Source organism: Rahnella sp. GSA61A, from assembly GCF_019969905.1.
Classification (GTDB): Bacteria; Pseudomonadota; Gammaproteobacteria; order Enterobacterales; family Enterobacteriaceae; genus Rahnella; species Rahnella aceris.
On the sequence record NZ_JAHXYO010000011.1, the window covers coordinates 1 to 187,208 of the forward strand.

At 53.3% G+C, this 187,208-nt stretch carries 165 protein-coding genes, 1 tRNA gene, 2 other RNA genes and 3 pseudogenes; 87 read left to right on the forward strand and 84 right to left on the reverse strand.

What is annotated here, in order from left to right; all coding sequences use genetic code 11:
* Positions 1 to 528: 528 nt before the first annotated feature.
* A complete protein-coding gene (locus LC431_RS14830; protein ID WP_013577664.1) occupies positions 529 to 1,218 on the forward strand; it encodes a FadR/GntR family transcriptional regulator in 690 nt (229 codons plus the stop codon).
* On the opposite strand, the gene rbsR is transcribed toward LC431_RS14830, so the two are convergent.
* The 7 genes from rbsR to kup form a co-directional block, all read right to left on the reverse strand.
* Positions 1,201 to 2,211 carry a ribose operon transcriptional repressor RbsR gene (rbsR, locus tag LC431_RS14835; RefSeq protein WP_013577665.1) on the reverse strand — a complete coding sequence of 337 codons (1,011 nt, stop codon included), beginning with the start codon at positions 2,209 to 2,211 and terminating at the stop codon, positions 1,201 to 1,203. The genes LC431_RS14830 and rbsR overlap by 18 nt on opposite strands.
* Positions 2,212 to 3,141 (reverse strand): ribokinase, encoded by a 930-nt coding sequence (gene rbsK / locus LC431_RS14840; RefSeq protein ID WP_112152013.1) that lies wholly within the window; start codon positions 3,139 to 3,141, stop codon positions 2,212 to 2,214.
* A 67-nt stretch (positions 3,142 to 3,208) separates the two neighbouring features.
* Positions 3,209 to 4,099, reverse strand: a complete 891-nt coding sequence (gene rbsB / locus LC431_RS14845; protein ID WP_013577667.1) for a ribose ABC transporter substrate-binding protein RbsB — start codon at positions 4,097 to 4,099, stop codon at positions 3,209 to 3,211.
* A 23-nt stretch (positions 4,100 to 4,122) separates the two neighbouring features.
* Complete coding sequence (gene rbsC / locus LC431_RS14850; protein ID WP_013577668.1) at positions 4,123 to 5,094, reverse strand: ribose ABC transporter permease; 972 nt, start codon at positions 5,092 to 5,094, stop codon at positions 4,123 to 4,125.
* 6 nt (positions 5,095 to 5,100) lie between these two features.
* Positions 5,101 to 6,606 carry a ribose ABC transporter ATP-binding protein RbsA gene (gene rbsA, locus LC431_RS14855; protein WP_013577669.1) on the reverse strand — a complete coding sequence of 502 codons (1,506 nt, stop codon included), beginning with the start codon at positions 6,604 to 6,606 and terminating at the stop codon, positions 5,101 to 5,103.
* Between the two features lie 7 nt (positions 6,607 to 6,613).
* Positions 6,614 to 7,033 (reverse strand): D-ribose pyranase, encoded by a 420-nt coding sequence (gene rbsD, locus LC431_RS14860; protein WP_013577670.1) that lies wholly within the window; start codon positions 7,031 to 7,033, stop codon positions 6,614 to 6,616.
* Between the two features lie 215 nt (positions 7,034 to 7,248).
* Positions 7,249 to 9,117: a low affinity potassium transporter Kup gene (gene kup / locus LC431_RS14865; RefSeq protein ID WP_095924060.1), complete on the reverse strand. Its 1,869-nt coding sequence runs from the start codon at positions 9,115 to 9,117 to the stop codon at positions 7,249 to 7,251.
* 267 nt (positions 9,118 to 9,384) lie between these two features.
* Between kup and ravA the strand changes: the two genes are divergently transcribed.
* The 23 genes from ravA to phoU all read left to right on the forward strand — a co-directional run bounded on the left by ravA (position 9,385) and on the right by phoU (position 33,431).
* A complete protein-coding gene (gene ravA, locus LC431_RS14870; RefSeq protein WP_223510037.1) occupies positions 9,385 to 10,893 on the forward strand; it encodes an ATPase RavA in 1,509 nt (502 codons plus the stop codon).
* A gap of 2 nt (positions 10,894 to 10,895) precedes the next feature.
* Positions 10,896 to 12,365, forward strand: a complete 1,470-nt coding sequence (gene viaA / locus LC431_RS14875; protein ID WP_112197581.1) for an ATPase RavA stimulator ViaA — start codon at positions 10,896 to 10,898, stop codon at positions 12,363 to 12,365.
* A gap of 20 nt (positions 12,366 to 12,385) precedes the next feature.
* Entirely contained in the window at positions 12,386 to 12,847 is a 462-nt protein-coding gene (asnC, locus tag LC431_RS14880) for a transcriptional regulator AsnC (protein ID WP_013577674.1), read from the forward strand.
* An 88-nt stretch (positions 12,848 to 12,935) separates the two neighbouring features.
* Positions 12,936 to 13,379, forward strand: a complete 444-nt coding sequence (gene mioC / locus LC431_RS14885; RefSeq protein ID WP_013577675.1) for an FMN-binding protein MioC — start codon at positions 12,936 to 12,938, stop codon at positions 13,377 to 13,379.
* Positions 13,380 to 13,758: 379 nt separating this feature from the next.
* Positions 13,759 to 15,648, forward strand: a complete 1,890-nt coding sequence (mnmG, locus tag LC431_RS14890; RefSeq protein WP_112152011.1) for a tRNA uridine-5-carboxymethylaminomethyl(34) synthesis enzyme MnmG — start codon at positions 13,759 to 13,761, stop codon at positions 15,646 to 15,648.
* Between the two features lie 129 nt (positions 15,649 to 15,777).
* The gene (rsmG, locus tag LC431_RS14895; RefSeq protein ID WP_013577677.1) at positions 15,778 to 16,398 is read left to right on the forward strand and encodes a 16S rRNA (guanine(527)-N(7))-methyltransferase RsmG; all 621 of its coding nucleotides are present in this window, start codon (positions 15,778 to 15,780) and stop codon (positions 16,396 to 16,398) included.
* Between the two features lie 649 nt (positions 16,399 to 17,047).
* Complete coding sequence (gene atpI / locus LC431_RS14900) at positions 17,048 to 17,446, forward strand: F0F1 ATP synthase subunit I (protein WP_013577678.1); 399 nt, start codon at positions 17,048 to 17,050, stop codon at positions 17,444 to 17,446.
* Positions 17,447 to 17,468: 22 nt separating this feature from the next.
* Entirely contained in the window at positions 17,469 to 18,251 is a 783-nt protein-coding gene (gene atpB / locus LC431_RS14905; protein WP_013577679.1) for a F0F1 ATP synthase subunit A, read from the forward strand.
* 49 nt (positions 18,252 to 18,300) lie between these two features.
* Positions 18,301 to 18,540: a F0F1 ATP synthase subunit C gene (atpE, locus tag LC431_RS14910; RefSeq protein ID WP_004093904.1), complete on the forward strand. Its 240-nt coding sequence runs from the start codon at positions 18,301 to 18,303 to the stop codon at positions 18,538 to 18,540.
* Between the two features lie 65 nt (positions 18,541 to 18,605).
* Positions 18,606 to 19,076, forward strand: a complete 471-nt coding sequence (gene atpF / locus LC431_RS14915) for a F0F1 ATP synthase subunit B (protein WP_013577680.1) — start codon at positions 18,606 to 18,608, stop codon at positions 19,074 to 19,076.
* Between the two features lie 14 nt (positions 19,077 to 19,090).
* A complete protein-coding gene (gene atpH, locus LC431_RS14920) occupies positions 19,091 to 19,624 on the forward strand; it encodes a F0F1 ATP synthase subunit delta (protein ID WP_013577681.1) in 534 nt (177 codons plus the stop codon).
* 12 nt (positions 19,625 to 19,636) lie between these two features.
* Positions 19,637 to 21,178, forward strand: a complete 1,542-nt coding sequence (atpA, locus tag LC431_RS14925) for a F0F1 ATP synthase subunit alpha (protein ID WP_013577682.1) — start codon at positions 19,637 to 19,639, stop codon at positions 21,176 to 21,178.
* 71 nt (positions 21,179 to 21,249) lie between these two features.
* Positions 21,250 to 22,113 (forward strand): F0F1 ATP synthase subunit gamma, encoded by an 864-nt coding sequence (gene atpG / locus LC431_RS14930; RefSeq protein ID WP_013577683.1) that lies wholly within the window; start codon positions 21,250 to 21,252, stop codon positions 22,111 to 22,113.
* Positions 22,114 to 22,145: 32 nt separating this feature from the next.
* Positions 22,146 to 23,528 carry a F0F1 ATP synthase subunit beta gene (gene atpD, locus LC431_RS14935; RefSeq protein ID WP_013577684.1) on the forward strand — a complete coding sequence of 461 codons (1,383 nt, stop codon included), beginning with the start codon at positions 22,146 to 22,148 and terminating at the stop codon, positions 23,526 to 23,528.
* A gap of 27 nt (positions 23,529 to 23,555) precedes the next feature.
* Complete coding sequence (locus LC431_RS14940; protein ID WP_013577685.1) at positions 23,556 to 23,978, forward strand: F0F1 ATP synthase subunit epsilon; 423 nt, start codon at positions 23,556 to 23,558, stop codon at positions 23,976 to 23,978.
* A gap of 271 nt (positions 23,979 to 24,249) precedes the next feature.
* On the forward strand, positions 24,250 to 25,620 hold the full coding sequence (glmU, locus tag LC431_RS14945) for a bifunctional UDP-N-acetylglucosamine diphosphorylase/glucosamine-1-phosphate N-acetyltransferase GlmU (protein ID WP_013577686.1): 1,371 nt from the start codon (positions 24,250 to 24,252) through the stop codon (positions 25,618 to 25,620).
* A gap of 132 nt (positions 25,621 to 25,752) precedes the next feature.
* Entirely contained in the window at positions 25,753 to 27,582 is a 1,830-nt protein-coding gene (gene glmS / locus LC431_RS14950; RefSeq protein WP_112197580.1) for a glutamine--fructose-6-phosphate transaminase (isomerizing), read from the forward strand.
* A 177-nt stretch (positions 27,583 to 27,759) separates the two neighbouring features.
* Positions 27,760 to 28,632, forward strand: a complete 873-nt coding sequence (gene rluF, locus LC431_RS14955) for a 23S rRNA pseudouridine(2604) synthase RluF (RefSeq protein ID WP_112197579.1) — start codon at positions 27,760 to 27,762, stop codon at positions 28,630 to 28,632.
* A 216-nt stretch (positions 28,633 to 28,848) separates the two neighbouring features.
* Positions 28,849 to 29,889, forward strand: a complete 1,041-nt coding sequence (gene pstS, locus LC431_RS14960) for a phosphate ABC transporter substrate-binding protein PstS (protein WP_013577689.1) — start codon at positions 28,849 to 28,851, stop codon at positions 29,887 to 29,889.
* 94 nt (positions 29,890 to 29,983) lie between these two features.
* A complete protein-coding gene (pstC, locus tag LC431_RS14965) occupies positions 29,984 to 30,940 on the forward strand; it encodes a phosphate ABC transporter permease PstC (protein ID WP_013577690.1) in 957 nt (318 codons plus the stop codon).
* Position 30,941: 1 nt separating this feature from the next.
* On the forward strand, positions 30,942 to 31,829 hold the full coding sequence (gene pstA / locus LC431_RS14970) for a phosphate ABC transporter permease PstA (protein ID WP_013577691.1): 888 nt from the start codon (positions 30,942 to 30,944) through the stop codon (positions 31,827 to 31,829).
* 92 nt (positions 31,830 to 31,921) lie between these two features.
* Complete coding sequence (gene pstB, locus LC431_RS14975; protein WP_013577692.1) at positions 31,922 to 32,689, forward strand: phosphate ABC transporter ATP-binding protein PstB; 768 nt, start codon at positions 31,922 to 31,924, stop codon at positions 32,687 to 32,689.
* 10 nt (positions 32,690 to 32,699) lie between these two features.
* Complete coding sequence (phoU, locus tag LC431_RS14980) at positions 32,700 to 33,431, forward strand: phosphate signaling complex protein PhoU (RefSeq protein WP_013577693.1); 732 nt, start codon at positions 32,700 to 32,702, stop codon at positions 33,429 to 33,431.
* Positions 33,432 to 33,515: 84 nt separating this feature from the next.
* Here phoU and LC431_RS14985 read toward each other — a convergent pair whose 3' ends face one another.
* The gene (locus tag LC431_RS14985) at positions 33,516 to 34,208 is read right to left on the reverse strand and encodes a TetR family transcriptional regulator (protein WP_013577694.1); all 693 of its coding nucleotides are present in this window, start codon (positions 34,206 to 34,208) and stop codon (positions 33,516 to 33,518) included.
* A gap of 110 nt (positions 34,209 to 34,318) precedes the next feature.
* Here LC431_RS14985 and LC431_RS14990 point away from each other — a divergent pair.
* Positions 34,319 to 35,122 (forward strand): annotated as a pseudogene (locus tag LC431_RS14990) (sugar phosphate isomerase/epimerase family protein); the annotation flags it as partial.
* 16 nt (positions 35,123 to 35,138) lie between these two features.
* Here LC431_RS14990 and yieH read toward each other — a convergent pair.
* Positions 35,139 to 35,804 carry a 6-phosphogluconate phosphatase gene (gene yieH / locus LC431_RS14995; RefSeq protein ID WP_223510038.1) on the reverse strand — a complete coding sequence of 222 codons (666 nt, stop codon included), beginning with the start codon at positions 35,802 to 35,804 and terminating at the stop codon, positions 35,139 to 35,141.
* A gap of 152 nt (positions 35,805 to 35,956) precedes the next feature.
* Here yieH and LC431_RS15000 point away from each other — a divergent pair, with 152 nt between their 5' ends.
* Positions 35,957 to 37,294, forward strand: coding sequence for an NCS2 family permease (locus LC431_RS15000; protein WP_013577697.1), 1,338 nt, complete (start codon positions 35,957 to 35,959; stop codon positions 37,292 to 37,294).
* Positions 37,295 to 37,368: 74 nt separating this feature from the next.
* On the opposite strand, the gene LC431_RS15005 is transcribed toward LC431_RS15000, so the two are convergent.
* Both LC431_RS15005 and LC431_RS15010 read right to left on the reverse strand, forming a co-directional pair.
* Positions 37,369 to 37,938 carry an NADPH-dependent FMN reductase gene (locus LC431_RS15005; RefSeq protein WP_013577698.1) on the reverse strand — a complete coding sequence of 190 codons (570 nt, stop codon included), beginning with the start codon at positions 37,936 to 37,938 and terminating at the stop codon, positions 37,369 to 37,371.
* A gap of 91 nt (positions 37,939 to 38,029) precedes the next feature.
* Complete coding sequence (locus LC431_RS15010; protein ID WP_013577699.1) at positions 38,030 to 38,755, reverse strand: 4'-phosphopantetheinyl transferase superfamily protein; 726 nt, start codon at positions 38,753 to 38,755, stop codon at positions 38,030 to 38,032.
* A 323-nt stretch (positions 38,756 to 39,078) separates the two neighbouring features.
* On the opposite strand from LC431_RS15010, the gene LC431_RS15015 reads away from it, so the two are divergent.
* The gene (locus LC431_RS15015; protein WP_013577700.1) at positions 39,079 to 40,974 is read left to right on the forward strand and encodes a methyl-accepting chemotaxis protein; all 1,896 of its coding nucleotides are present in this window, start codon (positions 39,079 to 39,081) and stop codon (positions 40,972 to 40,974) included.
* Positions 40,975 to 41,049: 75 nt separating this feature from the next.
* Here the strand turns inward: LC431_RS15015 and LC431_RS15020 are convergent, their stop codons facing one another.
* Positions 41,050 to 41,937 carry a LysR substrate-binding domain-containing protein gene (locus tag LC431_RS15020; protein ID WP_121020037.1) on the reverse strand — a complete coding sequence of 296 codons (888 nt, stop codon included), beginning with the start codon at positions 41,935 to 41,937 and terminating at the stop codon, positions 41,050 to 41,052.
* A 100-nt stretch (positions 41,938 to 42,037) separates the two neighbouring features.
* Here LC431_RS15020 and LC431_RS15025 point away from each other — a divergent pair, with 100 nt between their 5' ends.
* A complete protein-coding gene (locus LC431_RS15025) occupies positions 42,038 to 42,637 on the forward strand; it encodes a short chain dehydrogenase (protein WP_126125283.1) in 600 nt (199 codons plus the stop codon).
* Between the two features lie 71 nt (positions 42,638 to 42,708).
* Here the strand turns inward: LC431_RS15025 and mnmE are convergent, their stop codons facing one another.
* From mnmE to rpmH, 5 genes are all read right to left on the reverse strand, one after another.
* The gene (gene mnmE / locus LC431_RS15030; protein WP_013577703.1) at positions 42,709 to 44,073 is read right to left on the reverse strand and encodes a tRNA uridine-5-carboxymethylaminomethyl(34) synthesis GTPase MnmE; all 1,365 of its coding nucleotides are present in this window, start codon (positions 44,071 to 44,073) and stop codon (positions 42,709 to 42,711) included.
* A gap of 112 nt (positions 44,074 to 44,185) precedes the next feature.
* The gene (gene yidC / locus LC431_RS15035) at positions 44,186 to 45,820 is read right to left on the reverse strand and encodes a membrane protein insertase YidC (protein ID WP_013577704.1); all 1,635 of its coding nucleotides are present in this window, start codon (positions 45,818 to 45,820) and stop codon (positions 44,186 to 44,188) included.
* A 2-nt stretch (positions 45,821 to 45,822) separates the two neighbouring features.
* Positions 45,823 to 46,080, reverse strand: coding sequence for a membrane protein insertion efficiency factor YidD (gene yidD / locus LC431_RS15040; RefSeq protein WP_013577705.1), 258 nt, complete (start codon positions 46,078 to 46,080; stop codon positions 45,823 to 45,825).
* The gene (rnpA, locus tag LC431_RS15045; RefSeq protein ID WP_071823635.1) at positions 46,044 to 46,403 is read right to left on the reverse strand and encodes a ribonuclease P protein component; all 360 of its coding nucleotides are present in this window, start codon (positions 46,401 to 46,403) and stop codon (positions 46,044 to 46,046) included. The genes yidD and rnpA overlap by 37 nt, the downstream gene beginning before the upstream one ends.
* An 18-nt stretch (positions 46,404 to 46,421) precedes the next feature.
* Positions 46,422 to 46,562 carry a 50S ribosomal protein L34 gene (gene rpmH, locus LC431_RS15050; protein WP_009637487.1) on the reverse strand — a complete coding sequence of 47 codons (141 nt, stop codon included), beginning with the start codon at positions 46,560 to 46,562 and terminating at the stop codon, positions 46,422 to 46,424.
* 686 nt (positions 46,563 to 47,248) lie between these two features.
* Between rpmH and dnaA the strand changes: the two genes are divergently transcribed.
* The 6 genes from dnaA to LC431_RS15080 all read left to right on the forward strand — a co-directional run bounded on the left by dnaA (position 47,249) and on the right by LC431_RS15080 (position 55,643).
* Complete coding sequence (gene dnaA, locus LC431_RS15055) at positions 47,249 to 48,640, forward strand: chromosomal replication initiator protein DnaA (protein ID WP_014333276.1); 1,392 nt, start codon at positions 47,249 to 47,251, stop codon at positions 48,638 to 48,640.
* A gap of 4 nt (positions 48,641 to 48,644) precedes the next feature.
* Complete coding sequence (gene dnaN, locus LC431_RS15060; RefSeq protein WP_013573353.1) at positions 48,645 to 49,745, forward strand: DNA polymerase III subunit beta; 1,101 nt, start codon at positions 48,645 to 48,647, stop codon at positions 49,743 to 49,745.
* Between the two features lie 127 nt (positions 49,746 to 49,872).
* Entirely contained in the window at positions 49,873 to 50,961 is a 1,089-nt protein-coding gene (gene recF, locus LC431_RS15065; protein WP_037033875.1) for a DNA replication/repair protein RecF, read from the forward strand.
* A 19-nt stretch (positions 50,962 to 50,980) separates the two neighbouring features.
* The gene (gene gyrB / locus LC431_RS15070) at positions 50,981 to 53,395 is read left to right on the forward strand and encodes a DNA topoisomerase (ATP-hydrolyzing) subunit B (protein ID WP_223510039.1); all 2,415 of its coding nucleotides are present in this window, start codon (positions 50,981 to 50,983) and stop codon (positions 53,393 to 53,395) included.
* Between the two features lie 143 nt (positions 53,396 to 53,538).
* A complete protein-coding gene (gene yidA, locus LC431_RS15075; protein ID WP_223510040.1) occupies positions 53,539 to 54,354 on the forward strand; it encodes a sugar-phosphatase in 816 nt (271 codons plus the stop codon).
* 26 nt (positions 54,355 to 54,380) lie between these two features.
* A complete protein-coding gene (locus tag LC431_RS15080) occupies positions 54,381 to 55,643 on the forward strand; it encodes a DUF3748 domain-containing protein (protein WP_223510041.1) in 1,263 nt (420 codons plus the stop codon).
* A gap of 42 nt (positions 55,644 to 55,685) precedes the next feature.
* Here the strand turns inward: LC431_RS15080 and LC431_RS15085 are convergent, their stop codons facing one another.
* A complete protein-coding gene (locus LC431_RS15085) occupies positions 55,686 to 56,063 on the reverse strand; it encodes a YceK/YidQ family lipoprotein (protein ID WP_013573358.1) in 378 nt (125 codons plus the stop codon).
* Positions 56,064 to 56,442: 379 nt separating this feature from the next.
* Between LC431_RS15085 and ibpA the strand changes: the two genes are divergently transcribed.
* Positions 56,443 to 56,853 (forward strand): small heat shock chaperone IbpA, encoded by a 411-nt coding sequence (gene ibpA, locus LC431_RS15090; RefSeq protein WP_013573359.1) that lies wholly within the window; start codon positions 56,443 to 56,445, stop codon positions 56,851 to 56,853.
* Positions 56,854 to 56,982: 129 nt separating this feature from the next.
* Positions 56,983 to 57,417 carry a small heat shock chaperone IbpB gene (gene ibpB, locus LC431_RS15095; protein WP_013573361.1) on the forward strand — a complete coding sequence of 145 codons (435 nt, stop codon included), beginning with the start codon at positions 56,983 to 56,985 and terminating at the stop codon, positions 57,415 to 57,417.
* 178 nt (positions 57,418 to 57,595) lie between these two features.
* On the opposite strand, the gene LC431_RS15100 is transcribed toward ibpB, so the two are convergent.
* Together LC431_RS15100 and LC431_RS15105 are read right to left on the reverse strand one after the other, a co-directional pair.
* Positions 57,596 to 58,351: a YopT-type cysteine protease domain-containing protein gene (locus LC431_RS15100; protein ID WP_223510042.1), complete on the reverse strand. Its 756-nt coding sequence runs from the start codon at positions 58,349 to 58,351 to the stop codon at positions 57,596 to 57,598.
* A gap of 357 nt (positions 58,352 to 58,708) precedes the next feature.
* On the reverse strand, positions 58,709 to 59,959 hold the full coding sequence (locus tag LC431_RS15105; protein ID WP_223510043.1) for a valine--pyruvate transaminase: 1,251 nt from the start codon (positions 59,957 to 59,959) through the stop codon (positions 58,709 to 58,711).
* Between the two features lie 251 nt (positions 59,960 to 60,210).
* Between LC431_RS15105 and LC431_RS15110 the strand changes: the two genes are divergently transcribed.
* Positions 60,211 to 61,422, forward strand: coding sequence for a hypothetical protein (locus tag LC431_RS15110; RefSeq protein WP_126124554.1), 1,212 nt, complete (start codon positions 60,211 to 60,213; stop codon positions 61,420 to 61,422).
* 67 nt (positions 61,423 to 61,489) lie between these two features.
* Here the strand turns inward: LC431_RS15110 and ghrB are convergent, their stop codons facing one another.
* From ghrB to LC431_RS15160, 10 genes are all read right to left on the reverse strand, one after another.
* The gene (ghrB, locus tag LC431_RS15115) at positions 61,490 to 62,467 is read right to left on the reverse strand and encodes a glyoxylate/hydroxypyruvate reductase GhrB (RefSeq protein ID WP_037033871.1); all 978 of its coding nucleotides are present in this window, start codon (positions 62,465 to 62,467) and stop codon (positions 61,490 to 61,492) included.
* The gene (locus tag LC431_RS15120) at positions 62,464 to 63,756 is read right to left on the reverse strand and encodes an MFS transporter (protein WP_013573366.1); all 1,293 of its coding nucleotides are present in this window, start codon (positions 63,754 to 63,756) and stop codon (positions 62,464 to 62,466) included. The genes ghrB and LC431_RS15120 overlap by 4 nt, the downstream gene beginning before the upstream one ends.
* Positions 63,757 to 63,799: 43 nt before the next feature.
* Complete coding sequence (locus LC431_RS15125; protein ID WP_037033869.1) at positions 63,800 to 64,549, reverse strand: sugar phosphate isomerase/epimerase; 750 nt, start codon at positions 64,547 to 64,549, stop codon at positions 63,800 to 63,802.
* Between the two features lie 213 nt (positions 64,550 to 64,762).
* On the reverse strand, positions 64,763 to 65,797 hold the full coding sequence (locus LC431_RS15130; protein ID WP_112197567.1) for a LacI family DNA-binding transcriptional regulator: 1,035 nt from the start codon (positions 65,795 to 65,797) through the stop codon (positions 64,763 to 64,765).
* Positions 65,798 to 65,864: 67 nt separating this feature from the next.
* Positions 65,865 to 67,151, reverse strand: a complete 1,287-nt coding sequence (locus tag LC431_RS15135) for an MFS transporter (RefSeq protein ID WP_013573369.1) — start codon at positions 67,149 to 67,151, stop codon at positions 65,865 to 65,867.
* 58 nt (positions 67,152 to 67,209) lie between these two features.
* Positions 67,210 to 69,336 (reverse strand): alpha-galactosidase, encoded by a 2,127-nt coding sequence (locus LC431_RS15140; protein WP_223510044.1) that lies wholly within the window; start codon positions 69,334 to 69,336, stop codon positions 67,210 to 67,212.
* 140 nt (positions 69,337 to 69,476) lie between these two features.
* Positions 69,477 to 70,484, reverse strand: coding sequence for a LacI family DNA-binding transcriptional regulator (locus LC431_RS15145; RefSeq protein WP_014411432.1), 1,008 nt, complete (start codon positions 70,482 to 70,484; stop codon positions 69,477 to 69,479).
* A gap of 103 nt (positions 70,485 to 70,587) precedes the next feature.
* Positions 70,588 to 71,250 carry an OmpA family lipoprotein gene (locus LC431_RS15150; protein ID WP_037033864.1) on the reverse strand — a complete coding sequence of 221 codons (663 nt, stop codon included), beginning with the start codon at positions 71,248 to 71,250 and terminating at the stop codon, positions 70,588 to 70,590.
* A 221-nt stretch (positions 71,251 to 71,471) separates the two neighbouring features.
* Complete coding sequence (locus LC431_RS15155; protein WP_013573373.1) at positions 71,472 to 71,915, reverse strand: N-acetyltransferase; 444 nt, start codon at positions 71,913 to 71,915, stop codon at positions 71,472 to 71,474.
* Complete coding sequence (locus tag LC431_RS15160) at positions 71,912 to 72,484, reverse strand: DNA-3-methyladenine glycosylase I (RefSeq protein WP_037033862.1); 573 nt, start codon at positions 72,482 to 72,484, stop codon at positions 71,912 to 71,914. The genes LC431_RS15155 and LC431_RS15160 overlap by 4 nt, the downstream gene beginning before the upstream one ends.
* A gap of 190 nt (positions 72,485 to 72,674) precedes the next feature.
* Here LC431_RS15160 and LC431_RS15165 point away from each other — a divergent pair, with 190 nt between their 5' ends.
* From LC431_RS15165 to LC431_RS15210, 10 genes are all read left to right on the forward strand, one after another.
* Entirely contained in the window at positions 72,675 to 74,681 is a 2,007-nt protein-coding gene (locus tag LC431_RS15165; RefSeq protein ID WP_119261062.1) for an autotransporter outer membrane beta-barrel domain-containing protein, read from the forward strand.
* Between the two features lie 168 nt (positions 74,682 to 74,849).
* Complete coding sequence (glyQ, locus tag LC431_RS15170) at positions 74,850 to 75,785, forward strand: glycine--tRNA ligase subunit alpha (RefSeq protein ID WP_037033860.1); 936 nt, start codon at positions 74,850 to 74,852, stop codon at positions 75,783 to 75,785.
* A 7-nt stretch (positions 75,786 to 75,792) separates the two neighbouring features.
* Complete coding sequence (gene glyS / locus LC431_RS15175) at positions 75,793 to 77,862, forward strand: glycine--tRNA ligase subunit beta (RefSeq protein WP_223510045.1); 2,070 nt, start codon at positions 75,793 to 75,795, stop codon at positions 77,860 to 77,862.
* A gap of 210 nt (positions 77,863 to 78,072) precedes the next feature.
* Positions 78,073 to 78,795 carry a DUF3053 domain-containing protein gene (locus LC431_RS15180; protein WP_013573380.1) on the forward strand — a complete coding sequence of 241 codons (723 nt, stop codon included), beginning with the start codon at positions 78,073 to 78,075 and terminating at the stop codon, positions 78,793 to 78,795.
* A 177-nt stretch (positions 78,796 to 78,972) separates the two neighbouring features.
* The gene (locus tag LC431_RS15185) at positions 78,973 to 79,767 is read left to right on the forward strand and encodes a DsbA family protein (protein ID WP_014411434.1); all 795 of its coding nucleotides are present in this window, start codon (positions 78,973 to 78,975) and stop codon (positions 79,765 to 79,767) included.
* A gap of 234 nt (positions 79,768 to 80,001) precedes the next feature.
* Positions 80,002 to 80,181, forward strand: a complete 180-nt coding sequence (locus LC431_RS15190; protein ID WP_013573382.1) for a hypothetical protein — start codon at positions 80,002 to 80,004, stop codon at positions 80,179 to 80,181.
* A 30-nt stretch (positions 80,182 to 80,211) separates the two neighbouring features.
* Entirely contained in the window at positions 80,212 to 81,756 is a 1,545-nt protein-coding gene (locus tag LC431_RS15195) for an anti-phage dCTP deaminase (protein ID WP_013573383.1), read from the forward strand.
* 487 nt (positions 81,757 to 82,243) lie between these two features.
* Positions 82,244 to 84,157: a PTS mannitol transporter subunit IICBA gene (locus tag LC431_RS15200; protein ID WP_013573384.1), complete on the forward strand. Its 1,914-nt coding sequence runs from the start codon at positions 82,244 to 82,246 to the stop codon at positions 84,155 to 84,157.
* Between the two features lie 134 nt (positions 84,158 to 84,291).
* Complete coding sequence (locus LC431_RS15205) at positions 84,292 to 85,440, forward strand: mannitol-1-phosphate 5-dehydrogenase (protein WP_013573385.1); 1,149 nt, start codon at positions 84,292 to 84,294, stop codon at positions 85,438 to 85,440.
* A 136-nt stretch (positions 85,441 to 85,576) separates the two neighbouring features.
* On the forward strand, positions 85,577 to 86,125 hold the full coding sequence (locus LC431_RS15210) for an MltR family transcriptional regulator (RefSeq protein WP_014411435.1): 549 nt from the start codon (positions 85,577 to 85,579) through the stop codon (positions 86,123 to 86,125).
* A gap of 130 nt (positions 86,126 to 86,255) precedes the next feature.
* Here the strand turns inward: LC431_RS15210 and LC431_RS15215 are convergent, their stop codons facing one another.
* Positions 86,256 to 86,864, reverse strand: a complete 609-nt coding sequence (locus LC431_RS15215; protein ID WP_223510046.1) for a LysE family translocator — start codon at positions 86,862 to 86,864, stop codon at positions 86,256 to 86,258.
* A gap of 144 nt (positions 86,865 to 87,008) precedes the next feature.
* Here LC431_RS15215 and LC431_RS15220 point away from each other — a divergent pair, with 144 nt between their 5' ends.
* The gene (locus LC431_RS15220) at positions 87,009 to 88,508 is read left to right on the forward strand and encodes a PLP-dependent aminotransferase family protein (RefSeq protein WP_013573389.1); all 1,500 of its coding nucleotides are present in this window, start codon (positions 87,009 to 87,011) and stop codon (positions 88,506 to 88,508) included.
* Between the two features lie 65 nt (positions 88,509 to 88,573).
* The gene (locus LC431_RS15225) at positions 88,574 to 88,933 is read left to right on the forward strand and encodes a YibL family ribosome-associated protein (protein WP_013573390.1); all 360 of its coding nucleotides are present in this window, start codon (positions 88,574 to 88,576) and stop codon (positions 88,931 to 88,933) included.
* A gap of 171 nt (positions 88,934 to 89,104) precedes the next feature.
* Here the strand turns inward: LC431_RS15225 and yiiM are convergent, their stop codons facing one another.
* The 4 genes from yiiM to fdhD form a co-directional block, all read right to left on the reverse strand.
* Positions 89,105 to 89,776 (reverse strand): 6-hydroxyaminopurine reductase, encoded by a 672-nt coding sequence (yiiM, locus tag LC431_RS15230; RefSeq protein ID WP_013573391.1) that lies wholly within the window; start codon positions 89,774 to 89,776, stop codon positions 89,105 to 89,107.
* Positions 89,777 to 89,879: 103 nt separating this feature from the next.
* The gene (locus LC431_RS15235) at positions 89,880 to 91,826 is read right to left on the reverse strand and encodes a methyl-accepting chemotaxis protein (protein WP_112151993.1); all 1,947 of its coding nucleotides are present in this window, start codon (positions 91,824 to 91,826) and stop codon (positions 89,880 to 89,882) included.
* A gap of 271 nt (positions 91,827 to 92,097) precedes the next feature.
* Positions 92,098 to 92,718: a superoxide dismutase [Mn] gene (sodA, locus tag LC431_RS15240; RefSeq protein WP_013573393.1), complete on the reverse strand. Its 621-nt coding sequence runs from the start codon at positions 92,716 to 92,718 to the stop codon at positions 92,098 to 92,100.
* Between the two features lie 210 nt (positions 92,719 to 92,928).
* Positions 92,929 to 93,771 carry a formate dehydrogenase accessory sulfurtransferase FdhD gene (gene fdhD, locus LC431_RS15245; protein WP_223510047.1) on the reverse strand — a complete coding sequence of 281 codons (843 nt, stop codon included), beginning with the start codon at positions 93,769 to 93,771 and terminating at the stop codon, positions 92,929 to 92,931.
* 145 nt (positions 93,772 to 93,916) lie between these two features.
* On the opposite strand from fdhD, the gene fdnG reads away from it, so the two are divergent.
* The 6 genes from fdnG to LC431_RS15275 all read left to right on the forward strand — a co-directional run bounded on the left by fdnG (position 93,917) and on the right by LC431_RS15275 (position 101,816).
* The gene (fdnG, locus tag LC431_RS15250; protein ID WP_223510048.1) at positions 93,917 to 96,964 is read left to right on the forward strand and encodes a formate dehydrogenase-N subunit alpha; all 3,048 of its coding nucleotides are present in this window, start codon (positions 93,917 to 93,919) and stop codon (positions 96,962 to 96,964) included.
* A 12-nt stretch (positions 96,965 to 96,976) separates the two neighbouring features.
* Entirely contained in the window at positions 96,977 to 97,888 is a 912-nt protein-coding gene (gene fdxH, locus LC431_RS15255) for a formate dehydrogenase subunit beta (RefSeq protein WP_013573396.1), read from the forward strand.
* A complete protein-coding gene (gene fdoI / locus LC431_RS15260) occupies positions 97,885 to 98,538 on the forward strand; it encodes a formate dehydrogenase cytochrome b556 subunit (protein WP_112197178.1) in 654 nt (217 codons plus the stop codon). Before fdxH ends, fdoI begins: the two co-directional genes overlap by 4 nt.
* The gene (gene fdhE / locus LC431_RS15265; protein ID WP_223510049.1) at positions 98,535 to 99,449 is read left to right on the forward strand and encodes a formate dehydrogenase accessory protein FdhE; all 915 of its coding nucleotides are present in this window, start codon (positions 98,535 to 98,537) and stop codon (positions 99,447 to 99,449) included. Before fdoI ends, fdhE begins: the two co-directional genes overlap by 4 nt.
* A gap of 85 nt (positions 99,450 to 99,534) precedes the next feature.
* Entirely contained in the window at positions 99,535 to 100,176 is a 642-nt protein-coding gene (locus LC431_RS15270) for a glutathione S-transferase (RefSeq protein ID WP_013573399.1), read from the forward strand.
* 101 nt (positions 100,177 to 100,277) lie between these two features.
* A complete protein-coding gene (locus LC431_RS15275) occupies positions 100,278 to 101,816 on the forward strand; it encodes an aldehyde dehydrogenase family protein (RefSeq protein ID WP_013573400.1) in 1,539 nt (512 codons plus the stop codon).
* Between the two features lie 129 nt (positions 101,817 to 101,945).
* Here LC431_RS15275 and LC431_RS15280 read toward each other — a convergent pair whose 3' ends face one another.
* A complete protein-coding gene (locus LC431_RS15280; RefSeq protein WP_223510050.1) occupies positions 101,946 to 103,184 on the reverse strand; it encodes an MFS transporter in 1,239 nt (412 codons plus the stop codon).
* Positions 103,185 to 103,419: 235 nt separating this feature from the next.
* Here LC431_RS15280 and LC431_RS15285 point away from each other — a divergent pair, with 235 nt between their 5' ends.
* Both LC431_RS15285 and LC431_RS15290 read left to right on the forward strand, forming a co-directional pair.
* Entirely contained in the window at positions 103,420 to 104,415 is a 996-nt protein-coding gene (locus tag LC431_RS15285; protein WP_013573402.1) for an acyltransferase, read from the forward strand.
* 163 nt (positions 104,416 to 104,578) lie between these two features.
* Positions 104,579 to 105,121, forward strand: a complete 543-nt coding sequence (locus tag LC431_RS15290) for a hypothetical protein (RefSeq protein ID WP_071823615.1) — start codon at positions 104,579 to 104,581, stop codon at positions 105,119 to 105,121.
* 198 nt (positions 105,122 to 105,319) lie between these two features.
* Here the strand turns inward: LC431_RS15290 and LC431_RS15295 are convergent, their stop codons facing one another.
* From LC431_RS15295 to LC431_RS15315, 5 genes and pseudogenes are all read right to left on the reverse strand, one after another.
* Positions 105,320 to 106,234 (reverse strand): GlxA family transcriptional regulator, encoded by a 915-nt coding sequence (locus LC431_RS15295; RefSeq protein ID WP_223510051.1) that lies wholly within the window; start codon positions 106,232 to 106,234, stop codon positions 105,320 to 105,322.
* A gap of 47 nt (positions 106,235 to 106,281) precedes the next feature.
* A pseudogene (locus LC431_RS15300) lies at positions 106,282 to 106,824 on the reverse strand (isochorismatase family protein); the annotation flags it as partial.
* Positions 106,825 to 106,955: 131 nt separating this feature from the next.
* On the reverse strand, positions 106,956 to 107,552 hold the full coding sequence (locus tag LC431_RS15305) for a DJ-1/PfpI family protein (RefSeq protein WP_112197276.1): 597 nt from the start codon (positions 107,550 to 107,552) through the stop codon (positions 106,956 to 106,958).
* Between the two features lie 87 nt (positions 107,553 to 107,639).
* Entirely contained in the window at positions 107,640 to 108,671 is a 1,032-nt protein-coding gene (gene idnD / locus LC431_RS15310; protein WP_014411439.1) for an L-idonate 5-dehydrogenase, read from the reverse strand.
* 122 nt (positions 108,672 to 108,793) lie between these two features.
* A complete protein-coding gene (locus tag LC431_RS15315; RefSeq protein ID WP_013573408.1) occupies positions 108,794 to 109,996 on the reverse strand; it encodes a benzoate/H(+) symporter BenE family transporter in 1,203 nt (400 codons plus the stop codon).
* Between the two features lie 138 nt (positions 109,997 to 110,134).
* On the opposite strand from LC431_RS15315, the gene LC431_RS15320 reads away from it, so the two are divergent.
* Both LC431_RS15320 and LC431_RS15325 read left to right on the forward strand, forming a co-directional pair.
* Entirely contained in the window at positions 110,135 to 110,701 is a 567-nt protein-coding gene (locus LC431_RS15320; protein WP_013573409.1) for a helix-turn-helix domain-containing protein, read from the forward strand.
* Between the two features lie 28 nt (positions 110,702 to 110,729).
* Positions 110,730 to 111,182 carry a GNAT family N-acetyltransferase gene (locus tag LC431_RS15325; protein WP_112151985.1) on the forward strand — a complete coding sequence of 151 codons (453 nt, stop codon included), beginning with the start codon at positions 110,730 to 110,732 and terminating at the stop codon, positions 111,180 to 111,182.
* On the opposite strand, the gene LC431_RS15330 is transcribed toward LC431_RS15325, so the two are convergent.
* Both LC431_RS15330 and LC431_RS15335 read right to left on the reverse strand, forming a co-directional pair.
* Positions 111,166 to 111,648, reverse strand: a complete 483-nt coding sequence (locus tag LC431_RS15330; protein ID WP_013573411.1) for an N-acetyltransferase — start codon at positions 111,646 to 111,648, stop codon at positions 111,166 to 111,168. The two genes, LC431_RS15325 and LC431_RS15330, sit on opposite strands and share 17 nt — an antisense overlap.
* A 14-nt stretch (positions 111,649 to 111,662) precedes the next feature.
* The gene (locus LC431_RS15335) at positions 111,663 to 112,202 is read right to left on the reverse strand and encodes a hypothetical protein (RefSeq protein WP_013573412.1); all 540 of its coding nucleotides are present in this window, start codon (positions 112,200 to 112,202) and stop codon (positions 111,663 to 111,665) included.
* Positions 112,203 to 112,374: 172 nt separating this feature from the next.
* Here LC431_RS15335 and yfcF point away from each other — a divergent pair, with 172 nt between their 5' ends.
* Positions 112,375 to 113,004, forward strand: a complete 630-nt coding sequence (gene yfcF, locus LC431_RS15340; RefSeq protein WP_013573413.1) for a glutathione transferase — start codon at positions 112,375 to 112,377, stop codon at positions 113,002 to 113,004.
* Here the strand turns inward: yfcF and LC431_RS15345 are convergent.
* From LC431_RS15345 to LC431_RS15355, 3 genes are all read right to left on the reverse strand, one after another.
* The gene (locus LC431_RS15345) at positions 112,996 to 113,442 is read right to left on the reverse strand and encodes a GNAT family N-acetyltransferase (RefSeq protein WP_014411441.1); all 447 of its coding nucleotides are present in this window, start codon (positions 113,440 to 113,442) and stop codon (positions 112,996 to 112,998) included. The genes yfcF and LC431_RS15345 overlap by 9 nt on opposite strands.
* Positions 113,443 to 113,461: 19 nt before the next feature.
* On the reverse strand, positions 113,462 to 114,097 hold the full coding sequence (locus LC431_RS15350) for a LysE family translocator (RefSeq protein WP_223510052.1): 636 nt from the start codon (positions 114,095 to 114,097) through the stop codon (positions 113,462 to 113,464).
* Between the two features lie 158 nt (positions 114,098 to 114,255).
* On the reverse strand, positions 114,256 to 114,513 hold the full coding sequence (locus LC431_RS15355) for a YdgH/BhsA/McbA-like domain containing protein (protein WP_013573416.1): 258 nt from the start codon (positions 114,511 to 114,513) through the stop codon (positions 114,256 to 114,258).
* A gap of 403 nt (positions 114,514 to 114,916) precedes the next feature.
* Here LC431_RS15355 and LC431_RS15360 point away from each other — a divergent pair, with 403 nt between their 5' ends.
* Positions 114,917 to 115,165: a GlsB/YeaQ/YmgE family stress response membrane protein gene (locus tag LC431_RS15360; RefSeq protein WP_013573417.1), complete on the forward strand. Its 249-nt coding sequence runs from the start codon at positions 114,917 to 114,919 to the stop codon at positions 115,163 to 115,165.
* A 10-nt stretch (positions 115,166 to 115,175) separates the two neighbouring features.
* Here the strand turns inward: LC431_RS15360 and LC431_RS15365 are convergent, their stop codons facing one another.
* The 11 genes from LC431_RS15365 to atzF all read right to left on the reverse strand — a co-directional run bounded on the left by LC431_RS15365 (position 115,176) and on the right by atzF (position 128,213).
* Entirely contained in the window at positions 115,176 to 115,583 is a 408-nt protein-coding gene (locus LC431_RS15365; RefSeq protein ID WP_223510053.1) for a hypothetical protein, read from the reverse strand.
* 29 nt (positions 115,584 to 115,612) lie between these two features.
* Positions 115,613 to 116,029 (reverse strand): DUF2442 domain-containing protein, encoded by a 417-nt coding sequence (locus tag LC431_RS15370; protein WP_013573419.1) that lies wholly within the window; start codon positions 116,027 to 116,029, stop codon positions 115,613 to 115,615.
* A complete protein-coding gene (locus tag LC431_RS15375) occupies positions 116,007 to 116,231 on the reverse strand; it encodes a hypothetical protein (protein WP_223510054.1) in 225 nt (74 codons plus the stop codon). The genes LC431_RS15370 and LC431_RS15375 overlap by 23 nt, the downstream gene beginning before the upstream one ends.
* A 114-nt stretch (positions 116,232 to 116,345) precedes the next feature.
* Positions 116,346 to 117,044 (reverse strand): urea ABC transporter ATP-binding subunit UrtE, encoded by a 699-nt coding sequence (gene urtE / locus LC431_RS15380; protein ID WP_013573420.1) that lies wholly within the window; start codon positions 117,042 to 117,044, stop codon positions 116,346 to 116,348.
* A gap of 11 nt (positions 117,045 to 117,055) precedes the next feature.
* Positions 117,056 to 117,853, reverse strand: a complete 798-nt coding sequence (gene urtD, locus LC431_RS15385) for an urea ABC transporter ATP-binding protein UrtD (RefSeq protein WP_013573421.1) — start codon at positions 117,851 to 117,853, stop codon at positions 117,056 to 117,058.
* On the reverse strand, positions 117,853 to 118,926 hold the full coding sequence (gene urtC, locus LC431_RS15390; protein ID WP_112197282.1) for an urea ABC transporter permease subunit UrtC: 1,074 nt from the start codon (positions 118,924 to 118,926) through the stop codon (positions 117,853 to 117,855). Before urtC ends, urtD begins: the two co-directional genes overlap by 1 nt.
* Positions 118,926 to 120,494 (reverse strand): urea ABC transporter permease subunit UrtB, encoded by a 1,569-nt coding sequence (gene urtB / locus LC431_RS15395; protein WP_119261067.1) that lies wholly within the window; start codon positions 120,492 to 120,494, stop codon positions 118,926 to 118,928. Before urtB ends, urtC begins: the two co-directional genes overlap by 1 nt.
* A 140-nt stretch (positions 120,495 to 120,634) precedes the next feature.
* Entirely contained in the window at positions 120,635 to 121,903 is a 1,269-nt protein-coding gene (gene urtA / locus LC431_RS15400; RefSeq protein WP_223510055.1) for an urea ABC transporter substrate-binding protein, read from the reverse strand.
* Between the two features lie 69 nt (positions 121,904 to 121,972).
* The gene (locus LC431_RS15405) at positions 121,973 to 122,695 is read right to left on the reverse strand and encodes a GntR family transcriptional regulator (RefSeq protein ID WP_013573425.1); all 723 of its coding nucleotides are present in this window, start codon (positions 122,693 to 122,695) and stop codon (positions 121,973 to 121,975) included.
* 28 nt (positions 122,696 to 122,723) lie between these two features.
* Positions 122,724 to 126,353: an urea carboxylase gene (gene uca / locus LC431_RS15410; protein ID WP_223510056.1), complete on the reverse strand. Its 3,630-nt coding sequence runs from the start codon at positions 126,351 to 126,353 to the stop codon at positions 122,724 to 122,726.
* Between the two features lie 9 nt (positions 126,354 to 126,362).
* Complete coding sequence (atzF, locus tag LC431_RS15415; protein WP_013573427.1) at positions 126,363 to 128,213, reverse strand: allophanate hydrolase; 1,851 nt, start codon at positions 128,211 to 128,213, stop codon at positions 126,363 to 126,365.
* Between the two features lie 270 nt (positions 128,214 to 128,483).
* Here atzF and LC431_RS15420 point away from each other — a divergent pair, with 270 nt between their 5' ends.
* The 9 genes from LC431_RS15420 to LC431_RS15460 all read left to right on the forward strand — a co-directional run bounded on the left by LC431_RS15420 (position 128,484) and on the right by LC431_RS15460 (position 134,227).
* Positions 128,484 to 128,945 carry a hypothetical protein gene (locus tag LC431_RS15420; RefSeq protein ID WP_013573428.1) on the forward strand — a complete coding sequence of 154 codons (462 nt, stop codon included), beginning with the start codon at positions 128,484 to 128,486 and terminating at the stop codon, positions 128,943 to 128,945.
* 3 nt (positions 128,946 to 128,948) lie between these two features.
* Positions 128,949 to 129,242 carry a type II toxin-antitoxin system mRNA interferase toxin, RelE/StbE family gene (locus tag LC431_RS15425; RefSeq protein WP_013573429.1) on the forward strand — a complete coding sequence of 98 codons (294 nt, stop codon included), beginning with the start codon at positions 128,949 to 128,951 and terminating at the stop codon, positions 129,240 to 129,242.
* The gene (locus tag LC431_RS15430) at positions 129,242 to 130,687 is read left to right on the forward strand and encodes a carboxylesterase (RefSeq protein ID WP_013573430.1); all 1,446 of its coding nucleotides are present in this window, start codon (positions 129,242 to 129,244) and stop codon (positions 130,685 to 130,687) included. Before LC431_RS15425 ends, LC431_RS15430 begins: the two co-directional genes overlap by 1 nt.
* Positions 130,688 to 130,757: 70 nt before the next feature.
* Complete coding sequence (locus tag LC431_RS15435; RefSeq protein WP_013573431.1) at positions 130,758 to 131,216, forward strand: MarR family winged helix-turn-helix transcriptional regulator; 459 nt, start codon at positions 130,758 to 130,760, stop codon at positions 131,214 to 131,216.
* 134 nt (positions 131,217 to 131,350) lie between these two features.
* Entirely contained in the window at positions 131,351 to 131,773 is a 423-nt protein-coding gene (locus LC431_RS15440) for an organic hydroperoxide resistance protein (RefSeq protein WP_013573432.1), read from the forward strand.
* Positions 131,774 to 132,044: 271 nt separating this feature from the next.
* Positions 132,045 to 133,724: a kdo(2)-lipid A phosphoethanolamine 7''-transferase gene (gene eptB / locus LC431_RS15445; protein WP_013573433.1), complete on the forward strand. Its 1,680-nt coding sequence runs from the start codon at positions 132,045 to 132,047 to the stop codon at positions 133,722 to 133,724.
* Between the two features lie 100 nt (positions 133,725 to 133,824).
* A tRNA-Pro gene (locus LC431_RS15450) sits at positions 133,825 to 133,901 on the forward strand.
* A 33-nt stretch (positions 133,902 to 133,934) separates the two neighbouring features.
* Positions 133,935 to 134,064, forward strand: a non-coding RNA gene (locus tag LC431_RS15455) — RtT sRNA.
* Between the two features lie 33 nt (positions 134,065 to 134,097).
* A non-coding RNA gene (locus tag LC431_RS15460) (RtT sRNA) lies at positions 134,098 to 134,227 on the forward strand.
* A gap of 102 nt (positions 134,228 to 134,329) precedes the next feature.
* Here the strand turns inward: LC431_RS15460 and LC431_RS15465 are convergent.
* The 11 genes from LC431_RS15465 to LC431_RS15515 form a co-directional block, all read right to left on the reverse strand.
* The gene (locus LC431_RS15465; RefSeq protein ID WP_014411451.1) at positions 134,330 to 134,806 is read right to left on the reverse strand and encodes a type II toxin-antitoxin system YhaV family toxin; all 477 of its coding nucleotides are present in this window, start codon (positions 134,804 to 134,806) and stop codon (positions 134,330 to 134,332) included.
* Positions 134,807 to 134,812: 6 nt separating this feature from the next.
* Entirely contained in the window at positions 134,813 to 135,157 is a 345-nt protein-coding gene (locus tag LC431_RS15470) for a type II toxin-antitoxin system PrlF family antitoxin (protein ID WP_013573435.1), read from the reverse strand.
* An 81-nt stretch (positions 135,158 to 135,238) separates the two neighbouring features.
* Positions 135,239 to 135,457, reverse strand: coding sequence for a type II toxin-antitoxin system RelE/ParE family toxin (locus tag LC431_RS15475; RefSeq protein WP_112197517.1), 219 nt, complete (start codon positions 135,455 to 135,457; stop codon positions 135,239 to 135,241).
* A gap of 83 nt (positions 135,458 to 135,540) precedes the next feature.
* Positions 135,541 to 136,920, reverse strand: a complete 1,380-nt coding sequence (locus tag LC431_RS15480; protein ID WP_112197518.1) for an MmgE/PrpD family protein — start codon at positions 136,918 to 136,920, stop codon at positions 135,541 to 135,543.
* 19 nt (positions 136,921 to 136,939) lie between these two features.
* Entirely contained in the window at positions 136,940 to 137,677 is a 738-nt protein-coding gene (locus tag LC431_RS15485) for an ABC transporter ATP-binding protein (protein WP_223510064.1), read from the reverse strand.
* A 44-nt stretch (positions 137,678 to 137,721) separates the two neighbouring features.
* Positions 137,722 to 138,588 carry an ABC transporter ATP-binding protein gene (locus LC431_RS15490; protein WP_014411456.1) on the reverse strand — a complete coding sequence of 289 codons (867 nt, stop codon included), beginning with the start codon at positions 138,586 to 138,588 and terminating at the stop codon, positions 137,722 to 137,724.
* On the reverse strand, positions 138,581 to 139,516 hold the full coding sequence (locus LC431_RS15495) for an ABC transporter permease (protein WP_112197519.1): 936 nt from the start codon (positions 139,514 to 139,516) through the stop codon (positions 138,581 to 138,583). Before LC431_RS15495 ends, LC431_RS15490 begins: the two co-directional genes overlap by 8 nt.
* Positions 139,513 to 140,598 (reverse strand): ABC transporter permease, encoded by a 1,086-nt coding sequence (locus tag LC431_RS15500; RefSeq protein WP_013573440.1) that lies wholly within the window; start codon positions 140,596 to 140,598, stop codon positions 139,513 to 139,515. Before LC431_RS15500 ends, LC431_RS15495 begins: the two co-directional genes overlap by 4 nt.
* A 29-nt stretch (positions 140,599 to 140,627) precedes the next feature.
* On the reverse strand, positions 140,628 to 142,226 hold the full coding sequence (locus LC431_RS15505) for an ABC transporter substrate-binding protein (RefSeq protein ID WP_013573441.1): 1,599 nt from the start codon (positions 142,224 to 142,226) through the stop codon (positions 140,628 to 140,630).
* Between the two features lie 349 nt (positions 142,227 to 142,575).
* On the reverse strand, positions 142,576 to 144,015 hold the full coding sequence (locus LC431_RS15510; RefSeq protein WP_121020024.1) for a M20 family metallopeptidase: 1,440 nt from the start codon (positions 144,013 to 144,015) through the stop codon (positions 142,576 to 142,578).
* 257 nt (positions 144,016 to 144,272) lie between these two features.
* Positions 144,273 to 145,199, reverse strand: coding sequence for a LysR family transcriptional regulator (locus LC431_RS15515; protein ID WP_013573443.1), 927 nt, complete (start codon positions 145,197 to 145,199; stop codon positions 144,273 to 144,275).
* A 728-nt stretch (positions 145,200 to 145,927) separates the two neighbouring features.
* Between LC431_RS15515 and dppA the strand changes: the two genes are divergently transcribed.
* The 5 genes from dppA to dppF all read left to right on the forward strand — a co-directional run bounded on the left by dppA (position 145,928) and on the right by dppF (position 151,733).
* Complete coding sequence (gene dppA / locus LC431_RS15520; protein WP_037033811.1) at positions 145,928 to 147,535, forward strand: dipeptide ABC transporter periplasmic-binding protein DppA; 1,608 nt, start codon at positions 145,928 to 145,930, stop codon at positions 147,533 to 147,535.
* Between the two features lie 205 nt (positions 147,536 to 147,740).
* Positions 147,741 to 148,760, forward strand: a complete 1,020-nt coding sequence (dppB, locus tag LC431_RS15525; RefSeq protein WP_013573445.1) for a dipeptide ABC transporter permease DppB — start codon at positions 147,741 to 147,743, stop codon at positions 148,758 to 148,760.
* Between the two features lie 10 nt (positions 148,761 to 148,770).
* Positions 148,771 to 149,685 carry a dipeptide ABC transporter permease DppC gene (dppC, locus tag LC431_RS15530; RefSeq protein WP_013573446.1) on the forward strand — a complete coding sequence of 305 codons (915 nt, stop codon included), beginning with the start codon at positions 148,771 to 148,773 and terminating at the stop codon, positions 149,683 to 149,685.
* A 10-nt stretch (positions 149,686 to 149,695) separates the two neighbouring features.
* Entirely contained in the window at positions 149,696 to 150,721 is a 1,026-nt protein-coding gene (gene dppD / locus LC431_RS15535; protein WP_013573447.1) for a dipeptide ABC transporter ATP-binding protein, read from the forward strand.
* Entirely contained in the window at positions 150,711 to 151,733 is a 1,023-nt protein-coding gene (gene dppF, locus LC431_RS15540) for a dipeptide ABC transporter ATP-binding subunit DppF (RefSeq protein ID WP_013573448.1), read from the forward strand. The genes dppD and dppF overlap by 11 nt, the downstream gene beginning before the upstream one ends.
* Before the next feature lie 53 nt (positions 151,734 to 151,786).
* On the opposite strand, the gene LC431_RS15545 is transcribed toward dppF, so the two are convergent.
* The 9 genes from LC431_RS15545 to LC431_RS15585 all read right to left on the reverse strand — a co-directional run bounded on the left by LC431_RS15545 (position 151,787) and on the right by LC431_RS15585 (position 164,796).
* On the reverse strand, positions 151,787 to 152,395 hold the full coding sequence (locus tag LC431_RS15545) for a mobile mystery protein B (protein WP_013573450.1): 609 nt from the start codon (positions 152,393 to 152,395) through the stop codon (positions 151,787 to 151,789).
* Positions 152,392 to 152,859 (reverse strand): mobile mystery protein A, encoded by a 468-nt coding sequence (locus tag LC431_RS15550; RefSeq protein ID WP_013573451.1) that lies wholly within the window; start codon positions 152,857 to 152,859, stop codon positions 152,392 to 152,394. The genes LC431_RS15545 and LC431_RS15550 overlap by 4 nt, the downstream gene beginning before the upstream one ends.
* A 190-nt stretch (positions 152,860 to 153,049) precedes the next feature.
* Positions 153,050 to 154,063 carry a glycosyl hydrolase family 8 gene (locus tag LC431_RS15555; RefSeq protein WP_013573452.1) on the reverse strand — a complete coding sequence of 338 codons (1,014 nt, stop codon included), beginning with the start codon at positions 154,061 to 154,063 and terminating at the stop codon, positions 153,050 to 153,052.
* 9 nt (positions 154,064 to 154,072) lie between these two features.
* Positions 154,073 to 154,552 carry a cellulose biosynthesis protein BcsD gene (bcsD, locus tag LC431_RS15560; RefSeq protein WP_013573453.1) on the reverse strand — a complete coding sequence of 160 codons (480 nt, stop codon included), beginning with the start codon at positions 154,550 to 154,552 and terminating at the stop codon, positions 154,073 to 154,075.
* An 18-nt stretch (positions 154,553 to 154,570) separates the two neighbouring features.
* Positions 154,571 to 158,533, reverse strand: coding sequence for a cellulose biosynthesis protein BcsC (locus tag LC431_RS15565; RefSeq protein ID WP_223510057.1), 3,963 nt, complete (start codon positions 158,531 to 158,533; stop codon positions 154,571 to 154,573).
* A gap of 82 nt (positions 158,534 to 158,615) precedes the next feature.
* On the reverse strand, positions 158,616 to 161,105 hold the full coding sequence (gene bcsB / locus LC431_RS15570; RefSeq protein ID WP_112151975.1) for a cellulose biosynthesis cyclic di-GMP-binding regulatory protein BcsB: 2,490 nt from the start codon (positions 161,103 to 161,105) through the stop codon (positions 158,616 to 158,618).
* A complete protein-coding gene (gene bcsA / locus LC431_RS15575; RefSeq protein ID WP_013573456.1) occupies positions 161,102 to 163,201 on the reverse strand; it encodes a UDP-forming cellulose synthase catalytic subunit in 2,100 nt (699 codons plus the stop codon). The genes bcsB and bcsA overlap by 4 nt, the downstream gene beginning before the upstream one ends.
* A gap of 30 nt (positions 163,202 to 163,231) precedes the next feature.
* A complete protein-coding gene (gene bcsQ / locus LC431_RS15580; RefSeq protein ID WP_013573457.1) occupies positions 163,232 to 164,035 on the reverse strand; it encodes a cellulose biosynthesis protein BcsQ in 804 nt (267 codons plus the stop codon).
* Positions 164,026 to 164,796: a hypothetical protein gene (locus tag LC431_RS15585; RefSeq protein ID WP_223510058.1), complete on the reverse strand. Its 771-nt coding sequence runs from the start codon at positions 164,794 to 164,796 to the stop codon at positions 164,026 to 164,028. Before LC431_RS15585 ends, bcsQ begins: the two co-directional genes overlap by 10 nt.
* A 559-nt stretch (positions 164,797 to 165,355) precedes the next feature.
* Here LC431_RS15585 and hmsP point away from each other — a divergent pair.
* The 3 genes from hmsP (at position 165,356) to LC431_RS15600 (ending at position 170,699) form a co-directional block, all read left to right on the forward strand.
* Positions 165,356 to 167,338 (forward strand): biofilm formation regulator HmsP, encoded by a 1,983-nt coding sequence (gene hmsP, locus LC431_RS15590; RefSeq protein ID WP_126124568.1) that lies wholly within the window; start codon positions 165,356 to 165,358, stop codon positions 167,336 to 167,338.
* A gap of 236 nt (positions 167,339 to 167,574) precedes the next feature.
* Complete coding sequence (locus tag LC431_RS15595; RefSeq protein ID WP_013573460.1) at positions 167,575 to 168,858, forward strand: dicarboxylate/amino acid:cation symporter; 1,284 nt, start codon at positions 167,575 to 167,577, stop codon at positions 168,856 to 168,858.
* Positions 168,859 to 169,184: 326 nt separating this feature from the next.
* Entirely contained in the window at positions 169,185 to 170,699 is a 1,515-nt protein-coding gene (locus tag LC431_RS15600; RefSeq protein ID WP_223510059.1) for a pitrilysin family protein, read from the forward strand.
* Positions 170,700 to 170,871: 172 nt separating this feature from the next.
* Here the strand turns inward: LC431_RS15600 and LC431_RS15605 are convergent, their stop codons facing one another.
* Positions 170,872 to 171,810: a sugar kinase gene (locus tag LC431_RS15605; RefSeq protein WP_013573462.1), complete on the reverse strand. Its 939-nt coding sequence runs from the start codon at positions 171,808 to 171,810 to the stop codon at positions 170,872 to 170,874.
* Between the two features lie 193 nt (positions 171,811 to 172,003).
* Positions 172,004 to 172,207, reverse strand: coding sequence for a 2-hydroxymuconate tautomerase family protein (locus LC431_RS15610; RefSeq protein WP_013573463.1), 204 nt, complete (start codon positions 172,205 to 172,207; stop codon positions 172,004 to 172,006).
* Between the two features lie 323 nt (positions 172,208 to 172,530).
* On the opposite strand from LC431_RS15610, the gene pdeH reads away from it, so the two are divergent.
* Together pdeH and LC431_RS15620 are read left to right on the forward strand one after the other, a co-directional pair.
* Complete coding sequence (pdeH, locus tag LC431_RS15615) at positions 172,531 to 173,307, forward strand: cyclic-guanylate-specific phosphodiesterase (protein ID WP_013573464.1); 777 nt, start codon at positions 172,531 to 172,533, stop codon at positions 173,305 to 173,307.
* Between the two features lie 211 nt (positions 173,308 to 173,518).
* Entirely contained in the window at positions 173,519 to 175,573 is a 2,055-nt protein-coding gene (locus tag LC431_RS15620) for an AsmA family protein (protein ID WP_223510060.1), read from the forward strand.
* A 51-nt stretch (positions 175,574 to 175,624) separates the two neighbouring features.
* Here the strand turns inward: LC431_RS15620 and LC431_RS15625 are convergent, their stop codons facing one another.
* From LC431_RS15625 to LC431_RS15640, 4 genes are all read right to left on the reverse strand, one after another.
* Positions 175,625 to 176,395, reverse strand: a complete 771-nt coding sequence (locus tag LC431_RS15625) for a CDP-diacylglycerol diphosphatase (RefSeq protein ID WP_013573466.1) — start codon at positions 176,393 to 176,395, stop codon at positions 175,625 to 175,627.
* 59 nt (positions 176,396 to 176,454) lie between these two features.
* Entirely contained in the window at positions 176,455 to 177,777 is a 1,323-nt protein-coding gene (locus tag LC431_RS15630; RefSeq protein WP_013573467.1) for an MFS transporter, read from the reverse strand.
* Positions 177,778 to 178,064: 287 nt separating this feature from the next.
* The gene (yhjD, locus tag LC431_RS15635; RefSeq protein WP_223510061.1) at positions 178,065 to 179,189 is read right to left on the reverse strand and encodes an inner membrane protein YhjD; all 1,125 of its coding nucleotides are present in this window, start codon (positions 179,187 to 179,189) and stop codon (positions 178,065 to 178,067) included.
* An 84-nt stretch (positions 179,190 to 179,273) separates the two neighbouring features.
* Positions 179,274 to 180,173 carry a LysR family transcriptional regulator gene (locus LC431_RS15640; protein ID WP_223510062.1) on the reverse strand — a complete coding sequence of 300 codons (900 nt, stop codon included), beginning with the start codon at positions 180,171 to 180,173 and terminating at the stop codon, positions 179,274 to 179,276.
* Between the two features lie 126 nt (positions 180,174 to 180,299).
* On the opposite strand from LC431_RS15640, the gene LC431_RS15645 reads away from it, so the two are divergent.
* The gene (locus LC431_RS15645; RefSeq protein WP_112151969.1) at positions 180,300 to 181,058 is read left to right on the forward strand and encodes an SDR family NAD(P)-dependent oxidoreductase; all 759 of its coding nucleotides are present in this window, start codon (positions 180,300 to 180,302) and stop codon (positions 181,056 to 181,058) included.
* A 3-nt stretch (positions 181,059 to 181,061) separates the two neighbouring features.
* Here the strand turns inward: LC431_RS15645 and LC431_RS15650 are convergent, their stop codons facing one another.
* Positions 181,062 to 181,808, reverse strand: a complete 747-nt coding sequence (locus LC431_RS15650; RefSeq protein ID WP_013573471.1) for a flagellar brake protein — start codon at positions 181,806 to 181,808, stop codon at positions 181,062 to 181,064.
* Between the two features lie 330 nt (positions 181,809 to 182,138).
* On the opposite strand from LC431_RS15650, the gene LC431_RS15655 reads away from it, so the two are divergent.
* From LC431_RS15655 to LC431_RS15680, 6 genes and pseudogenes are all read left to right on the forward strand, one after another.
* Positions 182,139 to 182,717, forward strand: coding sequence for a cytochrome b (locus LC431_RS15655; protein WP_217244458.1), 579 nt, complete (start codon positions 182,139 to 182,141; stop codon positions 182,715 to 182,717).
* A gap of 31 nt (positions 182,718 to 182,748) precedes the next feature.
* The gene (locus LC431_RS15660; RefSeq protein WP_121020016.1) at positions 182,749 to 183,291 is read left to right on the forward strand and encodes a tetratricopeptide repeat protein; all 543 of its coding nucleotides are present in this window, start codon (positions 182,749 to 182,751) and stop codon (positions 183,289 to 183,291) included.
* A gap of 80 nt (positions 183,292 to 183,371) precedes the next feature.
* Positions 183,372 to 183,827 carry a sigma-70 family RNA polymerase sigma factor gene (locus tag LC431_RS15665; RefSeq protein ID WP_232829691.1) on the forward strand — a complete coding sequence of 152 codons (456 nt, stop codon included), beginning with the start codon at positions 183,372 to 183,374 and terminating at the stop codon, positions 183,825 to 183,827.
* Positions 183,824 to 184,600 (forward strand): anti-sigma factor, encoded by a 777-nt coding sequence (locus LC431_RS15670; RefSeq protein WP_037033789.1) that lies wholly within the window; start codon positions 183,824 to 183,826, stop codon positions 184,598 to 184,600. The genes LC431_RS15665 and LC431_RS15670 overlap by 4 nt, the downstream gene beginning before the upstream one ends.
* Before the next feature lie 306 nt (positions 184,601 to 184,906).
* Positions 184,907 to 186,556 carry a malate:quinone oxidoreductase gene (locus LC431_RS15675; RefSeq protein ID WP_013573476.1) on the forward strand — a complete coding sequence of 550 codons (1,650 nt, stop codon included), beginning with the start codon at positions 184,907 to 184,909 and terminating at the stop codon, positions 186,554 to 186,556.
* A gap of 185 nt (positions 186,557 to 186,741) precedes the next feature.
* Positions 186,742 to 187,041 (forward strand): annotated as a pseudogene (locus tag LC431_RS15680) (contractile injection system protein, VgrG/Pvc8 family); the annotation flags it as partial.
* Between the last annotated feature and the right edge of the window lie 167 nt (positions 187,042 to 187,208).

Consider the following 187,208-nt stretch of genomic DNA (forward strand, 5'->3'; position numbering starts at 1 on the left):
CAAACTCTTCAATTAAAAGTTCGATTTGCTTCAACAAGTGAAGCGGTGCTCAGAGATTACTTCGTAATAATTCAACTAAATGAATTACTGCTTGGTCACTCTAAGACTTGATATTTTTTGCCACCGAAGTGGCTGATATCGTCTTGTGAGTGCCCACACAGATTGTCTGATAAATTGTTAAAGAGCATGCCGCGGTTCGCAAGGAATCTTATGCGGCGCGGGAGGCGTATATTACGTTTTCCCGCTGAAGAGTCAAGAGATTATTCATTCGAACATTCTTCTTTTTCTCTTCCCGTCCGGGCGACTTGTCAGTCGTTGTTCCCGGTCAGTGGAGGCGCATTATAGGGAGTTCTCAGAAGGCCGCAACCCCTAATTTCACTTTTTTCACCAACCGTTCATTAATCCGTCAATTTCGTCCAAAATGGACAAATACCGGTCGTTTTTCGCTAAAAACACACCAGTTTCAAGCCAGAGGCTGGAGTAAACTCTCCTTCATAATTAAGAGAAAGACATTCAGGAATACCTTACATGCTACTTAATGCACATCAACAGGCAGCTCAACGTAACCTTTCTTACCTGCTGGCGGAGAAAATTGCACAACGCGTTTTGTCTGGGGAGTATCCGGAAGGGGCTATTCTTCCTGGCGAGAATGAGTTAGGAGAGATTTTTGGTGTCAGCCGGACGGCCGTACGTGAAGCAGTAAAAACGCTGGCGGCTAAGGGAATGCTTTTACCCCGTCCGCGTATTGGTACCCGGGTAATGCCACAATCGAGCTGGAACTTTCTCGATCAGGAATTGCTGACCTGGTGGATGACCCGTGAAAACTTCGATCAGGTGATGGCGCATTTTATTGTTTTACGCAAAGCACTCGAACCTCAGGCTTGTGCGTTAGCCGCACTCGCTGCCAGTAAAGAGCAAAAGCATCAGCTCTCTCTATATATGTATGAAATGCGCCAGTTGCATAACAGCTTTGATCGGGAACACTGGATAACGGTAGATACGCAGTTTCACCAGCTAATCTATGAAGCGGGGAAAAATCCTTTTCTGACCTCTTTTGCGAATTTATTCAGTTCAGTGTATCAGAGCTATTTTCGGGCAATTACAGGCAATGAAGTGATTAAACTGGAACATCACCAGCGGCTGACGGATGCCATTCTGGCCGGTGATGCCAATGCCGCACTTCTGGAATGCCAGAGCCTGTTACTTGCTGATGAATGATCCCACAGACTGACGGACTACCAGCTCTGGGGTGAGCACTAAAATCTGAGGCTCTGAAGCCGGGTCTTGCAACCGATGCAGTAATGCATCAACCGCCAGTTCTCCCAGTGAGTCTTTAGGCTGATGGATTGTTGTCAGCGGCGGCATCATATATTGCGCCAGCTGGATATCATCGTACCCCATCACGGCTACATCATCGGGAACACGCAATCCACGCTGATAAAGTGCCTGATATACGCCAACAGCCATCGCATCGTTACTGGCGAAAACCGCATGCGGCGGTTCGGGCAGCGCCAGCAACTGCTGCATTGCGGCTAATCCGCCTTCAAATTCAAAATCACTACACACCTCATAACCAGGTAAAATCTTCAAACCGGCTTTTTCCATGGCCTGACGATATCCACTCAGCCGTTCCTGTGCGGTGGTTTTATCCAACGGGCCGGTAATGCAGGCGATGCGATGATATCCCTGACGGATTAAAAACTCCGTCGCCATTTCGCCGCCCAGCAACGCGTTATCCTGAATAATATCTATCGCGCCATCAAACGGTGACCAGTCCATCATCACAATCGGCAGTGACGGATAACGGCTGATAACGTCTTTCGAGGGTCGGTGGTTTTCGGTGCACATGATCAGCAGTCCGTCGACCCGCTTTTGCAACAGCGTTTCCAGGCTGCGGTTCATGCGTTCGGCGTCATTATCGGTATTACATAAAATGAGGCTGTAGCCGCGTTCATAACAACTACGCTCCACCCCACGCACCACTTCCGAATAGAACGGGTTACTGCTGGCGGTCAGTAACATGCCGAGGGTGCGTGTCTGGTTCAGCTTAAGGCTGCGGGCCAAGGCGGAAGGCGCGTAATTGAGTTGTTCAACGGCAGCATTCACTTTCTCAGCGATGGATTCACTGACAAAACGATTCTTGTTGATCACATGGGAAACGGTAGAGGTTGAAACGCCCGCGAGGCGGGCGACATCTTTCATGGTGGCCAATCAGGCCTCCTGTTGTGCGAGGAAATCGTCTATTTCTTTGCGCCACGGGACGGAAGGTTGTGCGCCAGGACGCGTCACGGCAATCGCTGCTGCGGCGTGTGCGAATCGTACTGCGCTGTCCATCGGTTTGCCTTCCAGCAGGGCTGTGACTAACGCGCCGTTAAAGGTATCACCTGCTGCTATCGTATCGACAGCTTTTACACGGAACCCCGCCACTAACTTTCCTTCTCCGTTCTGGCTGAGCCAGACGCCTTTACTGCCCAGCGTAATGATGACAGTCGTGATGCCTTTGTCATGTAAAGCGTTTGCGGCGCGAGCGGCATCTTCATTACTGTCGACTTTAATTCCCGTCAGCTTTTCAGCTTCAGTTTCGTTCGGGGTGATTATATCCACCCGTGCCAGCAATTCATCGGGCAATTCACAGGCCGGAGCCGGATTAAGGATCACCTGCGTACCGTTGTCTTTAGCGATCTTCGATGCTGCGATCACCGTTTCAAGCGGAGATTCAAGTTGCATTAATAAAGCAGAAGCACCAATGACCTGCTGTTTATAGCGATCAAGATATTCAGGCGTGACGGCTTTATTTGCCCCCGCATCTATGCCAATAACATTCTCACCTTCCGCATTCACGAAAATCAGCGCTACGCCAGTGGTGGTGTCTTTAATGGCTTCGATGGGGTGCGTATCAATATGGTCACTGGCCAGCTGTTTGCGAACTCGCTCGCCAATATCGTCATCTCCCACACAGGCAATAAAAGAAATATCAGCGCCACTGCGACCGGCTGCAACAGCCTGATTCGCCCCTTTACCGCCAAAGGCTACGGTGTATTGCTTACCGATAACCGTTTCGCCCGGTTTCGGGAAGTGGTTGATATTCAGAATGTGGTCAGCGTTGATACTGCCGAGTACCACCAGTTTGCCGGTTTTCATGTGGAGATCCCTGAGTCAAATAGCGCCTCCATCAGGAGGCGCAGTTACAGCATCGATAAAAAGAGTATTACGGCTGAGCAACCAGTTTCAAATCAACAGGGATAACAGCCGGCACTTTCTCGCCTTTGAGTACTTTATCTGCAGTCTGAACGCCGATCACACCGATTTGTTCAGGACGCTGTGCCACAGTCGCGCCCATTTTGCCGCTGTTAACGGCTTTGATACCGTCGTCGGTGCCATCAAAGCCAACGACCAGCACATCCGTTTTACCGGCAGTCTGCAGGGCGCGCAATGCACCGAGCGCCATTTCGTCATTCTGAGCGAACACGGCCTGCACGTCCTGATGCGCAGTCAGCAGATTCTGCATGACATTCAGGCCCTTGGTGCGGTCGAAGTCAGCAGGCTGGCTGGCGAGGATCTGGAAATGGTGTTTTTCAGCGGCCTGAGCGAAACCTTTACCGCGTTCACGGGCAACAGACGTCCCGGCGATACCTTCGAGTTCAATGACTTTAGCGTTTTCGCCCAGTTTTTTGGCGATGTAATCACCGGCCATTTTCCCCCCGAAGGCGTTATCAGACGCAACGTGGCTGGCGACAACACCCTTAGTAGCCTGACGGTCAAGAGTGATCACCGGGATTTTCGCCTGGTTTGCCATCGCAACGGCATTGCCTACCGCATCAGAATCCGTCGGGTTGATCAGCATCAGCTTGGTGCCACGAACCGTCAGGTCCTGTACGTTTGCCAGCTCTTTCGCCGGGTTGTTCTGAGAATCAAGAACCACCAGGTTATAACCCAGTTTGTCCGCTTCTTTTTGCGCGCCGTCTTTCATGGAGACGAAGAACGGATTGTTCAGCGTGGAAACGACCAGCGCAATGGTGTCTTTCGCCAGAACGTTAGCACTGAAAGAAGCGGTGATCGCTGCGGCGGAAACCCAGACAGCCAGTTTTTTCATATTCATGGTCATAAGTCCTGTAGGAGAGTTTATTTGTTGCTTTTGTTATCCACCAGAACCGCCAGCAGGATGACAACTGCTTTTACGATCATCTGGTAGTAGGAAGAAACACCTAATAAGTTCAAACCGTTATTCAGGAAGCCAAGGATCAATGCACCGATCAGCGTTCCAACAATGCGTCCTTTACCCCCGGACAGGCTGGTTCCCCCTAATACCACTGCGGCAATCGCATCCAGCTCATAACCCGTACCTGCGTTGGGCTGCGCAGAAGATAAGCGCGCCACTTCGATGATACTGGCCAGAGCGGCTAACAAACCACACAGGGAGTAGACGATAATTTTGACTTTATCGACGCTGATACCTGACAGACGCGTAGCGGATTCGTTACCGCCCAGCGCGTAGATATAACGCCCCAGCCGGGTGTGATGCAGCATGTACCATGCCGCAATAAACACCACAGCCATCAGCCAGACAGGTGTCGGGATACCCAGCGGGCGACCGATACCAAACCAGCCAAAAACATCAGCGACATCATTAAAGCCGGTACTGATCGGGCTGCCGTTGGTGTACACCATCGTAATACCACGCAGCAGCAACATCATGACCAGCGTAGCGATAAACGCCTGGACTTTCCCTTTGGCCACAATCATTCCGGTGACGCCACCCACAGCCGCACCTAACGCCAGCGCGGCGCCAACGGCAACAAACGCATTCACTTCCAGCCCGACAATCGAGGCGGCAACGGCGCCGGTCAGCGCCAGCAAAGAGCCGACGGATAAATCGATCCCGGACGTCAGGATCACCAGTGTCATGCCGACGGCCATAATGGCGTTAACGGACGTTTGCTGAAGGATGTTAAACAGGTTATTGACCGTAAAGAAATTCGGGCTCATGGAAGAGACCACGGCAATCAACACCAGCAGCGCAATCAGAGACTTTTGCTCCAACAACCACTCTTTACTGATCCAGCGCTTTTTGGCTGGCAATGTCTGAGAACTCATATCTGATTACTCCTGCGTCACGCCGTATTGCTTGCCGACAGCGGCAGCCATCAACACTTCCTGCGTAGCCTGTTCTATCGGGAATTCACCGCTTAAATGGCCTTCATGCATCACCAAAACCCGGTCACTCATACCGATCACTTCCGGCATTTCTGAGGAAACCAAAATGATACTCAGCCCTTCGCGCTTGAACTGGTTTATAAGCTGGTAAATCTCTTTCTTGGCACCAACGTCAACGCCGCGCGTCGGTTCATCGAGGATCAGGACTTTCGGCCGCGTCATTAATCCACGGGCAATTGCCACTTTTTGCTGATTACCGCCGGAAAGCAGGCCGATGGTCTGCATCATCGACGGCGTTTTGATATTGAAGAGGCGGATGAAATCGCCGACAGCCTGCTGTTCTTCCGCATGTTTAAGACGTCCGCCAGCGTGGCTGAAATAACGCAGCGCCGTCAGCGACATGTTTTCTTTCACTGACATGCCCAGAACTAAGCCATCGCGCTTGCGGTCTTCAGAGATATAAACAATGCCGTTTGCCAGCCCGTCCTGCGGTGAGTGTGTCACCACTTCGCGGCCATCGAGCGCCACATAACCACTTTTACGCGGTAAGGCTCCGTAGAGAATTTTCATCAGTTCGGTACGGCCTGCGCCCATCAGACCGGAAATCCCCAGAATTTCGCCGCTGTACAGATCAAAGCTGACGTTATCCACGCCCGGCCCGCTGACATCGCGTACCTGCAAACGCAGCGCACCGCGTTCATGATTAATGCGCGGGTATTGCTCTTCGAGGCGACGGCCCACCATCATTTCAATCAGCGTGTCTTCTTCAAGCGAACTGACCGGCCGCTCTGCAATAAACTGCCCGTCACGGAACACCGTCACGTCGTCGCAGATTTCGAAAATTTCTTTCATGCGGTGGGAGATATACACCACACCGCAACCGGCGGCTTTCAGTTCCCGGATCACGTTAAATAAAGAAGCGGTTTCGGTATCGGTCAGGGCATCCGTCGGTTCATCCATAATGATGACTTTGGATTCAAAGCTCAGCACTTTGGCAATTTCGACCATCTGCTGGTCGCCGATGGATAAATCGCCTACCAGCCGGTCGCTTTTGTAACGCAGATTCAGGCGCGCCAGCAGTTTATCGGCCTCGGCATACATCTTTTTCCAGTTGATGCGGCCAAAACCGTTCACAAACTCACGGCCCAGGAAGATATTTTCAGCAATCGTCAGTTGGGGGATCAGGTTTAATTCCTGATGAATGATACCAATCCCGGCTTCCTGAGAGGCTTTAGGGCCACTGAAAACCGCTTCCTTGCCAAGAAAATGCACTGAGCCGGCATCTTTCTGATAGATGCCGGTCAGCACTTTCATCATGGTGGACTTGCCCGCGCCGTTTTCTCCCACCAGCGCCATTACACGTCCCGGATAGACGCTGAGCGCCGCGCCGGAAAGTGCTTTTACGCCGGGAAAGGCTTTATCAATGCCTGTCAGTTGCAGCAAAGGTTGCATAAAGGCCTCAGAAGGTTACGCCAGCACACAGAATAACGTTCGCATAAGGCGAACATTCCCCGCTGCGGATCACAGCCCGACTTTTTTCGCTTTGTGCTTTGAATGACTCATGACTGACGTAATCCAAAGCAATGGTGTTTCCCTGGTGTTGTTCGAGTTGTGTCAATTGGGCGAGCAACGCTTCATGGAGTTGAGGATTTTTAGTGAGGATTTCCTCGGCGAGGATAGCCCGCTCAACCTGCATCTCATGTGTCACTACCTCTAAGACTTGTAAAAAGGTGGGAACTCCCTGGGTCAGGGCCAGATCGATGCGTTGGCAAGCTGCTGGCACCGGAAGTCCGGCATCGCCAATAACCAGCTGATCGGTGTGACCTAACCGGGCAATAACATGTGAGATTTCGGCATTTAACAGCGGTGACTTCTTCATTGTGAACTCCTACAGCGAAACGTTTCGCTCACCGATGAGTTTATAAAGATCCCCGGCCATCGCAACGGAGTTATGATGGAATTGTGATCAGCGTCGAAACGTTTCGCTGAATAATTAAGAAACCGCAGGGAAATTTGAGTTAGTCGTTTCAGAAAGGAGAAAGAGAAAATAAAACAGGGCACCCGAAGGTGCCCTGCGAGCAGTAGAAATGAGGATCAGATTTCTACCTGCGTACCGAGTTCGATTACGCGGTTCGGCGGAATTTCAAACTGATCTGGCGCGCGTAAGGCGTTGCGGCTGAGCGCCATAAAGAGTTTGCCACGGAAGTAGAGATACCAGGGGCGCTTGGTCAGGATCAGTGATTCGTGCGACATAAAGAATGACGTTTCCATCATCCGGCACGGCAATCCTTCCAGACCGCAACGGTGGAACACTTCCTCCACGTTCGGCGTTTCTTTAAATCCGTAGCTGGCGACCACACGCCAGAACGTCGGCGAAAGCTGTTCGATGGTGACGCGCCGGACGTTATGTACATAAGGCGCATCTTCGGTGCGTAACGTCAGCAGTACCACACGCTCATGCAACACTTTGTTGTGTTTGAGATTGTGCAGCAACGCAAACGGAATGACGTTGATGGCGCGCGACATATACACAGCCGTACCCGGAACACGCACCGGCGGGGATTTCTCCAGAGAGGCGATCATCGCTTCCAGGGAATTCCCATGCTCGTTCATGCGGCGCATAAGGCGGAAGCGCTCGCTTTTCCAGGTCGTCATAACGATAAACATGCACAAACCCAGCGTCAGCGGCAACCAACCGCCGGAGAACAGTTTAGTAGCGTTCGCCGCGAACAGCGGGATATCCATAAACAGCAGACCGATCAGCAAAAGCCCGACCAGGAAAGGTTTCCAGTGCCAGTTTTTGAGTGCCACCGTACAGGAAAGAATACTGGTCAGCACCATCGTACCGGTCACTGCGATACCGTATGCCGCTGCCAGATTGCTCGAATGCTCGAAGCTGGCGATAACGATAACCACCGCAAAGTACAGCAACCAGTTAATGGCCGGGATGTAAATCTGGCCTGCTTCCATTTCTGAAGTGTGGATGATGCGCATTGGCGGTAGATAGCCTAAACGCACAGCCTGACGCGTCAGGGAGAACACACCGGAGATAACAGCCTGAGACGCGATAATGGTGGCCAGCGTTGCCAGCACCAGTAACGGGATCAAAGCCCAGTCAGGCGCCAGCAGGAAGAACGGGTTTTTAATCGACTCCGGATCTTTGAGCAGCAATGCGCCCTGACCGAAGTAGTTCAGCACCAGAGAAGGCAGCACCACTGTGAACCAGGCCAGACGGATCGGGAATTTCCCGAAGTGGCCCATATCCGCATACAGCGCTTCCACGCCGGTAATCGACAGAACGACCGCGCCAAGTGCCAGGAAGGAAAACGACTTATGCTCGATAAAGAAGTTAACCGCCCACATCGGGTTCATGGCGCGAAGTACTTCAGGGTTCTGCATGATGCTGTTCACGCCGAGAACAGCCAGCGTCAGGAACCACAACAACATCACCGGCGCAAACAGTTTGCCCACGATGCCAGTGCCGTGTTTCTGAATAATAAAAAGCAGCGTCAGGACAGTAATAGATAAGGGGACGATATAAGGATCAAGTGAAGGTGCTGCGATTTCCAGACCTTCCATCGCGGAAAGAACAGAAATAGCCGGAGTGATCACCACTTCACCATAGAAGAAACTTCCGCCGATCAGGCCGAGAATGACCAAAACGGCAGTGGTGCGTGCCGAGGTGTTTCTGCCCGCCAGAGACATCAGCGTCAGAATACCGCCTTCGCCTGCGTTGTCCGCCCGCATCACGTAAGTGAGGTACTTGAGCGAAACAATGAGGATTAACATCCAGAAAATCAGAGAGAGAAAACCAAAAACGACGCTGGGTTCAACGTTGAAACCATAGTGACCAGAAAAACACTCTCTTAAGGTGTAGAGAGGACTGGTACCAATGTCGCCATAGACCACACCAATGGCGGCCAGGGTTACTGCTGGGAGTGACCGTTTATGTTCAGTGCTCATATTTCGTTTCTTTTTTGCTCGAACATCCGTAAGCGATGAGTGCGCTCGATCTTATGATGCCCACTAAAAGGCGCACAGTATGCACGAATAAATTGGATTGCCTACCCTTAAATGTGCAGCTAAACCGGCGTTCATATGAACGGGGTCACATTTCTGATAATAGAAAATTTTTAGTAATCAACAAGCTATAACGACAAAAATAAACGTGGCATATCGCTATTAGCCAGTACACTATTCAACAACTCAATGGAAACCGGAAGAGACAGTATGGCGCAATCTCCCCTTCTGGCAGAACGGATCGCCCGTCTTGCTAACGCATTAGAACATGGCCTGTACGAGCGGCAGGATGCCATAAGACTTTGCCTGCTGGCAGCCCTGTGCGGCGAAAGCGTTTTTCTGCTCGGCCCGCCAGGTATTGCAAAAAGCCTGATTGCCCGGCGCCTGAAATTTGCGTTCCGACATGCGCGCGCTTTTGAATATCTTATGACGCGCTTTTCCACGCCGGAAGAAGTCTTTGGCCCGCTCTCGATTCAGGCCCTGAAAGATGAAGGCCGCTATCTGCGTCTGACCGAAGGTTACTTGCCGGAAGCTGAAATTGTCTTCCTTGATGAAATCTGGAAAGCAGGCCCGGCCATCCTCAATACATTGCTCACCGCCATCAATGAACGCCGCTTCCGTAATGGCGAACGAGAAGAACCTATTCCGATGCGTCTGCTGGTCAGTGCGTCCAACGAATTACCCGAAGCCGATGGTGGCCTCGAAGCGCTGTACGACCGCATGCTGATCCGTCTGTGGTTGGATAAAGTGCAGGATAAGCAAAATTTTCGCTCACTGCTGACCAGCCGGAACAATGAAAACGCCAATCCGGTGGCAGAGTCCCTGAGTATCAGCGATGAAGAATACCAACAATGGCAGCCGGAGATCGACAAAGTCAATCTTTCAGACAGCTGCTTTGAACTGATCTTCCAGCTGCGCCAGCGCCTTGAAGCCCTGGATACGGCACCTTATGTCTCTGACCGTCGCTGGAAAAAAGCTCTGCGCCTGTTGCAGGCCTGCGCATTTTTCAGTGGCAGAAAAGCGATCACGCAGGTGGATCTGATCCTGCTGAAAGACTGTTTATGGCATGACCTTAATACTTATAACCTGCTGCAAACCCAGATTGAGCAACTGATCACCGAACAGGCTTATCAGCAGCAGACACTGCTGATGAAAATTCAGCAGCTGAATCAGCAATGGATGCAACATCAGCAGCAACAGAGTTCGCGTCAGTCAATCAAACTGAGCAAGAAAGCCGGCATTTTCAGCCGCAAGCCACAGTACAGCCTGCCTGAATCACTTAACACCACCAACCTGACCCTGTTATTGCAAACGCCTTTACACCTGCATGAAATAAAAGTCACACACCTGTTATTCGAACGCATCATCCTGGAAGAGTGGCTAAATAAAGGAGGCGTACTGAAAGCCAAACTCAACGGGATTGGTTTTGTACAAACCGTGGATCTGGAAATCGATGACAAACAACAACTTCTGGTGCTGGATGTTAGCCGTCAGAGCACGCCGCTGACGCTGCCGGGCCATGAGCATATTGCCGTTCCCGACGAAATGAAAAATACGCTGAGTGACCTGACCGCAAAACTGGCGCAGCAGAGACATGAATTCAGCCAGCAGCAAAACTGTCTGTTTGTTCCGGCAGAATGGATGGCAAAAATAGAAGCCAGCCTGCTTCAGGTGGCTGAACAGTTGCGTCATCAGCAACAGACATTCAGTGGTCACTGATCATGTTCAGTCTCGAGTCACTGGATCTTCTGCTGGCCATCAGCGAAGCCGAACTGATTGAAGAACTGCTCGTCGGCTTGCTGGCTGCGCCAGCGCTGACGGTGTTCTTCGAGAAATTTCCCCGTCTCAAGCGTGCCCTGACCAAAGATCTCCCAGAATGGAAATTGCGCCTTCGCCAGAGGATCCACGAAACGCCGGTTCCCCAAGAGCTGGCGAAAGAATTCTATCTTTATCAGCATTGCCAGCAGATCGACGCCACGGCTTTTCAGTCCGGACTGCCTTCCCTCATCGATGAACTGGAGCAACTCAGCTCTCCCTTTGCCACTGAAGCCCGCACCTTACAGGAGAATAATGAAACCTCACGGACGGCGAAAACCGGCAACAGCTTTCATACCTTGTTCCTCCAGCGCTGGCGCCTGAACCTGACCTTCCAAACGGTGAACGTTCATCATCAGTTACTCGAACAAGAACAGGAGCAGTTGCAGGAAGAATTGCTGCAACGACTGCAGCTCAGCAGCGAGCTCTCTCCTTTATTAGCGGAGAACGATACGGCAGCAGGCCGGTTGTGGGATATGAGTAAAGGGAAGCGTCTGCGGGGTGATATTCAGTCGCTGGCGCGTTTCGGCGCTTTTCTTCAGCAGCAGCCTGAGCTGATGCATCTGGCAGAACAACTGGGGCGCAGCCAGACGGTCAAAACCAGTCCGCATGAAGATGCAAAAATGGAAACTCACCGGCTGATGGTGCGCGAACCCGCAACGGTGCCGGAAGAAGTGAACGGCATTCATCAGAGCGATGATATTTTGCGCCTGATGCCGACGGAGCTGGTAACACTGGGGCTCCCTGAGCTGGAATACGAATTTTACCGCCGTTTGCTGGAAAAGCGTCTGATGACATATCGCCTGCAAGGGGACGTCTGGCGCGAGAAAGTGGTCAAACGGCCTGTGGTCTATCAGCAACAGGAACCGCAACCGCGTGGACCTTTTGTCGTCTGCGTCGATACATCCGGTTCGATGGGGGGATTTAACGAACAGTGCGCCAAAGCGTTCTGTCTGGCGTTACTGAAAATCGCACTGGCTGATAACCGCCGATGTTACATCATGTTGTTTGCCAGTGAAGTGATCCATTATGAACTGACCTCCAACGGCGGCCTGGATCAGGCGCTGCGCTTTCTGGGGCAGCATTTTCGTGGTGGTACCGATCTGGCCGCCTGTCTGAATGCCACACTGGATAAACTCGCTTCTCCGCAGTGGGAGGATGCTGATGCCGTGGTGATCTCGGACTTTATCGCCCAGCGGTTGCCAGATGAAGTACAAAAGAAGGTCAGGGCGTTGCAACGGGAAAAACACCACCGCTTTCATGCCCTGGCAATGTCGCACTATGGCAAGCCCGGCATCCTGCGCATTTTCGATCATATCTGGCGCTTCGATACCGGCATGAAAAGCCGCGTACAGCGACGCTGGCAGAGAAATTAAGCCTAAAGAGAAAGATAATCATGACTGAAATTTATCAGCTCGACGAGCTGGATCGCGGGATCCTGAACGCCCTGATGGATAATGCCCGCACACCATATGCTGAACTGGCAAAAGTGTTCACCGTCAGCCCGGGGACGATCCACGTCCGCGTAGAAAAGATGAAACAAGCGGGCATCATTACCGGCGCGCATATTACCGTCAATCCTAAACAGCTGGGTTACGACGTATGCTGTTTTATTGGCATCATTTTGAAAAGTGCCAAGGATTATCCGTCGGCACTGAAAAAGCTCGAAAGTATAGAAGAAGTGGTCGAAGCCTATTACACCACTGGGCATTACAGCATTTTCATTAAGATCATGTGCCGCTCGATTGATTCCCTTCAGCACGTACTTATCAACAAGATCCAGACAATTGACGAGATCCAGTCGACCGAGACGCTGATCTCCCTGCAGAACCCCATCACACGTACCATCCAGCCCTGAACACTGATTTCTATACCCCTATTATCCACAGGTAGATCCCAGCTCATTCACAGCGTACAATAGCCTCCTTTTCCCGGGTGAGAGCATCATGTCTGACATTACCCTGATCAGTGGCAGTACGCTTGGCAGTGCCGAATATGTAGCAGAACACGTGGCTGAGAAACTGGAAGAAGCCGGTTTTTCCACTCAGATGTTCCATGGTCCGGAACTGTACGAAGTTCCGCAGGAAGGTATCTGGCTGATCGTGTGCTCGACACACGGTGCTGGTGAGCTGCCTGATAACCTGCAACCTTTTATGGAGCAGCTGGAAGATCAGCAACCCGATCTGTCAAAAGTACGCTTTGGTGCATTAGGTTTAGGCAGCAGTGAATATGACACCTTCTGTGGCGCGATCAGTTCTCTGGATCAAAAACTGACGTCATTAGGGGCAAAACGGATCGGTGATCGTCTTGAGATCGACGTGACTCAACACGAAATTCCTGAGGATCCGGCCGAGGTTTGGGTGATCAACTGGATTAATTTGATCAAATAAGTGTAAATTTCAGGCGATCAGATGTGGATAACTATGCTTAAAAGCAGGGTAAAACCCGTAGTTATCCCTCTAACAACTCCTGTACGCTTTTCATGCTGTGCATAACTCTCACTTCTGATCCCAGCTTATACTGTCCAGGATCACCGATCATTCACAGCATTCGATCCTTCTTAGCATACTGATCTTCATAAACAAAAAAGACTTATGCACAGAGGATCGCGATCCTAATAGAAGTATTAATAAGAGATCTTTAAATAAAAAAGATCTTCTTTTAATTAGTGAAGATCCCCGGGGACTTGTGGAAGCTCAAAACTTGAGTAGAATCCCTCCTCCCAACGCCATACAAAGAAAGTTCGCTTGAACGCCGAGGTGCAGTCGCATGTTTTATCCGGATCAATTTGACGTCATCATCATAGGTGGTGGTCATGCAGGTACTGAAGCCGCAATGGCTTCTGCACGCATGGGACGTCAGACCTTATTATTAACCCACAATATCGACACGCTGGGACAGATGTCGTGTAACCCGGCAATTGGCGGGATCGGGAAAGGACATCTGGTAAAAGAAGTCGACGCATTGGGCGGACTGATGGCTACGGCTATCGATCATGCGGGTATTCAGTTTAGGATACTAAACGCAAGCAAAGGCCCGGCAGTCAGGGCAACACGTGCTCAAGCTGACCGCGTTCTGTACCGTCAGGCCGTCCGTACCGCCCTGGAAAACCAGCCAAACCTGATGATCTTCCAGCAACCTGTTGAAGACCTGATCGTCGAAAACGATCGTGTGGTCGGTGCTGTGACCAAAATGGGGCTGAAATTCCGCGCTAAAGCGGTTGTACTGACTGTCGGCACCTTCCTGGACGGAAAGATCCACATAGGTCTGGAAAACTACAGCGGTGGCCGTGCAGGGGATCCTCCGGCGATCTCTTTGTCTCAACGTTTGCGTGAATTGCCTTTACGCGTTAACCGTCTTAAAACCGGTACACCTCCGCGTATTGATGCCCGGACCATTGATTTCAGTGTTCTGGCACAACAGCATGGTGATAATCCGGCACCGGTATTCTCGTTCATGGGCAATGTGTCGCAACATCCGCGCCAGATCCCGTGTTACATGACCTATACCAACGAAAAAACCCATGACGTGATCCGCAATAATCTGGATCGCAGCCCGATGTATGCCGGGATCATCGAAGGGATCGGCCCGCGTTACTGCCCGTCGATCGAAGATAAAGTCATGCGTTTTGCCGATCGCAATTCTCATCAGATCTTCCTTGAACCGGAAGGCCTGACCAGCAATGAAGTTTATCCAAACGGAATTTCCACCAGCCTGCCATTCGATGTGCAGATGCAGATCGTCCGGTCTATGCAGGGGATGGAAAATGCCGTTATTGTTCGTCCGGGTTATGCGATTGAATACGATTTCTTCGATCCGCGTGATTTGAAACCGACGCTGGAAAGTAAATTTATCGCCGGTCTGTTCTTTGCCGGACAAATCAACGGTACGACGGGTTACGAAGAAGCCGCTGCACAGGGCTTACTCGCTGGCATGAATGCTGCCCGTAGTGCCAGCGAAGAAGAGGGCTGGGCGCCACGTCGCGATCAAGCTTATCTCGGTGTGCTGGTTGATGACCTGTGTACGCTGGGCACCAAAGAACCGTACCGGATGTTTACATCACGCGCTGAATATCGACTGATGCTGCGCGAAGACAATGCCGATTTACGCCTGACAGAAAAAGGCCGTGAATTAGGTCTGGTTGACGATGCCCGCTGGGCGCGGTTCAACGAAAAACTGGAAATGATCGAACAGGAACGTCAGCGTCTGCGTGGTATCTGGGTGAACCCTCATCACGCGCAGGTTGAAGAGATTAATGCACATCTTTCTGCACCGCTTTCTAAAGAAGCCAGTGCAGAAGAACTGCTGCGTCGTCCTGAAATGACCTATGAGCTGATTACCCGTCTTTCTCCGTTCGCACCTTCTGTCCCGGATGTGCAGGCAGCAGAACAGGTTGAAATTCAGATCAAATATGAAGGCTATATCGCCCGTCAGCAGGAAGAGATCGAAAAACAGCAGCGTAACGAAAACACTGTGTTGCCTGTTGATCTTGATTACCGCCAGGTTAATGGTCTTTCCAATGAAGTGATCGCCAAGCTTAACGATCACAAGCCGACCTCCATTGGTCAGGCATCGCGGATCTCGGGTATTACGCCGGCAGCTATCTCGATCTTGCTGATCTGGCTTAAAAAACAAGGCTTACTGCGCCGTAGCGCATAACTCACCTCTCTTATGACCGCCCTTTGAAAACAAAGCGGCGGTCAGTTCTTACTTTTCCCATCTTTCTGAGTGTTTTATCATTTCTCAACCGGGCTGTTCCCGAATATCGACTCTTTCTGAGGATTCACTGTGCAAAAGAAACTGGACTCGCTGCTTGCTGCGGCAGGAATAGCGTTACCCGATCAGCAAAAACAGCAACTGATTGGCTATGTGGAACTGCTGCATAAGTGGAACAAAGCCTATAACCTGACGTCTGTCCGTGACCCGATGCAGATGCTGGTACGCCATATCATGGACAGCATCGTAGTAAATGAGCATCTGCAGGGCAGCCGTTTCATCGACGTAGGCACAGGCCCTGGTTTACCGGGAATTCCTCTTGCCATCGTTCGCCCTGATTCACACTTTACGCTGCTGGACAGCCTGGGTAAGCGCGTACGCTTCCTGCGTCAGGTTCAGCATGAACTGGGGCTGAAAAATATCGAACCGGTACAAAGTCGTGTGGAAGAGTTTGAGCCAGACCCGTTGTTTGATGGGGTGATCAGCCGTGCTTTTGCGTCCCTGCAGGATATGCTTTCCTGGTGCCATCACCTGCCACAAAAAGGGCAGGGGCGTTTTTACGCCTTAAAAGGGGTGAGCCCTGATGATGAAATGGCGCTATTGCCGGAAGGTATCACTTTGGAATCGGTCATAAAACTGCAGGTACCAGAACTTGACGGGGAACGGCATCTCGTCATTCTTAGCTCAAACTAAAGTTGCGTTTTATCAAAAAATATTTAAAAAGCGCATGTGTTATTGCAGTTAAAATGAGCAGGCTAATTATATAGCGGTGACAAACACTCAATCACCGCTTTTTTACAGACTGATAGCATTTCAGAGATGTTTTTATTTTAATCCGGACTGTAATAGTCACTTTTGAAATTGAACGGTCATCAACCGGCTGATATTGAACTTGTAATGAAAATGTTGTTATTTGTTGGGTTGTTGTGTCAATAAATCGTGGTTATTTTTAAAGAAGATTGTTTAACGAACAGTGTTTTATTAACAAATTGATTTATAAAGATTTTAAAAGGCCTGATTAGCTAAAGACATTCAAACAGTGCAGGGTATATAAAGTGTCATGAGTTAATTATGTGATCCAGTGCACGCTTCTTTGTCGGGTGATGAAATAACCGTATCAAACCAAAAAGGGCAAATTCAGCTATAGTTTGGTTGTCAAAATAGTCGTGAAGGGGAAAATTTAAATAATTGTTCACCTTTTCGCTACTTATCCATTGAATTCGTCCCTGTGCCCCGTATAATTTGCTCGGTTTTTGCTGCTTGACTCAAAACAGTAAAGGCAGTGATATACGGCATTCAGTCTACCTCCAGCTAGGTACTTGATACGGAGAGAACAAACGTCATGTCTGTATCCGGTATTTTACACAGTACAAATAGTGTGAAGGTTGCCAGAAAGCTGTTGATACTGCAGTTATTGACCTTTGTTCTGCTCAGTGCAGTATTTGGTTTTAAAAGCCTGGAATGGACCACATCGGCTCTTATGGGTGGGTTGGCCGCCTGGGTGCCAAATGTACTGTTCATGCTGTTTGCATGGCGCCATCAGGCGCAAACAACGGTCTCTGGACGGGTTGCCTGGTCCTTTGCAATCGGAGAAGCGCTGAAGGTGCTGGTTACGGTGATCTTAATGGTTATCGCACTTGGCCTGTTTAAGGCGGCTTTTGCTCCGTTGGGGTTGGCCTATTTATCGGTGTTGATGACTCAGATTTTGGCACCGGCCGTCATTAACAGTTACCGTACTTAACTACTAAAGGGTAAGAGGCATCATGTCTGCATCAGGAGAAATCTCTACTCCACAAGAGTATATCGGTCACCATCTGACTCAGCTTCAGATTGGGACGGGATTCTGGTCGATTAACATCGATTCGATGTTTTTCTCCGTGTTCCTCGGAGTACTCTTTCTGGTTATTTTCCATCGCGTAGCCAAAAACGCCACCAGCGGTGTCCCGGGTAAACTGCAAACCGCAGTTGAACTGGTCGTTGGTTTCGTCGACAGCAGCGTACGTGACATGTATCACGGCAAAAGCAAAGTGATTGCACCTCTCGCGCTGACCGTCTTCGTCTGGGTGTTTATGATGAACCTGATGGATTTGCTGCCAATCGATTTGTTGCCGACTATCGGTGAAAAATTGCTTGGTCTGCCAGCGTTGCGTGTGGTTCCTACGGCTGACGTGAACATCACGTTGTCCATGGCACTCGGCGTATTCATTCTGATTCTTTTCTATAGCATTAAGATGAAAGGCTTTGGCGGTTTCATTAAAGAACTGACAATGCAGCCATTCAATCATCCGGTTTTCATTCCGATTAACCTGATTCTTGAAGGTGTCAGCCTGCTGTCTAAACCAGTTTCACTGGGTCTGCGACTGTTTGGCAATATGTATGCGGGTGAGTTGATCTTCATCCTTATTGCTGGCCTGTTGCCGTGGTGGTCACAGTGGATTCTAAATGTGCCTTGGGCCATTTTCCACATCCTGATCATTACGCTGCAAGCCTTTATTTTCATGGTTCTGACGATTGTCTATCTCTCGATGGCATCTGAAAAACACTGATTTTCTTTCAACACTACTGCGTTTTAACTGAAACAAACTGGAGACTGTCATGGAAAACCTGAGTATGGATCTGCTGTACATGGCTGCCGCTGTGATGATGGGCCTGGCGGCAATCGGTGCTGCAATCGGTATCGGCATCTTGGGTGGTAAATTCTTGGAAGGTGCTGCACGTCAGCCTGACCTGATCCCTCTGTTGCGTACACAGTTCTTTATCGTTATGGGTCTGGTCGATGCAATCCCAATGATTGCGGTTGGTCTGGGTCTGTACGTGATGTTTGCTGTCGCCTAACACTGAGCTTGCTCACTGTTAATCGAACTACATCAAATAATTCACTTTGAAAGAGGCATTGTGCTGTGAATCTTAACGCAACAATCCTCGGCCAGGCTATCGCGTTCGTCCTGTTTGTCTGGTTCTGCATGAAGTACGTATGGCCGCCAATTATGGCTGCCATCGAAAAACGTCAGAAAGAAATTTCTGAAGGTTTATCTTCCGCAGAACGTGCCAAAAAAGAGCTGGACTTAGCGCAAGCCGATGCGACCGACCAACTGAAGAAAGCCAAAGCTGAAGCTCAGGTAATCATCGATCAGGCGAACAAGCGTAAAGCTCAAATCGTCGACGAAGCAAAAGCTGAAGCCGAGCAGGAACGTAACAAGATCGTGTCGCAAGCCAAGGCAGAGATCGACGCCGAACGCCAACGCGCCCGTGAAGAGTTGCGTAAGCAAGTCGGAATTTTGGCCATTGCTGGCGCCGAGAAGATTATCGAACGTTCCGTGGATGAAGCTGCTAACAGCGACATCGTTGATAAACTGGTCGCTGAACTGTAAGGAGGGAGGGGCTGATGTCTGAATTTGTAACTGTAGCTCGCCCCTACGCCAAAGCAGCTTTTGACTTTGCCGTTGAGCACCAAAGCTTAGACCGCTGGCAGTCCATGTTAGCGTTCACGGCTGAAGTCACGCGCAATGAACAAATTGAAGAACTGCTTTCCGGTGCTAGCGCGCCTGAAACTTTGTCTAAAACGTTTATTGCCGTATGTGGTGACGAACTCGACGACGCAGGCCAAAACCTGATTAAGGTAATGGCTGAAAATGGACGTTTACGCGTTCTTCCGCAAGTGCTGGAGCAGTTTATTGAACTGCGCGCCTCTCTCGAGGCTGTTGCTGAAGTTGAAGTGACCTCAGCAAATCCGCTTTCGGAAGAACAGCAGGCAAAAATTGCTGCTGCGATGGAAAAACGTCTGTCTCGCAAAGTTAAGCTGAATTGCAAAATTGACAAGTCTGTTCTTGCCGGTGTCGTAATCCGTGCAGGTGATATGGTGATTGATGGCAGCGTTCGCAGTCGTCTAGAACGCCTGGCAGACGTCTTGCAGTCTTAAGGGGACTGGAGCATGCAACTGAATTCCACCGAAATCAGCGAACTGATCAAGCAGCGCATTGCTCAGTTCAATGTGGTGAGCGAAGCTCACAATGAAGGTACTATCGTTTCCGTCAGTGACGGGATCATCCGTGTGCACGGCTTAGCCGATGTCATGCAAGGCGAAATGATTGCGCTGCCGGGTAACCGCTACGCTATCGCCCTGAACCTGGAGCGTGACTCTGTAGGTGCCGTTGTAATGGGCCCTTACGCTGACCTCGCCGAAGGTATGAAAGTAAAATGTACTGGCCGTATCCTGGAAGTTCCAGTTGGCCGTGGCCTGCTGGGCCGCGTGGTTAACACCCTGGGTGCGCCAATTGATGGTAAAGGTCCGGTAGAGCACGACGGCTTCTCAGCTGTTGAAGCAATCGCACCTGGCGTTATCGAACGTCAGTCGGTAGATGAACCTGTGCAGACAGGTTATAAGTCCGTTGATGCCATGATCCCAATTGGTCGTGGTCAACGTGAACTGGTCATCGGCGACCGTCAAACCGGTAAAACAGCTCTGGCGATCGATGCGATCATCAACCAGCGCGATTCCGGCATCAAATGTATCTATGTGGCTATCGGCCAGAAAGCGTCCACCATTTCTAACGTGGTTCGTAAACTGGAAGAGCACGGCGCACTGGCAAACACCATCGTTGTTGTTGCAACTGCATCAGAATCTGCTGCACTGCAATACCTGGCACCGTATTCCGGTTGCGCAATGGGTGAATACTTCCGTGACCGCGGTGAAGACGCACTGATCGTTTATGATGACCTGTCTAAACAGGCTGTTGCTTACCGTCAGATTTCCCTGCTGCTTCGTCGTCCACCTGGCCGTGAAGCTTACCCAGGCGACGTTTTCTATCTTCACTCCCGTCTGCTGGAACGTGCTGCGCGTGTTAACGCCGAGTATGTTGAAGCATTCACCAAAGGTGAAGTGAAAGGCAAAACCGGTTCCCTGACTGCGCTTCCAATTATCGAAACGCAAGCGGGTGACGTTTCCGCGTTCGTTCCGACCAACGTAATCTCGATTACCGATGGTCAGATCTTCCTGGAATCTAACCTGTTCAACGCCGGTATTCGTCCTGCGGTTAACCCGGGTATTTCGGTATCCCGTGTTGGTGGTGCTGCTCAGACTAAGATCATGAAGAAACTGTCCGGTGGTATTCGTACCGCTCTGGCACAGTATCGTGAGCTGGCTGCGTTCTCGCAGTTCGCTTCTGATCTGGATGAGGCAACCCGTAAACAGCTGAATCACGGTCAGAAAGTGACTGAGCTGCTGAAACAGAAACAATACGCTCCGATGTCAATCGTTGCGCAGTCTCTGATCATCTTCGCAGCAGAACGTGGTTATCTGGAAGACGTTGAGTTGTCTAAAGTCGGTAGCTTCGAAGCTGCACTGTTGGCTTACGCTGACCGTGAGCACGGCGAGCTTCTGCAGCAAATCAACCAAACTGGTGCGTATAACGATGAGATCGAGGGTAAATTCAAAAATATCCTCGATACCTTCAAAGCAACCCAGTCCTGGTAACACCTCGCGGCCTTGCTGCCCTGCCTCTGGCAGATAAGCAGCAGGCCGTTTGGTAATGAGGAGAAGCAGAGATGGCCGGCGGAAAAGAGATACGTAGTAAGATCAGCAGCGTGCAAAACACGCAAAAGATCACTAAAGCGATGGAAATGGTCGCCGCCTCCAAAATGCGTAAAACGCAGGATCGCATGGCGGCCAGCCGTCCTTATGCAGAAACCATTCGTGAAGTGATTGGTCACCTTGCGCTTGGTAATCTGGAATACAAGCACCCGTACCTGGATGAGCGTGAAATTAAGCGTGTCGGGTATCTGGTGGTGTCTACCGACCGTGGTCTTTGTGGTGGTCTGAACATTAACCTGTTCAAAAAACTGCTGTCAGAGATGAAAGGCTGGTCCGAAAAAGGTGTTGAAGTTGATCTCGCACTGATCGGTTCCAAAGCAGCCTCTTTTTTCGGCTCCGTTGGGGGCAACGTTGTTGCTCAGGTGACTGGCATGGGGGATAACCCTTCCCTGTCAGAACTGATCGGGCCGGTGAAAGTGATGTTGCAGGCTTTCGACGAAGGTCGCTTAGACAAGTTATGCGTTGTTAGCAATAAATTCGTCAATACCATGTCTCAGGAACCACGTATCGTTCAGTTGTTGCCTCTGCCACCAGCAGAAGACGGCGAACTGGCGAAAAAATCCTGGGATTACCTGTATGAGCCGGACCCTAAAGCACTGTTGGATACTCTCCTGCGTCGCTATGTGGAGTCCCAGGTTTATCAGGGCGTCGTAGAAAACCTGGCCAGCGAACAGGCCGCGCGAATGGTAGCGATGAAAGCCGCAACCGATAACGGCGGCAGCCTGATCAAAGAGCTGCAGTTGGTATACAACAAAGCTCGTCAGGCCAGCATCACTCAGGAACTCACCGAGATCGTCGGGGGAGCCTCCGCGGTTTAAGCTAGGTTTACGAATTACGTAGAGGATTCAAGATGGCTACTGGAAAGATTATCCAGGTAATCGGCGCCGTGGTGGACGTCGAGTTCCCTCAGGATGCAGTACCGAACGTGTACAATGCTCTTGAGGTAGAAAACGGTACCTCCAAACTGGTGCTGGAAGTACAGCAACAGTTAGGCGGCGGCGTTGTTCGTTGTATCGCAATGGGTACCTCAGACGGCCTGCGTCGCGGTCTGAAAGTGAACAACCTGGAACACCCAATTGAAGTACCGGTGGGTAAAGCGACTCTGGGTCGTATCATGAACGTATTGGGTGAACCAATCGACATGAAAGGTGCGATCGGCGAAGAAGAACGTCGTGCGATCCACCGCGCTGCGCCTTCTTATGAAGAGCTGGCAAACTCCCAGGAACTGCTGGAAACCGGTATCAAAGTTATGGACCTGATGTGTCCGTTCGCTAAGGGCGGTAAAGTCGGTCTGTTCGGTGGTGCGGGTGTTGGTAAGACTGTAAACATGATGGAGCTGATCCGTAACATCGCGATCGAGCACTCCGGTTATTCTGTGTTTGCAGGTGTGGGTGAACGTACTCGTGAGGGTAACGACTTCTATCACGAAATGACCGACTCCAACGTTATCGACAAAGTTTCCCTGGTGTATGGTCAGATGAATGAGCCACCAGGTAACCGTCTGCGCGTTGCACTGACCGGTCTGACCATGGCGGAGAAATTCCGTGACGAAGGTCGTGACGTACTGCTGTTCGTTGACAACATTTACCGTTACACCCTGGCCGGTACCGAAGTGTCCGCACTTCTGGGCCGTATGCCATCAGCGGTAGGTTATCAGCCAACGCTGGCGGAAGAGATGGGCGCTCTGCAAGAACGTATCACCTCGACCAAAAGTGGTTCAATCACCTCCGTACAGGCCGTTTACGTTCCTGCGGATGACTTGACTGACCCATCTCCAGCTACCACCTTCGCTCACTTAGATGCGACCGTGGTTCTGAGTCGTCAGATCGCGTCACTGGGTATTTACCCGGCGGTTGACCCACTGGATTCCACCAGCCGTCAGCTGGATCCACTGGTTGTGGGTCAGGAACACTACGATGTGGCTCGTGGCGTGCAGTCTATTCTGCAACGTTACCAGGAACTGAAAGACATCATCGCGATCCTGGGTATGGACGAGTTGTCAGAAGATGACAAACTGGTTGTATCCCGTGCGCGTAAAATTCAGCGCTTCCTGTCCCAGCCATTCTTCGTGGCCGAAGTCTTCACCGGTTCTCCGGGCAAGTTCGTATCGCTGAAAGATACCATTCGTGGTTTCAAAGGCATTATGGACGGCGACTACGATCACCTGCCGGAACAAGCGTTCTACATGGTTGGCACCATTGATGAAGCAGTGGAAAAAGCCAAGAAACTGTAACGCTAGCTTGTTGTGAGAGAGGATGACATGGCTGAAAAAGCTTACCATCTGGATGTTGTTAGTGCGGAAAAACGTATGTTTACCGGCATGGTACAAAAGATCCAGGTGACGGGTAGCGAAGGCGAACTGGGTATTTTCCCGGGGCATGCTCCGCTGCTCACCGCCATCAAGCCTGGCATGGTGCGCATTGTTAAAGAACACGGTGAAGAAGAGTATATCTATCTTTCCGGCGGCATCCTTGAGGTGCAACCGAATGCAACGACCGTGTTGGCTGATACTGCAATCCGTGGGCAAGACCTCGACGAAGCGCGCGCGCTTGAAGCTAAGCGCAAAGCGGAAGAACACATTAGTGGTTCTCACGGCGACGTTGATTACGCTCAGGCGTCAGCGGAACTGGCTAAGGCGATCGCGAAACTTCGCGTTATCGAACTGACCAGAAAAGCGATGTAACAACATCAGTTAGAAAAGCGACCTTCGGGTCGCTTTTTTTTTGCTTTTAATAAAGTGCATTTTCAGTGTTTTTCCCAAGGCTAATTTTCGCTTTTAATGGAATACTTGGGTGATTAACCGACACTTTACCCTCAGTTTTTTTGGTGTAGTCTATACAGCATACAACCCTTGCAGGCTGCGGCCTGCGGGCGGTTTTTGAAGCGAAATATGTAGTAATCCGCGCACTGAACGGGTTACTTTTGTCACTCAAATTGGATTTGTCAGGTTACCTATGTCGAACAGCGCACTGAGTGTGGTGATCCTTGCCGCGGGCAAGGGGACACGCATGTACTCCAACCTTCCGAAAGTTCTTCACCCATTGGCTGGCAAGCCAATGGTTCAGCACGTCATTGATGCGGCCACGCAAGTGGGTGCCCGGAACGTGCATCTGGTCTATGGCCATGGTGGCGATTTACTGAAGAAAAATCTGGCAGGCAGTGATCTGAACTGGGTATTGCAGGCAGAGCAACTGGGGACCGGTCATGCGATGCAGCAGGCGGCGCCGTTCTTTGCCGATGATGAAGATGTGCTGATGCTGTACGGCGATGTTCCGCTGATTTCCGTCGACACCCTGAACGAATTACTCAAAGCCAAGCCCGATGGCGGCATTGGTTTACTGACCGTCGTGCTGGATGACCCGACCGGTTATGGCCGTATCGTTCGTGAGAATGGCATTGTTACCGGCATTATTGAGCAGAAAGATGCCAGCGAAGAACAGCTGAAAATTCAGGAAATTAACACCGGTATCCTGGTCGCTAACGGCGCGTCATTCAAACGCTGGCTCGGTCAGCTGAATAACAACAACGCGCAGGGTGAATACTACATCACCGATATTATTGCGATGGCGCATGCGGAAGGACATCTGATCGCCACCGTTCATCCGGCGCGAAACAGCGAAGTGGATGGTGTGAATAACCGCCTGCAACTTTCCCGTCTTGAGCGCGTATATCAGAGTGAACAGGCAGAGCGTCTGTTGCTCGAAGGCGTGATGCTGATGGATCCAGCGCGGTTTGATCTGCGCGGTGAACTGTCTCACGGCATCGATGTACTGATCGACACCAATGTCATTATCGAAGGTCACGTGAAACTGGGTGACCGCGTCAAAATCGGTGCGGGCTGCGTGCTGAAAAATTGCGTGATTGGCGATGACTGTGAAGTCAGTCCTTACAGCGTGTTCGAAGATGCGGTGCTGGAAAGCGGTTGTACGGTCGGGCCTTTCGCCCGTCTGCGCCCCGGCGCTGAACTGGCTGAAGGCGCGCATGTCGGCAATTTCGTCGAAATCAAAAAAGCGCGTCTCGGCAAAGGCTCTAAAGCTGGCCATCTCTCCTACCTTGGTGATGCTGATATTGGGGATAACGTTAACATCGGCGCGGGTACCATCACCTGCAACTACGACGGCGTAAACAAGCATAAGACCATCATCGGTAACGATGTCTTTGTGGGGTCAGATTCTCAGCTGGTAGCGCCAGTCACTGTGGGTAATAACGTGACGATCGCCGCCGGTACAACGGTCACGCGCGACGTGCCGGACAATGGTTTACTGTTAAGCCGGGTGCCGCAGGTGCATAAACCTGACTGGCAGAAACCGGTGAAGAAAAAATAAGCTGTTCATAATAATCCCCAACTCTCTACAAGGCTCGGGGAACCGCAAGTACACCGGAAAACGGGGCTTGCGGATAAATCAGGTCAGGCATCAAAAAAGGTCCCGAAAAGACCTTCAATAGGAATAAAACTGATGTGTGGAATTGTAGGCGCAGTAGCGCAACGCGATATTGCTGAAATTCTGTTGGAAGGTTTACGCCGTCTCGAATACCGCGGTTATGACTCAGCCGGTCTGGCTGTCATTGATGCTGACGGGAAAATGGGGCGCTTGCGTCGTCTGGGTAAAGTCCAGATGCTGGCTGATGCACTCGATGAACATCCTTTGCATGGTGGCACCGGTATTGCTCACACGCGATGGGCAACCCATGGCGAACCTTCTGAAGCCAATGCTCACCCGCATGTGTCTGATTACATTGCTGTGGTGCATAACGGCATTATCGAAAACCACGAACCTCTGCGTGAATTGTTGATTGAACGCGGCTACCGTTTTGATTCTGAAACAGATACCGAAGTGATCGCGCATCTGGTGCATTGGGAACAACTCCAGGGCGGTACGTTGCTCGAAGTGGTCCAGCGCGTTATCCCGCAACTGCGTGGTGCCTACGGCACGGTGGTGATGGATCGCCGCGATCCGTCTGTTCTGGTCGCTGCCCGTTCCGGCAGCCCGCTGGTGATTGGTCGTGGTGTGGGTGAAAACTTCATTGCCTCCGATCAGCTGGCGCTGTTACCTGTGACCCGCCGCTTCCTGTTCCTGGAAGAAGGCGATGTTGCTGAAGTTAAGCGCCGTTCCGTCAGCGTATATGACAAAAATGGTCATGCCGTTGAGCGTGAAGAAATCGAATCCAAAGTGCAGTACGACGCCGGTGATAAAGGCGTTTACCGCCACTACATGCAAAAAGAAATCTACGAACAGCCGCTGGCCATTAAAAACACCCTGGAAGGCCGTTTCAGCCACGGCGAAGTGAATCTGAGCGAGCTGGGCGAAAAAGCGGACGAAATTCTGTCCCGTGTTCAGCACGTGCAGATTATCGCCTGCGGTACGTCATATAACTCCGGGATGGTGGCGCGTTACTGGTTTGAGTCACTGGCTGGCATGCCTTGTGATGTCGAGATCGCTTCGGAATTCCGCTATCGCAAATCTGCTGTTCGTCCGGGCAGCCTGATCATCACGCTGTCTCAGTCGGGTGAAACGGCTGATACGCTGGCAGCGCTGCGTCTGTCGAAAGAGCTGGGTTATCTTGGTTCGCTGGCAGTATGCAACGTGGCTGGTTCTTCTCTGGTGCGTGAATCCGATCTGGCGCTGATGACCAAAGCGGGCACCGAAATCGGTGTGGCCTCAACCAAAGCTTTCACCACGCAGCTGACCGTTCTGCTGATGCTGGTGGCGCGTATGGGCCGCCTGAAAGGGATGAGTCCGCAAGTTGAGCACGACATTGTTCACGCGCTTCAGGCGTTGCCTGCGCGCATCGAACAAATGCTGTCGCTGGATAAGACTATCGAAACGCTGGCTGAAGGTTTCTCTGATAAACATCACGCCCTGTTCCTTGGCCGTGGCGATCAATATCCGATCGCGATGGAAGGTGCGCTGAAGCTGAAAGAGATTTCGTATATCCACGCTGAAGCCTATGCGGCAGGCGAGCTGAAACATGGCCCGCTGGCGCTGATTGATGCGGATATGCCGGTGATCGTGGTTGCGCCCAATAACGAATTGCTGGAAAAACTGAAGTCGAATATCGAAGAAGTGCGTGCACGTGGCGGTTTACTGTATGTCTTCGCCGATCAGGACGCGGGTTTTGTCGACAGTGACGGTATGAAGATTATTCAGCTGCCTCACGTTGAAGAAATCGTCGCTCCGATTTTCTACACCGTACCGCTCCAGTTGCTGTCCTACTACGTTGCGCTGATTAAAGGCACCGATGTTGACCAGCCACGTAATCTGGCGAAGTCTGTGACTGTCGAATAAGACTGTCCGGTTTCAGCCATGTTATCTCTAAGCGCCTCCCGGGGCGCTTTTCTCTTTCCAGAATGTTGTTCTCCGGCTCTCTCTTTGTCAGCAGCCGGTCACGATTCTCTTCTCTCAGGCTTCGTAACCCGCCCCGGATAAGGTATAGTTCGCGTTTTTCTGAAGGTACCCCGCTGAATGCTGACCAACTCCTCCATTCGTCTCAACAAATACATTAGCGAGAGCGGCATCTGCTCGCGCCGCGATGCTGATCGTTACATCGAACAGGGAAATGTTTTTATCAACGGCAGGCGTGCTGCGGTGGGTGCTCAGGTGTTTGCCGGCGATGTGGTGAAAGTGAATGGTCAGATTATTGAGCCGCGTGATGAAGAAGATCTGGTGCTTATTGCGCTGAACAAGCCCGTAGGCATTATCACCACGATGGAAGAGGGGGAGCGGGACAACATCCGCGATTTCGTTAACCACAGCAAACGCGTCTTCCCGATTGGCCGTCTGGACAAAGATTCGCAGGGCCTGATTTTACTGACCAATCACGGTGATCTGGTCAATAAAATCCTGCGTGCCGGTAACGACCACGAAAAAGAATATATCGTGACTGTCAATAAACCGATCACGGACGAGTTTATTGCCGGTATGGGCGCGGGTGTGCCGATGCTCGGCACCGTGACCAAGAAATGCAAAGTGAAGAAAGAAGCACCGATGGTGTTTCGCATTACGCTGGTGCAGGGACTTAACCGACAGATCCGCCGCATGACTAAGCATTTTGGTTTCGACGTCACTAAGCTTGAACGTGTGCGTATTATGAATATCAATCTGAAAGGATTACCGCTGGGCGAATGGCGTGATCTGACCGATGATGAACTGATCGAATTGTTTAAGCTGATTGAAAACTCTTCGTCTGAAGACAAACCGGCGAAAAAAGTGCCATCAAAACCTGCTCAGGCTAAAAAACCGGCTGTCACTAAAACGAAAAACAGTGAAAAACCTGAAGTGAATTCCGCATCCCGCAAGCGTTTTGCCCAGCCTGGCCGTAAGAAGAAGGGGCGTTAATTTACCTGCTTTTCATTATCCGCCGGTGTAATAACCGGCTTTTTCTGCTTAAAACTCCCGCATTTTGCCCGTATGGTTCGAATTGTGACCAGTGTCATAAAACTGTCATATAACGTACATTTTACTGTCACTAAACTGTCCTATTTTCCTCCTGTGCCAAACACTTTAATTAACGTCGACATCAGTCGGGAAGTTTAAAACCACCAGGAGTGGAACATGAAATTGATGCGTAACACCGTCGCCGGTCTTGTAGCAGCGACTTTCTCCCTCACAGCAATGTCTGCTTTCGCTGCCGCTAACCTGACTGGCGCTGGCGGTACCTTCCCAGCCCCTGTCTATGCTAAGTGGGCTGATGCATACCAGAAAGCAACCGGTACTCAGGTTAACTATCAGGGCATCGGTTCTTCCGGCGGCGTGAAACAAATCATCGCTAAAACCGTTGATTTCGGGGCATCTGATGCACCGATGAAAGAAGAAGATCTGAATAAAAACGGTCTGTTCCAGTTTCCTACTGTAATCGGCGGCGTGGTACTGGCTGTTAACATCCCGGGCATCAAATCCGGTCAGTTGACACTGGATGGCGCAACGCTGGGTGATATTTACCTCGGTAAAATCAAAAAGTGGAACGATACGGCGATCACCAAGCTGAACCCGGGCGTGAAACTGCCAGACACTAACATCGCGGTGGTTCGCCGTGCTGACGGTTCCGGTACTTCCTTCGTATTCACCAGCTACCTGGCAAAAGTGAACAGCGAGTGGAAAGACAAAATCGGTGCAGGTTCTACTGTTAACTGGCCAACGGGTCTCGGCGGCAAGGGCAACGACGGCGTGGCCGCATTCGTACAGCGTCTGCCAGGTTCAATCGGTTACGTAGAATATGCTTACGCCAAGCAAAACAACCTGGCTTACACCAAGCTGGTAGATGCAGACGGCAAAGCCATCAGCCCGACAGAAGAATCCTTCAGTGCAGCCGCTAAAGGCGCAGACTGGAGCAAAACCTTCGCTCAGGACCTGACCAATCAGAAAGGTGATAATGCGTGGCCAATCAGCTCCACCACCTTCATCCTGATTTACAAAGACCAGCAAGATGCAGCGAAGGGTACCGAAGTGCTGAAGTTCTTCGACTGGGCTTACAAAAACGGTAACAAACTGACGACTGATTTGGATTACGCCGCACTGCCAGCTTCTGTTGTAGAACAGATCCGCGCAGCCTGGAAAACCAACATCAAAGACAGCAGCGGTAAAGCACTTTACTAGGATCTGACCTCGGGTCTGATATAGAGTACAAGTCTTCTGCTTCATTCCCTCTCCGGCCGGGGAGGGAATTAAATCTGAATTAAAAGAGAGTGGTATGGCTGAATACAAGCCGGCTATCAAGGCACCCAGCAAAAACGGTGACATCATCTTCGGCGCGCTGGTTAAACTGGCAGCGCTGATTGTGCTATTTATGTTGGGCGGCATTATCGTCTCGCTGTTTATTGCTTCCCTGCCGAGCATTGAAAAGTTCGGATTGTCCTTCCTATGGACGAAAACCTGGGATGCACCGAACCAGCAATTTGGCGCACTGGTGCCGATTTACGGCACGGTCGTGACCTCCATTATTGCCCTGCTGATTGCTGTTCCCGTCAGCTTTGGTATCGCATTATTCCTTACCGAGCTGGCGCCGAACTGGATGAAACGCCCGCTGGGGATTGCTATTGAACTGCTGGCGGCGATCCCCAGTATTGTTTATGGCATGTGGGGTTTGTTCGTTTTCGCCCCGCTGTTTGCGCAGTATTTTCAGACGCCGTTGGGCGATGTACTTTCCGGTATCCCGATTGTTGGTGCCCTGTTCGCCGGTCCGGGTTTTGGTATCGGTATTCTGGCTGCAGGCGTCATCCTCGCCATTATGATCATCCCGTACATAGCTTCCGTCATGCGTGACGTGTTCGAGCAAACGCCGGTGATGATGAAAGAATCTGCTTACGGCATTGGTTGCACTACGTGGGAAGTGATCTGGCGCATCGTGCTGCCGTTCACCAAAAATGGTGTGATCGGCGGCGTGATGTTAGGTCTGGGGCGCGCACTTGGCGAAACCATGGCGGTGACCTTCATTATCGGTAACACCTACCAGCTCGATAGCGCATCGCTGTACGCGCCGGGCAACAGCATTACCTCTGCACTGGCGAACGAATTCGCCGAAGCGGAAGCCGGGCTGCATACGTCTGCACTGATGGAACTGGGTCTGATCCTGTTTGTCATCACCTTTATTGTTTTGGCGCTGTCGAAAATGATGATCCTGCGTCTGGCTAAGAAAGAGGGCCGTTAAGATGACGACACTCGAAATGCAAAGTAATACTGCATTACTGGAATCGCGTCGCAAACGTCAGGCGTGGCGCCGTCAGAAGAACCGTCTGGCGCTGATGGTCTCTATGCTGACCATGGCGTTTGGTCTGTTCTGGCTGGTGTGGATCTTGTTCACCACGATCGTTAAAGGTGTTGACGGGATGTCGCTGGCGCTGTTCACAGAAAATACCCCGCCTCCGAATACGGCAGGCGGCGGTCTGGCTAACGCCATTGCAGGCAGCGGATTATTGATTCTGTGGGCAACGGTCATCGGTACGCCACTGGGCGTGATGGCGGGGATTTATCTGGCCGAATATGGACGTAAATCCTGGCTGGCTGAATTCATTCGTTTCATTAACGACATTCTGCTTTCCGCACCATCCATCGTTGTGGGCTTGTTTGTGTACACCATTATGGTGGCAAAAATGGGACACTTCTCCGGCTGGGCGGGCGTGCTTGCACTGGCATTGTTACAGATCCCGATTGTTATCCGTACAACGGAAAACATGCTGAAACTGGTGCCGGACAGCCTGCGTGAAGCGGCTTACGCACTGGGTACGCCGAAGTGGAAAATGATTTCGGCCATCACACTGAAAGCCTCAGTTTCCGGCATTATCACCGGGATCCTGCTGGCGATTGCCCGTATTGCCGGTGAAACCGCGCCGCTGTTGTTTACGTCGCTCTCCAACCAGTTCTGGAGCACCGACATGATGCAGCCGATTGCTAACCTGCCGGTCACCATCTTTAAGTTTGCGATGAGCCCGTTTGGCGAGTGGCAACAACTGGCGTGGGCGGGTGTACTGCTGATTACCGTGTGTGTGCTGCTGCTGAACATTCTGGCGCGTGTGATTTTCGCCCCGAAAAAGCAATAAGCGAATTTATTATCGATGGCAGGTGATAGCGGCTGCCATCACTGTTTACCCGGCGTCGCCATGCGGCGCGCGAATAAGAGAGATGTCTGAGAATGACTGACGCATCCAACAGCAAAATTCAGGTTCGCGATCTGAACTTTTATTACGGCAAATTCCACGCGCTGAAAAATATTTCCCTGGATATTGCTAAGAACGAAGTCACGGCATTCATCGGCCCGTCAGGCTGTGGTAAATCCACGCTGCTGCGTACGTTTAACAAAATGTACCAGCTGTATCCGGAACAGCACGCTGAGGGTGAAATCCTGCTTGATGGCGAAAACATTCTGGTTGATAAGCAGGACATCGCGCTGCTGCGCGCCAAAGTCGGCATGGTCTTCCAGAAACCGACGCCATTCCCGATGTCGATTTACGACAACATCGCGTTTGGTGTCCGTCTGTTTGAAAAGCTGTCCCGCACGGATATGGACGAGCGTGTGCAATGGGCGCTGACCAAAGCTGCATTGTGGAATGAATCTAAAGACAAGTTGCACCAGAGTGGTTACAGCCTGTCCGGCGGCCAGCAACAGCGTTTGTGTATTGCACGTGGTATTGCGATCCGTCCTGACGTTCTGCTGCTCGATGAACCTTGCTCGGCGCTCGATCCGATTTCTACCGGCCGTATCGAAGAGCTGATCACCGAGTTAAAATCTGATTACACCGTGGTGATCGTGACCCACAACATGCAGCAGGCTGCGCGTTGTTCAGATCGCACTGCGTTTATGTATCTGGGCGAACTGATCGAATACAGCGACACTGACTCGCTGTTCACTTCACCAGCGCGCAAACAGACTGAAGATTACATTACTGGCCGCTACGGTTGAGGTACAAAGAATGGACAACCTGAACTTAAACAAACACATTTCTGGCCAGTTCAATGCTGAGCTTGAACATATCCGTACGCAGGTTCTGGCGATGGGCGGCCTGGTTGAGCAACAACTGACTGACGCCATCACGGCGATGCACAATCAGGATGCCGAACTGGCGCAACGCGTCATCAAAGGTGATGACAAAGTTAACCTGATGGAAGTGGCGATCGACGAAGCTTGTGTGCGCATCATTGCCAAGCGCCAGCCAACCGCCAGCGATTTACGTTTGGTGATGGCGATTATCAAAACCATTTCTGAACTCGAGCGTATCGGTGACGTGGCAGATAAAATCTGCCGCACGGCGCTGGAAAAATTCTCACATTTGCATCAGCCGTTGCTGGTCAGCCTGGAATCGCTGGGCCGCCATACCGTAGAGATGCTGCATGATGTGCTGGATGCGTTTGCGCGTATGGATCTTGACGAAGCGGTGCGTATTTACCGTGAAGATAAAAAAGTGGATCAGGAATATGAAGGCATTGTGCGCCAGCTGATGACCTACATGATGGAAGATCCACGCACGATTCCAAGCGTGCTGACCGCACTGTTCTGCGCCCGTTCTATCGAACGTATCGGTGACCGTTGCCAGAACATTTGCGAATTCATTTTCTACTTTGTGAAAGGTCAGGATTTCCGTCATGTGGGCGGCGATGCGCTGGATAAATTGCTGACAGACGGTAAAGATGTGCCGAAAGAATAAGGGGTTACTGACATCGCTCCACAAAAAAGGCCTCTGACGAGGCCTTTTTGCTTTCCGATCTATACCCGCGTCCGGTCAGCGCAATTATTTCATCACATAGCGCAGCGCGACCTGTACGGCCAACTGCCGGTAATGGGCGGTCTGTAAATCCACCTCATCCGGATTTTCAAACAAAGCGCCGAACGTATATTGGTTGGCGACCTGGTGCACACACAGGCTGCTGATGAGGCGGTGAACGTCGCGCGCCTGCGCATCTTCCTTAAACAGATGGCTTTGTTTGCCGCGTTCAAGGATATCTTCCAGCAGCGTTAATGCCGTTTTGTTGATCTCACGGATGCTGGTGGACTGGCGGATAAAGCGGCCGCGCAGCATGTTTTCTGTCGATACAATACGGATAAATTCCGGGTGTGAGACATGGAAATCGAAGCTGGCTTCTACCAGTTTGACGATCGCTTCCGCAGGTGGCAACGAAGATAAGTCCAGCTCCAGCTCGTGCTGGCGAATACCGCGATAAACGTGTTCCAGAACCAACATGTACAGGGCTTCTTTGGTCTTATAGTGGTAGACCACCATACGTTTCGTGGTGCTGGCATTGGAGGCGATATTTTCCATGCGCGCGCCCATCAGACCGGATTCAGCGAATTCAGCCAGAGCGCTGTCGAAAATGCGCTGCCTGAGTCCTATCGGATCATTTTTACGTCCCGGCGCCGGGGAACTTTGGCTGCTCAGCGTCTTATCCTCTTCATTAACCACATTCTCGCCACAGAGATTAACCATTGCTTAGCCCAGTTACAATCTGTGCGTTCATACAACTTCGCCGCACTTGACGAATGTGGCGTGAGGGTCCACTACTGTAAGTATCGAAGCCTGACTAAAAGGACACTATTTTGCCTGCAACCACCCGGTTACATTCTATTGCGACAGTTTCAGTACCAGGAACCTTGCCTGAAAAACTTACCGCCATTGCGGCTGCAGGATTTGATGGTGTGGAAATATTCGAAGACGATTTGCTTAAAAGTCCTGTCAAACCGGCGGCTATCCGTAACCTCGCCGATTCTCTCGGCCTGCGCATTTTCCTGCTGCAACCTTTCCGTGATTTCGAAGGGGTTCCGGCAGAGAAGCGGGTTGAAAAACTCGCCAGCGCACGCCGCCAGTTCGACCTGATGAGCGAGCTGGGCTGCGATCATTTACTGGTGTGCAGCAACACCGATCCGGAAAGTTCACCGGAGCGGGAGGTGCAGATTGCCGATCTCGCTGCGCTGGCGGAAATGGCGGAGCTGTATGACATCCGTATCGGCTATGAAGCGCTGGCATGGGGTAAACACGTCAACCGTTACCGCCAGGCGTGGGATCGCGTACGCGAGGTGAACAGTCCGGCGCTGGGCATTGTGCTCGACAGCTTTCATATTCTCGCCGTGGGCGACAATCTTGACCGTCTGGATGAAGTGCCGCTGGAAAAAATCAGTTTCCTGCAACTGGCCGATGTACCGTTCAAAGACATGAACGTGCAGCAGTGGAGCCGTAGTTACCGCTGTTATCCGGGGCAGGGCGATTTACCGCTGGTGGATTTTGTCAGCACGCTGAACCGTAAAGGTTTCACCGGCCCCTGGTCACTGGAAATCTTCAATGATAAAACCCTGCCGCTGGCTGATGGCCTGCGATCTCTGACGGAGCTGGAAAAGCGGATGCAGGCTTACGAAAAATCACTCAGCGAGTGACCTGATACCCCATCTCCCGCCAGATCCCCGGCAGTTCGCGCATGTCGTGGAAAGTGGTCACCAGCGGGTGATCCAGCGGCGGGTTATGCGGATCGGCGCAGTAGTAAAACACCGGGATGCCTGCGGTGATCCCGGCCTGTGCGCTTGCCACGGAATCTTCTACCAGAATGCAGTTTTCCACCGGCACGTTCATGATGTCGGCTGCTTTGTACAAGACGGCAGGATCGGGTTTCCAGCGCTGTAAATCATAGCCGCTGAATAACTTATCACCCATAAAAGGCAGCAATCCGGTCAGGCCGAGAGAGTGCTGCATTTTGGTGACCGGTCCGTTTGAGACGACACACATCGGCACGGTGATTTGTTCCAGTAACTCGCGTGCGCCGTCAATAGGTTCAAGTTTGCTGTCGAAAAGACGGGCAACATGCTGGCGAAACACGACTTCCATTTCTTCTTTCGGCACGTCGATACCGTGCTCTTTATTGACGATCGCGACGATTTCGTAAAGTTTGACGCCTTTGTATTTCTTATACATTTCGTCGAATGAAACCGTCACACCAAAATGCGCGAACATTTCGACATAGGCTTCGCAGCACAACAATTCACTGTCCACCAGCGTACCGTCGCAATCAAAAAAGACACATTCAACCTGTGACATACTTTCTCCCTGTGAGCATTTCATCTATTGGCGTGCATTATGGCACTCTACCCGAACGATAGATTTAATCCCATACATCCAGTGCTGGCGCTTTAGGGCTAAAATCCTTAGGATACCCCCCGATTGTTTTTCCCCCATTTTGGAACTCACCAATGAGCACACCACAGAGCAATGCGACTGCGGGTAAAGGTCTGGCTGAACGTCTGTTTAAACTGACGCAGCACGGCACCACCGTACGCACCGAAACTATCGCCGGTTTAACTACCTTCCTGACCATGGTCTATATCGTTTTCGTGAACCCGCAGATCCTGGGTGTTGCGGGGATGGATAAACAGGCCGTGTTCGTGACCACCTGCCTGATTGCCGCGTTCGGCAGCATCCTGATGGGCGTGATCGCCAACCTGCCGGTCGCACTGGCACCGGCGATGGGCCTGAATGCGTTCTTCGCGTTTGTGGTCGTCGGCGCAATGGGCGTTTCCTGGCAGGTCGGTATGGGCGCGATATTCTGGGGTGCTGTGGGTTTGCTGCTGCTGACTATTTTCCGCATCCGTTACTGGATGATTGCCAATATTCCGGTCAGCCTGCGTGTGGGCATTACCGCCGGTATCGGGCTGTTTATCGGCATGATGGGGCTGAAAAACGCCGGCATTATTGTCCCGAACCCTGACACCATCGTGACCATCGGTAATCTGACCTCGCACAACGTGCTGCTCGGTGTGCTGGGGTTCTTCATTATTGCCGTTCTGGCGTCGCGTAACTTCCACGCCTCGGTGCTGGTGTCGATTATTGTCACGACAGTCATTGGCCTGATGATTGGTGATGTGCATTACACCGGTTTCTGGTCGATGCCGCCGAGCATCACCACGGTTGTCGGTCAGGTGGATTTGAAAGGCGCGCTGAATATCGGTCTGGCGGGCGTCATTTTCTCCTTCATGCTGGTGAACCTGTTTGACTCCTCCGGCACGCTGATTGGTGTGACCGACAAAGCCGGTCTGGCTGATGCGCAGGGCAAGTTCCCGCAGATGAAACAGGCGCTGTACGTTGACAGCGTGTCTTCCGTGGCGGGGGCATTTATCGGTACGTCTTCTGTGGGCGCTTATATTGAAAGCACCTCCGGCGTATCTGTCGGCGGCCGTACCGGTCTGACGGCGGTGGTGACCGGTTTGCTGTTCCTGCTGGTGATCTTCATTTCCCCACTGGCGGGGATGGTGCCGGAATACGCGGCGGCCGGTGCGCTGATTTATGTCGGCGTGCTGATGACCTCCAGTCTGGCGCGTGTTTCCTGGGATGACCTGACCGAAGCGGTTCCGGCGTTCGTGACCGCGGTAATGATGCCGTTCAGCTTCTCGATCACCGAAGGTATCGCGCTGGGCTTCATCTCTTACGTGGTGATGAAACTGGGCACCGGCCGCTGGAAAGAAATCAGCCCGTGTGTGGTGGTCGTAGCCCTGCTGTTTGTGCTGAAAATCGCGTTTGTCGACGGGCATTAATCCGCTGACATCTGCTTAACGCCTGTAAAAAAACAGCCCGCATTGCGGGCTGTTTGTATTTCTGATGACCGGAATTATTGGCTGACGCGGCGCGTATAGTCGGCAAATGCCGTCAGCTGGCCGCGCAGGAAATCGAGCGTCCCCTGGTCGATGACTTCGCCGATTTGCTCATCCACTTTATTCTGGATCACACCACCCATAAATTCGGGTTTATTCATCACCATCGCATCCAGGAACACCAGAATCTGACGCAGATGATACTGACAACGTGCCCCGCCGACCGGACCCATTGAACTGGTCTGGATCAGCACTGGCTTACCGGCCAGTGGCTGATTCGGCAGGCGGGAAATCCAGTCGATCGCATTTTTCAGGCCGCCCGGAACGGAGTAGTTATACTCCGGCGTGACGATAATGACGCCATCCGCCTGACGGATTTGTTCCGCAATCGCTTCAACATCCGCCGGAAAGCCTTCTTCCTGCTGAATATCTGCATCATAGAGCGGCAGTGTACCGATGGAAGGCAACGCCTCAATGCTGATGCCCTCTGGTGCCACTTTTGGCAATGTGCGGGCGACCATTCCGTTGTAAGACGCTTTACGAAGACTGCCTAACAGTGTGACAAACTTCAGTGGTTGAGCTGACATGGGTAACTCCTGTTATGGATGACTTTGCGAAAGGAACTGCCTGTAACCATAAACGAAAAACGGCACGACGGGCGTAAACAAAAGTGAAGTTTTATTTAGCGGGTGGCAGGCTGATGAATTTCATGAAGTGTGGTGATTCAGATTGCTGGTCTGTGGCCAGGGTTTGTGTGCGGGTGAAGCCGTTTTCAGGTTCGTAACGCCAGCACTGCAAACGGATAATCGAGGGTGACTGCGCACATGACCAGATAATGGAACCTTCAATGTCGCTCATCACCTGCGCCTCGGGCGTTACGGTAGACCGTAAACGACCAGAAGCGGGATTCAGGCTGAGCGTAAGCGGACTCTGATCGTTCAGGCCGGACATTTTCAGCATGCTCTGGCGGATACACCACAGTTGCAGAGAGGATTCCACCGGATCGGATTGCATAGCAATCCAGGTTTTCTCCACCGCAGAAAGCTGTAATTGCTGTTGCTGATTCACCAGCGCACTGCGGGCATGAATGATTTCGAGATCGAGGCCGACTTTCCCTTCGCTGCTGATTAAAACACCGACGGTACTTCCTGCATACGCCAGACTGAAATCAGGCAAATCAGGGGATTCAAAACTCGGACGACCGCTGGGTAACGTGATGACGCTGGGAAGTTCAGCGATTCCATAGAGATAGAAAATCATTTCTGCCAGCAGAACGCGGCCGTTTAAGAAACGCTTGCGCTGTTTTTCGGAAAGGTGTTTTGCAAATAATACGATCTCTTGCGGCAACCGGTGTGTATCCGGTTCTGCATCCGTCATTGCCCATCTTGCAAAATGGCACGCCATTGTTCACTCCATGATTAATGGTTCGACCGCAGTTTCTCAATTGTTCTAAAGAATAACATTAAGAGAAATCATTAAAAACCGCTTAAACCCCGCAGTGCCACACACATTCTTCCCTTTTCATACAGTTTTTCATAAACATAAAGTGAAAGTAATCACAGTCTTAATCTCTTATTGGGAAAGAATCTCACTGGAATGATGTTCTGGATTTTTACTCATAAGATTCTTACACCAGATATATCTACTACAGCAACATAAAGAAACGCCAGAAAATGCCGTTACTAATTAAGCAGCGATCTCGCTGCTTTGCCTGCGAGTACCCAAAAATGTTAAAAACGACGCAATCCCGCTTTATCGCATTGATCAGCTTGTTTTTTATTGTGCTGATCATCGTTACGCTTATCGTGATCCAGGTGTATATCGCTCCCCAGCTGAAACAGACAGAAAGTAATCTGGTTGCTAATCAGGTGGATGATGTCGCGGTGGCAATTAATGACCGCCTGAATAAAGTTGAGTCACAGGTTCGCACCATTACCCAGACTGTTGCACAAATGGACAGCGACAGTATCGATCGTTTACTTCCGGCACTGGTTGATCAGTACGGTGACTCTGCCGTGTTTGGTGGCGGGATCTGGCCTCTGCCGAACCAACGCGATCCGGCCAAAATCAAATTCAGCACCTTCTTTGCCCGTAATAATAATAATCAACTGACGGTCAATACTTTCTGGAACAGCGCCGAATCCCCAAACTATTTCGATCAGTCGTGGTATCTGGCGGCATCAAAAGGTGAAAAGGGTCAGTGTGTCTGGGCGCCTGCTTATTTCGATGACGCCAGCACCCAGCCGCGGACTAACTGTGCGATGCCGATTTACAAAGATGATAAGCAATGGGGCGTCGCCACCATTGACGTCACACTGGGGTTCTTTAACCAGCTGGTGACAGAGATGGAGAAAAAGGTTCACGCCAGGATTTATATCGTGGAAAAAGACGGCACCATCGTCGGTACCAGTCATTCCACGGATGAAAAACTGCCGAAACTGGCCTCACTGGGCGAAACTTCTCCGCTGGCGATGCAGATCCGCAAAAGTCTGGATCAGATCAACGGGCAGGCGAGTCTGGTGGCTGACTACGATAATGACGGCACGTCGCACACCATGTTTATGAGCAACATTCAGGGGCCGTGGTTTATCGCCACCGACATGCCGACCAGTCAGTTACTGGCGCGCAGCCACAGCATTCTGACGAGTCTCGGACTGGTTCAAATCCCGATGGTCTTGCTGTTGCTGATCGTTCTGATCGCCGCGATTAAAATTTTCATGCGCCAGCTGGCGGCACTGAATAAAAATATCGCCCAGCTTTCTGCGGGCGGTGCCGACTTAACCCGGCGCTTACCGGAAAGCCGCAGCCCTGAGTTCAATCAGATCAACCAGAACTTCAACGGTTTCCTGTCTTTCCTGCAATCCATTCTGCGTCAGGTTGGCGACAGCAGTCTGGCTATCACTTCGGCTTCGCGCCAGATTGCCAGCGGTAACCTGGACCTGTCAGCACGAACCGAAGAACAGGCCAGCTCGATTGTCGAAACGGCAGCCTCAATGGAACAGCTGACCAGCACCGTGAAACAGAACGCTGCCAATGCGGAAGGGGCTAACCAGTTGGCCCGTGATGCCTCGGCTGTTGCCGGGAGGGGCTCGGACGTGGTGAAACAGGTGGTTGAGACCATGGGCTCGATCACCCGCTCTTCACATAAAATCGTCGATATCATCAGCGTGATCGACGGCATCGCTTTCCAGACCAACATTCTGGCGCTGAATGCGGCGGTTGAAGCGGCGCGTGCCGGTGAACAGGGACGCGGTTTCGCCGTTGTGGCATCCGAAGTGCGCAGTCTGGCACAGCGCTCAGCCACTTCCGCACGTGAAATCAAAAAGCTGATCGAGGATTCTGTGGCGGATATCGCCACCGGCAGCGAACTGGTGGCGACCGCCGGAACGACGATGGATGAAGTCATGGGTGGCGTGAACAACGTGGCGACGCTGATGAACGAAATCATGTCTTCCAGTCAGGAGCAAAGTCTGGGCATCGAGCAGGTAAATGTGGCTATCACGCAGCTGGATAACGCCACGCAGCAGAACGCCGCGCTGGTCGAACAGGTTTCTGCCGCTGCGCAGGCGATGCAGGATCAGACCGTTCAGCTGGAGACCGTGGTAGCAGGCTTTAAGCTCTGATTTCGTCTGATTAAAAGTGTTCAAAACTGAGCGGTAAGTGAGCGATCACTTACCGTTTTTTATTTTGCGTAAGGCTCAGTAAAAGGCGTGTTCAGTCATGAAGTTAATCAGGCTGGTCAGTTTGGCGCGTGGCCTGAAGTCGGGCAGATAAACCAGATGCACTGCCCGGGGTTTCGGGATAAAAGACTCAAGTACCGGGATCAGTTTTCCGCTGGCGATATCTTCGGCCAGTAACACTTTGGGTTGCAGCAACAAACCGGCGCCTTCCAGTGCGGCAGCGCGCAGCGCATGACCGTCGTTGGACACATAGCGGCTGTTAACCGGCCACGCTGACGTGGTGCGCTCTGCATTCGCCAGATGCCAGCCTTCACTCTGATTCCAGACGGTATGCACCAGGCACGGGTGCGTTTTCAGATCTTCCGGCGTCGCGGGCGTGCCGAACTGCTGCAAATAGCCCGGAGACGCGCAGATCACCATTTCATAAGGCTTCAGTGGTTTCGCCACCAGCCGGTCATCGCCAATTTCGCCAATACGGATCGCCGCGTCAAATCCTTCGCCGATCAAATCTACCCTGGCGTTGCTCAGTATCAGTTCCACGTTTACTTTCGGGTGTTTTTGCAGATAACGGGCCAGCATCGGCGCCACCACGCTGGAGCCGAGTGATACGGGTGCGCTGATCCGCAGCAGTCCGGTCGGCACGCTTTGCAGGCTTTCCATCGCGCTTTCGGTGAATTTCATCTGCTCCAGCACCCGTTTTCCGTTCTCGTAAAACACTTCACCGGCATCCGTCAGGCTTTGCTTGCGTGTGGTGCGTTGCAACAGGCGGGCATTCAAATACTTTTCCAGCTGCTGAATATGCTTGCCGACCATCACTGCTGAAATCCCCAGCTTTTCCGCTGCTGTACTGAAATTCCCGGTTTCTACCACGCTGATAAAGACCTCGATATTCCGCAACTTATCCACATTACAAACCCTGAGTTAGAACAGAATGAATAATACGATTCTATATCTAACCCGTAGTTTGGTGAAAGATGGTCCTGCAAACAACGTTGAGGAATATCTGATGAAAATTTTAGTGATTGGCGGGACAGGTACATTGGGTAAAGCCGTGATTCAGGAGCTTAGCGCAGACCATGAAATTGTCACCGCAGGCAAAACCCGCGGCGATTTTCAGGTCGATATTACCGATGAAAACAGCGTAAAAGCGCTTTTCCAGAGTACGGGAAAAGTTGATGCGATTATTGCTACTACCGGCAGCCTGCACTTTGGCCCGCTGGTGGAGATGACCGCAGCACAGTTCAATATTGGTTTGCAGAATAAACTGCTTGGCCAGGTGCGCCTTGCGCTGATCGGTCAGTCATTCCTTAACGATGGCGGTTCCATCACGCTGACCAGCGGGATCATTGCTGATGAACCTATTCGTCAGGGGGCAAACGCCACCACGGTAAATGCCGCCGTCGAAGGCTTTGTCCGGGGCGCGGCGATTGAACTGTCACGGGGTATTCGCATCAATGTGGTCAGCCCGACCGTAGTAGAAGAGTCGCTGAAAGCTTACGGCCCGTTCTTCCCGGGCTTTGAGGCTGCACCGGCAGCGCGCGTGGCGAAAGCGTATCGTCGCAGCGTGGAAGGGGCGCAGACCGGACGCGTTTATAAAGTCTGGTAAGGCGTAATTCTTTGAATAAAATAAAAAACCCACATTTTCCAATGTGGGTTTTGTTTGCTGCGAAGAGCGGCTTATTTACCGATACAGAAACTCGAGAAGATACGCCCCAGTAAATCATCCGAGGTAAATTCACCGGTGATTTCGCTCAGCGATTGCTGGGCCAGACGCAATTCTTCCGCCAGCAGTTCACCCGCCCATGCGCCAAGCAGTTGATCTTTACCCTGAACCAGATGCTGTGCGGCCTGTTCCAGCGCCTGCAGGTGACGGCGACGCGCAAGGAATCCGCCTTCCATATTGTGATTGAAGCCCATCACCTGTTTCAGATGATCGCGCAGCAGATCAACGCCATCGCCGGTGCGGGCAGAAAGGCGAATAAGTGAGTGACCATTCACTTCCGTTTGTCCCAGCGCTTCGCCGGTGATATCCGCTTTGTTGCGTACAACGACAATAGGTAAACTCGCGGGCAGGCGGGCCATAAATTCGGGCCAGATGTCCGCAGGCTCGGTTGCTTCCGTTGTTGTACCGTCGACCATAAACAGCACTAAGTCAGCCTGTTCGATCTCATTCCATGCACGTTCGATACCAATGCGCTCAACTTCATCGCTGGCTTCACGTAACCCGGCGGTGTCAATGATGTGCAACGGCATGCCATCAAGGTGGATATGTTCGCGTAAAACGTCACGCGTAGTGCCCGCGATATCGGTAACGATCGCCGCTTCACGACCAGCCAGCGCGTTCAGCAGGCTGGATTTACCGGCGTTCGGACGCCCGGCAATCACCACTTTCATCCCTTCACGCAGCAGGCTGCCCTGACGTGCTTCGGCCCGCACGGCATCGAGATCACCCATCACCGTATTGAGTTTGGCTTCGATTTTACCGTCGGACAGGAAGTCGATTTCCTCATCGGGGAAGTCGATAGCCGCTTCGACAAAGATCCGCAGGTGAGTGAGTGCTTCCACCAGATGATGAATACGGTTCGAGAAAGCGCCCTGTAAGGAGTTAACCGCTGAACGTGCGGCCTGCTCGGAGCTGGCGTCGATAAGATCAGCAATCGCTTCAGCCTGCGCCAGGTCGAGTTTATCGTTGAGGAAAGCCCGTTCAGAGAATTCGCCCGGACGCGCAATTCGCACGTTTTCCAGCGCGATAATGCGTTTAAGCAGCAAATCCAGGATCACCGGCCCGCCGTGGCCTTGCAGCTCAAGCACGTCTTCGCCGGTAAAGGAATTCGGGCCGGGGAACCACAACGCGATGCCCTGATCCAGCGTGCTGCCATCAGCATCCTGAAACGGCAGATAATCGGCATAACGCGGCTTGGGCAGTTTACCTAAGACAGCCTGTGCCACATCACGCGCCGCACGGCCGGAAATGCGCAAAATGCCCACACCACCGCGGCCGGGTGGGGTTGCCTGGGCAATAATGGTATCTGAGGTGCTCATAGCAATGATCTCTGTTGGTCTTTTTACGGATATGCAAAAGGCGATCAAATGATCGCCTTTCTTTTTTATCATCAAGTTTAGCGGTCAGGACGAAAGCCGTCCTGACATTCACTTATGACTTTTTCTTGTCGCGGCTGTGCAGGCCACGTTTTTCCAGCCCGCGATAAATCAGCTGCTGCTGGAGAATGGTGACCAGGTTACTGACGATGTAGTACACCACCAGGCCAGACGGGAACCACAGGAAGAACACGGTGAAGATGACCGGCATGAAGGTCATGATCTTCTGCTGCATCGGGTCAGTGACTGTGGTCGGCGACATCTTCTGGATGAAGAACATCGTGATACCCATCAGAACCGGCAGAATGTAGTACGGGTCTTGTGCTGACAAGTCATGGATCCACAGGATGAATGGCGCGTGGCGCAGTTCAATGGAACCAGACAGCATGTAATACAGTGCCAGGAAGATTGGCATCTGAATAACCAGCGGCAGACAGCCACCCAGCGGGTTCACTTTCTCAGACTTATACAGCGCCATCATTTCCTGACTCATGCGCTGTTTGTCATCACCGATACGTTCACGCATGGCGGCCAGTTTCGGCTGCAACATACGCATTTTCGCCATCGACGTGTACTGTGCGCGGGTCAGTGGATACATGATACCGCGAACAATAAAGGTGATAACGATGATCGAGAAGCCCCAGTTACCGACAAACCCTTGAATGAATTTCAACAGTTTGAACAGTGGCTGAGAGATGAACCATAACCAACCGTAGTCAACCGTCAGGTCAAGGTGTGGCGCGATAGCGGCCATCTTGTCCTGAATTTCCGGACCAACCCACAGGATAGAAGCAACTTGTTGCTGTGCACCTGGTGCAACGGTAAACGGTGTGCCTTTAAAGCCAATCGTTGAAATACCGTTATTGGTGGTGGTGAAGAAGGTATTGGTGTCTTTCGCTGATGGGATCCACGCCGTTGCAAAGTACTGCTGCAACATCGCAACCCAACCACCCTGAGTCGTGACATTCAGTGCTTCGCTCTTATCGAACGCATACTTCTGATATTTGTCATCACTTGAGGAATATGCCGCGCCGCGGAACGTGTGCAGAGCAAAGTTATTGCTGCCGGTATCACGGTGCTTAGGTAATTCGGTGGTTTGTTTCAGCTGACCGAACATGGTCAGTTCAAGCGGGGCAGCCGTGGTGTTGTTGATGTTGTATTCAACGTTTACCGCGTAAGAACCACGTTTGATCACGAAGGTTTTGGTGTAAATCGCACCGTTCGCCGCCGTGTAAGTCATCGGAATGCGCAGTTCAGACTGGCCTTCAGCCATTGTGAAGGTATCGGAGCTCGCCTTGAACAGAGGGCGTTCACCGTTAGCCGGATTGTCTGGACCGTTTTTACCTGTCAGACCACTTTGTGCCTGATAGAGGAAATTAGGAGTAGTTTCCAGTAACTGGAAAGGCTGGTCAGAGCCCAAAGTCGTTGGGTAAGCCTTCAGCAGAGCCTGCTCAATGTCGCCACCACGGGTGTTGATCGTTAATGACAGCACATCACTGTTAACTGTAATTAATTTGCCCTGTCCGCTATCAGGAACAGCCTGATTAGTAGCATCACCGTTTGCAGTGTTCGCAGTCTGTTGCGTGGTCTGGTTGGCCGGTTGCGGAGCGTGGTCCGTTTGCCATGCCTGCCAGATCATGAAAGACACGAACAGCAGAGCGATGAGGAAAAGATTGCGTTGCGAATCCATCGTTAGTGTTCTCTGTTATTGTCGGTTTTCGGCGGTACGGGGTCATCACCACCTGGGTTCAAAGGATGGCATTTTAATACGCGTTTCAAAGTCAACCAACTGCCTTTTAACATGCCAAAACGACCAATTGCTTCAATACTGTATTGAGAGCAGGTTGGTCGAAAGCGGCAATGCGGCCCGAGCAACGGACTGATGAATAGCTGATAACCACGTATCAGCTTTATCAGGATGCGGGAGCCTGTCGGCAATGTCGACGCCATAATTTCTCCAACGCTTCCGTCAGCGCGCGATTATCTAAATCGGCGACACCCTTTTTGGCTACTACCACAAAATCCATCGACGGCAGCGTATGCTGATTCAACCGGAAACTTTCGCGGGTAAGGCGTTTGATCCGATTGCGTTCATGTGCGCGTTTGACGTGTTTTTTTGCGACGGTGAGACCGATGCGGGGATGCCCCAGCTCGTTCAGGCGGCCGAGTATAGTGATTTGCGGCGTGCCAGCCCGTTGTGGCTGCTGGAAGACGAAAGTGAAATGACGGGGAGTTAACAAACGTAACTCCCTGGGAAAAGCGAGCTTAACCACTAAATAGGTTAGCTTTTATTACTTAGAAGCTGACAGACGGGTACGGCCTTTCGCACGACGGCGAGCCAGAACCTGACGACCATTTTTGGTGGCCATACGAGCACGGAAGCCGTGGCTACGGTTGCGCTTCAATACGGACGGTTGGAAAGTGCGTTTCATGGCGATTTCTACCTAAACTTAAATTATTACTGATCAGTAAACGCGAAGACATTTCGGCGAAAAAACGACCGGTGCCTTTGTCGCAACATATAAAGAAGCGGGATTGTAATAACTGTACAGTCCTGAGTCAATTTACATTGCCAGAAATGGTTCAAGTGTTTACCAGAATTGCCCGTGGTCACACCGCAATATCCATCTGGTTATGACCATCAGGAACACAGGCTTCACACGTAGGGCTGAAGATTATACGGACTCTGCCGCAAATCGCAAGGATCCTCGCCTGATCCTTATCCACAGGCGTGCGATCTTTCTCGCAGTATGATGAAATTTAACTCAGCGGACTCCTATTTTTTCACCAGAGTGATGATTACATCGCCTAATTTTAAAAGGATCGGCTAAGCTTACCCACTTGCCGATTGCTGCCTGTGGATAAAAAGGATCTAATCTGTCAGGAAGGGGAGGATCTCTGGGCCGGATTGCGTTATGATCCGCCATTCCGATCGCGATCCCGGCTGGGATGCTATCGACAAAAACCGCAAAAAGCGGTTCGCACGTGACTTTACGCCACTGACAGGGTGGTGAGAGAAATTTTCCCCCATTAGCGGGCGGAACGTGTGCCAAAAATCATGATTTAAAAAATATCCTGATCCTTTTCTTTTTTGATACTTGTTCGAGTGGAGTCCGCCGTGTCACTTTCGCTTTGGCAGCAATGTCTTGCCCGTTTGCAGGATGAACTACCTGCCACAGAATTCAGTATGTGGATACGCCCCCTGCAGGCGGAACTCAACGACAATACGCTGGCGCTGTATGCCCCGAATCGTTTTGTTCTGGATTGGGTTCGTGACAAATACCTAAATAATATTAACGGCTTGCTTAACGATTTCTGTGGCACGGATGCACCGTTGCTGCGTTTTGAAGTCGGCAGCAAGCCGGTGATCCAACGCGTCAGCCAGCCTGTTGCGGCCAGCGTCAGTTCACAGGCTGCGCCTGCCATTCCGCGTCTGGCGCCTTCCCGTCCAAGCTGGGACAGCTCACCGGCTCAGCCTGAGCTGTCTTATCGCTCTAACGTCAACCCGAAACATACCTTTGATAACTTCGTAGAAGGTAAATCTAACCAACTGGCTCGCGCGGCGGCGCGTCAGGTGGCGGATAATCCGGGTGGCGCGTACAACCCGCTTTTCCTTTATGGTGGCACCGGTCTGGGTAAAACCCACTTATTGCACGCCGTCGGTAACGGCATCATGGCGCGTAAAGCCAATGCCAAAGTGGTGTACATGCACTCCGAGCGTTTTGTACAGGACATGGTCAAAGCCCTGCAAAACAACGCCATCGAAGAATTCAAACGTTACTACCGTTCTGTTGATGCGTTGCTCATCGATGACATTCAATTCTTTGCTAATAAAGAACGTTCGCAGGAAGAGTTCTTCCACACCTTTAATGCCCTGCTGGAAGGTAATCAGCAGATCATCCTGACCTCGGATCGTTATCCAAAAGAGATCAACGGTGTTGAAGATCGTCTGAAATCGCGTTTCGGCTGGGGTCTGACGGTGGCTATCGAGCCGCCTGAATTAGAAACCCGCGTGGCGATCCTGATGAAAAAGGCGGACGAAAACGATATTCGTCTGCCGGGCGAAGTTGCCTTCTTTATTGCTAAACGTCTGCGATCGAATGTGCGTGAGCTTGAAGGCGCACTGAACCGTGTGATTGCCAACGCCAACTTTACCGGCCGTGCGATCACTATCGACTTCGTTCGTGAAGCGTTGCGCGATTTGTTAGCGCTTCAGGAGAAGCTGGTCACTATCGATAATATTCAGAAAACAGTGGCCGAATATTATAAAATCAAGGTCGCTGACCTGCTTTCCAAACGGCGCTCCCGTTCGGTAGCCCGCCCACGCCAGATGGCGATGGCGCTGGCGAAAGAGCTGACCAACCACAGCCTGCCAGAAATCGGCGATGCGTTCGGTGGTCGGGACCATACCACGGTGTTGCACGCCTGCCGTAAAATCGAGCAGTTGCGTGAAGAAAGTCACGACATCAAAGAAGATTTCTCCAACTTAATCAGAACATTATCTTCCTAGCGCTATGAAATTTATTGTTGAACGTGAGCATTTGCTGAAACCACTGCAACAGGTCAGTAGTCCGCTGGGTGGACGACCAACGTTGCCTATTCTGGGTAACCTGTTATTACAGGTGACGGATGGCGCGCTGTCGCTGACCGGGACGGATTTGGAAATGGAGATGGTGGCGAAAGTCGCGCTGTCTCAGCCACATGAAGCGGGTGCCACCACGGTGCCGGCGCGTAAATTCTTTGATATCTGCCGTGGATTGCCGGAAGGCGCGGAAATTTCCGTCGCGCTCGACGGCGACCGCATGCTGGTAAAATCAGGCCGCAGCCGTTTCTCGCTGTCGACCTTACCGGCGACAGATTTCCCTAATCTCGACGACTGGCAAAGCGAAGTAGAATTCACCCTGCCGCAGGCCACGTTGAAACGTCTGATCGAAGCCACGCAGTTTTCTATGGCCCATCAGGACGTTCGTTATTATTTAAACGGTATGCTGTTCGAAACCGAAGGTGAAGAACTGCGTACTGTCGCGACCGACGGTCACCGTCTGGCCGTATGTTCTATGCCAATCGGCCAGTCTCTGCCGTCGCATTCGGTGATCGTGCCGCGTAAAGGCGTGATGGAACTGGTGCGTCTGCTTGATGGCGGTGACACCACATTGCAGCTGCAAATCGGCAGCAACAATATCCGTGCTCACGTCGGCGACTTCATCTTTACCTCTAAACTGGTTGACGGTCGTTTCCCTGACTATCGCCGCGTATTGCCGAAAAATCCGGACAAAACGCTGCAGGCAGGCTGCGATTTGCTCAAGCAGGCGTTTGCCCGTGCCGCGATCCTGTCCAATGAAAAATTCCGTGGCGTACGTTTGTATGTCAGCCATAACCAGCTGAAAATCACCGCGAATAACCCGGAACAGGAAGAGGCAGAAGAAATTCTGGATGTCGGTTACGAAGGCACTGAAATGGAAATCGGTTTCAACGTCAGTTACGTACTGGATGTGCTCAATGCACTCAAGTGCGAAGACGTTAATCTGTTGCTGACGGACTCTGTTTCCAGCGTGCAGATTGAAGACGCAGCCAGTCAGTCGGCAGCGTATGTCGTTATGCCAATGCGGCTGTAATCGGGCTATCTGACTTGTCATTTTGCGATCGGGCAGTGTTCGCAATGCCCACGCACCTGAGTATGCTCCGCTTACTGTAGCTGCACGCAAACTGACTGCGACGATGATGCCCTGGAATGGATAGTAGATGGCCTTAACGCGCTTACTGATAAAAGATTTCCGCAACATCGAGGCGGCAGATTTAGATCCGTCGCCCGGTTTTAACTTTCTGGTCGGTCCCAATGGTAGCGGTAAAACCAGTGTGCTCGAAGCGGTCTATACGCTGGGGCATGGCCGCGCTTTTCGCAGTTTGCAGGCCGGACGCGTGATTCGTCACGATCAGCCGGAGTTTGTTCTCCATGCGCGTGTGGATGACGGCGGTGATCGTGAATTGTCGATTGGTCTGAGCAAAAGCCGTCAGGGCGACAGTAAAGTACGCATTGATGGCAGTGATGGCCACAAAGTGTCTGAACTGGCACAGATGCTGCCGATGCAACTGATCACACCCGAAGGCTTCACCCTGCTCAACGGCGGGCCGAAGTACCGGCGGGCATTTATTGACTGGGGTTGTTTTCATCACGACCCCGGTTTTTTTATCGCCTGGAGCAACCTGCGACGGTTACTCAAGCAGCGCAACGCCGCGCTGCGACAGGTGAGTCGTTATGCGCAAATTCGTGCCTGGGATCAGGAACTGATCCCGTTAGCCGGGCGTATTAGCGAATGGCGGGCAGCTTACAGCGACGCGATCGCGGCTGATATCAGCGCGACCTGCGCGCAATTCCTGCCCGAATTCGCCCTCAGTTTTTCTTTCCAGCGTGGATGGGATAAGGAGACGGAGTACGGCGAGTTGCTGGAGCGTAATTTTGAACGCGACAGAGCCTTAACCTATACCGCATCAGGCCCGCATAAAGCGGATTTCCGCATTCGTGCCGACGGCACGCCGGTGGAAGATTTACTGTCCCGTGGGCAGTTGAAGTTACTGATGTGTGCGCTGAGACTGGCGCAGGGTGAGTTTCTCACCCGACAGAGCGGGCGGCGTTGCCTGTATCTTCTTGACGATTTTGCCTCTGAGCTGGACACCGACCGACGTCGGTTGCTGGCTGATCGCCTGAAAGCCACCCAGGCACAGGTTTTTGTCAGTGCGATAAGCGCTGAGCAAGTGACCGACATGATGGGTGAAAAGGGCAAGATGTTCCGCGTGGAACAAGGTAAAATAGCCGTTCTATCACAGGACTAAAAATGAGCGAGAAACGTTGATGTCGAATTCTTATGACTCCTCAAGTATCAAGGTATTAAAAGGGCTGGACGCGGTGCGTAAGCGCCCCGGCATGTATATCGGCGATACCGATGACGGCACTGGTCTGCACCACATGGTATTCGAGGTTGTGGACAACGCTATCGACGAAGCCCTCGCGGGCCACTGTAAAGAGATTCAGGTCACGATCCATGCGGATAACTCTGTTTCCGTACAGGATGATGGCCGTGGTATTCCGACCGGCATTCATGAAGAAGAGGGCGTTTCTGCTGCTCAGGTCATTATGACCGTTCTTCATGCTGGTGGTAAATTCGACGATAACTCGTATAAAGTCTCCGGCGGTCTGCATGGCGTAGGTGTTTCCGTCGTTAATGCCTTGTCGGAAAAACTGGAACTGGTTATCCGCCGTGAAGGCAAAGTGCACACTCAGACTTACGTGCACGGCGAGCCGCAGGATCCGCTGAAAGTGATTGGCGATACTGACGTAACCGGTACCACGGTACGTTTCTGGCCGAGCTTCAACACCTTCACCAATCACACAGAATTCGAGTATGAGATTCTGGCGAAACGCCTGCGTGAATTGTCATTCCTGAACTCCGGCGTGGCAATCCGTCTGCTGGATAAACGTGATGGTAAGAATGATCACTTCCATTATGAAGGCGGTATCAAAGCCTTCGTGGAATACCTGAACAAAAACAAAACCCCAATCCATCCGACCGTATTCTATTTCTCCACGGTCAAAGATGACATTGGCGTTGAAGTGGCGTTGCAGTGGAACGACGGTTTCCAGGAAAACATTTACTGCTTCACCAACAACATTCCACAGCGCGATGGCGGGACTCACTTAGCCGGTTTCCGTTCGGCAATGACCCGTACCCTGAACGCGTACATGGATAAAGAAGGCTACAGCAAGAAATCCAAAATCAGCGCCACCGGTGACGATGCCCGTGAAGGCCTGATTGCTGTGGTGTCTGTGAAGGTGCCGGATCCTAAGTTCTCTTCTCAGACCAAAGACAAACTGGTGTCTTCTGAAGTGAAAACAGCGGTTGAAACGCTGATGAACGAGAAGCTGGTGGATTACCTGATGGAAAACCCGTCAGACGCCAAAATCGTTGTCGGTAAAATCATCGACGCAGCGCGTGCCCGTGAAGCAGCACGTAAAGCGCGTGAAATGACCCGCCGTAAAGGCGCGCTGGATCTGGCTGGCTTGCCAGGCAAACTGGCGGACTGTCAGGAACGCGACCCGGCACATTCCGAACTGTACTTAGTGGAAGGGGACTCAGCGGGCGGCTCTGCAAAACAAGGCCGTAACCGTAAGAACCAGGCGATTCTGCCGTTGAAAGGTAAAATCCTCAACGTTGAGAAAGCGCGCTTCGACAAAATGCTCTCTTCTCAGGAAGTGGCAACGCTGATTACAGCACTCGGTTGCGGCATTGGCCGTGACGAATACAACCCGGACAAACTGCGCTATCACAGCATCATCATCATGACCGATGCCGACGTCGATGGTTCACACATCCGTACCCTGTTGCTGACTTTCTTCTACCGTCAGATGCCTGAAATTGTAGAACGTGGTCACGTGTTCATCGCCCAGCCGCCGTTGTACAAAGTGAAAAAAGGCAAGCAGGAACAGTACATTAAAGATGACGAAGCAATGGATCAGTATCAGATTTCCATTGCGATGGACGGGGCAACGTTACACGCCAACGCCCATGCGCCAGCCCTGGCGGGTGAACCGCTGGAGAAACTGGTGGCTGAACATCACAGCGTGCAGAAAATGATTGGCCGCATGGAACGTCGTTATCCGCGTGCGCTGCTGAATAACCTGATCTATCAGCCGACCCTGCCGGGTGCAGATCTGGCTGATCAGGCGAAAGTGCAGGCCTGGATGGAATCGCTGGTGGCGCGTCTCAACGAGAAAGAGCAGCACGGCAGTTCTTACAGCGCGATCGTGCGTGAAAACCGCGAACATCAGCTGTTCGAGCCGGTTCTGCGTATCCGCACCCACGGTGTTGATACCGATTACGATCTGGATGCCGACTTCATCAAAGGCGGCGAATACCGCAAAATCTGTGCGCTGGGCGAACAGCTGCGCGGCCTGATCGAAGAAGATGCCTTCATCGAACGTGGCGAACGCCGTCAGCCTGTCACCAGCTTCGAACAGGCGCTGGAATGGCTGGTGAAAGAATCCCGTCGTGGTCTGTCGATTCAGCGATACAAAGGTCTGGGTGAAATGAACCCTGAGCAGTTGTGGGAAACCACCATGGATCCTGAGCAACGTCGCATGTTACGTGTGACCGTGAAGGATGCCATCGCCGCTGACCAGTTGTTCACGACGCTGATGGGCGATGCGGTTGAACCGCGCCGCGCCTTTATCGAAGAGAACGCCCTGAAAGCCGCCAATATCGATATCTGATAAGGGTCTGAGCTGATAAAGAGTCCGAACCGGGAAACCGTTTCGGACTTTTTTTTTCGTCTGACGCGACCCGCATTCCGGCTGGCTTTACAGCGGCTAATCGCGTTAGCATTGAAGCAGGTTATTTAAACTCTGAGGATGCTATGGCTATTGAATTAATTGCAATTGATATGGACGGGACGTTGCTCAATCCGCAACATGAAGTCACTCCTGCCGTTAAAAAAGCGTTGTCAGAAGCACGGGCAAAGGGTGTGCAAATCGTTCTGGCGACTGGCCGTCCTTTTATTGGCGTACAGCGTTATCTGATGGAACTGGATTTACAGCAGGAAGGGTGTTACTGCATCACCAACAACGGTGCGCTGGTGCATAATGCCAAAGATGGCAGCGTGATCGCCGAAATAGCCCTCAGAATTGAAGATTATCACTACTTTGAACAACTGGCCCGTCAGCTCGGTGTTCACTTCCACGCACTGACCAAAACAGACCTGTTTACCGCCAACCGTCATATCAGCAAATACAGCGTGCATGAATCTTTCACCACCGGTATTCCGCTGCAATTCTGCCCTGCTGAAGAAATGGATCCGGCACTGACCTTCCCGAAAGTCATGATGATTGACGATCCGGACTTGCTGGATCGCGCCATCAGTCAGCTTCCTGCTGAAGCAAAAGAACGCTACACCATCATGAAAAGTTCGCCGTATTTCCTCGAAATCCTGGATAAACGCGTGAATAAAGGCGAAGGCGTGAAAGTACTGGCGGAAAAACTGGGTATCGCGCGGGAGAGCGTGATGACGCTCGGTGATCAGGAGAACGACATTGCGATGCTGGAATACGCCGGAATTGGTGTCGCGATGGGGAATGCGCTGGACAGCGTAAAAGCCGTCAGCCAGTTCGTTACCAAAACAAACACGGAAGACGGCGTGGCGTTTGCGGTCGAGAAATTTGTTCTGAACGTCTGAGCTTGTACCGAAGGAACCTCTCAGCCATGGAAAAACAATTAACTTCTGATGCCCGCGGGCATCAGCTCACCAACATTAATGTCTGGACGCCGGACAGCCAGTGGCTGGTGTATGACGTCCGTCCGCATGGCGGTTCTTTTAGCGGTTCAACCATTGAGCGCGTGAATGTCGAAACCGGTGAGACGGAAGTCCTTTATCAGGCAAAAGACGGCGCGCATGTGGGAGTGGTGACCGTCAGCCCGGATCTTCCTGTCCGTTATGCGTTTATTCATGGCCCTGAAAATCCTGATGTCAGCTGGCAGTATGATTTTCATCACCGTCGCGGAGTTATTGTCACTGAGCCCGCGCGCGAAAAGGCCGTCACGCTGGATGCGATGGACATTACCGCCCCCTTTACCGCCGGAGCCCTGCGCGGTGGCACACATGTTCACGTCTTCAGCCCGGACGGTTCGCGTCTGAGCTTTACCTATAACGACCATGTGTTTCATGAACGCGATCCGGCGCTCGATCTGCGCAACGTCGGCGTGGCGATTTCAGGATATCCCGTTATTCCGCCAAAGCATCATCCCCGTGAATACGATGGAAGCCATTTCAGCATGCTGGTCAGCGAAACCACGCCCTGTCCTCACCCCGGCAGCGATGAAATCAACCGGGCTTACGAAGAAGGCTGGATTGGCCGTGAAGGCTATCTGAAACCGGATGGCAGCCGTCAGCGGTGGGCGTTGGCTTTTATCGGCGACACGCTTTCCGCTCGTGGTGAAAAGCACCCGGAAATCTTTGTGGTGGATTTGCCGCGCAATGATGAGGATTACCGTCAGGCGGGTGATAAACCTTTGCAGGGCACGCCGGAAATGCTGCCTGCGTCACCCGCGGGCGTGAAACAGAGACGGATTACTTTTACTGAAAATGGTATTGCCCTGCAACCGCGTCACTGGTTGCGCGTATCGCCGGATGGCGCAAAGATTGCGTTTCTGATGCAAGATGAAACCGGAGTGGTTCAGGTCTGGACGGTGTCACCTAACGGCGGCGCGCCGGCGCAAATCAGCCATTCTGAAAGCGGAATTCAATCAGCCTTCAGCTGGAGCCAGGACGGAAAATCACTGGCGCTGGTATGCGATAACAGCGTGATGCGGCTGGACATGGAAAGCGGAAAGATGCAGCGGTTAACGCAACGATCAGAAAACGCACCCTGTGCCGATGCCGTAGTGTATTCTCCCGATGGCAGCAAAGTGGCGTTTATGCGCCAGTGTAACGGCTATGCGCAGATTTGCGTGGCCGATAGCGATTAGCGAACGATGTAAACCGGTCGGAACAGGCCGGTTTTATTGTGACTACTTCTTATGTGTCGACGATTTTTGCTGACGCGGCGTGGTCGTCATGGGCGGGATGTGATCGATATCCACACCGTTACTCAGCGCAATATTGTGTTCTTCACTGGCTTTGACGCGATCGCGCGTCGTCACTTTTCCGCTGCGAAAATAATCATAAGGCAGCAATACCGTATCCAGCACGGCGCTGAACGGCAAATCAATCAACAGCAGCGGCGTCATCGCCCAACTGGTGTCATCGCTTTTTATCATATTCACATCAGCACGTGCGCCTGAATAATATCCGGTGTCACCACCTGTATGGCTCATTACGCTGGAGCAACCGCTCGTCGCTAAAAAAACACATCCTGTCATCAGCGGCGTTAATGCAAATTTCGTCATGTTAGAACTCATCTTATGCTGTCAGGCTGAGCTTATACGTCAATGTGACTTATACCACTCAGCCCAAAAAATTAACAAAGCAAGCTGTAGCTCTGTGGCTGCGATCCCATTAAGTGTAATTACTATTTGAAATCTTGCAGGAATTCGCCTGCTCTCCCTGGATTGTAGCCCTGTCCCGTCATGAATTTTGGCTGTCATCATATAAACAACAGCCAAATTTTTTGTTTTTTCAGGCTTGAAATATGCCCTTTTGTCTCCATTTTAACTGTACGACGCAGGAGGAGAAACGCCGGAAGGGTTCTTCTGTCATCACTGTGACGCTAGTCTGTCCGCCTGGAAGGCTATTTAAAAAACTCGCTGAATATCAGGAGAAGTAGCAATGCGTAATTTTGATTTATCCCCGCTCTACCGTTCTGCCATTGGTTTTGACCGCTTATTTAATCTTATCGAATCGGGTCAGAATCAGGGCGGCGGCTACCCCCCTTATAATGTCGAGTTGGTTGACGAAAATCATTACCGGATTGCTATCGCGGTCGCAGGTTTTGCCGAATCTGAGCTGGACATCACTGCGCATGACAACATGCTGCTGGTCAAAGGCGCGCATGCACCTGGCGATACTGAGCGAACCTATTTATATCAGGGCATCGCGGAACGTAATTTCGAGCGCAAATTCCAGTTGGCTGAACATATTCAGATAAAAGCGGCCAATTTGTCGAACGGTTTGCTGTATATCGATCTGGAACGTGTCGTTCCTGAGTCGTCCAAACCACGGCGTATCGAGATCCGTTAATTCAGCGACCATCATCGTTGTTGACCGCCACGAAATGAAAAAGTTTAGGCTCGCCGTCAGGGAGCTGTACTGTCACATCCAAAAAGGATGACGACATTAATCATCTCGCTTCAAAGAAGGAGTTACATTATGCGTAATTATGATATTTCCCCATTACTGCGTCAGTGGATTGGTTTCGATAAATTAGCCAGTTCAATGCAAGGCGCCGATCAGGCTTTTCCTCCTTACAATATTGAAAAGTCTGATGACAACCATTACCGCATTTCACTGGCGCTGGCCGGTTTCCAGCAAAGCGAACTGAATATTGAAGTCGAAGGGCCGCGATTAACGGTCAGCGGTACACCGGCTCAGCTGGAAACTAAAGTGGAATATTTGCATCAGGGGCTGGTGATTAAGCCTTTCACCCTGAGCTTCACGCTGGCAGAGCATATGCACGTCTCGGCGGCTGAATTTACGAATGGCCTGCTGCATATCAATCTGGTTCGTGATGTACCGGAAGCATTGCAACCGCAAAAAATTGCGATTGGTACTGAAAAACCGGCGCTGGAAAATCAGTCTGAATAAACGTGATCTGTTTATGTTCCCCCGATGAGGGGGAACATAAAACGGGATGTGATGAGGAATATATTATCTTAATCAGTAAGTAAAACGAGGTGTATTTATTTTGTTCAAGTCTTTCAAAGTGTTTTCCGTAATTGAAGCTCTTAGTGATGAGGTAAGCATGTATTTAGAGTGATGTAACTTAACGATAATATTCGTCTACTGTGATTCGGTTGTAGTTCTTGTAACACCCATCAAATACTATACAAAGTGCTTCCACAAAATGCATGATCTGTTTTGTGTTGTAGTTGTAAGATATTTCACCTATATTTGCATCAAAGAGTTTAATCATGTTCCCATCTGTTCTGATAGCGATGGAATGGCCTCCCTTGCAACCCTTATAAATACCTATTTCATATAAGCTGTCTTGCCTTAACGATTTTACCAGCCCTTCGATTCTTGCAGCGGTAGTACTGGCCTGCGGCAGAGTTGACGTTTTTAAGCAGATCAACCTCCCCTCATTCTTCATTATCAGATGGTATGCGTCTTGAGTACGCATGTAGTTTACGTTGGGGGAATGCCCTTTGCGGTGAAAATTATCAAATAAACTTTTTTGTGCTTTTAATTTAGCTTGTTTATATGCCAACGCAGAGTTCTGTTCCTGAATATTCATTATTCCTAATATCAATCGATGCGATGCAGAGGTATTGATGAAACATTTGAAACTACTCCAATCTCTACCAGTAATTAAATATGCCGCAGAGAGGCCATAACAGGCTCCACGTAATCCGTACTGAATTTGTTTACTTTCTGAATCTATATGACTTCCTAACCATGCTCCACCAAGATTTCGGGGGTTGTTAGCTACCCATTTGTTTTGCTGTATGTACGTCACCTGATTAAAAAAACTGTATGTACCGTTTGTTTTATTAATATATTGACGTAATCTGTTAATCATTTTCTCACCTATTTTTTAAATCAAAAAATACATATTGCATAAAAATACGCCAGTGATAATAAAATTCCCATTTAATTGATTATGTAAAATACTAAAGCTCTTGACTGGGTTTTTATTTCTTTGATAAATAATGTTATTTTTTTGTTTAACTGTAAAAAATATAAAGTGATGTATATCTATATATAAAATGAATTGATTTTTTTGAATGAATGTGTATCTGGATGCGTTGAGGGAGATATAAATAACTTTATGATGTCATTGAGAATAAGATTGTTTTCTACTCATGAGTAAGGGGCCTTAGATTGATAAAGTGACCCGAAAGAATATCATTCCTTCTGGTCACTTTATGGTGAAAAATCAGCCTTCAGCGTGGGCTTTTTCTACTTCTTCTGCCAGAATTTTCACGCCGCGCTCGATCTGTTCCGCATCAGGCACGTAATTCATCCGCATGCACTGATGCGTATGTGGCCACGGATGCTCGAGACCCGGGAAGAAGTAATCGCCCGGCACCATAAGTACCCCACGTTGTTTCAGGCGCTGATACAGCACTTCGGTGGTGATCGGTAAATCCCTGAACCACAGCCACAGGAAAATCGCCCCTTCCGGTTTGTGGATCAGGCAACGTTCTTCCGGCAGATAACGGCGCAGCGTGGCGATAGTTTCCTGCACGCGCTGGAAATAGAACGGTTTGATCACTTCTTCGGAAAGGCGCAGCAAATCGCCACGGACAATCATTTCATGGGCAATCGCTGGGCCGACACTACCCGGCGACAGGCTGATAATCCCGTTCATATTACTGATCGCTTTGATGATTTTCTCATCAGCAATCACGATGCCACAGCGTGAACCCGGCAGGCCGAGTTTCGACAAGCTCATGCACAGGATAATATTCGGATTCCACAGCGGCGTGGCGTCAGTGAATACGATGCCCGGGAACGGCACGCCATACGCGTTGTCGATTAATAACGGAATATCTTTCTGCTGTGCCAGCGCATCGAGGCGGATCAGTTCTTCGTCAGTAATGACGTTGCCGGTCGGGTTGGTCGGGCGTGACACGCAGATCAGGCCGATATCATCGGTGATATTCAGATGATCGAAATCGACGTGATATTTGAACTGGCCTTCCGGCAGTAATTCGATGTTCGGCTTGGCTGAAACAAACAGATTTTCGTCCAGACCGGCATCGGCATAACCGAGATATTCCGGTGCCAGCGGGAATAATACTTTTGACATACTACCGTCGGCACGGCGTCCGGCGAACAGGTTGAACAAATAGAAGAAGGCGCTCTGGCTGCCGTTGGTCAGTGCGATGTTTTGCGCGTCAAGTTGCCAGCCGAGTTCTTTCTGTAACATGTCTGCCAGCGCATGACGCAACACATCTTTGCCCTGCGGCCCGTCGTAATTGCACAGCGCTTCGGTCAGCTTGCCTGCGGCGAGCATTTCCGTCAGCAGCGTCTGGAAATAATCCTGCATCTCAGGAATTTGCGCCGGATTACCGCCGCCGAGCATCACCGCGCCAGGCGTGCGTAAACCGTCATTCATGTCGCCCATCAGGCGTGTGATGCCTGAAAAACGGGTAAATTTGTCACCGAAAGCAGAAAACGTCATAGAAAGCTTTGTATGTTATCGAAATGTGATACCCACCATAACGCCTGCAGCAAGGCAGTGCAATCGGACCAGCGGGTTTTGGCGTGGAGAAGTATTAAAAAAGATGAATACGGAAAATCATTCAATGTATTTTTCGAATATCCCTGAACGGAACCCTTTATGCTTAATGACAGAGTAATAAAAAACGGCTTATGATATTTTTTCTTTCTTGGCATAATTATGTTTAAGAATATATATATCAGGTTGATAAAATGAAAAGAAGCATACTTATACTGAATATTTTCACGGCAGGCGGAGGAGACCATGCGCTGGGAAAGAAAATAAAAGACATCGCGCGGAGCACCCAGGCTGAGGGGGCATTAATTACGGTGAATGCCAAAACAAGACATATTAATATGCAGGGAAAGGAAGTGTTCAGTCCGGGTAAAAAATTGGATTATGATGACCCGGTAATTATTGTGACGCCCTACAGTCTCCTGTCTCCCGATGTATTATCGACAGTGCTGGCTGATTTTTTCTATCAGCTGGACATAATCACATGCAACACCGTTATTCTCATTGATGAAATGGATGTCACCCGAGGTGCGGCTTCATCTGATCGTGATTATAAAGCTGCCCTGTTGAGTCTGTGCTTCGAAAACATCATTGTCCAGAGCCTTGGATTCGCTAAGAAATCGATGGGTTATTTACCCATGCCTGAGCAGGAAGTTATCAATATACAAAAATCAGCAAAACAGGAAATCATTAAATTACTGGACGGTTATAACTTATCGATGCCGGCAAATTGTAGCTTATATCTTGCCTATTTAAGTTCTGATACCGTGACAACCTGTGCTCAGATTTTTATTATTAATTCATTGATAGAAGACAGTGGCTTGCTGAATAATTCAGCTTATGTCCTGGTGTGCAGGGAAAAAGGGAGTATTGAACGATTACTGAAAAACCTCAAAGGTTCCTTATCAGGGTCAATTTATAATGATTTGTTTTCTGAATGTCACTATTCAACCATGCAAGACGAAAATATATTCCAGTGCCACGGCTTCTCCCGCGGTACGGGAAAGAAAAAAGTACATATCGTTATTACCCAAACCATTCCCGGCACGACGTTTAAAAATCTGACCAGTATCAGCAAGACTGGCATGATGTCGGGCGATCAAAGCCTTTCCGATTATTTGTCACTGAAAAAGCGGTTACCTTATTACGACAAGCAAACCTGGAAAGACCCTCTTATTAAAGGATTGAAGACCCGTGCCCGTGAACTGGGGGGCGAAGAATTGCTCAACAAATTTAAGTCGATGGTCGCCGGAAGAAAAGCCTTTACTGGCAGCCTTTCCTTTAAGCTTCTGGCACCCGACGATGCCCCGACGCTGGCGCTGAAAAGCAGTCTTCATGCGTTTAACAAGGAAATATATGCAAGAAAAGCTGACGGGAAAATCAGAGAGATATTAATGAAATACCTCTGACCCTTCGAAAATAATCGGGAGACCGGCCGCAGGATTGCGCCCGGACCGGTCTCGCCCATTCTTTATCTTACTTCTTCAGAACTTCCGGGTTCACGCAGAACTGTTTCACGTCACCCTTGAGTGCGGCGATCAGGTTATCCACTGCGCAGGCCGCCATATCGTAGCGGGTTTCATGAGTCGCAGAGCCGATATGTGGCAGCGCCACCACGTTTGGCAGGCTCAGCAGCGGAGAATCTTTTGGCAGCGGCTCAGTCTCGAACACGTCCATACCAGCACCATAAATCGTACCGGCTTTCAGCGCTTCGATCAGGGCTGGTTCATCGATAACCGGGCCACGACCTGCGCTGACCAGAATCGCGCTGGATTTCATTTTCGCCAGCTCTTCCTTACCGATCAGATGGAAGGTTTGTTCGGTCATTGGCAGCAAGATACAGACGAAATCAGACTCTTTCAGCAGCTCATCCAGCTCGCATTTACGCGCGCCAAACTTCTCTTCCGCTTCTTTATGCTGGCTGCGCGCATTGTACAAAATCGGCATGTCGAAACCGAAATGCGCACGTTGCGCCAGCGCCAGACCGATACGGCCCATGCCGACGATGCCCATGGTTTTGTGGTGAACATCGATGCCGAACCAGTCTTCGCCAATGTTTTCATTCCATTCACCGGCTTTTACGCGCTCGGCCACATTTACCACGCGGCGGGCGGTAGAGAGCACCAGTGCCATCACCGTGTCAGCGACGGTATCGGTCAGCGCCGTCGGAGTATGCATCATCGGGATTTCGCGGCGGGTCAGTTCTGCCACATCGAAATTATCATAACCGACGGAAATGGTAGAAACCGCACGCAGGCGCGGTGCATGGTCGAAAAGTTCTTTATCAATTTTCCCGCCGGAACCCAGTAACCCTTCGGCGTTTTGCAGCGCATCAAACACCTGAGCACGGTTCTTATCCGTAATGCCATCAAATTCAGTGATGGTGAAATGCTCTTCAAGACGCTGATGCAGGTCGGCGGGTAATTTTTTATATAAAACGATAGACGGCTTCATGACTTACTCCCTTGGGTTAAGGAAACTTCTTTCGGCTGAATGTTGGCCTTTCGCGGTCTCACCAGCAGGGTTAAACCTGCGGAAACCAGTAACGACACGGCCATGAAAATAAATGAGGCTGCCGGACTGCCCGTATTGCCGTTGAGATAGCCGACAAACCAGGAGCCAAAGAATGAGCCCAGTGCGCCGAGGCTGTTAATCAAAGCCATCGCGCCACCGGACACATTTTTGGGCAGCATTTCAGGAATAATGGCGAAGAACGGCCCGTACGGGGCATACATTGCCGCAGCCGCAACCACCAGTAAACTGTACGAAAGCCAGAAATTGTTTGTGCCAGCGGCCCATGAACCAAAGAACGCCAGCGCGGCCACCAGCAATAACGGCCAGACAAACAACTTACGGTTTTGCATTTTGTCCGATGCCCAGGACACCAGGATCATGGCGATAGTGGCGGCCAGATAAGGGGCGGAAGATAACCAGCCCGCTTCGACCATGCCCATTGATTTGCCGTCGCGCAAAATCGACGGCAGCCAGAGCACAAAGCCATACACGCCAATGCTCCAGAAGAAATATTGCAGGCAAAGCAGCACCACATTGCGCGAGCGGAAGGCTTCCCGGTAACCGCCCACCGCCTGAATGTCTTTCTGCTCTTTTTCCAGTTGTGCGGCCAGCGCCTGTTTCTCCTGGTCGCTCAGCCAGCTGACTTGTTCAGGTTTATCTTTGACGGTAAACCACCAGATAACCGCCCAGATCACCGCCGGAATGCCTTCGAAGATAAACATCTCGCGCCAGCCAAAGGATTTGATCAGATAGCCGGAAAGCACCGACATCCACAACACTGTCACCGGATTGCCGAGGATCAGAAAGGTGTTAGCACGGGAACGCTCGGATTTGGTGAACCAGTTGCTGATATACACCAGCATGGCGGGCATCACGGCAGCTTCCACCACGCCGAGGGCGAAGCGGATCACTGCCAGCATCGGAATGTTGGTTACCACGCCGGTTAAAGAGGCGAATCCCCCCCAAAGCAATAAACACCAGAAAATCAGTTTTTTAACACTGCGGCGTTCGGCGTAAATCGTGCCGGGGATCTGGAAGAAGAAATAGCCCAAAAAAAACAGTGCACCCAACAGGGACGACATCCCTTTGGTAATGCCCAAATCGTCGTTGATACCGGCCGCTGAGGCAAAACTGAAGTTCGAGCGGTCGACATACGCCAGACTGTAAGTGATGAACACGATCGGCATGATATACCACCAGCGGCGGGCGGCGATCCTGGACTGGTTCATAACTGTTTCTCCTGATAGTGCATCAGCACGGTCCCGACGGCGCTTACTGACGTAACAGTTCTACGTAATGGCGCGTCACCGCGGTCAGATCATCACCCTCAAGCGGGAATTCGATACCGCGTGGCACATCCTGAGGCAGGCTTTTCAATAAAGGTTCCCAACTGCCATCGCTGTCATCGAGCGCGACGGCATGCCATTTTCCGCTACGTTTTTGTGCAGCTTTGACATGCACATAACCCACATGACGCGCCAGACGCTCAGCGGCCACGGCCGGATCCTGTCCGACCCACAGCCAGTTGGCCATGTCGAACGTCATGCTTAACGGCAGATGCAGCGACTCAGCAGCAAACATAAAAGCGTTAATGCGTGAAAGAATGCCGCAATCCGGCGACTGGTCATTCTCAACCACCAGCTTCACCGGGCTTGACGCCAGCACAACCTTCAGCGGGGTCAGATCCTGGCCCGGCATAAATTCGCCGAGAGAAAACTTAATGGTGCGGGCATTGAGAATGCGCGCCTCTTCAAAATATTGTGATGCATCAGAATTAAGCTTGCCACCGGCTGAAAACAGCGGAAACGGCACGGAATACACCGCAAACAATCCATGACTTTTAATTTTTTCTGCCAGCGCTGGCAACGAATCCAGTTCTCCGGCAGTGAACAATTCGCGACGAATTTCCACACCGTCGGCCTTAGCATCAGCAATCACTGAAAGCAGCTCCGCCTGGCCGCCGCGGGCTTTTACCACGCTGTTGCCGTAGGCTGCGGTAACAATGACGATTTCTCTTTTCATGAATACTTATCCTGTGAAAGCGCCCTGTAATCTGGCGCAGGCAATCATTTCCGAAACCTTATTTTAGTGGAACAAATGACAGGTCGAGCCTTTGTTAACGTTTTGTTTCGTTTTATACAACCTAATTGGAACCGGTTCCAATCGACAGGACAAAAGCGCAAAAATATGATCCCGCTCACGAAGAACGGGCAGGTTCAGGGGGAAGAAGAGGGATCAGCGCGCTGCTGTAGAACCGCGCGCAATGAGTTCGCCGGAAAACTCCAGGTCTTTAACTGGCTCAGTATTGCCCTGAATGCGGGTCACCAGTTGTCTGAGCGCCGCCACGCCCATGTCGTAAGTCGGCTGCTTCAGCGTCGTAATGCCGACGCCCGCCAGTTCTGCCCACACCAGTTCGTCAAAGCCGGATAAACCGATGTCCGGCCCCCAGCGCAGATTCAGCCGCTGCATAGCGCGTGCAACCTGTAGCGTCAGTGCGCCGTTCACACACATCACCGCTTTGTGTTTATCCGCGTGCCGTGCCACAAAGTCCTTCAGCAGATTATCCAGCCCTCCGGTATTACTCAGCTCAATTTCACCCTGTTCGGCAATATACTGCGGAGATTGCTGCATGCATTTCAGAAAGGCGTGTAAGCGGTCGAAGCGGGTGTTTATATTGGCGGGTTCGCTGATGAAAAGCAGGGCTTCGAACCCCTGCTCCAGAAGATGACCGGTCATCATCTGAGTGGCTTCCACGTTGTTAAGTCCGATCACGTCGCAGGCGAAATTCGCCACTTTACGGTCAATCAGCACCATGGGTAAATTGGCCTGTTGCAGCGTAGAAATCGCCGCCTCGCGCATCCCGACGGCATTCACCACAATGCCATCGACGCGATAACTGCTGAGTAATTGCAGGTAATGCTTTTCCTGATCCAGCTCGTTATTGGTGTTACACACCAGCAGCGTCAACCCTTCCTGACGGCAGGCGGCTTCAACGCCACGCATCACATCGACAGAATACGGGTTGGTGATATCAGCGAGGATCAGCCCGATTAGCCGCGTTTGCCCGCTTTTCAGGCTACGTGCCATCTGGCTGGGCTGATAATCGAGCAGGGAGATAGCCCGTCCGATGCGCTCTTTCAGCGAATCGGACAGCAGGTGTTGTTCACCGTTGAGATAACGTGAAACGCTGGTTTTACCGGTTTTGGCGGCACTGGCGACGTCACGTATCGTGGCGCGAACCGCAGCGCCCGGTTCCTGTTTTTTGCTCACAGCCTTTCTCCCTTCTTGCTCATCCCACGGAGACTAGCACAGAGTGCTGAAAGACTGCATCCGCAAGTCAGCGCAAACCTTCTGCCGTTTGCACCCCGGAAACCGCTTCAGGCTTCGGCCTGCTGCTCAGGGTAAACGCGGAAATGATCGTCACGCCAAAGGCAATACCGCCGAGGATCAGATAAGTATCACTGAATCCGATACGGTCATACAAACTGCCCGCGAAGGCCGAAAGGAAAATCGCCGCCAGTTGTTTGGCAAAGTTAAACCCGATCAGATAAATGGTCGCCGAGAACCGGACATCAAAAATCTGCGTGATGTATTTGAACACGCCAACCAGCAGGAACGGTACTTCCAGCGCGTGCAGCATCTTCAGCAAAATCACTTCAACCGCCGTGGTGGCAAATGACGAACCGACAATGCGGATCGACATAATCGTGCCTGCCAGCAGCAAGGTGTTTTTCGCGCCGATGCGGTTAATGATCCACGGAGAACAGAACATAATCAGTGCGTTACACAACTCACCGGCGGTGGTGACGTAGCCGAACATTTCCGTGCCCTGCTGTGGCGACGCGAAGAAAGTTTTGAAGAACGTCGCGAACTGCTGATCGAACACGTCATACACACAGGCCACGCCGATGACATACAAAATCAGCATCCACAGTTTGCGCTCTTTCAGTAATAAAGCCGCCGTTTTCAGCGAGAATTGCGGCTGATTGGCACCGAGTTTATCCAAAACCTGTGCGTTTTTGTTTTCCTGTGGACGGGCAATCAGCAGCAAAATCATCAAAATGATTGCGGCCCCGGAACCCATCCAGAACACGATATCCGGGTTGATATTAAACAGCACACCCGCCGTCGAGGCGCAAATCCCCCAGCCGAAACAGCCGAACATCCGCGCCTTACCGTATTCAAACGAACTGTTGCGGCTCACTCTTTCGATATACGCCTCAGTCGCGCCCGAACCGCCCGCGAAGACGAAACCGATATAGGCGCCGCCGAGAATGGCACCGAGCACAATATTCAGTTTTAACAACGGCGCGAAGACGTAAATGAAGAACGGCGCAAACAGGAACAGCAGCACGGCGATGACCCACAGAAGATGCTTCTTCAGGCCGAGCTTGTCTGAAATGATGCCGAAAATCGGCTGAAACAGAATGGCAAACAACGACATGCTGGAGAACACGATACCGGTTTCCGTCTTACTCAGGCCGATCACGTCAGAAAGCCAGATCGGTAAAAACGGATAACAGGTCGCCATGATGAAGAAATACAGGAAGAAATAGCTGCCAAATATCCAGAAATTAGTATTGTTTTTGTAGAAGCAACGATCTGAGGTTTGTGTAGAGTTCATAGTGATTTCCTTGCCGAAACCATGAAAACCGGCACTGTCGTACCGGCGTTTTTTGTTGTTATCTGATTTCTTCGAAGCCCAGCAGCAGGGCACTTTCCGGATCCAACACCGGCAGTGCCAGCCCGGCATTTGCCAGCCATTCGCCGCTCAATACCGGAGATTCATGCAGCCACGCCGGTTGTACGCGCATGGTGTGACCGCTGCCGCCGCCCGCCAGCAATGGCGGTTCATCCAGCACCGTCACGCGATAACGCGCATCAGGTCTTAGCCCCGGCACCCGCAACACACCGGGTAACGACCAGGTGGGCATCGCCAGTTGGCTGACCAGGAATACCGCGCGATCGGCGCTTTCACTGACCACGCCATTGATCAGCACCGTCTCGTCGTGTGTATCCACGCGGTAAACGTCGCCGCTGTGTAATAACGGGCGAAGTTGTTGATGAAGGCGGGTGTATTTCGCAAAACCGGCGCGTTCGGTATCGCCTTCTTTCACCGGATCCAGCTCAATCCCCATGTGACCGAACAGCGCCGTCAGGCCGCGAAATTCAATGCTGTGCTGGCGTGAGGTGGCATGGCACAGCTTGTTGCCGATGTGCGACCCCATCACTTCCGGCGGGAAGAAATAGCTCATGCCGCGCTGAATTTTCTGCCGCTCCAGCGCGTCGTTATTGTCGGATGTCCAGAAACGGTGGCTGCGTTTGAGCACCTCGAAGTCAATGCGACCCCCGCCGGACGCGCAGGATTCAAACTCAATCTGCGGGAACCGTTCGCCCAGCGCGTCGAGCAGGCGGTAAAACTGCTGCGTTTGTGACGTCAGTGCCGCGCGACCTTCATGGCCGGGCTGGACAATTTCACGGTTCATGTCCCATTTCACATAATCGACGTCGTGCTCGCCAAGCAGCCAGCTCATGCGTTCCAGCAGATAATCAAAGACCTGCGGATTGTTCAGATTGAGCACGAACTGGTGACGTCCGCTCGGTTGCTGATAGCCCGGCAACGCCAGCAGCCAGTCAGGGTGGGCGCGGTATAAATCGGAATCCGGGTTAATCATTTCCGGCTCGACCCAGATGCCAAATTCCATACCGAGTTTTTTTACATGGTCGATCACCGGTTTCAGGCCGTTCGGGTATTTCTTCTCGTCGAGATACCAGTCACCGAGCGCGGCGCGGTCATGGTCGCGGCCACGGAACCAGCCGTCGTCGATAATGAAGCGTTCCACGCCTAACGCGGCGGATTCGGTCGCCATCTGCATGATGTAGTCAGGATCGTGATCGAAATAAATCCCTTCCCAGGTATTGAGATGTACCGGACGCGGTTTCTCAGCCGGGAAGCGCAAAATCTGTTCACGCACAAACTGGTGGAATTGCTGACTCATGCGGTTCAGGCCGCTGGCTGAATAACTGGCATACAGCCAGGGCGTTTCCAGAGTTTCGCCTTGCCCGAGTCGTTGCTCACCGGGGAGATACAACGCTTCGGCTTGCACCAGACGGCGGCCGTCGTTTTTGATGTCGGCGCGCAGCCTGTGGTTGCCGCTCCACCCCAGATGCATTCCCCAGACTTCGCCCTGTTCTTCGCTGAAACCCGGATGACCGATCATCATCGCCGGAAAATATTCGGAAGAGGTTTTGCCGCGACGGTTTTCCTGAATGATGCCGCCGTGATCCAGCCGTGTGCGGTGCGGCTGGAATTCTTTGATCCAGCGGCCATGAAAGGCCATCACTTCGGCGGCGCGTTCCGGCAGCGGCAGCGTCACGGCCAGTCGCGTCACCTGATACGTGCCGGGTTTGAGGTTGGTCAGGCTGTTACGTGCCTGCAAAACGCCGCTGTTATCGAGGCGTAACTCGCTGCGAAATTGCAGTCCGGCGATCGGGTCTTCGGTGGTAATGGTGAGCTGGTTTTCATCGTGCTTTACCTGCGTGGTATTGAATACCGGCGACCAGTCCAGCCCGTCGCGATGGCCTTCCATGCCCGGTGTGCCGAATGAACCGCGCCCTGAGTCGGCACTGACATTCACCGGCGCTTCGACATCAATCCGGCCATTGGGCACCGCGCGGCTCAGCGAAATAATGTCATTCGCTGAAAACTGGCTGAGGCGGTTTCCCCAGTAAAGAATTTCGGCGTAAGGCATGCAACGCACGATCAGGCTGGTATTCCCGCCGGTTAAATGAACAATCTGGTTTTCCATATAGTCGCTGCTCCAAACAAAGATTTGCGCTGATAAGACGCGATCAGGTGGAGTAACTATTGATCCGAAACGTTTCGGATGGGAAATGTAAATCGTCAGATTTGTGATATAGGGTGGAAAAATAACCGAAAGGGGAAGTATCAGCGTGGTGGATGTGCGGTAACGCCCGCCTGCAGTTCAGGCTGCCAGAGAACCTGTAAATCTTTCAGTGGCTCGTTGCGGATCAGCGACATTGTCATGGTGGCGATTTGCAAACCGACCGCTTCGCGGGTGCCCTGGCGGACGGCGGTCACCGCCACATCCGGCACGCTGTCACGGGGTAATCCGTCAAAAATGATGAGTGATATACCGCCACTGAGCAGTAAACCGGCTTCATGTAACGCCAGTGCTGCGCCTTCGCCGTGCATATTGCAGTCGCAGACAATCGCCGTTGGCGGTACCGGTAGCGCCAGCAATGCCTGCGTGGTCTGATAACCGGCGCGACGGCTTGGGCTGATTTTATGCATGTAGTCCGGGTTTTCCGGCAGGGCGTTGACCTGCAACCCGTCGAGATACCCCTGATAACGCTGTCCGATAAACGATTGCTGATTATTTTCGCCAAGAAACGCGATGCGCTGATGGCCGAGTGCGGCGAGATGATCGACCGCCATTTGCATACCGGCGCGGTTATCGAAATCAAACCAGGCATAATCCTGCGTCAGGCAACCGCTGCGGCCCAGTGCCAGAAACGGGAAATTGCGTTGCTGCAAATCCAGCAGGCGAGGGTCGTTATCCAGCGTATGCGCCACCAGCATGGCATCGACGCGCTTGCTTTCAATCAGACGCCGCCACGAAAAGGTGCCCAGTTCGTCCGGCACCAGTAACAGGTCGATTTCATGTTTGGCCAGTTCACGGGTGATACAACCGACCATTTCGATAAAAGCAGAATTACTTAAAGGGTGGGAAGTGAAGGGAAAAATGAGGCCAACGGCGTCGATCTTGCCCATTTTCAACCGGCGGGCGAGGGTGTTGGGGCGGTAACCGCGCACATTTGCCGCCGCCTGAACACGGGCTTTGGTCTCTGCTGAAACGTCATCGTAACCGTTCAGCGCGCGGCTGACGGTGGTCACGGAAATACCGAGATCTTTCGCGATAGCTTTCAGAGACATACTGACACCCGTAACGCCGTTGAGAAGACACATTGCGGGAGAATATCACATGCCAGACAAAACGGGGCCATAAGGCCCCGTGATGAATAAGGATATTCAGAGTTTACTGCAACGGACTTAGCGTGATTTCTACACGACGGTTTTGCGCTTTCCCGGCTTCGGTGCTGTTGCTGGCAATCGGATTATCCGGGCCGGCGCCAGTGGTGTGTACGCGGCTGCCTTCAACACCTTGTGTAATCAGCGCACTGCCCACGCCGTCAGCACGTTGCTGCGACAGTTTCATGTTGAGCGCGCGGGTGCCGGTGCTGTCGGTGTAACCGATCACGTTAACGGCAGTTTTCGGATACTCTTTCAGTACCATCGCCACGCCGGTCAGCGTGTTAGCGCCTGCCGGTTTCAGCGTGCTGCTGTTGGTGTCGAAGGTGACGTTGTTCGGCATATTCAGCACGATGTTATCGCCCTGACGGGTCACGCTGACGCCGGTACCTTTCATTTTATCGCGCAGTTTAGCTTCCTGCACATCCATGTAATAACCTGCACCGCCGCCCAGTGCAGCACCGGCTGCGGCACCGATCAGCGCGCCTTTGCCGCGGTCGTGTTTAGAAGAAGACAGCATACCGACGCCTGCGCCGAGCGCGGCCCCAAGACCTGCGCCAATGCCGGATTTCCCTGCTTCTGATTCGCCGGTGTAAGGGTTAGTGGTACAGGCCGACAGGCCCAGGGTGGCGCAAAGTACGCCCGCAACCACAACTAATCTTTTGCTCATCTTATTTCCTTCAGGATGTTTATTATTCAGAACTTAACCGCTGCATTATGACTTCGCGCTTTCTGAGAAGTTGCACAGAAAAAGGTGTCAAAACATAAACAAATGCAACGGGAGGACATCAGTCCTGCGGCGTTCTGGCGCTCTTTATGCGCAATTTCGGCACGTTAAGCAGTAGGAGAATTCCGGATATCCGTTTTTGTATTTTTACGGATTTTTGGAACTTATTCAGAAAGGGGATGATGCCAGCGCAGAATGTACGTTGGCATATCCGTGCCGGGATGGCGGGTGTTCGCGGTTATCTCAAAATTTTCCTTGCGATAGAACGAGACGGCGCGATCATTTTGTTGGTAAACCTCCAGCAGCAGCACCGGATATTCCTCCTTTGCCGCCGCCATCAGACGCTGCGCGGTGCCATCGCCGTAGTGTGAGGCTTCTACAAACAGCGCACCGATAAACTGCTGATTCATCACGCTGATAAATCCGCAAACCTGATCATCTTCGTCGCAATCGACCCAGGTTCTGGCTTTGGGCAGAAAATCTTCTCTGACCATTTGCAGGCTTTCAATCCAGTAGGATTCGGCGATGAACGCATGTGAAAGCAAAGAACTGCGCAGCCAGAGCATCAGAATGGCTTCGGTGTCGGCGGGCCGCGCTGCACGGATCATGACGGCTGATTCGCCGGATGGCAGAAGCAATATGACTGATGATCGTTCACCAGCCCGGCCGCCTGCATAAAGGCATAACAAATTGTCGAGCCGGTAAACTTAAAGCCTTTCTTTTTCAGCGCCTTGGACATGGCATCGGATACGGCGGTGGTCGCCGGAACCCCTTCCGGGCCAAGCGGATTATTGATGACCGGTTGGCCGCCAACAAAATTCCAGATGAATTCAGAGAAGTCTTCGCCACCGGCCTGCATCGCCAGATACGCCTGTGCGTTGCCGATAATGGCTTTGATTTTGCCACGATGGCGGATGATCCCGGCGTCGAGCACCAGCCGCTCCACGTCGTCATCGGTCATTTTCGCAATGCGCACCGGGTCGAAGTGATGAAAATTCTGGCGATAGTTTTCGCGTTTTCTCAGCACGGTGATCCACGACAGACCGGCCTGCTGGCCTTCCAGACACAACATTTCAAACAATTCGCGGCCATCTTTAACCGGCACGCCCCATTCTTTATCGTGATACTCGAGGTAAATCGGTTCTTTCGAAACCCAGTTGCATCGGGTAGTCGCCATTCTGTCGTCCTTATAAGAGGCTTAAATGCGTGGTGTCAGTGTGTGGCTTCTCGGATAACTCTGCAACGTCGCAATTTCTAAATCCCTGCCTTGACGCTGGTCGGATCTGAACAATATTTAAAGCCAATCATTACGTAATCCTTACGTTTAATCCTTGCGTTGAGCGTCATTATTGAGGGAAATCACCGTTATGGCAGGCAAGAATTCGTCGATTTTACGACTCTCTCAGGGAGCATTTGCCGTGGCACTGTGCCTCGGTTTACAGGCTCCCGCGAAGGCTTTTGACCAGCTTTATGTGTTCGGCGACAGCCTGAGCGACACCGGTAACATTGGTCGCTGGACCTTCGACAGCAGCACGCATCCGCTTTATGACGAGATCCTGGCGAACAACATCGGCACAACCTTAGCTCCTTCTTCAAAAGGCGGCCTGAACTATGCCGAAGGTGGCGGTGTGGCGGTGCCGGGGCTGGATTCTGATTACACCACGCAGGATCAGGTTAAAAGCTATCTGACGTCGACCGGCGGCAAAGCCGATCCGAACGGGCTGTATGTTCACTGGATTGGCGGCAACGATCTGGCCGCTGCGGCGCTGAGCCTGAACCCGGTCACGGCGGTGGAAATTGCCACCAACAGCGCGACGCAGGCGGCCTCACAGGTGAACGATTTACTGAAAGCCGGTGCTGGCACGGTTGTGGTGCCGACGGTGCCGAATATCGGTCTGACACCGGTGCTGATGGAAGGCGTGATCCAGGTCGGATTGCTGCCGGTGCAGCAACAGGCGCTGGCAGCGGCGTATCAGTATTTGAATGCACAAAATACGCCGGATGCCGATGCCCGCACCGAGGCCATTCACAATGCGCTGGCGGCCGCTGCGGCGAAAGGCTCGGGCATTCCGCTGGTACAGGACGTGATCGCCAAAGGGCTGGCGGCCGCGTATGACGCGCTGAAAGACGTGGCGGGCGGCCTGACCGACACCTACAACACCACCGAAGATATCGCGCTGGCGAAAACCGGCGGCAATATTGCACGCGTGGATATCAACGGGCTGTTCAACGAAGTGGTTGCCGATCCGGCGCGGTACGGTTTTGCCAATACTGCCGGTACGGCCTGTCCGGTCGGGACATCCGCCTCGGAATGTACTTCGAATCTGCCGGGTTTCGACAGCAGCAAAGCTTTCCTGTTTTCTGACCATTTCCACCCGACGCCTCAGGCGCACGCGCTGATTGCGCAATATATGCAGTCGGTGCTCGACGGCCCGCTGGAAGCTTCTGCGCTGAGTCAGGGTTCACTGGCGCTGGCGCGAAATACACAAGGCTTGCTCGACAGCCGTTATCAGCAGTTGCGTACGCAGGATAACGATGCGGGAACCTTCGGCATGTTTGGCGGTTATGCCGGGCAAAGTGCGGACAGCAAATTCAGCCCGTCGATGGGGCTGGGTGATGGCGACCTGACGGCTAACTCGCTGAATATCGGCATGGATTATCAGATGACCGATCGCTGGATGATGGGGCTTATGCTTTCCGGCTCCGATGATAAAGACGATCCGACAGATCATTACAGCTACCGTACGCGCGGCTGGATGGCGACCGCCTTCACCGGCATTAAAATCGCCGAAAATGGCTGGATCAACGGCGATGTGCACTACGGCTCGCTCAATTATGACGATATCAAACGCCGCATTACGCTCGGGCCTACCACCCGGACGGAGCGCGGTGAAACGGACGGCAAACAGATCGGCGGACGCGTCACCGCAGGCTGGGACTTCCCGGTTCTGCCGGTGCTGAAAACCGGGCCGGTGGCGCAATACAGCTGGGATTACAGCAGTGTTGAAGGTTACAGCGAGAAGGGCAACAACAGTACCTCGATGCGTTTTGGCGATCAGACTTCTCATTCACAAATCGGTGCGCTCGGCTGGCGGGTGAATGCCGAACTCGGCATCGTCAATCCGTATGCGCAGGTCACCTATGACCGCCAGTTTGGCGATAAAACCTACACCACCACCGGCGCGATCAAATCCACCCGCACGCGGTTCAGCCGCACCACCGGCGAACAGGACGACGACTGGGTGGATATGACCGCAGGCTTAAACGTGCAAATCACCCACAGCATTTCAGCATTTGCGGCTATTTCACAAACCACCGGACTGGATTCCGGCGAACAAACCTCCTACAACGCCGGGCTGAGTGCGCGGTTTTAAGGGATAAAAGGGGCGCTCAGCCCCTTTCACTTTCCGAAAAAATCGCATCCAAAACTAAACACTGCCTCTCTGTGACGCTCAGTCGCCTGATTCTGGCTGATTATCTTCCGTGCAGCGGGTATACTGTCGCACTCTCTTTACACCCACTTTCTCGCGTGCGAATCCAACATGCAAAAGTTTGATACCAAGACATTTCAGGGCCTGATCCTGACACTGCAAGATTATTGGGCGCAGCAGGGCTGCACCATTGTTCAACCGCTGGATATGGAAGTCGGCGCGGGGACCTCGCACCCGATGACCAGTCTGCGCGCACTCGGCCCTGAGCCTTTTGCGGCAGCCTATGTTCAGCCATCACGCCGTCCGACCGACGGCCGCTACGGCGAGAACCCGAACCGTCTGCAGCACTATTATCAGTTCCAGGTGATGATCAAACCTTCACCGGAAAACATTCAGGAGCTGTACCTCGGCTCACTGAAAGAGCTGGGTCTTGATCCGCTGATCCACGATATCCGCTTCGTTGAAGACAACTGGGAAAACCCGACGCTCGGCGCCTGGGGTCTTGGCTGGGAAGTGTGGCTGAACGGCATGGAAGTGACGCAGTTCACTTACTTCCAGCAGGTCGGGGGCCTGGAATGTAAACCGGTAACCGGCGAAATCACTTACGGTCTGGAACGTCTGGCGATGTACATCCAGGGCGTGGACAGCGTGTACGATCTGGTGTGGAGCAACGGTCCGCTGGGTAAAACCACCTACGGCGACGTGTTCCATCAGAACGAAGTGGAACAATCGACGTATAACTTTGAATACGCCGACGTCGATTTCTTGTTCACCTGTTTTGAACAGCACGAGAAAGAAGCGCAAACCCTGCTGGCGCTCGAAAAGCCACTGGCACTGCCTGCTTACGAGCGCATCCTGAAAGCGGCCCATTGCTTCAACCTGCTCGACGCGCGTAAAGCGATTTCTGTGACTGAACGTCAGCGCTACATTCTGCGCATCCGTACCCTGACTAAAGCGGTAGCTGAGGCGTATTACGCTTCCCGCGAAGTGCTGGGCTTCCCGATGTGCAAAAAGAACGATGATCATCCGAAACTAGAGAATGAGTGAGCCATCCATGACTGATAAAACTTTTTTGGTGGAAATCGGCACGGAAGAACTGCCACCGAAGGCTCTGCGCAGCCTTGCTGAATCTTTTGCCGCTAACCTGACTGCGGAGCTGGATGCGGCGAATCTGCCTCACGGCGACGTAAAATGGTTTGCCGCACCGCGCCGTCTGGCGCTGAAAGTCTCTGGTCTGCATGAATCCCAGGCTGACCGCGAAGTTGAAAAACGCGGCCCGGCTGTGGCGCAGGCATTTGATGCCGAAGGCAAACCGAGCAAAGCCGCTGAAGGCTGGGCTCGCGGTTGCGGTATCACCGTTGATCAGGCCGATCGTCTGGTCACTGACAAAGGCGAATGGCTGGTTTACCGTGCGCACGTCAAAGGTGAAAGCGCGCAACAACTGCTGCCTGCGATGATCGCCACGTCACTGTCTAAACTGCCAATTCCTAAACTGATGCGCTGGGGCGATTCCGACGTGCAGTTCGTGCGTCCGGTGCATACTGTCACCCTGCTGTTAGGCGATGAGCTGATCCCGGCGAAAATTCTCGGTATCGATTCTGCCCGCACTCTTCGCGGTCACCGCTTCATGGGCGAGCCTGAATTCACGATTGATAATGCCGATCAGTATCCGCAAATTCTGCTGGAACGCGGCAAAGTCATTGCCGATTACGAGCAGCGTAAAGCGCTGATCAAACGTGACGCGGAAAAAGCGGCAAAAGAAATTGGCGGTATCGCTGATCTGAGTGAAAGTCTGCTGGAAGAAGTCGCGTCTCTGGTTGAATGGCCGGTGGTGCTGACCGCGAAATTCGAAGAGAAATTCCTGGCTGTTCCGGCTGAAGCGCTGGTTTACACCATGAAAGGCGACCAGAAGTATTTCCCGGTGTACGACGCCGCAGGCAAACTTCTGCCGAACTTCATCTTTGTCGCCAACATCGAATCGAAAGATCCGCAGCAAATCATTTCCGGTAACGAGAAAGTGGTGCGTCCGCGTCTGGCCGATGCCGAATTCTTCTTCAATACCGACCGCAAGAAACGTCTCGAAGATAACCTGCCGCGTCTGGAAACCGTATTGTTCCAGAAGCAACTGGGTACGCTGCGCGACAAAACCGACCGTATTCAGGCGCTGTCTGGCTGGATCGCTGAGAAAATCGGTGCCAACGTTGAGAACGCAAAACACGCCGGTCTGCTGTCTAAATGTGACCTGATGACCAACATGGTCTTCGAGTTCACCGACACGCAGGGCGTGATGGGCATGCATTATGCACGTCACGACGGCGAGCAGGAAGAAGTCGCGGTTGCGCTGAACGAGCAATATCAGCCACGCTTTGCGGGCGACGAGTTACCGGCTTCGCTGGTAGCGTGCGCGCTGGCAATCGCTGACAAGATGGACACCCTGGCCGGTATTTTTGGCATCGGTCAACATCCGAAAGGCGACAAAGACCCGTTCGCACTGCGCCGTGCCGCGCTGGGTGTTCTGCGTATTATCGTTGAGAAAAACCTGCCACTTGATCTGCAAACCCTGACCGAAGAAGCGGTGCGTCTGTACGGCGACAAGCTGACTAACGAGAAGGTAGTAGATGATGTGGTTGATTTCATGCTCGGTCGTTTCCGCGCGTGGTATCAGGAAGAAGGTCACGCAGTTGATACCATTCAGGCTGTGCTGGCACGTCGTCCGACCAAACCGGCTGATTTCGATGCGCGCGTGAAAGCGGTGAGCTACTTCCGTACGCTGGATGAAGCGGCCACGCTGGCGGCGGCCAACAAGCGTGTGTCCAACATTCTGGCGAAATCCACGGATGTTCTGCTGGATCACGTCCACGCGTCCGTACTGAAAGAACCTGCTGAGCTGAAACTGGCGACGCATCTGGTGGTTCTGCGCGACAAGCTGGAACCGCTGTTTGCCGCCGGTCAGTACAAAGAAGCGCTGGTGGAACTGGCTGCATTGCGTGAAACCGTCGATACGTTCTTTGATACCGTGATGGTGATGGATGAGAACGAAGCGGTGCGTATCAACCGCCTGACGCTGCTCTCCAAACTGCGGGAGTTGTTCCTGCAGGTGGCGGATATTTCGCTGCTTCAGTAAGTTAAGTTTTTGCTCCCTCCCCCTGCTAAGGGGAGGGTTGGCCTCCCCCTTCGCAGGGGGAGGAGCAAGGCAGCTTATCGGATGCCAATTTCTACGCTTTTTTAAAAAGCGTTCTCCCCCCAATTGTTCTATCCTATAACCCGCATGGAATGCACAGCATCGGCAGGGAACTGGCCGGAAGAAGAACATTGAAATCAGGAGTCAGGACTCATGGCTGTAGGGATCAGAAGCGGTGCATTTTCTCGCTGGCTGGCGCCGTTTATCGCACTGCTGGTGGTGTTTCAGCTCACTGCATGCGGCGATAAAGAACCGGAGCAACGCAAAGCCTTTATCGATTATTTGCAAAATACCGTGATGCGTAGCGGGCAAAATCTGCCGTCGCTGAGTGAAGATCAGAAACAACGTTTTGGTAATTACGCGAATGACTACGGCATCATTCTGTCATTCTCCCGCCAGATGAAAGGTGCCGTTGAAGGTAGCCTGGTGCCGGTGGTGAGCGCGATTGGTCAGGTGCGTACGCCGCAGGATTACATGACTCAGCGCAGCGCGTTGCAACAGGCGGCCAGCACGCTGAGCTTGCTAAATGCGCAGTTGCGTGACTCAAAAGTGAAAGCCGACACCGCGATGGCGGCATTGAAACAACCGGACGATCTGAAAGCGGTTTATAGCCAGGTATACAACAGCGTGGTGACCCAGCCTGCTAACGTGCTGACACCACTGGTGCCTGCGCTGCAAAGCTTCACGCAGGATATCGCGTCTGTGGGTGATTTCCTGCAACAGCAGGGCACGCAGGTTGCTTTCGCCAACGGCGGCGTGCAGTTCCCGACGCAGCAACAGGCCACGCAGTACAACACCATGATGTCGAATCTGGTGGGTAAACAGCAGACATTGCTTCAGGCGCAAAAAGTCGCACAGGGCGATTTTAGCAACTAAGCCTGACTGATATCAGCAACGAAGCCACGTCATCTTGTACGTGGCTTTTTTATTGACTGAGATCCTGTCCGCCTGTTTATAAAAAATGACAATTTTTTGCCTGCAAATCCGGCTGAGTTCCTCTACTTTTGAAGGTAACTGTCAGTTTTTTCCCGTCTTTCACTTTAAGGATTTTTGATGAAACGTCAGATGATGACTCTGTTGGCTTCCCTTGTGCTGACACCGACGCTGGCGGTTGCTGCCGACAGCGCAACCGCAGATTTCACCCCGGCGCAACAGGAAGCCATTGGTAAAATTGCGGCGGATTACATGTTGCAGCACCCGGAAATTCTGGTGCAGGTCAGCCAGAAATTGCAGGCACAGCAGGCTGATCAGCAACAACAGCAAACCCTGAGCGCGGTGTTGGCAAATTCTAAAGCTCTGCTGAACGACCCTGCGACCCCAAGCTACGGCCCGAAAGATGCAAAAGTCGCGTTCGTGGAATTCTTCGATTACCAGTGCCTGTATTGCAGCCACATGGCGCCAGTTGTTGAGCAGACCGTGAAAGCCAATCCGAACGTACGTTTCGTCTTCAAAGAATGGCCAATCTTTGGTGACCGCTGGAAAGCGTCCATCACTGCGGCTGAAACCGGTATGGCTATCTGGAAAGAAAAAGGCGCTCAGGCGTACTTTGATTACCACAACAGCATTTACCGCACCGGTCATGACGAAGGTAAGCTTACGGATGCCGATATCGCCGGTGCAGTGAAAGCCGCGAAAGCGACAGCGCCAACCGATGCACAGCGTAAAGCGACGCACGAAGCCATCGCCGCTAACGATGAGCTGGCCCGTACGCTGGGCTTCAGCGGTACGCCAGGGTTCGTGGTGATGCCAACCAGCGGCGCGACCGCTGAAAACACCAGCGTTCTGCCTGGTGCTGTGTCTGCTGAAGAATTGCAGGCAGCCATTATGAAGGCGCAGGGCGGGAAGTAATTTTTGTTTCAATCCGGCAGCCTGTGCTGTCGGATTTTCTTCTCAGGTATAGTTTGGAAAGCACTTCTCAGTATCGAATGTAACGGCTGAAACTGAGTAAATTTTTACTCACTTCGTGGGTTTTGACGTGGTAACCTTCTTTTCTTCATGGATATTCATCCAATGAAACAATCTCTGATTCTGGGATCTGCCAGCAGAGTTTACTCAATTTTTTACTGATTACATGGATAGCTTATGATTGTTCAATTCGCTGATTATGCTGCGTTGAAAACGGATGAACAGCATTCCGAATTCTCAGCAGTGGAGAGCACGGGATCAGAGCACGTTATTGATCTTTCGGCCCGGCGTCAGTCTGCTGCATATAAAAAGGCCATGGCTCAGGTTTTGGAAGAAGCAGCCAAGCTAGACTGGTAACATTCAGGCTGTCCAGTCATTGGAGTGTCTATGGCTGAACCGGCAAAAAAAATCATTTCATTACCTGCATCAAATCAATCATTCGGCAACAATAACAGCATTGATGATATTCGTGAGCGCCGCTCACAAGAACTGGTCATCGGACTTTGTGGGGCGAGTGGATCAGGGGTTAAAACCCTTAAAGAAAAAATCATCACTAAACTTAAAGCCTGTAATTATCATGTTGTGCATATAAGAATTAGCGATTTAATGGCAGACACCCTGTCAGCTGCTGAAGCGGCAGAGTTAAAGAAACTTGAAGGCTATGAGCATTTTATCCAGTTGCAAAATCTCGGTAATACTCTGCGTGAAAAACATGGCAATATCATTAACTCCGAATTGGTTATCCGGAAAATAAAAGTTATCAGGACGGCAAATTTAAATACGGGAGATTTTAAAGGAGCCTCAGGAAAATCAACCAGTAAAATAGCTTACATTGTCGATCAATTAAAACATCCTGAAGAAGTTGATCTCTTTCGTGAGGTGTATCGTAATAATTTTTATCTGATCGGCTTAGTGAGAACGATTAATGAAAGAGTTATTAATTTGAAAAAGGATTTTCTTAACGATCATCAGATTGCCGAAATAATCAGGCGCGACAGGCGTTCCGAGTACCCTTATGGTCAACATGTCGAGGACACATTGCAGTGTGCCGATTATTTTATCAGGAACATAAATAATGATCAGATTAAAAAATCGATAGCCCGATTTATCGACCTTGTACATGGCGCAAATAATGTGAGTCCCAGCCAGGATGAAACCGGCATGTTCACCGCGAATTCAGCCGCATTACGCTCTGCCTGTTTATCGCGTCAGGTGGGGGCTGCTATTACGGATGATAATTGCAATATCCTCTCCACTGGCTGCAACGATGTACCTGCTGCAGGTGGTGGGCTCTATTCCTGTGAAAGCAAGAGCGATAAACGCTGTTATAACAACGATGGCTGCCATAGTGATATGCACAAGGATTTAGTCAGGCGTGAGGTCGAAGCAGTGATCGCCCGTAGTGATCCGTCACGGGCGAATGAACTTGCAATACAGATTATGAAAACCCCAAAAATAAAGTCCCTGATTGAATACTCGCGTGCTATTCATGCCGAAATGGATGCAATTACTACGATGGCGCGTCTTGCGAATGCAAGTACTTGTGATAAGACACTTTATTGCACAACTTATCCTTGCCACAACTGTGCACGACATATTGTTGCCGCTGGATTGAAGAGGGTGGTTTATATCGAACCTTATGCCAAGAGTCTGGCTGAAGACCTTCACGGTGATTCGATAGCTCATGCCGACAGTACGGATAAAACTAAAAAGGTTATTTTCGAGAATTTTGAGGGAACGGCACCGAGACGGTATACAAAATTTTTCGGTTATAGCCGTCCGAGAAAAGATGACAGAGGCAAGCCAATTTCTTATGAAATCCCTGCTTCCCATCACGTTGATCCACAATATCTGGATAGTTATGGTGATTCTGAATCAAAAGTGATTTTGAATGTTACTCATAAGCTTCGTGATGAACCTGTCCCCGATTAAAGAAGAAGCGGGTATTCCGGATACCCGCTCCCCCTGTAATTTTCTTTCAACATCTCTCCCGTAAACTCAGTTTTCCTTTCCTCAGACACGTCTGAATGCTTTTTAAGCGAAATACACAAGTCCGGCGAAAAATACTTTGTGATCAATATCACGTTTTAATGATAAAGACTCGTTAACAAAAAGTGACTTAAGTCACATATTTGGCAGGGTCACGCTCAAATAATCGTCAGTGTAGCTCGGTTACAGGCTGTTTTTGTGATGATGATCACCAAAATGCAGGGGGTGAAGGCTGTATACGTGTGATCTGCGTCACGGGCTGTCGGGTGGCTACGCGAGGCCTATAATCACGTGGTAGAGTCCGCCTCGCAGACAGCAATTCGACGGACGGATTTTTAAAGCAGTGGCACAAAAACCGAAACAACCGTCACCGATAATTAACTGATATCACGCGCTCTATTGTCAGCGCGTATCAATAGGGGTGCGTTTTATGTTTTCACCAGACGTTAAGATCAAAGTTCAAAACTTTGGTCGCTTCCTGAGTAACATGGTAATGCCCAACATCGGCGCGTTTATCGCCTGGGGTATCATTACTGCTCTGTTCATTCCTACCGGCTGGATCCCTAATGAAACATTAGCGAAACTGGTTGGCCCGATGATCACTTATCTTCTGCCATTGCTCATCGGTTATACCGGTGGTCGTCTGGTCGGTGGTGATCGCGGTGGTGTGGTCGGCGCAATCACCGTAATGGGTGTTATCGTTGGTGCGGATATGCCAATGTTCCTCGGCGCAATGATTGTAGGTCCGCTGGGCGGCTGGTGCATCAAGCGTTTCGACCGCTGGGTTGACGGTAAAATCAAAAGTGGCTTCGAGATGCTGGTCAACAACTTCTCGGCCGGTATTATCGGTATGCTGTTGGCCATTCTGGCCTTCCTGGCAATCGGTCCGCTGGTAGAAGCACTGTCTAAAGTGCTGGCTGCAGGCGTGCACATCATGGTTATTCATAACCTGTTGCCGCTGGCGTCTATCTTTGTTGAACCGGCGAAAATCCTGTTCCTCAACAACGCTATCAACCACGGTATCTTCTCTCCGCTGGGTATCCAGCAGGCGACTGAAACCGGTAAATCTATCTTCTTCCTGATCGAAGCGAACCCGGGTCCGGGTATGGGCGTCCTGATGGCGTACATGTTCTTCGGTCGTGGCAGTGCTAAACAATCAGCTGGCGGTGCGGCAATCATCCACTTCCTGGGTGGTATCCACGAAATTTATTTCCCATATGTTCTGATGAACCCACGTCTGCTGCTGGCAGTCATTCTGGGCGGTATGACTGGCGTGTTCACCCTGACTGTGCTGAACGGCGGTCTGGTGTCTCCGGCTTCTCCGGGTTCCATCCTGGCGGTTCTGGCGATGACACCAAAAGGTGCGTACTTCGCTAACATCGCGGCTATCGTGGCAGCCTTTGCGGTGTCCTTCGTTATCTCTTCTTTCCTGCTGAAAACCACCAAAGCGAAAGACGGCGACGATCTGGACGAAGCAACACGCCGTATGCAGGATATGAAAGCCCAGTCTAAAGGCGGCAAACCTGCTGTTGCAGGCGTGGCGGGCGACCTGTCTACCGTACGTAAAATCATCGTTGCCTGTGACGCCGGTATGGGTTCCAGCGCAATGGGTGCCGGTGTGCTGCGCAAAAAAGTGCAGGATGCCGGGCTGACCAACATCAGCGTCACCAACAGCGCGATCAACAACCTGCCTGATGATGTGGATCTGGTGATTACTCACCGTGACCTGACTGAACGCGCCATGCGCCAGGTGCCACACGCACAGCACATTTCGCTGACCAACTTCCTCGACAGCGGCCTGTACACGGACCTGACTTCACGTCTGGTTGAAGTGAACAAAGCCAGCCAGTACAAAGAGAAAGTGACCACCACGCTGGGCGACAGCATCGTGACTGACAATGAAAACGAAAACCTGTTCCGCATTAGCGAAAGCAACATCTTCCTCGGCCTGAACGCGGCGACCAAAGAAGACGCGATTCGTTTTGCCGGTGAACAACTGGTGAAAGGCGGGTATGTTCAGGCAGAATATGTCGACGCGATGCTGGCTCGTGAGCAGCTGACCTCGACGTATCTGGGCGAATCCATCGCTGTGCCGCACGGTACCATCGAAGCGAAAGATCGCGTGCTGAAAACCGGTATCGTGTTCTGCCAGTATCCGGCGGGTATCCGCTGGGGCGATGATGAAGATGACCGTGCACGCCTGGTCGTCGGTATCGCAGCGCGCAATAATGAGCACATCAACGTGATCACCAAACTGACCACGGCGCTGGACGAAGAAGGTGTTATCGAACGTCTGGCGAACACCACCAGCGTTGAAGAAGTTCTGACTATTCTTCGCGGCTAAGGTTGAGTAATCAGTAGAGCGTTACTAAGCGGGTCTTGATAAAAGACCCGCTTGTTGATTCGGAGCCGGGCGGCTCCCAGCTTTACCCAAAGCTTTTTACCATAAAGTATGGCCCCCGATTTGAAGGAAATATTATGAAAGCATTACATTTTGGTGCAGGTAACATTGGTCGCGGTTTTATCGGTAAATTACTTGCTGATGCCGGGATTGAACTGACGTTTGCGGATGTCAGCCCTGCCTTACTGGATGCGCTGAACAGCCGTAAAGGTTACGACGTGCACGTGGTCGGTGAACAGGCCACCGTTGAGCCTGTCAGTAATGTGAATGCCGTGAACAGCGCCGGTCAGGAGGCAATCAACCTGATCGCTGAAGTCGATCTGGTGACCACCGCCGTCGGTCCGACCGTGCTGGAAAAAATCGCGCCGAACGTCGCTAAAGGTCTGGTGCTGCGTCATCAGCAAGGCAACGAAAAGCCGCTGAACATTATCGCCTGCGAAAACATGGTGCGCGGTACCAGCCAGTTTAAACAGCACGTATTCAACGCCCTGCCGGAAGATGAAAAAGCCTGGGTTGAAGCGCACGTCGGTTTTGTCGATTCCGCCGTAGACCGCATCGTTCCCCCTGCGGCAGCGGGCACCACCGATCCGCTGGAAGTCACCGTTGAAACCTTCAGCGAATGGATTGTGGATAAAACCCAGTTCAAAGGAGAATTGCCGGAAATCGCAGGCATGGAACTGACGGATAACCTGATGGCGTTTGTTGAACGTAAACTGTTCACCCTCAACACCGGTCATGCCATCACCGCCTATCTCGGCCAGCAGGCAGGCCACGCGACAATTCGTGATGCGATCCTCGACGAGAAAGTGCGTCTGGTGGTTCGCGGTGCCATGGAAGAAAGCGGGGAAGTGCTGATCCGCCGTTACGGTTTTGACCCGGAAAAACATTTCGCTTACATCGAAAAAATCCTGACCCGTTTCGAAAACCCGTACCTGCATGACGATGTTGAGCGCGTTGGCCGTCAGCCACTGCGTAAACTGAGTGCGGGTGATCGTCTGATCAAACCCTTGCTGGGCACGCAGGAATATCGCTTGCCGAACGACAATCTGGTGAGAGGGATTGCGGCCGCGATGCATTATCGCAGCGAGCAAGATCCGCAAGCTAAAGAACTGGTAGAATTGCTGGAGAAAGTTGGGCCAAAAGCCGCCCTTGCCCAGATTTCAGGTCTGCCAGAAGATGGCGAAGTTGTGGCGAAAGCCGTCGCTCTCTACGAATCGATGCACTGATACTGCGTTTATTTTGATTTCGCCAACACCAGGCAAAGAAAGCCCTGTCGGGCGGGATGTTTCTGCCCGACATGCGCGCATCATGGATGACGCCAGGGGCGCTGTCAGCATCGGCTCTTTAATGCAAGTAAGCCCTATGGAAAAAGCTCAGGCGTTTGAAAACCGTGTACTTGAAAAGCTTAATGCGGGTAAAACCGTGCGCAGCTTTTTAATGACCGCTGTGGAGTTACTGGCCGAAGCGCTGGATATTCTGGTGGTGCAGGTTTTCCGTAAAGATGATTATGCGGTGAAATATGCAGTCGAACCGTTACTGACCGGCACCGGACCGCTCGGTGATTTGTCTGTACGTCTCAAACTGATTTATGCGCTGGGCGTGATCAGCCGTCATGAATACGAAGATGCAGAATTACTGATGGCGCTGCGTGAAGAGCTGAATTACGACGGTGAAGAGTATCGTTTTACCGATGATGAAATTCTCGGCCCGTTCGGTGAATTGCATTGCGTGACAGAATTGCCGCCAGCGCCCACTTTCCTGAAACCGGGCGAAGCCGACGAGTCGCTGATCGCCATGCAACGTCAGCGCTATCAACAAATCGTCCGCTCCACCATGGTCCTTTCCGTGACAGGGCTGATCGCCCACATCAGTAATCAGCAGCCTTCCAGGCTTTCTCCGGTGCAAAAATAAATCCCCGTCATACTTCGAGCCACAGATGCGTTGGCTGCGTTCAGTCACCCGAATCACTTACATGAGTAAGCTCATCGGGACTCCATCACTTGCCGCCTTCCTGCAACCCGAACTATTTTGGGGATTTGTTTTAGTTAAGCGCATGGCGCACTTCGCCGAACAGCAACCACAGCGCGGTTAATGCCATCATGCCGCCCATGATTGTGTTAAACATTTTCAGCTTCCATTCCACACGTAGCGCCTGACGTAATCTGTCACCCATCACGACCCACACCAGAATGCAGGGCAGATTGATCAGCGCGAAGCCGACACAAATCAGCAGCGTGTGATGCAGCATGTTGCCATCCGGCGGGGTAAACAGAATCGCCACGTTGGTCGCCATCAGCCACGCTTTCGGGTTCACTGCCTGAAATAACGCGCCATTAATCATGTTCATCGGTTGCTGTTTTGCGCCTTCTTTCGGCGAGCCGGAACGGTAAATTTTCCACGACAGCCAGAACAGATACGCACAGCCCACTGCCGCCATTGGCAGACGCACAACGGTCATCCAGCTCAGCAGAATCGCCAGCATGGAGGTCATCAGCGCACACTGCACCACGCAGCCCAGCGTAATTCCCAGCATCATCGGCACGCTGCGGCGCAGCCCGAAATTCACCCCGGAAGCCGCCAGCAACAGATTGTTCGGGCCGGGTGTAATTGACATCACGGTGACGTAACTGACAAAAGCGGTATCGATCATTTTGTTTTCCTGCATCCCCTGTTTTCCAGATAACCAGAGTAAACACTGCACAGGAAAGGTAACAGAACCAGAAATACGCTATTGTTATGGTTACAGATAGCATAACTAAAAACTGTACCCATGACTTTTCACGGAACTGACACCATGACTGATACAGCGGATTTCAGCGACACGCGATATAACCAACTGGCGGAACAACTGGCGGACGCTATCCGCCGTGGCACACTCGCACCGGGCAGTCGTTTGCCGTCCGTGCGACGCAGCGCACAAACCTGGTCAGTCAGTATCAACACCGTGGTAGCTGCTTACCGGCGGCTGGAAGATCGCGGCTTTATCGAGGCACGTCCGCAGTCCGGTTTTTATGTGCGTGCCGCGTTGCCCGCGCTGGACCATCAGCCGCAGGAACAGCCGCAGACGCCAGCGGCAGAACCGGCAGATGAAGTGCTGGATCTGATCGACAAAGTGTTCGCCTCGCAAATTGACCCCACCTACACCAACTTATCGCTAGCCTGTCCGCAGTCGAACGATTTTTACCCGACCGGAAAACTGGGGCGGATTATGTCGTCACTGCTGCGTCGTCAGCCCAATCTGATCGGGCAATACGCGCTGCCGCCGGGCAGCCCGGCGTTACGCCAGCAAATTGCGCGCCGTGCACTGACGCTCGGCATGATTTTAGAGCCTGCGGATATCACGATTACGCACGGTTGTATGGAGGCGTTACAGCTGGCATTGCGCGTTACCACCAAACCCGGCGACAGTATCGGGCTGGAAACGCCGACCTATTTTTATCTGCTGCCGATGCTGGCGAGTCTCGGACTGAAAGCAGTGGAAATCCCCACCGATCCGCAAACCGGCCTGTCGCTGGATGTGCTGGAAATGCTGCTGACCGAGAAACGGCTGAATGCAGTGATCGCTATGCCGACGGCGCAAAATCCGCTGGGCTTTACCATGCCACTGGCGGCGAAAAAACGGCTGGCGCGGCTGATGAACGATCACCAGGTCCCCCTGATTGAAGACGGGCTTTACGCAGAAATTCAGTTTGGCGCGACGCTGTCTCCGGCGGTAAAAGCCTTTGACCGGGACGGCTGGATCCTGTTTTGCACCAGCTTTACCAAAACGCTGGCACCTGATTTTCGCATCGGCTGGGTGGACGGCGGACGCTTTGCCGATAAGTTGCATAAACTGAAAGCGGTATCGTCAATGGCAGAGTCCGCCTTGCTTTCCCAAACGCTGACGTTGTTTCTGGAATCGGGCGGTTACGATCATCATCTGCGGGTTTTACGCAAACGCTACGCGTCGCAGGTGGAACAGGCGCGCGCGTTGATCGCCCGTCACTTCCCGCAGGGCACCCGCGCCACGCAACCGGCAGGCGGCTTTGTTATCTGGGTGGATTTCCCGCCGGGCGTCGATTGCGTCACGCTGTTCCGCCAGTTACTGAAAGATAAAATCTGCATGACGCCGGGACAACTGTATTCACCGAGCGGTCGCTACGCCAATGGCCTGCGTTTATCGTGCTGTTATGTTTTCGATACCCGCTATATTTCGGCGATGATCCGCATCGGTGAGCGGGCGTGTGAGATGTGTGGTTTGCCGCCGGGGCTGGCAGAAACGCAGGAGCAAGCTGAAGAATCGCACACTTCCTGATACACTGACGTTTATTATTCCCAATTTACAGTCGTGCCCGCTGCGGCATGAACGGATCTGAAACCATGAAAGAAGTCGAAAAAGCCGAGATTAAACGCCTCAGCGACATGCTGGATGCACTTAATCACAAAGATGCGACCGTGATTCAGGCAGGTAATGCTGAGTTAATCGCCAAGCACGAAGAAGAGAAAGAAAAACTGGCTGCCGAGATCGCGCGTTTGAAAGAAGTGCGTGAGAAAAAACTCAGCACCGAAGCGCAGAAGCTGGAAAAGCTGTTCAGCCGTGAAATCACCAAGAAAGAACAGGCTGATATGGGCACGCTGAAGAAAACCGTTCGCGGTATCGTGGTGGTTCACCCGATGACTGCGCTGGGCCGCGAAATGGGCCTGAAAGCGGTGACCGGTTTCGCTAAGAAAGAATTCTGAACTAACACGCCCTCCCCTACGAAGGGGAGGGTTGGGGTGGGGTATTAAAGCAGAATCAAAGAGTTGAAGTGTGCTTTGACTCGGGTTTTGTCTTTATAACCCCCTCCCAGCCTCCCCCTTCGCAGGGGGAGGAGCAAAGAAAAACCCCTCCAGCCATACCCGTTCTGTTTCTTACTTCCCAAACAATCTCCGCCCAAAATCCTCGATCTTGCGATTTACCAGCCGCATCTGCATGGTTTTACTCCAGCTCGCTGAAATCCCTGCAGCAGACATCAGACGGCGATACTGTTCCTCATCAAACGGCATGTTGAAGGCGATAGAAATCGCTTCTGCGACGGACACCTCACTGTTGCGCGTCAGCAGTTCCAGCGGCCGGTCGCCACTGACATTCCCCGTACTGACCACCCGATATAACCAGCCGCAGCGGCCGCTTTGTTGTAACAGCGGCGACAGGTTTTTGCAGTCGAGAAAATGGTTCAGTTTGTAGCAGGGCGCACGGGGTTGCGTGACCTGAATCAGCGCGTCGCCCCAGCGGAAAATATCGCCGATATACACGTTATCTTCGGTCATGCCGAGTGTCGAAAGGTTTTCCCCAAACGCAGGCGGATGAAAACGGTCCTCTTCTTCGGGAAACTGCTGGCGCAACCAGGCGTAATGCTCGCGGGGAAAATGACACAGCGCGCGGTCAGCGCCACCGTGATAAGACTTTTCGGCCTGCTGATCGTTCTCCAGCCCGAGAGGCGTCAGAGCGACAGCGCCATCAACCTGACGTTTGGCAATCGCACTGGGTGAAAAGTCGGGATAATGCTCGATGGTACCGATGTACACGTCGGGATAATGCATAAGCTCTCCGCTGCTGAAATGTCACTCGCTCAAGCATAACCTGCATTCGGCAGCGGGAGTAGAAGGAATACCTGCGCACATGCGGGGTGCGCAGGTTCATCAGTCAGAACGTTTCCCAGTTATCCTGACTGGTTTTGCCTTGAACTGGCAGCGGCAGGGCCGGACGGCGCAGCGCGGCGGATGCCGGTGCGGCCAGCATATCGCCGTTATCGGCCAGGCGGAATACCGAGACTGCCTGCGTCAGCGTCGCGGCCTGATCTTCGAGTGAATCGGCGGCAGCGGATGACTGCTCAACCAGCGCGGCGTTCTGCTGTGTCGTGCTGTCCATTTCGACAATCGCCTGCGAAATCTGGCTGATTCCACGGCTTTGCTCGTCAGAAGCAGAGGCGATTTCACCCATGATATCGCGCACATGCGAGACGGATTTCACGATGTCCTGCATGGTGCGTCCGGTATTTTCCACCAGCTTCGCGCCGGTGTTAACACGTTCAACCGACTCGGCAATCAGCCCTTCGATCTCTTTCGCTGCCTGCGCACTGCGCTGTGCCAGTATGCGGACTTCCGAGGCGACGACTGAGAATCCGCGACCCTGTTCACCGGCACGCGCGGCTTCAACCGCAGCGTTCAGCGCCAGGATATTGGTCTGGAACGCGATGCTGTTGATGACGGACGTAATTTCGGCGATACGTTTTGAGCTGCCGGAAATCTGCTGCATGGTGTCGACCACTTCGCCGACTTGTTTGCCGCCGAGCGTTGCGGTGCCTGAAGCCTCGCTGGCCAGTTTGCTGGCGTGATGGGCGTTATCGGCGTTCTGTTTCACCGTCGCGCTCAGTTCTTCCATGCTGGCGGCGGTTTCTTCAACCGCGGCGGCCTGCTGTTCGGTGCGTGAGGAAAGATCGGTATTCCCGGCGGCGATTTCAGCCGCCGCGTGAGAAACCTGTGAAACGCCGGAGCGGATTTCATAAATCATCGTACTGAGATTCTGGCTCATCGCGGACACCGCGTTCATCAGCATACCCAGCTCATCGCGACGTGTGGTTGGATGCGCGACAGTCAGATCGCCCCGCGCAATCGCCTCCGCCGTTTTCAGCGTATCGCGCAGCGGCTGGGCAATCTGGCGGGTGATTCGCCATGCAATGATAATCCCCACCAGCATTACGATCAGCGTAATCACCATCATGATCATCTGCGCATTAGTGATGTCTTTATGCGTGTTATCCAGTTCATTTTTGAATATTTTTGCGACCAGTGTGTTCATCTCAGCGGCTTTTACTGTCAGCAGCTGCGAGTTTTTTTGTTCATCTTCGTAAGCCGGCATGTAGGCCATAACGTGATCTTTATAGGTCGCCAGCGCACTCATCAGCGGGGCGAGTGTGGCCTGCTGATCCGGTAACAGTAATGCGTTCAGCTTTTTAGCATTGGCCTGCGTATCATCAATTGACTTTAACAGCCTGGCTTCCGATTCCTTGTTGATGTTGAGCAACAGGCCGCGCACGTCATAACGCACGTTGATCAGTTTTTGAATGACTTCGGCCAGTGAAAGACGAATGGAAGGATCGGCATCTTCCACACGCAGCTGATCTTGTAAACGTTTCACAACGGCTTCGGTTTCGGAAAGATTCCAGCTGGCGCGTACCGCATCTTTGCGGTCGACGGCTTCTTTAAACGCGGCTTGTGCCTGCTGATATTCATGGATTTTTACCGGCACCTGCTCCAGTTCTGCCTGGCCAGCTGCATCCCATTTCAGCTTGTCTTTCGACTGCTCAATCAGTTGCGACAGCGCGTCAATGTTGTCCTGATTTTGTTTGAGATATGCCGGATTGTAATTGAGCTGATAAAGCGTACGGCTGAGGCGGGCATCATTGAGTAATGCGTTCATCTGATTACTGAAATCGACTTTTTCCGCACGCTGACTGATGTCGTTAAATTTAATCATTCCCGCAGTGGTAATGACGGCCGCGATCAAAAGCACCAGCCCGAAACCCAGACCCAGTTTGGTGCCGACCTTGAGATTGTTCATCCACTGCGAAAGACCCGATCCGTTACTCATAATCATTCTCCGTCAAACATCCCTTTTAAATAGACATGCGTTTTTGTGACGCCTTTGTGAACAATCTATCGGTAGGTTGTTTAATAAACTTTATAGGATCTGTGGCGTATTTTTGATTAATGCGAGCGGGGTCTAATAATGGTGGGAAACGGAAGAATAATTCGCTGTAAAACAGTGATCATGCATACAAATTCAGGACATAAAAAAGGCGGGTCACTGACCCGCCATTGGCGAAAACATCATCATGCCCGCGAAGGGCGGCAGGGCGAAATTACTTCGCTTCAGCCAGACGTTTTGCTGCTTCGTCCCAGTTTACAACAGCCCAGAAGGCTTTGATGTAATCAGGGCGTTTGTTCTGATATTTCAGGTAGTAAGCGTGTTCCCACACGTCCAGGCCCAGCAGCGGGTAACCGGAAGCGCCGGAAATGGCTTCGCCCATCAGCGGGCTGTCCTGGTTAGCAGTAGAAACAACCGCCAGTTTGCCGTCTTTCAGCACCAGCCATGCCCAGCCTGAACCGAAACGAGTGGTCGCTGCTTTCTCAAAAGTTTCTTTGAAAGCGTCAACGCTGCCGAAATCGCGTTCGATCGCAGATTTCAGTTCGCCCTGCAGGGTGGTGCCGGTTTTCAGGCCTTTCCAGAACAGGCTGTGGTTAGCGTGGCCGCCTGCGTTGTTACGCAGTGCAACTTTCTTGTCTGCAGGAACCTGATCCAGTTTGGTGATCAGTTCTTCAACCGGCAGTGCAGCCAGTTCCGGCAAGCTTTCCAGCGCAGCGTTAGCGTTGTTCACGTAAGCCTGGTGATGTTTAGTGTGATGGATTTCCATCGTTTCTTTGTCGAAATGCGGTTCGAGTGCGTCGTATGCGTAAGGCAGTGATGGCAGTGAATAACTCATGTTCATCGTCTCCATAGTGTAGGGCGGCACCGTCATTGTGAGCACCGCGTAATCAGTCGGATCATTATAGTTAATTAAATGATATTGAAAATGATTATCTATGCTCCATGCTTTGTGCGGGTACTCGTAAGCGCCTGTTATACGGGGCTTAGAACCAGATAACCGCAAACAATCCTAAATTGTCTAAAGGCACGCGGTGCTTAGAGAGAGTTAACGTAACCGCTGCGGATGCGTATACACCGTTGTCCGTCCCGGTTTACTGAAACCGACCAGCGTCAGATTGCATTTTTCGGCAACGTCGACTGCGAGCGTGGTGGCAGCGGAGACGGCAAACAGGATTTCGATGCCGCACATCGCGGCTTTCTGCACCATTTCATAGCTGGCGCGGCTTGATACCAGCGCGGCGCCGGATATCCAGTCGTTTTGTCTGGCACGCATACCGAGCATTTTATCGAGCGCCACATGACGGCCCACATCTTCGCAGCCACCCAGTAATTCACCTTCCGGCGTGATCCACGCGGCGGCGTGGGTACAGCCGGTGAGCTGGCCGATTTCCTGCACGGATTTCAGCTGGTGCAGCGCGTTGTCCAGATTTGCCAGATCAAAGGTTTGACTGAACGGCAGCGGCGCGAGCGGGCGGAATAAATCGCCTAACTGTTCGATGCCGCAGACGCCGCACCCGGTACGGCCCGCCATGGCGCGGCGGCGTTCTTTCAGCCCGGCGAAACGGCGGCTCGATAATTCGATGTTAACCTCAATCCCGTTACAGTTTGGTGTCACCTCCATCCCGTAAATATCACTGACCGATTCAATAATCCCTTCTGACAGCGAAAAGCCCAGCGCAAAGGCCTGCAGATCTTTCGGTGAAGCCATCATGACCACATGCGAAATGCCGTTATAAACCAGCGCAACGGGCACTTCCTGAGCAATCCAGTCATCTTCCGGCTCATTGAGATGTGCGCGCTGCATCACCGTTTTTTGGCTGGCTCCGATGATCTGAGTCACTTTTTTGTCATCTTTTTCGCCCAGTTCGTTTACTTGATGGACATCCATTAGCAATAACCTTATAAACATTCCGGCTACATAAGCCGTACAAAAATTATGGGTACTTGGCTTTAATTTTAACGCTTCCGCATCAGCTGCGGAAAGCGCCAATTTGAAAAGCAATGTGTTAACAGATGATGGGAAGGAGTCTTTCATGCAAGTCAGCAGAAGACAATTATTCAAAATATGTGCGGGTGGTATGGCCGGCACCACGGCGGCATTATTAGGATTTACTCCTACCATGGCGCTGGCGGAAACCCGCCAATACAAACTGCTTCGCTCCCGTGAAACCCGCAACAACTGCACTTACTGTTCCGTAGGTTGCGGAATACTGATTTACAGCCAGGGCGATGGCGCGAAAAACGTCACTGAAAATATCTTCCACGTAGAGGGTGACGCCGATCATCCGGTCAGTCGTGGCTCGTTGTGCCCGAAAGGCGCAGGCGTGCTGGATTACATCCACAGCGAAGGCCGTCTCAGATATCCGGAATACCGCGCTCCCGGTTCCGATAAATGGCAGCGCATCACGTGGGACGAGGCGATTTCCCGTATCGCCCGCCTGATGAAAGATGACCGCGACGCCAACTTCGTCGAGAAAAATGAAAACAACGTGACGGTCAACCGCTGGCTGACCACCGGCATGCTGTGTTCTTCTGCGGCCAGTAATGAAACCGGTCTGCTGGATCAGAAATTCACCCGCGCGCTGGGTATGGTGGCGATCGACTGTCAGGCCCGTCTGTGTCATGGCCCGACCGTGGCGGCATTAGCGCCAACCTTTGGTCGCGGTGCGATGACGAACAACTGGGTCGACATCAAAAACGCCAATGTGATTTTAATTATGGGCGGAAATGCGGCAGAAGCGCATCCGGTCGGATTCAAATGGGTGATTGAGGCCAAAACCAAAAATAACGCCAAAGTCATCGTCGTCGATCCGCGCTTTAACCGCAGTGCTGCGGTGGCCGATATCTACGCGCCGATTCGCGCTGGTTCTGACACGGCCTTCCTGCTCGGCATGATCAACTATCTGATCACCCACAATAAAATTCAGACCGAATACGTCCTGGAATACACCAATGCCAGCCTGCTGGTACGTGAAGATTATGAATTCAACGACGGTCTTTTCAGCGGTTTTAACGCGGCGAAAAAATCCTATAACAAAGAAAGCTGGCACTATCAGCTGGATGAAAAAGGCTTCGCGAAACAGGATAAAACGTTGCAGGACCCGCGCTGTGTCTGGAACTTGCTGAAAGAGCATGTTTCCCGTTACACGCCGGAACTGGTGGAACGTCTGTGCGGTACCTCGAAAGAAGATTTCCTGCTGATCAGCTCCATTCTGGCGGAAACCTGCGCGCGCGATAAAACCTCGACCATTTTGTATGCGCTGGGCTGGACGCACCATACCGGCGGCGCACAAACCATCCGCTGTGCGGCGATGATCCAGTTGCTGCTTGGCAACATTGGTATGCCGGGCGGCGGCGTGAATGCCCTGCGTGGTCACTCCAATATTCAGGGCTATACCGACCTCGGTTTGCTGTCGCTGAATCTGCCGGGTTACATGCCTTTGCCGTCGGAAAAACAGACTAATTTCACTGATTATCTGCATCAGATTACGCCCGCACCGCTGGTGGACGGACAGGTCAATTTCTGGAAAAACACACCGAACTTTTTCGTCAGTATGATGAAAAGCTTCTGGGGCGATCACGCCACGGCGGAAAATGACTGGGGCTTTGACTGGCTGCCGAAATGGGACAAAAGCTACGACGTGCTGCAACAGGCCGAGCTGATGACCGAAGGCAAGCTGAACGGGTATATCGTGCAGGGCTTCAACCCGCTGGCGGCCTTCCCGGACAAAAACAAATCCTCGCGTGCACTCTCAAAACTCAAATACATGGTGGTGATCGACCCGCTGGTGACTGAGTCCTCAAACTTTTGGCAAAACCACGGCGCGATGAATGACGTGCAGACCGCCGATATTCAGACCGAGGTGTTCCGTCTGCCGTCTTCCTGTTTTGCAGAAGAAAACGGTTCGATTGTGAACTCCGGCCGCTGGCTGCAATGGCACTTCCAGGCCTCTGAGCCACCGGGTGAAGCGCTGCACGACGGCAAAATTATCGCCCGTCTGTTTATGAAACTGCGTGAGCTGTACCAGAAAGAGGGCGGTGCCAATCCGCTGCCGGTAATGAATATGGCGTGGGATTATCAGGATCCGCTCGACCCGCTGCCGGAAGAAATCGCCCGCGAAGCCAACGGCAAAGCGCTGGCTGATATTCATGATGACCAGGGCAATCTGCTGGCGAAAAAAGGCCAGCAACTTTCGACGTTTGCCCATCTGAAAAATGACGGCAGCACCGCCAGTTTCTGCTGGATTTACACGGGAAGCTGGACGGAAGCCGGTAACCAGATGGCGCGCCGCGATAACGCCGATCCTTCCGGTCTGGGCTGTACGTCCGGCTGGGCGTGGTGCTGGCCGCTCAACCGCCGCATTCTGTATAACCGTGCGTCCGCTGATCCGCAGGGCCAGCCGTGGGATCCGAAACGCGAAATCATCCGCTGGGATGGCGCGAAGTGGATTGGTTTTGATGTCCCGGATTACAGCGCCGCCGCGCCGGGGTCCGGTGTCGGGCCGTTCATCATGCAACAGGAAGGCGTCGGCCGTTTATTCGCCACTGACAAAATGGCCGACGGCCCGTTCCCTGAGCATTACGAACCGATCGAATCGCCGATTGGCACTAACCCGTTGCATCCGGCGGTGATTTCCAATCCGGTCGCGCGCATTTTTGCCAGCGATTTGCCGAATATGGGCACCGCCAAAGACTTCCCGTATGTGGCGACCACCTATTCGATCACCGAATTGTTCCGCCACTGGACCAAACACGCGTTGCTGAACGCCATTGCGCAGCCAGAACAGTTTATCGAGATCGGCGAAGGTCTGGCCGCCTCGAAGGGCATTGCGCAGGGCGATGAAGTGAAAGTGTCTTCGAAGCGCGGATTCATCGTGGCGAAAGCCGTGGTGACCAAACGCATCCGGCCACTGACCATCGACGGTAAGCACGTTGATACCATTGGCATCCCTTGCCACTGGGGCTTTGAAGGCGCGACGCGTAAAGGTTATTTAGCCAACACGCTGACGCCGTCAGTCGGTGACGCTAACTCGCAAACGCCGGAGTTTAAGGCGTTCCTGGTTAACGTGGAAAAGGTCTAACGGAGGCGAATTATGGCAATGCAATCACAGGACATACTTCGTAAGTCCGCAACCAACGGGTTCACGCCAGCGCCGCGTGCCCGTGACCATCAGCAGGAAGTGGCGAAACTCATCGATGTCACCACCTGCATCGGCTGTAAAGGCTGTCAGGTCGCCTGTTCCGAATGGAACGACCTGCGCGATGACGTCGGGTTTAATACCGGCGTTTACGATAACCCGATGGATCTCAGTGCGAAATCCTGGACGGTGATGCGTTTCTCCGAAGTGGAACAAAACGGCAAGCTGGAATGGCTGATCCGCAAAGATGGCTGCATGCACTGCGCCGATCCGGGCTGCCTGAAAGCCTGTCCGGCGGAAGGCGCGATTTTGCAGTACGCCAACGGCATCGTCGATTTTCAGTCAGAACATTGCATCGGCTGCGGTTACTGCATCGCCGGTTGCCCGTTCAACATTCCGCGCATCAACCAACAGGATAACCGTGCCTACAAATGCACGCTGTGCGTTGACCGTGTGAGCGTCGGCCAGGAACCGGCCTGTGTGAAAACCTGCCCGACGGGTGCGATTCATTTTGGCACTAAAACCGCGATGCAGGATTTGGCCGCAGAACGCGTCAGCGAGCTGAAAGGCCGCGGGTTTGAACATGCCGGTTTATACGATCCGCAGGGCGTTGGCGGCACGCACGTGATGTACGTGCTGCATCACGCCGACAATCCTGAGCTGTATCACGGCCTGCCAAAAGATCCGGCCATCAGCGCGGCGGTTACCTTGTGGAAAGGTGTCTGGAAACCGCTGGCCGCCGTCGGCTTTGCAGTGACCTTCGCCGCGGCGGCATTCCACTTCCTCGGCGTGGGGCCGAATTACGTGAAAGAGGAAGAGCATACGGAAGGGGAAGATAAACATGACGATGAGGAGAAACGCTCATGAAAAAAGAGAAGTTAATCCAGCGCTATAACCTGGTGGAACGTCTCAATCACTGGATCGTGGCGTTTTGTTTTGTGACGCTCGCGCTCAGCGGCATCGGCTTCTTTTTCCCGTCGTTTAACTGGCTGATGAACGTTTACGGCACCCCGCAACTGGCGCGTATCCTGCACCCGTTTTTCGGCGTGGTGATGTTCGTCTCTTTCCTCGGTATGTTCTTCCGCTACTGGAAGCACAACCTGCCGGAAAAAGATGACATTGTGTGGGCGAAAAATATCGGCAAAGTGCTGACCAATCATGAAGTCGGCGACACAGGCCGCTATAACTTCGGCCAGAAATGCGTGTTCTGGGCGGCGATCAGTTGCCTTGTGCTGCTGATGGTGAGCGGCGTCATGATCTGGCGTCCGTGGTTTGCTGGTTACTTCCCGATCCCGCTGATCCGTCTGGCGCTGCTGGTGCATTCACTGGCCGGTATTGGCCTGATTCTGGTGATCATCATGCACGTCTACGCGGCGACCTGGGCGAAAGGGTCGATTTCGGCCATGACCGGCGGCAAAGTGCCCGCGTCATGGGCGAAGTATCACCATCCGCGCTGGTATCGTCAGGTGCGTGCTGAAGAGCTGAAAAAAGAACAAGATAAGAGGAAAGCCGGATGAGCATCCAGATTGTTCAACAGGACGAACTGACAGACGGTAAAACCACGGCGGGGAACATCCCGCCGGTACTGTTCGCCAACCTGAAAACACTGTATCAGCGCCGCGCCGATCGTCTGCGCACGCTGGCTGAAAACAGCCCGCTCGACGGATATCTGAACTTTGCTGCGGCGATTTGCGACGCCCAGCAGCGCGTGCTGAAAGAGTTTCCGCTCAGTATCGACCTGAGTGGCGAATTAGAAAAAGCGGCCGGTAAACCGCCACTCGACTGCCGTCTGTTTCCGCGCACGCCGCACTGGCTGACCTTGCTGGATGCGCTGATCCTGGTGCTCAAACATGGCGCATCAGAGCCGGTGTCCGGCGTACTTGAGCGCCTCGAACATTCCCCGAGCCTGCAGCGGGAAATGATGGCGACGCAGCTGCTGAATCAGGATTTCAAACACGTTCCGGCCGATGAAGCCCCGTTTATCTGGGCCGCATTGTCGCTGTACTGGGCGCAGATGGCGGCGCAGTTGCGGGGTGTCGGGCGGGCGGATTATGGCGAAAATCGTCAGTTCTGCCCGGTATGCGGCAGCGTGCCGGTTTCTGCGGTGATCGCGTTTGGCGCCCACAGCGGCCTGCGCTATCTGCACTGCAATCTGTGTGAAAGCCAGTGGCATGTGGTGCGCGCCAAATGTAGCAACTGTGATGAAATGGAGCATCTGAACCTTTGGTCTATCGACGATGAGCAGGCGACGGTGAAAGCCGAAGCCTGTGACGATTGCGGCGCGTACCTGAAAGTGATTTATCAGGATAAAGATCCGCAGGCAGACGCCGTGGCGGACGACCTCGCCACGCTGCTGCTCGATGACCGGATGGAAGATAAAGGATTTTCCGGCAGCGGCATCAACCCTTTCCTGTTTCCCGCCGGGTAACCTGTAAATCTGGCAGCCGTGACTGGTAAACCCCGGCATGGCTGCTAGCTTTAAAAGAGGTTCCGGCGAAAACGAGGAGGGTCTGATGAAATTGATCGGCAGTTATACCAGCCCGTATGTACGCAAAATTTCTGTGATGTTGCTGGAAAAAGGCATCCCGTTTGATTTCATTAATGACACCCCCCACGAACCTGGCTGCAAAATCACGCAGTACAATCCTCTCGGAAAAGTCCCCGCGCTGGTCGCCGATGATGGCGAAATTTTCTATGATTCCCCGATCATTGTGCAGTTCATCGAACTGATGAATGTCGCGCCCACGCTGTTGCCGTGGCAGCCGCTGGAAGCGTTACGCGTGAAGCAAATTGAAGCGCTGGCCGACGGCGTCACTGATGCTGCCGTGGCGCTGGTGCTGGAAGGCCGCCGCGATGCGGATAAACGTAACGAAGCCTGGGTTTTGCGCCAGCGGGAAAAACTGCTGCGCGGGCTGGATGCGCTGGAAAAGCATGCGGCAAACCGCACGCTGCTCAATTCTGAAAGCCTCAACGTGGCCGATATTGCCGTCGCCTGTTGTCTGGGCTATCTCAACTTCCGGCGTATTGCGCCGGGCTGGTGTGTCGAGCATCCCGAACTGGTAAAACTGGTTGAACGCCTGTTCCAGCGCGAGAGTTTTGCGCGCACCACACCCCCCGGAAGTGGTAACGCCAGCTTTGCAGCGAAAAAGGTGTGAGGCCGCTCGAAGACTTCTCTTTACAATCTGCCGGTGAGATTTTTAAAGCCTAAGCTTTGTGCAGCGCTCTGCTAATCCCTGTTGCATAAAGGAGTTCCATCATGGCCTATGATAAAAATCCTCATGCCGTCAAACCGGAAGAATACGGTTTCCCGCTGAAACTCAAAAAACAATACGACAACTTTATTGGCGGTGAATGGGTCGCGCCGGTAAAAAAAGAGTATTACGACAACCTGACGCCGGTTACCGGCGAAGTGCTGTGTAAAGTGGCCAGTTCCAGCACCGATGACGTCGATCTGGCGCTGGATGCCGCCCATCAAGCCAAAGACGCATGGGGAAAAATGCCGGTGCAGCAGCGTGCAAACTTACTGCTGAAAGTCGCCGATCGCATGGAACAAAATCTTGAACTGCTGGCAAATGCCGAAACCTGGGATAACGGCAAACCGATCCGCGAAACCAGTGGCGCAGACGTGCCGTTAGCCATCGACCATTTCCGTTATTTCGCCTCCTGCGTACGCGCACAGGAAGGCGGGATCAGCGAAATCGACAGCGAAACCGTGGCCTATCATTTCCACGAACCGCTGGGCGTGGTGGCACAAATTATCCCGTGGAATTTCCCGCTGCTGATGGCGTGCTGGAAAATGGCACCGGCGCTGGCGGCAGGTAACTGCATCGTACTCAAACCGGCCAAACTGACGCCGCTGTCGGTTCTGTTGCTGATGGAACTGGTGCAGGACATTCTGCCTGCTGGCGTCATTAACGTGGTCAACGGCGCGGGCGGGGAAATCGGCGAATATCTGGCGACCTCCAAACGTATCGCCAAAGTCGCTTTCACCGGTTCGACGGAAGTCGGCCAGCGGATCGCCGGCTATGCTGCACAAAACCTGATCCCGGCTACGCTGGAACTGGGCGGTAAATCGCCGAATATTTTCTTCGCCGACGTGATGGATAAAGAGGACGAATTCTTCGACAAAGCGCTGGAAGGGTTCGCGCTGTTTGCCTTCAATCAGGGCGAAGTCTGTACCTGTCCGAGCCGTGCGCTGGTGCAGGAGTCCATCTACGAACGCTTTATGGAACGGGCAATCAAACGCGTGGAAGCGATCAAAACCGGTAACCCGCTGGATATGGAAACCCAGATGGGCGCGCAGGTGTCTGCCGGACAGATGAAAACCATTCTGGATTACATCGAAATCGGTAAAAATGAGGGCGCGGAAGTCCTGACCGGCGGTGCGAAGAAGAAACTTGAAGGTTCACTGAACGAGGGTTATTACCTGCAACCGACCATCTTGCTGGGTAAAAACAATATGCGCGTCTTCCAGGAAGAAATTTTCGGACCGGTGCTGGCGGTAACGACATTCAAAGATATGGATGAGGCGTTACAAATCGCCAACGATACGGCTTACGGGCTGGGGGCGGGTGTCTGGAGCCGTGACGGCAACGTGGCGTATCATATGGGGCGCAACATTCAGGCTGGCCGTGTCTGGACCAACTGCTATCACGCCTATCCGGCACATGCGGCATTCGGCGGTTACAAACAATCCGGTATCGGGCGCGAAACCCATAAGATGATGCTGGATCACTATCAGCAAACGAAATGTTTACTGGTGAGTTATTCGAGTAAACCGATGGGGCTTTTCTGATTCTGAGTTGCCATTAATACCCCACCCCAGCCCTCCCCTTCGCAGGGGAGGGAGCAGGTCGGCGTTTTTACTCCTCCCCCTGTGAAGGGGGAGGCGGGGAGGGGGTTTTGCAGGCGACTCAGATCGAAATCACACCACGCTGTTCGGCGGCAGCACCACCTGACGGCTGCGCAGGAAAACCACCACCAGCGCCAGCCAGGCGAGGCCGCTGATCAGGTTGAACATGTTAAACATCCCCGCACCGCCTTCGACATAAGCCACTTTTGCCAGCTCAATCCCAACCGTGAAAATCATCATGCTGATAACGCCCATGGCGGCGGAGACAGTCCCTTTGCTCATGTCGCTGGAGAACAGCGTCAGGCGGTACAAACCGGCATTCGCCACACCAATTCCGAACGCATACAGGCTCAGACCGGCGGTCATCCACAGATAGGCATGCGCAGAAAACATCGTAGCCACCGCAGCGATCAGCAAACCGACCACCATCGGGCCTGCGCCCAGTTTAATCAGATATTCGACGGTACGTTTGCCCGTCAGGCGCGCCAGCGTAACGTTACCGATAATCAGTGCGCCGAAAATCGGCACCTGTAACAGGCCATAATCGTAAGCGGCTAAGCCTTCGCCGCTGATTAAAATCACCGGCGACTGTGCAATCCACGTCAGCAGCGGCAGGCTGGCAAAACCAATCGCCAGCGCGCCGCATACGAACTGACGGTTCTTCAGCACGTGCTTGTAATCGCGCAGCAGGCTTGGCATCGAGAACGGTTCACCAAGCCGGGAAGCTGTTTCCGGCATCGATTTCCACAGTCCCCACAGCGCGATAGCGGCGAGCACGGCGAAAATTACAAACATCGACTGCCACGGGGCAATGTGGATCAGCGCCGCACCGGCCAGCGGCCCGAGCAGCGGCGCAATCAGCGCGACATTCGCCATCATGGCCGTGATTTTAATACACACCGATTCTTCGAAGGATTCCTGTATCGCGGCATAGCCGACCGCGCCGATAAAGCACAGGCTGATGCCTTGCAGGAAACGCATCACCATAAACTGTTCGATGTTTTGCACGAACAGAATCGCCAGGCAGGTGATGATGAAAAAGGTCACGCCGGTCAGCATCACCGGGCGACGACCGCGCCTGTCTGACAGTGGCCCGAGCAGCCATTGCAGGAACATGCCGCCAGCCAGATAAGCGGTCATGGATGTTGGCACCCATTCTTCCCCGGCATTAAAATTAGCCACGACGGCCAGCATGCCCGGTTGGATCATATCGTTACCGATATAAGTCGCGAATTCGAACAGCACCAGGCACAGAGGGAACAAAAGCGCCTGCCGACCCAGAAGGGACGCAGTATTTGGAGAATTATGCATTTTAGTTATTCACAGACGTAAGGCTAATCGGTTGAAAATTAGCAGAAAATAAGAGACTGTCCGGGCGGGTTTCGCAAGCGAGGCAGTAATGCTGGCTATTTTGCCGATTATTTGAGCGCAACGCAATCTTCAGATTCACGTTCAGCACAATCTGAGAACGGCACTTTTGCCTTGTTAGCCCTCCAAAAGCTGGCTACGCTGCCAACAACCATCGGTAAGAAGGAAATTGCAGGGAATGAGCCAAAAAATCAGCTGGATAGATAATCTGCGTGCGCTCGCCTGCATGATGGTGGTGATGATCCACGCCAGCACCTCGCTGGTGGTCAATTTCGCTGCGGTCCATACCGCTGAATGGACAGTGGCAAACCTGCTCAATTCTGCCTCGCGCGTCTGTGTGCCGCTGTTCTTTATGATTTCCGGTGCGCTATTTTTGGGTGAAAAAAGTGCGCAAAAACGGCATTTTTGGCGCGTCACATTATGTTTGCTGTTCTACAGCGCCGTCTCGCTGATGTACATCCTCACCATGACAAAAATAGGATTTTGGCCGTCATTGCGTCTGATTGTGGAAAAACCGGTGTTTTACCATCTTTGGTTTTTCTACGCCATTATCGTGATTTACCTGATTTCCCCGCTGATTAACGTTAAAGCCGTATCCGGCAGATACCTGCTGATCGCCGGAACATTGCTTGGCGTCCTGGCGAATCCGCAACTGCCTGCCGTGACATGGCAGAAAATCCATCTTTTGCCGCTGGATTTATACATCAGTGGCGATACCTTCTATTACGTGCTTTACGCCCTGATGGGCCGCGCCATCAGCCAGCTCAATACTGAAAAAATGGTAATCACGCTTACCGCCAGCGCCCTGTTTATCCTCAGCACGCTGGCGATTGCCACGGGTACGTACCGGCAGATGCAAATTAACCAGAATTTCGCCGACACTTTTTACGTCTACAGCGGCCCGCTGGTGTTTATCTCCGCCATCGCGCTGTTCGTGGTGTTCAAAAACGCGCTGACACACCGCATGCTGCCGGGATTTGCCCTGATCTCCCGTCATTCCCTGGCCATCTACGGCTTTCATGCACTGATCATCATTGGCCTGCGCAGCCAGCATCTCGACTTTCCGCAATATCCGCTGCTGAACATCGCCTTTTTGTTTATCTGCGGACTGGGTGGCGGATTATTACTGGCGATGGGGTTGGGGAAAATAGACCGGCGGAATTGGGTGAGCTGAAAACAATATTGATTATTTATACACATCATGAATGGTTGTGCATGATATTATCAATTTATTTCCCCTTATTTTATTAAATCGGCACGTCACGATTAATCTCTTTCATTATCTTTGTCATTTTGTTCCGGATATTATTTCGCTTCACTTATCCAGGCAAATTATCATGACATTCTGGCCGCCCTTTCAAATAAATGGTGTGATTTATACGCTTGATCATCTTCGGGCATCGACAATTGTTGCTGTCAGGCCAGCCAGTGACGATTTTCCAACCCGTAAGTTACGGATTTTTGTGGTCTACACTGATCATTGTTTCACGGCGCATCAGGCAGAATCTGAGTTGTGGGTTTATCCTCATGCTCCCGGAAAGCATCAGCGATATTTTTGTCCGCAACGTCATTCATATTCATTCCGCTTACCCGAGCTTATAAATAAACTCATTAATGAAAATGCGTTATTAGGCCGGGCGTTGCATCAGCATCAGGAAACATTTTATTATCTGGAAACACATTATATGGGTGTGGATTATTGTTTGTTTTTTGAAATAACAAAAAATAAACATCCGGTGGGTGACATACGATTAAAAGTGATGACAAGTTACCCGAGAGAGAAATGGGCTGGCCCGGTGGGCGTAAATGGATGGTTCAGTTTTTGGCATATTTTTGATGCGAGGATGAAAGGTCTTAAATTACCAACAAGGCGCAGATAACAAAAAAGCGACACGGGGTCGCTTTTTTGTTTTTACAGCTTCAGGCGGAGGTCTTTGGATTTTCATCTTATCGCGGCACGGCCAGCGGCCTTTACAGGCAGACACCGACGTACTGTTTAGCGTAGCCATTCAGTCCCACAAATCGTCAGCGGATAAAATTTTACTCAATTAATGCTCAACTTGCAATCAGCCTTGCGTTTAACGCCACCGCTCCTGCGCACGGCGCAATTGTCTTGCGGATGAAAATCCGGCGGCGAGTGCGGCCTTTTCGATGCCTGATCCCTGCTGAAGGCGCTGTTGTGCCACGGCGATACGCAGTTGCTCGTGGTAGTCACGCACGCTGATACCCAGATGCTGGCGGAACAAACGGGTGAGGTGGCGTGCGCTGATGTGCGCTCTGGCAGCGACCTCTTCCACCTGCCAGGCGGATTCCGGTTCGGCGGCCATCAGATTTTGTGCGCGGTGAACGGCGGGGTGCAGATGATTACGGTAACGCAGCCACGGAGAGAGTTGCGGATCATCACCGCCACGACGAAAATAGACCACCATTTCGCGGGCGACATCCAGCGCCGCCTGTGGCCCCAGATGCGTGGCGATCAGGTGCAGTGCCAGATCGATACCGGCGCTGATGCCCGCGCTGGTCAGCACGGAACGGTCTTCAACAAATATCCGGTTATCTTTTACCTGTGCGGCGGGGATCTGCTGGCGCAACTGCCCGATCACGTCGTGATGTGTCGTGCACTGATAGCCGTCGAGCAGCCCGGCTTTTCCGGCCAGCAGGCTGCCGGAGCAGATACACACCAGCGTTAAATTCCCCGCTTCAATGGCGCTTTTCTGCTGATGCAGCCAGTCGCAGGTCGTCTGCGCCACCATTGAGCTGAAGTTTTCAGCGGATTCCGCCACGCCCGGCATGATCAGAATGCTGCCCTCTGGCAGGCTTTGCGGCAGTGGCTGTAAATGGCTGACCATCAGGCCGGTAGACATCATGACTTCCGGCTGCGGCCCGATGTAGTGCAGCCGGAATTGCCCGCTCAGGCGCAGCGCTTCCGCCGGGCCGGTGAGATCTAACGACATCACGCCGGGGAGCGTCACAAAGTAGACATTTCGCTGCATAGTGCTTCATCCGTCCGCAAGGGAAAACGCTATCTTCACACAACGCGGTCAAGTTCCGCCAGCGCACCGGTCACGTCGGTGAGGGTGGCAAAGCGGTCGTCGAGCACCAGTTCGGTACGCAATTTGATCTCCTGCGCGCTCAGCGTGAGTCCGCTGGCGTGGGTCATCGGGAAGGTCAGTGTCGCTTCGGTGACAAAAGTCACCGAATAGCCGAGGTCGGACGCCACGCGGGCCGTGGTTTCGCAGCACTGCTCGGTACGCATACCGGCGATAATCAGATGCGTGATGCCTTTATCGCGCAGCCAGCCGTCGAGGCCGGATTCCGTCAGGGCATTGTGGACGTGTTTATGGACGACATGTTGCGGCTGGTGTGTGAGGAACGTCATCGGCGTGACCAGACCGGAAGCCAGCGAAAAGTCGCCATCAGGATTGACGTGAAACACGTCGATAACCGGCACGTTGCGGGCCTGACAACCATCAATCAGGCGGGTTAAGGCTGCGCTGAAAGCCGGTAAATCATCCTGCTGCCAGAAGTCTTTATGTTCGAAGGAACGTTGAACGTCGATATTTAACAGGGCGCTTTGGGTCATTTCCGGACTCCATCTGGTGAGTGTGAAGCCAGTGTGCGCCTGAATTGAAATGAGAAGAATGCCAAAAACGGACATGATGCTGACCAGGGCGGACGACCTGCGCCATCCGCCGTCGGTTCAGAATTTTTTGATCAAAGCTTCTGATCGGCGCGCCAGTGGTGATAGTCGATATGGTCGGCCTGGAAATTGGTCGTTTCAGCATCGCCGGTCAGGCGGTACGCAAGCTGAAACGCAAAATCAAACGCCAGCCCTAATCCTTTGCCGCTGAGTAAGTTGCCGTCTTCTACAAACGACTGATTGAGGTAAACGCCGTCTTTCACGTCTTTGTATAAATCGCCGGAACAGACATAGCGACGACCTTTCAGCAGCCCGTTTCCGCCCAGTACGCGCGCGGCAGCGGAGCACAGCGGGCAAATCAGTTTCCCGGCGTTGTCATGACGGCGGACAAATTCCACCACCTCTTTACTGGCCGCCAGCGCCACTGAACCTTCCGGCCCGCCGGGCATTACCACGGCATCGAATAAACGATCACCCTGCGCGGACAGCAGTTCGTTGGCCTGCATCTGAATACCGTGATAGGTGCGCAGCGTCAGGCTTTTCTGGCAGGCTAATGTGGTGACCTGAATCTCCAGCCGCTCGAGAATATCGAGCACAATTACCGCTTCACCTTCTTCAAATCCGTCGGCCAGCAGCAGAGCGACCTGCTTTTTCGCGTTGTCCTTTACCATAATGCAAATGTCCTCTGAGGATAAAAATCAGAGGACATAATAAAATGAAACGGTGTTTTGATATTGTGACTGGTATTGCAGACCCGGTTAGAAAACCAGTTGCACTTTCGAGGCTTTGGATTTATCCAGGGCGTACTCCAGCGCTTCCACCAGGCTTTCCTGCGGGAATTCCGCCGACAGCAGCGGCATCGGATCGACAGTTTTATTCGCCAGCCATTCGACCGCCGTGTTGAATTCTTCGGTGAAGCGGAAGCTGCCGACCCAGTTAATTTCTTTGGCAATGAGCATCATCAGCGGGAATTCATTCACCACCGGTCCCATGCCGACCTGAACCAGCGTGCCGCGCGCGCGGGTCACTTCCAGACAACGGCGGATGGAAGACGGATGGCCGGAGGCATCAAAGGAGACATCGAAAAAGCCTTTCTCCGCCTGATATTCACTGAAATCACCCTGTGCGGCGTCCAGCGCTTTACCTGCACCCACCGCCAGTGCCAGCGTGCGGCAACGTTCGCTCGGGTCCGTCACCACGATTTGCGCGGCGCCTTTGGCTTTCGCCGCCAGCACGATCAGGCAACCGATCGGACCGACGCCGGAAACAAACACCGTTTTGCCATGAATATCGCCTGCCTGATTGACGGCATGAATGGCGACGGCCAGCGGCTCGGCGAACACCATCAGACGGTCACTGACCTGATTGTCGTAAGGAATGCACTGGTTGCTGTCGACGATCTTATACTGCGTAAACGCGCCATTGATGTGCGGGAAATACATCGCGCTGCCGAAGAATTTCATGGTGGTGCACTGATTTTCGTCGCCGGAAAGACAGTATTTGCAGGCTTTGCACGGCTTACTCGGGTTCAGCGCCACTTTCTGACCAGGCTGCAAACGCGGGGTATCCGATTTCTCCACCACACCCACCACTTCGTGGCCGAGTACCATCGCCTCGCGCACTTTGAAATCACCCACCGCGCCGTGTTCGTAATAATGCAGATCCGAGCCGCAGATGCCGCCGCGGGTGATTTTCACCAGCGTACCTGCTCCGGTGTAGTCGAGGGTCTGGTTGATCACCGAAACGTCTTTTTTCCCGGTTACGACGCAGGATTGTGTGGCAATAGTCATGGAATTCTCGCTCTTTAAAGGGCCTGATTGCGCCCAGTAAAGAGGGTTTGCCGGTCATAAAATGTGATCGTCGTCACTTTGCGCCGTGTTACGAAAACCTGTTACCCATAACTTGAACGGACTCAACTTTTCCCGGCAGATTTATCACGATTGCGCGCCGGAATGCTGAGGATCAGATGGGTTATCACACCACCGGCCAGCCCCCAGAATGCCGAACCGACTCCCAGCAGCGTGACGCCGGAAGCAGTGATCAGAAACGTAATGATTGCCGCGTCGCGCTGACGTTCATTTTCCAGCGCGCGGTACAGGCTGCCAGCAATGGTGCCGAGCAGCGCCAGCCCGGCGATGGTGTGGATCAGCGCCTCCGGCAACGCAGTAAAGACCATGCCGATGGAACCGCCAAACACGCCCGCAATCAGATAGAAAACGCCTGCCGAGACGGCCGCCATATAGCGCTTTTTGGGATCAGGATGAATATCCTCACCCATACAAATCGCGGCGGTAATGGCGGCGATACAGATGGTAAAGCCGCCGAACGGCGCTAAAACTAACGCAGTCAGCGCTGTCCAGGAAATCAGTGGCGAAACAGGCAGATGGTAGCCGTGCGCTTTCAGTGTGGCGATGCCCGGCGCATTCTGTGAGGCCATGGTCACCACAAAAAACGGAATGCCAATGCCGATAATGGTGGAAAGTGTGAAATGCGGCATCACAAACGCCGGTGCGGCGAAGGTCAGCGTCTGACCGTGCAGGGCAATATCACCCTGTAATGCGGCGACGATCAGCCCGGCAACCAGCGCCATTACCACCGCATAGCGCGGCAGGGCGCGTTTTGCCAGCAGATACACCAGACACATGGTCCCTGCGAGGGCAAAATTGCTTTGCAGTGAGGTAAAGGCGTTCAGCCCGAAACGCAACAGAATACCGCCGAGCATCGCCGCTGACAGCGCCTGAGGAATGTAATGCATCAGTCTGGCGAATAAACCGGTCACGCCACACAGCAGGATCAGCCCGGTGGCAAACACAAATACGCCAATGGCTTCGTTAAGCGAAGTGCCGGGCAGGCTGGTCACCAGCAGCGCCGCACCGGGCGTTGACCAGGCCGTCACCACAGGCGTGCGGTAATACAACGATAGCCCGATGCTGGTAACGCCCATGCCCAGCCCGAGCATACTCAGCCAGCCGCCAATCTGCGCTACGCTGGCGCCCGCCGCTTCCGCCGCCTGAAAGATAATCGCCGCGGAGCTGGTATACCCGACTAAAACCGCGACAAATCCGGCGATTACCGCCGAAAACGTTAAATTCTGCAAACTGAGACGCGAGGCCATGGGCGAAATTCCTTCTGGTTAGCGGACGCTGGCGGTATGCTGTTGTGCGTTATAGCGCACATCTGCTGCGCTCAAGATATCACTGTGCGTTATAACGCACAATCGCGATCGGTAAAAACGATTGCCAGAGGAGTCAGGATGCAGGAACTCACCCACCATATTGGCAGCCAGCTGAAAGCCGTGCGCAGCGAACGCGGCTGGAGTCTCAGCCAGACGGCAGAACATACCGGCGTCAGCAAGGCGATGCTCGGGCAAATCGAGCGCGGCGAATCCAGCCCGACCGTCGCGACGCTGTGGAAAATCGCCAGCGGCCTGAATGTTTCGTTCTCGGAATTTCTCGAAACGCCGCCCGCGCAGTCAGCGGCGTTGCATCGCCACGGCTTACTGACTACGTTCAACAGTGACACTTCGGGCATGCGCGTGGTGCCGCTGTTTCCGTTCGATACCACGCTGCGTATGGACATGTTTGTTATCGATCTCGAGCCGGGCGGATGCAGCGAATCCACACCACACGAAGCCGGAGTGATTGAGCATGTGATTGTTATCGAAGGTGAACTGACGCTGACGGTTGACGGTGTGACGCGCGTGCTCAGCGCCGGTGAAGCTTTGCGTTTTGTTGCCGATTGTCCGCACGCTTACCGCAATGAAAGCGGTCATTCCGTGCGTTTCCACGACCTGATACATTATCCGCAGTCACGCCCGTAACGTTTTCATTTCCTGAGGAGAATGCCCGATGAGCCAGCCGCACGATGTGATGATCCGTCTGTTAACCCCCGCAGACCGCGAAGGTTGGGAAGCGTTATGGCGTGATTATCTGGATTTTTACCAGTCGGAGCTCGATCCGGCGCAATTTGATTACACTTTCCAGCGTTTATCACAGCCTGATTACGCCAGCATGTTTGGCTATGTGGCGGAGTACGAGGGAAAACTGGTCGGGCTGGTGAACTGTATCAATCACGATCATGGCTGGCACATGCAGCAGGTGGTGTATTTGCAGGATTTGTACGTTGACGACCGCGCCCGCAAACTGGGGATCGGGCAAAAACTGATTGAAGCGGTTTATGCTTACGCCGACGAAAACAATAAAGCCAACGTCTACTGGACTACCCAGACCTCAAATCATACTGCCCGCAAACTGTATGATCGTATTGGTACGCTGACCGAATTTATTAAATATTCCCGTTAAGTGGTTTACGCATATTCATTTTCGTTGTGACGTAACCGAGGCTGGCGTACAGCGCCTGCGCACCGGGATTGCTGGCAAAGACATTCAGTTCAATTGCCACACAACCCTGTTCCTGCAGGCGTTCTTCCATCAATCTGAACGCTGCCGCTGCATGACCCTGACGGCGAAATTGCGGATACACCGTCAGTTCGTACACGAACGCGCTGCGCACGCCATAACGTTCCACATTGGAAAACCATAAATAGCCCGCTGTTTCGCCGTTCTCTTTGGTTTTAATCTCAAAAAGATACTGATCCGGCGTATCAATACCTTGCGGCAGTGCACTTTGCGTAGAACTGCGAGCCCGTTCCAGCGCGGTATCCGCCTGCCAAAGACCGGCTGTTACGTTCTCTTCTGCATAATCTTTTGCCAGCTGTTCTGCGAAACCCTGGTAAAACGCAGCACTCATCGGCGCTAAAATAGTCATCCTTTCCCTCTGATTTATTTGTTGTTTTCCGGCTTCTTATAAGGCGTGACGTAGCATTCGCTGATGGTGGTGGAATGACTTTCCATCTGCGTGATGATGTAGCCTTTATCGGTCAGCGCCACTGAACTGTAGGGCGTTTCATTATTTTTATCTGAAATCACGTCTTCAAAAGACTGAATGATTTTGGCTTTTTCACTGGCGCGCGTCGGATCATCCATCCCGTCGACCCGGATCATCGCCTGTTTAAACTGATTACGGAATCCTGTTTTCCCCGCCTTGCTTTCAATCACGGCCTTGATGTTCACCGTGATGTCATTACCGAGCAGAAATAAGGTGTTGCTCTGATAAACCAGCACATTCTTGCGTTTCGAAACCACGAAGCCGTTCTCGATAACTTTCATTTTGCTGTTGTTGGCGTAAGTCACATCATCCAGGCAAATGGTTTTATCGCCGACCTTAAACTGGCTGAACCGCGCTTTGATTTCTTTCGGCGTAGATGCCGCCTGCGAGCAGAGCGGTGCAAGCAGCAAAAGAGGTAAGAGCCATGACTTCATAGGAGTTTCCTGAACAGGTGCTGAATCAGCCGACATAACAGCAGTATAGGGAGACGTGCGCAGGATGCGAACGTTTATCTTTGCGGGGTACTCTTTTACCTGACCGGGCGACACAAACTGTTTTCTGCGCTATGTTTTTCTTCCTTTGTTTTATTTCTTTCAGGAGTTTGCCATGAGCCAGCCTTCGCTGATTTTGTATTCCGATGCCAATTTTTTCAGCCCATACGTGATGTCTGCTTTTGTCGCGCTGACCGAAAAAGGCATTCCCTTTGAACTGGAAAAGGTAGATCTGGCTAACGCGGAAAACCTGAAGGAAAATTATTCGGCGATTTCCGTCACCCGCCGCGTACCGACATTAACCAATGGCACGTTTGTGTTATCCGAGTCCTCTGCGATTGATGAATATGTCGAAGAGTTGTTCCCTGCGCCCACGTTCCCGGCCATTTACCCGGCTGACCCTGAAAACCGCGCCAAGGCCCGTGAAGTACAGGCATGGCTGCGCAGCGATCTGATGCCTATTCGCGAAGAGCGTTCAACGGAAGTGGTGTTTGCCGGTGCGAAACGTCCGGCGCTCAGTGCAAGCGGACAGCAGGCGGCTGAAAAATTGTATGCCGCCGCAGCGTTTTTACTGGGCGACAAAGAATATTTATTTGGCGAATGGTGTATTGCGGACGTGGATCTGGCGCTGATGCTTAATCGTCTGCATCTGAACGGCGATCCGCTGCCGGAGAAACTGGCCGCTTACGCAGAGGCGCAATGGCAGCGGCCATCGGTGAAGGAATGGCTGGCGCTTTCAGCTTAACGTTTTTGTCAGAAAGAACCGCGTATGCGTCGAGGGCGCATCGTCCGGCGCGCGGGAATCAGGGATGTAATCCTCCAGCGCCATTTGCATGCTATAGCCCATACGTTCGTAGAAAGGCCGCGCCTGGAAACTGAACGTATCAACCAGCGAGTAACGGCAACCCCGTGCTTTGGCTTCCTCTTCCGCTTCCCTGATGAGCTGCGTGCCGACATCTTTGCCGCGCAGCGTTTCATCGACCCACAGCATCTTTATGTACATCCAGTAGCCGACGGTTTCAGCCACGATACCGGCCAGTTTCTTGCCATTCTCATCTTCCACGAAAATGCCTAACTCGCGGAAGGTCGGTTTCGGGATAAAGTTTCTGTTGAAATCCCGCAGTGCCGTTTTGATCTCCTCGAGATCGCTTTCGGTCGGGGCATGGGTGAGACGAGTCTTCATGACATTTTTCCTTTTTCCGTTAACGTTTTGTCGTAGCGAGGCGAACTGCAAAAGCGATAAACACGGTGCCGGTGAGCCGGTCCAGCGTTCTGACCACTGCCGGACGGCGCAACCAGCGCGACAGCGGGCGGGTGGCCGAAATCATGGTGACCGACCATAACGTCCCGATCACCGCATGCATGGCGGCGAGGCCGAAAATGTACGGCCCGACCGGGTAGCCGGTGGCGACGAACTGCGGCAGGAAAGAGACATAAAACACACCGACTTTCGGGTTAAGCACGTTGCCAAAAAGGCCTTTAACGAACGGCGAGTTCCCGATGCGTAAGGATGTGCGGCGGCTTTGCGGCGCATCCATGTTCATTTCGTTGCGGGGGTTGAACAACATCTGCAGGCCGAGCCAGGCCAGATACGCGGCACCGATCCATTTCAAGACATTGAAGGCGATTTCAGAGGCAGCGAGCACGGCGCCAAGGCCAAGTGCTACCATCGCGCCCCAGACCAGACAACCGGTGCTGATGCCAAAAGCGGTGGACAGCGCCTTTTTACTGCCCTGACTGGCGGCAGTGCGCAGCACCAGTGCGGTATCGAGACCGGGGGTGAGGGTTAAAATGCCAGCGGCAAGCGCGTAAGAAAGCAGGGATTCGGTAACGGTCATTGGCTTTTCCTGATGAGCGAAAAAACCAGAATAGTGAAGCGGACGGCAGAGATGCAATCGCGAATTTAAATGAAATTCGGCATAAAAATACTGGCAAATAAAAAAGCCTGTGGAAGTCGGGCTTCCACAGGCTTTTCAGAGGGTTTTCTCGCAGACGATTATTTGTAGATTTCAGCGTCAGCGTGCAGTTTGTTGTTCCCGGTCACGGAGATGATGCGGTAAGAAGAGGCACCGGCATCTTTCGCTTGTTGTGAAAGTTTCGCTTCCAGGCCACTGATAGAGGTGGAGTTGGCGGCGGAAATCACCCCAATTTTCTGCATGTCACTTGATGGCTGAGTAATCTGCTGAGCCGCGAAGCTGCCGAAAGAAATCAGGGAAAGGGTTGCAGCTACAGCAAAAATTTTGACGTTTTTCATGATGATTTATCCATTCAGGTTATGAGAGTGAAAGGTGGTTGCCTTTCGATGAATGTATAATAGGCGTGATACCCGGAGATGAAAAACGGATTGATTTGAGTATCTTGTTCAAAATATTTGGTCTACTTTTTACGCGATTTTACGTGCGAATGCGGGTAGCTGACGAAACCGCATTCGTGCTGACACAGCCTGAAACTGCCTTAGGTTTCTCTGCATTTCTTCCCTTCCTGCTGATTTTGGGCGGTTTTGTAGAAAGGGTGCTAGACTTTATCTGCAGTTCAAGAAGAGGGCGTTCGTGCAAAACACACGTTCTGCTCGCAGAGCCTGAAACGTTCTGCTCTTGTTTGGCTAATTTGGCTGAACAATATTCACGGTAACGGAAATTTATTCGGAGGAGTCGAAAATGGGAATTTTATCCTGGATTATCTTTGGTCTGATTGCAGGTATTCTGGCGAAATGGATCATGCCGGGCAAAGATGGCGGCGGATTCATTCTGACCGTAGTCCTGGGTGTTGTAGGTGCCGTTGTGGGTGGTTATATCAGTACTTTCTTCGGTTTTGGTCGCGTAGACGGATTCAACTTCGGCAGCTTCGTGGTCGCCGTGATTGGTGCGATCGTCGTACTGTTTATCTACCGTAAAGTCAGAAGCTAAGGTGTCGACCTTAGGTTGAGATGTGAAAAGCCGCGCAAGTCGCGGCTTTTTTGTGTCTGTTAATCACTCTACCGGCGACGTCGGCAACCGTACGATGTCCTTGATTATCATTACCCATCCAGTAAACGCCTTCCTTCGCCCAGAACGGCCCTTCGATAAAGTCGAGCAGGTCGGAATACTCTTCGTAAAATTGTTTACCGTCGCGGTTGTAGACACGCATATAGCCGGAATAATGCCCGCCGTCGCCCGGCATGGTCATGCGCGGAATAAATTCGAAAGTTTTATACTCGCGCACCACATACTGTTTGTTCGGGCTCCATTGCTCGGAGACGAGTTTCCCTTGTTTCCACCACTGATGGCCTGCGGCGATCACCGCCAACAGCACCGCCAGCATGATCCAGCGCTTGCGCTGACGCATCAGAGCTTCCTGACTTTTGATTTTGGGCATTAACGTAACTCTGTATTTTTACGCGGACGTCCGCCTTTTTTACCATTTTCCCGGCTGGCACTGGCTTTAACGGCGCTGCGCATGGCACCGTTAATTGAGGCAACAATTTTCTGTAAGTCGCTGGCATCAAAAAGAATTTTTGCAAGTAATCCCGGCAGGTAAATATCCACATTACAGGCCGGAATACGCAGTGCTTTGCTGAAACCATCGACTGCTGCGGTGTTCAGTTGTTCCTGCGTCGCGTGCTGAAGTTCTTCAATCAAATCAATGTTAATAAGATACCCGACGCCGTTGCCGTGCATGATCATAAAGGCATGTTGTTCAGGACGGTATTCGACCGAAACAGGGCGGGAAGGGTCATTAGCCGTTTGCTCCCCGCGCTTTAACGCCGCATCAAATCGTGTCATTGGTGCCATGGATCTTCTCCCATTCAGCATTGAGCGTGACGATATTTGCTTCTAAGTAACGAAACAAAGCTTTGATCTCCGCGAACGTGGCGACACCATAAATTTCCATTGTGTCGTAGTTAAGTGAAACTCTGTCAAAAGCCATTTTGATTCTTTGGTCGCCGCGTTGTAAATGAACATGGCGCGGCAGGTGATCATGGCTGTAAACCATAATCAACTATCCTGAAAAGCGGAGAATTGTGGGCATGAGTTTATCCATAAACCTAGCAGTTAGGTTTATGGTAGACCTGAAGGGATGAATTAGCGAGCGTTACTTTATCAGGGACTAAATCGCCACCAGCCCGCGCACGCCTTCCGCCTCCATTTCTGTCCCGCGCCCGCGTTTCACAATGCTGCCGCGCGACATCACCAGATAGCTGTCGGCCAGTTCGGCGGCGAAATCGTAGAATTGTTCGACCAGCAGGATTGCCATGTCACCGCGGGCGGCGAGCTGTTTGATCACCGCACCGATTTCCTTAATCACCGACGGCTGAATGCCTTCGGTCGGTTCGTCGAGGATCAGGAGATTCGGTTTGCAGGCCAGCGCACGGCCAATCGCCAGTTGTTGCTGCTGGCCGCCGGACAAATCACCGCCGCGGCGATGCTTCATTTCCAGCAAGATCGGGAACAGATGGTAGATTTCATCCGGCACCTGTTTAGCATTGCTGCCGGAAAAACGCGACAGCCCCATCAGCAGATTTTCTTCCACGGTCAGACGCGGAAAAATTTCGCGTCCCTGCGGGACATAGGCAATGCCCGCCTGTACACGCTGGTGCGGTTTTCGGGAATTGATCACCTGATCCTGCCAGGTGATGGTGCCGGATTTCGCCGGTATCAGCCCCATCAGGCATTTGAGCAGCGTGGTTTTTCCGACGCCATTACGCCCGAGCAGGCACGTCACTTCGCCGATTTTTGCCTCAAAAGACAGGCCGCGCAGAATGTGGCTGCCGCCGTAAAACTGATTCAGTTCATTTACCTGCAACATAATGCGACTCCTCAGCGCCCTAAATACACGTCGATAACCTGCTCGTTGGCCTGCACTTCACGCAGCGAGCCTTCAGCCAGTACCTGACCCTGATGCAGTACGGTGACGTGGTCAGCGATGGTTTCCACAAACCCCATATCGTGCTCGACCACCATCAGCGAATGCCTGCCAGCCAGTTGTTTGAACAGTTCTGCGGTGTATTCGGTTTCGGCATCGGTCATGCCTGCCGCCGGTTCATCGAGCAGTAACAGATGCGGTTCCTGCACCAGCAACATACCGATTTCCAGAAACTGTTTCTGACCGTGCGAAAGCAGGCCCGCCGGTCGGTGGCGCTCAGCGGCGAGGCGCAGCGTGCCAAGCATTTCATCGATACGGTCACGCTGCTCGCTGTTCATTTTTGCGCGCAGACACGCCCATACCGATTTATTGGTTTTCTGCGCGATTTCCAGATTTTCGAATACCGTCAGCGCTTCAAATACCGTCGGTTTCTGGAATTTCCGCCCGATGCCTGACTGCGCAATTTGCACCGGATCCAGTTTCGTCAGATCGGTACGCTGGTCGTAAAAAACACGGCCACTTTGCGGTCGGGTTTTGCCGGTGATCACGTCCATCAGCGTGGTTTTCCCCGCGCCGTTCGGGCCGATCACGCAGCGTAATTCGCCGACGCCGATGTTCAGCGACAAATTGGTCAGCGCCTTAAACCCGTCAAAGCTGACGTTGATGTTTTCCAGTTGCAAAATCGGGTCAGTTTGTTCGCGGTGCCGGTCCGCCCGCTGCGGTTGGGTAAACAGGTCTTCGGTCATGGTCATCAGGATTTCCTCTTGCGCAGCAGGCCAATCACGCCTTGCGGCAGGAACAGTGTCACCAGAATAAACATGCCGCCGAGCACAAATTGCCAGTATTCGGGAATGGCGACGGTGAACCAGCTTTTCGCGCCATTCACGATGCCTGCGCCAATAACCGGGCCGATCAGCGTGCCGCGTCCGCCGAGTGCCACCCAGATGGCGGCTTCGATAGAGTTGGTCGGCGACATTTCACCCGGGTTGATAATCCCGACCTGCGGCACGTACAGCGCACCCGCCAGACCGCACAGCATGGCGGAAATCGTCCAGACGAACAGCTTGAAACCTTTCGGATCGTAACCGCAGAAAATCAGCCGGTTCTCAGCGTCACGCACTGCCGTCAGCACGCGGCCATATTTACTTCTCGCCAGCGCAAAGCCCAGCGCCAGACTGGCGACCAGCACCAGAACCGTGGCTAAAAATAATCCCACGCGGGTGCCGGTGGCGGTGACCGGAAAGCCGAGCAGGGTGGTAAAACCGGTGAAACCGTTATTGCCGCCAAAACCGGTTTCATTGCGGAAAAACAGCAACATACCGGCGTACGTCAGCGCCTGCGTCATGATCGAAAAGTACACGCCTTTGATTTTAGAGCGGAAGGCGAAATAGCCGAACACAAACGCCAGCGCGCCGGGCACCAGCACAATCAGGCACAGCGCCCAGGCGAAATGCTGCGTACCTGCCCAGAACCACGGCAACTCGGTCCACGACAGAAACGACATAAAATCCGGCAATCCGCTGCCTGCGGCCTGCCGCATTAAATACATGCCCATCGCATAACCGCCGAGGGCGAAAAACAGCCCGTGGCCGAGCGACAGCAAACCGGCATAACCCCAGACCAGATCGAGCGCGATCGCCACGATCGCATAACAGAGGATCTTGCCGATCAGCGTCAGCGTGTACGTGGAGATCGCCAGCGGATTACCGGCGGGCAACAGCGCCAGAAACGGCATCACAATCAGGAAGATGAGCACCAGCGTGCCCACCGAAATCGCAATCTTAGGCGCTTTTTGTACGCCGGTAATCGTCAGAGGCTGGCTCATCAGTCAATCACCCTGCCTTTGAAGGCGAAGAGTCCCTGAGGACGTTTCTGAATAAACAGGATAATCAGCGCGAGGATCAGGATTTTCCCCAGTACTGCGCCGATTTCCGGCTCAAGAATTTTGTTCACGATGCCCAGACCAAAGGCCGCCACCACGGTGCCCGCCAGTTGTCCGACACCGCCAAGTACCACCACCAGGAAGGAGTCGATGATGTAGCCCTGACCGAGTTCCGGGCCGACGTTACTGAGCTGCGATAATGCCACGCCACCTAAACCGGCAATGCCGGAACCGAGGCCGAACGCCAGCATATCGACGCGCCCGGTGGGCACCCCACAGCAGGCCGCCATGGCGCGGTTCTGGGTGACGGCGCGTACGTTCATGCCCAGCCGGGTTTTATTGAGCAGCAGCCAGGTCAGGCCGAGCACCAGCAACACGAAGATGATCACCGCGATGCGGTTGTACGGCAGCACCAGATTCGGCAGCAACTGAATACCGCCGGAGAGCCAGCCGGGATTCGCCACTTCGACGTTCTGCGCACCAAACAGCATACGTACGCCCTGAATAAGGATCAGGCTGATGCCCCAGGTCGCCAGCAGCGTTTCCAGCGGACGACCGTATAAATGGCGGATGACCGTGCGCTCCAGTGCCATGCCAATCCCCGCCGTAATGAAAAAGGCCACCGGCAGTGCCACCAGCGGATACAGCGCCAGCAGGCCAGGGGCATAGTGCTGAAACAGCGACTGCACCATGTAAGTCGAGTAAGAGCCGAGCATTAACATCTCGCCGTGTGCCATGTTAATCACACCCAGCAAACCGTATGTGATCGCCAGTCCGAGTGCGGCCAGCAGCAGAATCGAGCCGAGCGATAAGCCGGTAAACGCCTGACCCAGTAAATCGCCAATCATCAGGCGATGCTGCACCGCTTTCAGGCTGGCGAGCGCGGCATTACGCACCGTGGCATCAGGCTCGGTTTTCGGATCCGTCAGGCTTTGCAGGCGGCCCTGAGTATCCGGATCGCCCGACGTGCCGAGCAGTTCAACGGCTTTCAGGCGCACCTGCGGACTGGCATCAGCCAGTTGTAAATTTGCCAGCGCGATGGAAAGGGCGTCGTGAACGGTGCTGTCTTTTTCCCGTTCAAGACGACGGGTCAGCAGCGGCAACTGATCGGCCTGCGCTTCGCGCTGTAAGGCTTTGGCGGCCTGTAAACGGACCGCGCTGTCGGTGCTCACCAGACGGTGTGCGGAAAGCGCATTGGCAATCAGAATACGCAGGCGGTTGTTCAGCCAGACTTTTTTGGTGTCACCCTGCGGTTTAACGTCGCCTTCCAGCGGCGTCAGTTGATCGCCATTTTGCGCAAACGCATGTTTTGCTTCGTCGATGACGACGTTTTCCTGCTTCAGTGCCTCGAGCAGTGGCAGCCTTTCCGGCTGCGGGTCTGCCGCCCATTGCTGTAATAACGTGGCCTGCTGGCTGCGGCTGGCGGCAGCAAAGTCATTCGCCGCACCCGCCTCTGCCAGCAACGGAAGGCAACAAAGCAGGAAAAGCAGTGATCGGATGAGGATTCTCATAATGTTCTCGCCGCATAAAGTTGATGCTGGTTTGCTCCTCCCCCTGCGAAGGGGGAGGCGGGGAGGGGGTTTTGCAAACAACACAGTTGCCATTAATACCCCACCCCAGCCCTCCCCTTCGCAAGAAGGAGCTAAAGCAATCAGTTAGTCGTTTTTACCGGGGTATCTGGCTTTTTATCGTTACCCGCGATGTACGGGCTCCACGGCTGGGCGCGGATTGGTTTGTCGGTCTGCCAGACCACGTTGAACTGACCGTTGGATTCGATTTCGCCGATCATTACCGGTTTGTGCAGGTGATGATTGGTTTTATCCATGGTCAGCGTGAAGCCGGACGGCGCCGCGAAGGTCTGTCCGGCCATCGCGGCGCGGACTTTATCCACATCCGTCGTACCGGCTTTTTCCACCGCCTGCGCCCACATATGGATGCCGACATAGGTCGCCTCCATCGGGTCGTTGGTCACCGCGTTATCGGAGTTTGGCAGTTTGTGCGCCTTCGCATAAGCCTTCCATTCAGCCACGAATTTCTTGTTGGTCGGGTTATCAACCGACTGGAAGTAGTTCCACGCCGCAAGGTCACCGACCAGCGGTTTGGTGTCGATACCGCGCAGTTCTTCTTCACCGACCGAGAACGCCACCACCGGCACATCCGTCGCTTTCACGCCCTGATTCGCCAGCTCTTTGTAGAACGGCACGTTGGAATCGCCGTTGATGGTGGAGATCACCGCAGTTTTGCCGCCAGCGGAGAATTTCTTAATGTTGGAAACGATGGTCTGATAATCGCTGTAACCGAACGGCGTATAGACTTCTTCGATGTCGCTGTCTTTCACGCCTTTGGAATGCAGGAAGGCGCGCAGAATTTTGTTGGTGGTACGCGGATAGACATAATCGGTGCCGAGCAGGAAGAAGCGTTTGGCCGCACCGCCGTCTTCACTCATCAGGTATTCCACCGCCGGGATCGCCTGTTGGTTAGGCGCGGCACCGGTGTAGAACACGTTTGGCGACATTTCTTCGCCTTCGTACTGCACCGGATAGAACAGCAGGCCGTTCAGTTCTTCAAACACCGGCAGCACAGATTTACGCGACACCGACGTCCAGCAACCAAACACCACCGCGACTTTATCCTGCGTCAGCAACTGGCGGGCTTTCTCAGCGAACAGCGGCCAGTTGGAGGCCGGATCGACCACCACCGGCTCGAGCTTTTTGCCGAGCACGCCACCTTTGGCGTTGATGTCGTCAATGGTCATCAGCGCGATGTCTTTCAGCGGAGTTTCTGAAATGGCCATGGTGCCGGAAAGCGAATGCATAATACCGACTTTGATGGTCTCGGCTGCCTGCGCGCTCCAGGCTAAGCCCATGCTGACTACGGTAGCGGAAAGAGCAAAGGCTTTAATAAAACGTCGACGTTGCATAGATGTACCCTCTGAAGAAAAGTTAAGAGAACGCTGGTATGTAGAAAGTCGAAAAAACATTTAAAAAAGTCATGACGGGTTGCCCTCGTCACTCTCCGCCCTGGCCCGGTGCAACATGTGCAGAGTAATTTTGCGTACCTCGGCCTTACTGACGGCAATATGATCGTGTAACTGGCGCTGTGCCTCCTCGGTTTGTTGTTGGATGATGGCGAGCAAAATGCTCGCGTGTTCTTTATAGGTGGCGTTAACCCGCTCACCTTTGGTGAAATCCAGCCGCCGGATGATGCGGATTTTCTCCGTCAGCTCGCGGTGGATTCGCGCCATTTCGGCATTACCCGCCGCGGCCACCAGCGTCATGTGAAACTCCTCGTCATAACGCGAGACCACCTGACCATCTTGCAGTTGCGGCTGATCGATCCAGAACGCTTTCAGTTCAGCCAGTTGTAAGGGCTGAGCGGCTGGCGGCAACGCACACAGACGTTTCACCGCTTCCAGTTCCAGCACGATACGCAGATCGTACAACTGCTCGAAAAAGTCGAAATCGAACGGGCGAACCTGCCAGCCACTGCGGAAAAACACTTCGACATAGCCTTCATGTTCCAGCCAGAACAGCGCCTGACGGACCGGTGTGCGGCTGACTTCCATGCGGTCAGCGATGTCGTTTTCGCTGAACCGGTCACCGGGCAGCAGGCGGAAGCTGAAAATGTCGTCTTTCAGCTGCTGATAAATGCGTTCCGCCAGCCCTTCCGGGCGGCTTTTACTGCGTGAAGATTTAGGTCCCGTGAGTTGCATGAAATATTCCCTGTTGTTCCCGATAGTTTTAAACGGCTGTGTCCAGCCACAACAACGCATCACCTGGCCCGACCGGACGGCCTTGCTGGCAACTGATTTTCAGGACGGTACCGGCGCACGGCGCGTTCACCGACAGTTCCATTTTCATGGCTTCGACGACGATCAGCGGCTGGCCTTCTTCGACCTGCTGGCCCGGCTGTACCAGGATTTTCCAGACGTTGCCGTTAAGGTCAGCGCTGACTAAATGGCCGTCCTGATCCGCGTCGTCTTCCTCTAACTGCACGGCATTGGCTGCTGCTTCCACCGCGGCGCTTTCAGCCTCATGCCAGTGCGCCACTTCGCGGGTAAAAGCGTCGGTTTGCCGGGTGCGGAAATCAGCAATGTCGGCGGCGTTGTCGGCGAGAAATTGCGTATAGTGCGCAAAATCAAATTCCGTCTCTTCGATGCGGATTTGCGCCCGTCCTTCGCGGAAGGCTTCGCGCTGAATGTCCAGCTCGGCTTCGGTGACTTCATAGAACCGCACCTGATCGAAGAAGTGCAGTAGCCACGGCTCGCCGTTTTTAAACTGCTCATTTTTCAGGAACTTGTTCCAGATCGGCAGCGTGCGCCCGACCAGCTGATAGCCGCCCGGCGAATCCATGCCATAAATGCACATGTACATGCCGCCGATACCGACCGTGCCTTCGGCGGTAAACGTGCGCGCCGGGTTGTATTTGGAGCTCAGCAGGCGATGGCGCGGATCGACCGGCACCGCGCACGGTGCGCCGAGATACACATCCCCCAGCCCGAGGATCAGATAGCTGGCGTCAAAAATGATGTTTTTCACATCTTCACGGCTCGCCAGCCCGTTGGTGCGCTGGATGAAATCGACGTTATTGGGCAGCCACGGTGCTTCTGCGCGCACGGTTTGCTGATAGCGTTCGACCGCGCCGAGCGTGGCGGAATCTTCAAACGCCATCGGCATGTGCACGATACGGGTCGGGATTTTGAGCTGGCTGACATCGGCCAGGCTGTTTTCCAGCGTCAGTAAATGTTGCAGCAGCGCCGTCTGATGCAGCACACGGCTGTCGTAGCGGATTTGCAGCGAACGCACGCCCGGTGACAGTTCCTCAATGCCCTGCTGACCGGCGGCTTTGATGGCGTTCATCAGCAGATAAATGCGCATGCGTACCGCCAGATCCAGCACGTTATCGCCGTACTCAATCAGCACGTAGCCGTCGCCCGCCTGACGGTATTCCACCGAAGGGCGTTCTGCCGTGGCCGGTAATGCCGCAAGAATGGTGGCGGATGCGGTGGTGTCCGGCAGCAGGGATGGCACCGGCAGCGCCATCGCGTTGACTGGCATCAGCGAATCGAGCGTGCCTTGTTGCGCCCGTTCCAGCGCCTGCGCCTGTTCAAAACTGATCGGATGGAAACGGATTTTATCGCCCGGTTTCACCTGTCCGACTTTCCACAGTTCGGCTTTGGCGATGGTTACCGGGCAGACGAAACCGCCGAGGCTTGGCCCGTCGCGGGTCAGAATCACCGGGAAATCGCCGGTGAAATTAATCGCGCCGATGGCGTATTCGCAGTCATGCACGTTCGACGGATGCAGACCGGCTTCGCCGCCGTCCTGCCGCGCCCATTGCGGTTTCGGACCGACCAGCCGCACGCCGAGACGGTTGGAGTTGTAGTGCACCTGCCATTCTGCGGCGAAGAACGTGTCGATGGCGTCTTTGGTGAAGAAATCCGGCGCACCGTGCGGCCCGTAAAGCACGCCGATATTCCAGATGTCGCCGTAAGGCGGCACGATATTTTCGGCTGCCTGCGGTAAACCGACCGGCGCGGGCGTGGTGCAGGCCGCGAGTTCCGGCTGTGAAACAGTCAGCATATCGGCGACGCGTAACGTGCGACCGGCGTGCCCGCCAAACTGCCCGAGTGCAAAGGTCGACCGGCTGCCGAGATACACCGGCACGTCGAAACCGTTACGCACGGCGAGATAGGTGCGGCAACCCTGTGTGGCGCGGCCAAGTGTCAGTGTCTGACCGGCTTTCACATCCACCGGCTGCCAGTAAGAAACAGCTTCGTCATCAAGCGTTGCCGGGCAGCGTGCGCCGGTCAGTGCGATAACGGCGTCGCAATGGAAACGCAGTGTGGGTCCCTGCAACGTGAATTCCAGACCGGCGGCATCCGGATGATTGCCGACAATGCGGTTGGCGAGACGGAAGGCAAAATCGTCCATCGGGCCGGACGGCGGTACGCCGATATCCCAGTAACCGAGACGTCCCGGATAATCCTGCACACTGCTGTAAGTGCCGGGCGCGATCACTTCGATGGCGTTGGGCGAGTAGTCAAAACTGTCGAGCATGCGCGTCCACATTTTGGCGTCGCGAAACACCGGCGTGGCGACGACCTGACGCAGATAATCAATGTTGGTAGCGATACCGTGCAGGCGGGTGGCGGCCAGTGCGACGGACATTTTCGCCAGTGCGTCCTGCCGGTCGGTGCCATGCACAATCAGCTTGGCGATCATCGGGTCGTAAAACGCCGACACTTCACTGCCGGTAGAGACCCAGCCATCGACGCGGACGTCTTCGGGGAAAAACACTTCGGTCAGCACGCCGGGGCTTGGCTGGAAATTCTTCAGCGGATCTTCTGCGTAAATACGCACTTCCATCGATGCGCCCTGCGGGGCTTTTTCCATTGCTGGCCAGTCCGTCGATTCACCGGCGGCGACGTTCAGCATGCATTCGATCAAGTCCAGACCGGTGACCATTTCGGTGACCGGATGCTCAACCTGCAAACGGGTGTTTACTTCGAGAAAATAAAATTCGTCGCGCGCGGCGTCATAGATAAATTCAACCGTACCGGCGCTGCGGTAGTTCACCGATTCGCCGAGCTGCACGGCGGCGCGATGCAATGCTTCGCGGCTGGTCTGCGGCAGATCCGGCGCAGGGGTTTCTTCCACCACTTTCTGATTGCGGCGTTGCAACGAACAGTCACGCTCGCCGAGGGCCACCACGCGACCTTTGCCGTCGCCAAAAATCTGCACTTCAACGTGGCGGGCGCGATCGACAAAGCGTTCCAGAAACACACCGGCATCACGGAAAAACTGCTCGCCGAGACGTTTCACGCTGTCCCATGCGGCACGCAATGCCTCTTCGTTATCACAGCGCGTCAGACCAATGCCCCCGCCGCCTGCGGTGCTTTTCAGCATGATGGGATAACCAATTTCTGCGGCAGCTTTCACCGCGTCATCAATGCTGTCGAGCAAACCGGTGCCCGGCGTCATCGGCACATTCGCGGCACCGGCTAATTCGCGGGCGCGGTGCTTGAGGCCAAACTCGCGGATTTGTCCGGCGGTCGGGCCGATAAACGCAATGCCCGCTGCTTCGCAGGCATCGGCGAACTCTGCGCTTTCGGATAAAAAGCCGTACCCCGGATAAATTGCCTGCGCGCCGGTTTCTTTTGCGGCGGCCAGAATTTTGTCGATCATCAGGTAGCTTTCGCTGGCCTTTTCGCCGCCCAGCGCGATGGCGATATCCGCCTGTGTGACGTGCGGGGCATTGCGGTCAGCGTCGGAATATACCGCGACGCTGGTGACGCCCAGACGTTTCAGCGTGCGGATCGCACGGCAGGCGATTTCGCCACGGTTAGCAATTAAAACGGTGGTAAACATGTGCGTTCCTCAGCTTTTTACCGGTGATGAATTCAGACTCTGGATGTAACTTCTCCAGCCGCCAAACGCGGTGATATCCGTGGCTCCGCCAGTCGCCCATGGCTCGCAGATAAAGCCTTTCACGATGCGGCCATCGGCCAGTTCGAGAGAACCGATCCCCAGCGGTGCCGGGATTTCAGCGACGAATTCCCCAAAGCGCGCCAGCGGGATATCCCACAATTCGACGATAATTGCGCTGCCGCTCTCAGCCCGCACCAGCCCCGGCTTCGGCGGTTTAGTGTTGGCGAGGGCGAAGAGTTTGTAGGTGGCAGCAGTGGTGGTTTGTTCGACGCGTACCGCGTGGCGGCTGGTGAGCTGGAAATTCAGCGGCATGCCGGTCAGATGAGCGCCGACCACGGCAACGCGCACGCTGGCGGCACTGACCGGCGCGGATGTCATGAATTCTTCAGGTTTCATCGTAAGCCCGGTCGCGCCAAGCGGCAGGCTCAGGCTGCGCTGCCACTGACGCCCAAAACTGGCCAGTGCGTCGTCATGCCAGGCCGGAGCGATCAGCGTGATCCCGGCGGGCAGGCCGTCGGCGCGCAGGCTGCAAGGCAGCGCCAGCGCCGACAAATCCGCCAGATTAGTGAAGTTGGTATAAATACCGAACTGTGAGTTGTAGAGCACCGGTTCCCGAACCAGCTCTTCCTGGGTGCGGATGGTCGGCGACGTCGGCACTACCAGCGCGTCAAACCCTTCCAGTGCCAGATTAATTTTGCGCGCCAGCTCCGCCCGTAAATATTCGGCGCGCCAGGCATCGCAGGCGGTGTAGTTCAGGCCATTGGCGACAATCCCGCGTACGACCGGATCCATCGCTTCCGGGCTTTCTTCAAAAATTTCGCCGACCGCCACGGTGCGTTCCGCCACCCACGCGCCGTAATACAACTGCTCAGCCAGTTCGCGGAACGGCGTGAAATCAATCGTTTCCAGCGTGACGCCATGGTGGCGCAGTCGATCCAGCGCCTCACTGAAAGCGGCCTGTGCCAGATCGTCCCCAAAAAATTCCAGACGGTCAGGCATGGCGATGCGCGGTTGTGCGGAAAAAGCCACCGGCGCGGTATGCGGGTTTTTACGCGAATAGGCATCGGCGGCGTCATATCCGCCTGCTGCATGGGCCACGGTTTGGGCATCGGCGACGGTCAGGGCGAAAATCGAGACGGCATCGTTGAGGCGACAGGCCGGAACCACACCGGTATTCGACAGCCAGCCTTTGGTCGGTTTCAGCCCGACAACATTGTTAAAGCCCGCCGGAACGCGACCGGAACCGGCGGTGTCGGTGCCCAGCGAAAACGCCACCAGACCGCGGGCCAGAACGGAAGCCGAACCCGAGCTGGAGCCGCCACTGACGTAATCAGGATTGAACGTATTGCGCACCGCGCCGTACGGCGAGCGGGTGCCGACCAGGCCGGTGGCGAACTGATCGAGATTAGTTTTGCCAATCACCACCGCGCCTTTGGCTTTCAGATTGGCGATGACGGTGGCATCCGCTTCTGCGGTATAAGCAAACGCAGGGCAGGCCGCCGTGGTCGGCCAGCCAGCGATATCCATATTGTCTTTGACGGCGAACGGCACGCCAAACAGCGGCAGGGCGCTCAGGGAGCCTTCAGCCTGATCGCGCAGGGTTTCAAGACGGGTGATTTGTGCTTCAAGCTGTTCTGCCGTGGCGAGATAAATCCAGGCATTGTCTGTGTCACTCAGGCTCCCCAACACCAGGGAAAGCGTAGTGCGCAGGCTGTCGGGCGCACTGCGGTAATGCTGCTGCCATTCCCGCAGGGTAAAACCGCGAAAAGGTGATGCGACTGTTTCTGAAGCTGAAGCCATATTGTGAATCCCATCTGGTATACAAGATTGAATTCATCTAAGCAAAGCCTGTGCCACATCATTATCTATTGATATTGTTGGGTTTATGTTTTGTTGTATGACCGGTCTGTATATTTGTTGCACCACGGACGGAATGCAACTGAACAAAAATGGGGCGAAAATTTGCGCGATGGCTCGCATCAAAAAGATAAATCTGGCTCAGTAGAGGTATCGGTATATAGTTGTATGAACCGATGATTTATTATTATTTGCAGAAAGGCTGGCAGGGATATGTCTAAAGAAACTATCGACCATTCAACATTAATTTGTCTGACAGAAGCTGGCGCGGTCAGCCAGCTCAGCGTGGTCGCACAACAGGGAGGGTGGATAATAATGATCAGATACGGCGAACATCAGCGGACCCTTATCGCACAACGTAGCGGTAAAGTGCGGGTTTTCAAGCGCTTCGACACGCTGGCGGCTTATTTAAAAGACATGGGCATAAACCAGTTCGAAGTGGATATTACCGACTATGATCCTGTAGGGAGCGGTAAAGGAACTCGCCCCGACCGGTCGGCAGCGCTAAAAAGGGCGCATGAAGCTGCCGCGATGGATGAAGCCACCTATGATCTGTGGTTCAGGAAACGGGTTCAGGAATCACTGGATGATCCGCGCCCCGTCATTCCTCACGAACAAGTGAAGGCTGAGTTTGCAGCCCGGAAAGCCGCGTTACTTAAGGAACAGGAAAAGTAACGAATGACCAAAATGCTGGTATGGAAACCACACGCGCAGGATGATCGCGAGCATATATTCAGTTATGTCGCGGGTGAGAATCCTCATGCCGCTATTGAGCTGGATGATGATTTTGATGCCGCAGCAGAGCGCATTTTACTAAGTCCCGACATGTATGCAGCAGGACGCGTTACCGGAACCAGAGAATGTATTATCCGTAAGCATTTCAGGATGGTATATCGCGTGACTGACACCGAAATTCAAATCATCAGGCTGGTGCATAGCGCTCAGCATTGGCCAGAGGAAACCCCTATTTAATGCAACTTCGTCATCTCTCTGAACGCCTGAAAAAGCTGTTACTGGCGCTGGTTCTGGTGATTATCACGCTTTTGGCTGTGCGTACTTATGACGCCTTACAAGGGCCGCCGCTTGAACCGTGGCACAAACTGGTGCCGGACGAACTGAGTACGGAGCAACTGGATAAGAGCGACTGGCTGGCGTATCTGCGCGCGGAGCAGCAGGCGTTTGTTGAAGTGAAGCAGCAGGTGACGGACAAACTCGACAGAGAAGATCGTATTCCGCTTAACCGCTATTACGATCGCAGCCCGATTTATCCCGAGCATTTTGCACAGGACTGGAACCGCTCTTATGAGCTGATGCCCGACGGTAAGCCAGCCGGTGCAGTGGTGCTGTTACACGGTCTGACCGATTCCCCTTACAGCCTGCGGCATATTGCGCAGGATTATCGTCGCCGCGGATTTGTGGTTGTCGGTATCCGCCTGCCCGGTCACGGCACCGTGCCCGGCGGCCTGACGCGGGTGGACTGGGAACAGTGGCTGGCGGCAACGCGGCTGGCGGTACGTGAGGCGCGTCGCGCAGCCGGGACAGATGTACCGCTGCAACTGGTGGGTTTCTCCAACGGCGGGGCGCTGGCGATGAAATACACGCTGGATTCCCTTGATGACCCTGCGCTGGCGAAACCTTCGCGTGTGGTGCTGATTTCCCCGATGATTGGCGTGACCAGTTTTGCGCGCTTTGCCGGATATGCGGGCTGGCCGGCAATTTTCCCGGCCTTTGCCAAAACCGCCTGGCTGAACCTGATGCCGGAATTTAATCCGTTTAAATACAATTCTTTTCCGGTGAAAGCCGCCCGTCAGTCCTATCTGCTCACCCATGTTTTGCAGCAGCAGATCAGCAAGGATGCGCAATCCGGCAAGCTGGCGCAGTTGCCACCGTTGCTGGCGTTTCAGTCGGTTGTTGACTCCACCGTCAGTTCCCGCGCCGTGGTGACGGCGTTGTTTAATCAGCTTCCCGCCAATGGCAGCCAGCTGGTTCTGTTTGATATCAACCGCAGTGCCTATGTCGGCCCGCTGCTGCGTCCTTCCTCTGAAACAGCAGCAGAGCGCCTGTTGCCTGCGCCCCCGCGCGCTTATCAGACGACGGTTATCACCAATGCCTCGCCGGACGATGCCGCCGCTGTCGCGAAAACCACTGCGGCGGGGCAAAACAGCACGTCAGTTACGCCACTCGGCCTGAATTATCCGTCGGAATTCTATTCGCTGTCGCATGTTTCGCTGCCTTTTCCGACGGACGATTCGCTGTACGGGCGCAATCCGCAAGGTCCGGCGCAGTTTGGCATCCGGCTGGGAACACTGGCTGCCCGTGGAGAAAATGGCGCGCTGGTAGTGAGCATGGATCAACTGATGCGGGTTTCATCCAATCCGTTTTATCCGTATATGTTGCAGCGAATTGAAGGTTTCTGATTTCTGCTGATTAAATTCACGGAAATAGCTTGCGATAATATCGTGCACTATATATATTGGCGGCATGAACATGAAAACAGACAGCGACCCAACACAACACCGCATGCTGCATCTGGATCAACAGATGTGTTTCGCGCTTTACTCTGCGAATCTGGCACTGCATAAAGTTTACCGTAAGTTACTCGGGGAACTCGGGCTCACTTATCCGCAATATCTGGTGATGCTGGTGCTGTGGCAACGTGATGAAGTCACGGTGTCTGAAATCGGCGAAAAACTGTTTCTGGATTCGGCGACCTTAACGCCGCTGTTAAAGCGTCTTGAAGCGGCAGGTTTACTGGTGCGTCAGCGCGCCAAAGCAGATGAACGCCAGGTGATTATTTCCCTGACTGATGCGGGTAAGGCGCTACGTGAAAAAGCACAGGACATTCCCGAAGCCATTGTGTGTGCGACGGAATGTGATATCGGCGAACTCGTGGCGCTGAAACAGCAGCTCGAAGTATTACGGGCTAAACTTCAGGATAAAGCGTAGCGCTGATTGTCTTAAGAGTGTTAACCAGACGAGTCCGAAGGTGCTTCTGCGGGTCGTCAGGTAAAGTTAATTAAGTAGTGTGCGATTAAATCGTTTGAAGCTAATAAGTATTTATCACAGATAAGGAACGAAATATGTCTATTGAAAAAGTTGTGTATCGTGCTCATGCATCCGCTACCGGTGGCCGTGATGGCCGTGCGACTTCCGATGACGGCGTTCTTGACGTCAAACTGGGCGTACCAAAAGAGATGGGCGGCATGGGTGGCGGTACCAACCCTGAGCAACTGTTTGCCGCCGGTTATTCCGCGTGTTTCCTCGGCGCACTGAAAGCCGTGGCCGCGCAGGAAAAAATTAAGATCCCTGCTGACGCTAAAATCGAAGGTGCGGTAGGCATTGGTGCTATCCCGGGCGGCTATGGCATCGAAGTACAGCTGGATATTACCCTGCCGGGCTTTGAGCGCAGCGAAGCCGAAGCACTGGTGGCGAAAGCGCATCAGGTTTGCCCGTACTCCAACGCGACCCGTGGCAATATCGACGTCACGCTGAACGTTAAATAATGTTCTGATACACAACGCCTTCACCAGGGGAATGTTGTGATGTATAAAAGCAAAAAATCTCAGGAGGCTTCGGCCTCCTTTTTGCATTGCCAGCGCGTATCCACAGACCAACAGAAAATATTCGGAAAGAAAATACGACGTCGCTGCGCATGCGGAATAATCCAGAAAGCTGCATAAAACCGCATTCTCAGCATAATCTGTGAACCAGTCCGCCATAAACATGTCACAATGATTCCAAATCTTTCAAAATACGTTAGGAAAGTCACTTTTCATGAATAGAGTGAAGACTCTATCGCAGCAAAATATCTCTTTATTGTTAGCGATTTACATTGGCATTTTTCTGAATGTCTCTGTGTTCCAGCGCCGCTTTGCTGCATTGGTCAATCATTTCACGTCGGCTGAACTGGTTCAGGCCGTCACCGAAGTCTGTGCCATCGTCTTATTTACCTTCTTTGTTCTGCGCTTGCTCTCGCTGGGCGGGCGGCTGTTCTTCCGCATTATCGCCAGTTTGCTGGTGCTGATTTCCGTTGCCGCCAGTTATTACATGGTGATGTTCAACGTGGTGATCGGCTACGGCATCGTGGTGTCGGTGATGACCACCGATATCGATCTGAGCAAAGAGATCGTTGGTTATCACCTGTTTATCTGGATGGCGCTGGTCAGCGCGGTACCGCTGTTCCTCATCTGGAAAAATAATCTGCGTCTGACATTGATCGAACAAATGAAAACGCCGGGGCAGCGTGTGCTGCCTTTAGCGGTGCTGCTGGCGGCGGCATTGCTGGTGTGGTTGCCGCTGCGTTCTCTGGATCACGCGCAGAGTGTGAATGAGAAGAAAACTAACGTCGATTTGCCAAGCTACGGCGGTGTTGTCGCGCACTCCTATCTGCCGTCTAACTGGCTGGCTGCACTGGGTTTGTATGCCTATACGCAGGTGGATGAAAGTCAGGATGCCGGTAATTACTTTGATCCGGCGAAGAACTTCACTTACGTTGCACCTGCTGACATCGACGATACCTACGTGGTGTTTATCATCGGTGAAACCACCCGCTGGGATCATATGGGGATTTTGGGCTACGAGCGGGATACCACACCGCGCCTGTCCAAAGAGAAGAACCTGGTGGCGTTTCGCGGGACATCCTGCGATACGGCCACCAAGTTGTCACTGCGTTGTATGTTCGTGCGTGAAGGCGGTACGGCGGATAATCCGCAGCGTACGCTGAAAGAACAGAATATTTTTGCGGTGATGAAATCACTGGGCTTCACCTCAGAGCTGTTCGCGATGCAAAGCGAGCTGTGGTTCTACAATAATGCTGACACCAATAATTTCTCCTTCCGTGAAATTATCGCCTCGGAAAAACGCAACGATGGCAAGCCGGTCGATGACATGTTGCTGGTCAATGAGTTAGAGCAATCACTGAAAACACATCCGAAAGGCAAGCATCTGGTGATCCTGCATACCAAAGGCTCGCACTATCTGTATTCCCAGCGTTATCCGCGCAGTTACGCCCGCTATACCCCGGAATGTAAGAGCAACACTTGCACCAAAGCGGAACTGATTAATGCCTTCGATAACAGCGTGTTGTACACCGATACCTTTATTGACAGCGTAATTGATCAACTGCGTGATAAGAAAGCGCTGGTGTTTTACGCTTCCGATCACGGCGAATCTATCGATGAGAACTCGCATCTGCACGGTACGCCGCGCGAGATGGCACCACCGGAGCAGTTCCGCGTGCCGATGATGGTGTGGGCTTCTGACAGTTTCCTCGAACAACCGGACCACAAGCTGGCGTTTGAGCAGTTGCAGGCGCAGCAGCGGGTCGGTGCGAAGAAACGTCACGTTGAGTTATTCGATTCGATTTTAGGCTGTCTGGGTTATACGTCGCCGGACGGTGGTATTAATCCGGCGAATAACTGGTGTGCAAAACCGCAGACAGAACAGAAGCTGTAGGTTATTTTGGCGGCGTATCGGATAATTTATGGGCAGTCAGTTCGGATGTTATAAAAAGCCGTTGACGCTCTGAGGGGGTCGCAGTAAGATGCGCCCCATTCGGCGAGTAGCGCAGCTTGGTAGCGCAACTGGTTTGGGACCAGTGGGTCGGAGGTTCGAATCCTCTCTCGCCGACCACATTTGAAAAACCTGCTTTTAAAGCAGGTTTTTTTTCGTCTGTAGTAAAAGAGGATGAGAACCTCCGAAGGAGGTTTGAGCCGAGCGAAGCGAGACCACGTTGCTTTAGCAACGGCCCGCAGGGCAAGCATCGAAGATGCGTGTCATCCTCTCTCGCCGACCACATTTGAAAAACCTGCTTTTAAAGCAGGTTTTTTTTCGTCTGTAGTAAAAGAGGATGAGAACCTCCGAAGGAGGTTTGAGCCGAGCGAAGCGAGACCACGTTGCTTTAGCAACGGCCCGCAGGGCAAGCATCGAAGATGCGCGTCATCCTCTCTCGCCGACCACATTTGAAAAACCTGCTTTTTAAAGCAGGTTTTTTTTCGTCTGTAAAAAGCCCGCGGCCTTCTGGTTGCGGGCTTTTTGCTTTGTGGCGTGTATGAGGGAGACTAAGGTAATTCTTCCGCCGCTACCTTCCCTGACGCCTCGCAAAGTGCCTGCCAGTTGTCTGGCGGTTCACCGCTTTTCAACATCTTGCGAAACATCCGGTATGCGTCTGTTTTGCTTTCGTAGGCGCGTAATTCTTTATCATCATTCACCCAGGCGTAAATAATGATCCGGCTTTTCAGGTTGTAGCGGAAAAACAAACGGTACTGCTGGAAGAATTTTGCCCTGAACCAGTGTGAGAATTCCCCGCCTAACGTATCGCCCTGACGGAATTCAACACGCGCCGGATCCTGCGGGATAACGTCAAACATCAGCTTATTGATCGCAGCCAGCCGTTTGGTGGCGTTCTTACTTTTATAGCCCGCCGGATCTTTGCGGCGCAGTAAAACAACCTGATCAGTGAGTGCCTGTATTTGTTGCAGGATCAGAGGATGAGCGAGAAGGGTCCATCCGTTAATCTCCATGGCCTGATTGTGCATAATCCTTTACTCGTCATCGTCAGAAAGCGGGCTCTCAAGATCGATAGCCATCCCGGCGGTCAGTACATTGATTTTTTCATGCAGGGATAATGTTACCGGCTGCATATTTTCCGGGTTATTGAGCATATCTTTTGCCACAAAACCGAGAAAGGCACTGATAACAGGGTCTTCCGCTTCTTCGAGTTGCCTCGAAATAACCACCTGCCCGTCTGGCAAAATCTTGTACTGGATCCGATCATTTTCGGTGAGATTTAATGCCTTACGGATAGTGGCCGGAATGGTGGTCTGGAAGCGGCGGGTGACTTTGGATTCGGCTTCGAATTTTATTCCCCATAGTGCCGAGGCTGACATAATGAGACTCCATAATGATGCTTATTTGAGCAATTTTGTCAGCGTAATGCATTTGCATTGCCAATGCAAATGCATTGCTTTTTACTTCATCATCTTCACATCGCCTTTGCGGTGATTTTTATGATCCTGATAGAAATTCTCATGCGAATCCAGGCTCAGAAGATACAGTTCAATTTTCTCTTCACGCCAGCAATAACCCAGCAAAGCCTGCTGCTTTTCCAGCGGAAATTTATGCACCCTCAGGTAACTGAGATCGCCTTTCTTGAGTTCCCTGAGCCGCGAGAATAGGCGTTGCCTCACACGTAAGAAAGGGGCATTTTCGCCGGATTTTCATCCCTGCGAGGCATCACGTAAAAATGTCCGGCACGCCGTTTTTCCTGCAATCAACCCTGCGCACCGTCCCGCAAAGATTCACCCAACAACGGGGCTAAAAAACCTAAATCCTCCTGCTCCTCAAGCCGGTTGAGCTGACGAAAAAGGTCGCTGGCGTTGCTCATCGTGGTGCAACAATCAGTGAATTTTCGCAGTCTGTCGGCGTCACTGAACGGCTCGCTGTTGCTGCCTTTCGCCAGTTTGCGGGCTGCCTGTAACGTGCGGCCATCGCGCAGGGTAAGCGTTACTTCATGTGTCAGGCGATCGCCCGGCGGTGTTTCTGCTTCCTGTTCCGGCGTATAGCAGCGCAGGGATATGCGCGCCAGACGTGCCGGTTCAGTGAGTTCTGCGACCCGCGCTGGCGTGAAATCAGCGACGCTCAGCGAGCCGTTGCGCAGCCAGGTATCGACGCAGTATTGCATCGAAAAGCGCGCCTGCATTTCATTGACCGGCAGCGGATACGCCAGATTGCGCAGATTGGCGATGCCAACCAGCGTATCAACGGTCAGCACGTCATCATCACTGAAATCATGCTGCGCACGCAGGTCGTCCAGGGCGTCGATAATCATGTGCGTCGAGCCGCAGCACGGGTGACGTTTGGGCATCACGCCGGTGGTTTCTATGACGTGAAGATGGGTGCCCAAAATAGCCGGAATATTCCAGCCCGGCGGCGTCAGGCCGCCAAACATTTCCAGAAAGCCCTGCGGCGCGTCCAGAATATCAATGCGTCCCTGCATGTGTTGCCGGGCAAAATTCGCCGCGTCAACTGCATTACGGGCAGCCCATCCTGCGTGCAGCGGTTTGATCGGCGTGCCGAACTGACCTTTGGTGCCGGAGGCAAAACTGACGGCATTGCTTAACGCTTTGGCGATACCTGCCTGATCTAATCCCATCAGCCAGGCGACACCTGCCGCACTGCCGATGCAGCCGACGGTCGAGGTGCCGTGCCAGCCCGCAGTGTAATGCGAAGGCGCGACGCCGGAACCGACAAACGCCTGCGCCTGCAAACCGATCAGATAGGCTTTCACCAGTTGTTCGCCACTGGCATGGATATCATCAGCGACCGCCAGCAGCGCCGGAACCAGCACCGCAGACGCATGGCTCATGCCCGGCGCGAAGTTGTCGTCATAATCGATGGCGTGCGCGGCCGTGCCGTTGACCATCGCGGCGATGGCCGCAGGTGCGCGTCCGCCACCGGCTAAACGGCAACGGGCTTGCGGGGTAAAATAGCTTTCGCTGGCGGCACGCACGGCACGACTGGAGAAATCATCCTGTCCGGCGTACAGGCAGGCCAGCGTATCGGTGATCGCTTCCCGGGCTTTGCGGCGCGCGGTGGTGCTGAAATCAGGCTGGCTGCAACACCAGCGGGCAATGGCTTCAATCACATTCATGATGTTTCCTTCAACGGCTTCAGTGGCGGCTGGCAGCAAGAAATTGTTGGGTATAAGGCTCGCGGGCCGCGCCGCTGCGGATTTCGGCGGCGGTCAGTTCTTCCAGCAGTTTTCCCTGATGCATGATGGCGACGCGGTCGCACAGGTGCGCGACCACCGCCAGATCATGCGTCACCATCAGATAGGTCAGGTTGCGTTCGCGGCGCAGTTTTTTCAGCAGATTGAGGATTTCCGCCTGCACTGACACATCCAGTGCGGATGTAGGTTCATCAAGCAGCAGCACCTGCGGTTCAATGATCAGCGCCCGTGCCAGTGCCACACGCTGGCGCTGACCGCCCGAAAGCTGATGCGGATAGCGGTAACGAAAGGCATCGCTCAGGCCAAGCGCATTCAGCACGTCGCTGATGCGTGCCTCCCGCCGGTCCATGCCGTGGATCACCAGCGGTTCCAGCAGCGTGTGGTAGACCATTTTGCGCGGATGCAGCGAGGCATACGGATCCTGAAACACCATTTGTACCTGCCGGTAATAGTCTTTATTGCGCACCGGATGTTGTTCGCGGTTCTGATACAAAATCGCGCCGCTGTAATGGGTGTTCTGGCCGGTCAGCGTGCGCAGAATGGTCGATTTTCCGCAGCCTGACTCGCCAATCAGCCCGTAACTTTCGCCTCTGGCGATGTGCATTGTGACGCTATCGACCACGGTTTTGCTGTGAGTGCCTTTGCCGAAAGCGATGCTCAGATCGACGGTTTCGAGCATCCGGTCAGCGGTCAGCGGCGGCGTGGGATTCATGAAAGTGGTCATCAGCAGGCTTCTCCGTAGCGGTATACCGGGCCGGTCAGCCACGCCGGGTCGCGTGCAGGAATAGCGAGCATGTCCACCGGATGCTGTAAATCCGGCTGACTGGCGAGCAGGGCGCGGGTGTAAGGATGTCTGGCGTTATGCAGCTGATCTGCCGAAATTTCTTCGAGAATACGTCCGGCGTACATCACCAGTGCGCGGTCGCAGAAACTCGACACCAGCCCGAGATCGTGAGTAATAAACAGCAGGCCGGTTTTGCGCCGTGCCAGCAACGCGTCCAGTACGCTCAGCACCTGCTGACGCACCGTGACGTCCAGCGCCGACGTGGGCTCGTCGGCGATAATCAAATCGGGTTCAGGGATCAGCATCATGGCGATCATGATGCGCTGCCCCATGCCGCCGGAAATCTCGTGCGGATACAGGTCAAACACCCGTTCCGGGTCGCGGATATTCACCGCTTCCAGCATCGCCAGTGCTTTCACGCGGGCTTCTTTTTCACTGACATGAAAGTGAATGCGGTATGCCTCATTAATCTGATGACCGACGCGCATCAGCGGATTCAGCGAGAATTTCGGGTCCTGCATAATCATCGAAATCCGTTTGCCGCGGATTTTGCGCATCTGGCGCTCGCCGGTACTGAGCAGGTCGATATCGCCAAACTGCATGCGGTCGGCGCTGACGCTGGCACCCTGCGGCGTCAGTTTCAGCAGTGAACGGCCGGTGAGCGATTTACCGGAACCGGATTCGCCGACAATCGCCACTTTTTCACGGCCAACTGAGAAGGAGATACCGCGCACTGCGTGGTTTTCCTGCCGGTGGCCTTTGAACGTAATGTTCAGGTTTTGCACATCAAGCAATGTTTCAGTCATGGCGCAGATCCAGTACGTCGCGCAGGCCGTCACCGAACAGGTTGAACGCCAGGCTGGTGAAAAGAATCGACAGGCCGGGAATGGCGGCAATCGTCCAGTGAGTCATCATGAACTGGCGGCCGGAAGAGAGCATCGCGCCCCATTCCGGACTGGGTGCCTGTGCCCCGAGGCCGAGAAATCCGAGGCCGGAGGCGGTCAGGATAATCCCCGCCATATTCAGCGTCAGGCGCACCACCACCGAAGGCAGACACATCGGAATGATGTGGCGCAGGATGATGCGCATCTGCGATGCACCCTGCAAACGCACGGCGGCGACGTAATCCATTTTGCGGATAGACAAAGCTTCGGCGCGAGCCAGACGGGCAATCGGCGGCCAGGCGGAAAGTGAAATCGCGATAATCGCATTCTCGATACCCGGGCCGAGTGCGGCGACAAAACCCAGCGCCAGAATCAGACTCGGGAACGCCAGAAAGATATCGACGATGCGCATCAGAATGGTGTCCGTCCAGCCGCCAACGGTGCCCGCCAGCGTGCCGACCAGTAATCCGAGCGGGCCGACAATCAGCGCCGTCAGGCCGGTGATGTAGAGCGTGATACGCGCGCCATAAATCAGGCGGCTGTAAATATCGCGCCCGAGTTCGTCGGTCCCCAGCCAGTATTCGCGGCTCACCGGCGCCAGACGCAGTTGCAGGTTTTGCGCGTAAATATCGTGTGTCGCCAGCCACGGCGCGAAAATCGCCACTGTGACGATAAACAGGATGACGATCAGCCCGAACAGCGCCGAAGTATTACGGCGAAAGCGCCGCCACTGATTCAGGCTTTGCTGCACACGCGCCTGCCACGGTGTGGCCGGAACCGGGGCATCGAGCCACGCCCGCAGGGAAAACGCCGGACGGGCAGTGAGATGAGGTTTAGCGGAGTCGGTCATGATTGCTCCTGACGGGTTCGCGGATCAAAGATGCGGTAAAGCAGGTCGCAGATAAGGTTCAGTGCCACAAAAATCACGCCGATCAGTAACGAGCAACCCACCACGGCGTTCATGTCGCCCGCCAGCATGGCGTTGGTGAGATAGCGGCCAAAACCCGGCCAGGCGAATACCGTTTCGGTCAGCACCGCGCCTTCGAGTAAAAAGGCGTAAGACAGCGCGACGACCGTCACCACCTGCACCGCCACATTACGAAAGGCGTGGATCCACACACTGCGTGCCCATGACAACCCTTTCACCCGGGCGGTGATCACATATTCCTGTCCGAGTTGTTCAATCATAAAGCTGCGGGTCATGCGGCTGATGTACGACAGCCCGCTGAGGCCAAGAATCGATGCCGGTAAAATCAGGTGGCTGAAAACGTTGCGAAACGCCTCCCAGTTTCCGGTCAGTGCGGTGTCGATGAGATAAAATCCGGTGACTTTCTGCACGTCGAATTCATACATAAAGTCGATACGCCCCGGCCCGCCGATCCAGCCGAGTCCGGCGTAAAACAATACCAGCCCCATCAGACCCAGCCAGAAATTCGGCGCAGAATGGCCGAGCAGGCCGATAAAGCGGATGCAGTGATCAAACCAGGTATTGCGGTACATTGCCGATAACACGCCTGCCGGAATGCCCAGACAGGTGGCGATCAGTGCCGCCAGCGTCGCCAGTTCCAGCGTGGCCGGAAACACGCGGGCAATGTCGGTGGTGACCGGATTGCCGGTGGTCAGTGCGTTACCGAAATCCAGCATCGCGACGTTTTTCAGGTAGATCAGAAACTGTTCCCACAGCGGTTTGTCCAGCCCGAGCAGGTGATACATCTTCTGATAGGCTTCCTGACTGGCGTTATCGCCGAGCACTGATACCACCGGGTCAATCGGCAGCAAGCGCCCGATAAAAAAGGTCAGCGCCGCCAGCCCCAGTAACGTGCAGAACACGGAAACCAGCAATTTACTCAGCCGGGCGGCGCTTTCGCGCAGCCGCAGCCAGAGAGGTTCAGCAGGCGCTATGCCTGCTGTGGTCGGATCGAGGTGCGACATCGGGCGCTCCTTGGTTTTTTATGGAAGGCTTATTTGGATGCCAGTGCGTAATAAACGCGGAAGCCGTTCCACGTCCAGTCTTTGACCTGTCTGGTCAGCCCGGCGGTGTTGTACATCTGGAACATGATCGCCATCGGGCCTTGCTGCATCTGCTCTTCCTGCAAGGTGTGATAGAGGGCAATACGTTTTTGCTCATCGGGTTCGAGCAGCGCTTCGGTGACTTTTTTATTCATCGCCGGATCGAAATACGAAGCACGCCAGCTCGGATACTGGGTTTTCTTGGCTTCTTTGCTGTTGTCCGGGTTGTAGACCAGACGCGAGGCGTTACCGTGCGCATCCGGCACCGAGGTCTGCCATGCCATCATGGCGCTCTGGAATTCACGCCCGCGCACGCGGCTGAATAACTGGGCATTGGCCATGCTTTCGATGGAGAGTTTTACGCCGATTTTCGAGGCATTTTCCTGCGTGCTCTGGGCGATAGGCGCCGAGTGCGGCAGGGTGCCGATGATCAGTTTGGCGGAGAAACCGTCGGGATAACCGGCTTCGGTCAGCAACTGTTTGGCTTTCGCCAGATCCAGTTTGAACGGCTGTCCGGCATCTTTATCCAGCGCACCAAAGGCGCCGAGCTGGGCGAAACTGGCGCGCGGCACACCGAGATACGGCATCACGGTGGAAGCCAGCCCCTGATAATCAATCAGATAACGCATCGCGAGGCGCACTTTCGGGTTTTTGAAAATCGGGTCTTCGCTGTTAAAGGTCCAGAAGAACAATTGCGGCTTGAGGACTTTCTCCACCTTCACCTGACCGCCTTTGTCCAGATCACGTAAATCGTCCGGCGCCAGGTCACGGGCGATATCCACATCCCCCTGTGTCAGCAACAGGCGCTGCGTGCCGGTTTCCGCAACGTGGCGGATCAGGATGCGTTGCAGTTTCGGTTTCTCGCCCCAGTAATCTTTATTCGCCTGCAACACCACGCCTTCACCGGCATTCCAGCGCATCAGCTGATAGGCACCGACGCAGGCGGTGTGCGTGGTCAGGTATTTGTTGCCCATGTCGTCGCCAACGGCATTTTTCTCCACCAGCGCCTGATCCAGCGTGGTCGACACGTTATTGGCGGCGATAGCCTGTAAGACCAGATTGGTCGGGTACGGCTGGTCGAATTTCATCACCAGCGTGTCGTCGTCGGGCGCGGTAATGCGTTCTTTGACGTTATCTTTGGTAAAGCCATATTCAGTCAGGGTGGCGGAATTGCCGAAACCGAGCAGCACCACGCGCTGCAACGACCAGGCGACGTCTTTCGCTGTGGCTTTATTGCCGGACGGGAACGTCATGCCGGTATTGAGATGGAAGGTGATTTGTTTGCGATCAGGCGCGATATCCCAGCTTTTTGCCAGGCGCGGAATAACGCGGGATTCGTCTTTCGGATCGAAATCCACCAGCGTGTCGCAGGTGTTTTTGATGATTTCATTAGTGACCACTTCGCCAATCTGCGCCGGGTCAAAGGTGCTGATTGCGTCAATATTCCATGCCATCACCAGCGAATCCGCAGGCGTCGCGGCCTGTGCAGCCGTACTTCCCCATGTGAGACCAATCATTGTGGCGAGGATTTTTGTTCTGGTGTTGAGCATAAATCGGGTTCCTTTGATTAAAAAAAACGAGCGTAAAATAGTGAATCTCTGTCAGCCCCTTTCGCAGAAAGAGAAGGCGTATTCGGTCAACTCCCTCCCCTGCGAAGGGGAGGGTTGGGGTGGGGTATTAATGGCGTCGCCGGAGTTGCCTGCTAAACCCCCTCCCGGCCTCCCCCTTCGCAGGGGGAGGAGCAAAGACTCGATCGGCTCCCTCCCCTGCGAAGGGGAGGGTTGGGGTGGGGTATTAATGGCATCACCGGAGTTGCCTGCTAAACCCCCTCCCGGCCTCCCCCTTCGCAGGGGGAGGAGCAGACCCACTCCCTGTCATCAGAGAGGGTGCTTCAAACTTTTATTCAGGACGTGGCTGAACCGGTGGTTTGACTTCCGGCGGGATCGGGCACACATAAGGGGTTTCAGCGGTCAGTTCCTGATGCGCCTGTTTGGCGGCTGCCATCAGTGCGCTGTCGGTCAGGGTGTCGATGGCGGTGGCGGCCATGATTTTGGCGACGTAAGCCAGCCCTTTATGCGCGGCAGGCATTTTCCCCTGCGCAGTGAGCTGCCACGAATGGCCCGGTGTCCCGATGGCGTAAGTCGGGACATGCGCCTGCACGGTCGGCATTTTCCAGCTGATATCACCGACGTCCGTTGAACCCAGCATCAGTTCGCCGGAGGTTTCCAGCGGGACAATGAATTCGCATAACGGTGAGGCGTCCTGCGGTTTTTTGAGGCCGATGCGGCGGTAGGCGCTTTGCAAATCCTGCGGGCTGAGCGTGGCCTGAATTTCAGCGGCAAAGGCTTTGTCAGCCGCGTCGAATTCCAGCGGACCGAGCAGTTCGAAGTTACGCTGCATGGCTTCTTCCAGCGGGCGGTTGCCCAGCAGGTTGGCCACGGCGCTCATGATGCTGATATCGACGGTGGTTTCGGTCATCAGCGCCGCGCCCTGTGCGACTTTTTTCACGCGCTCGTTGAGTTCAAACATGGCATGTACGTCGCGTGAACGGATGGCATAACGCACGGCGGCACGCGCCTGCACCACGTTCGGCGCGATGCCGCCGGAATCGAGCATCGCATAGTGAATGCGGGAATCCTGCGGTACGTGTTCGCGCAGGTAGTTAACGCCGACGTTCATCAGTTCAACGGCGTCCAGCGCACTGCGTCCAAGATGCGGCGAGGCGGCGGCGTGCGAGGAGCGGCCGTGGAAGACGAAATCCATGCGGGTATTGGCCAGCGATTCGGCGCGGGCAACTTCAGTAAAGGCATTCGGGTGCCAGGTGATGGCGACGTCCACGCCGTCAAACGCCCCGGCGCGCGCCATAAAGGATTTGGCGGCGCCACCTTCTTCCGCCGGACAGCCGTAATAGCGCACGCGCCCCGGCGTGCCGGTTTGTGCCAGCCAGTCTTTCAGCACCGTAGCTGCCAGCATGGCGGCAGAACCCAGCAGATTGTGCCCGCAGCCATGCCCCTGACCGTTGCCCGGCAGCGGCTCAGGACGGGCAATCCCGGCCACCTGACTCAGCCCCGGCAGCGCATCGTATTCGCCGAGAATCGCAATGATCGGACCGCCTTCACCGGCTTCGCCCATCACGGCCGTCGGAATATCGGCGACATTTTCAGTGACGCGAAAACCCTGCTCTTTCAGCATCGCCGTGTGTTCGGCAACGGAACGGTATTCGGTATAGCAAATTTCAGGCATGCCCCAGACGCGATCGCTCAGGGCGGTGAACAGGGCTTTTTTGGCGTCGACCAGGCTCCAGACGGTTTCTTTATTCTGCGCAGATGCGTTATTCAACGGAGACTCCTTGTGCCAGTGGCTACGGTTTTATGAGGTCAGTGTGTCGGAGGAACCTGTTCAGAATGTGTGCAGAAAAGGCAAAGATCCAATGAGTCTTTCAGCTGACCCATTCCAAAACCGCATAGATATTTTGAGATATGCGAAAACAGAATAGTCAGCGTGACTCTCTGAATAGAAAGGAGAAATTACAGGTTGCGGGGAGCCTCACGCGGGAGCCTGGCGTGGAAAGGGAACATTTTTATCGCCGGAACCGGTCAGGCGACGGCGCGGGTCTGGTGCAACTGGCTGGCTTTATTCCACAGCCGTTCAGCCTGTGGTGTACGAAATTTTTCCAGCCGGTAAAGACGGATGCTGGCCTGAATATCCCAGCTTCGTTCTCCGGCGCGGATAAGCGAGCCGTTCGCCAGTTCCTCGCAGATCAGGCTGGTGGGCAACCACGACACGCCGCAGCCGGAAATGGTCATCGCTTTCAGGCCGCTGCACATCGGATTTTCATACACCGGCTTCAGCGGCAGCGGGCGCGACGCAAACAGGGCACTCAGCGCGTGGGCAAAAAAGGAGCGATTGCCGTAACTGAGATAAGGAAGCTGGACGCGGGTGCCGCCAAAGGGGCTTAGCGGGAACAGGGGCTTGCCGTCATCGTCTGGTGCACAGACGGCCAGCGCATTCTCTTTTCCCAGTTCGATATAGGGAAAGCGTTCGAGCTGTTTCATCAGCGGAACGGAATCATGGGCGTAGGTCAGCAGAAAATCCGTTTCGCCATCCAGCAGCAGGGAAATATTGCCGCTGAATGACGGCTGCTGATCGCACAAACGAATGTAGCCGTACTGATGCGACGGGTCGATCTGGTTGATCCAGTCGGGGAAAAAGGTCAGGGAGAGCGTATTGAGCGCGGCAAAATGCACGATGGCGTGCTTCTGCGCATGGCGCTCACGCAGGTCGCTGCGCAGTTGTGTCATGGAAAACACCAGATCTGCCGCAGTATGCAGGAAGTCCTGGCCTTCCGGCGTCAGGCGTATCGGGTAGGTTTTTCGGTCAAAAAGCGGCACGCCAAGCCATTCTTCCAGTTGCTTAATTCGTCGGCTCAGCGCGGACTGGGTGATGTTTCTTTCACTGGCGGCTCGCGTAAAGCTATAGCACTGAGACACACTGAGAAAATCTTCAAACCACTTCAGTTCCATCAGAAAACCTCTGGCGGGTAATAAGCCCGTAATAACAAGCAATAAATGCGCCAGAGTTTAAAAACTGCTTAACATATTGGTTTCAATCCATGTCCGCCCGCAACCCGGCTTGTGCCGGAAAAACAGACAACATCAGTACGCTAAATCACCTGCACCACCAGCGTGCAATTGCGCTATTTTGGGGTATTTTGCGGGTGCCAGTGCAAACGCTTTCGCTGATGACTCGACGCCGTTTGCTGCACTTGTCAGCATTTTCCGCTGGTTTCCACCCCTATCTCAAAAATAACCGTTCATATATTCATCATTTAGCCAGAAATTTTTAGGGATTTAAAATGGGCGAAACCCCCAGGAATATTCTTTTACAAAGGGGATTGTCTGGTTATTCACTGCGCAAACTGAACATTCATCCTGATTTGGTTAACAAAATGTTTTTTTATGTTTGTTTGTTGTAACTCACAGTCTGTGTAAATGCCTGATGGTTATATTGACGTCAAGGAAAGGAGTTGCCAAATTGATAGCCCCAAGGAAGACCAGTGATTATTTCCGGTAAGATTTTGTAAAGACAGCTTTACAGATCGAAGGAAAAAAATGGCAGTTCACCATGCTCTGGTTGGACTTATTGCAGCACACGAGCAAACACAGTCACCCGCAAATAAAAATAAAGGGTGACGTGAGCTGTATACACAACACACACATCCACATCACCATTAATCGATGGAGCAGAAGCGATGACAATCTCTTTAGGTAAGTCGGGGCTACTGAAATTCAGTATGGGCCTGATTGCGCTGACCGTTGCGGCCAGTGTCCAGGCAAAAACGTTAGTGTATTGCTCTGAAGGTTCACCTGAAGGCTTCAACCCTCAGTTGTTCACCTCTGGCACCACGTATGACGCAAGCTCCGTGCCTATCTACAACCGTCTGGTTGAATTCAAGATCGGGACCACTGAAATCCAGCCGGGTCTGGCTGAGAAGTGGGACGTGTCTGCTGATGGCAAAACCTACACTTTCCATCTGCGCAAAGGCGTGAAGTGGCAGGACAACAAGGAATTCAAACCGACCCGTGATTTCAACGCGGACGACGTCGTGTATTCCTTCGAACGTCAGCTGGACAAAAATAACCCTTACCACGGCGTTTCCGGCGGCAGCTACGAATACTTCGAAGGTATGGGCATGGGCGATCTGATCAACAAGATCGTGAAAGTGGACGACAACACCGTGCAGTTCGTGCTGAACCGCCCGGAGTCTCCGTTCCTGGCTGACCTCGCGATGGACTTCGCTTCTATCCTGTCTGCGGAATACGCTGACAACATGCTGAAAGCGAAAACCCCTGAGAAAGTCGACCTGGATCCGATCGGTACCGGTCCGTTCCAGCTTCTGCAATACCAGAAAGATTCACGCATTCTCTACAAAGCCTTCCCGGGCTACTGGGGCACCAAGCCGCAGATCGACCGTTTAGTCTTCTCCATCACGCCTGACGCTTCCGTGCGTTACGCGAAACTGCAGAAAAACGAATGCCAGGTGATGCCATACCCGAACCCGGCTGACATCGCGGCAATGAAGAAAGATAAATCCATCAACCTGATGCAACAGCCTGGCCTGAACGTAGGTTATCTGTCCTTCAACGTTGAGAAGAAACCACTGGATGAAGTGAAAGTGCGTCAGGCACTGACCATGGCTGTGAACAAAAAAGCCATCATCGATGCGGTTTATCAGGGTGCTGGCCAGCCGGCTAAAAACCTGATCCCACCAACCATGTGGGGCTACAACAAAGACGTTGTGGATTACGAATACAATCCTGAGAAAGCCAAAGAGCTGCTGAAAGAAGCCGGTCACGCAGACGGTTTCGCTATCGACCTGTGGGCGATGCCGGTACAGCGTCCGTACAACCCGAACGCACGCCGTATGGCTGAAATGATCCAGGCTGACTGGGCAAAAATTGGCGTGAAAGCCAACATCGTGACTTACGAGTGGGGCGAATACCTCAAGCGTGCGAAAAACGGTGAGCACCAGTCTGTGATGATGGGCTGGACCGGCGACAATGGGGATCCGGATAACTTCTTCGCCACCCTGTTCAGCTGTGCAGCGGCGAAAGACGGTTCCAACTACTCCCGCTGGTGCTACAAGCCGTTTGAAGATTTGATCCAGCCAGCCCGTGCTGAATCTGATCACGCCAAACGTGCCGCGCTGTATCAGCAGGCTCAGGTTGTGATGCATGACCAGGCACCTGCGCTGATCATCGCTCACTCCACCGTATACGAACCTGTTCGCAAAGAAGTCAAAGGGTATGTCGTCGATCCGCTCGGCAAACACCACTTCGAAAACGTCTCAATGGAGTAATTGACTACTGAGCGCACAGGGAGCTGCGTTGTGCGGTGCTCGCAATTTTCGCCTACCTAATGGTATGTCTCAATTGCTCTGCTCCTCCGCCTTGCTCGCTGAGCGCTCACTACGTCTTTTAGTTCAGCGATATAAAGTTTTGTGAGCTATCAATAAGCCCGGCGAGCTACGGTTCGCCGGGCATTTTATACAGAGAGTACGGGATATGTTGCAGTTCATACTCCGACGTCTGGGGTTAGTTATCCCAACGTTTATCGGCATTACTTTGCTGACTTTTGCCTTCGTACACATGATACCAGGCGACCCGGTCACCATCATGGCAGGCGAACGCGGTGTTTCCCCCGAACGTCACGCCCAGCTGATGGCAGATATGGGGCTCGACAAGCCTCTTTACCAACAATATTTCCACTACGTGAACGGTGTGCTGCATGGCGACCTGGGCACGTCCTTAAAAAGCCGCACCCCTGTCTGGCAGGAATTCGTACCGCGCTTCAAAGCGACACTGGAACTGGGCATCTGCGCGATGATCTTCGCGATCATTGTCGGTATTCCGGTGGGTGTGCTGGCGGCGGTAAAACGGGGATCGATATTCGACCACACGGCTGTGGGGATCTCGCTGACCGGCTATTCGATGCCGATATTCTGGTGGGGGATCATGCTGGTGATGCTGGTCTCGGTGCAGCTCAATCTGACGCCCGTATCGGGGCGAATAAGCGATACCGTCTTCCTGGATGACAGCCTGCCGCTGACCGGCTTTATGCTGATCGACACGCTGTTCTGGGGCGAACCGGGTGATTTCGTGGATGCCGTGATGCACATGATTTTACCGGCCATCGTACTGGGCACCATTCCGCTGGCGGTGATTGTGCGTATGACCCGTTCTTCCATGCTGGAAGTGCTGGGCGAAGACTACATCCGTACCGCGCGCGCCAAAGGCGTCAGCCGTATGCGGGTGATTGTCATCCACGCGCTGCGCAATGCGCTGTTGCCGGTGGTGACCATCATTGGTTTGCAGGTTGGTACGCTGCTCGGCGGCGCTATTCTGACGGAAACCATCTTCTCCTGGCCGGGACTCGGCCGGTGGCTGATCGACGCACTCCAGCGCCGCGACTATCCGGTCGTGCAGGGCGGGGTGTTGCTGGTCGCTACTCTGATCATCGTGGTTAACCTGCTGGTAGATGTGCTCTACGGCGTGGTCAACCCGCGTATTCGCCACAAGAAATAAGGGGCGCACAATGTCTCAAACCACTGAGCCGGTCGCTAACGAGTTAGTGACGGCTGCGCCAGTGCCGATGCCGCCTTTGCGCGAATTCTGGCATTACTTCAAGCGTAACAAAGGGGCCGTTGTCGGCCTGGCTTACATCATTATCATGCTGGTCATTGCGATTGGTGCGAACGTGATTGCACCACATCTGCCTGCCGAACAGTTCCGTGACGCGCTGTTGCGCCCGCCGGTCTGGATGGAAGGCGGGAGCTGGAAATTCCTGCTGGGCACCGACGACGTCGGCCGCGATATTCTGTCGCGTCTGATGTACGGCGCGCGTTTATCGCTGCTGGTCGGTTGCCTGGTCGTCGTACTGTCGCTGATCCTCGGCGTGGTGTTCGGTCTGTTTGCCGGTTACTACGGCGGTGTGGTTGACGCCATCATCATGCGTGTGGTCGATATCATGCTGGCCCTGCCAAGCCTGTTGCTGGCACTGGTGCTGGTGGCAATTTTTGGTCCGTCCATCGTGAACGCCTCGCTGGCGCTGACCTTCGTGGCCTTACCGCACTATGTCCGCTTAACCCGCGCTGCGGTGCTGGTGGAAGTGAACCGCGATTACGTCACCGCGTCGCGCGTGGCCGGTGCCGGTTCTGCCCGTCAGATGTTCATCAATATTTTACCTAACTGCTTAGCGCCGCTGATCGTTCAGGCATCGCTCGGCTTCTCCAACGCCATCCTTGATATGGCAGCGTTGGGCTTCCTCGGTATGGGCGCACAGCCGCCAACGCCGGAGTGGGGCACCATGCTGTCGGACGTCTTACAGTTTGCTCAAAGTGCCTGGTGGGTCGTGACCTTCCCCGGTGTGATCATTCTGCTGACGGTGCTGGCATTTAACCTGATGGGTGATGGCCTGCGTGATGCCCTCGACCCTAAACTTAAGCAGTAAGGGGTTGGAGATGGAAACAACATTAACGAATGATGTTCAGGTCGGCAAAACGTTGCTGACCGTGGATAAACTCTCCGTTCACTTTGGTGACGAAGGGACGCCGTTCCGCGCCGTAGACCGTATCAGTTACAGCGTGAAACAGGGCGAAGTGGTCGGGATTGTCGGTGAATCCGGCTCCGGTAAATCAGTCAGTTCACTGGCGCTGATGGGGCTGATCGACTTCCCCGGTAAAGTGATGGCTGAAAAACTCGAGTTTGGTGGCCGTAATCTGCAGGGCATCAGCGAAAAAGAACGCCGCCAGATTGTCGGTGCCGAAGTCGCGATGATTTTCCAGGATCCGATGACCAGCCTGAACCCGTGTTACACCGTCGGTTTCCAGATTATGGAAGCCATCAAGGTGCATCAGGGCGGCAACAAAAAGACCCGTCGTCAGCGCACCATCGATTTGCTGAATCTGGTCGGTATTCCGGATCCGGCTTCGCGTCTCGATGTCTATCCGCATCAGCTTTCCGGCGGGATGAGTCAGCGCGTGATGATCGCAATGGCGATTGCCTGTCGCCCGAAATTACTGATCGCCGATGAGCCAACCACCGCGCTCGACGTGACCATTCAGGCGCAGATTATTGAACTGCTGCTCGATCTGCAACAACGCGAAAACATGGCGCTGATGCTGATCACCCATGACCTGGCACTGGTGGCCGAAGCCGCGCAGCACATTATTGTGATGTATGCCGGACAGGTAGTGGAATCGGCAAAAGCCACGGAAATCTTCCGTGCGCCACGCCATCCGTATACGCAGGCGCTGCTGCGCTCACTGCCGGAATTCGCCGCAGATAAAGCGCGTCTGCAATCTTTGCCGGGTGTGGTGCCGGGTAAATATGACCGTCCTAACGGCTGTCTGCTGAATCCGCGTTGCCCGTATGCAACCGATCTTTGCCGTAAAGAAGAACCTGCGCTGCGTGACCTCGCGAACGGGCGTCAGTCGAAGTGCCATTATCCGCTGGATGATGCCGGGAGACCTACTTATGAGTCCTGATAACACCCAACCGCAGCCGCTGTTGCATGCGATTGACCTGAAAAAACATTACCCGGTGAAGAAGGGCATCTTCGGCCAGGAACGTACCGTGAAGGCGCTCGACGGCGTTTCTTTCACCCTCGAACGCGGTAAAACGCTGGCGGTGGTGGGGGAATCTGGCTGTGGAAAATCCACGCTGGGCCGCCTGCTGACCATGATTGAAGTGCCGACCGGCGGTGAGCTGTATTACCGCGGGCAGGATTTGCTGAAACCGGATGCGACGGCGGAAAAGCTGCGCCGTCAGAAGATCCAAATCGTGTTCCAGAATCCTTACGGATCGCTCAACCCGCGCAAGAAAGTCGGGCAGATCCTCGAAGAGCCCTTGCTGATCAACACCAAACTTAGCCGCGAAGAACGTCGCGAAAAAGCCCTGGCGATGATGGCGAAAGTCGGCCTGAAAACTGAGCATTACGACCGCTATCCGCACATGTTTTCCGGCGGTCAGCGTCAGCGTATTGCTATCGCCCGCGGTCTGATGCTGGATCCGGATGTGGTGATCGCCGATGAACCGGTCTCCGCGCTCGACGTTTCCGTGCGTGCGCAGGTACTGAACCTGATGATGGATTTGCAGCAGGATTTAGGGCTGTCGTACGTCTTCATCTCCCACGACTTGTCCGTCGTGGAACACATCGCTGACGAAGTGATGGTGATGTATCTGGGACGCTGCGTGGAGAAGGGGCCGAAAGACGCCATCTTTAGCAATCCGCGCCATCCATACACGCAGGCGCTGTTGTCCGCGACGCCGCGTCTGAACCCGGACGAACGCCGTGAACGCATCAAACTGACCGGCGAGCTGCCAAGCCCGCTGAATCCGCCAGCCGGTTGCGCGTTCAACGCCCGCTGCCGCCGTGCGTTCGGCACCTGCAAGCAGTTCCAGCCGCAGCTGAAACAGTACGGCGATCAGCTCGTCGCCTGCTTCGCTGTCGATCAGGATGAAACCGGTACGACGCAGACGGTCGCCGTAAATCAGTAATCCCCCGCCGTTATAACGAAGCCCGCGAAAGCGGGCTTTTTTCTGGGTAATATTTAGTCAGAAGCAAATCTGATAAGGCGCCTATAATCGCCATTGTCGGCTTCTCTCAGAGCGAGAATGTATTCAGCGCGATGTGCATCTGGTGAAACGAGTTCGCCTGCTGATATCCCCCAGGGAAAGAACCCCCTTCCAAGCGCGCGACGAAGCACGTCGCAAAATATCCGGGAATGCCTTCCATTCCCATTGGGAAAAGGGTGGATCCATACAATGTCTCTGTGAAGTCTCAGGCAGATTTCATCGGGTGGGTAAGTTTCGTTTTCAATCCAGAAAATTGCATTATCGAGAGTATCTCTGACACGCATTGAGATCATATAAGGCGGCGTATTCCCGATGTTTACTTCTCTGCGTCTGAGTTGCCCCGCCCATTCCCACGTTTTATTGAACATGTTGCGGTGTAATCGAAGACAGAAATCGACAGTTAAGATCTCTGTGTAAATCAGCTTCTGACGGCTGAGATGCGCTAATGCCTGCTGTATGTTCGTTTTTTCAAATTGATTCAGGTCTTCCCGGGTAAAGATGTAGTCGGGAATTAAACCGGCCAGATCGTCAGGGCTAAGTTCCGTTGCCCCTTCAGGAAGGCCATTATTGATGGTTTCGCTCATTTTTCATCCCAGAAATCCCGAGGCCATTTTTGTAATAGGTCGCTTTTAAGCTTGTCTTGTGTCGATTCTTGGAACGCTGATGATGTGGATTGCTGTTCCAGTGACATATGAATTTCAGTGTACTGATTAAGGAATTTCGCTTTTTTCCCGGCCTGCTGCTCTCTTAGTTCTTGCAGCGTTCGCCCTTGCTTTGGCTGCAAAAAGTATACAAGCTCACAATCCAAGCCCTCAGCGATTTTTTCCAGTGTATTCAGCGTTAGCGACCCTTCAATTTCACCTTTTTCTATCAGCGAGATGCGCGACTGACTTAAACCACATCGTTCGGCAAGGGAGCGGGTGCTCATACCCAGCGCGCTTCTGAGAAGTTGTATCCATCCTTTTTTTGGGCGCTTGGCTTTGCGTCGAGGTTTCATTTCATTGAGAAGGTTGTCTACCTGTTTGATCTTTAATTCTTTATCCCACATAGAGAAACCTTTTAATTGCATATTTACAATAGATTTATTGATTTTCAATATTAAATATACAATCAAATTTGGATAAATCAATTGTATATATACAATCATTTTAGAATTAATCGATTGTATATATGCAATCGATTACAACAAAAAAGGCCAGTCAGCATCCACTGACTGGCCTTACTATTTCAGAGTACGCTTATCCTTTATGACTTGCCCACCAGCTCAGCAGTTGCAGGGTGGAAGAGTAGTAATCGTCTTTCGGTGCCAGGTTCGGGCTGATGGCGCCAGCGTTGGCCATGGTGAAATCGCGCACGGCTAATAATCCCGGTGACATGTTGTAGCCCGCTTTGGTGCCGGTCATGACATCAATCCAGGCGGGTGTGGCGTCGCGTGGGGATTTTTGCCACCACAGAATAAACGGTGCCAGTTGCGGGCTGCCGGGATGCGCCCAGCCGAGATACAGCGGGATACGCACGGCATCGTAACTGAAACGCGTTGGCCAGCGGCTGGCCGGTTTCAGGGTGCCATCGGCCTGCATATCCACCCAGTCCGTCGGTAAGCGGAAATCGCCAAACGCCATTTTACTGAGCATCGCGGTGCTGCTTTCATCCAGATCTTTCCAGACTTTCAAATGGCTGTGCGCATAAAATGCCTGCCAGGCAGGGAAGATGAAATAGGACGGATTGACGGTCACGTTGCTGGTCTGATTGAAACCCTTCACGCCCGGCAGCATCACTTTGTAACCGGCGTAATCAATCACATTGTATTTGATCAGCGCCGTCTGCAATTTTTCAGAGGCTTTGGTGTAACGGCTGTCGTTCCACTTATCACCCGCCAGCAACAGCGCCCAGGCCATCAGCGTATCGCCATCAGAGGCGTTGTTGATATCTGCCACATGCGGAGTGCTGTTCGGGTCATACCGCCATGAATACAGGCCGATATCTTTGCGATAGAGCGTCGTATTTGCCCACTGCCACAGCTTGTCGAACGTCGCCTGATCGTCATTGAACACCGCGAGCAGCATACTGAAACCCTGACCTTCGGTGTGACTGACGTTTTTATTGGCGGTATCAATGATTCGTCCATCTGGCATCAGAAAGCGACTTTTATACGCAGACCAGCCAGCATCCTGAGCCATTACAGCGGAACTGAAAAACGCGAAAATAAGGCCGAACCACAGCACCAGGCTGTAGCGCCGAAATAACGACATAGAGATTCCTTACAAACCATTTTGATAACGGAAAACGAATGCGCCTTCCGGTGTGCTTTCCTGCCAGCGCAGCGGAACATAGGGTTGCCCGCCTTGTGATAACAACCACTCAGCATACAGTCCTTCAAACAGGGCGATGAGCGCAATAGGCCACAACGCATCATCCTGCCCTTGCGGTGATGCCGGCCAGGCAATGTGCACCAGCGCCAGTTGTTGCGAAGTCGCTTCCAGCTTCACGACACCCCAGTCAAAACGGCTGAGAATATGATTGATATTGTCTTCCAGTTCGCCAAGGGTCGCAGAGGCGGGAAGCGGATGCTGGCGTGCCAGGTTATTGCCCATCAGGGTCAGAAAGCGGCGGCCATCTTCGTCATCGGCGGACGCCAGAATACCTGAAAATAGCACCTGTACCAGGCTTTGCCAGCCGGGTGTGGTGTGGCGCTGGCGGTAATATTCCTGCGCGACCTGAGTATAGTTATGTTCTTGCATGGTTTTATTTCACCGCGATTAATTTTGGCCCATCAGATAACGGAAGTAGACCTGCGCTTTGCTTTCGTTGTAATCGCCGAAAGTATCGTAGCCAACCTGTCCGCCAATCTGCATGCTTTTGTTCAGATGATAGTTGCCGCCGACGCCCGCATTCCAGCCGATGCCATTTTGCGTTTTACCGCTGTAATAAGCTTCTGTGCCGTAGCCCTCAGCCACCAGATCTTCCAGTTGTTTCTGCAGGTCCGGGTTATTCGGGAAGTAGGCGCTCTTATCCTGCGAATAAGACTGATAGCCCACCGCGCCGGACAGTTTCAGATCCCAGTCGTCATATTTCTGGGTGTATTCCACCGGGAAGGAGACGCTGACATAGTTTTGCGGGCTGAAGTAACCGCCCTGACCGAAGCTGTAATAGCTGAGGTTTTTGTCGAAATCCATGTAACCGACGTTGATGCCGGTTTTCAGTTCACGATCGTCATAACGGAACGGACGTACATACAGACCGGCATTGGCGTTCACCGATTTGTTGCTCTTCACGTTGTTACCCAGATAGCTGTAATAACCCGCTTCGGCGTAAAAACCAGCGTCGCCATCGTCGTACGACAGATTGACGCTGCCGCCGTTTTTAGTGACCTGACCCCATTCCTTGCCGCTGTAATTATCTTTGGTGCCGACGTAGGACAGAATACTGTCAGTGACAGCACGACGCTCAGCTGTCACGCGCAGGGTTGTGAAGTCAGTCAGTTTCGGTGCCCATTGCACGCCACCGACCAGCGAGTTCAGATCCTGCCCGAGCGGCGTACTGCCGATATCGGCTTTATAGCTGTCACCGGTCAGCGCAGCGTTCACTTCTACGCCGGTTGCGCTTTGATTGCCTGCGGCTGGCGCCGCATAAGTCGTTGGATCCGTACCCGTAATGGTGTTGTAGGCCACGCATTGATCGGAGGTTGCGTTAGCTGACGTACAGTTGGTGCTGGAATTCGCCGCTGCAGCCGCCTGCAATTTCGCAAAGGTGCTGTAGCTGGCGATATCCAGACCGGCCGCTGCGGCTGCGGCAGCCACATCTTTCTGCGCCGACTGTGCTGCAGCCAGTGCGCCCTGACCGAAGCGGGAATTGCCGGTACCGGACGGGCTGCCTGCGCTGAGAGAAACCGGCGTGACGCCAATACTCAGACGGGACGTATCAAACGGCACGAAGGCAAAGGTCATCGGTGCTTTAGCTTCGGTCAGCTGGCTGAGACCGCTTTCGCCGTCACGGCCACGGATCGACATATCACCCTGCGCCCAGGTCGCGGTCTTGCCCTGCAACTCGTCGAGCATGTCGTCGATCTGTTTTTCCGTGGCATTACGCTGTGTGACCGCTGTCGGTTCGGTCGTTGCCGCCGGAATATTTCCCGGCGTGGAAACCTGATCTGATACCTGCCACGGCAATACGGCACCGTAAGAAGATTGTGTCGCCGGTCGTGAGGCGGAGGTGCGTGTTGAGCGGTTGATGAACGGGTTGTCGCTGATCTGCAATCCGGCCACCTGCGCCTGACTGTCTGTGCCTTCCAGCCCGATCATCTTGCCCTTCGCAGAACGCAGTAACGCCAGCGCCTGCTGATGATCGCCCTGTGCTTCGGCGACGCGCGCTTCGAGTAACAGACGGTCCGGCGTACGCGGTCCGCGCAGGCCTTCCATCAGCGTTTTAGCACGCTGGTTATCGCCTTCGCCCAGCGCAACGTTAATCGCACCGACGCGTGCATCCTGTGTCGGTGTGTCGTTGCTCATCAGGTAGTTATAGACCTGACCGGCTTGCTTATTGAGTTTTCCGGACTGATACAGGCGCGCCATCGCCAGCATCAGGTCGCGGTTTTGCGGATCAGCCTGCAACGCGACGACCAGTTTGTCGTAGGCCGCTGCGTACTGACCCTGTTCGCGCAACTGGTCAGCCTGGGTGATCACGAAACCGTTACGCAGGCTCGCCAGCGCTGTCGGTGACGTGCCGGACTGGATTTGTGGATTTTGCAGGAAGGCTTGCGCCTCATTGCTCAGACCGGCCTGATTCAGCACGCTGACCTGATCGGCGTAATCCCCGGCATTGCCGGTGACGCCCTGACGCATATTCTGGCGAACCAGTTGCACCGCCAGCGGAAGCTGACCGGCCGCCGCCAGGTTTTTCGCCAGCGCGCCGACATCCGCAGGCGCGGCTGGTGGATTCTGTGCCAGCGCACGCAAGGTGTTAGACGCAGCGGCGGCATTGCCCTGTTGCAGATAGCTTTCGGCATCGGCCATTTGCGCATTGAAGTTGGCGCGCTGCGCCAGTTCACGCATCCCCTGATTCTGACTGCTGCGCGGAATACGCGAGAGCAGGGCGTTGGCGGTTGACCAGTTTTTGGTTTCTGACGCGAACAGGGCCGCGGCGTACAGATCGGCAGAAGAGGCACCCGGACGCGCAGACGGCGCCATGATTGACTGTGCCTGCGCGGTTTGCCCCTGCGATTGCAGGATGCGCGCCATATCCAGTTTCACCCAGACATTTGACGGCTGACGTTCCCGTGCCTGCTGAAGAATATTCAGTGCGCGCTGCGGATCGTTGTTCGCTACGGCCTGGGCGGCCTGACGGCGCATTGGCTCGATAACATCCGCCACGGTCGGCGGGTTCATTTTGGCCTGAATCCCGGCTGGCAGCGTTTTCAGCACCTGACTGGCTTCGGCGGTTTTGTTCTGCTGACGCAGCACGTAATACAACCCGGCGCGGGCATCGGCATTATCGCCCAGCGCGCTGTATTGTTGCTCAGCCCCGGCCAGATCGCCTTTGCGGCGCAGAATATCCGCACGCAACAGGCTGGCTGACTGACCTTTCTCACCACCGACCTGCGTCAGCGGAGTGACGGCAGCCAGTGCGGCGTCGTAACTGCCGGAGCCGGCGGCGTCTTTGGCTTTCGCCAGTTGGGCGTAAAACGCGGAATCCTGTGCCTGATTGCTCAACTGGGCGCTGTTCGGGCCGCCCTGTGCGGCAGCTTTGCTCAGATACTGTGACGCCTGCTCAAAGTTACCGCTGCGCTGCGCGATATAACCGAGACCGGCCAGTGCATCGGCGTCATTCGGGTTATCGGCCAGTACGCTTTCAAACTTAGCTTTCGCGCTGTTGACGTCGCCGCTGTTCAGTGCCGTGAAGCCCTGACCTTTCGCCGCGCCGCCGATGTTTTTCTGGAAGTAAGTCATCACGCCGGTGTCGTTCGGGTGACGCGCCTGATAGCCCTGATAAAAATCACGGTCAGCTTCCTGCGGCGTCATCCACAATAATGCCTGACGTAATGAGCGGTCGGCTTCGGTGCTGGAACCGGCCATCGTGCTCAGTAATTTTATACCGTCGCGGCGGGTGGATTCCTGATACGTCAGCACCTTACCCAGACCAAGGCGCGCCTGTGTGTCGTCAGGACGCGAGGCGACACGCTGTTGTAACCCGGCAATGGCCTGCGGCTGGAGCGACTTGTCGCCCGCCATCGTCAGATAGTATTCGGTCGCCAGGCTGTCGAGTGGCTGGTTGCCGTTAAAGATCGTGCGGTACGCCGAAAGCGCACCGCTGACGTTGCCCTGCGCGGCCATCTGGCGGGCAGAAGCCAGCTGAGCCGGCGGGATTGACTGCATAGCTTTGGCGCTGTTGAGCGATGTCAGACGCGGATCGTCCGGCGAGGCAGCGGCCAGTTTTTCGCGCCACTGACTGGCTGCGGTTTTATCGCCACTTTGCATGGAATACAGCGACATCAGGTACAGCGCTTGCGCATTGTCTGGCTCAACCAGCAGCACTTTCTGTAAGGCGTCTTTCGCCAGGTCGTCATGGGCGCGTTCATGCCAGTAAGCGGCCTGATCAAACAACGCCTTCATGGCAGGATTGGTGGTATCCGCTGCAAAGGTGGTGGCACTAAAACTCGCTACTCCGGCGATCCCTACCAGATAAATAGCCCTGATCACCGCCAGGGACAGTTTATGTTTCTTCATTTTCCAGCTCCGGTAATCGCCAGAGAGTCGCCGCCCGAAATCGGGGCGATCTTCATTGTTTTTGTTTTAAAGCCGATGCTTTTCATTTCTGACCCAGACGTTTGGCCGCGTGACGACGCAGGACAACGAACAGGCTCAGGCCAACCACCAGCGAAAGCAGGGTCGCAATCAACGACAGGATCACGATGTGTTTGCTGGCATACCAGAGCACCATCATGTACCACGGCATTTGCCCGGTCGGGAATTGCTGACCCACTGAGAAGCTGCGGATGCCATTTTCATCGGTAATAATCGCCAGATCGCCGCGCACGTTGGCGTTGATTTTGGGTGATTTCAAATCGTTATGGATTTTCAGCAACTGTTGATCGTCTGTACCGGTTGCCAGCACGACCACATGGTCGGCAGACCAGCGCGAACGGTAGCTGACGAAGCCACGCCATGCGCCGGTTGAGGACAGATAACGGTCTGCATCGACCGGCTGGCGGTACCAGTCACCGGTCAGCCAGGCGACAACGCGCTGCATTTCGGTCGGCGTTTTTACGCCCATTGAGCCACCGTTGATGCTGAAAGGAGAGTCCGCAAGTAACTGCTGGTTGAATGGCGTGTCGCCCAGCGTGGTGACGGCCAGAATATCGCGGTCAAACAGCGGGTTATTTTGTTCATCACCGTTCAGGCCGAAGGCCACCTGCACATGATTCACCGGCATGCCTGTGGCTTTACCGGCGCGTGAGGCCAGGTTCAGCAGGGTGTGGATTTCATCCGCCGTCGGCGTTTGCGGCAACAGCATCAGGGTGTCGGAGAAATCAGCCAGTTTGGAGTACGGATAAGACGCGCCGACGAAATACGACAGGTTCGGCAACTGGGCGAAGTGGTAGCTTCCGCTCAGATCGATGAAAGATTTTGGATCGATACGGCTCTTAATATTGTCGCTGGTCAGAATGCTGCACGGCGCATCTTTTTTCGGCTTGATGTCGAAATAGAATTGCAACTGGTTGTCGCCGTAAATCAGGTAGGGCGCGAGTTGCAGCGTGTAGCGTTCCTGACGGCTGTCACCGCCCAGGCGACGCCAGATATTTTCCACCAGACCCACTTTGTTGACGGTCAGGCTGCGCAGGAAGTTGCTGTTGATGGAGACGTTGAGTCTTGAACTGTCTTCATCAATCCAGTTTTCGGTGGGGAAACGGTAATCAATGCGCACCGGAATATTGTGTCCGTCCCACATGAACAGATCTGGCGCAGCGCGGAAGGCGACCTGAATGCCGTCGTGATAAATGCCGTTTGAAATCAGCGAATCTTGATCTTTACCCGCCAGTTCACCCAGCGTCACCGGCCGTGAGGTGTCAATCCAGCGCGGCGCGTCATACGGTTTGCTGGACGGAATGGTTTGCTGGGCCACATCCAGATGGTCGGTGTTGTTCGGCATCCCGCCACTGATCAGGCGATACGCAGCCTGACGCAGTTGGTTATCGTCATTACCGAGTACCAGCAGCAGCTTGTAAACCGGATTGATCGGGTTATCGATAATCTGAATCGATGCGCCGTTGCTCGCCGGCAACGTCAGTGAACCGATTTTATCCCCCGGCTTGCCGAACAGAATGCCATTCTGATCCGGCAAATCATTCAGGATGACCGGGAAATCGACGCTGCGATAATCGGACAACATGCCGAGATAAGACGAGACCATCGCCGCAGCGCTGATATCGCCCGGTTTCATGGCAGCAGAGAAGCCCATGGTGATTTTGGACTCCTGCATCTGCAGGCCATCAAAGAACGGACGCGGGAAGTTACCCAGATTACGGCCAATATTCAGTTGCTGACCTTCCAGCCCGATGCTGGTGGTGGGCAAAATAGTGACCCAATATTTATCCGACTGATCTTTCTCGCAGGTCATGGTGTTGCTGTCATGCACGCGGAAGCTCAGGTTGTTGTTGGATACTACCATGGCTGCCGGAATATCGAGATCGTAAACATCGCCGCCGTTGCTGCTCTGATTCAGCGGCAGGTTACCCAGCGGCTGGCCGTTGAGCATCAGTTCGAGTGTGGTATCGCGGGCAATCAGCGCCGGAGAAATTTTCAGTGCCAGCGACAGGTGCGCGTTGGTCACTACTTCATCGGCAGGCAGGGTGAAAATGATACCGGACTGCAACTGGCCGCCGCTGAGCGTCAGCCCGTTTGGCTGGCCCATTTCGGCAACGGTGACGTTGCTGGTCACCGGCTGAACCAGCGGCATTACCGGCGCAGGGGCAGCGGAAGGATCGGCAGTTACATCAGGCATCGCCGGGCTGTTATTCACCGGCGTGGTATCCGTCTGTGGTGCATCTGCGGCCGGGGCTGGCGTTGTGTCACCAGCTGGCGCCGTTTCACCCGGCATCGGCATGACCGGCGGTAGCCATGACGGCGCGGCTGGCAGGCTGGTTGCCGGATCAACGGCTGGTGCCGGCGCGTCTTCCGCCTGTGACAACGGCAGACTGCTGAACGTCAGCAACAAACCGGTGGTGATTTTTCTGAACAGGGATGCGCCCCGTGCAGCCAATAAACGGCGCTTACTCATGAGGTTATAAGGTCGGTTCATGCTGCTTCACTCTTGCTGGTGGCGTCAGCGGGTTTATTTTTAGCACGGCGTTCCTTCCACGTGTTATAGAACAACTCGAACACGCAACGGATGATGCTTACCAGCGATCTGAACGGGTTATCCGGCGGGTATTCTTCGCCAATCCAGGCATCAGCACGGCATAAGACCACGCGAACCAGCTCGCGGCGTTTCGATAACGGCAGGTTTTCAAATTGCAGACGCAACCGCTCTTTGTCTCCGCTGATTTGCGTCACCGGGAAACTTTCCGCGCCGGAAGACAACTGAATTTCTACTTCTTCAATTTCTTCATCCAGATAGCGCACGTCCGGCGTCACCAGTTGCACACCGCCCATCGACATATCGATAGTGGTGGTGCGCAGTGAAATACCATTGGCGTAATGAATAATCGCCGGGATGGCCACATCGATACGGATAGTTTTACGTACCTGACGGGTTTCTTTCGCTACTGCAATCGCTGCCAGCAAAATCAGCACGCTGAAACTGCCCCACGCGATATTCAGCGCAATAACATTTGGGTCGATGGCAAAGTAATTGTGGAAGATGGCGCGCACGATGCCGTAACCGATGCCGATAATCATCAGGATGGCGACAATCAGGTGAGGTTTGACGATGTTGAAGTCGAAGAACCCGACGTCCAGCAAACCGCCTTTATCCGTCACGTTAAACTTGCCGCGTTTTGGTGCGAACATCGTCACCAGCGTGGGCAGGATCAGGTGGAAGGCCATCACGGTCTCGTAAATCTCACCCCAGAAGGTGTAGCGGAAACGCCCGTTCATGCGGGAGTTGATGTACAGCGACATCACCAGGTGCGGCAGCGCGTAAGCAAAAATCAGGCTGGCGGACGAGGAAATAATGTTCAGGTTGAACAGCAGGAACGCCAGCGGTGCGGTCAGGAACACCACACGCGGCAGACCAAACTGGAAGTGCAGCATGGCGTTCAGGTAACACAGGCGTTGCTGCCATTTCAGACCGCGGCCGAGCAGCGGATTATCCACCCGGAAAATCTGCGTCATACCGCGCGCCCAGCGGGTACGCTGAATGACGTGCAGACCCAGACGTTCGGTCGCCAGACCGGCGGCCAGCGGGATATCCAGAAACGCGGTATTCCAGCCACGACGCTGCATTTTCAGCGCGGAGTGTGCATCTTCGGTAACCGTTTCAACCGCAAAACCCCCCACTTCTTCCAGAGCCACACGGCGGATAACCGCACAGGAGCCGCAGAAGAACGTCGCATTCCAGTTGTCGTTACCTTGCTGAACCGGGCCGTAGAACAGGGCACCTTCGTTGGGCATGGTGCGGCCCGCAGACAAGTTACGTTCAAACGGGTCAGGTGAATAGAAGTAGTGCGGTGTCTGGATCAGCGCCAGACGCGGGTCTTTCAGGAAGCTGCCGACCGTCGCCTGCAGGAACGCGCGGGTGGCCACGTGGTCACAGTCGAATACGCAAATCAGCTCGCCTTTGGTGAGTTTCATTGCATGGTTCAGGTTGCCGGCTTTGGCATGGGAGTTGTCGTTACGGGTGATATATCCCACGCCGGCGTCAGCGGAGAACACCGCAAATTCGTCCCGTTTACCGTCATCCAGAACATAAATTTTGATTTTATCTTTCGGATAATCGATGCACTGCGCCGCCAGCACGGTGTCACGTACTACGTCGAGACTTTCGTTATAAGACGGAATATACACATCGACGGTTGGCCACAGCGTGGTGTCATCCGGCAAAGGTTCGATGGTGCGTTTTAATGGCCAGGTGGTTTGCAGATAGCCCAGCAACAAAATTAGCCAGACATACAGTTCGGCAAGGAATAAGCCGATCCCTAAAATAGCTTCTATTGTTGAATTAAAATGCAGCGTTTCCGTCGCACGCCAGTAAATATAACGCGTCGACATCATGACGGACATGATGACCATCACCACGCTAATCCGTCGGCTTTTACTGATGCCAAGCAGGAATAACAGACCGATGCTGATCAGGCCAAAAATGTACTGCTTCTGGCTGTCCATCGGGGTAATGATGATGACTGCTGCCACCGGCAGCAGCAGAAGTACAAGGAGAGAAAACAGGAATTTATTCATCGCTTTTGGGGTCGCTGTTAACAGTGATAGCTAATAACTGCCAGATTTAGGCGCGGCGTGTAATTCACCATCACCGACTTTAATCCCTAAAATGGCGGCGACTTTTTTGCTGATCAGTTCAATATCAAATGCCGAAGCCGATACCGGACTGAAATCAATAATAGAGCGCTGCGAGGCATTGGCCTCTGGCACACATTCATCCCTGTGGATTGTGCCTAATAATCTTTCATTTAAACGCTGTTCGAAAAATTGGGTGACGTCGCGGCTTAATGTCCGGCGGGTGTCACTTTGGTTAACAACATAATATTCACCCAACTTGTTATTCAAAGGGGTGCCAATTAATTTGTTTTTTTCCATTAAGGGTAATAAAGATAATGATGCGGTGTCGGCCAGCATCACCACCACATGTAAATCAGCAATGGCCTGAACGGCTTTTAATGCCGGACTCGGGCCGGGAGGGAAATCCGCGATAATAATTAATCCCGGATAATTCAGGACGGTATTTAATCCGCGCTGTAAAAAATGCGGATCGCTGGCAAGCTGATGTTCGAATTCCAGCCGCTGATCTTCCGTCACTTCGCCATAAGGTAAGACAAACGTATTGGAACCCGCTTTCAGGATGAACTGGCTCCAGTCGGATTCATTACCCGAACCGGCGACAAAACCGCGGGTATCGGCAATAGGTACACCGAAATGAAGGCGAAGGGCGTTCTGCACATCAAAATCGATGACCAGCACTTTACTGCCACTGCGGGCAAGCGAATAGGCCAGGTTGGAGGCCACCGTGGTTTTTCCTACCCCACCTTTCGGTGAACAAACGCAAACTAACGGCATGAGGCAATCATCTCTAACAGGGGTTGAAGCGGTGTGTCGCGATGTAAATAAGCGCTGGCAGGCTGCGGCGCTCGCTGTTTAAACATTTGTTTAAAGCGCTGGTTAACCTCAGCAGACGCCGGGGATGCGGGCACCACTGGCGCTGGATTTTGTACCGGCGGCTGGTGGTAAACCGGCGCGGCGGAGTGTTGTTCTGGCTGAGGCGTCTGAACCGGCGCAGGTGCAGGCTTTGAAGGCGCTTCGGGCATTGCTTTACGCAATGAATCGAGTAAACCTGAGCCGCTGTCAGGAATGACTGACTGGGTGTGCAATGTCGGTGCTGTGTGAACAGGCTGATGTTGCGCGGGCTGCACGGACACGGGGGCTGGCTGAACGGGTGCGGACGGCAGCGTTTCGCGCAGGGCATCAAGCAGACCAAAACCGGCTGGCGGAGGAGTAACCTCCGAAGACATCGGCGTGGCTGGTGTGTGCATAACAGGCTGTGCGGCAGAAGCATGCGGTTTCTGCTGCTCATTGACAGACTGAGAAGCAGAAAGCGAAAACTCGTCCGCAGAAATGGATTGTGGCGTTGGCTGCGTGGTACGCCCGTTATCAAGTGGACCGGCAGGCTCTTCGCTGGCTGAGACTTGTTTAATCAACGTCCACTGATTCATTGAACCTGTTATGGATTCTCCCGTTGATTTTTCATTAAGCTCTTTATAATCAAGATTTTCCAACTTCGTCTTATCCATAAAACGTTTAATGTCATCATATTTATTCATAAATCCCGCCCGATAGGATTATATATTTCGGTGTTTTCTGGACGTCAAAACGACTGTGATTGGCCGTTAACAAAGAGTGTAAAAAGATGAATATTTTTAAAGTTTTATGTGGGAATAGGACTCGTCTTAATATATCAGTTCTTTTACAGCATAGAGCAGTTTTTACAAAAAATAGGATTAACCCGCATAAAAAACAACACGGGCATAACTGGCTGGCGGAGAAGGTTTTTGATGTTGTTTTGCGATGCGTTTTTGTTAAATTAGTATAATGTTTGGTTTTTTATGTGATGAATAGCACATAATATTCATCAGGTGCGCCGGGCTCAGGATGTTCTTATGCTGTGAATTATTCGATTAACCTGAGTAATGTATGTTTTCTCTAAGTTGAACAACATAAAGAATATTCATTGTAGGTGTGTACCGGCAAACATGTTGTTTTTTATAGCCAAAACTTCGTCTTTAACCTCGAAATAACACGTTATAAGGTATACTGCGCACAAGTACCGTTTCTGCCCGGATGGGCGCGGAAAATCATGTCGGTGGTTGATGGAGAATTAAGTTGCGGGTCAGGCGTTCATTAACGATTAAACAGATGGCGGCCGTGTCGAGCATTGCGGCCATCACCATTTGTATTTTTATCGTCATCCAGCTGTTCCACTTTGTACAGCAACGGAGGGACGATTACGCCCAGCAACTTGAGAATATTGCGCATTCTGTTCGGGTTCCGCTCTCGCAAGCCGTGCTGGATGTTGATCTGGAAGAAACGCAGGACATTCTGAATACGCTGCAACCGGTGGGCATTCTGAGCCGTGCCGACGTCGTGTTACCCAATCAGATCGCCGCACTGCATACGCATTTCCCACCAGGCCGCCCGGTGCCGCAATGGGTGACCCGCGGTTTCAATCTGCCGGTGACAATCTCCGTACCTCTCTATTCTGCGGCTGCCAGCCCTAAAGCCCCCAAACCCCTGGCTTATCTGGTCCTTCAGGCTGATTCCTACCGCATGTATCAGTTCATCATCAGCGCGCTCTCGACCATGCTGACGACATATCTGTTGCTGGCGCTGATCCTGACCATTTCCGTGAGCTGGGTTATCAACCGTTTGATCGTGAAACCGCTTCGCGCGATTGCCAGCGATCTGGAATCCCTGCCGGAAAGCGAGGTGCCAGGCCATCAGTTGACCCTGCCGCAACGCCACGAAGACGATGAGATCGGCATGCTGGTGCGCAGCTACAACCGCAATCAGCAACAGCGGGAGAAGCCGCAATGCACTGCCCGTGAAGCACTGCTGCCTTCTCAAACCATGCTAAATAATGAAGAACAGTTTATGCAGCATCTGGAACACCGCCTGCATTGCGCTGAACCGCAAAAAAGTTTCCACCTGCTGTTAATCGGCATTGAAAGCCTGCGCGATGATGGCCATGTGGATTGCCCGCTGATCTCTTCCATCATGAATGTGTTGCCTGAGAACTGCCTGCTGGCGCGCCTGAGTTATAACGAATTTGCTCTGCTGGCGGCGGATATTCCGCGGCCCTTTATGGCGATGCGTCTGGCGCGGCAAATCATGGAGCGCATCAATGCGCCGCAGGAAAGTCATGCTGGCAATATGTCTCTGCATCCGACCGGCAGCATCGGCATCGTGCAATACACCGGCGAATTCCCGGTGAGTGCGCAGCAACTGATGGTGAATGGTCGTGCGGCCAGAGTCTCGGCCTATCAGCAGGGGAAAAACCAAATCCTGTTCTTCGAGCCGGAACTGACCGAAAAAATTCAGAAACGCTTACTGCAGGAAAACGAAATCCTGCATGCGATGGAACAGAATGATTTCACGCTGTTTATCCAGCCGCAGGTGAATATGGCAACCGACACGGTGGTCGGGGCGGAAGCCCTGCTGCGTCGTAAAATGGCCGATGGAAGTTACGGCCTGGAAAGCGATTTTATTGTGCTGGCCGAAGAAATCGGCGTCATGAGTCAGCTGGGTTACAAAATTCTTGAGCTGGGCTGTCAGATCCTGGCGGACTGGCAGCAACGAGGCATTCCCCTGCCGCTGTCAGTCAATCTCTCCGGCGCGCAGGTACAGCAGCGTAACTTCCTGCCGGAACTGCGCAGCCTGCTGAGCCGTTACAAAATTAATCCGGGACAACTGGTGCTGGAAATCACGGAAACGGCCCGCATTGATGATCTCGATCGCGCGCTGCTGTTGCTCAGCGAACTTCGCGCCGTGGGTGTTTCCATCGAGCTTGATGATTTTGGTCTGGGTTACTCCGGGCTGGAATACCTCAACCGGCTGCGCACATTACCTATTGATGTCATCAAAATTGACCGCAGCTTCGTCAGCGTGCTGCCGCAGGATGAAGTGATGGTGAATATTGTGGCCTCGATTGGTCGCGCCATGAATATTCAGCTGGTAGCCGAAGGCGTAGAAACTGAGGAACAACGTCAGTGGCTGCTTAAGGAAAATATTCAGCTCGGACAAGGCTATTTATTTTCCGCGCCGCTTTCCAAAACTGACTTCGAACGGAAATTCTGCCAGCCTTCCTGACCAGTACCACGGACAGGAAAACCTCTTCTTGTCCGGCATTTCCCCCTCCTGACGCTTTTTTTACTTACATTACTTCCTGCTGAATCCTTTCCGCTCCGGTTTTTCATGACTCGTGATTGCGGAGGGAAACGAAATATTTCCATCATGTTGTGCTTATGTTATTTACCTGCTGCCACTCATTACCTTTGACCTTACAAAAAATAGAAGTCGGCGCAATCACTTCAGGATGGGTATTCATGAAAAAATCACTCTTCAGAAGCCTGTATTTTCAGGTGCTTTTGGCTATTACCGTCGGTGTTCTTCTGGGGCATTTCTACCCTGAGATTGGCGCTCAAATGAAACCACTTGGTGATGGTTTTGTTAAATTAATCAAGATGATCATCGCGCCGGTGATCTTCTGTACTGTCGTCACCGGTATTGCGGGTATGGAAAGCATGAAAGCGGTCGGCCGCACCGGTGCGATTGCGCTGCTGTACTTTGAAATTGTCAGTACACTGGCGCTGATCATCGGGCTGGTGATCGTCAATATTGTACAGCCGGGAGCCGGGATGAACGTGGATCCTGCCGCGCTGGATGCCAAAGCGGTAGCGGTTTACGCCGAGCAGGCGCAAAGCCAGGGCATCATTCCGTTCCTTCTGGACGTGATCCCCTCCAGCGTGATTGGGGCATTCGCCAGCGGGAACATTCTTCAAGTGCTGCTATTTGCTGTGTTGTTTGGCTTTGCGTTGCATCGTCTGGGCCACAAAGGCCAGCTGATTTTCAATGTGATCGAAAGCTTCTCTCAGGTCATTTTCGGCATCATCAATATGATCATGCGCCTCGCACCGATTGGCGCATTTGGGGCCATGGCGTTTACCATCGGCAAATACGGCGTCGGTTCGCTGGTGCAACTGGGACAACTGATCCTGTGCTTCTACCTGACCTGTATTTTGTTCGTGGTGGTGGTGCTCGGGCTTATCGCGCGCTTCACCGGTTTCAGCATCTTCAAGTTTGTGAATTACATTAAAGAAGAGCTGCTGATCGTGCTGGGCACGTCATCTTCTGAATCAGCGCTGCCGCGCATGCTGGATAAAATGGAGCGTCTGGGTTGTAAGAAATCGGTGGTCGGGCTGGTCATTCCGACCGGCTATTCCTTCAATCTGGACGGCACCTCGATTTATCTGACGATGGCAGCAGTCTTCATCGCGCAGGCGACCAATACCCATATGGATATCTGGCATCAGATCACCCTGATTGTGGTGCTGCTGTTGTCTTCAAAAGGGGCGGCAGGCGTAACGGGCAGCGGATTCATCGTGCTGGCGGCAACGTTGTCTGCTGTGGGCCATTTACCGGTTGCAGGACTGGCACTGATTCTGGGCATTGACCGTTTCATGTCCGAAGCGCGTGCGCTGACCAATCTGGTCGGTAACGGCGTCGCCACCATCGTGGTCGCAAAATGGTGTGATCAGCTGGACGAAGGGCAGTTAAAAGCGACCTTAAACGGCCAGAAGGGTCTGACAGAAGCCGAAAAGTCCGCCTGAAATTTCTGAAAAATGGTGGCTGAATGGATGAAAATATTGAGAAAGGTTTCTAAAAACGCATTTATTTAGCCCCAAACCCACCTAATATCCACCGGTTACTTGATGCAACCGGTGGATTATCTTCATAATATGTCCCTCAAATGCCTCATCTGGCGTTCGTTCCCATAATATTTTTGCGGGCTGCGTGACATTGCGAAAAATGCGCGGTCTAACGAAGGGCTGTATTTTCCGTCCTTAAACTTACGCATTCAATTCCTGTGGGCCAGTCGACCGACACCGGCAGGACAGCATATTGAAAATTGGATTGTCATTACGTAGGGGTTCACATGCAGGGCACCAAAATCCGTTTACTCATTGGTGGATTGCTGCTGGCAGCAGCCGCAAGTCATGTGCAAGCTGAAGCATTACAACCAGATCCGGCCTGGCAGCAGGGGAAACTGGACAATGGATTTACCTGGCAGTTGCTGACCACGCCGCAACGCCCGAGCGATCGCATTGAATTACGCCTGGTGGTTCGCACCGGCTCGCTGGCGGAATCAGCCCAGCAAACGGGCTATGCCCATTTCCTTCCCCGCCTTGCGCTGATGCACAGCGAAGGCTTCAGCACGGCTCAGCTCCAGTCTCTGTGGCAGCAAAGTATCAATCCGCAGCGGCCATTGCCGCCAGCGGTCAGTTCTTATGATTTCACGATGTACAACCTGAGCCTGCCCAATAACCGTCCTGAGCTTCTGAAAGATGCTCTGAACTGGCTGGCAAATACGGCGGGCAAAGTGTCTGTCACCCCGGCGCTGGTGAGTGCAGCCCGTCAGGAATCTCAGGATCCGGTAGGTTCTCTGCCTCAAAATACGCAGGATGCCTGGTGGCGTGCGCGGATGGCCGGTTCGACGCTGGTTGGTCACAATCCAAACCATTTACCCACCAAACCTGTCAATATCGAGGCATTAATCAAATTTTATCATCAGTGGTATACGCCTGATGCGATGACGTTATTTGTCGTCGGTAATGTCGACAGTCGTGGCCTGAGTGAACAAATCAATCGCACGTTCTCGTCACTCAAAGGCAGCCGCCAGACGCCGCAGACGTTGCCCACGCTGTCTGAAGTGACGACAAAATCCATGACCGTCATGGATGAAAATCTGACTCAGGATCGTGTCTCATTAATGTGGGATAACGCCTGGCAGCCCATTCAGGATTCACAGGCACTTGCCGCATACTGGCGCAGTGATCTAGCCCGCGAAGCGTTGTTCTGGCATTTGCAGCAACAACTGAAAAGTGCGTTTGAAACCAAAAAAGACACCCCGGCACCTGGCCCGGGGCTGGGTTTCGACTGTAATGTGCAATATCAGCGCGCGCAGTGTGCAATCCGCATTGAAGCACCGCAGGCTAAGCTGACGGAGCTGTTTAAACGTCTGTCAGAAGAACTCCTGGCTGTTCGCGATAAAGGCATTTCTCAGGCTGAATTTGACGCACTGATTGCGCAGAAAAACGATCAGCTGAGCAAACTGTTCGCGACTTACGCCCGCACCGATACCGATGTGCTGATGAGCCAGCGTTTGCGTTCCCAGCAAAACGGTGTGGTAGATATCGCCCCAGAACAGTATCAGCAATTGCGTCAGCAGTTCCTTTCCACGCTGACCCTGCCGGTGCTGAATCAGGAACTGAAGCAACAGCTTTCCCGCGCTCCTGCGTTATTAGTGGCGCAGCCAAAAGGGGAACCTGAGGTGAATGCCGCAGAGCTGCGGGCGGTTTATGACAAGATAATGGCACCGGTGGAAACCGCGCCTGTGGTTGATGCCCCTGCGGGGGATGTGCCGGCGGCATCGGCGACGACTGCGCAATAAGTAGATCGTTGAGTAAGAATTCGGTCGGCTCCCTCCCCTGCGAAGGGGAGGGTTGGGGTGGGGTATTAAGGTCTAAATCAAAAAGTTTAAGTGTGCTTTAGCAAAGAGTTAGTCATTAAAACCCCCTCCCAGCCTCCCCCTTCGCAGGGGGAGGAGTAAAGAAAAACTCCCCTTATGCCCGCCCCGGCATAAACTCCATCGGAATGATCGCACCGCGATGCTGGATAACCGTACTCGCTGTTTCATGTCCACGCACTGCGGCTTCCACCGCGCTGCCACCGGTGAGCCTCACCGCCAGATAACCGGCGCTGAAGGAATCTCCTGCTGCCGTCGTATCAATGACTTTCTCTTTCGGCAATTTCACCGCAGGGACATCATGCAACTCGCCTTCAGCGCTGGAGACGATGCAACTGTCGGCTCCGCGTTTGACGACCACTTCGCTGACCCCCAGCGCATGGGTGCGCGCAATCACGTCGTCGTACGGCTTCTGGCCCCACAACATATCTTCGTCATCGAGGGTTAGGAAGGCGATGTCGGTGCAGGAAAGCATGGCGTTATATGCGGCCTGCGTCTGTTCTTTGCTGGCCCACAGACGCGGACGGTAATTGTTATCGAAAATCACTTTGCCACCGCGTGAACGGCAGGCTTTCAGCAAGGTCATCAGACGGTCACGGCTTGCGTCGCTGAGGATCGCCAGACTGATACCGCTCAGATACAGATAATCGAATTCTGCCAGTTTCCGGCAAATCTCTTCGGATTGCGGACTGTCGAGCCAGTAGCGCGCGGCAGCATCATTGCGCCAGTAATAGAAGGTGCGCTCGCCGGTGCTGTCCGTTTCAATCACATACAAACCGGGTAACTTGTTTTCAAGGCGCTGGGTCAGATCCGTGTGAACCCCTTCCTGCTGCCAGGCCTGCAACATTTCATTGCTGAAACTGTCATTGCCGAGCGCGGTGACGTAATGCACGTTCAGCGCATCAGGGGAAACCTGGCGGGAGATATAAACAGACGTGTTCAGCGTGTCGCCACCAAAACCGCGGTGGAGCGCATCGCCTTTCTGAGATAATTCGATCATGCATTCGCCGATAACGGCAATGTTTTTGCTGGTCATGGTACCTGGCCTATGTCTGAAGCATTAAAACGAAAGGAAAGAAAAGACCGTCATTATTGCGCTCTAGTCTCTTCATAAGAATGCGGTCAGTCAAATAAATTAAAACAAGGTTTTATTTTTGTAGGCAGCAGGCAAAAAAACGAAGAAAAAACGAGGGGAAAAGTGGAAGCGTCAGCACTTCCACCTGAGGCAGTTACTTATTTTCCTGACGCAGTTCGGTCACCGGACGGCCACCCACTCCCCAGTTATCGGTGTCGACCTCGTCAATGACGACCACGGTCGTCGCCGGATTTTTGCCCAGCGTGTCCACCAGTAATTGTGTCACCCCGGCGATCAGCGCTTTCTTCTGTTCAGCTGTCGCGCCTTCGCGGGTGATTTTGATATTAACGTAAGGCATTTTTTTCTCCGGCTTGTGAATGAGGCGTCAATAAAATATTCAGTGCTTCCACTGTAGAGCCTGTGTAAAAGAACTTCCAGCCCGGCTTTTTGGCTGATTTAGGCGCACAGATTGTAAGGTTATATCGAGTGATTAAAGTTTCCCCGCGCAGCGCCGATAGATAACTCTACTAAAGAAAGCCAGGAAACCGGGCTACTTTGCCTCCATGAAACACAGTGTTCTGCGAACACACGCTGTTGACATGAATCACATTGTAGTCACGCGACACATGTTGCCGCATGTCCCCCTGATAATCTGATTCTTATTCATGACGGCAGAAAAATATGATAACTAAGATGATGTTAGGGCTGATTACGCCTTCTTTTACCGCCATAGAGCGCGTAAAAGCACAGTCTTACTGGCGTCAGTGTCAGAGAGTGTACCGTTTTCAGCCTATTTATCGCACCACAGGAAAGCTGTTGGGAATTGAATTGCTGACAGGGATTTTTCACCCTGCGAGCCCGCACAAATTCATTTCGCCGGAAGAATATTTTGTCGCGATCGCTGTGGGCAAACGTTTGCAAATCGTGCAGGAGCAGCTCGACCTGTTGCAGCGCTGGCAGCATCTGTTCATTGAAAACGAATTACTGGCGTCGATTAACGTAGATGGTCAGGTACTGGAAATGCTGCAATCTGATTCGGCGCTGCGCGCGCAAATCAGCGCGATGCCGTATGTCCGTTTTGAACTGGTTGAAAGCGCCGAAAATGCGCTGAGTATCCCGCTGTCGCAAATCGAGCAATCTGACCGGTTGTGGCTCGATGACTTTGGTCAGGGTATCGCTAACTTCTCTTCCTTCACCACCTGGCATTACGAATACATCAAAATCGCCCGCGATCTGTTTATTTTGCTTGGCCAGAGTGAAGAGGGGTCGCGGCTGTTTTACACGCTGGTGACGCTGATGAATCGCTATAGCAAAGGCGTGATTATTGAAGGCGTTGAAACGGCCTCTGAATGGGCGATGGTCTGCAATTCTGATGCGCTGGCGGCACAAGGCTATTATCTGGCGCGCCCCACCATTTTCGACAATCTGGATAATCTGCCCATACATTTCAAAGGATAATGGATCACGCCTGACCTGCTGAGGCAAACTCTCAAAGTTGCTGGTGACTCGTTGTGGTGTGATGCATTTTCATTTCACTGATTTAAAAAGCATTACCTTCCGACTTCCTGCCTGATATGCCCCCTTCACGAATGCCCCTTCCTGCAAGCTGTTGAGAATTCTACTATGGTTAAAACTTAGGATTGGTTAACTGTCTGAAAGGAACAGATTTATGACGCGCACAGGTAAAGTGATTTCCTGGGTTGTGGGTGTGATTATCATTGCGTTGATTGCTGTCGTGATTTTCATTGCGACATTCGACTGGAACCGCCTCAAACCGACCATCAATCAAAAAGTCAGCACCGAACTGAACCGCGCATTCGCGATCCGCGGTGATTTAGGCGTGGACTGGTCGCGTCAGAAAGACGAAGCGGGGTGGCGCGCGTGGGTGCCGTGGCCGCATATTCATGCTGAAGATATCGTGCTCGGTAACCCTTCCGATGTGCAAACCGGCGAAAAAGACGCGCAGATGGTGAAACTCGCCCGCGTTGACGCCAGCATTGCGCCACTCGCCTTACTGCATAAAGAAGTGTTGATCCCGCGCATCTGGCTGAAACAGCCTGATGCTTCATTGCTGCGTCTGGATAATGGCAAAAATAACTGGACGTTCAATCTCGCCAACAGCGATACGCAGGATCCGGCGCAGCCGCCGTCTGCCTGGTCATTCACGCTCAATGATATCGTGTTTGATCGCGGGCAAATTGACTATAAAGACGCGAAACTGAAAGCTGATTTCCGCGCCGTGATTGATCCGCTGGGCAAACCGCTGCCGTTCACGGAAGTGGTCGGTGATAAGAAAGATGCACCGAAAACCAAAACCCCGCCTTATGTGTTTGGCTGGAAAGTTGACGGCAAATACAACGGTGAATCGCTTTCCGGCAGCGGCAAAATCGGTGGCATGCTGGCGCTGAAAGACCCGGATGTGCTGTTCCCGTTACAGGCAGATGTCCGTTCCGGGAATACGCGGGTGGCCGTCGCGGGGACATTGCAGGATCCGATGAATCTCGGGGGGCTGGATTTACGTCTGAAATTCTCCGGCCAGACGCTGTCTGACTTGTATGGCCTGACCGGCGTGCTGCTGCCGCAAACGCCACCGTATTCCACCGACGGGCATTTATCGGCGACGTTGCATGATAAAGACGGCGCAATTTACCGTTTTCAGAACTTTAACGGTGAAATCGGCGACAGCGATATTCACGGCTCACTGACTTATCAGGCCGTTAAACCGCGACCTAAACTGACCGGTGAGGTAGTTTCAAAACAGCTGCGCTTTGCTGATCTGGCTCCGCTGATTGGTGCCGATTCTAACCAGGACAAAGCCAAACGTGGTGAAACTACCCGGCAGCCTGCCGACAAAGTATTGCCGGTGGAGAAATTCGATACCAAAAGCTGGCGGGTAATGGACGCTGATGTGAAATTCAGCGCCAAACGTATCGAGCATGGTAAATCCCTGCCGCTGAGCGATTTGAGTACTCACCTGAAACTGACCGACGGCGAGATCCTGCTCGACCCGCTGCGTTTCGGTCTGGCTGGCGGTAATCTGAATTCCACCATCCGCCTCGAAGGTGACAAATCGCCGATGCAGGCGCGCGCCGATATCCATGCCCGCAAACTGAAGCTCAAGCAATTGCTGCCAAACGTACAGTCAATGGAGCGCAGTCTGGGCGACCTGAACGGTGACGCCACGCTGACCGGCACCGGGAATTCGGTCGCAGCGCTGCTCGGTACCAGCAACGGTGATATGAAAATCCTTATTAACGATGGCGTGATCAGCCGTGGCCTGATGGAACTGGCAGGGCTGAATGTCGGTAATTACGTGGTGAGTAAACTGTTCGGCGATGATGAAGTGGCGATCAACTGCGCGGCCGCCAACGTCAATGTGAAGAACGGACTGGTCACGCCACGGCTGTTTGTGTTCGATACTGAGAATGCGGTGATTAACATTACCGGCAATACCAATATGGCAACCGAACGGCTGGATCTGTCGATCAACCCTGAAAGCAAGGGCGTGCGTATCCTGACCTTACGTTCACCGCTGTATGTTCGCGGCACCTATAAAAATCCGGATGCCGGCGTGAAACCAGGGCCGCTGATTGCCCGCGGTGCCGCAGCCGTCGCGCTTGGCGCTGTCGTTGCCCCGGCTGCCGCGCTGCTGGCGTTGATCTCTCCAAGTGATAATGAAGAAAACCAGTGCGGCCCGATCTTGCAGCAGATGAAACAGAAGTAATCGTGTTGGATTAACGCCTCCCCCTGCGAAGGGGAAGGCCGGAAGGGGGCTTTAAGGCTGAGGCACCGGATCCAGTACCGCACATTTGTGGTCCTGGATTTCTTCGGTGGAGGCGTTATTGAGTTTGAGTAAGTCACGCTCGCTGGCGAGCAGCAGGAAATCGCCGCCCGGCAGGCTGACCATCGCCATGCCGAAATGTCCCATCTTTTTATCGGCTTCAGGTACGCCTTCGGCCAGAAGCCGGAAAGCGCCTTTCTCATTCAGCTCAGCCTGCGTCACTTTACGCGCCAGATAGGTGTGTCCGAGCAGCTTATCCGGCAGTTCCTGCCAGTTATATCCCATCTGCCCGCCATCTTTGCTCAGCGTGGTTTTTACCTGTGGCAAAAGACAGGAGATGTGGATGTGCAGCTGATTCTGCGACCGTCCGTATTGCGAGTTAATCGCCAGCGAGACATTGCTGTCATCAATCGGTTTACCGTATTTATCCGCCATAAAATGCCGCGCATTCCATGCCTGGCTGAAAAAGTTTGGCGTTGACGGTTCCAGCAACGCAGGGCTTTCCATACCGGTGATCCGCGCGGTCGGCATCAGCAAATATTGCAGCGGGCCGTTCAGATCTTTCAGCACCACAAAACCCTGTTGTTCATCGACCTGCGCGCAGGGCTCAGGTTTGCCCGTGCTTTGCTGATTCGGCACGCATTTTTTGCTGATGATGTTCCACAGAGCGTTGGGATTGGAGGTGTGTGGCCAGAAATACCAAAAGGCCGCAGTAATAAGGATAAGCAGGATCAGAACAGGCAGGATAAATCGACGCAAGCGCATAAGAGACCTTCGCAGAAGGCACCGTGCCGGGCGCAAACCGGGCACGGTATCCGGGTCAGTTACAATGACTGATGGGCGGTTTCTTTGGACAGCAGCAGCGCGATCAGCGTCAGCGTTGCCATTGAAGCCAGATAAACGCCCACATAGAACAACCCGTAATGGGTTGCCAGCCAGGTGGCGATGTACGGCGCGACAGATGCGCCCAGTATCGAAGACACATTATAGGAGAAGGACGCGCCGGTATAGCGAACTTCTGTCGGGAACAGCTCCGGCAGCAGCGCACCCATCGGACCGAAAGTCAGCCCCATCACCATGAAACCACACAGCAGGAATACCATCACCAGCGCCTGTGAACCGGCACCCAGAATGGTCGGGAAGCACAGGGCGAAGACGATCATCAGCAGCGTAATACAAATCATGGTTTTGCGACGGCCAAACTTATCCGCCAGCTGACCGGCAACCGGCACCATCACGCCGAAACCGACCACGCCGATCATCAGCATCAGCAGGAATTCATTGCGCGGAATGCCCAGCCCGACCGGCTTTGCGGCAGTGCCGTAACCCAGTGAATACACGGTCATGATGTAGAACAGCGTGTAAGTCGCAACCATGATAAAGGTGCCGAGAATCGTCGCCTTTTTATATTTAGTGAACAGCGTGCCGATTGGCACTTTCACCTGTTTACCGGCTTTGGCAATTTTGGCAAATACCGGTGTTTCGTGCAGGGAAACGCGCACATACAGACCGACGATCACCAGTACCGCAGAAAGCAGGAACGGCACACGCCAGCCCCAGGAAATAAACTGTTCGTCGGTCAGCAGCCACGACAGCAGCAGGAACATGCCGTTCGCGAAGAAGAAGCCAATCGGTGCGCCAAGCTGCGGGAAAGAACCGTACAGGGCGCGTTTCTTCGCCGGTGCGTTCTCGGTGGCGAGCAGCGCCGCGCCGCCCCATTCACCGCCAAGGCCCAGACCCTGACCAAAACGCGCCAGCGCCAGCAGCATCGGTGCGAAAACGCCAATGGTTGCGTAGGTCGGCAGCAGGCCGATCACCACGGTAGACACGCCCATCGTCAGCAAAGAGGCCACCAGCGTGACTTTACGTCCGACGCGGTCGCCGAAGTGGCCGAACAGCGCGGAACCGATCGGCCTGGCGACAAAGGCGATGGCAAAGGTCGCGAGAGACTGTAGCGTGGCCGCCGTCGGGTCACCCTGCGGGAAGAAAATGTGCGGGAAAACAATCACCGCAGCAGTGGCATAGATATAAAAGTCGAAGAATTCAATGGCCGTACCGATAAGCGATGCCACGATGACTTTGCTGCGGGAGTTCTGACTCACCAATTGCGCGTCAGCTTCTAATTCTGGAGTGATAGTGGCTTGCATAAGTGTTTCTTATTTGTAATGAGTGGGAGGGATCTAATGTAAATAAATGTATATCGAAAAGGCATCTTATGCAGAGCGCGGCGGTATTTCAACGCAGCGGAAGCCGCGAAAAAAGGCGTTTAAAGCCGGATCGGGGGATTATTTTATCAGGGCAGGATTTCGCCAGTCATAAGTTTGGCGAATGGGTAAAAGGCAGAGCAACTGACTGCAAAACCGCAAAATAAAAGTACGGCTCTCAGTCAGTTATTCTGGTTTTCACGGCGGCGCCATGCCTGACTTAGCATTATTCACTGCTTTTTAACTTCATCTTCAGCATTAACTGTGGATATATGCATTTCGTCTGGCACGATGAGGTTGTCCGGCGTGTATTCACTGTCGTTTTCCGTGGCATTTTTCGCGTTTTTGGCGGCTTTTTGCTTCGGATCCGGCATCGGCGGGTCATCTTTGTATTTCGCCGTCGCTATCCACGCGGCGACAAACAACGTCAGGCGGGCGAAGAAATAGAAGAAAGCCATCAGGCCGATCACTGAACCAAACGCTGCGCCGGAAGGTGAGGTCGCCAGCTTCGGCAGTGTCATGGTCATCACGAATTTAATCACCTCAAAACCCATCGCCGCCAGTAACGTCCCGCGCAGCAGCGCTTTTTTGCGTGGTTTGTGGCGCGGCAACATCCAGAAAATCCACAGGAACAGCAAATAGTTAGCGGCAATGGAAATCACCAGCGTGATACTGGTCATCACCGGGCGGAGCCAGTCAATGCCACCCAGACCCAGCGCATCGACAATGGTTTTTTGCGCGGCACCGGCAATCGACGTCAGCGACAGCGTGATAATCAGCGCCAGCACCAGCCCGGTCAGGGAAATAAAATCGCGAATATAGCGGCGGTAAATTTTCTCCTGATCCTGCGGATTACGCTCCCAGACATCGCGCGACTGGGCACGGATCGCCTCGCGCAAATTCCCCATCCAGCTCACGCCGGAGTAAAGCGCAATCAGCAAACCGGATAACCCCACGGCAGTACGCTGCTGGATGGCAGTATTTACCGTGCTTTTCAGCGTATTCGCCAGATTCGGGTCACTGATGCTGTTGACGATTCGGTTGATCAGTTCTGCCAGCAAATCAGGATTTGAGGCCAGCACAAAACCGACCGCAGCGAAGGACACCATCAGAATCGGGATCAGCGACAGAAAGGAGAAATAGGTGATGGCCGCGCCAAACTGGCTGCCAAGGCGATCGTTAAAGCGTTCCGTGGCACGCAGCAAATGTGCCACCCAGCCCCAGGACTGCACGTATTCCACGAGTCGTGAAAATCTGCCGATGTTTTTATCCACCGTCTGATTGCCGGTTTTGATGTTGATCAGCGGGGTCGGTTTTTCCTGTGTGGCCGGTTCTTGTTTTGAAATGATGGGCATTGATCCATGTTGTCCTTAAAAATTCATCCGGCCTTAAGTATAGACGCCTGAGCGGTGAGGGCTAAGCCAGAGGCGTCTGAAAGCTCAGGCAATGAACGTTTGGGTGATATCGGTCAGCCAGTCCATAAACACTTTAACGCGGCGTGACAGATTCAGACGATGCGGATAAACCAGCGTCACCGGCATTGGCGGTGCACGGAACTGCGGCAAAATACTGATCAACTGACCACCCGCCAGCGCGTCGCGCACACCAATCAGCGGAACCTGAATGATGCCGAGGCCGTTGATACAGGCGCTGACGTAGGTTTCGGTGCTGTTAACCGTCACCGCGCCGCCGCTTTTGACCGTTTTCACCTGTTTGCCGTCGAGATATTCAAAGGCCGACGTATGGCTGCCGAGGATTTGTTCATAATGCACCATGGCGTGTTGTGCCAGCTGGTCAGGGTGATCCGGCGTGCCGTAGCGGCGCAGATAACCGGGGCTGGCGCAGTTAACCATGCTGAGATGCCCCAGCGGACGCGCAATCAGCCCGGAATCTTTAAGGGTGCCGGAGCGGATCACACAGTCAAACCCTTCCCGCACCACATCCACGCGGTGATCGGTGCAGCTCAGTTCAATTTCCAGCGCCGGATAACGGTTAAGAAACTCCGCCAGACGCGGTAACACCAGATGCGTCGCCATACCGGTGGTCATATCAACCCGCAAACGTCCGCTGACACTGGCCGGATTCGACTGAAACATCGATTCCAGTTCATCCATGCTGGCCAGCAACTCTTTGCAGCGCTGATAAAACACCTGTCCGTCCTGTGTCAGTTGTACGCGGCGCGTTGAACGGTGCAGCAAACGTGCCGACATCCGCGTTTCCAGTTGCTGCACCAGCCGCGACACACTGCCTTTGGGCAATCCCAGGCTTTCAGCCGCGCGGGTAAAATTACTCAGTTCAGCGACGCGCACAAACACCTGCATTGATTGAATTTTATCCACAATTTGCCTGATTGTTGTTGAGAATGAGACAGTGAAAATCATTATGGCTCATTTATCACTCTCAGGTAATCCAATAGGCTGTGTTTCATCCGATGCAGAAGGTGCAAAAAGCCAATGAGGTCAGATATGAACCGTAAAATCGCAATAGTGACCGGCGGAAGCCGTGGTTTAGGTAAGAATGCCATTGAAAAGCTGGCAAAAAAGGGCGTTGACGTGATTCTGACTTACCACAATCAGGCCGCTGCGGCACAGGAAGTGGTGATTTCTGTCGAAGCACAGGGTGGAAAGGCCGTTGCGTTGCAGCTCAATACCGGTGAGTCCGGCAGTTTTGATGGCTTTGTTGTGCAGGTAAAAGCGCAACTGCAACAGGTCTGGCAGCGCGATACTTTTGATTTTCTGATCAACAATGCCGGGGTAGGTTTACATCAGTCTTTTGCCGATACTACCGAAGAACAGTTTGATCTGATGATGAATGTCCATCTGAAAGGGCCGTTCTTCCTGACGCAAAAACTGTTGCCGCTGATGGCCGACGGTGGCCGCATCCTGAATATCTCCAGCGGGCTGGCGCGTTTTGCTCTGCCGGGCTCATCGGCTTACGCCATGATGAAAGGGGCCATCGAAGTGCTGACCCGCTATCAGGCGAAAGAACTCGGCGCACGCGGGATTACCGCCAACGTGCTGGCTCCTGGCGCAATTGAAACGGATTTCAGTGGGGGTATGGTGCGCGATAATCCGGATGTGAACAGACTGGTTGCCAGCAATACTGCGCTGGGCCGCGCCGGTTTGCCGGATGATATCGGTGATATGGTGGCGCTGATGCTCAGTGATGAAGCGGGCTGGATGACCGCCCAGCGCGTTGAGGCCTCAGGCGGTATGTTTATCTAAACGTTAATCGTGCTGGAAACGCTTCGCTTTCATATGCTGCTGTTTTTCCAGCTCAAAAATCGCCCGTTGCAGGTCGCGTTCCTGCGCGGGTGATAAATTCGGAAACTTAAAACTCAGCCGCTGCGACGTCACGGTTTCGCCTTTATTGCTCACCGATTTACGCACCATCGCGCCGAGATACTGCAGATCTAATGTAAAGGTTCCCAGCTCCGCTAGCTGAATCAGCGAATCTTTCAGCATTGACCCGCTGGTGATTTCCGGCGGTGTAGCCCCTTCAATCTCCAGCCCCAGCCCGCCAAGTGAGATATCACGCACGCGATAAGCAAACTCAGAGGAATCAGGCAATATTCCGCTGCAACGGAAATCCGACATCCGCGGTACACTCACGCGGAAATACTCACGGCGCTGAATGAAATACAACACGGGCGGAAGATCGCAGGTAAATGTCGGCAAACCTTCATAGCTGACCTGGCGGACTCTGCTGCAGGAAAACTCAACCTTGGCACCGGCCGGTTCCGCAACAAACGTCAGTGTGCCGGCTTCAGCGGCCAGAGTGTTCTCGTAATCTGAACTGCCCAGATCGAATAAGAACTGATGGTTGTCAGCATCAACGTCCAGAATTTTACTGATAAATTGTCCGCGGGAATGGCTGACCATGACCAGGGTCTGGTTCTTCTTTAAGTCTCGCAGAACGGACAAAATTGCCAGCGTGTTCCGCTTCGCAAACGACTCTTTCGATACTTCGCTCACCTGCCACACCTCATAAGAAATAAATGCAAAATTATGGCGCAGCCGTTGACGTATAAGGCGCCCAATACGGATTATCGGCCACTCAGAGCAAAACTTTATCGCGCAATAACGTCTATTTTGACCCGCAAAAAGGGATATTCCGGGCGCGCAGGGCGCTGTTTGCGCGTCTCTGATTTATATATAGGCTATCTTTTCGCGTTCTGATGCCTATTTTCTCCTCAATTTTTTTCATTTAAAACCTCACCGGAGAAAATTATTTCCCTTCACGGCGAATAAAAATCGCTGCTCAGGTGTTTACCTTTATATCGAACACTGACGGGCACGGTTTTTATGCAAACTTCATCTTCTGTTCTTCGCAGCCGTTACGACGGCCTGACTATTTTGCTGCACTGGCTGACGGCGATGGCGGTGATTTTCCTGTTTGCCAGCGCGCATATCTGGGAAGTGCTGGAGCGCGGCACGCCGCTGCGCAAAGGGCTGCAATCGGTGCATATCTCGGTGGGGATCCTGCTGGCGGCGATTATTATCGGGCGTCTTTTATGGCGTTTGTTTACCGTCAGCACCGGTCGCAGTAAACAGCAACCGGTCGCCATGCCGACGCTGATGAAAGCCGCCGCGCACCTGACCCATCTGGCGCTCTATCTATTGCTGGTCGCGCAAATCATTCTGGGCTTTTTATTCCGCTGGTCGCAGGCCGAACCGTTCTACTTCTTCGGTTTATTCCCCATTCCTGACGTGTTCAATTTCGACAGTGTGATGACCAGAACTTTCGGTTCGTTGCACAACAACGTCGCCTGGGCGCTGATCATTATTGCGGGTATACATGCGCTGGCGGCACTGTTCCACCATTACGTTCTCCGCGACGGCATTTTGCGCCGCATGTTACCGGGCAGCACAAGCCGCCCGTAAGTCATCAGTTAATTCCCTACAGGACATCATTATGAAGACAAAAACGGTAATACAGGCGCTGTCGGTTGTGTGTCTGGCGGGCAATCTGCTGTTTTTCAGCGCCGCCGCTAACGCGATGGGTGATGATTCCGACGCTAAAAAAACGCCGGACTGCCCGAAGGGGCAAATCTACGACAGCAAAACTAAGAGCTGCATGGTGGATAAAGGCAGCATGATTTCCGATCAGGATAAAACGCAGTACGCTTATCATCTGGCGAAAACCGGCCGTTATCAGGAAGCGCTGACGGTGCTGAATACGCTGAAAGATCAGAACACCAAAGAAGCCTGGAACTATCGCGGCTATGCCACCCGTAAACTCGGGCGCACCGACGAAGGTATCAGCTATTATCAGAAGTCGATTGCGATTGACGCGAAGTACGCCAAAGTCCGGGAATATCTCGGCGAGGCTTATATGATTAAAGGGCGTCCTGATCTCGCCAAAGCCCAGTTAGCGACCATCAAAGGCTTGTGCGGCACCGGCTGCGAAGAATACCGCGACCTGAGCGCCGCCATCGACGGTCATCCGGAATCCTGATCACGGAGAATCGATAAATCTCACCGGCAGACTTACGTTCTGAACTGAGCCAGTGCCTGTCACGTCTGTGGCGCTACGCGATGGTACTGTCGCGCAAGCATGATGTGGCGGACGATCTGGTGCAATCCACCTGCGTGCGGGCGCTGGAACGCTGCGCGCAGATTAAGGACAGCACCGGTGTGGACCGCTGGCTCTTTTCTATCCTGCACTCCATATGGGTTAACGAACTCAGGGCGCAGTACGTCCGTCAGGGGCAGGGTTTTGCTGATGTTGATGAAACGCAGGCGCCCGCCGATACGCTGTCTTTCGAGGAACGTCACTGGCATACGCAGGTTATGCAGCGGGTGAACCGGCTGCCGGAAGCCCAGCGCAACGCAGTGTTTCTGGTGTATGTCGAAGGTTTCACCTATCAGGAGGCGGCAATGACGCTTTCCGTCCCCATCGGTACCATCATGAGCCGTCTGGCGACCGCCCGGCTGACGCTGGCAAAAGACACCGGTACAGCCACCCAACCGCAGCAGGGAGAGAAAAAATGACCCGTGAAATCCCGGCTGCGCCTTACGCCGATGAAGTTCTGGTGGCATACCTCGATAACCAGCTAAGCGAATCTCAGCGTGCAAAATTTGATGCACAACTGGCGCAGGACGACGTGCTGGCGCAGCGGCTGGCGCAGATGTCACGCAGCAATTTACCGTTCCACGACGCCTTTGGCGCGATGTTGCAGGAAGCGCCGGTCGGGAAATTACAGGCTGCGCTCGATGCTATCCCTGATGCACGGATTGCCGGTTCGTCCGGATTCAGCCGTCGCGCACTGCTCGCCGCGTCGTTAAGTTTTCTGGCCGTCGGGCTGCTGGGTGGACGTTATTCCACGCTTTTTGCTTCTGACGATAACTGGCGTGCGCGCGTGGCGGATTACATGTCGCTGTATACCGCGCAGACGCTGGCGGATGTGGATGATTCTGCCGGACAGCAGAAAATCCAGCTCGCGCGGGTGCAAAACACCTTAGGCATTGCACTGAGCCCGGCGGCGCTGGCGGTGCAGGGCGCGGATCTGAAAGATGCCCGTATGTTGCATTATGACGAATATGACATCGCGCAAATTACCTATCTTGACGCGCGGTACGGCCCGATGGCGCTGTGTATTACGCGCAGCGAGCACCGCGACAATACGGCATTGCAGCGAGAAATCCGCCGGGGAATGAACGTGGTTTACTGGCGCAATGCCGGTTACAACTTCATGCTGATCGGCCACAGTCCGGCACCGGCTCTGGCCGCGCATGCTGCGGCTTTACAGGCGAATCTGGCCTGAATGATTTCGTCACGTCACTAACTTATGTAATTATTTAAAGTATTAAACTATTTTTAATGCACGTAACGATAATGTTAAATTGTTTACGAAATCTCGATAATATGAGTATTCGGTAACATTTGTGTGGTTGATTTGTCGTTCTTCGCCGCGGTTTTCGTTGCTCCCCATTATTGTCCTTTCATACTCTGTGGAAATAATCGCTTATTTCCCACCGCACCGCCGGGTTGTTGATTTCGTTTATCCAGAGGAAATCTGGATAGCTTTCACCTGCAAAACTAAAACTAAACATTCAGAGAAACAGACGTCATGAGAAAGATACTCGCCATGATCCTCTGCCTTAACGTGGTTGCTTTCAGCCAGTCAGCGTTGGCAGAAGATGAAAAGCCCGTTGATGTGTTACTGATCGGCGGCGGCATTATGAGCGCGACGCTGGGGACATACCTTCAGGAATTAGAGCCAGACTGGTCAATCGACATGGTTGAGCGTCTGGACGGCGTAGCGCTGGAAAGCTCCAACGGCTGGAACAACGCCGGTACCGGCCACTCTGCGCTGGCAGAAATGAACTACACACCGGAAAAAGCCGACGGCAGTATCGATATCTCCAAAGCGGTCGAAATCAACGAATCCTTCCAGATTTCCCGTCAGTTCTGGACCTATCAGGTTGAGAACGGCGTGCTGCACAACCCGCGTTCCTTCATCAACAGCACGCCGCACATGAGTTTTGTGTGGGGTGATGACAACATCAATTTCCTGCGTAAACGTTTTGCGGCATTGCAGCAAAGCACGCTGTTCCGTGGCATGGAATATTCAGAAGACCCGGCGCAAATCAAACAGTGGATCCCGCTGGTGATGGAAGGGCGTGACCCGGCGCAGAAAATCGCTGCGACCCGCATTCCGATTGGTACCGACGTAAACTTCGGCGAAATCACCCGTCAGCTGGTGGCCTCGTTGCAGAAGAAGCCTAACTTCTCCCTGAGCCTCGGTCATGAAGTGCGCGACATTAAACGTAACCCGGATAACACCTGGGACGTGACCGTTGCCGACCTGAAAAATGACGGCAAAGAAAGCGTTATCAAAGCGAAATTCGTGTTTATCGGTGCGGGCGGTGCGTCCCTGACGCTGCTGCAAAAATCCGGTATTCCTGAAGCGGATAACTACGGCGGCTTCCCGGTGGGGGGCGAGTTCCTGGTGACTGAAAACCCGGACGTGGTGAAACGTCATCTGGCGAAAGTGTACGGGAAAGCGTCTGTCGGCTCACCGCCGATGTCCGTTCCGCACCTCGATACCCGTATTCTGGATGGCAAACAGGTTCTGCTGTTCGGGCCGTTCGCCACCTTCTCCAGCAAATTCCTGAAAAACGGTTCCCTGTGGGATCTGTTCGGCAGCGTGAATTTCTCCAACATCATGCCGATGACCCACGTGGGCATCGACAACTTTGATCTGGTGAAATATCTGGTCAGCCAGGTGATGCTCTCCGACGACGACCGTTTCGATGCATTACGTGAATACTTCCCGGATGCGAAGAAAGAAGACTGGCGTCTGTGGGAAGCCGGTCAGCGCGTGCAGATCATCAAAAAAGATGAGAAAGAAGGCGGCGTTCTGCGTCTCGGCACCGAAGTGGTCAGCTCGAAAGACGGCAGCATTACCGCGCTGCTGGGCGCTTCTCCGGGCGCATCCACTGCGGCACCGATCATGCTGCACCTGATGGAAAAAGTGTTTAAAGACAAAGTCGCCACACCGGAGTGGCAGGCCAAACTGAAGGAAATCATCCCTTCTTACGGCACTGAACTGAACGGCAACGTGGCGGCAACCGAGAAAGAACTGGGCGACACCAGCCGCGTTCTGATGCTCGACAACCCGCAACCGAAAGCGGCGGAACCGGCTCCGGCGGCGGACAATTCTTCAGCTCCTAAAAAGGGCGAAGAGCAGAAACAAGTGGCAGACGTCGCGTTGTAATCTGATTCCGTAAAAAGTGATCGTAAAGGCGCGGGCAACTGCGCCTTTTTTCTTCATCTCCCTTCATATATCTCTTTGTGAATACGTAAATTCCATTAAACTATTCCCACAATTTCACCATGTGAATACAGTTTCCTCACACCCCGAAAAGCAGGATGCTTTTCACATGCCAACCAGGGACCGGAATGGACACACTTTCCCGCTACTCACTTGATATCTGGAACAGCCCTTACCGTCTGGACGTGCTGAACTTTCGCGGCGAGGAACAGCTCAGCGAGACTTTTTCCTACACCGTTGACGTCACCTGCCCCGAACCGGATATCGGTGCCGCGCAGATGCTGCGCCAGTTCGCCAGCTTCACGATGGGCACGCCTTTCCAGCCGGAACGCGTCGTGTACGGCGTTATCCGTGACTTTCAGCGCCTGTCGACCTCCGCCGACGAAACCCTTTACCGGATCCGGACTGGGAACGCTACACCTCGCTTGATGCGGCAACGGACAGCCTTTTAACGAAATAACAGGGACGATCACCAATGGATGACAATTTCGAAAAGGCGCTGGCATTTTTCACCCCGCCACCTGACAGCTGGGTCTGCAGCGGACAAAGAAAAATTGAGGCCGCAGGCCAATGGATTTGGGAAACCCTGCAGGGA

Excerpts from the sequence above, each read along its gene's own strand:
- LC431_RS14830 (WP_013577664.1), top strand. The coding sequence starts at position 529 with ATGCTACTTAATGCACATCAACAGGCAGCTCAACGTAACCTTTCTTAC.
- rbsK (WP_112152013.1), bottom strand. The coding sequence starts at position 3,141 with ATGAAAACCGGCAAACTGGTGGTACTCGGCAGTATCAACGCTGACCAC.
- rbsB (WP_013577667.1), bottom strand. The coding sequence starts at position 4,099 with ATGAATATGAAAAAACTGGCTGTCTGGGTTTCCGCCGCAGCGATCACC.
- rbsC (WP_013577668.1), bottom strand. The coding sequence starts at position 5,094 with ATGAGTTCTCAGACATTGCCAGCCAAAAAGCGCTGGATCAGTAAAGAG.
- rbsA (WP_013577669.1), bottom strand. The coding sequence starts at position 6,606 with ATGCAACCTTTGCTGCAACTGACAGGCATTGATAAAGCCTTTCCCGGC.
- rbsD (WP_013577670.1), bottom strand. The coding sequence starts at position 7,033 with ATGAAGAAGTCACCGCTGTTAAATGCCGAAATCTCACATGTTATTGCC.
- kup (WP_095924060.1), bottom strand. The coding sequence starts at position 9,117 with ATGAGCACTGAACATAAACGGTCACTCCCAGCAGTAACCCTGGCCGCC.
- ravA (WP_223510037.1), top strand. The coding sequence starts at position 9,385 with ATGGCGCAATCTCCCCTTCTGGCAGAACGGATCGCCCGTCTTGCTAAC.
- viaA (WP_112197581.1), top strand. The coding sequence starts at position 10,896 with ATGTTCAGTCTCGAGTCACTGGATCTTCTGCTGGCCATCAGCGAAGCC.
- asnC (WP_013577674.1), top strand. The coding sequence starts at position 12,386 with ATGACTGAAATTTATCAGCTCGACGAGCTGGATCGCGGGATCCTGAAC.
- mioC (WP_013577675.1), top strand. The coding sequence starts at position 12,936 with ATGTCTGACATTACCCTGATCAGTGGCAGTACGCTTGGCAGTGCCGAA.
- mnmG (WP_112152011.1), top strand. The coding sequence starts at position 13,759 with ATGTTTTATCCGGATCAATTTGACGTCATCATCATAGGTGGTGGTCAT.
- atpI (WP_013577678.1), top strand. The coding sequence starts at position 17,048 with ATGTCTGTATCCGGTATTTTACACAGTACAAATAGTGTGAAGGTTGCC.
- atpB (WP_013577679.1), top strand. The coding sequence starts at position 17,469 with ATGTCTGCATCAGGAGAAATCTCTACTCCACAAGAGTATATCGGTCAC.
- atpE (WP_004093904.1), top strand. The coding sequence starts at position 18,301 with ATGGAAAACCTGAGTATGGATCTGCTGTACATGGCTGCCGCTGTGATG.
- atpH (WP_013577681.1), top strand. The coding sequence starts at position 19,091 with ATGTCTGAATTTGTAACTGTAGCTCGCCCCTACGCCAAAGCAGCTTTT.
- atpA (WP_013577682.1), top strand. The coding sequence starts at position 19,637 with ATGCAACTGAATTCCACCGAAATCAGCGAACTGATCAAGCAGCGCATT.
- atpG (WP_013577683.1), top strand. The coding sequence starts at position 21,250 with ATGGCCGGCGGAAAAGAGATACGTAGTAAGATCAGCAGCGTGCAAAAC.
- atpD (WP_013577684.1), top strand. The coding sequence starts at position 22,146 with ATGGCTACTGGAAAGATTATCCAGGTAATCGGCGCCGTGGTGGACGTC.
- LC431_RS14940 (WP_013577685.1), top strand. The coding sequence starts at position 23,556 with ATGGCTGAAAAAGCTTACCATCTGGATGTTGTTAGTGCGGAAAAACGT.
- glmU (WP_013577686.1), top strand. The coding sequence starts at position 24,250 with ATGTCGAACAGCGCACTGAGTGTGGTGATCCTTGCCGCGGGCAAGGGG.
- glmS (WP_112197580.1), top strand. The coding sequence starts at position 25,753 with ATGTGTGGAATTGTAGGCGCAGTAGCGCAACGCGATATTGCTGAAATT.
- rluF (WP_112197579.1), top strand. The coding sequence starts at position 27,760 with ATGCTGACCAACTCCTCCATTCGTCTCAACAAATACATTAGCGAGAGC.
- pstS (WP_013577689.1), top strand. The coding sequence starts at position 28,849 with ATGAAATTGATGCGTAACACCGTCGCCGGTCTTGTAGCAGCGACTTTC.
- pstC (WP_013577690.1), top strand. The coding sequence starts at position 29,984 with ATGGCTGAATACAAGCCGGCTATCAAGGCACCCAGCAAAAACGGTGAC.
- pstA (WP_013577691.1), top strand. The coding sequence starts at position 30,942 with ATGACGACACTCGAAATGCAAAGTAATACTGCATTACTGGAATCGCGT.
- pstB (WP_013577692.1), top strand. The coding sequence starts at position 31,922 with ATGACTGACGCATCCAACAGCAAAATTCAGGTTCGCGATCTGAACTTT.
- phoU (WP_013577693.1), top strand. The coding sequence starts at position 32,700 with ATGGACAACCTGAACTTAAACAAACACATTTCTGGCCAGTTCAATGCT.
- LC431_RS14985 (WP_013577694.1), bottom strand. The coding sequence starts at position 34,208 with ATGGTTAATCTCTGTGGCGAGAATGTGGTTAATGAAGAGGATAAGACG.
- yieH (WP_223510038.1), bottom strand. The coding sequence starts at position 35,804 with ATGTCACAGGTTGAATGTGTCTTTTTTGATTGCGACGGTACGCTGGTG.
- LC431_RS15000 (WP_013577697.1), top strand. The coding sequence starts at position 35,957 with ATGAGCACACCACAGAGCAATGCGACTGCGGGTAAAGGTCTGGCTGAA.
- LC431_RS15005 (WP_013577698.1), bottom strand. The coding sequence starts at position 37,938 with ATGTCAGCTCAACCACTGAAGTTTGTCACACTGTTAGGCAGTCTTCGT.
- LC431_RS15010 (WP_013577699.1), bottom strand. The coding sequence starts at position 38,755 with ATGGCGTGCCATTTTGCAAGATGGGCAATGACGGATGCAGAACCGGAT.
- LC431_RS15015 (WP_013577700.1), top strand. The coding sequence starts at position 39,079 with ATGTTAAAAACGACGCAATCCCGCTTTATCGCATTGATCAGCTTGTTT.
- LC431_RS15025 (WP_126125283.1), top strand. The coding sequence starts at position 42,038 with ATGAAAATTTTAGTGATTGGCGGGACAGGTACATTGGGTAAAGCCGTG.
- mnmE (WP_013577703.1), bottom strand. The coding sequence starts at position 44,073 with ATGAGCACCTCAGATACCATTATTGCCCAGGCAACCCCACCCGGCCGC.
- yidC (WP_013577704.1), bottom strand. The coding sequence starts at position 45,820 with ATGGATTCGCAACGCAATCTTTTCCTCATCGCTCTGCTGTTCGTGTCT.
- yidD (WP_013577705.1), bottom strand. The coding sequence starts at position 46,080 with ATGGCGTCGACATTGCCGACAGGCTCCCGCATCCTGATAAAGCTGATA.
- rpmH (WP_009637487.1), bottom strand. The coding sequence starts at position 46,562 with ATGAAACGCACTTTCCAACCGTCCGTATTGAAGCGCAACCGTAGCCAC.
- dnaN (WP_013573353.1), top strand. The coding sequence starts at position 48,645 with ATGAAATTTATTGTTGAACGTGAGCATTTGCTGAAACCACTGCAACAG.
- recF (WP_037033875.1), top strand. The coding sequence starts at position 49,873 with ATGGCCTTAACGCGCTTACTGATAAAAGATTTCCGCAACATCGAGGCG.
- gyrB (WP_223510039.1), top strand. The coding sequence starts at position 50,981 with ATGTCGAATTCTTATGACTCCTCAAGTATCAAGGTATTAAAAGGGCTG.
- yidA (WP_223510040.1), top strand. The coding sequence starts at position 53,539 with ATGGCTATTGAATTAATTGCAATTGATATGGACGGGACGTTGCTCAAT.
- LC431_RS15080 (WP_223510041.1), top strand. The coding sequence starts at position 54,381 with ATGGAAAAACAATTAACTTCTGATGCCCGCGGGCATCAGCTCACCAAC.
- LC431_RS15085 (WP_013573358.1), bottom strand. The coding sequence starts at position 56,063 with ATGACGAAATTTGCATTAACGCCGCTGATGACAGGATGTGTTTTTTTA.
- ibpA (WP_013573359.1), top strand. The coding sequence starts at position 56,443 with ATGCGTAATTTTGATTTATCCCCGCTCTACCGTTCTGCCATTGGTTTT.
- ibpB (WP_013573361.1), top strand. The coding sequence starts at position 56,983 with ATGCGTAATTATGATATTTCCCCATTACTGCGTCAGTGGATTGGTTTC.
- LC431_RS15100 (WP_223510042.1), bottom strand. The coding sequence starts at position 58,351 with ATGATTAACAGATTACGTCAATATATTAATAAAACAAACGGTACATAC.
- LC431_RS15105 (WP_223510043.1), bottom strand. The coding sequence starts at position 59,959 with ATGACGTTTTCTGCTTTCGGTGACAAATTTACCCGTTTTTCAGGCATC.
- LC431_RS15110 (WP_126124554.1), top strand. The coding sequence starts at position 60,211 with ATGAAAAGAAGCATACTTATACTGAATATTTTCACGGCAGGCGGAGGA.
- ghrB (WP_037033871.1), bottom strand. The coding sequence starts at position 62,467 with ATGAAGCCGTCTATCGTTTTATATAAAAAATTACCCGCCGACCTGCAT.
- LC431_RS15120 (WP_013573366.1), bottom strand. The coding sequence starts at position 63,756 with ATGAACCAGTCCAGGATCGCCGCCCGCCGCTGGTGGTATATCATGCCG.
- LC431_RS15125 (WP_037033869.1), bottom strand. The coding sequence starts at position 64,549 with ATGAAAAGAGAAATCGTCATTGTTACCGCAGCCTACGGCAACAGCGTG.
- LC431_RS15135 (WP_013573369.1), bottom strand. The coding sequence starts at position 67,151 with ATGAACTCTACACAAACCTCAGATCGTTGCTTCTACAAAAACAATACT.
- LC431_RS15140 (WP_223510044.1), bottom strand. The coding sequence starts at position 69,336 with ATGGAAAACCAGATTGTTCATTTAACCGGCGGGAATACCAGCCTGATC.
- LC431_RS15145 (WP_014411432.1), bottom strand. The coding sequence starts at position 70,484 with ATGTCTCTGAAAGCTATCGCGAAAGATCTCGGTATTTCCGTGACCACC.
- LC431_RS15150 (WP_037033864.1), bottom strand. The coding sequence starts at position 71,250 with ATGAGCAAAAGATTAGTTGTGGTTGCGGGCGTACTTTGCGCCACCCTG.
- LC431_RS15155 (WP_013573373.1), bottom strand. The coding sequence starts at position 71,915 with ATGATCCGTGCAGCGCGGCCCGCCGACACCGAAGCCATTCTGATGCTC.
- LC431_RS15160 (WP_037033862.1), bottom strand. The coding sequence starts at position 72,484 with ATGGCGACTACCCGATGCAACTGGGTTTCGAAAGAACCGATTTACCTC.
- LC431_RS15165 (WP_119261062.1), top strand. The coding sequence starts at position 72,675 with ATGGCAGGCAAGAATTCGTCGATTTTACGACTCTCTCAGGGAGCATTT.
- glyQ (WP_037033860.1), top strand. The coding sequence starts at position 74,850 with ATGCAAAAGTTTGATACCAAGACATTTCAGGGCCTGATCCTGACACTG.
- glyS (WP_223510045.1), top strand. The coding sequence starts at position 75,793 with ATGACTGATAAAACTTTTTTGGTGGAAATCGGCACGGAAGAACTGCCA.
- LC431_RS15180 (WP_013573380.1), top strand. The coding sequence starts at position 78,073 with ATGGCTGTAGGGATCAGAAGCGGTGCATTTTCTCGCTGGCTGGCGCCG.
- LC431_RS15185 (WP_014411434.1), top strand. The coding sequence starts at position 78,973 with ATGAAACGTCAGATGATGACTCTGTTGGCTTCCCTTGTGCTGACACCG.
- LC431_RS15190 (WP_013573382.1), top strand. The coding sequence starts at position 80,002 with ATGATTGTTCAATTCGCTGATTATGCTGCGTTGAAAACGGATGAACAG.
- LC431_RS15195 (WP_013573383.1), top strand. The coding sequence starts at position 80,212 with ATGGCTGAACCGGCAAAAAAAATCATTTCATTACCTGCATCAAATCAA.
- LC431_RS15200 (WP_013573384.1), top strand. The coding sequence starts at position 82,244 with ATGTTTTCACCAGACGTTAAGATCAAAGTTCAAAACTTTGGTCGCTTC.
- LC431_RS15205 (WP_013573385.1), top strand. The coding sequence starts at position 84,292 with ATGAAAGCATTACATTTTGGTGCAGGTAACATTGGTCGCGGTTTTATC.
- LC431_RS15210 (WP_014411435.1), top strand. The coding sequence starts at position 85,577 with ATGGAAAAAGCTCAGGCGTTTGAAAACCGTGTACTTGAAAAGCTTAAT.
- LC431_RS15215 (WP_223510046.1), bottom strand. The coding sequence starts at position 86,864 with ATGATCGATACCGCTTTTGTCAGTTACGTCACCGTGATGTCAATTACA.
- LC431_RS15220 (WP_013573389.1), top strand. The coding sequence starts at position 87,009 with ATGACTGATACAGCGGATTTCAGCGACACGCGATATAACCAACTGGCG.
- LC431_RS15225 (WP_013573390.1), top strand. The coding sequence starts at position 88,574 with ATGAAAGAAGTCGAAAAAGCCGAGATTAAACGCCTCAGCGACATGCTG.
- yiiM (WP_013573391.1), bottom strand. The coding sequence starts at position 89,776 with ATGCATTATCCCGACGTGTACATCGGTACCATCGAGCATTATCCCGAC.
- LC431_RS15235 (WP_112151993.1), bottom strand. The coding sequence starts at position 91,826 with ATGAGTAACGGATCGGGTCTTTCGCAGTGGATGAACAATCTCAAGGTC.
- sodA (WP_013573393.1), bottom strand. The coding sequence starts at position 92,718 with ATGAGTTATTCACTGCCATCACTGCCTTACGCATACGACGCACTCGAA.
- fdhD (WP_223510047.1), bottom strand. The coding sequence starts at position 93,771 with ATGGATGTCCATCAAGTAAACGAACTGGGCGAAAAAGATGACAAAAAA.
- fdnG (WP_223510048.1), top strand. The coding sequence starts at position 93,917 with ATGCAAGTCAGCAGAAGACAATTATTCAAAATATGTGCGGGTGGTATG.
- fdxH (WP_013573396.1), top strand. The coding sequence starts at position 96,977 with ATGGCAATGCAATCACAGGACATACTTCGTAAGTCCGCAACCAACGGG.
- fdoI (WP_112197178.1), top strand. The coding sequence starts at position 97,885 with ATGAAAAAAGAGAAGTTAATCCAGCGCTATAACCTGGTGGAACGTCTC.
- fdhE (WP_223510049.1), top strand. The coding sequence starts at position 98,535 with ATGAGCATCCAGATTGTTCAACAGGACGAACTGACAGACGGTAAAACC.
- LC431_RS15270 (WP_013573399.1), top strand. The coding sequence starts at position 99,535 with ATGAAATTGATCGGCAGTTATACCAGCCCGTATGTACGCAAAATTTCT.
- LC431_RS15275 (WP_013573400.1), top strand. The coding sequence starts at position 100,278 with ATGGCCTATGATAAAAATCCTCATGCCGTCAAACCGGAAGAATACGGT.
- LC431_RS15280 (WP_223510050.1), bottom strand. The coding sequence starts at position 103,184 with ATGCATAATTCTCCAAATACTGCGTCCCTTCTGGGTCGGCAGGCGCTT.
- LC431_RS15285 (WP_013573402.1), top strand. The coding sequence starts at position 103,420 with ATGAGCCAAAAAATCAGCTGGATAGATAATCTGCGTGCGCTCGCCTGC.
- LC431_RS15290 (WP_071823615.1), top strand. The coding sequence starts at position 104,579 with ATGACATTCTGGCCGCCCTTTCAAATAAATGGTGTGATTTATACGCTT.
- LC431_RS15295 (WP_223510051.1), bottom strand. The coding sequence starts at position 106,234 with ATGCAGCGAAATGTCTACTTTGTGACGCTCCCCGGCGTGATGTCGTTA.
- LC431_RS15305 (WP_112197276.1), bottom strand. The coding sequence starts at position 107,552 with ATGGTAAAGGACAACGCGAAAAAGCAGGTCGCTCTGCTGCTGGCCGAC.
- idnD (WP_014411439.1), bottom strand. The coding sequence starts at position 108,671 with ATGACTATTGCCACACAATCCTGCGTCGTAACCGGGAAAAAAGACGTT.
- LC431_RS15315 (WP_013573408.1), bottom strand. The coding sequence starts at position 109,996 with ATGGCCTCGCGTCTCAGTTTGCAGAATTTAACGTTTTCGGCGGTAATC.
- LC431_RS15320 (WP_013573409.1), top strand. The coding sequence starts at position 110,135 with ATGCAGGAACTCACCCACCATATTGGCAGCCAGCTGAAAGCCGTGCGC.
- LC431_RS15325 (WP_112151985.1), top strand. The coding sequence starts at position 110,730 with ATGAGCCAGCCGCACGATGTGATGATCCGTCTGTTAACCCCCGCAGAC.
- LC431_RS15330 (WP_013573411.1), bottom strand. The coding sequence starts at position 111,648 with ATGACTATTTTAGCGCCGATGAGTGCTGCGTTTTACCAGGGTTTCGCA.
- LC431_RS15335 (WP_013573412.1), bottom strand. The coding sequence starts at position 112,202 with ATGAAGTCATGGCTCTTACCTCTTTTGCTGCTTGCACCGCTCTGCTCG.
- yfcF (WP_013573413.1), top strand. The coding sequence starts at position 112,375 with ATGAGCCAGCCTTCGCTGATTTTGTATTCCGATGCCAATTTTTTCAGC.
- LC431_RS15345 (WP_014411441.1), bottom strand. The coding sequence starts at position 113,442 with ATGAAGACTCGTCTCACCCATGCCCCGACCGAAAGCGATCTCGAGGAG.
- LC431_RS15350 (WP_223510052.1), bottom strand. The coding sequence starts at position 114,097 with ATGACCGTTACCGAATCCCTGCTTTCTTACGCGCTTGCCGCTGGCATT.
- LC431_RS15355 (WP_013573416.1), bottom strand. The coding sequence starts at position 114,513 with ATGAAAAACGTCAAAATTTTTGCTGTAGCTGCAACCCTTTCCCTGATT.
- LC431_RS15360 (WP_013573417.1), top strand. The coding sequence starts at position 114,917 with ATGGGAATTTTATCCTGGATTATCTTTGGTCTGATTGCAGGTATTCTG.
- LC431_RS15365 (WP_223510053.1), bottom strand. The coding sequence starts at position 115,583 with ATGCGTCAGCGCAAGCGCTGGATCATGCTGGCGGTGCTGTTGGCGGTG.
- LC431_RS15370 (WP_013573419.1), bottom strand. The coding sequence starts at position 116,029 with ATGGCACCAATGACACGATTTGATGCGGCGTTAAAGCGCGGGGAGCAA.
- LC431_RS15375 (WP_223510054.1), bottom strand. The coding sequence starts at position 116,231 with ATGGTTTACAGCCATGATCACCTGCCGCGCCATGTTCATTTACAACGC.
- urtE (WP_013573420.1), bottom strand. The coding sequence starts at position 117,044 with ATGTTGCAGGTAAATGAACTGAATCAGTTTTACGGCGGCAGCCACATT.
- urtD (WP_013573421.1), bottom strand. The coding sequence starts at position 117,853 with ATGACCATGACCGAAGACCTGTTTACCCAACCGCAGCGGGCGGACCGG.
- urtC (WP_112197282.1), bottom strand. The coding sequence starts at position 118,926 with ATGAGCCAGCCTCTGACGATTACCGGCGTACAAAAAGCGCCTAAGATT.
- urtB (WP_119261067.1), bottom strand. The coding sequence starts at position 120,494 with ATGAGAATCCTCATCCGATCACTGCTTTTCCTGCTTTGTTGCCTTCCG.
- urtA (WP_223510055.1), bottom strand. The coding sequence starts at position 121,903 with ATGCAACGTCGACGTTTTATTAAAGCCTTTGCTCTTTCCGCTACCGTA.
- LC431_RS15405 (WP_013573425.1), bottom strand. The coding sequence starts at position 122,695 with ATGCAACTCACGGGACCTAAATCTTCACGCAGTAAAAGCCGCCCGGAA.
- uca (WP_223510056.1), bottom strand. The coding sequence starts at position 126,353 with ATGTTTACCACCGTTTTAATTGCTAACCGTGGCGAAATCGCCTGCCGT.
- atzF (WP_013573427.1), bottom strand. The coding sequence starts at position 128,213 with ATGGCTTCAGCTTCAGAAACAGTCGCATCACCTTTTCGCGGTTTTACC.
- LC431_RS15420 (WP_013573428.1), top strand. The coding sequence starts at position 128,484 with ATGTCTAAAGAAACTATCGACCATTCAACATTAATTTGTCTGACAGAA.
- LC431_RS15425 (WP_013573429.1), top strand. The coding sequence starts at position 128,949 with ATGACCAAAATGCTGGTATGGAAACCACACGCGCAGGATGATCGCGAG.
- LC431_RS15430 (WP_013573430.1), top strand. The coding sequence starts at position 129,242 with ATGCAACTTCGTCATCTCTCTGAACGCCTGAAAAAGCTGTTACTGGCG.
- LC431_RS15435 (WP_013573431.1), top strand. The coding sequence starts at position 130,758 with ATGAAAACAGACAGCGACCCAACACAACACCGCATGCTGCATCTGGAT.
- LC431_RS15440 (WP_013573432.1), top strand. The coding sequence starts at position 131,351 with ATGTCTATTGAAAAAGTTGTGTATCGTGCTCATGCATCCGCTACCGGT.
- eptB (WP_013573433.1), top strand. The coding sequence starts at position 132,045 with ATGAATAGAGTGAAGACTCTATCGCAGCAAAATATCTCTTTATTGTTA.
- LC431_RS15465 (WP_014411451.1), bottom strand. The coding sequence starts at position 134,806 with ATGCACAATCAGGCCATGGAGATTAACGGATGGACCCTTCTCGCTCAT.
- LC431_RS15470 (WP_013573435.1), bottom strand. The coding sequence starts at position 135,157 with ATGTCAGCCTCGGCACTATGGGGAATAAAATTCGAAGCCGAATCCAAA.
- LC431_RS15480 (WP_112197518.1), bottom strand. The coding sequence starts at position 136,920 with ATGAATGTGATTGAAGCCATTGCCCGCTGGTGTTGCAGCCAGCCTGAT.
- LC431_RS15485 (WP_223510064.1), bottom strand. The coding sequence starts at position 137,677 with ATGCTCGAAACCGTCGATCTGAGCATCGCTTTCGGCAAAGGCACTCAC.
- LC431_RS15490 (WP_014411456.1), bottom strand. The coding sequence starts at position 138,588 with ATGACTGAAACATTGCTTGATGTGCAAAACCTGAACATTACGTTCAAA.
- LC431_RS15495 (WP_112197519.1), bottom strand. The coding sequence starts at position 139,516 with ATGACCGACTCCGCTAAACCTCATCTCACTGCCCGTCCGGCGTTTTCC.
- LC431_RS15500 (WP_013573440.1), bottom strand. The coding sequence starts at position 140,598 with ATGTCGCACCTCGATCCGACCACAGCAGGCATAGCGCCTGCTGAACCT.
- LC431_RS15505 (WP_013573441.1), bottom strand. The coding sequence starts at position 142,226 with ATGCTCAACACCAGAACAAAAATCCTCGCCACAATGATTGGTCTCACA.
- LC431_RS15515 (WP_013573443.1), bottom strand. The coding sequence starts at position 145,199 with ATGGAACTGAAGTGGTTTGAAGATTTTCTCAGTGTGTCTCAGTGCTAT.
- dppA (WP_037033811.1), top strand. The coding sequence starts at position 145,928 with ATGACAATCTCTTTAGGTAAGTCGGGGCTACTGAAATTCAGTATGGGC.
- dppB (WP_013573445.1), top strand. The coding sequence starts at position 147,741 with ATGTTGCAGTTCATACTCCGACGTCTGGGGTTAGTTATCCCAACGTTT.
- dppC (WP_013573446.1), top strand. The coding sequence starts at position 148,771 with ATGTCTCAAACCACTGAGCCGGTCGCTAACGAGTTAGTGACGGCTGCG.
- dppD (WP_013573447.1), top strand. The coding sequence starts at position 149,696 with ATGGAAACAACATTAACGAATGATGTTCAGGTCGGCAAAACGTTGCTG.
- dppF (WP_013573448.1), top strand. The coding sequence starts at position 150,711 with ATGAGTCCTGATAACACCCAACCGCAGCCGCTGTTGCATGCGATTGAC.
- LC431_RS15545 (WP_013573450.1), bottom strand. The coding sequence starts at position 152,395 with ATGAGCGAAACCATCAATAATGGCCTTCCTGAAGGGGCAACGGAACTT.
- LC431_RS15550 (WP_013573451.1), bottom strand. The coding sequence starts at position 152,859 with ATGTGGGATAAAGAATTAAAGATCAAACAGGTAGACAACCTTCTCAAT.
- LC431_RS15555 (WP_013573452.1), bottom strand. The coding sequence starts at position 154,063 with ATGTCGTTATTTCGGCGCTACAGCCTGGTGCTGTGGTTCGGCCTTATT.
- bcsD (WP_013573453.1), bottom strand. The coding sequence starts at position 154,552 with ATGCAAGAACATAACTATACTCAGGTCGCGCAGGAATATTACCGCCAG.
- LC431_RS15565 (WP_223510057.1), bottom strand. The coding sequence starts at position 158,533 with ATGAAGAAACATAAACTGTCCCTGGCGGTGATCAGGGCTATTTATCTG.
- bcsB (WP_112151975.1), bottom strand. The coding sequence starts at position 161,105 with ATGAACCGACCTTATAACCTCATGAGTAAGCGCCGTTTATTGGCTGCA.
- bcsA (WP_013573456.1), bottom strand. The coding sequence starts at position 163,201 with ATGAATAAATTCCTGTTTTCTCTCCTTGTACTTCTGCTGCTGCCGGTG.
- bcsQ (WP_013573457.1), bottom strand. The coding sequence starts at position 164,035 with ATGCCGTTAGTTTGCGTTTGTTCACCGAAAGGTGGGGTAGGAAAAACC.
- LC431_RS15585 (WP_223510058.1), bottom strand. The coding sequence starts at position 164,796 with ATGAATAAATATGATGACATTAAACGTTTTATGGATAAGACGAAGTTG.
- LC431_RS15595 (WP_013573460.1), top strand. The coding sequence starts at position 167,575 with ATGAAAAAATCACTCTTCAGAAGCCTGTATTTTCAGGTGCTTTTGGCT.
- LC431_RS15600 (WP_223510059.1), top strand. The coding sequence starts at position 169,185 with ATGCAGGGCACCAAAATCCGTTTACTCATTGGTGGATTGCTGCTGGCA.
- LC431_RS15605 (WP_013573462.1), bottom strand. The coding sequence starts at position 171,810 with ATGACCAGCAAAAACATTGCCGTTATCGGCGAATGCATGATCGAATTA.
- LC431_RS15610 (WP_013573463.1), bottom strand. The coding sequence starts at position 172,207 with ATGCCTTACGTTAATATCAAAATCACCCGCGAAGGCGCGACAGCTGAA.
- pdeH (WP_013573464.1), top strand. The coding sequence starts at position 172,531 with ATGATAACTAAGATGATGTTAGGGCTGATTACGCCTTCTTTTACCGCC.
- LC431_RS15620 (WP_223510060.1), top strand. The coding sequence starts at position 173,519 with ATGACGCGCACAGGTAAAGTGATTTCCTGGGTTGTGGGTGTGATTATC.
- LC431_RS15625 (WP_013573466.1), bottom strand. The coding sequence starts at position 176,395 with ATGCGCTTGCGTCGATTTATCCTGCCTGTTCTGATCCTGCTTATCCTT.
- LC431_RS15630 (WP_013573467.1), bottom strand. The coding sequence starts at position 177,777 with ATGCAAGCCACTATCACTCCAGAATTAGAAGCTGACGCGCAATTGGTG.
- yhjD (WP_223510061.1), bottom strand. The coding sequence starts at position 179,189 with ATGCCCATCATTTCAAAACAAGAACCGGCCACACAGGAAAAACCGACC.
- LC431_RS15645 (WP_112151969.1), top strand. The coding sequence starts at position 180,300 with ATGAACCGTAAAATCGCAATAGTGACCGGCGGAAGCCGTGGTTTAGGT.
- LC431_RS15655 (WP_217244458.1), top strand. The coding sequence starts at position 182,139 with ATGCAAACTTCATCTTCTGTTCTTCGCAGCCGTTACGACGGCCTGACT.
- LC431_RS15660 (WP_121020016.1), top strand. The coding sequence starts at position 182,749 with ATGAAGACAAAAACGGTAATACAGGCGCTGTCGGTTGTGTGTCTGGCG.
- LC431_RS15665 (WP_232829691.1), top strand. The coding sequence starts at position 183,372 with ATGGTACTGTCGCGCAAGCATGATGTGGCGGACGATCTGGTGCAATCC.
- LC431_RS15670 (WP_037033789.1), top strand. The coding sequence starts at position 183,824 with ATGACCCGTGAAATCCCGGCTGCGCCTTACGCCGATGAAGTTCTGGTG.
- LC431_RS15675 (WP_013573476.1), top strand. The coding sequence starts at position 184,907 with ATGAGAAAGATACTCGCCATGATCCTCTGCCTTAACGTGGTTGCTTTC.